General features: G+C 70.6%; 190 protein-coding genes, 4 tRNA genes and 1 pseudogene (1 of these 195 running past the window's edge). 55 read left to right on the forward strand and 140 right to left on the reverse strand.

Annotated features, from left to right (window positions below):
- From QP090_RS28810 to dhaK, 5 genes are all read right to left on the reverse strand, one after another.
- Positions 1-1,066, reverse strand: the 5' portion of a protein-coding gene (locus QP090_RS28810; protein WP_285942601.1) for an outer membrane protein assembly factor BamB family protein. It extends 632 nt beyond the left edge of the window; 1,066 of the gene's 1,698 nt are visible here — the first part of the coding sequence; its start codon is at positions 1,064-1,066; its stop codon lies off the left edge, out of view.
- Between the two features lie 66 nt (positions 1,067-1,132).
- Positions 1,133-3,394 (reverse strand): DNA helicase PcrA, encoded by a 2,262-nt coding sequence (pcrA, locus tag QP090_RS28815; protein ID WP_285942602.1) that lies wholly within the window; start codon positions 3,392-3,394, stop codon positions 1,133-1,135.
- Between the two features lie 69 nt (positions 3,395-3,463).
- Positions 3,464-3,853, reverse strand: a complete 390-nt coding sequence (gene dhaM / locus QP090_RS28820; RefSeq protein ID WP_285942603.1) for a dihydroxyacetone kinase phosphoryl donor subunit DhaM — start codon at positions 3,851-3,853, stop codon at positions 3,464-3,466.
- A 2-nt stretch (positions 3,854-3,855) separates the two neighbouring features.
- Positions 3,856-4,494, reverse strand: coding sequence for a dihydroxyacetone kinase subunit DhaL (dhaL, locus tag QP090_RS28825; RefSeq protein WP_285942604.1), 639 nt, complete (start codon positions 4,492-4,494; stop codon positions 3,856-3,858).
- Positions 4,491-5,486, reverse strand: a complete 996-nt coding sequence (dhaK, locus tag QP090_RS28830; protein WP_285942605.1) for a dihydroxyacetone kinase subunit DhaK — start codon at positions 5,484-5,486, stop codon at positions 4,491-4,493. Before dhaK ends, dhaL begins: the two co-directional genes overlap by 4 nt.
- A 150-nt stretch (positions 5,487-5,636) precedes the next feature.
- Between dhaK and QP090_RS28835 the strand changes: the two genes are divergently transcribed.
- From QP090_RS28835 to QP090_RS28845, 3 genes are all read left to right on the forward strand, one after another.
- Entirely contained in the window at positions 5,637-6,320 is a 684-nt protein-coding gene (locus QP090_RS28835; protein ID WP_285942825.1) for a PIG-L deacetylase family protein, read from the forward strand.
- Between the two features lie 68 nt (positions 6,321-6,388).
- Positions 6,389-7,336 (forward strand): nucleoside hydrolase, encoded by a 948-nt coding sequence (locus tag QP090_RS28840; protein ID WP_349666515.1) that lies wholly within the window; start codon positions 6,389-6,391, stop codon positions 7,334-7,336.
- 16 nt (positions 7,337-7,352) lie between these two features.
- A complete protein-coding gene (locus tag QP090_RS28845; protein WP_285942606.1) occupies positions 7,353-7,811 on the forward strand; it encodes an SRPBCC family protein in 459 nt (152 codons plus the stop codon).
- A 37-nt stretch (positions 7,812-7,848) separates the two neighbouring features.
- On the opposite strand, the gene QP090_RS28850 is transcribed toward QP090_RS28845, so the two are convergent.
- The 3 genes from QP090_RS28850 to QP090_RS28860 all read right to left on the reverse strand — a co-directional run bounded on the left by QP090_RS28850 (position 7,849) and on the right by QP090_RS28860 (position 10,310).
- A complete protein-coding gene (locus tag QP090_RS28850) occupies positions 7,849-8,373 on the reverse strand; it encodes an AAA family ATPase (protein WP_285942607.1) in 525 nt (174 codons plus the stop codon).
- A gap of 72 nt (positions 8,374-8,445) precedes the next feature.
- Entirely contained in the window at positions 8,446-9,075 is a 630-nt protein-coding gene (locus tag QP090_RS28855; RefSeq protein WP_285942827.1) for a LuxR C-terminal-related transcriptional regulator, read from the reverse strand.
- Between the two features lie 8 nt (positions 9,076-9,083).
- Positions 9,084-10,310 carry an ATP-binding protein gene (locus tag QP090_RS28860; protein WP_285942608.1) on the reverse strand — a complete coding sequence of 409 codons (1,227 nt, stop codon included), beginning with the start codon at positions 10,308-10,310 and terminating at the stop codon, positions 9,084-9,086.
- A 141-nt stretch (positions 10,311-10,451) separates the two neighbouring features.
- Between QP090_RS28860 and QP090_RS28865 the strand changes: the two genes are divergently transcribed.
- The 4 genes from QP090_RS28865 (at position 10,452) to QP090_RS28875 (ending at position 13,691) form a co-directional block, all read left to right on the forward strand.
- The gene (locus tag QP090_RS28865) at positions 10,452-11,768 is read left to right on the forward strand and encodes a PspC domain-containing protein (protein ID WP_285942609.1); all 1,317 of its coding nucleotides are present in this window, start codon (positions 10,452-10,454) and stop codon (positions 11,766-11,768) included.
- On the forward strand, positions 11,761-12,003 hold the full coding sequence (locus QP090_RS28870) for a hypothetical protein (RefSeq protein ID WP_285942610.1): 243 nt from the start codon (positions 11,761-11,763) through the stop codon (positions 12,001-12,003). The genes QP090_RS28865 and QP090_RS28870 overlap by 8 nt, the downstream gene beginning before the upstream one ends.
- A 24-nt stretch (positions 12,004-12,027) precedes the next feature.
- Positions 12,028-12,153, forward strand: a complete 126-nt coding sequence (locus QP090_RS37760) for a putative leader peptide (RefSeq protein WP_432763085.1) — start codon at positions 12,028-12,030, stop codon at positions 12,151-12,153.
- Between the two features lie 212 nt (positions 12,154-12,365).
- Entirely contained in the window at positions 12,366-13,691 is a 1,326-nt protein-coding gene (locus tag QP090_RS28875) for a dicarboxylate/amino acid:cation symporter (protein ID WP_285942611.1), read from the forward strand.
- A gap of 130 nt (positions 13,692-13,821) precedes the next feature.
- Here the strand turns inward: QP090_RS28875 and QP090_RS28880 are convergent, their stop codons facing one another.
- A complete protein-coding gene (locus QP090_RS28880) occupies positions 13,822-14,274 on the reverse strand; it encodes a cupin domain-containing protein (RefSeq protein ID WP_285942612.1) in 453 nt (150 codons plus the stop codon).
- A 330-nt stretch (positions 14,275-14,604) separates the two neighbouring features.
- Here QP090_RS28880 and QP090_RS28885 point away from each other — a divergent pair, with 330 nt between their 5' ends.
- The 8 genes from QP090_RS28885 to QP090_RS28920 all read left to right on the forward strand — a co-directional run bounded on the left by QP090_RS28885 (position 14,605) and on the right by QP090_RS28920 (position 22,906).
- Complete coding sequence (locus QP090_RS28885) at positions 14,605-16,155, forward strand: alkaline phosphatase D family protein (protein ID WP_285942613.1); 1,551 nt, start codon at positions 14,605-14,607, stop codon at positions 16,153-16,155.
- Positions 16,156-16,238: 83 nt separating this feature from the next.
- Entirely contained in the window at positions 16,239-16,787 is a 549-nt protein-coding gene (locus QP090_RS28890) for a P-loop NTPase family protein (protein WP_285942614.1), read from the forward strand.
- Positions 16,788-17,078: 291 nt separating this feature from the next.
- Positions 17,079-17,234: a hypothetical protein gene (locus tag QP090_RS28895; protein ID WP_285942615.1), complete on the forward strand. Its 156-nt coding sequence runs from the start codon at positions 17,079-17,081 to the stop codon at positions 17,232-17,234.
- Position 17,235: 1 nt separating this feature from the next.
- Positions 17,236-17,946, forward strand: coding sequence for a CHAP domain-containing protein (locus tag QP090_RS28900; RefSeq protein WP_285942616.1), 711 nt, complete (start codon positions 17,236-17,238; stop codon positions 17,944-17,946).
- 165 nt (positions 17,947-18,111) lie between these two features.
- A complete protein-coding gene (locus tag QP090_RS28905) occupies positions 18,112-18,639 on the forward strand; it encodes a (2Fe-2S)-binding protein (RefSeq protein WP_285942617.1) in 528 nt (175 codons plus the stop codon).
- Positions 18,636-21,032 carry a xanthine dehydrogenase family protein molybdopterin-binding subunit gene (locus QP090_RS28910; RefSeq protein ID WP_285942618.1) on the forward strand — a complete coding sequence of 799 codons (2,397 nt, stop codon included), beginning with the start codon at positions 18,636-18,638 and terminating at the stop codon, positions 21,030-21,032. The genes QP090_RS28905 and QP090_RS28910 overlap by 4 nt, the downstream gene beginning before the upstream one ends.
- Positions 21,029-21,886: an FAD binding domain-containing protein gene (locus tag QP090_RS28915; RefSeq protein WP_285942619.1), complete on the forward strand. Its 858-nt coding sequence runs from the start codon at positions 21,029-21,031 to the stop codon at positions 21,884-21,886. Before QP090_RS28910 ends, QP090_RS28915 begins: the two co-directional genes overlap by 4 nt.
- Positions 21,887-22,024: 138 nt before the next feature.
- Positions 22,025-22,906: an SRPBCC family protein gene (locus QP090_RS28920; RefSeq protein ID WP_285942620.1), complete on the forward strand. Its 882-nt coding sequence runs from the start codon at positions 22,025-22,027 to the stop codon at positions 22,904-22,906.
- Positions 22,907-22,914: 8 nt separating this feature from the next.
- Here QP090_RS28920 and QP090_RS28925 read toward each other — a convergent pair whose 3' ends face one another.
- Positions 22,915-24,330: a hypothetical protein gene (locus QP090_RS28925; protein WP_285942621.1), complete on the reverse strand. Its 1,416-nt coding sequence runs from the start codon at positions 24,328-24,330 to the stop codon at positions 22,915-22,917.
- A 292-nt stretch (positions 24,331-24,622) separates the two neighbouring features.
- Between QP090_RS28925 and QP090_RS28930 the strand changes: the two genes are divergently transcribed.
- Positions 24,623-25,321 (forward strand): class I SAM-dependent methyltransferase, encoded by a 699-nt coding sequence (locus QP090_RS28930; protein WP_285942622.1) that lies wholly within the window; start codon positions 24,623-24,625, stop codon positions 25,319-25,321.
- A gap of 11 nt (positions 25,322-25,332) precedes the next feature.
- Here QP090_RS28930 and QP090_RS28935 read toward each other — a convergent pair whose 3' ends face one another.
- Positions 25,333-26,259: a hydrogen peroxide-inducible genes activator gene (locus QP090_RS28935; RefSeq protein ID WP_285942623.1), complete on the reverse strand. Its 927-nt coding sequence runs from the start codon at positions 26,257-26,259 to the stop codon at positions 25,333-25,335.
- Between the two features lie 420 nt (positions 26,260-26,679).
- On the opposite strand from QP090_RS28935, the gene QP090_RS28940 reads away from it, so the two are divergent.
- Positions 26,680-27,234, forward strand: a complete 555-nt coding sequence (locus QP090_RS28940) for a peroxiredoxin (RefSeq protein ID WP_285942624.1) — start codon at positions 26,680-26,682, stop codon at positions 27,232-27,234.
- A gap of 72 nt (positions 27,235-27,306) precedes the next feature.
- Positions 27,307-27,849, forward strand: coding sequence for an alkylhydroperoxidase, AhpD family (gene ahpD, locus QP090_RS28945; protein ID WP_285942625.1), 543 nt, complete (start codon positions 27,307-27,309; stop codon positions 27,847-27,849).
- Between the two features lie 56 nt (positions 27,850-27,905).
- Here ahpD and guaA read toward each other — a convergent pair whose 3' ends face one another.
- Both guaA and QP090_RS28955 read right to left on the reverse strand, forming a co-directional pair.
- Positions 27,906-29,480, reverse strand: a complete 1,575-nt coding sequence (guaA, locus tag QP090_RS28950; RefSeq protein WP_443029569.1) for a glutamine-hydrolyzing GMP synthase — start codon at positions 29,478-29,480, stop codon at positions 27,906-27,908.
- A gap of 115 nt (positions 29,481-29,595) precedes the next feature.
- Positions 29,596-30,132 carry a DUF4240 domain-containing protein gene (locus QP090_RS28955; RefSeq protein ID WP_285942627.1) on the reverse strand — a complete coding sequence of 179 codons (537 nt, stop codon included), beginning with the start codon at positions 30,130-30,132 and terminating at the stop codon, positions 29,596-29,598.
- Between the two features lie 199 nt (positions 30,133-30,331).
- Between QP090_RS28955 and QP090_RS28960 the strand changes: the two genes are divergently transcribed.
- Positions 30,332-31,369, forward strand: a complete 1,038-nt coding sequence (locus QP090_RS28960; RefSeq protein ID WP_285942628.1) for a zinc metalloprotease — start codon at positions 30,332-30,334, stop codon at positions 31,367-31,369.
- 39 nt (positions 31,370-31,408) lie between these two features.
- Here the strand turns inward: QP090_RS28960 and QP090_RS28965 are convergent, their stop codons facing one another.
- Positions 31,409-33,211, reverse strand: a complete 1,803-nt coding sequence (locus QP090_RS28965) for an FAD-dependent oxidoreductase (RefSeq protein ID WP_285942629.1) — start codon at positions 33,209-33,211, stop codon at positions 31,409-31,411.
- Complete coding sequence (locus QP090_RS28970) at positions 33,208-34,788, reverse strand: succinic semialdehyde dehydrogenase (RefSeq protein WP_285942630.1); 1,581 nt, start codon at positions 34,786-34,788, stop codon at positions 33,208-33,210. The genes QP090_RS28965 and QP090_RS28970 overlap by 4 nt, the downstream gene beginning before the upstream one ends.
- Before the next feature lie 281 nt (positions 34,789-35,069).
- On the opposite strand from QP090_RS28970, the gene QP090_RS28975 reads away from it, so the two are divergent.
- Positions 35,070-35,771 carry a TetR/AcrR family transcriptional regulator gene (locus QP090_RS28975; RefSeq protein ID WP_285942631.1) on the forward strand — a complete coding sequence of 234 codons (702 nt, stop codon included), beginning with the start codon at positions 35,070-35,072 and terminating at the stop codon, positions 35,769-35,771.
- A gap of 77 nt (positions 35,772-35,848) precedes the next feature.
- Here the strand turns inward: QP090_RS28975 and QP090_RS28980 are convergent, their stop codons facing one another.
- The 4 genes from QP090_RS28980 to guaB all read right to left on the reverse strand — a co-directional run bounded on the left by QP090_RS28980 (position 35,849) and on the right by guaB (position 42,141).
- Positions 35,849-37,312, reverse strand: a complete 1,464-nt coding sequence (locus QP090_RS28980; RefSeq protein WP_285942632.1) for a phospholipase D-like domain-containing protein — start codon at positions 37,310-37,312, stop codon at positions 35,849-35,851.
- A gap of 197 nt (positions 37,313-37,509) precedes the next feature.
- Complete coding sequence (locus QP090_RS28985; RefSeq protein WP_285942633.1) at positions 37,510-39,249, reverse strand: glycerol-3-phosphate dehydrogenase/oxidase; 1,740 nt, start codon at positions 39,247-39,249, stop codon at positions 37,510-37,512.
- A gap of 145 nt (positions 39,250-39,394) precedes the next feature.
- Positions 39,395-40,504, reverse strand: a complete 1,110-nt coding sequence (locus QP090_RS28990) for a GuaB3 family IMP dehydrogenase-related protein (RefSeq protein WP_285942828.1) — start codon at positions 40,502-40,504, stop codon at positions 39,395-39,397.
- Positions 40,505-40,644: 140 nt separating this feature from the next.
- Complete coding sequence (gene guaB, locus QP090_RS28995) at positions 40,645-42,141, reverse strand: IMP dehydrogenase (protein WP_285942634.1); 1,497 nt, start codon at positions 42,139-42,141, stop codon at positions 40,645-40,647.
- 198 nt (positions 42,142-42,339) lie between these two features.
- On the opposite strand from guaB, the gene QP090_RS29000 reads away from it, so the two are divergent.
- The gene (locus tag QP090_RS29000) at positions 42,340-42,729 is read left to right on the forward strand and encodes a DUF5319 domain-containing protein (RefSeq protein WP_285942635.1); all 390 of its coding nucleotides are present in this window, start codon (positions 42,340-42,342) and stop codon (positions 42,727-42,729) included.
- Between the two features lie 27 nt (positions 42,730-42,756).
- Here the strand turns inward: QP090_RS29000 and QP090_RS29005 are convergent, their stop codons facing one another.
- The 4 genes from QP090_RS29005 to groES all read right to left on the reverse strand — a co-directional run bounded on the left by QP090_RS29005 (position 42,757) and on the right by groES (position 46,665).
- Complete coding sequence (locus tag QP090_RS29005; RefSeq protein ID WP_285942636.1) at positions 42,757-43,587, reverse strand: hypothetical protein; 831 nt, start codon at positions 43,585-43,587, stop codon at positions 42,757-42,759.
- Positions 43,588-43,676: 89 nt separating this feature from the next.
- The gene (locus tag QP090_RS29010) at positions 43,677-44,264 is read right to left on the reverse strand and encodes a sigma-70 family RNA polymerase sigma factor (protein ID WP_285942829.1); all 588 of its coding nucleotides are present in this window, start codon (positions 44,262-44,264) and stop codon (positions 43,677-43,679) included.
- A gap of 388 nt (positions 44,265-44,652) precedes the next feature.
- Entirely contained in the window at positions 44,653-46,275 is a 1,623-nt protein-coding gene (gene groL / locus QP090_RS29015) for a chaperonin GroEL (protein ID WP_285942637.1), read from the reverse strand.
- An 81-nt stretch (positions 46,276-46,356) separates the two neighbouring features.
- On the reverse strand, positions 46,357-46,665 hold the full coding sequence (groES, locus tag QP090_RS29020; RefSeq protein WP_131883960.1) for a co-chaperone GroES: 309 nt from the start codon (positions 46,663-46,665) through the stop codon (positions 46,357-46,359).
- Positions 46,666-46,954: 289 nt separating this feature from the next.
- Between groES and QP090_RS29025 the strand changes: the two genes are divergently transcribed.
- The 3 genes from QP090_RS29025 to QP090_RS29035 all read left to right on the forward strand — a co-directional run bounded on the left by QP090_RS29025 (position 46,955) and on the right by QP090_RS29035 (position 51,688).
- Complete coding sequence (locus QP090_RS29025) at positions 46,955-48,214, forward strand: class I SAM-dependent methyltransferase (RefSeq protein ID WP_285942638.1); 1,260 nt, start codon at positions 46,955-46,957, stop codon at positions 48,212-48,214.
- A gap of 709 nt (positions 48,215-48,923) precedes the next feature.
- Complete coding sequence (locus tag QP090_RS29030) at positions 48,924-50,498, forward strand: apolipoprotein A-IV repeat region-like domain-containing protein (RefSeq protein WP_432763089.1); 1,575 nt, start codon at positions 48,924-48,926, stop codon at positions 50,496-50,498.
- Between the two features lie 209 nt (positions 50,499-50,707).
- Positions 50,708-51,688 carry a phosphotransferase family protein gene (locus QP090_RS29035; protein WP_432763086.1) on the forward strand — a complete coding sequence of 327 codons (981 nt, stop codon included), beginning with the start codon at positions 50,708-50,710 and terminating at the stop codon, positions 51,686-51,688.
- A gap of 18 nt (positions 51,689-51,706) precedes the next feature.
- On the opposite strand, the gene tsaD is transcribed toward QP090_RS29035, so the two are convergent.
- The 8 genes from tsaD to QP090_RS29075 all read right to left on the reverse strand — a co-directional run bounded on the left by tsaD (position 51,707) and on the right by QP090_RS29075 (position 59,522).
- Positions 51,707-52,744 carry a tRNA (adenosine(37)-N6)-threonylcarbamoyltransferase complex transferase subunit TsaD gene (gene tsaD, locus QP090_RS29040; protein ID WP_285942641.1) on the reverse strand — a complete coding sequence of 346 codons (1,038 nt, stop codon included), beginning with the start codon at positions 52,742-52,744 and terminating at the stop codon, positions 51,707-51,709.
- Positions 52,741-53,301: a ribosomal protein S18-alanine N-acetyltransferase gene (rimI, locus tag QP090_RS29045; RefSeq protein WP_285942642.1), complete on the reverse strand. Its 561-nt coding sequence runs from the start codon at positions 53,299-53,301 to the stop codon at positions 52,741-52,743. Before rimI ends, tsaD begins: the two co-directional genes overlap by 4 nt.
- Positions 53,298-54,089, reverse strand: a complete 792-nt coding sequence (tsaB, locus tag QP090_RS29050) for a tRNA (adenosine(37)-N6)-threonylcarbamoyltransferase complex dimerization subunit type 1 TsaB (protein ID WP_285942643.1) — start codon at positions 54,087-54,089, stop codon at positions 53,298-53,300. The genes rimI and tsaB overlap by 4 nt, the downstream gene beginning before the upstream one ends.
- Positions 54,090-54,153: 64 nt before the next feature.
- Positions 54,154-54,840, reverse strand: coding sequence for a hypothetical protein (locus QP090_RS29055; protein ID WP_285942644.1), 687 nt, complete (start codon positions 54,838-54,840; stop codon positions 54,154-54,156).
- A 268-nt stretch (positions 54,841-55,108) separates the two neighbouring features.
- The gene (tsaE, locus tag QP090_RS29060; protein WP_285942645.1) at positions 55,109-55,594 is read right to left on the reverse strand and encodes a tRNA (adenosine(37)-N6)-threonylcarbamoyltransferase complex ATPase subunit type 1 TsaE; all 486 of its coding nucleotides are present in this window, start codon (positions 55,592-55,594) and stop codon (positions 55,109-55,111) included.
- On the reverse strand, positions 55,591-56,682 hold the full coding sequence (locus QP090_RS29065; protein ID WP_285942646.1) for an alpha/beta fold hydrolase: 1,092 nt from the start codon (positions 56,680-56,682) through the stop codon (positions 55,591-55,593). Before QP090_RS29065 ends, tsaE begins: the two co-directional genes overlap by 4 nt.
- Positions 56,675-57,820: an alanine racemase gene (gene alr, locus QP090_RS29070; protein ID WP_285942647.1), complete on the reverse strand. Its 1,146-nt coding sequence runs from the start codon at positions 57,818-57,820 to the stop codon at positions 56,675-56,677. Before alr ends, QP090_RS29065 begins: the two co-directional genes overlap by 8 nt.
- Positions 57,821-57,983: 163 nt before the next feature.
- Positions 57,984-59,522, reverse strand: coding sequence for an NAD(P)H-hydrate dehydratase (locus tag QP090_RS29075; RefSeq protein ID WP_285942648.1), 1,539 nt, complete (start codon positions 59,520-59,522; stop codon positions 57,984-57,986).
- A gap of 285 nt (positions 59,523-59,807) precedes the next feature.
- Here QP090_RS29075 and QP090_RS29080 point away from each other — a divergent pair, with 285 nt between their 5' ends.
- The 3 genes from QP090_RS29080 to QP090_RS29090 all read left to right on the forward strand — a co-directional run bounded on the left by QP090_RS29080 (position 59,808) and on the right by QP090_RS29090 (position 61,525).
- Positions 59,808-60,668: a helix-turn-helix domain-containing protein gene (locus tag QP090_RS29080; RefSeq protein ID WP_285942649.1), complete on the forward strand. Its 861-nt coding sequence runs from the start codon at positions 59,808-59,810 to the stop codon at positions 60,666-60,668.
- Between the two features lie 45 nt (positions 60,669-60,713).
- Positions 60,714-60,935, forward strand: coding sequence for a DUF397 domain-containing protein (locus QP090_RS29085; protein ID WP_285942650.1), 222 nt, complete (start codon positions 60,714-60,716; stop codon positions 60,933-60,935).
- Between the two features lie 371 nt (positions 60,936-61,306).
- Positions 61,307-61,525, forward strand: a complete 219-nt coding sequence (locus QP090_RS29090) for a DUF397 domain-containing protein (protein WP_285942651.1) — start codon at positions 61,307-61,309, stop codon at positions 61,523-61,525.
- A 107-nt stretch (positions 61,526-61,632) separates the two neighbouring features.
- Here the strand turns inward: QP090_RS29090 and glmS are convergent, their stop codons facing one another.
- The gene (glmS, locus tag QP090_RS29095; protein WP_285942652.1) at positions 61,633-63,477 is read right to left on the reverse strand and encodes a glutamine--fructose-6-phosphate transaminase (isomerizing); all 1,845 of its coding nucleotides are present in this window, start codon (positions 63,475-63,477) and stop codon (positions 61,633-61,635) included.
- A gap of 143 nt (positions 63,478-63,620) precedes the next feature.
- Between glmS and coaA the strand changes: the two genes are divergently transcribed.
- From coaA to QP090_RS29115, 4 genes are all read left to right on the forward strand, one after another.
- Entirely contained in the window at positions 63,621-64,562 is a 942-nt protein-coding gene (coaA, locus tag QP090_RS29100) for a type I pantothenate kinase (protein ID WP_285942653.1), read from the forward strand.
- A gap of 84 nt (positions 64,563-64,646) precedes the next feature.
- Positions 64,647-66,887, forward strand: coding sequence for a DUF4132 domain-containing protein (locus tag QP090_RS29105; protein ID WP_285942654.1), 2,241 nt, complete (start codon positions 64,647-64,649; stop codon positions 66,885-66,887).
- Positions 66,888-66,893: 6 nt separating this feature from the next.
- The gene (locus QP090_RS29110; protein WP_285942655.1) at positions 66,894-69,107 is read left to right on the forward strand and encodes a DUF4132 domain-containing protein; all 2,214 of its coding nucleotides are present in this window, start codon (positions 66,894-66,896) and stop codon (positions 69,105-69,107) included.
- Between the two features lie 6 nt (positions 69,108-69,113).
- Positions 69,114-71,336 carry a DUF4132 domain-containing protein gene (locus QP090_RS29115; RefSeq protein WP_285942656.1) on the forward strand — a complete coding sequence of 741 codons (2,223 nt, stop codon included), beginning with the start codon at positions 69,114-69,116 and terminating at the stop codon, positions 71,334-71,336.
- Here QP090_RS29115 and QP090_RS29120 read toward each other — a convergent pair.
- A complete protein-coding gene (locus QP090_RS29120) occupies positions 71,228-71,758 on the reverse strand; it encodes an ATP-binding protein (RefSeq protein ID WP_285942657.1) in 531 nt (176 codons plus the stop codon). The two genes, QP090_RS29115 and QP090_RS29120, sit on opposite strands and share 109 nt — an antisense overlap.
- A 109-nt stretch (positions 71,759-71,867) precedes the next feature.
- Here QP090_RS29120 and QP090_RS29125 point away from each other — a divergent pair, with 109 nt between their 5' ends.
- Both QP090_RS29125 and QP090_RS29130 read left to right on the forward strand, forming a co-directional pair.
- Positions 71,868-72,710 (forward strand): helix-turn-helix domain-containing protein, encoded by an 843-nt coding sequence (locus QP090_RS29125; RefSeq protein WP_285942658.1) that lies wholly within the window; start codon positions 71,868-71,870, stop codon positions 72,708-72,710.
- 24 nt (positions 72,711-72,734) lie between these two features.
- On the forward strand, positions 72,735-72,926 hold the full coding sequence (locus QP090_RS29130) for a DUF397 domain-containing protein (protein WP_285942659.1): 192 nt from the start codon (positions 72,735-72,737) through the stop codon (positions 72,924-72,926).
- A gap of 24 nt (positions 72,927-72,950) precedes the next feature.
- On the opposite strand, the gene QP090_RS29135 is transcribed toward QP090_RS29130, so the two are convergent.
- Together QP090_RS29135 and QP090_RS29140 are read right to left on the reverse strand one after the other, a co-directional pair.
- Complete coding sequence (locus tag QP090_RS29135) at positions 72,951-73,991, reverse strand: TY-Chap domain-containing protein (RefSeq protein WP_285942660.1); 1,041 nt, start codon at positions 73,989-73,991, stop codon at positions 72,951-72,953.
- Between the two features lie 57 nt (positions 73,992-74,048).
- The gene (locus tag QP090_RS29140) at positions 74,049-74,513 is read right to left on the reverse strand and encodes a MarR family winged helix-turn-helix transcriptional regulator (RefSeq protein WP_285942661.1); all 465 of its coding nucleotides are present in this window, start codon (positions 74,511-74,513) and stop codon (positions 74,049-74,051) included.
- A 129-nt stretch (positions 74,514-74,642) separates the two neighbouring features.
- Between QP090_RS29140 and QP090_RS29145 the strand changes: the two genes are divergently transcribed.
- The gene (locus QP090_RS29145; RefSeq protein ID WP_285942662.1) at positions 74,643-75,143 is read left to right on the forward strand and encodes a hypothetical protein; all 501 of its coding nucleotides are present in this window, start codon (positions 74,643-74,645) and stop codon (positions 75,141-75,143) included.
- 37 nt (positions 75,144-75,180) lie between these two features.
- Here the strand turns inward: QP090_RS29145 and QP090_RS29150 are convergent, their stop codons facing one another.
- The 4 genes from QP090_RS29150 to QP090_RS29165 form a co-directional block, all read right to left on the reverse strand.
- Positions 75,181-75,381, reverse strand: coding sequence for a hypothetical protein (locus QP090_RS29150; protein ID WP_285942663.1), 201 nt, complete (start codon positions 75,379-75,381; stop codon positions 75,181-75,183).
- Positions 75,382-75,983: 602 nt separating this feature from the next.
- The gene (locus QP090_RS29155; RefSeq protein WP_285942664.1) at positions 75,984-77,033 is read right to left on the reverse strand and encodes a PP2C family protein-serine/threonine phosphatase; all 1,050 of its coding nucleotides are present in this window, start codon (positions 77,031-77,033) and stop codon (positions 75,984-75,986) included.
- A gap of 224 nt (positions 77,034-77,257) precedes the next feature.
- Complete coding sequence (locus tag QP090_RS29160; protein WP_285942665.1) at positions 77,258-77,575, reverse strand: hypothetical protein; 318 nt, start codon at positions 77,573-77,575, stop codon at positions 77,258-77,260.
- Between the two features lie 365 nt (positions 77,576-77,940).
- Entirely contained in the window at positions 77,941-78,666 is a 726-nt protein-coding gene (locus tag QP090_RS29165) for a DUF4328 domain-containing protein (RefSeq protein WP_285942666.1), read from the reverse strand.
- Positions 78,667-78,853: 187 nt separating this feature from the next.
- Here QP090_RS29165 and QP090_RS29170 point away from each other — a divergent pair, with 187 nt between their 5' ends.
- Positions 78,854-78,976: a hypothetical protein gene (locus tag QP090_RS29170; RefSeq protein ID WP_285942667.1), complete on the forward strand. Its 123-nt coding sequence runs from the start codon at positions 78,854-78,856 to the stop codon at positions 78,974-78,976.
- Between the two features lie 315 nt (positions 78,977-79,291).
- Here QP090_RS29170 and QP090_RS29175 read toward each other — a convergent pair whose 3' ends face one another.
- From QP090_RS29175 to QP090_RS29195, 5 genes are all read right to left on the reverse strand, one after another.
- Positions 79,292-80,008: an ABC transporter permease gene (locus tag QP090_RS29175; RefSeq protein ID WP_285942668.1), complete on the reverse strand. Its 717-nt coding sequence runs from the start codon at positions 80,006-80,008 to the stop codon at positions 79,292-79,294.
- A gap of 7 nt (positions 80,009-80,015) precedes the next feature.
- A complete protein-coding gene (locus QP090_RS29180) occupies positions 80,016-80,927 on the reverse strand; it encodes an ABC transporter ATP-binding protein (protein ID WP_285942669.1) in 912 nt (303 codons plus the stop codon).
- 94 nt (positions 80,928-81,021) lie between these two features.
- On the reverse strand, positions 81,022-81,900 hold the full coding sequence (locus QP090_RS29185; protein WP_285942670.1) for an ABC transporter permease subunit: 879 nt from the start codon (positions 81,898-81,900) through the stop codon (positions 81,022-81,024).
- Positions 81,897-82,883, reverse strand: coding sequence for an ABC transporter ATP-binding protein (locus tag QP090_RS29190; protein WP_285942671.1), 987 nt, complete (start codon positions 82,881-82,883; stop codon positions 81,897-81,899). Before QP090_RS29190 ends, QP090_RS29185 begins: the two co-directional genes overlap by 4 nt.
- 41 nt (positions 82,884-82,924) lie before the next feature.
- Positions 82,925-83,869, reverse strand: coding sequence for a DUF389 domain-containing protein (locus QP090_RS29195; protein WP_285942672.1), 945 nt, complete (start codon positions 83,867-83,869; stop codon positions 82,925-82,927).
- A 122-nt stretch (positions 83,870-83,991) separates the two neighbouring features.
- On the opposite strand from QP090_RS29195, the gene QP090_RS29200 reads away from it, so the two are divergent.
- Together QP090_RS29200 and QP090_RS29205 are read left to right on the forward strand one after the other, a co-directional pair.
- Positions 83,992-84,687, forward strand: coding sequence for an HNH endonuclease family protein (locus QP090_RS29200; protein WP_285942673.1), 696 nt, complete (start codon positions 83,992-83,994; stop codon positions 84,685-84,687).
- A 27-nt stretch (positions 84,688-84,714) separates the two neighbouring features.
- Complete coding sequence (locus tag QP090_RS29205) at positions 84,715-85,053, forward strand: hypothetical protein (protein WP_285942674.1); 339 nt, start codon at positions 84,715-84,717, stop codon at positions 85,051-85,053.
- A 77-nt stretch (positions 85,054-85,130) separates the two neighbouring features.
- Here the strand turns inward: QP090_RS29205 and glmM are convergent, their stop codons facing one another.
- The 3 genes from glmM to rplM form a co-directional block, all read right to left on the reverse strand.
- A complete protein-coding gene (gene glmM / locus QP090_RS29210; protein ID WP_285942675.1) occupies positions 85,131-86,474 on the reverse strand; it encodes a phosphoglucosamine mutase in 1,344 nt (447 codons plus the stop codon).
- A 271-nt stretch (positions 86,475-86,745) separates the two neighbouring features.
- Positions 86,746-87,264, reverse strand: a complete 519-nt coding sequence (gene rpsI / locus QP090_RS29215; RefSeq protein ID WP_285942676.1) for a 30S ribosomal protein S9 — start codon at positions 87,262-87,264, stop codon at positions 86,746-86,748.
- Positions 87,265-87,387: 123 nt separating this feature from the next.
- Positions 87,388-87,840 carry a 50S ribosomal protein L13 gene (rplM, locus tag QP090_RS29220; RefSeq protein ID WP_285942677.1) on the reverse strand — a complete coding sequence of 151 codons (453 nt, stop codon included), beginning with the start codon at positions 87,838-87,840 and terminating at the stop codon, positions 87,388-87,390.
- A gap of 1,056 nt (positions 87,841-88,896) precedes the next feature.
- On the opposite strand from rplM, the gene QP090_RS29225 reads away from it, so the two are divergent.
- From QP090_RS29225 to QP090_RS29235, 3 genes are all read left to right on the forward strand, one after another.
- On the forward strand, positions 88,897-89,256 hold the full coding sequence (locus QP090_RS29225) for a CAP domain-containing protein (RefSeq protein WP_285942678.1): 360 nt from the start codon (positions 88,897-88,899) through the stop codon (positions 89,254-89,256).
- Between the two features lie 119 nt (positions 89,257-89,375).
- The gene (locus tag QP090_RS29230) at positions 89,376-90,764 is read left to right on the forward strand and encodes a hypothetical protein (RefSeq protein ID WP_285942679.1); all 1,389 of its coding nucleotides are present in this window, start codon (positions 89,376-89,378) and stop codon (positions 90,762-90,764) included.
- Positions 90,765-90,788: 24 nt separating this feature from the next.
- Positions 90,789-92,588 (forward strand): hypothetical protein, encoded by a 1,800-nt coding sequence (locus tag QP090_RS29235; RefSeq protein ID WP_285942680.1) that lies wholly within the window; start codon positions 90,789-90,791, stop codon positions 92,586-92,588.
- A gap of 102 nt (positions 92,589-92,690) precedes the next feature.
- On the opposite strand, the gene truA is transcribed toward QP090_RS29235, so the two are convergent.
- The 8 genes from truA to infA all read right to left on the reverse strand — a co-directional run bounded on the left by truA (position 92,691) and on the right by infA (position 97,903).
- A complete protein-coding gene (truA, locus tag QP090_RS29240; RefSeq protein WP_285942681.1) occupies positions 92,691-93,650 on the reverse strand; it encodes a tRNA pseudouridine(38-40) synthase TruA in 960 nt (319 codons plus the stop codon).
- A gap of 297 nt (positions 93,651-93,947) precedes the next feature.
- Entirely contained in the window at positions 93,948-94,460 is a 513-nt protein-coding gene (gene rplQ, locus QP090_RS29245; protein ID WP_285942682.1) for a 50S ribosomal protein L17, read from the reverse strand.
- 87 nt (positions 94,461-94,547) lie between these two features.
- The gene (locus QP090_RS29250) at positions 94,548-95,561 is read right to left on the reverse strand and encodes a DNA-directed RNA polymerase subunit alpha (RefSeq protein ID WP_285942683.1); all 1,014 of its coding nucleotides are present in this window, start codon (positions 95,559-95,561) and stop codon (positions 94,548-94,550) included.
- Positions 95,562-95,681: 120 nt separating this feature from the next.
- A complete protein-coding gene (gene rpsD, locus QP090_RS29255) occupies positions 95,682-96,308 on the reverse strand; it encodes a 30S ribosomal protein S4 (RefSeq protein ID WP_285942684.1) in 627 nt (208 codons plus the stop codon).
- Positions 96,309-96,399: 91 nt separating this feature from the next.
- Positions 96,400-96,801 (reverse strand): 30S ribosomal protein S11, encoded by a 402-nt coding sequence (gene rpsK / locus QP090_RS29260; protein ID WP_285942685.1) that lies wholly within the window; start codon positions 96,799-96,801, stop codon positions 96,400-96,402.
- A gap of 55 nt (positions 96,802-96,856) precedes the next feature.
- Positions 96,857-97,237, reverse strand: coding sequence for a 30S ribosomal protein S13 (rpsM, locus tag QP090_RS29265; protein ID WP_285942830.1), 381 nt, complete (start codon positions 97,235-97,237; stop codon positions 96,857-96,859).
- Between the two features lie 186 nt (positions 97,238-97,423).
- Positions 97,424-97,537: a 50S ribosomal protein L36 gene (gene rpmJ, locus QP090_RS29270; RefSeq protein WP_021596712.1), complete on the reverse strand. Its 114-nt coding sequence runs from the start codon at positions 97,535-97,537 to the stop codon at positions 97,424-97,426.
- A 144-nt stretch (positions 97,538-97,681) separates the two neighbouring features.
- The gene (gene infA / locus QP090_RS29275) at positions 97,682-97,903 is read right to left on the reverse strand and encodes a translation initiation factor IF-1 (protein ID WP_018657567.1); all 222 of its coding nucleotides are present in this window, start codon (positions 97,901-97,903) and stop codon (positions 97,682-97,684) included.
- A 260-nt stretch (positions 97,904-98,163) separates the two neighbouring features.
- Here infA and QP090_RS29280 point away from each other — a divergent pair, with 260 nt between their 5' ends.
- Positions 98,164-98,721, forward strand: coding sequence for a hypothetical protein (locus tag QP090_RS29280; protein ID WP_285942686.1), 558 nt, complete (start codon positions 98,164-98,166; stop codon positions 98,719-98,721).
- A 73-nt stretch (positions 98,722-98,794) separates the two neighbouring features.
- Here QP090_RS29280 and QP090_RS29285 read toward each other — a convergent pair whose 3' ends face one another.
- Together QP090_RS29285 and QP090_RS29290 are read right to left on the reverse strand one after the other, a co-directional pair.
- A complete protein-coding gene (locus QP090_RS29285; protein ID WP_285942687.1) occupies positions 98,795-99,439 on the reverse strand; it encodes a class F sortase in 645 nt (214 codons plus the stop codon).
- Between the two features lie 55 nt (positions 99,440-99,494).
- A complete protein-coding gene (locus QP090_RS29290) occupies positions 99,495-100,010 on the reverse strand; it encodes a hypothetical protein (RefSeq protein ID WP_285942688.1) in 516 nt (171 codons plus the stop codon).
- A gap of 188 nt (positions 100,011-100,198) precedes the next feature.
- Here QP090_RS29290 and QP090_RS29295 point away from each other — a divergent pair, with 188 nt between their 5' ends.
- Positions 100,199-101,014, forward strand: a complete 816-nt coding sequence (locus tag QP090_RS29295) for a phosphodiesterase (RefSeq protein WP_285942689.1) — start codon at positions 100,199-100,201, stop codon at positions 101,012-101,014.
- 15 nt (positions 101,015-101,029) lie between these two features.
- On the opposite strand, the gene QP090_RS29300 is transcribed toward QP090_RS29295, so the two are convergent.
- The 30 genes from QP090_RS29300 to QP090_RS29445 all read right to left on the reverse strand — a co-directional run bounded on the left by QP090_RS29300 (position 101,030) and on the right by QP090_RS29445 (position 120,072).
- A complete protein-coding gene (locus QP090_RS29300; protein WP_285942690.1) occupies positions 101,030-101,470 on the reverse strand; it encodes a DUF1707 SHOCT-like domain-containing protein in 441 nt (146 codons plus the stop codon).
- 20 nt (positions 101,471-101,490) lie between these two features.
- Positions 101,491-102,312 (reverse strand): type I methionyl aminopeptidase, encoded by an 822-nt coding sequence (map, locus tag QP090_RS29305; RefSeq protein ID WP_285942691.1) that lies wholly within the window; start codon positions 102,310-102,312, stop codon positions 101,491-101,493.
- Between the two features lie 125 nt (positions 102,313-102,437).
- A complete protein-coding gene (locus QP090_RS29310; protein WP_285942692.1) occupies positions 102,438-103,088 on the reverse strand; it encodes an adenylate kinase in 651 nt (216 codons plus the stop codon).
- The gene (gene secY, locus QP090_RS29315) at positions 103,088-104,383 is read right to left on the reverse strand and encodes a preprotein translocase subunit SecY (protein WP_285942693.1); all 1,296 of its coding nucleotides are present in this window, start codon (positions 104,381-104,383) and stop codon (positions 103,088-103,090) included. The genes QP090_RS29310 and secY overlap by 1 nt, the downstream gene beginning before the upstream one ends.
- A gap of 194 nt (positions 104,384-104,577) precedes the next feature.
- Positions 104,578-105,060 (reverse strand): 50S ribosomal protein L15, encoded by a 483-nt coding sequence (rplO, locus tag QP090_RS29320; protein WP_285942694.1) that lies wholly within the window; start codon positions 105,058-105,060, stop codon positions 104,578-104,580.
- 2 nt (positions 105,061-105,062) lie between these two features.
- The gene (rpmD, locus tag QP090_RS29325; RefSeq protein WP_285942695.1) at positions 105,063-105,245 is read right to left on the reverse strand and encodes a 50S ribosomal protein L30; all 183 of its coding nucleotides are present in this window, start codon (positions 105,243-105,245) and stop codon (positions 105,063-105,065) included.
- On the reverse strand, positions 105,242-105,865 hold the full coding sequence (rpsE, locus tag QP090_RS29330) for a 30S ribosomal protein S5 (RefSeq protein WP_285942831.1): 624 nt from the start codon (positions 105,863-105,865) through the stop codon (positions 105,242-105,244). Before rpsE ends, rpmD begins: the two co-directional genes overlap by 4 nt.
- 84 nt (positions 105,866-105,949) lie before the next feature.
- Positions 105,950-106,336, reverse strand: coding sequence for a 50S ribosomal protein L18 (gene rplR / locus QP090_RS29335; protein WP_285942696.1), 387 nt, complete (start codon positions 106,334-106,336; stop codon positions 105,950-105,952).
- 2 nt (positions 106,337-106,338) lie between these two features.
- Positions 106,339-106,875: a 50S ribosomal protein L6 gene (gene rplF / locus QP090_RS29340; protein ID WP_285942697.1), complete on the reverse strand. Its 537-nt coding sequence runs from the start codon at positions 106,873-106,875 to the stop codon at positions 106,339-106,341.
- 16 nt (positions 106,876-106,891) lie between these two features.
- Positions 106,892-107,290 carry a 30S ribosomal protein S8 gene (rpsH, locus tag QP090_RS29345; RefSeq protein WP_285942698.1) on the reverse strand — a complete coding sequence of 133 codons (399 nt, stop codon included), beginning with the start codon at positions 107,288-107,290 and terminating at the stop codon, positions 106,892-106,894.
- Positions 107,291-107,411: 121 nt separating this feature from the next.
- Positions 107,412-107,597 carry a type Z 30S ribosomal protein S14 gene (locus QP090_RS29350; protein ID WP_285942699.1) on the reverse strand — a complete coding sequence of 62 codons (186 nt, stop codon included), beginning with the start codon at positions 107,595-107,597 and terminating at the stop codon, positions 107,412-107,414.
- A 52-nt stretch (positions 107,598-107,649) separates the two neighbouring features.
- A complete protein-coding gene (gene rplE, locus QP090_RS29355; protein ID WP_285942700.1) occupies positions 107,650-108,231 on the reverse strand; it encodes a 50S ribosomal protein L5 in 582 nt (193 codons plus the stop codon).
- Positions 108,232-108,236: 5 nt separating this feature from the next.
- Positions 108,237-108,545, reverse strand: a complete 309-nt coding sequence (gene rplX, locus QP090_RS29360) for a 50S ribosomal protein L24 (RefSeq protein ID WP_285942701.1) — start codon at positions 108,543-108,545, stop codon at positions 108,237-108,239.
- Entirely contained in the window at positions 108,545-108,913 is a 369-nt protein-coding gene (gene rplN, locus QP090_RS29365; protein ID WP_021596728.1) for a 50S ribosomal protein L14, read from the reverse strand. The genes rplX and rplN overlap by 1 nt, the downstream gene beginning before the upstream one ends.
- 65 nt (positions 108,914-108,978) lie before the next feature.
- On the reverse strand, positions 108,979-109,251 hold the full coding sequence (gene rpsQ / locus QP090_RS29370) for a 30S ribosomal protein S17 (RefSeq protein ID WP_285942702.1): 273 nt from the start codon (positions 109,249-109,251) through the stop codon (positions 108,979-108,981).
- Positions 109,244-109,504 (reverse strand): 50S ribosomal protein L29, encoded by a 261-nt coding sequence (gene rpmC, locus QP090_RS29375; RefSeq protein WP_285942703.1) that lies wholly within the window; start codon positions 109,502-109,504, stop codon positions 109,244-109,246. Before rpmC ends, rpsQ begins: the two co-directional genes overlap by 8 nt.
- Positions 109,504-109,923, reverse strand: a complete 420-nt coding sequence (rplP, locus tag QP090_RS29380) for a 50S ribosomal protein L16 (RefSeq protein ID WP_285942704.1) — start codon at positions 109,921-109,923, stop codon at positions 109,504-109,506. The genes rpmC and rplP overlap by 1 nt, the downstream gene beginning before the upstream one ends.
- A gap of 7 nt (positions 109,924-109,930) precedes the next feature.
- On the reverse strand, positions 109,931-110,818 hold the full coding sequence (gene rpsC / locus QP090_RS29385; protein ID WP_285942705.1) for a 30S ribosomal protein S3: 888 nt from the start codon (positions 110,816-110,818) through the stop codon (positions 109,931-109,933).
- Entirely contained in the window at positions 110,818-111,195 is a 378-nt protein-coding gene (gene rplV / locus QP090_RS29390; protein ID WP_285942706.1) for a 50S ribosomal protein L22, read from the reverse strand. The genes rpsC and rplV overlap by 1 nt, the downstream gene beginning before the upstream one ends.
- Before the next feature lie 34 nt (positions 111,196-111,229).
- The gene (rpsS, locus tag QP090_RS29395; RefSeq protein ID WP_285942707.1) at positions 111,230-111,511 is read right to left on the reverse strand and encodes a 30S ribosomal protein S19; all 282 of its coding nucleotides are present in this window, start codon (positions 111,509-111,511) and stop codon (positions 111,230-111,232) included.
- 12 nt (positions 111,512-111,523) lie between these two features.
- Positions 111,524-112,357: a 50S ribosomal protein L2 gene (gene rplB / locus QP090_RS29400; protein WP_285942708.1), complete on the reverse strand. Its 834-nt coding sequence runs from the start codon at positions 112,355-112,357 to the stop codon at positions 111,524-111,526.
- 39 nt (positions 112,358-112,396) lie between these two features.
- Entirely contained in the window at positions 112,397-112,696 is a 300-nt protein-coding gene (gene rplW, locus QP090_RS29405) for a 50S ribosomal protein L23 (RefSeq protein WP_285942709.1), read from the reverse strand.
- Positions 112,697-112,707: 11 nt separating this feature from the next.
- Positions 112,708-113,310 (reverse strand): 50S ribosomal protein L4, encoded by a 603-nt coding sequence (gene rplD, locus QP090_RS29410; RefSeq protein WP_285942710.1) that lies wholly within the window; start codon positions 113,308-113,310, stop codon positions 112,708-112,710.
- Positions 113,307-113,957, reverse strand: a complete 651-nt coding sequence (rplC, locus tag QP090_RS29415; protein ID WP_285942711.1) for a 50S ribosomal protein L3 — start codon at positions 113,955-113,957, stop codon at positions 113,307-113,309. Before rplC ends, rplD begins: the two co-directional genes overlap by 4 nt.
- Positions 113,958-113,970: 13 nt before the next feature.
- On the reverse strand, positions 113,971-114,279 hold the full coding sequence (gene rpsJ, locus QP090_RS29420; RefSeq protein ID WP_018657599.1) for a 30S ribosomal protein S10: 309 nt from the start codon (positions 114,277-114,279) through the stop codon (positions 113,971-113,973).
- 95 nt (positions 114,280-114,374) lie between these two features.
- The gene (gene tuf / locus QP090_RS29425) at positions 114,375-115,568 is read right to left on the reverse strand and encodes an elongation factor Tu (protein ID WP_285942712.1); all 1,194 of its coding nucleotides are present in this window, start codon (positions 115,566-115,568) and stop codon (positions 114,375-114,377) included.
- A gap of 84 nt (positions 115,569-115,652) precedes the next feature.
- Complete coding sequence (fusA, locus tag QP090_RS29430) at positions 115,653-117,764, reverse strand: elongation factor G (protein ID WP_285942713.1); 2,112 nt, start codon at positions 117,762-117,764, stop codon at positions 115,653-115,655.
- Positions 117,765-117,807: 43 nt separating this feature from the next.
- Positions 117,808-118,278: a 30S ribosomal protein S7 gene (gene rpsG, locus QP090_RS29435; RefSeq protein ID WP_285942714.1), complete on the reverse strand. Its 471-nt coding sequence runs from the start codon at positions 118,276-118,278 to the stop codon at positions 117,808-117,810.
- Positions 118,278-118,652, reverse strand: a complete 375-nt coding sequence (rpsL, locus tag QP090_RS29440; protein ID WP_285942715.1) for a 30S ribosomal protein S12 — start codon at positions 118,650-118,652, stop codon at positions 118,278-118,280. Before rpsL ends, rpsG begins: the two co-directional genes overlap by 1 nt.
- Positions 118,653-119,139: 487 nt before the next feature.
- A complete protein-coding gene (locus tag QP090_RS29445) occupies positions 119,140-120,072 on the reverse strand; it encodes a hypothetical protein (RefSeq protein ID WP_285942716.1) in 933 nt (310 codons plus the stop codon).
- Positions 120,073-120,114: 42 nt separating this feature from the next.
- Here QP090_RS29445 and QP090_RS29450 point away from each other — a divergent pair, with 42 nt between their 5' ends.
- Positions 120,115-120,609 carry a hypothetical protein gene (locus tag QP090_RS29450; protein WP_285942717.1) on the forward strand — a complete coding sequence of 165 codons (495 nt, stop codon included), beginning with the start codon at positions 120,115-120,117 and terminating at the stop codon, positions 120,607-120,609.
- Positions 120,610-121,082: 473 nt separating this feature from the next.
- Here QP090_RS29450 and QP090_RS29455 read toward each other — a convergent pair whose 3' ends face one another.
- The 23 genes from QP090_RS29455 to QP090_RS29565 form a co-directional block, all read right to left on the reverse strand.
- Positions 121,083-124,961 carry a DNA-directed RNA polymerase subunit beta' gene (locus QP090_RS29455; protein WP_285942718.1) on the reverse strand — a complete coding sequence of 1,293 codons (3,879 nt, stop codon included), beginning with the start codon at positions 124,959-124,961 and terminating at the stop codon, positions 121,083-121,085.
- 20 nt (positions 124,962-124,981) lie between these two features.
- On the reverse strand, positions 124,982-128,449 hold the full coding sequence (gene rpoB / locus QP090_RS29460; RefSeq protein WP_285942719.1) for a DNA-directed RNA polymerase subunit beta: 3,468 nt from the start codon (positions 128,447-128,449) through the stop codon (positions 124,982-124,984).
- Between the two features lie 393 nt (positions 128,450-128,842).
- A complete protein-coding gene (locus QP090_RS29465; protein WP_285942720.1) occupies positions 128,843-130,033 on the reverse strand; it encodes an Rv1363c family protein in 1,191 nt (396 codons plus the stop codon).
- Positions 130,030-130,557, reverse strand: coding sequence for an Rv1363c family protein (locus QP090_RS29470; RefSeq protein WP_285942721.1), 528 nt, complete (start codon positions 130,555-130,557; stop codon positions 130,030-130,032). The genes QP090_RS29465 and QP090_RS29470 overlap by 4 nt, the downstream gene beginning before the upstream one ends.
- 78 nt (positions 130,558-130,635) lie before the next feature.
- Positions 130,636-132,108: an MCE family protein gene (locus tag QP090_RS29475; RefSeq protein WP_285942722.1), complete on the reverse strand. Its 1,473-nt coding sequence runs from the start codon at positions 132,106-132,108 to the stop codon at positions 130,636-130,638.
- Entirely contained in the window at positions 132,105-133,448 is a 1,344-nt protein-coding gene (locus tag QP090_RS29480; protein ID WP_285942723.1) for an MCE family protein, read from the reverse strand. The genes QP090_RS29475 and QP090_RS29480 overlap by 4 nt, the downstream gene beginning before the upstream one ends.
- A complete protein-coding gene (locus QP090_RS29485; RefSeq protein WP_285942724.1) occupies positions 133,445-134,716 on the reverse strand; it encodes an MCE family protein in 1,272 nt (423 codons plus the stop codon). The genes QP090_RS29480 and QP090_RS29485 overlap by 4 nt, the downstream gene beginning before the upstream one ends.
- A 21-nt stretch (positions 134,717-134,737) precedes the next feature.
- Positions 134,738-135,832, reverse strand: coding sequence for an MCE family protein (locus QP090_RS29490; RefSeq protein WP_285942725.1), 1,095 nt, complete (start codon positions 135,830-135,832; stop codon positions 134,738-134,740).
- Positions 135,833-136,864: an MCE family protein gene (locus QP090_RS29495; RefSeq protein WP_285942726.1), complete on the reverse strand. Its 1,032-nt coding sequence runs from the start codon at positions 136,862-136,864 to the stop codon at positions 135,833-135,835. It lies immediately after the preceding gene.
- A complete protein-coding gene (locus QP090_RS29500) occupies positions 136,861-138,213 on the reverse strand; it encodes an MCE family protein (protein WP_285942727.1) in 1,353 nt (450 codons plus the stop codon). Before QP090_RS29500 ends, QP090_RS29495 begins: the two co-directional genes overlap by 4 nt.
- Before the next feature lie 7 nt (positions 138,214-138,220).
- Positions 138,221-139,099 carry an MlaE family ABC transporter permease gene (locus QP090_RS29505; protein WP_285942728.1) on the reverse strand — a complete coding sequence of 293 codons (879 nt, stop codon included), beginning with the start codon at positions 139,097-139,099 and terminating at the stop codon, positions 138,221-138,223.
- A complete protein-coding gene (locus QP090_RS29510) occupies positions 139,099-139,950 on the reverse strand; it encodes an MlaE family ABC transporter permease (protein ID WP_285942729.1) in 852 nt (283 codons plus the stop codon). The genes QP090_RS29505 and QP090_RS29510 overlap by 1 nt, the downstream gene beginning before the upstream one ends.
- Positions 139,950-141,011: an ABC transporter ATP-binding protein gene (locus QP090_RS29515; protein ID WP_285942730.1), complete on the reverse strand. Its 1,062-nt coding sequence runs from the start codon at positions 141,009-141,011 to the stop codon at positions 139,950-139,952. Before QP090_RS29515 ends, QP090_RS29510 begins: the two co-directional genes overlap by 1 nt.
- Positions 141,012-141,531: 520 nt before the next feature.
- On the reverse strand, positions 141,532-141,918 hold the full coding sequence (gene rplL / locus QP090_RS29520) for a 50S ribosomal protein L7/L12 (RefSeq protein WP_285942731.1): 387 nt from the start codon (positions 141,916-141,918) through the stop codon (positions 141,532-141,534).
- A 112-nt stretch (positions 141,919-142,030) separates the two neighbouring features.
- Positions 142,031-142,630, reverse strand: a complete 600-nt coding sequence (gene rplJ, locus QP090_RS29525) for a 50S ribosomal protein L10 (RefSeq protein ID WP_285942732.1) — start codon at positions 142,628-142,630, stop codon at positions 142,031-142,033.
- 310 nt (positions 142,631-142,940) lie between these two features.
- Positions 142,941-143,837 (reverse strand): SCO4651 family lipoprotein, encoded by an 897-nt coding sequence (locus tag QP090_RS29530; RefSeq protein WP_285942733.1) that lies wholly within the window; start codon positions 143,835-143,837, stop codon positions 142,941-142,943.
- Positions 143,838-143,977: 140 nt separating this feature from the next.
- Positions 143,978-144,832, reverse strand: a complete 855-nt coding sequence (locus QP090_RS29535; protein ID WP_285942734.1) for an SCO4651 family lipoprotein — start codon at positions 144,830-144,832, stop codon at positions 143,978-143,980.
- A 206-nt stretch (positions 144,833-145,038) separates the two neighbouring features.
- Complete coding sequence (locus QP090_RS29540; RefSeq protein WP_285942735.1) at positions 145,039-145,953, reverse strand: hypothetical protein; 915 nt, start codon at positions 145,951-145,953, stop codon at positions 145,039-145,041.
- A gap of 178 nt (positions 145,954-146,131) precedes the next feature.
- Positions 146,132-146,848: a 50S ribosomal protein L1 gene (gene rplA, locus QP090_RS29545; protein WP_285942736.1), complete on the reverse strand. Its 717-nt coding sequence runs from the start codon at positions 146,846-146,848 to the stop codon at positions 146,132-146,134.
- 60 nt (positions 146,849-146,908) lie between these two features.
- Complete coding sequence (gene rplK, locus QP090_RS29550) at positions 146,909-147,340, reverse strand: 50S ribosomal protein L11 (protein WP_285942737.1); 432 nt, start codon at positions 147,338-147,340, stop codon at positions 146,909-146,911.
- 208 nt (positions 147,341-147,548) lie between these two features.
- On the reverse strand, positions 147,549-148,472 hold the full coding sequence (gene nusG / locus QP090_RS29555; protein WP_285942738.1) for a transcription termination/antitermination protein NusG: 924 nt from the start codon (positions 148,470-148,472) through the stop codon (positions 147,549-147,551).
- Between the two features lie 84 nt (positions 148,473-148,556).
- The gene (gene secE / locus QP090_RS29560; RefSeq protein ID WP_285942739.1) at positions 148,557-148,805 is read right to left on the reverse strand and encodes a preprotein translocase subunit SecE; all 249 of its coding nucleotides are present in this window, start codon (positions 148,803-148,805) and stop codon (positions 148,557-148,559) included.
- Positions 148,806-148,935: 130 nt separating this feature from the next.
- A tRNA-Trp gene (locus QP090_RS29565) sits at positions 148,936-149,009 on the reverse strand.
- A gap of 296 nt (positions 149,010-149,305) precedes the next feature.
- Between QP090_RS29565 and QP090_RS29570 the strand changes: the two genes are divergently transcribed.
- Positions 149,306-150,517, forward strand: coding sequence for a pyridoxal phosphate-dependent aminotransferase (locus QP090_RS29570; RefSeq protein ID WP_285942740.1), 1,212 nt, complete (start codon positions 149,306-149,308; stop codon positions 150,515-150,517).
- A gap of 124 nt (positions 150,518-150,641) precedes the next feature.
- Here QP090_RS29570 and QP090_RS29575 read toward each other — a convergent pair whose 3' ends face one another.
- The 3 genes from QP090_RS29575 to QP090_RS29585 form a co-directional block, all read right to left on the reverse strand.
- Entirely contained in the window at positions 150,642-151,421 is a 780-nt protein-coding gene (locus QP090_RS29575) for a hypothetical protein (RefSeq protein WP_285942741.1), read from the reverse strand.
- 2 nt (positions 151,422-151,423) lie between these two features.
- Positions 151,424-151,933: a SigE family RNA polymerase sigma factor gene (locus tag QP090_RS29580; protein ID WP_285942742.1), complete on the reverse strand. Its 510-nt coding sequence runs from the start codon at positions 151,931-151,933 to the stop codon at positions 151,424-151,426.
- A gap of 85 nt (positions 151,934-152,018) precedes the next feature.
- Positions 152,019-153,056: a collagen-like domain-containing protein gene (locus QP090_RS29585; RefSeq protein ID WP_285942743.1), complete on the reverse strand. Its 1,038-nt coding sequence runs from the start codon at positions 153,054-153,056 to the stop codon at positions 152,019-152,021.
- A gap of 250 nt (positions 153,057-153,306) precedes the next feature.
- On the opposite strand from QP090_RS29585, the gene QP090_RS29590 reads away from it, so the two are divergent.
- Positions 153,307-154,335 carry an adenosine deaminase gene (locus QP090_RS29590; RefSeq protein ID WP_285942744.1) on the forward strand — a complete coding sequence of 343 codons (1,029 nt, stop codon included), beginning with the start codon at positions 153,307-153,309 and terminating at the stop codon, positions 154,333-154,335.
- Between the two features lie 108 nt (positions 154,336-154,443).
- Here QP090_RS29590 and QP090_RS29595 read toward each other — a convergent pair whose 3' ends face one another.
- The 8 genes from QP090_RS29595 to QP090_RS29630 all read right to left on the reverse strand — a co-directional run bounded on the left by QP090_RS29595 (position 154,444) and on the right by QP090_RS29630 (position 159,880).
- Complete coding sequence (locus QP090_RS29595) at positions 154,444-155,943, reverse strand: DHA2 family efflux MFS transporter permease subunit (protein ID WP_285942745.1); 1,500 nt, start codon at positions 155,941-155,943, stop codon at positions 154,444-154,446.
- Positions 155,944-155,998: 55 nt separating this feature from the next.
- Complete coding sequence (locus tag QP090_RS29600; protein ID WP_285942746.1) at positions 155,999-156,595, reverse strand: TetR/AcrR family transcriptional regulator; 597 nt, start codon at positions 156,593-156,595, stop codon at positions 155,999-156,001.
- A gap of 66 nt (positions 156,596-156,661) precedes the next feature.
- Positions 156,662-157,744: a UDP-N-acetylmuramate dehydrogenase gene (locus QP090_RS29605; protein ID WP_285942747.1), complete on the reverse strand. Its 1,083-nt coding sequence runs from the start codon at positions 157,742-157,744 to the stop codon at positions 156,662-156,664.
- 173 nt (positions 157,745-157,917) lie between these two features.
- Positions 157,918-158,343, reverse strand: coding sequence for a MaoC family dehydratase (locus QP090_RS29610; RefSeq protein ID WP_285942748.1), 426 nt, complete (start codon positions 158,341-158,343; stop codon positions 157,918-157,920).
- A complete protein-coding gene (locus QP090_RS29615) occupies positions 158,343-158,780 on the reverse strand; it encodes a MaoC family dehydratase N-terminal domain-containing protein (RefSeq protein ID WP_285942749.1) in 438 nt (145 codons plus the stop codon). The genes QP090_RS29610 and QP090_RS29615 overlap by 1 nt, the downstream gene beginning before the upstream one ends.
- Before the next feature lie 295 nt (positions 158,781-159,075).
- Positions 159,076-159,240, reverse strand: a complete 165-nt coding sequence (gene rpmG / locus QP090_RS29620) for a 50S ribosomal protein L33 (protein WP_067812252.1) — start codon at positions 159,238-159,240, stop codon at positions 159,076-159,078.
- A 118-nt stretch (positions 159,241-159,358) separates the two neighbouring features.
- Positions 159,359-159,432, reverse strand: a tRNA-Met gene (locus QP090_RS29625).
- Positions 159,433-159,807: 375 nt separating this feature from the next.
- A tRNA-Thr gene (locus QP090_RS29630) sits at positions 159,808-159,880 on the reverse strand.
- Between the two features lie 187 nt (positions 159,881-160,067).
- Here QP090_RS29630 and QP090_RS29635 point away from each other — a divergent pair.
- Complete coding sequence (locus tag QP090_RS29635; protein ID WP_285942751.1) at positions 160,068-161,099, forward strand: hypothetical protein; 1,032 nt, start codon at positions 160,068-160,070, stop codon at positions 161,097-161,099.
- Positions 161,100-161,153: 54 nt separating this feature from the next.
- On the opposite strand, the gene QP090_RS29640 is transcribed toward QP090_RS29635, so the two are convergent.
- Both QP090_RS29640 and QP090_RS29645 read right to left on the reverse strand, forming a co-directional pair.
- The gene (locus tag QP090_RS29640) at positions 161,154-161,876 is read right to left on the reverse strand and encodes a protein phosphatase 2C domain-containing protein (protein ID WP_285942752.1); all 723 of its coding nucleotides are present in this window, start codon (positions 161,874-161,876) and stop codon (positions 161,154-161,156) included.
- Between the two features lie 124 nt (positions 161,877-162,000).
- The gene (locus QP090_RS29645; RefSeq protein ID WP_285942753.1) at positions 162,001-162,420 is read right to left on the reverse strand and encodes a protein-tyrosine phosphatase family protein; all 420 of its coding nucleotides are present in this window, start codon (positions 162,418-162,420) and stop codon (positions 162,001-162,003) included.
- A gap of 320 nt (positions 162,421-162,740) precedes the next feature.
- Between QP090_RS29645 and QP090_RS29650 the strand changes: the two genes are divergently transcribed.
- Positions 162,741-163,514: a class I SAM-dependent methyltransferase gene (locus QP090_RS29650; RefSeq protein WP_285942754.1), complete on the forward strand. Its 774-nt coding sequence runs from the start codon at positions 162,741-162,743 to the stop codon at positions 163,512-163,514.
- Positions 163,515-163,666: 152 nt separating this feature from the next.
- Here the strand turns inward: QP090_RS29650 and QP090_RS29655 are convergent, their stop codons facing one another.
- Entirely contained in the window at positions 163,667-166,030 is a 2,364-nt protein-coding gene (locus tag QP090_RS29655; RefSeq protein WP_285942755.1) for a cellulase family glycosylhydrolase, read from the reverse strand.
- A 161-nt stretch (positions 166,031-166,191) separates the two neighbouring features.
- On the opposite strand from QP090_RS29655, the gene QP090_RS29660 reads away from it, so the two are divergent.
- Positions 166,192-166,734 (forward strand): GNAT family N-acetyltransferase, encoded by a 543-nt coding sequence (locus QP090_RS29660; protein ID WP_285942756.1) that lies wholly within the window; start codon positions 166,192-166,194, stop codon positions 166,732-166,734.
- A gap of 245 nt (positions 166,735-166,979) precedes the next feature.
- On the opposite strand, the gene QP090_RS29665 is transcribed toward QP090_RS29660, so the two are convergent.
- Positions 166,980-167,513 carry a P-loop nucleotide/nucleoside kinase family protein gene (locus QP090_RS29665; protein ID WP_285942757.1) on the reverse strand — a complete coding sequence of 178 codons (534 nt, stop codon included), beginning with the start codon at positions 167,511-167,513 and terminating at the stop codon, positions 166,980-166,982.
- Between the two features lie 264 nt (positions 167,514-167,777).
- On the opposite strand from QP090_RS29665, the gene QP090_RS29670 reads away from it, so the two are divergent.
- Complete coding sequence (locus QP090_RS29670) at positions 167,778-168,272, forward strand: hypothetical protein (RefSeq protein WP_285942758.1); 495 nt, start codon at positions 167,778-167,780, stop codon at positions 168,270-168,272.
- 378 nt (positions 168,273-168,650) lie between these two features.
- Here the strand turns inward: QP090_RS29670 and QP090_RS29675 are convergent, their stop codons facing one another.
- Positions 168,651-169,100, reverse strand: a complete 450-nt coding sequence (locus QP090_RS29675) for a DUF4240 domain-containing protein (protein ID WP_285942760.1) — start codon at positions 169,098-169,100, stop codon at positions 168,651-168,653.
- 336 nt (positions 169,101-169,436) lie between these two features.
- Here QP090_RS29675 and QP090_RS29680 point away from each other — a divergent pair.
- From QP090_RS29680 to QP090_RS29690, 3 genes and pseudogenes are all read left to right on the forward strand, one after another.
- Positions 169,437-169,887, forward strand: a pseudogene (locus QP090_RS29680) (transposase family protein); the annotation flags it as partial.
- Between the two features lie 445 nt (positions 169,888-170,332).
- A complete protein-coding gene (locus QP090_RS29685) occupies positions 170,333-170,776 on the forward strand; it encodes a hypothetical protein (RefSeq protein ID WP_285942761.1) in 444 nt (147 codons plus the stop codon).
- A 1,043-nt stretch (positions 170,777-171,819) separates the two neighbouring features.
- Entirely contained in the window at positions 171,820-174,066 is a 2,247-nt protein-coding gene (locus QP090_RS29690; protein WP_285942762.1) for a tetratricopeptide repeat protein, read from the forward strand.
- 992 nt (positions 174,067-175,058) lie between these two features.
- On the opposite strand, the gene QP090_RS29695 is transcribed toward QP090_RS29690, so the two are convergent.
- The 9 genes from QP090_RS29695 to QP090_RS29730 form a co-directional block, all read right to left on the reverse strand.
- Positions 175,059-176,216, reverse strand: coding sequence for a tyrosine-type recombinase/integrase (locus QP090_RS29695; protein ID WP_285942763.1), 1,158 nt, complete (start codon positions 176,214-176,216; stop codon positions 175,059-175,061).
- Positions 176,216-176,425 carry an excisionase family DNA-binding protein gene (locus QP090_RS29700; protein ID WP_285942764.1) on the reverse strand — a complete coding sequence of 70 codons (210 nt, stop codon included), beginning with the start codon at positions 176,423-176,425 and terminating at the stop codon, positions 176,216-176,218. The genes QP090_RS29695 and QP090_RS29700 overlap by 1 nt, the downstream gene beginning before the upstream one ends.
- Positions 176,426-176,474: 49 nt before the next feature.
- Positions 176,475-177,818: a replication initiator gene (locus QP090_RS37570; RefSeq protein WP_349666516.1), complete on the reverse strand. Its 1,344-nt coding sequence runs from the start codon at positions 177,816-177,818 to the stop codon at positions 176,475-176,477.
- Positions 177,819-177,958: 140 nt separating this feature from the next.
- Positions 177,959-178,114 (reverse strand): hypothetical protein, encoded by a 156-nt coding sequence (locus QP090_RS29705; RefSeq protein WP_285942765.1) that lies wholly within the window; start codon positions 178,112-178,114, stop codon positions 177,959-177,961.
- Between the two features lie 17 nt (positions 178,115-178,131).
- On the reverse strand, positions 178,132-178,602 hold the full coding sequence (locus QP090_RS29710) for a hypothetical protein (protein ID WP_285942766.1): 471 nt from the start codon (positions 178,600-178,602) through the stop codon (positions 178,132-178,134).
- A gap of 16 nt (positions 178,603-178,618) precedes the next feature.
- Entirely contained in the window at positions 178,619-179,458 is an 840-nt protein-coding gene (locus tag QP090_RS29715) for a DUF2637 domain-containing protein (RefSeq protein ID WP_285942767.1), read from the reverse strand.
- Positions 179,458-179,727 (reverse strand): hypothetical protein, encoded by a 270-nt coding sequence (locus QP090_RS29720; RefSeq protein WP_285942768.1) that lies wholly within the window; start codon positions 179,725-179,727, stop codon positions 179,458-179,460. Before QP090_RS29720 ends, QP090_RS29715 begins: the two co-directional genes overlap by 1 nt.
- A gap of 112 nt (positions 179,728-179,839) precedes the next feature.
- Positions 179,840-181,192 carry an FtsK/SpoIIIE domain-containing protein gene (locus tag QP090_RS29725; protein ID WP_285942769.1) on the reverse strand — a complete coding sequence of 451 codons (1,353 nt, stop codon included), beginning with the start codon at positions 181,190-181,192 and terminating at the stop codon, positions 179,840-179,842.
- Positions 181,193-181,203: 11 nt separating this feature from the next.
- Positions 181,204-181,542, reverse strand: coding sequence for an SCO3933 family regulatory protein (locus QP090_RS29730; protein ID WP_285942770.1), 339 nt, complete (start codon positions 181,540-181,542; stop codon positions 181,204-181,206).
- Between the two features lie 127 nt (positions 181,543-181,669).
- On the opposite strand from QP090_RS29730, the gene QP090_RS29735 reads away from it, so the two are divergent.
- Positions 181,670-182,065: a GntR family transcriptional regulator gene (locus tag QP090_RS29735; protein WP_285942771.1), complete on the forward strand. Its 396-nt coding sequence runs from the start codon at positions 181,670-181,672 to the stop codon at positions 182,063-182,065.
- A 365-nt stretch (positions 182,066-182,430) separates the two neighbouring features.
- Here QP090_RS29735 and QP090_RS29740 read toward each other — a convergent pair whose 3' ends face one another.
- Entirely contained in the window at positions 182,431-182,814 is a 384-nt protein-coding gene (locus QP090_RS29740) for a hypothetical protein (protein WP_285942772.1), read from the reverse strand.
- Between the two features lie 138 nt (positions 182,815-182,952).
- Complete coding sequence (locus QP090_RS29745; RefSeq protein ID WP_285942773.1) at positions 182,953-183,177, reverse strand: hypothetical protein; 225 nt, start codon at positions 183,175-183,177, stop codon at positions 182,953-182,955.
- A gap of 117 nt (positions 183,178-183,294) precedes the next feature.
- On the opposite strand from QP090_RS29745, the gene QP090_RS29750 reads away from it, so the two are divergent.
- Together QP090_RS29750 and QP090_RS29755 are read left to right on the forward strand one after the other, a co-directional pair.
- Positions 183,295-184,074 (forward strand): aminotransferase class IV family protein, encoded by a 780-nt coding sequence (locus QP090_RS29750; protein ID WP_285942774.1) that lies wholly within the window; start codon positions 183,295-183,297, stop codon positions 184,072-184,074.
- Positions 184,075-184,101: 27 nt separating this feature from the next.
- Entirely contained in the window at positions 184,102-185,088 is a 987-nt protein-coding gene (locus QP090_RS29755; RefSeq protein WP_285942775.1) for an SUMF1/EgtB/PvdO family nonheme iron enzyme, read from the forward strand.
- A gap of 331 nt (positions 185,089-185,419) precedes the next feature.
- On the opposite strand, the gene QP090_RS29760 is transcribed toward QP090_RS29755, so the two are convergent.
- From QP090_RS29760 to QP090_RS29770, 3 genes are all read right to left on the reverse strand, one after another.
- Complete coding sequence (locus QP090_RS29760) at positions 185,420-185,803, reverse strand: hypothetical protein (protein ID WP_285942776.1); 384 nt, start codon at positions 185,801-185,803, stop codon at positions 185,420-185,422.
- Between the two features lie 179 nt (positions 185,804-185,982).
- Positions 185,983-186,107 (reverse strand) — tRNA-OTHER (locus QP090_RS29765).
- Positions 186,108-186,500: 393 nt separating this feature from the next.
- The coding region (locus QP090_RS29770) for a HEAT repeat domain-containing protein (RefSeq protein ID WP_285942777.1) at positions 186,501-187,053 on the reverse strand (553 nt) is incomplete at its 5' end.

Raw genomic sequence — 187,053 nt, forward strand, 5'->3', positions numbered from 1 at the left:
CCTGGGCGGTCCTGGGGACGATGACGGACAACCCGGTCGCCGGTATCGCGTAGCCGGAGGCCAGCCGGGCGTCCGACTGGTAGACCCGGTCTCCCGCAACGGTGAGCCGGCCGGTGGCATGGTGCCGCACCTCCCGGACGACCTTGCCGGTGCGGAGGTCGATGAACGCGAGGGACTCCCCGCCGGTGAGGGGGACGACCGCCCGCCGGCCCACCACGGCGAGCTCGCACTCCCAGCAGGTCCGCTTCGGGCTCATCCCGAGGATCTCGCGGCCGCCGGGGCCGAGAAGCGTGAAACGGCCCCTGGACTCCCCCTCGGGGATCAGGGTGATCCCTTCCTGCACCCACACGTCCTCGGCGGGCGTCCTCCTCTGCCAGCGCACGTCCCCGGTACGCGGGTCCAGCGCGACGAACCTGCGCTTCGGCGTGCCGCACTCCTCCTTGACCAGGAAGAGGCTGCCGTCGGTCGGCACTGGTTCCGCCTTGCACCCGGTCCCGGTCATGGCCCTCTCCGGCTCGACCTTGGTGGACCAGCGCCTCCGCCCGGTCTTCGCGTCGACCGCCTCGAACACGGTGCCGGCGTCGGCCCCCCAGGTCAGCACGGTGGTCCCCGACTTCGAACCGACCAGCGTCCGCGCTCCGAGTCCGGACGGGGTCGTCCTCCAGAGCTGCTTCCCGGTGACCGCGTCCAGCCCCACGATCCGTTCGGTGGTCTGGACGACGACCGCGTCCGGCGTCGTGGTGAGGCCGACGAGCCGGGCCTCCAGCTCCCGGTAGTGCCAGCGCGGCCGGCCCGTGCGGGCGTCGAGGACCTCCACGCCCCTCCTCGTCCAGGCGAGGACCTGCCCCGCGACGTGCGCGAAGGCCACCTCGTCCTTCCGCGTCGCGGAGAACTCCCGCTGCCAGGCGGGGCGCAGCCGCCCGGGGGCGGGCCCGGTCTCGGACGTCTCCTCGGGTTCGGTTCTGCTCGTCACGTGGTCGACCGGCGGATCCAGCATCGGGTCGACGGGTTCGCAGCCCATGGTGAGGACGGCCAGCGCGACGAGCGCGGCCAGGAAAGGGCGCACGGGGCCTCCAGGGACGATGCCCTTAGGACTCCCGCGCCGCCCCCGCGGTTCGAGCGGGGACGGCCGTCAGAGCTTCTCGACCGGGGCGTACCGGAGCACCAGGCGCTTGACCCCGTACTCGCCGCCGAAGTCGACGCTGGCGGCGGCCTTGTCGCCGTCGCCGTCGACGGACACCACGGTGCCCAGGCCGAACGAGTCGTGGGTGACCTTGTCGCCCGGCGACAGGGCCGGGACGGCCCGGTTGCCCGGCGAGCGGACCCCGGGGCGGGCCGCCACCGAGGCGATCGCCGGGGACGACCTGCCGGACGCCTCGCGCTCCCACGCCATCAGCCCGGTCGGGACCTCGCCGAGAAAGCGGGACGGCGGGTTGACCTGCGGGGCGCCCCACGAGCTGCGCATCGTGGCGCGGCTCAGGTACAGCCGCTGCCGGGCCCGGGTGATGCCGACGTAGGCGAGCCGGCGCTCCTCTTCGAGCTCCTTGGGGTTGCTCATGGCGCGCAGGTGCGGGAACACCCCGTCCTCCATGCCGGTGAGGAACACCACCGGGAACTCCAGGCCCTTGGCGGTGTGCAGGGTCATCAGCGTCACCACGCCCTGCTCGGTCTCCTCGGGCTGCTCGCCGGGCGGCACCGGGTTGCCCTTGGCGCCGCCCGGGATCGAGTCGGCGTCGGCGACCAGGGCCACCTGCTCCAGGAAGTCGGTGAGCCGGCCGGCGGCGTCCTCGCCGTCGAGGCGCTCCTCGAACTCGCGGGCGACGGCCTCCATCTCCTGGAGGTTCTCGACGCGGGTCTCGTCCTGCGGGTCCTTGGACGCCTGGAGCTCGGCCAGGTAGCCGCTCTTCGTGAGGATCCGGTCGACCAGCTCGGCCGGGGTCGCGGACTCGACGGCGGCGCGCAGCTCGTCGAGCAGGGCGACGAACTCGCGGACCGCATTGCTGGACCGGGTCGCCATGCCCGGCACGTCCTCGGGACGGCGCAGCGCCTGCCAGAACGAGATGCGCTCGCGGGAGGCGTACGCCTCGACGCACGCCTCGGCTCGGTCGCCGATGCCGCGCTTGGGCACGTTGAGGACGCGGCGCAGCGAGACGGTGTCCTCGGGGTTGGCCAGCACCCGCAGGTAGGCCAGCAGGTCGCGGATCTCCTTGCGCTCGTAGAAGCGGACGCCGCCGACGACCTTGTAGGGCAGGCCGACGCGGATGAACACCTCTTCGAACACCCGGGACTGCGCGTTGGTCCGGTAGAAGATCGCGACGTCGCCGGGCCGGGCGTCGCCGGCGTCGGTGAGCTTGTCGACCTCGTGCGCGACGAACGCGGCCTCGTCGTGCTCGTTGTCGGCCACATAGCCGGTGATCTTGTGGCCCTCGCCCTGGTCGGACCAGAGCCGCTTAGGCTTGCGGTCGGCGTTGCGCTCGATGACCGCGTTGGCCGCCGACAGGATCGTCTGGGTGGAGCGGTAGTTCTGCTCCAGCATGATCGTGGTGGCGTCCGGGTAGTCGCGCTCGAACTCCATGATGTTGCGGATCGTCGCGCCCCGGAACGCGTAGATCGACTGGTCGGCGTCGCCCACCACGCACAGCTCGGCCGCCCCCACCCCCTCGACCGGCGCGGTCAGCTCCCGGACCAGCTCGTACTGCGCGTGGTTGGTGTCCTGGTACTCGTCGACCAGGACGTGCCGGAACCGGCGCCGGTAGTGCTCGGCGGCCTCGGGGAACACTTGGAGCAGGTTGACCGTCATCATGATCAGGTCGTCGAAGTCCATCGCGCCGGCCTGCTGGAGCCGCGCCTGGTACATCTCGTACGCCTCGGCGAGCGTCTGCTCCATGTGGGTGGCGGCGCGGGCCTTGTAGGTCTCGTAGTCGATCAGCTCGTTCTTGAGGTTACTGATCTGCGCGGAGAACGACTTGGGCGGGTAGCGCTTGGGGTCGAGGTCGAGCTCGCGGCAGACCAGCGCCATCAGCCGCCGCGCGTCGGCCTGGTCGTAGATCGAGAAGCTCGTCGGGAAGCCCAGCCGCTTGGCCTCGCGGCGCAGGATCCGCACGCAGGCCGAGTGGAAGGTCATCACCCACATCGCGCGCGAGCGCGGGCCGACGAGCGCGTCCACCCGCTCCTTCATCTCGGCCGCGGCCTTGTTGGTGAAGGTGATCGCCAGGATCTGGCCCGGATGCGCGTCGCGCTCGCCGAGCAGGTGGGCGATCCGGTGGGTGAGCACGCGGGTCTTCCCCGAGCCGGCACCGGCGACGATCAGCAGGGGGCCGCCCGAGTGCACGACGGCGGCGCGCTGCTGCGGGTTGAGGCCATCGAGCAAGGGGTGAGCTTCGGTCTTCGACATCACGTGCGAGTCTACGGCCAGGCGCCGACGCATTGTCTCGGCTCCCGCACCCTCGCGGTGGTCGCCCGGTCAGGTCTTGCGGTGGTCGCGAGCGCTCTCGGCGGCGGCCAGCACCCCCTCCAGTCCGGCCCCGGCGGCGGCCATCGAGGCGGCGGCGATCGCGCCCTCCACCAGCGGCGCGTCGGCCAGCACCAGGCCGCCCGGCACGTCCGCGGCGTCCTCCAGGGCCAGCTTCGCGGTGAGGACCGAGCTGCCGAGATCGGCGAGCAGCACCACCCCGTCGCCGTCCCCGGCCGCCTCGATGGCCCGTCCGACCAGCTCGGGGCTGGTGCCGAGGCCGCCGTCCGGGTCGCCCCCGGCGGGCTCCACGACCGCCTTGCCGACGCCCATCGCGCGGGCCACCTCGGCGGTTCCCTCCGCCAGCGCGCGGCTGTGCGAGACCAGCACGATTCCGACCATCGTCAGTCCCTCTCCGTCAAGGTGTCGGCCAGGGCGCGCAGGATGAGCGCGGTGGACGCGGCACCGGGGTCCATGTGCCCGATGCTGCGTTCGCCCAGATAGCTTGCCCGGCCCTTCCGCGCCTGCATCGGGACGGTCGCGTCGGCGCCCTGGGCCGCGCCGTCCGCGGCGGCGCGCGCGCAGCCGGCAAGGCCCGTACCGGCGGCGAGGGCCGCGTCGTAGGAGGCGACGGCCGGGATGAGCGCGTCCACCATGGTCTTGTCGCCCCCGGCGGCCTGGCCGAGCTCGCGCACACCGTCCAGGGCCGCGCGCAGGCCCGCGCCGAGCGCGGCGGCGTCGATCGGGTCGGCGTCGCCGAACGCCTTGCCCGCGCGGCGGAGCGCCGTCCCGTACAGGGGGCCCGAGGCGCCGCCGGTCTTGGACACGACCGCCCGCCCCGCGGCGGTCAGCACCTTGCCGGGCGGGGCGCCGTCGGGCAGGGCCGCGACGGCGGCGGCGAGGCCGCGGTCCAGGTTGAGGCCGTGGTCGCCGTCGCCGATCGCCGCGTCCAGGCTGGTCAGGCGGCCGGCGTCCGCGGCGGCCCGCTCGGCGGCGAGCCGGATCCAGGCGGCCAGGTCCGCGCCGTCCGCCGTGCCGGTCATCGGCCCCACCGCAGCGCCGGGGTCTGGACGGGCGCGTCCCACAGGCGGGTCAGCTCGGGGGTGAGCCGGCACACCGAGATCATGCAGCCGGCCATCTCCAGGCTGGTCACGTAGCCGCCGACCAGCGGCCGGACGACCCTCGCGCCGTGCCCGGCGAGCCACTCGGCCGCCGCCGCGTACGCCACGTACTGCTCCACCAGCGGGGTGCCGCCCATCCCGTTGACCAGCACCAGCAGCTCGGCCCCGGCCAGCGGCATGTCGGCGTCGATCGCGCTGAGCGAGGCGTCGACGATCTCCCTGGCGGTGCCCGCCTTCACCCGCTCGCGCCCCGGCTCGCCGTGGATGCCGACGCCGAGTTCCATCTCGCCCTCGGCCAGCTCGAAGGTGGGGCGCCCGGCCGCCGGGACCGTGCACGGCGCCAGCGCCACGCCGAACGAGCGGCTGCGCTCGTCGACCTCGCGGGCGACCGCGGCGACCTCGGCCAGCGCGGCGCCCTCCTCGGCCAGCGCCCCGGCGATCTTCTCCACGAACAGCGTCGCGCCGGTGCCGCGGCGGCCCGCGGTGAACGTGCTGTCCTCCACCGCGACGTCGTCGTCCACCAGGACCGAGACGACCTCGATGTCCTCGTCCTCGGCCAGCTCGGCGGCCATCCGGAAGTTGAGCACGTCGCCGGTGTAGTTCTTGACGACGTGCAGCACCCCGGCGCCGCCGTGCGCCGCCGCGGTGGCCGCGATGATCTGGTCGGGGACCGGCGAGGTGAACACCTCGCCCGCGCAGGCGGCGTCGAGCATCCCGTACCCGACGAAGCCGGCGTGCAGCGGTTCGTGGCCCGAGCCGCCGCCCGACACCAGGCCGACCTTGCCGGCGTGCGGGGCGTCCGACCGCACGACCGTCCCGGCGGCGGGGTCGACCCGCAGCGACGGATGCGCGGCGGCCAGCCCGCGCAGCGCGTCGGTGACGACGTCCGCTGGATCGTTGATGAGTTTGCGCATGCCTCTGCTCTACCCCACCGGGGCCGCCGATCCCAGCCCCCGGGCGCGATCGCCGCCAAGATCGTCCGGACGCCGGGAGCGGGCCGTCATAAGGTGGAAACCGTGACCAATGTTCTGGACGACACAGACGTGCAGCGGATCCTGGCCGTGATGGCGCACCCCGACGACGTCGACTTCGGCGCGGCCGGAACGGTCGCCGGCTGGACCGACCTGGGTATCGAGGTGACCTACCTGATGGTCACCGACGGCGACGCGGGCGGTTTCGACGACGCCGTCACCCGCACCGAGATGGCCGCGCTGCGCCGCGACGAGCAGCGCGCCGCGGCCAAGTGCGTGGGCGTCTCGGACGTCCGCTTCCTCGGCTACCCGGACGGGCGGCTCGAAGCCACTCTCGACCTGCGCCGCGACATCGCCCGGGTGATCCGGCAGGTGCGCCCCGACCGGGTGCTGATGCCGAGCCCCGAACGCGACTACCGGCGGATCTACCCCAGCCACCCCGACCACCGGGCGGCCGGGTCGGCGGCGCTCGACGCCGTCTACCCCGACGCCCGCAACCCCTACGCGTTCCCCGAGCTGCTGGCCGACGAGGGGCTGGCCGCCTGGACCGTCCGGGAGGTGTGGATCACCGGCGGCCCGGCCGCCGACCACCGCGTCGACATCACCGACCGGTTCGACCGCAAGGTGAACGCGCTGCGCGCGCACGCCAGCCAGACCGGCCACATGGGCGACGGGCTGCCCGAGATGCTGCGCACCTGGCTGTCGGCCAACGCCGCCGCGGCCGGCCTCCCGGCGGGCCGGCTGGCCGAGGCGTTCCAGATCGTCGACACCGCCTGACCCGCGCCCCCTTCGCACCGCCCGCCGCTCCCGCTTCCCCGCCACCGTCCCACCCTGGTGAGGTCCCGTTGCGCAAGATCCTTTTCGACTGCGATACCGGCATCGACGACGCGGTGACCCTGCTCTACCTGGCCTCGCTCGTCCGGGCCGGGGAGGCCGAGCTGGTCGGGGTCGGCACGGTGCACGGCAACGTCGACTCGCGCACCGGCGCCCTCAACACGCTGCGGGTGCTGGAGCTGGCCGGGATCGAGGCGGGCGTGCCGGTCGCGATCGGCGCCGGGCGGCCGATCGCGCAGGACGTCCACTACGCGGTGGAGTGGCACGGCGGCGACGGCCTGGGCGACACGCGCCTGCCCGAACCGCAGGGACGGCCCGTCGCCGAGCCGGCCCCCGCGCAGATCGTCCGGCTGGCGCGCGCCGCACCCGGCGAACTGACCCTGCTGGCGACCGGGCCGCTGACCAACCTGGCCGCCGCGCTGCTGCTCGACGCCGAGCTGCCCGCGCTGATCCGCGAGGTGGTGGTGATGGGCGGTGCGTTCGACCATCCCGGCAACATCACCACGCACGCCGAGGCCAACGTCTGGCACGACCCCGAGGCCGCCGACCTGGTGTTCTCGGCCGGCTGGCCGGTCGTGCTGGTACCGCTCGACGCCACCCACCCGACCGCCGTCCACGATGACTGGCTGCGGCGGGTGGCGGCGCACGACTCGGCCGCCGCCCGGTTCGCCACCCGCGTCCTCGACTACTACGCCGACGCCTACACCCCGACCCTCAAGCGGCGCGGCGCCGTCATCCACGACGCGCTCGCCGCGATGCTCGCGGTCGACCCGGGCCTCGGCGAGTACGCCGAACGCGCCGTCCGGGTGGAGCTGCGGGGCGAGCTGACCCGCGGCACCACCGTGTGGGACGCCCGCTCGGTGCCCGCCGAGGACTCCCGGCGGCCGGTCCGGATCGCGGTCGGGAGCGACGTCGCGGCCTTCCAGGACCGGCTGCTGTCGGCCATCCTGTCCCTCTGACGCCCCCGGAGCCCCCATGCCGTACGAGATCGAAGCGACCGCCACGTCCGGCGCCGACGCCGAGGCGGTCTTCAAGCATCTGTGCGTGGCCGAGGCGTGGGGGCGGTGGGGGGCCTTCCCGACCCGGCCGCGCCGGGAGCGGCCCGGCTACGAGGTCCCGAACGGCGTCGGCGCGATCCGGCGCATCCCGCCGGCGCGCGAGCAGGTCGTGGTGTTCGACCCGCCGCGGCACTACGCCTACGTCGCGGTCGCCGGGGTGCCGCTGCGCGGCTACCGGGCCGACGTGACGCTGGAGCCGGCCGGTACGGGCACGCTCATCCGCTGGCAGGGCACGTTCGAGGCGAAGATCCCGGGCAGCGGCCCGCTCCTCAGGGCCGCGCTGCAACAGATGCTGCGATCGTTCGCCCGCCGGGTGGCGCGGCATTCGGAGCGCTGCGAGCCGGGCTGCCCGGCGCGCCTCCCCGCCGATCTGTGAACGGCCGGCCCGTCCCGCCGGTCCGTCCCGCCGCCCGTCAGTCCAGCGGGACGGCGCGCGCGAGGATCGCGTCGACCGTCTCCTCGGGAGTCTGGCCAGACGAGTCGAGCCAGAGCCCGATCCGGGGGGTGGTGGCGCGCAGCGCATGGTCGAGGTCCGCGACGGTGAACGCGCCGTAGGCGCGTTTGTCCCGCCCGGCCTCCCTGCCCGCCACCGTCTCCGGACGGGGCGCCAGCACCACGACGTAGAGCGGGCGGGTGCGCACCTGCTCGACCGTCCAGGGCAGCATCTCCCCCAGCACGACGTCCTGGAGGACGGCGGTGAACCCGGCCTCGGCGTACGCGTCGGCGGTGGCCGCGGCCAGGCGGTGGCGCAGCCGGAGCTGCTCCAGCGCCTCGGGCGACGGGTCCGGGCCCATCTCGGCGCGGCCTCCCACCACGAACCGGCGGAACGCGTCGCCGCGCACGTGCGCCGATCTCGGCAGCCGCTCGGCCAGCGCCTGCGCGACGGTGGACTTGCCCGCCGCCTGCACGCCGGTGATCAGGTAGACCGGGGTAACCATCCGGCCATGATCGCAGCCTCCCGGGGAGGTGGACGACGGCACGCCGAGGCCGCGGCCCGTCCGGACGCGCCGTCAGACCAGGCGGCGGGCGGCGGCCCAGCGGGACAGCTCGTGGCGGTTGGAGAGCTGGAGCTTGCGCAGCACGCTCGACACGTGCGTCTCGACCGTCTTGACCGAGATGAACAGCTCCTTGGCGATCTCCTTGTAGGCGTAGCCGCGGGCGATCAGCCGCAGCACGTCGCGCTCGCGCTGGGTGATCTGGTCGAGCTCGGGGTCGGCGGCGGGCGCGTCGGCGGCGGCGAACGCGTCCAGCACGAAGCCCGCCAGGCGCGGCGAGAAGACCGCGTCGCCGTCGGCGACCCGGGCGATCGCGTCGGTCAGCTCGGGGCCGGAGATGGTCTTGGTGACGTAGCCGCGCGCACCGCCGCGGACCACCCCGATGACGTCCTCGGCGGCGTCCGACACCGACAGCGCCAGGAACCGGGACGGGACGGTGCCGGTCAGCCGGCGCAGCACCTCGATGCCCCCGCCGCCGGGCAGGTGCACGTCCAGCAGCACCACGTCGGGCAGCGTCGCCTTGATCACCGCGATCGCCTCGTCGACGTCGCCGGCCTCGCCGACGATCTCCACGTTCAGCCCCAGCTCGGCCTTGACCCCGGTGCGGAACATCTGGTGGTCGTCGACCAGGACGACCCGCTTCATCGGCTCGCTCACGACTTGCTGATCTCCAGACGCACCTCGGTGCCCTCGCCCGGTCCGGTACGGACGCTCGCCTTGCCTCCGTTGCGCTCCATACGTCCGATGATGGACCCCCGGACCCCCATCCTGTCCGCCGGGACCCGGTCGAGGTCGAATCCCTTCCCCCGGTCGCGGACGAAGATGGCGATCTCGTCGCCCGACACCTCGGCGTAGACCGAGACCGACGGCGCCTCGGCGTACTTGGCGGCGTTGACCATCGCCTCCCGGGCGGCCTGGAGCGCGGCGCCGAGCCGGTCGTCCAGCGCGGTGTCGCCCACGCAGACCACCTCGATCGGCACCCCGTGGTCGTCCTCCACCTCCCCGGCGATCGCCTTGATCGCCGGCGCGAAGGTCTGGTCCGGGTCGGCGCGCGGCTGGTAGAGCCAGGTGCGCAGGGTCCGCTCCTGGGAGCGGGCGAGCCGCTGCACCTCGCGGGGGTCGCCGGCGTTGCGCTGGATGAGGGTCAGCGTGTGCAGCACCGAGTCGTGGATGTGCGCGGCCAGCTCGGCGCGCTCCTGCGAGCGGATCCGCTCGTGCCGCTCGGTGTCGAGGTCCTGCCAGAGCCGCACCACCCACGGGGTGGCGATCACCGCGACGCCGGTGAGGATGATCAGGGTCGCGATCACGACGGACCGGGCCTGCCCGACGTCCACGTTCTGCACCACGAACCCGCCGATGCCGCCGATCACCAGCAGCAGGCCGAGCAGGCTGCGCAGCCACATCTGCCGGAGCGGCAGCATCCAGCGCTGCCGCTGGTCGCGGTCGGCCTGCTGCCAGAGGATCGCGGCGCCGATGCCGCACACGACGAACGGCCACAGCGCGAACTGCGCGACCCTGTTCCCGGCGGGCAGCGAGACCAGCCCGCAGGTCACCGCCGTGTACGCCAGGAGCTGCCCCCAGTCGCGGCCCCTGCGGCGGCCGGCCGCCACGGCCGTGCCCGTGCCCGTGTCCGTGCCGGTGACCGCCGGGACGTCCTGGCGGGGCACCAGCACCCACAGCGCCGCGTACACGACGAAGCCGAGCCCGCTCGCCGCCGTCAGCAGCACGAACGCGGCCCGGACGACCAGCACCTGGACACCGAGGTTGGCGGCCATGCCGCGGCACACTCCGGCCACCAGCCGCCCGTCCGCGACGCGTTGCAGCCGCGCGGCGGGCGGCGCCTGCCCGTTCACCATCGCCGTGTCCAAGGTCCCTCGCATTCCCCCACGTCACCGATCGTCACACGTGAGGGGCCCGGGCGCATCAGGGCGGTACCCCGATCCCGGCGCCCGCCCGCCTCAGGGTCGGCTCAGGGGAGTCCCGGATGGCGGGGACCCGCGCGACCGGCCACGATGGTGGCCATGACCGAGGAGCAGGGCGCGACCGCCGCGACGGCGCCGCCGGGGGACGACTACCGGCGGCTCGCCCGCGACCCCGAACGCCGGGTGCTGGCCGGGGTGTGCACCGGATTCGGCCGGTTCACCGGGATCGACCCGGTGGTGTTCCGGGTGGGGTTCGCGATCCTCGTCCTCGCGCACGGGCAGGGCGTCCTGCTGTACCTCGCGGCGGCGCTGCTCATGCCGGGCCGGCCGGGCGAGGCCGCGTTCGCGGAGCGGCTGCTGAAGCGCTGGTTCGACGCGTCCGCGGTGCTGTCGATCATGGCGGCGCTGGTGTGCCTGGGCGTCGCCGGGAGCCTGTTCGGCGGGCTCTCCACCGACGCGATCGCGGTGATGACGGTGTTCGGGCTGATGCTGGTGGTCGCGCACGCCCGCGGCGTGGACCTGGTCGGCGCGGTCCGCTCGATGCCCGAGCGGCTGCACGGCCATCCGCCCGCGCCCACCTCCCTGGAAGACGACCGCGCGTTCGCGGGCACCGGGGTGCGCCTGGAGAAGAACGCCCCGTCCGGAGCAAGGGGCGGGCTGCCCGAAGGCATGATCGACCTCGCCGACCTCGGCTCCCGCTCCTCCCCTGCGCCCGGGGGGACGGGCGACGCGTCCGCGCCGGGCAGGTGGCCCGTCCCGCCGATGTCCGCACCACCCGCGCACGGCCGCGGCAGGACGCCGCGCGCCAAGTCGCCGCTGACGTCGGTGACGGTGCTCGCGGCGATCGTGGCGGGGGCCGCGATGCTGCCGGTCGCGCACGGCCGGCCGGTCCTGGACGCGGTGCTGGTCGTCGGGGCACCGGCGCTCGCGGTCGGCGGCCTCGGCCTGCTGCTCGGCGGCTGGTTCCGGGTCCGCGGGCTGGCCACCGTGACGACCCTGCTCACCCTCACCCTCCTGACGACCGCGGCGGCGACGGCGGTCCCTCGCGATCTGGGGTATGGCGACATGGACTGGCGACCGACCGATGCCGACCGCACCTACCAGGAGTACAAGCACGGGATCGGCTCGGTCTGGCTCGACCTCACCGCGCTGCCCGTGCCCCGGGGCAAGCGGGTCACCATCAACGCCAAACTAATCGCGGGCAGCATGGTGGTGTCGCTGCCGGCGACGGCCCGGGTGACGCTGGACGCGCAGACCGGCCTCGGCGACCTGTCGGTGGGGCCGCGCACCATCAGCGGCCCCAACGCCAGATCGACGAACGTGCTGGAACCCGAGGGCGGGACCGTCTCGAACCCTCCTGAGATCGTGCTGCGCATCCGGGCGCGGCTCGGGGATGTGCGGGTGACCCGTGACTGAGCGACCAGGCCACGACCGGGAGGACGGCGCCCCGTCCGGACGGCGCTTCGACCCGGGCGGCCCGATCGCCGGGCTGTTCTTCCTCGCCGTGGCGGGCGTCCTCCTGGCGAGCGGCCTGTCCGGCGAGCTCGTCGTCGGGCTCCGGGTGCTGGTGCCCGCGGTGCTGATCGGGCTCGGCCTGGTGGGCATCGTGCGGATCCTCACCCGCGCCGCGCGCCGCGACCCCCGGCAGTGATTGTGACCTAAGTCACATCCCCCGATGGGAACACGCATTCCGGACATCAGGTTGACTACCTCCGTGAGGTTCTCCGAGAAGAGCGTTCTGCTCGTGGCCCGGCTGCACATCGACCTGTGCCGCCTCGCCAGCGTCACCTGTCGCGCCTGACCAGTCCCCCCGCCTTCTTCTCCCACTCCCCTCCCTCCGCAGCCCGCCCCGGATCCGCGCACGCCCCGGCGCCCTCGCACCGAAACGCTCGCGCCAAGGCACCCGCCCGTCCACGGTCCCGCGTGCCCGCCCCGCGGCACGCCCGGACCGCGCGCCGAGTGCCCGTGCGCCCGGACCCGGCAGGCTGCCGTGATCCTCCTGGAGAACGCTCCGTGAACCTGCGCGTCTGGAAATGGCAGTTCTGGCAGCAGATCGTGCTGTCCCTCGTGCTCGGCGTGGCCGCCGGCGCACTGATCAACAACCTCGGCGACGGCGAGAAGATCGCCGGGAACTGGCTCGACCCGTTCGGCGACGTCTACATCAGCCTGCTGAAGGTCGTGGTCGTCCCGCTGGTGTTCGCCGCGATCGTGGTGAGCGTCGGGCGGCTCCGCAACGTCGGCAGCGTCGCCCGGCTGACCGGCAAGACCCTCGGCTGGTTCGTGGCCACCTCGGCGATCGCCACCGCGATCGGGCTGGCCGTCGGGCTGATCGTCAAGCCCGGCGAGGGCCTCGGCAAGCTCGCCAGCGAGTCCGCCGAGACCGAGCCGGTGACCTGGACCCAGGTGCTGCACAACCTGTTCCCGTCCAACATCGTCAAGGCGATGGCGGACGGCAACGTGCTCGGCGTCGTCACCTTCGCGGTGCTGTTCGGCGCGGCGCTGGTCGCGATCGGCGAGCGCGGCGAGCGGCTGACCGGCCTGATCGACGACCTCTACCTGGTCATGCAGAAGGCCGTGTGGTGGGTGGTGCGGCTCACCCCGATCGGCTCGTTCTTCCTGATCGGCTCGGTGGTGGCCACCTACGGCCCGAGCTCGCTGTCGCCGCTGGCCAAGTTCACCGGCGCGATCTACCTGGCCGTCGCGGTGATGCTGCTGATCGGCTACCCGGTGCTGCTGCGCGTGTTCGGCCGGGTCTCCCCGCTGAAGTTCTTCCGCAACTCCTGGCCGGCGATCCAGTTCGGCTTCGTCTCCTCGTCCTCCCTGGCCACCCTGCCGATCGCGCAGCGGGTGCAGATCGAGCGCAACGGCGTCCAGCCCGAGTACGCCAGCTTCGCCCAGCCGCTCGGCGCCACGATCAAGTTCGACGGCTGCGGCGCGATCTACCCGGCGGTCGCCGCGATCTTCGTCGCGCAGTACACCGGGATCAGCCTCGGCCTGGCCGACTACGCGCTGATCGCGCTGGCCGCGGTGATCGGCCAGCTCGGCACCGGCGGCACCCCCGGCCCGGCCCTGGTCGCGCTGACCCTGACCCTGACCACCGTGGGTCTGCCGCTCCAGGCGGTCGGCTACCTGATCGCGATCGACAAGGTCATCGACATGGCCCGCACCGCGCTGAACGTGGCCGGTCAGCTCACCGTCCCGGTGCTGGTCGCCCGGTCCGAGGGGCTGCTCGACGAGGACATCTTCACCAGCACGCCCGTCGAGCTCACCTCCGCGGAGGCCGATGAGTCGCGCGAGACCTCCCGGACCCGGCAGCCCGCCGAGCCCGCGACCGCCTGACCCGACGGCCGCACGGCCCGCGAACGCCCGGCCCGACGGCCGGCGGAGGCACCCCCGCTCCCGAGCGGGGGTGCCTCCGCGGTTCACGGCATCGCCGTGAGCACGGCGGCGCACGCCGGCCTGATCTCCACTATGCGGTGTCGTCCGACGGCCCGGCGTGCAGGGTGATCGCGTACGAGGGGCCCGGGTTGGTGAGCTCGTGGGTGTGGCCGCCGCCGTGCACCCGGACCCGGTTGGCGCGCAGGGCCCGTCCGGCGACGCCGTCGGAGGCGAGGGTGACCTCGGCCAGCTCGCCGACGATCACCGCGCTGACCACGGCGCCCGCGTGGCCGTGCAGGCCGGTGCGGTGGCCGGGCGGCCAGACGGTGAGCCAGAGCCCGGTCCCGTCGGCCCCGCCGAGCGGGACGCGGACCGGTGCGGCGGCGTCGAACGTCACCCGGTGCCACCAGTCGCCCGGACGGGCGGCCAGCGCGTGCACGCGGGCGGCGAGCTGCCCCACGGTCGGCGGACGCCGCCGCAGCACGCGTCCGTGCGGGTCGTCCTGCCCGCGCATCGTGAGGTCGGGAACCATGTCGAGGTTCACAGGCTGATCCTTCGTGACCGGCACCGTCGGCGCCGAGGAGAGCTGGGAGGGGCCGGGGAGCGGTCACCCGGGCGGGGAATGCGGTCAGCTACGACAACACGAAGGACACAGCGCGCAGGCCACGCGGCGAAGGGCCACAAGGCTTTCGATGCAGAGGCGCGCTGGCATGCCCCCTAGCAGACACTCAACTACGGAGAGTTGTCAAGTCGGGGCGGCGGAGGGCGACCGCGAGTGTTCACGCCCCGGCCACCCCGGATCCCGGCCGTGTCCGCCGCGCCGCGAGAGCCTGCCCCAGGATCACGCTTGAGTCTTGAGTGAACGGAGTCGGCCATGGTGCTGGATAGACGGACCCTTCTGCGCAGTGGCGCCATAGCGGGCGGCGGTGCCGCGCTCGGCCTGCTCGGCGGCGGCACCGCGTCCGCCGCGCCCGGTCTCGTCCGCAGGGGCCGGCCGCGCCTCACCCACGGTGTGCAGAGCGGTGAGGTGACCGGCCGCGAGGCGGTCGTGTGGGCGCGCTCCGACCGTCCCGCACGGATGCTCGTCGAGGTGAGCCGCCGTCCCGACTTCAGGAACGTCCGGAGTGTGCGCGGCCCCGTGCTCACGCCCGAGACCGACCTGACCGGCAAGGCGTTCCTGCACGGCCTCCCCACCGGCGAGGACCTGCACTACCGCGTCCGCCTCGCCGACCTCGACCGGCACTCCCTCCTCTCCGAACCGGTCACCGGCAGGCTCCGCACCGCGCCCGGCGCCAAGCGGGACGTCTCGTTCGTGTGGTCCGGCGACCTCGCCGGCCAGGGCTGGGGCATCGACCCGGCCCTCGGCGGATACCGGATCTTCAACGCGATGGGCGCGGTCGACCCGGACTTCTTCCTGTGCAGCGGCGACCTGGTCTACTCCGACGGCCCGCTCGCCGAATCGGTGAAGCTCCCCGACGGCCGCACCTGGCGCAACGTCCTCACCGCCGAGAAGGCGAAGGTCGCGCAGACGCTCGCCGACTACCGGGGCCAGTTCCGGTACAACCTCCTGGACGCCAATCTCAAGGCGTTCAACGCCCGCGTCCCGATGCTCTATCAGTGGGACGACCACGAGGTCCTCAACAACTGGTACCCCGGCGAGATCCTCGACCTCCCCGAGTACACCGAGAAGCGCGTGGACGTCCTGGCAGCCCGCGCCCGCCGCGCGATGCTGGAGTACACCCCCACCGCGATCCGTCCCGCCAGGAACGGCCGCCTCTACCGCAAGGTGTCCTACGGCCCGCTGCTGGACGTCTTCATGCTCGACATGCGCACCTACAAGGACGCGAACGGACCGGACGACTCCCCCACCCAGCGCGACGGCCTGCTCGGCGCCGAGCAGGCGTCCTGGCTCAAGCGCGAACTGAGCCGCTCCAAGGCCACCTGGAAGGTCATCGCCGCCGACCTCCCGATCGGCCTGGTCGTCCCCGACGGCACCGCCCAGGAGGCCGCCGCGCAGGGCGACGGCAAGGCCCCGCTCGGCCGCGAGCGCGAGATCGCCGACCTCCTCTCGTACGCCAAGCGCCACCGCGTCCGGAACATGGTGTGGCTGACCGCCGACGTCCACTACACCGCCGCGCACTACTACGACCCGTCCAAGGCGGCGTTCAAAAACTTCGACCCCTTCTGGGAATTCGTATCGGGTCCCCTGAACGCCGGCGCCTTCGGTCCCAACGCCCTCGACGCCACCTTCGGTCCCCAGCTCAAGTTCCAGCAGGCGCCCCCGCACGCCAACACCTCACCGGCCGAGGGCTTCCAGTTCTTCGGCCAGGTGGAGATCGACGCCCACAGCAAGACCCTCACCGTCCACCTCCGCGACATCGACGGCGCCGTGCTCCACTCCACGGCCCTCACCCCCGCCCGCTGACCCCGCGGACGGCCCGCCCCGGAACGCCCCGTTCACGGACGGGCCGCTCCGGGCCGGGTCACGACGGGTCATAAGGTGCGGGCATGCGTCCTGGCGATCCGGCCCCCCGCGCCCTCCTGATCACCGGCACCGTCGGAGCGGGCAAGACCTCGGTGGCCGAGGCCGTGGGCGGGCTGCTCGGCGACGCCGAGGTCCCCAGCGCCGTCATCGACCTGGACTGGCTGGCGAAGAGCCGGCCCGCGCCGCCGGGCGACCGGTTCAACTTCGCCCTGCTGCTGCGGAACCTGCGCAGTGTCGCGGGCAACTACCTGGACGCCGGCGCGACGCGGCTGATCCTCGCGGGAGTGGTCGAGTCCGGGGACGAGCGCGAGCGCTGCGGTGCGGCGGTCGGGGCGCCGCTGTCGGTGTGCCGGCTCCAGGTCGGGCTGCCGGAGGTCCGGCGGCGCCTCGTCCGGCGTCACGAGGACGAGCCCGCAGAGCTGCGCTGGCACCTGGACAGGTCGGGCGAGCTGGACCGCGTCCTGGTCGAGGCCGGGATCGCCGACTTCACGGTCGAGGCCGGCGGCCGTCCCATCGCCGAGGTCGCCGCGGCGGTGATCGAGGCGGCGGGCCTCCTGCCTGCTGGTCGCTGACCGCACACCCCGCCCGCGCTCAGGGTGAGACGTACTGGCCGGTGTAGGGGCCGGACGGAGCGATGGTCGACAATTGCCATGCATCCGACAAATGTGGGCAATTTACTGCATTCACCTGGCCAGGAAGTCACCCATTCCCCTATCCGAAAGGACACAACGGGGCCCGTCACCCAAAACTGACATGCCTCAGATGTGATTCGGCCGGAAATCCGGAAAGACAAGCGGCAGAGTCGTAATCTCGCTGACGTGCCCGCGCCGCGGGCGCGGAAGGCGACCGCCCCTGGAGGAGCAGTGACCCCCGCCGACATCGAAGAACTGATGAACATGCCCCTGGTCGACGCCAACTCCGACGTCCACCGGGCCACCGAGTCCGATGAGGAACAGATCCTGAACGAGCTGTACGGGCCCGCCGACCCCGACGGGATCTACCGCGGAGAGGGGGCCTGAGATGGGCTCCGCCGCGGGAATGATCGCCCGGGCCCGCAAGTCGCTGGGACTGTCGGGCCGGCCGAACGTCATCACCAGGGAGTACGCCTCCCGGCACGGGGACGAGTTCCTCAAGGCCAACTGGTGCGACATGGCCATCACGTACTGGGCCCGGCACAGCGACAACGCCGCCGCGGCGCTGCCGGGCGGCGACCGCGCCTACACGGTGTGGCACGCGCAGGACTTCCAGAAGATCGACCGCTGGTACACCGGGACGACCAAGAACGTCAACGCCGCCAAGCCCGGCGACATCGTCTTCTTCGACTGGGGCGAGACCAACAAGGTCGGCGCGATCGACCACGTCGGCGTCATCGAGAAGGTGCTCGGCGGCGGGCGGGTGCAGACCATCGAGGCCAACACCTCGAACGCCTGCAAGCGGCGCGTCCGCGCGTCGGCCGTGATCGCCGGTTTCGGCAGGCCCGCCTACGGCGGGAGCGACTGGATGGAGGCCATGATGAAGAAGCTGCCCGAACTCGCCAAGGGCGCCACGGGGGAACACGTGGAGAGCATGCAGGGACTCCTGATCGCCCGCAGCCACTCCGAGGTGACCGTCAGCGGGACCTTCGACGACGTCACCCTGAAGGCGGTCAAGGCCGTGCAGAAATGGGGCGGCGTCAAGGACGACGGCGTCGTCGGGCCGCAGACGTGGCCCGTCCTCCTCCGAGTGAACTAATACAAATAGGCCACGCCGGGGGCTAGTACCCCATTCACCCGCATCATACGTTCATGAGGTCGCCTTCCCCGGAGGTGCGCCCCGATGACGTGGCCAGACCAACGTGCCCCTCCCCAGGGACGTCTCCCCGTCCAGCCCACTTCGAGACGCCCCTGGGAGAAACGCATGCCACCCATCCGGGTCGAGATCGACGGAACGGCGTACGAGGACGACGTCGAACCCCGTCTCCTGCTCGTCCACTACCTTCGCGACCGGCTGGGGAAGGTCGGCACGCCGATCGGCTGCGACACCAGCAACTGCGGGGCGTGCACCGTCCTGCTCGACGGGTTGAGCGCCAAGAGCTGCGCCGTCCTCGCCGTCCAGGCCGACGGCCGGGACGTCACCACCATCGAGGGCCTCGGGGTCCCCGGCACCGGCCGCGAGCACCCGATGCAGCGGGCCTTCCACGAGGAGCACGCGCTCCAGTGCGGCTACTGCACGCCCGGCATGATCATGGCCGCGATCGACCTGCTCCGCGAGAACGCCGACCCGTCCGCCGACGAGATCCGCCAGGGGCTCGAGGGCAACCTGTGCCGGTGCACCGGCTACCAGAACATCGTCCGCGCGGTGCGGCGCGCGTCCGCCGACATGAGGCAGGGCGCCGCGCAAGCGCAGGACGCCGTGCAGGGGCGGGAGCGGGGAGCGGCGTCGTGAGCGCGCCCGCCACCGAGGGGCCCGCGCCGGAGATCGGCTCGCCGCGCCGGCGTTCCGAGGACGCCCGCCTGGTCACCGGACGCACCCGGTGGACCGACAACCTCCAGCCCGCCGGGACGCTGCACGTGGCGTACCTGCGCAGCCCGTACGCGCACGCGGCGATCGCGCGGGTCGACGCCGGGCGGGCGCGCGACCGGCCCGGCGTGGTCGCGGTGTTCACCGGCGCCGACCTGGCCGCCGAGCAGGGCGGGCTGCCCTGCGCGTGGCCGGTCACCGAGGACATGAAGCACCCCGACCATCCGCCGATGGCGGTCACCGAGGTCCGGTACGTGGGCGAGCCGGTCGCCTGCGTGGTCGCCCGCGACCGGTACGCGGCGGTGGACGCGCTGGAGGACGTCGACGTCGACTACACGGCGCTGCCCGCGGTGGTCGACATGGAGGAGGCACTGGCCGAGGGCGCCGACCTCGTGCACGCCGGCCTGGGGACGAACAGGTCGTACACGTGGGTGTACAAGAACGGCGACCTGGACGCGGCGATCCGGGACGCGCCGGTCGTCCTCGAACGCCGCTACGTCCAGCAGCGGCTGATCCCGACCGCGATGGAGCCGCGCGCGGTGCTGTGCGTGCCCGAGGGCGACGATTTCACCCTGTACTCGGCCACGCAGATCCCGCACATCCTGCGGCTGATGCTCGCCACCGTCACCGAGATCCCCGAGCACCGCATCCGGGTGGTCGCGCCCGACGTGGGCGGCGGGTTCGGCTCCAAGCTCCAGGTGTACGGGGAGGAGGTGCTCGCGCTGCTGCTCGCGCGGCGGCTCGGCCACCCGGTCAAGTGGACCGAGTCGCGCAGCGAGGGCAACATGACCGTCCACCACGGGCGCGACCAGATCCAGCGGCTCACCCTCGGCGCCGATCGGGACGGCCGGATCCGCGGGCTGAAGGTGGACCTGCTCGCCGACATGGGCGCGTACCTGATGCTGGTCACCCCGGGCGTCCCGCTGCTCGGCGCGTTCATGTTCAACGGCATCTACAAGATGGACGCCTACTCGTTCACCTGCTCGGGGGTGTTCACCACCAAGACCCCGACCGACGCCTACCGCGGCGCGGGCCGCCCGGAGGCGACGTTCGGCATCGAGCGGCTGATGGACGAACTGGCCGCCGAGCTGGGCCTGGACCCGATCGAGGTGCGGCGGCGCAACTGGATCACACGGGACGAGTTCCCCTACGAGACCGTCTCCGGCCTCACCTACGACTCGGGCGACTACGAGGCCGCCACCGACAAGGCGCTGGAGCTGTTCGGGTACGACGCGCTGCGCGCCGAGCAGGCCGAGCGGCGCGGGCGCCGGGACCCGGTGCAGCTCGGCCTCGGCGTGTCGACGTTCACGGAGATGTGCGGGCTGGCGCCGTCGCGGGTGCTCGGCTCGCTGGCGTACGGCGCGGGCGGCTGGGAGTACGCGTCGGTGCGGATGCTGCCGTCCGGCAAGGTCGAGGTGGTCACGGGCGCGTCGGCGCACGGGCAGGGCCACGAGACGGCGTGGGCGCAGATCGCCGCCGACCGGCTCGGGGTGCCGTTCGACGACGTCAAGGTGCTGCACGGTGACACCGCCGTGGCGCACAAGGGCATGGACACTTATGGTTCGCGGTCGCTGGCCGTGGGCGGGATGGCGCTCTACTCCGCCTGCGACAAGGTCGTCGACAAGGCCCGGACCATCGCCGCGCACCTGCTGGAGGCCGCCGAGCAGGACCTGGAGTTCGCGGGCGGCCGGTTCAGCGTCCGCGGCGTCCGGGACGAGGGCACCACCATCCAGGAGGTCGCGCAGGCCACCTTCACCGCGCACGACCTGCCCGACGGCATCGAGCCCACGCTCGACTCCGACGCCACGTTCGACCCCGACAACTTTTCCTTCCCGCACGGCACCCACCTGTGCGCCGCCGAGGTGGACACCGAGACCGGGATGGTGCGGCTGCGCTCCTACGTCGCGGTGGACGACGTCGGCAAGGTGGTCAACCCGATGATCGTCGAGGGGCAGGTGCACGGCGGGCTCGCGCAGGGCATCGCGCAGGCCCTCTACGAGGAGGCGGTGTACGACGCCGAGGGCAACCTGACCACGACCACGATGGCCGACTACCTGGTGCCGTCGGCGGCCGACCTGCCCGAGTTCACCACCGACCGCACCGAGACCCCGGCGACGTCCAACGCGCTCGGCGTGAAGGGCGTCGGCGAGGCGGGCACGATCGCGTCCACCCCGGCGGTGGTCAACGCGATCGTGGACGCGCTGCGCCCGTTCGGCGTCAAGGACGTGCCGATGCCGTGCACGCCCGAGCGGGTGTGGCGCGCGGTGCGCGACGGCACCGGACCGGACGGTCCCGGCTCCACCGGAGGTGCGCGATGATCCCCGCGAAGTTCGAGTACGTGCGCGCCGCCTCGGCCGGCGAGGCCGTGTCGGCGCTGGCGCAGGCGGGCGAGGACGCCAAGATCCTGGCCGGCGGGCAGAGCCTGATGCCGCTGCTCCGGCTGCGGCTGGCCTACCCGGACGCGCTGATCGACGTCGGCCGGATCGAGGCGCTGCGCGAGATCCGCGACGAGGGCGGCGCGCTGCTGATCGGCGCGATGGCCACCCACCACCAGGTGGTCCGCGACCCGCTGGTCCGCGCGCACGCGCCGCTGATCGCGGCGGCGACGGCGACCGTGGCCGACCCGGCGATCCGGCACCGCGGCACGTTCGGCGGCGCGCTCGCGCACGCCGATCCGGCCGGTGACCTGCCCGCCGTGGCACTGGCGCTGGACGCGGTGCTCCTCGCCCGCTCCCCCCGGGGCGAGCGGGAGATCCCGGCGGCGGACTTCTTCGTCGACTGGATGACCTCGGCGCTGGACCCGGACGAGCTGCTGACCGGCGTGCGCGTCCCCAAGCTCGGGCCCGGCTGGGGCGTGCACTACGAGAAGTTCCACCGGACGGCGCAGGCGTGGGCGATCGTCGGCGTCGCCTGCGCGGTGCGGCGGGAGCGCGGCGCCGTCGAGGACGCCCGGGTGGCCCTCACCAACATGGGCCCGGTCCCGGTGCGGGCCACCGCGGTCGAACGGTTCATCGAGGGCCGGACGGTCTCCTCCAGCTCGCTGCGCGCCGCCGGGGAGCGGGCCGCCGAGGGCACCTCGCCGCCCACCGACCTGCACGGTTCGGCGGAGTACCGGGCGCATCTGGCCACCGTTCTCACCGCCCGCGCGCTGACCGCCGCCGCCGCGGTCTGACCGGTCCGCGCCCCCGCCGCCGGGTCCGCCCGCCCCGGGTCCCGCCGCGGGGGCGTCCGGCGGGGCCGTCTGGCGGTGGGGCGGGTGACCGCCGTAAGGTCGCGTGAGCAAGCCCCCCGGATGAGAAGGACCACGAACATGGAGCTCGACCACGAATTCACCGTCCCCGTGCCGGTGGATCAGGCCTGGTCGGTGCTGCTCGACGTGGAGCGGGTCGCGCTCTGCATGCCCGGTGCGACGCTCGACTCGGTCGACGGCGAGGAGTACACGGGCCGGCTGAAGATCAAGGTCGGCGCGATGACCATCACCTACCGCGGGACCGCGCGCGTCGTCGCGGCCGACGAGCCGTCCCGCACGGTCACCCTCGAGGCCGCGGCCAAGGAGGCGCGCGGCACCGGCACGGCCTCGGCGACCGTCCAGGCCCGGCTGCATGACGAGGGCGGGAGCACGCGCGTCACCGTGCACACCAAGCTGAACGTGACGGGCCGCCCGGCGCAGTTCGGCCGCAACATCCTCTCCGAGGTCGGCGGCAAGCTGATCACGCGCTTCGCCAAGGCCCTCGCCGCGGAGCTGGAGACCCCCGCGGGGCCTCCTGTGGAACCTCCCGCAGAGCCCGCCGCGAAGCCCGCCACTCAGCCCGCCGCCACGGAACCGGCGAAGGCCGTCGAGGCCGTTGAGCCGACCGCACCCACTCCGCCCGCGCCTCCCGCCCCGCCCGCCCCGCCCGCCTCGCCGGCGGCCCCGGCCGCACCAGCCGCACCGAATTCTCCGGTGGCGCCCGCGCGGCCTATCCCGTCCATCCCGCAGCAGCGCACCGCAAGCGCGGCGGAGTCGACGTCCGAGCCGCTGCCGCGACCGCAGGCCCAAGCGCCCCGCGCGGGCGGCGCCGATGACCCGATCGACCTGCTCGAGGTCGCCGGTCCGTCGGTCGCCAAGCGGGCCGTGCCGGCGATCGGCGCGGTGGTCGTGTTCCTGCTGGCCGTCCGCTTCCTGATCCGGCGCCGCCGCGACCGGGGCTGAGGAAACGCTCAGCCCGTCCTGGCCGAGGTCCGGGGCGCCGTCCGGCGGGTCCGCTTTCCGGCCCGGCCGGCGGGCCGGCGCCCCCGGACGAACGCCAGCAGGGCGGCGAGCGCCCCCAGCGGGAACGCGGGCACGACGTAGCGGTAGTCGAAGTCCGCCGTCGCGGCGGGCACGACCAGTAGCGCCAGCGACGTCAGCCAGGGCAGCAGCGCCTGCCGCCAGGTTCCGCGGACGAACAGCATCCCGCTGGCGCCCGCCAGCAGGAGCAGCCCGAGGATCGAGCCCGGCAGACGCATACGATGTTGGTAGCCGCGCATCCAACCCGCCATGGGCTCCACCACCGGCTGCGGTCCGGTGAACCCCGAGTACGCGCGCGCCACCTTCTTCTGCCGGTCGGCGAGCGGCTTCGCCCGGCTCGGGAACTCGTACTTCCGGAATGTCCACGGCGACGGGTACACGGTGCGTTCCCAGGTGAACGCGCGAGCGGTGTCACGCAGGACGATCCACGCGTAGTCCGCGGGCTGGGCGCGGATCGCGGCGTAGGCGAACTCCCCCGCGAGCTCGTTACCGCCCGACTTCCCTCCGGGCATGCTCGCGAACGGCGACCGGTCCGTCCACAGGGACGCGTACGCGGGGGAGATGCCCACCGGAGGCGTGTGCGGGCACATCCTCACCAGGGCGGGACGGGGCTTGATGATGCGGCAATCGGCGAACCCTACGGCCCGCCCGTACAGGAACACGTTCCCGGCGGTGGTCATCGCGTACTGCCGGTGCGCGGCATGGAACCAGCTCATGTACAGCCCGACCGGCAGCAGGCAGGCGGCCGTGAGCGCCACTGCGGGGACGAGCGCCGCACGGCGACCGCGCAGGACGAGCCAGCCGAGCACCAGCGCCAGCAGAGGCAGTCCCACTGTGCGGGTCACCGCGGCCATGCCGAGCAGCAGGCCCGCGCATACGGCCGTCCACCCCGTCACGTCAGGCCGCCACAGCAGGACGGCCACTAGCGACACCACCAGGAAGGTGAACAGCGTGTCCGACAACAGCAGGTGTTCCAGCTCGATCTGGTAGGCGTCGAAGAGCACCGGGACGGCCACGGCGGTACCGAGGACGCCCGGAAGCCACTCCGGACGCGGCCACGCGGCCCGCACATGCCGCCGTGCCAGCGCGTACAGCACCACACCGGTCGCCAGGCCGAGGAGGTGCTGCACCGTGACGACCGCGACGAGGCCGTGCAGCGGCCGGAGCAGCCACAGCAGCAGCGAATAGCCACTGGGACGCGTCCTGGACGGCTCCAGGTTGATCGCGCTGCGCAGGTACCCGACCGAGTCCCCGAACCACAGCGCGGACGGATATCCCAGCACGGCGACGAGGCGCAGCAGCACGGCCGCAGCGAGCGCGCCGGCCAGCACGGCGTGCGCGCGCACGAGACGGACGATAGCCCCCACTGTGACCCCCCGATCACGGCCGCGGACCCGCTCCCCGGTGCGATCCGCGCCGCGTCCTCGGGACGGTTCCGTGCCGTCCACCAGCCCATCAGCGCGCCGGTGGCGTTGTCCAGCATGCGCCGATCCCCGCCGTGGCGCCGCGAGTGCCCAGGTGGCGGCCGGTGCGTCCGGACCCGCGGGCGACGATCACATGGCCAAGAACAGGTCAACGATGCACGGCGCGCGGCGCTGACGCTGGCGGTGGACGCCCCCGATCACGTCGGCTGGTGCCGTGGACGCCATCGAGATCCCGCGGGACGCCCAGGCCGAGGACGCCGACTGGTGGTGCCGCGACCGCCGCGCCGTCATCGCCCGCGAGGTGCGCCGGACCGGGCCGCCCGGCCGGGCCGTCGCGATCGGCGCGGCCACCGCCGGCGACCCCCGCGTCCTGGCCGCGCACGGCTGGGAGACCGTCACGGTGGAGGGCTCGCCCGCCTCCGCCCGGCTGGCCCGCGGGCACGGCCTGGACGTCTACGAGGGCGACGTCTGCTACCTGCCGCTGCCGTCCGCCCACTTCGGGTTCGCCACGGCGCTGAACGCCCTGGAGCGCGCCGATGACGACCGCGCCGCCGCCGCCGAGATCGCGCGGGTGCTCAGCCCCGGCGGGACCGCGCTGATCACCGTCCCCAGCGACATGGCCCTGTGGTCGGCGCACGACGTGTCGCTCGGGCGGGTGCGCCGCTACGGCCGGTCGGCGCTGGCCGAGGTCGTCGAAGCCGCCGGCCTGCTGGTCGATCGCATCTGGAGCCGCAACGTCCTGCTCCGCCCCCTGGTCCGGTGGCGGCGGCACCGCCACGCCGGCTACGGCCTGGACCGCCCCTGCACGGCCGTCAACGCGGGCCTGCGCGCCCTGGCGGCCGTCGAGCGCCACCTACCCGTCAAGGCGCTCCCCGGCGTCACCCTGTTCGTCCGCGCCCACCGCCCCGTCTGAAAGGCGCCGCCCTAAGCCGTCACGTCCACGGACGGGCGAACCCCCGGCGCGGCGTCCACAAGGGCCGCGCTGATACTGGCCGCCAGCGCCGCGAACTCCTCCGCACGCGGCGACGTCGACCGATGCCCCAGACCGATCCGGCGGAACGGGGCCGGCGAGGCGAACCGGTGCAGCCTCAGGTTCGGCGCCCGCCGAGTCTCCACGGGAAGGGCCGTCTCTGGGACGAGCGTCACGCCAAGCCCGCCGGAGACAAGTTGGACAAGAGTCGCCAGGCTGGTCGCGTACGTCGCCGCCGCCGCTCGCGCGCCGACCTCCCGGCAGACGTCCAGCGCCTGGTCGCGCAGGCAGTGCCCCTCGTTAAGGAGGATCACGTCGAGTTCGTTGAGCGCCTCGCGCGCGAGCACGGCGTCCGGCCCGCCGAGGTCGTAGGACTCGGGTGCGACCAGGACGAAGTCCTCGTCGTACAACGGGAGCTCGGTCACCCCCGTCACCGGGGCCGGCAGGGCGAGCAGCACCACATCGAGACGTCCGGCGAGCAGCTCCGAGACGATGTGCTCGGTCTGCTCCTCGTGCACCGACAGCTCCAGATCGGGGAACTCCCGGGCCAGCCTCGGCAGCACGGCCGGCAGCAGGTACGGCGCCACGGTCGGGATCACCCCGACCCGCAGCGGCCCGACCAGCGGCCCCCGGACCGCGCGCACCTCGTCCACCAGCCGGTCCAGCTCGGCCAGCACGACCTCGGCCCGCCGCGCCACCCGCTCCCCCAGCGGGGTGAGCAGCACCCGGCGCGTGGTCCGCTCGACCAGCCGCGTGTCGAGCGCCTCCTCCAGCGCGGCCACGGCCCCCGACAGAGCGGGCTGGCTCATCCGCAGCGCCGCCGCGGCGTCCCGGAAGTGCAGATGCTCGGCGAGCGCCTGGAACGCCCGCAACTGAGCCACCGTCGGCCTACTGATAGCCGCCCCCTATCGCCAGAGCAAAGATAGATAACCCCTCCGACGATACCCGTCCCCCGTGATGCACGAACATCCCCGCGACAGAGGGCGTCTGTGGCCTCTGGTAGGTTACAGACCGTTTCGTCCTACACTCCGTGCTCACGGAGAGGCTCACACAGCGGCGGACGGCTGTGACCTTGGCCATCTCAGAGACGAAACCATCCCCCTTGAAGTGCTCTGACCAGGGGCTTTGCCGACTGATAGGGGTGTCCTATCAAGTTCATGTGTCGGATTGATTTCTCTTCTCAATCGCGATGATGCACGCTGAGTGACATCGGCGGCCGGATGGCATCGCCCCGGCGGCCTTCGCTCAGCACAGCCGATCCCTTCACGGACCGGCCTTCCCGTAGACCAAAAGGAGCATGCGTGCTTACTGTCGGTGACCAGTTCCCCGAGTACGAGCTGACCGCCTGCGTCTCGCTGGACGCGGACGGCGCCTTCGAGACGATCAACCACAAGTCCTACGAGGGCAAGTGGCGCGTGGTCTTCTTCTGGCCCAAGGACTTCACCTTCGTCTGTCCGACCGAGATCGCCGAGTTCGGCCGGCTGAACGAGGACTTCGCCGACCGCGACGCCCAGGTGCTCGGCGCGTCGGTCGACAACGAGTTCGTGCACTTCGCGTGGCGCAAGGACCACCCCGACCTGCGCGAGCTTCCGTTCCCGATGCTGTCGGACCTCAACCGCGAGCTCACCTCGGCGCTCGGCATCCTCACCGAGGACGGCGTGGCCCAGCGCGCGACGTTCATCGTCGACCCGAACAACGAGATCCAGTTCTCCATGGTGACCGCGGGCTCGGTCGGCCGGAACGTCAAGGAGGTCCTGCGGGTCCTCGACGCGCTCCAGAGCGACGAGCTCTGCCCCTGCAACTGGAGCAAGGGCGAGGACACCCTCGACGCCTCCAAGCTGATGGCCGGGGCCTGATCCCCCGAACCCACGACGGCCGGCCGCGGCAGCTCGCCGCGGCCGGCCGTCCGCACGAGAGGACGCATGATCATGAGCGTTGACACCCTGAAGGACGCACTCCCCGGCTACGCCAAGGACACCAAGCTCAACCTGGGCTCGGTGACCTCCACCTCGCAGCTGACCGACCAGCAGCTCTGGGGGACGGTGCTGTCCTGCGCCCTGGCCACCGGCAGCGCCACGGTCATCCGGGAGCTGGCCGAGGAGGCCGGCGACAACCTGTCGGCCGAGGCGTTCGAGGCGGCCAAGGCCGCCGCGTCCATCATGGCGATGAACAACGTCTACTACCGGGCCACCCACCTCATCGGGGACGAGACCTACAGCACCCTGCCCGCCAAGCTGCGGATGTCGATCATCGGCAAGCCGGGCGTGGAGAAGGTCGACTTCGAGCTGTGGTGCCTGGCGGTCTCCGCCGTCAACGGCTGCGGCCGGTGCCTGGAGTCGCACGAGAAGGTCGTCCGCGACGCCGGGCTGTCGCGCGAGCTCGTCCAGGAGGCGATCCGCGTGGCCGCGGTCGTGAACGCGACCGCGGCGACCCTGGAGGCCGAGGCCGCCCTGGCCCCCGCCACCGTCTGACCCCGCGCATGGGAAAGGCCCGGACGTAGTCGTCCGGGCCTTTCCGCGTCAGGCGGCTACTCCCACTCGATCGTGCCGGGCGGCTTGCTGGTGATGTCGACGGTGACGCGGTTGATCTCCCGGACCTCGTTGGTGATCCGGGTGGAGATCCGCTGAAGCAGCTCGTACGGCAGCCGCGCCCAGTCGGCGGTCATCGCGTCCTCGCTGGTCACCGGGCGCAGCACCACCGGGTGGCCGTAGGTGCGGCCGTCTCCCTGGACCCCGACCGAGCGGACGTCGGCCAGCAGCACCACCGGGAACTGCCAGACGTCGCGGTCGAGCCCGGCGCGGGTCAGCTCCTCGCGCGCGATGGCGTCGGCCTCGCGCAGGATCGCCAGCCGCTCGCGATCGACCGCGCCGATGATCCGGATGCCGAGCCCCGGCCCGGGGAACGGCTGCCGCCAGACCAGCTCGGCGGGCAGCCCGAGCTGCTCGCCGAGCGCCCGCACCTCGTCCTTGAACAGCGCGCGCAGCGGCTCGACCAGCAGGAACTGGAGGTCGTCGGGGAGCCCGCCGACGTTGTGGTGCGACTTGATGTTGGCCGCGCCGGTGCCGCCGCCGGACTCGACCACGTCCGGGTACAGGGTGCCCTGGACCAGGTACTCGACCGGCTCGGCACCCTCCTCGCCGACGATGCCGCGCGCCGCGTCCTCGAAGACCCGGATGAACTCGCGGCCGATGATCTTGCGCTTCTCCTCCGGGTCGGTCACTCCGGCCAGCGCCGCGAGGAACCGGTCGGCGGCGTCGACCACGTGCAGCTTGACCCCGGTCGCGGCGACGAAGTCCTTCTCGACCTGCTCGGGCTCGCCCTTGCGCAGCAGCCCGTGGTCGACGAACACGCAGGTGAGCTGGTCGCCGATCGCGCGCTGGACGAGCGCGGCGGCCACCGCCGAGTCGACCCCGCCCGACAGCGCGCAGATCGCGCGGCTGCCGCCGACCCGCTCGCGGACGGCCTCGATCGACTCCTCGGCGATGTTGACCATCGTCCAGCTCGGCCGGCAGCCCGCGCCCTCGTACAGGAACCGGCGCAGCATCTCCATGCCGTGCTCGGTGTGCAGCACCTCGGGATGGAACTGCACGCCGTAGAAGCCGCGCTCGCGGTCCTCCATGCCGGCCACCGGCGTGACGTCGGTGCGCGCGGTGACGGTGAAGCCGTCGGGGGCGCCGCTGACGTAGTCGCGGTGCGACATCCACACCGCCTGCTCGCCCGGCAGCCCGGCCAGGAGCAGCCCGGGGTCGGCGACGCTGATCGCGGCGCCGCCGTACTCGGCGATGTCGGAGTTCTCGACGGTGCCGCCGAGGGCCTGCGCCATCACCTGATGGCCGTAGCAGATCCCGAGGGTGGGCACCCCGAGGTCGAAGAGCCCGTCGGGCGCGACCGGCGCGCCCGGCGCGTACACCGAGGCCGGTCCGCCGGACAGGATGATCGCCTTCGGCCGCTTGGCGAGCATCTCGGCGGCCGGCATGGTGGACGGCACGATCTCGCTGAACACATGGCACTCGCGGACCCGCCGCGCGATCAGCTGCGCGTACTGCGCGCCGAAGTCGACGACGAGAACGGTGTCAAAGGACTGGTCTAGGGCCACCAACAATGCCTTTCGCAGGGCAGGACGGGACTCGGCGGAAGGTTTTCAGTCTACGGGCCCTCTGCCTGCGCCTATGCCGCCCCGCCCCCGCCACCGGTGCGGAGCGCCGTCCGCGCCCGGGTCAGGCGGGGGCGAGCCAGCCCGCCGGATTCGAGAACGACTCGCGCGAGAGGCCGGACCCGGTGTCCGGGAAGTCACCGAAACGCCTGCGGTGCAGGTGGGCGAAGAAGTAGCACATCCCCTCGCAGTCGGCGTCCAGCACCGCCGTCCGCGGGTCGCGGACCACCGCCGCGTAGAAGTCGCGGCCCAGCGCGACGATGAAGCCGCGCGCGTAGAGGAACCCGTCGTCGGAGCCGTCGGTCACGGCGTGGACGTCCTCCCGGTCGATGTCGTGGAGCTTGCGCTCGACAACCCGGTCGAAGGCGGTCAGTTCCTCCGCCGAGAGCCCCCGGCTGTTGGCGGTGAGGTTGTCCAGGAATCCGTCCAGCGCGCCGTCGACCACGGCGAACGGCGGCTTGCCGTCGAAGTCCTCGCCGGGTGCGGGCGTCCTGGTCGCGAGCGCACTGCGCGCCCGGTCGACCTCCGCTCCCAGCGGCGCCCAGGCCGCCTCCAGGAAGTCCCAGAAACGCGCCTCGTCCACCATGTGCTGATCTTCCATGTCCGCCCCACTGCCCTCACGGCTCCGCGACCTGCGCCGGCCATCATGCAACCAGCCCGCACCGACATTCGCTCAGCGGCCCGGCCCGGTTTGGGGCGGGGACGTTCGCGGAAGAGTTCCACTCTGATATCACTTGGTCACCGTCCGTGTTCAGAGGTATCTCCCCTCACTCTGTCCCCAGCGCCCGCCGAGGAGTGCCGTGAAGCTGATCGCCGCAGCCACCCTGATCGCCGCCTTCGTGCCCGCGGTCCCGACCCATCCGGACCTGCGCCCGGGCGATCCGGGCACGGGCGATCCGGGCACGGGCGCGGGACGGTCCGCCGGCGGCGCCCACGCGGCCCCGCCGGCCGGGGCGCCCTGCCTGCCCGGACACGGTCCCGGGCGGGGTTCCGGGGCCGCCGCCGAGGCCCGCATCCGGCCGGGCGCGCACGGCGTGCACGAACCCAACGAACTGACCTCGGCCGAGGTCGCCGCGGTCGAACGCGACATGGCCCGGCTGCTGCACAGGCCCGGCCCGGGGCGGCCCGGAACCGGCGACCGCTCGTCCGGCCCCGGAACCGCGCGCCGCCACGCGCCCGCCACGGTGCCGGTCTACTTCCACGTCCTGCACGACGGCGCGAAGGGCGACGTCGACAAGGCCACCATCGACCGCCAGATCTCGGTGCTGAACAGCACCTACGGCGGCTCCGGCAGCGGCGCGGAGACCGGATTCTCCTTCACCCTGCGCGAGGTGGACCGCACCAGCAACGCCGCCTGGTACTCCGACCCGCAGCGGTACGAGACGGCCTTCAAGCCGAAGCTGCGCAAGGGCGACGCGACCACGCTGAACCTCTACAGCGCCGACCTGGGCAAGGACCTGCTCGGCTGGTCGACGTTCCCGTGGAAGTACCGGTCCCAGCCGAAGCTGGACGGGGTCATCGTGCACGAGGGCAGCCTGCCCGGCGGGTCGGCCGAGCACTTCAACCTGGGCTACAGCGGGACGCACGAGGTCGGCCACTGGCTCGGGCTCTACCACACGTTCCAGGACGGCTGTAGCGCGCAGGGCGACCGCGTCGCCGACACCCCGCCCGAACGGGATCCCACCAGCGGGTGCCCAGAGGGCAAGGACACCTGCACCGGCGGGGGCACCGATCCGATCCACAACTACATGGACTACGGCTGGGACAGCTGCATGACCGAATTCACCGCCGGCCAGGCCACCCGTATGAACGAGGCGTGGACCGCCTACCGCACCTGACGGCGAACGGACCGGAGGTCAGGTGGCGCGCGCCGGCGGTCAGGTGACGCGGACGATCGGGAGGCGCAGCGCCGCCGGGGCGCCGGCCGGGACGACCGGGTCGTTCGGCGAGACCGCGGCCAGCCGCCGGTACGGCTCGCCGAGCGCCGGACGGGGGTCGTCCTCGCCCTTGTTCGGCCACAGCGACATCGCCCGCTCGGCCTGCGCGGTGATGGTGAGCGAGGGGTTGACGCCCAGGTTGGCCGAGATCGCCGAGCCGTCCACGATGTGCAGCCCGGCGTGCCCGTAGACCCGGTGGTACGGGTCGATGACGCCGCTGCCGGCCGAGTCGCCGATCACGCAGCCGCCGAGGAAGTGCGCGGTCATCGGGATGTCGAACAGGTCGCCCCACGAGCCGCCGGGCATCCCGCCGGTCTCCTCGGCGAGCAACCTGGTCGCCTCGTGGCCCGCGGGGATCCAGGTCGGGTTGGGCTCACCGTGGCCCTGCTCGGCGCGCACGTCCCAGCCGAACGGCCCCTTCTCCGGCCGCAGCGTGATGGAGTTGTCCCGGTTCTGCATGACCAGCGCGATGACGGTGCGCTGCGACCAGGTCCGCACGTCGAGGAGCTGGAGCAGGTCGCGCGGGTGCCGCGCCACCTGCCCGGCGAACTTCGCCCAGCGCGGACGGTGCCGCTCCCCCGGCCGGTCCCCGTCGACCAGCAGCGTCTGCAACCCGGCCATGAGGTTGGAGCCGCGGCCGTAGCGGACCGGCTCGATGTGGGTGTCGGGGGTCGGGTGGAAGGACGAGGTGATCGCCACGCCCTCGGAGTAGTCGGGCCCGGGCCTCCCGTTGCGCCGCCCGGCGCCGAGGATTGCCTCGGAGTTGGTCCGGGTCAGCGCGCCGAGCCGGGCCGACAGCCCGGGCAGCCGGCCGGTCGAGCGCAGCTTGTGCAGCAGCTTCTGGGTGCCGTAGGTCCCGGCGGCGAAGACCACCTGCCCGGCGGTCAGCCGGGCGCGGTCGCGGCCGAACGACCCCGTCCGCACGATCTCGACCTCGTACCCGCCGCCGTCCAGCGGAGTGACCTGGGTGACCCGGCTGAGCGGCATCACCCGGGCGCCGGCCCGCTCGGCGAGGTAGAGGTAGTTCTCGGTGAGCATGTTCTTGGCGCCGTGCCGGCAGCCGACCATGCACTCGCCGCACTCCAGGCAGCCGCGCCGCCTCGGCCCGGCGCCGCCGAAGTACGGGTCGGCGGTCTCGATCCCGGGCCCGGCGCCGAAGTGCACGCCGACCGGGGTCCTGACGAAGGTGCCGCCCTTGCCCATCCGGTCGGCGACCTTCCTGAGCGCCTTGTCGGCCTCGGTCGTGGTCGGGTTCGGCACGACGCCGAGCATCCGCCGGGCCAGGTCGTAGTGCGGTGCCAGCTCGTCCCGCCAGTCGGTGATGTGCGCCCACTGCCGGTCCTGGAAGAACGGCTCAGGCGGCACGTACAGCGTGTTGGCGTAGTTGAGCGAGCCGCCGCCGACCCCGGCGCCGGCCAGCACCATCACCCGGCTGGACCTGGCGCCGCGGATCAGGTGGACGCGCTGCATGCCGGTGAGGCCGAGCGCGGGTGCCCACAGGTAGCGGGAGATCCGCCAGTTGGTCTTCGGCAGCTCCGGGTAGCGGGCGCCGGGCGCCGCGCCGGGGGCGGTGTCGAAGCGGCGGCCCGCCTCGATCACCCCGACCCGGTAGCCCTTCTCGGTCAGCCGCAGCGCCGAGACGCTGCCGCCGAACCCGGACCCGACGACCAGGACGTCGTAGTCGAAGGCCCCGGCCGCGCGCCCGCCGGCCGCGCGTCCCGTGGCCGCTCGCCCCGCGGTCACTTGATCCGCAGTCTCTTCATGACCTTGATGCCGCCGGACATCAGCTCGGCGAACCGCTCGTAGCCGAGCGAACCGGGCGGCTCCAGGTCGATGACGTGCTGGCTGGCGACCGTCTGCGGTTCGGTGAACTTCAGCAGCCCCTCGGCGCCGTGCCGGCGGCCCATGCCCGACTGCTTCATCCCGCCCATCGGCGCGTCGTAGGAGGCGAACGCGGCGCCGTACCCGTCGTTGATGTTGACGGTGCCGGCCTGGAGCCGGGCGGCGACGCGGCGTCCGCGCTCGGCGCTCCTGGTCCACACCGAGGCGTTCAGGCCGTACTCGGTGTCGTTGGCGCGGCTGATCGCCTCCTCCTCGCCGGCGACCTTGTAGATCGCCACGACCGGCCCGAACGTCTCGTTCGCGCACAGGTCCATCTCGCCGTTGACGCCGGTGAGGATGGTCGGCTCGTAGAACAGCGGGCCGATGTCGGGACGGGCCTTGCCCCCGGCCAGCACCGTCGCGCCCGCCCGCACCGCCTGGTCGACCTGCCGGGTGACCACGTCGAGCTGCCGGGCGAAGGTCAGCGAGCCCATCTCGGTGTCGAAGCCGAGGCCGGTGCCGAGCCTGAGCGCCTTGGTCACCTCGGCGAAGCGCGGCACGAACGCGTCGTAGACGTCCTGGTGGACGTACATCCGCTCGATCGAGATGCAGAGCTGCCCGGCGTTGGTGAAGCAGGCGCGGACGGCGCCGCGGACGGCGCGCTCGACGTCGGCGTCGTCCAGGACGATCATCGGGTTCTTGCCGCCGAGCTCCATCGAGTAGCCCACCAGCCGGGGGGCGACCTTCGCCGCGATCGCCCTGCCGCCGCGGGTGGAGCCGGTGAACGACACGTAGTCGGCGTTCTCGATCAGCGGATCGCCGATCTCGGCGGGCTCGCCCACCACGATCTGCCACAGGTCGCGCGGCAGCCCGAGCGAGATCAGCAGGTCCCGCACCCACAGGCTGGACAGGCAGGTCTGGGTGTCCGGCTTCTGGACCACCGCGTTGCCCGCCATCAGCGCCGGCGCGATGTCGCTGGCGCCGAGCGCGAACGGGTAGTTCCAGGGGGCGATCAGGCCGACCACGCCCTTGGGGTGGTGCAGCTCGCGCACTCGGGTGAGGCCCGGCATCATGCCCTGGCGGCGGGTCGGCCTGAGCAGCCTCCCGGCGCGCCGCGCGTAGTAGAGCGAGCACAGCGCCACGTCGAGGAACTCCTCCATCGCGTGGCGGCGGGCCTTCCCGGTCTCCAGCTGGATGATGTCGAGGATCTCGTCCCGGCGCGCCACCAGGGCGTCGGAGAGCCGCAGGAACGGCTTGACCCGCTCGGAGACCGGCAGCCGCGCCCAGGCGCGCTGCGCCGCGCGGGCACTCTCGTACGCCTTCAGCACGTCGTCGGCGGTGGAGAGCGGGACGACGGCGAGGGGCTCGCCGGTGAAGGGGGTGGAGATGGTCGCGGTCTCGGCGCCGCCCGAGACCACCTGCGCGACCAGCCGCTCGGTCAGGGCCCGGGGGAGCTCGTGCGCTGCGATGCCTTTGGCAGGAACCGTCGGGGATGCCATGAATGCAGACTATGACCCCCCGGCCACTCCTGGCTACCCGCAAGTAACGACGCACTTCAGGTGATATGTCGCACCTCTTCCGCGCCTGTCCCGGATGCCGGTCCGGCGCCCGTGCATCGGACCGTTCCAGCCCCGGAGAGTTGCACAACTCGGGGATTGACCATGCACTCCCGGTGTATTCCGGATACAGGAGGACGAAGGCGCGCAACCGCCGGCCCCCGGGATACCGCTGCCGCGCCCCGGGAGCCGGCGGCGGCGCGCCCCGCGAGGAGGGAACCCACATGACCCACGCCCACGAAGGCCACGGGCCCGAGGGGACCGGCGGCAGCACCGACGGCGCCGAGGCCGACGACACCGGAGCGGCCGGGGACACCGGAGCGGCCGGGGACGGGACGCCCGGGAAGCGGCGGCGCGAGCGCCGGGAGCAGACGCGCGCCGCCCTGCTCGCCGCCGCGCAGCGGGTCTGGGCCGAACGCGGCATCCACGGCGCCTCGCTCGACGACATCGCCGCCGCGGCCGGGCTGACCAAGGGCGCGGTCTACTCCAACTTCACCGGCAAGACCGACCTGCTGCTCGCGCTGATGGAGGAGTACACCCGCGCCCAGATCAGCACCGAGGTCTGCGAGGAGATCCAGTCCGGCGGTCCCCAGGAGGAGTGGTTCGACCGGGCCGGCGGCGCGTCCACGCGGCGCGGCTCCGGAGAGAACGCGCGGCTGCTGGCGTTACTGCTGATGGAGTTCTGGCTGTACGGGATGCGCGACCGGTCGGCGGGCTGGCGCATCGCCGACTGGTACGCCGAACGCCGCGCCTACGTGGCGCGCGACCTGCACGAGGTGGACGGCATCACGCCGTCCGACCGGGCGACCCTGGCGATGGCGCTCGACACCGGGCTCGCCCTCCAGCACCTGCTCGACCCCGAACGGGTGCCCGCCGAGCTGTACTCCACGGGCATCCGCCTGGTCCTGGGCCGCTCGGTCCCCTGAACCGCCGCCCGCTCGCTGCGTCCCCCGCCTCGCCAGGTGCCGGGCCGCGCCCTTCCCGTCCCGGCAGGCCGGCCCTCTCACCCGTCGGTGGACGGCGGCCCGGCGGCCGGAGGGGCTCCCGCGCCGTCGTCCGCCGGGAGCTGGAGCTCGGGGGCTCCGGCACCCGCCGCGCCGCTCTCGGGGTTCCCGGCGCCGGGGCCGTCCGAGGGCGGCGTGCCCTCGTCCTCGGGGTCGGTCGCGTTGTCCGGGACGGTCTTGGTCGGGCTCCACGGGGCGATCATCAGCCGGCCCTTGGCGGCGCCGAACACCCGGGCGAAGTTGCGCGCGTAGGCGTCGTGCACCGAGCCCTGCTCCAGGGTGACGATCGCCTCGTCGTTGTGCCGCAGCGCGTCGGTGGTGTAGCTGTGGCTGCCGGTGATCACCAGCTTCCGGTCGCGCCCCTGGTACCGGCCGTCGATCAGCAGGTACTTGGAATGCGCCCGCTGCGACTGCTGGGCGGTGAACACGTGCACGTCCGGCCCGCCGTGCGGTCCCGACCTGGACAGCACCTTGGCGGTCGAGTCGCCCAGGGTGCCGCTGACGATCTTCACATCGCACCCGGCGTCGTCCAGGCCCGCGAGCCGCGTCGAGACGCCCGTGCGGGTGAACATGCCGCTGGACAGCCGGATGCTGGTGCCACCGGCGCAGCTCACCTTGTCCAGCGCGTCCGCGATCGGGTCGCCCTTCGCCTTGGGGAAGTAGCTCGCCGCCCTGGCCCCGGACCGGTAGGTCCGGTAGTAGTTCCCGTTCGCCCGCCGCTTCTGGAGGTCGTAGAAGTACGTGCGGTAGGCCTTGTACAGCTTGGCGTCGGCGAGCGTGTACGCGTCGTTGTACTGGTTGTACATACCGCCGGTCGCGTTGCCCGAGGTCTGCACGACCACGTTGCGCGAGTCGTAGGTCCGGGAGAAGGCGTAGAACTTGTTGTGGTTCTTGCTCCACTCGCCCTTCGCCTTGGGCGCGATGCAGCCGCGGCCCTTGGGGCAGACCAGGATCCATGAGGACCGGCGGGGGTTGGCGCCGAGGTGCCGCCGCAGGTAGTCGTAGACGCCCTTGCGTCGGCCGAGCGAGTCGCTGTCGACGATGACGCGGACCTTGACCTTGCGCTTCTGCGCCCGCACCAGCTCCTTGGCCATGCCCTCGGTCTGCAACCGGAACAGCGAGACGTCGATCTCCGAGCCCTTGGGCGAATGCCTGATCAGCTTCTTGATGTAGAGGTCGACGGCGCCCTGCTGCTTGAGGTTCCCGGTCGGCAGGTTGAACCTCGGCCCCTGCGTCACGTAGTAGCGCTTGGCCTTCGCGGCCTTTCGCTTCGTCGCCTTCGACTTCAAGGGCTTCGGCTTCAGCGGGGTGGACCGTCCCTGCGGCGCGGCGGCGGGCGCGTTCACCAGGGCGGCTCGCGTCCCGGCACCGGTCCCGGACGCGGCGGACGCGGTCGTGGCGTCGACCGCCACCAGCGCCGTCACGATGATGAGCCCTCCGGACGCGATCGCGAATCGTCGCACCGCCGCCTCCATCCGGCCGACCACCTTGATCAGCTCAAAATAGGGAGATTATCACTTCCTTAGCATTAGCGACATATGCACCATTAGGCATTCGATTCCCCATTGCCCAGGGACCACCAGAACAACCACGCCCCGCCACCGGAATCCGGTGACGGGGCGTCCGAGGGCCTGGGCGCCGGAGGGCGACGGCCGGGGCGTCAGGGGGTGGCGGTCGGGACGATGTCGGGCGCGCCCCGCCGGAGCGCGTCGGCCTCCTGGTCGTCGTCCTGGGTCTGCGAGGCCCGCTCGGCCTCGATCCGCTTCCGGTAGTACTCGATCTCCCGGTCGCGCTGCTTCTTGGACCAGCCGAGCACCGGGGCCAGCAGGTCGGCGGCCTCCTGCGCGACGCCGACGCCGCGGTCCCAGGTTTCGATCGAGATCCGGGTGCGGCGGGCCAGCACGTCGTTGAGGTGCCGGCCGCCCTCGTGCGTGGCCGCGTAGACGATCTCGGCGCGCAGGTAGTCCTCCGCGCCGGCCAGGGGCTTGCCGAGGTCGGGACGGTCGGCGATCAGCCCCAGCAGATCGTCCACCAGGGTCCCGTACCGGTTCAGCAGGTGCTCGATCCGCGCCACGTGCAGCCCGGACCGGGCCGCCAGCCGGTGCCGCGCGTTCCACATCGCCTGGAAGCCCTCGCCGCCGACCAGCGCGAGCCCGGCGGTGCAGGACTCGGCGACCTTGCCGTCGAGGCCGTGCGCGACCGCGTCGATGGCGTCCTTGGCCATCACCCGGTAGGTGGTGTACTTGCCGCCCGCCACCAGCACCAGGCCGGGCACCGGATGCGCCACCACGTGCTCGCGCGACAGCTTGGAGGTCTCCTCGGTCTCGCCGGTCAGCAGCGGCCGGAGCCCCGCGTACACGCCCTCGACGTCGTCGTGGGTGAGCGGGGTGTTCAGCACCGCGTTCACGTGCTCCAGCACGTAGTCGATGTCGGCGCGGGACGCCGCCGGGTGCGCCTTGTCGAGGTCCCAGGCGGTGTCGGTGGTGCCGATGATCCAGTGCCGGCCCCACGGGATGACGAACAGCACCGACTTCTCGGTGCGCAGCAGGATCCCGGTCGCCGAGTGGATCCGGTCCTTGGGCACCACCAGGTGGATGCCCTTGGACGCCTTGACATGGATCTGCCCGCGTCCCCCGACCAGTTCCTGGATGTCGTCGGTCCACACCCCGGTCGCGTTGACCACCTGCTTGGCGCGCACCTCGGCGACGGTGCCGCCCTCAAGATCGCGGACGCGCAGGCCGGTGACCCGCTCGCCCTCCCGGAGGAACCCCACGCACTGCGTGCGGGAGGCGATCTGAGCCCCGTACTCCGCCGCCGTGCGCATCGCCGTCATCACGAACCGGGCATCGTCGACCTGCGCGTCCCACAACTGGATCGCCCCGGTGAACGCGTCCTTCTTCAGCGACGGGGCCAGCCGCAGCGCACCGCGCCGGCTCAGGTGCCGGTGGTGCGGGACGCCGCGCGTGCTGCCCATCTGGAACGCCAGCGCGTCGTACAGCGCGACCCCGGCGCCGAGATAGGCGCGCTCCCAGACATGGTGCGTGGTCGGCATCAGGAAGGGCACCGGCCGCACCAGGTGCGGCGCGATCCGCTGGAGCAGCAGCCCCCGCTCGGTCAGCGCCTCCCGGACCAGGTCGAAGTTGTACTGCTCCAGGTAGCGCAGCCCGCCGTGGACCAGCTTGGACGACCGGGACGAGGTGCCCGACGCGAAGTCGCGCGCCTCCACCACCGCCACCGAGAGGCCGCGGGTGGCCGCGTCGAGCGCGGCCCCCGCACCGACGATCCCGGCGCCGACCACCACCACGTCGAACTCCTCGCGCGCCATCCGATCCAGCGCGGTGGCCCGTTCGGCGGGTCCCAGCCGGGAGCTTCCCAGCCCGGTCACCGGTGATCCCGTCATCGCGATTCCCCCCTGTGCGGTTGGGTGTTCGGGTCCTACTTACCCAACAGTAGGGAACGCTCCACCCCAAACCCGGCGATTCCCGTCGGCCGCGCAGCGCCCGTGCCCAGTACCCGTGCTCAGTACCCGTGCGCGGTGCCCGGCCTCAGTGCCCGTGCGGGGCCACCACGACCTGCACCCGCTGGAACTCCTTGAGCTCGGTGTACCCGGAGGTCGCCATCGCCCGGCTGAGCGCCCCGATCAGGTTCATCGACCCGTCGGCCACGTTCGAGGGGCCGAACAGGATCTGCTCCATCGAGCCGATCGTGCCGAGGTCGAGCCGGGTGCCGCGCGGGACGTCGCCGTGGTGCGCCTCGCTGCCCCAGTGGTAGCCGCGGCCCGGCGCCTCGCTGGACCGGGCGAACGGCGAGCCGATCATGACCGCGTCCGAGCCGCAGGCGAACGCCTTGGCGATGTCGCCGCTGTTGACCATGCCGCCGTCGGCGATCACGTGCACGTACCGGCCGCCGGACTCGTCCATGTAGTCGCGGCGGGCGGCGGCCACGTCGGCGACCGCGGTCGCCATCGGCACCGCCACACCGAGCACGGTGCGGGTGGTGTGCCCCGACCCGCCGCCGAACCCGACCAGCACCCCGGCCGCGCCCGTGCGCATCAGGTGCAGCGCCGCGGTGTAGGTCGAGCAGCCGCCGACGATCACCGGCACGTCGAGGTCGTAGATGAACTGCTTGAGGTTGAGCGGCTCGGCGCGGCCCGAGACGTGCTCGGCCGACACGGTGGTGCCGCGGATCACGAACAGGTCCACGCCCGCGTCGATGACTGCCTTGTGGAACTGCGCGGTGCGCTGCGGCGACAGCCGGGCCGCCACGGTCACGCCGGCCTCCCGGATCTCCTGGATCCGGCGGCCGATCAGCTCCTCCTTGATCGGCTCGGTGTAGATCTCCTGGAGCCGGTTGGTGGCGCGCGCGTCGTCGAGCGAGGCGATCTCGGCCAGCAGCGGCTCGGGGTCCTCGTACCGGGTCCACAGCCCTTCGAGGTCGAGCACCGCCAGCCCGCCGAGCCGTCCGACCGCGATCGCGGTCGCCGGGCTGACCACGCTGTCCATCGGCGCGACGACCAGCGGCATGTCGAACCGGTAGGCGTCGATCTGCCACGCGACGCTGACCTCCTCGGGGTCCCGGGTGCGCCGCGACGGCACGATGCCGATGTCGTCGAAGGCGTACGCCCGCCGGCCGCTCTTGCCCCGGCCGATCTCCACCTCAGCAGCCACTGCCACGTCCTCTCAACATCCCGCCGGGCAGGGGAAACCCGTTCCCCTGCCGCAAATGGGAGAAAAATACCGCTGTCGTCGGTTGTTCCCGTGATCAACCGGGTGATGCCCGGATGACCACGGGGAGACTAGCGGCCCTGGTAGTTGGGGGCCTCAACGGTCATCTGGATGTCGTGCGGGTGGCTCTCCCGCAGACCCGCCGCGCTGATCCGCATGAGCTGCCCGCGCTCCTGGAGCTCGGGGACGGTGCGCGCCCCCGCGTACCACATCGACTGGTGCAGCCCGCCGATGAGCTGGTGCGCGACGCCCGCCACCGGGCCCCGGTAGGGCACCTGGCCCTCCACGCCCTCGGGGATCAGCTTCTCCTCGCTGCTCACGTCGGCCTGCGCGTAGCGGTCCTTGGAGAAGGAGGTGCCGCGCTCGCGGTTGCGCATCGCCCCGAGCGAGCCCATGCCGCGGTACGACTTGTACTGCTTGCCGTGCACGAAGATCAGCTCGCCGGGCGACTCCTCCACCCCGGCCAGCAGGCTGCCGAGCATCACCGTGCTGGCGCCGGCCACCAGGGCCTTGGCGATGTCGCCGGAGTACTGGAGCCCGCCGTCGCCGATCACCGGCACGCCGGCCTCGGCCGCGGCCCGGGACGCCTCGTGGATCGCGGTGATCTGCGGCACCCCGACCCCGGCCACCACCCGGGTGGTGCAGATCGACCCGGGCCCGACGCCGACCTTGACGCCGTCGGCCCCGGCCTCGACCAGCACCTTGGCCCCGGCGTAGGTGGCCACGTTGCCGCCGACCACCTGGGCGCCGGAGTTGGCCTTGATCGCCGCGATGGTGTCGGCGACGCCCTTGGAGTGGCCGTGCGCGACGTCCACGATGATCACGTCGGTGCCGGCCTCGACCAGCGCCCGCGCGCGGGCCAGCGCGTCCTCCCCCACGCCGACCGCGGCGGCGACCAGCAGCCGGCCGTCGGCGTCCTTGGTCGAGTCGGGGTACTGCTCGCTCTTGGTGAAGTCCTTGACGGTGATCAGCCCGCGCAGCCGGCCCTCGCCGTCGACCAGCGGCAGCTTCTCGACCTTGTGCCCGGCCAGTAGCTGGAACGCCTCGTCGCGGGACACCTGCACCGGCGCGGTGATCAGCGGCATCGGCGTCATCACCTCGCGCACCGGGCGGGACGGCTCGGTCTCGAACCGCATGTCGCGGTTGGTGACGATGCCGACCAGCACGCCGCGGACGTCGGTGACCGGCACCCCGGAGATCCGGTAGCGGGCGCACAGCTCCTCGACGTCGGCCAGGGTCGCGTCGGGCAGGCAGGTCACCGGATTGGTGATCATCCCGGCCTCGGACCGCTTGACCCGGTCGGCCTGCCCCGCCTGCTCCTCGATCGACATGTTGCGGTGCAGCACCCCGATGCCGCCCTGCCGCGCCATCGCGACCGCGGTGCGGGCCTCGGTCACGGTGTCCATCGCCGCCGACACCAGCGGGATGCGCAGCGAGATATCGCGGGTCAGCCGGGTGGTCGTGTCGGCCTCGCCGGGCTGGAGGTCGGAGTAGCCCGGCATCAGCAGCACGTCGTCGAAGGTCAGCCCTTGCGGAAGGAATTTCTCGGGCTCGGCTGCGGGGTTCATGCGTACCTTCCCGTTGGGGTGAGGGCGTCCGGCCAGGTCACGGCGGCCTGTTTCCATGGTAGAGCGTCGTTGCCGGGCGGACGGCCGGTTCCGCCGCGCCGAAACGTGGCCTCCCTTACAGCCACGCTGGGTGATTGTTCACGCACGCAGGAGAGCGGGGGGTGCACCTGGTGGTGTCCGGCGCAGTAGCGTGGGGGGGTGCACGACGATGCCCCGCTCGACCCGTTCGCCGGCGACCCGGAGGACCCGGCGTCCTCGCTGGGCGACCCAGGCGATGACACCGCCCCGCTGAGCGTCGCCGAGCGCGAGGACGTGCTGGCCGACCTCGCCGATCTCGAGGTCTTCCGGGCCCTGCTGGAGCCGCTCGGCGTCCGGGGCCTGACCGTCGACTGCGGCGACTGCGGCAAACTCCACTACATCGACTGGGAGCTGCTGCACGGCAACCTGCGGCACCTGCTCGACCAGGGCCTGCCGCGGGTGCACGAGCCCGCGCTGTCCCCCGACCCGGTCGACTACGTGAGCTGGGAATACGCGCGGGGCTACGTCGACGGCGTGATCGACAGCGAAGAGGGCCGCGAACCCGAGTGACTCCGGCGCCCGCCGCTTCCGGCCGGCTCAGGGGTGGCGGTACTTGCCCGGACGGTTCTGCGCCCGCTTGCGGAGCTCCTCCAGGCGGCGGCGCACATCGTCATCGCCGGGACCCGCCGACTTCGGCGACACGCCGTGCCGCGACTGCCCGCCCGGAACACGGGGCCGCGACTCCGGCGGCAGCCGCCGCTCCAGCCGCCGCTTCAGCCGCTCGATCTCCTCGTGGCCGGGACGCGTCCCCGGCTCCTTGGCCGGCTCGGCGCGGCGCCGCACCGGCGTGGACGGGCCGGCCGGTCCGGACGGGGCCGACTGGGCCGACGGCGCCGACGACTGCTCGGGCAGCCGCTCGCGGACCGCCGCGGCGGTGGCCTCGCCCTCGGGCGCGGTCTTCTGCGCCTTGCCCGCCCCCGCCGCGCTCGGCGGGGACGCGGACCCGTGGATCAGCCCGCCGCCCGCCGCCGCGACGCCGGTACTGGCCAGCACGGCGCCGACCACCCCGAGCGCCACGATCGTCCGGGGCCCGCGCCGCCGCGACCCCGATCCGGGGCCGGGGCCGGGGCCGGGGCTGAGGGTGCCGGGCAGGGCGTCCCCGGACGGATCGGCGGCGCGCTCGGAAGCCTGCTCGTCGACATCGGCGACCAGGGCCCGCAGCAGGCGGACCGCCGGATCGGCCTCCTCGCCCTCTTGGGACGCGGCCTCGGCATCACCGGCCTTGAGTCGGCCGATCTCGGAAACACCGGAAACGCCCGAGGCGCCTGGGGGCACGGCCCCGGGTTCAGGGACGGTGCTGGAGCGGCTCGCAGAGCCGGCATCGCGCCGTCCCGCCAGCGCCTCGATGATCGCGTCGGTGCGGCGCACCGCACCGAGGTCCGGTGGGCTCGCCGGCGCACGGGCAGCGCCGGAGTGCGAAGGCCGATCCGGATCCGGGGCGCCGCGGCTCCGCTCCGTCAAGCGATCGACTCCTCTCGGGCCATCGTCCGGAGCCGGGCCAGCGCCCGATGCTGCGCGACCCGTACCGCCCCCGCGGACATGCCCAGTACATTACCGGTCTCCTCCGCCGACAGACCCGCCACCACTCGCAGCAGCACCAGCTCGCGCTGGTGATCGGGCAGGCGCGTCAGCAGGTCGCGGGCGCGCTGCGCCTCGATGTAGCGCACCACCGTCTCCTCGGGGCCGGGCCGGTCGTCCGGGCCGTCCGGGAGGTCCTCGGTGGGCACCGCCGCCCGCACCGCGGAGCGCAGCGCGTCGGCGATCTTGTGAGCGGCGATACCGAAGACGAAGGACGCGAAGGGGCGCCCCATGTCGCGGTAGCGGGGCAGCGCCGACAGCACGGCGATGCACACCTCCTGCGCCACGTCGTCGGCGATGTGGTACTGGCCCGAGATCCGGCCGAGCCGGGCCCGGCAGTACCGGACGACCATCGGGCGGACCTCGCCGATGAGCTCCTCGATCGCACCGGGGTCGCCCTGCACCGCCAGCGTGGTCAGGTCCTTGAGGTCGCTTTCGTCGGCTGTCGCCGTGCGCAGCACCCGCACCCCTCGGCCGGTGTCGAGAGGTGATGGAGGGGCGGGCCCCCCCGAGGGTTCGGTTGCGCGCGCGGTCATGGTCCCGGCGTAGCATCCCTCGGTCACGTAGAGCATGATGCCCAGCGGTGTGGTGCCTGTCTCCACTGTCCACGACAACGGAATGGTCACAGTGCAGGAACAGGCCACCAGAAACTACACGACGCGGTCAATTGGCTGCGCACGGTGCCGGAATTATCGCGCCAGACCCCGCAGAGACCTCAAAGCACTACAGACAGCTCGATCACCGACAGTCGCGACAAATGAGAAGGGCCCCCGCCCGGGAAGGGCGGGGGCCTTCGTCACGATCCCCCGGGGAGGCGAGCCGCGCGCCCCCGGACGACCGGTCGTGTGCCGATCGTCAGTGACCGTGGCCGTGGCCGTGGCCGCCGGCGGCGGGCTCGTCCGACTCCTCGGGCTTCTCCACCACGAGCGCCTCGGTGGTGAGCAGCATGCCCGCGATGGAGGCGGCGTTGGTGACCGCCGAGCGGGTGACCTTCACCGGGTCGATGACGCCCTGGGCGATCAGGTCGCCGTACTCGCCGGTGGCGGCGTTGTAGCCGTGCCCGGTGGCCAGCTCGGCCACCTTGGAGACGACGACGTAGCCCTCCTGGCCGGCGTTCTCGGAGATCCAGCGCAGCGGCTCGACCAGCGCGCGGCGGACCGCCTCGGCACCGGTGGCCTCGTCGCCGGACAGGCCGAGGGCGGCGAAGCCCTCGTGGCCGACGTGCACCAGGGCGGCGCCGCCGCCGGCGACGATGCCCTCCTCGATGGCCGCGCGGGTCGCCGAGATGGCGTCCTCGAGGCGGTGCTTCTTCTCCTTGAGCTCCACCTCGGTGGCGGCGCCGACGCGCAGCACGCACACGCCGCCGGCCAGCTTGGCCAGGCGCTCCTGGAGCTTCTCGCGGTCCCAGTCGGAGTCGCTGTTCTCGATCTCCACCTTGATCTGGTTGACCCGGGCGGTGATCTCGTCGCGCGCGCCCTCACCGTCGACGACCGTGGTGGCGTCCTTGGTGACGGTGATGCGGCGGGCCTTGCCGAGGTCCTCCAGGCCGATGCCGTCGAGCTTGAGGCCGATGGCCTCGCTGACGACCTGGCCGCCGGTCAGGGTGGCCATGTCGCCCAGCATCGCCTTGCGGCGGTCGCCGAAGCCGGGGGCCTTGACCGCGACCGACAGGAAGGTGCCGCGGATCTTGTTGGCGACCAGCAGCGCCAGGGCCTCGCCCTCGACGTCCTCGGCCACCACCAGCAGCGGCTTCTTGGTCTGCGCGACCTTCTCGGCCAGCGGCAGGAACTCCTGCACGTTGGAGATCTTGCCTTCCACGATCAGCACGTAGGCGTCCTCCAGGACGGCCTCCATGCGCTCGGGGTCGGTGACCATGTGCGGCGACAGGTAGCCCTTGTCGAACTGGAGGCCCTCGGTGAACTCCAGCTCCAGGCCCATGGTGTGGGCCTCTTCGACGGTGATGACACCGTCCTTGCCGACCTTCTCGAAGGCCTCGGCGATCAGCTCGCCGATCTTCGAGTCCTGGGCGGAGATGGTCGCGACGTGCGCGATCTCGCCCTTCTCCTCGACCTCGCGGGCCGACTTCAGGAGCTGGTCGGACACGTACTGCGCGGCGGTGTCGATACCGCGCTTGAGGCCCAGCGGCGAGGCACCGGCGGCCACGTTGCGGATGCCCTCGCGGACGAGGGCCTGCGCCAGCACGGTCGCGGTGGTGGTGCCGTCGCCGGCGATGTCGTTGGTCTTGGTCGCCACTTCCTTGGCGAGCTGGGCCCCGAGGTTCTCGTAGGGGTCCTCCAGCTCCACCTCGCGGGCGATGGTGACGCCGTCGTTGGTGATCGTCGGCGCGCCGAACTTCTTGTCGATGACGACGTTGCGGCCGCGCGGGCCGATCGTCACCTTGACGGCGTCAGCGAGAGCGTTGACGCCGCGCTCAAGAGCCCGGCGAGCGTCCTCGTCGAATTCCAGGATCTTCGCCATGAGAGTCTCCTTTGTCACGCGATCCGCCCCGGCCGTCCCCGTTAGAGGGCCGGACCGGGGCGGTGCATCACGTCTCGGTGATTACTTCTCGATGACCGCGAGCACGTCGCGGGCCGAGAGCACGAGGTACTCCTCGTTGTTGTACTTGACCTCGGTGCCGCCGTACTTGCTGTAGAGCACGACCTCGCCGACCTTCACGTCGACGGGGACGCGGTCGCCCTTGTCGTCGACGCGGCCCGGTCCGACGGCCAGGACGGTCCCCTCCTGGGGCTTCTCCTTGGCGGTGTCGGGAATCACCAGGCCCGACGCGGTGGTGGTCTCGGCCTCAAGCGGCTGGACGACGATGCGGTCCTCGAGCGGCTTGAGAACAACCTTGGTGGCGGTCGTCACGATCTGACCTCCCCTTCGATTGGTCCTCGGCCGGCCATGCGAGCCGGCCAGCACATGTGACAGAGAGAGGCGACCCTGACCGGCCTGCCGTCGCGGGTGTCAGACCGACCTTGTCGCTTTGGTTGGCACTCTCACACTGAGAGTGCCAATCCGGAGACTATGCCGTGCCCGGTGACCCGTCAACACGGACACGGCCGTACGGCGGGCACATCGCGGAGCACCGTCCGATATCGGGCTGAATGCCCCCTGTGGGGGACCGGTCGCAGGTCCGGCCGCTAACGTCCAGCCTATGGACATCGAGGCGTTCCTTGGCCTGCTCTCACCCGAGGGCCAGGCCGTCCTGGCCGAGGCGGGCGGCGCGGACACCGGCGAGGACGCCCTCCTGACCACCGCGTCCAAGCTGCGCGAACGCCACCCCGCCGAACTGGTGAACGCGGCGCTCACCCAGGTGCGCCTGCGCGAACGCGCGCGCGCCAAATTCGGGCCGGACGCCGCCCGCATGTACTTCACCCCGGCCGGGCTCGAACAGTCCACCCGCGCGAACGTCGCCGCCCACCGGGCCCGCCGGTTCCCCGCCGGCGCGTCCGGGGTGCTGGAACTCGGCTGCGGCATCGGCGCCGATCTGATCGCGCGGACGCGCGCGGGCGTGCGGAGCGACGCCGTCGATCTCGACCCGCTGACCGCCGAGGTCGCGCGCGCGAACGTGGACGCCCTCGGCCTGGACCGCGCCCTGGTGACGGTTCGGGTGAACGACGCCACCGAGGAGGACCCGTCCGGCTACGCGGCGCTGTTCGCCGACCCGGGGCGCCGGACGGCCCGCGGCCGTGTCTTCGATCCCCGCTCGTACCAGCCGCCGCTCGACACCGTCCTAGACCTCGCCGGGCGCGTCCCGGCCGCGTGCGTGAAAGTGGCGCCCGGCATCCCGCACGAGGCGGTCCCGGACGGCGCCGAAGCCGAGTGGGTCTCGGTGGGCGGGGACGTCAAGGAGTGCGCCCTCTGGCTCGGCGGCATGGCGGGCGGCGTGCGCCGGCGCGCCACCCTGCTGCCCGCGGACGCCGCCACGGACGCCACCACGGGCTCCCCCACGGCATGGACGCTGACCCCCGTCCCGGGGCTGGACGCTCCGGAGGTGCGCGCGTGGGGCCGCTACCTGTACGAGCCGGACGGCGCGGTGATCCGGGCCGGCCTGGTCGCCGAGGTCGCCGAGCTGGTCGGCGGCGGGCTGGCCGATCCGCACATCGCCTACGTCACATCCGACACCCTGCTGCCCACCCCGTTCGCCTCCGCGTACGAGATCGACGCCGTGCTGCCGTTCTCGCTGAAGCGGCTGCGGGCCGAGCTGCGCCGCCGCGAGGTCGGGGTGCTCACCGTCAAGAAGCGCGGCTCGGCGGTGGACGTCGACCGCCTGCGCCGCGACCTCGGCTTCGGGCGCGGCGCCAAGCGGCCCGGACGGAGCGGGCGCGGGGGGCACGGCGACGCGGAGCTGACGCTGGTGCTCACCCGGGTGGGGGACGACCCGGTGGCACTGCTGACCCGCCCGGCGCGCTGAACGGCCGTTAATCGGTCCAAAGATCTCCGCCGGACGCGAGAACGCCAAGCGGGCACGGGCGACGCACCACGCCAGAGCAAATCCTCCGCACTTTCCGGCATGGCCTTCACTAAGGATCGCGGCCGGGCGGCAAGCGCGTTAAACGGGACGCGGGACGGCCCATCAGGGGCGGCGGGCCGAAGAATGACCAAGGCAGGTTCAGGAGATCGGCCCAGCGGTGTCCCGCGACGCCCCCAGAGCGTCCGAAATGCCATGCCGGAATGGCCGCCGCGGGCGCCGTCCCGGAGTCGTCCGGATCCGGGCCGGGCGGGACGGCGGGCGCCCATCCCGGGCCGTTCGGCGGGCACCAACGGGCGATGTCGGGCGACATGCAGGGATTTACCCGACCCACCTCCGGCCCAGCGGAAACGCCGTTCGAGGCACGTCCACACCGGGCGCCACCACCACCTTCACCACGACCGCCCGCAAAAGCCAGGAAATCACCTGACGCCGCGAGAACTCCCGCGTTCCCGTCCACCCGGATAAGCGCCGCATTCCGCCGGACCTGCATGGATTCTCACCCCGACTTCGGGCAGGCCCGAACGCACTACAGTGAGCCCTTCACGATTCAATGCCGCGCGCAATTTCATCGCGTCGGCACACGAAGGAGCATCGGGTGGAAACGAATCACAACTTCCTGCAGACGGGGGGTCAACCGGTCTCGGACCGGATGCGGGAGTTGCTCGCCCGTGCGGCGCAGGACCACGTCTATGAACAGCGCTCACAGGGCCAGGTCCTGGATGAGATACGGCAGCGGCTGGAGGGCATGGAGTGGCTGCTGCGGGAGGTCCGCGAGCGCGAGCTCAACGGCCTGACCGGGCAGCTCGACAACGTCCGCGGGCAGGTCGACGACCTGTCCAGCAAGCCCCCGGAATGGGCCGAAGGGCTGGCCGAGCACATCGAGGCGGTCGGCGAGCGGGTCAAGCCCGTCGCCGAACTGCCCGCGCTGTGGGCCGATGTCGGCGTCGTCGCCGAGAACGTCGACGAGGGCCTGGTCCGCATCCAGGCCGTCATCGAGTCCGCGCAGCACATCACCGACGTCACCCAGCAGGCGTCGCTGCGCATGGAGGACATGGCCAAGCGGCTGGACAAGCTCCAGGGCAGCATGGAGGCCGCCTCCGTCCGCTTCAACCGGCTCGACAAGTCCCTCGCCGAGCTGGGCCACCGGTCGGAGAAGCTCGAACACTCGATCAACGGCGTCACCACCCGGGTCGATCAGTCGCTCGGCGAGATGGCCGAGCGGGTGGAGCAGGGGCTGGAGGCGGTCAACGGCCGGGTCGAGGGCGTCGGCGGACGGCTGGACGGGCTCGACGGCCGGCTCTCCGGGCTGTCCGGCAAGCTGGAGGGCCTGGACGGCCGGGTCGAGGGCGTCGACGACCGGCTCGACGGGCTCGGCGAGCGGATCGACCGGCTGCCCGGCCTGCTCGACATCGGCGAGCTGCACCGCAAGGTGGACGAGCTCGCGCAGCGTCCGCCGATCGACCACTCCGACCGCTTCGACGCGCTGGAGAAGCACCTCGCGGACGCGTTCGAGCCGCTGATCGACGAGCTGCGCGCCAGGCCGGACCGGGACGAGGTCAAGGCCACCATGTCGCAGATCGCCAAGACGGCCTACAGCGACGTGGCCAAGCGCATGGACGAGTTCTCCCGCCGGTTCGAGGACGTGCACGAGGACGTCCGCAAGCGGATCGAGGGGATCCACGAGGAGGTCACCAAGAAGGTCGACGTCGCCCTGGAGGAGTTCACCGCGCAGGTCGACCTGGTCTCCCGGCGCGTCGAGTCGGTCCACACCGACGTGGCCAAGCAGGTGGAGTCGGTGCACACCGAGGTGTCGCGCCAGGTCACAGGGGTCCACGACGATGTGGGCAAGCGCATCGACGGGATCCACGACGATGTGACCAAGCAGGTCGGCAGCATCCAGGAGAACGTCGCCAAGCAGGTCGGCGGCATCCAGGAGGACGTCGCCAGGCAGGTGGGCGGGGTGCAGGAGGAGTTCGCCAAGCGGGTGGACGGCGTGCACGACGAGGTCAGCCGGCGGGCCGAGGCCATGCAGGCCGAGGTCGGCAAGCACTTCTCCGGCGTCCAGGACGAGGTCGGCCGGAAGGTCGACAGCGTGCACAGCGACGTCACCAAGCAGGTGACCGCGGTGCACGAGGACGTCCTCAAGCGGCTGTCGACCCTGGAGGAGACCATGCTCGCCCTCGCCGAGGCGCTGCTGCGTCCGCGCCGTGACGGGAAGGACTGAGGGGTAGGGTGGGGCGCTTCTCCGCACGTGGCGGGGAGCGTCCCGCCCGGCTGCCCGGACGCCCCCGCACCCGCCGGGGCTCTGCGGCGGTATGTCCGCCAATCCGCCGGGACACCCGAAGCCGCTTGATCAAGACACGTCGATGACGTGCATTTTGTTACGTTCCGTCTTCGCAAAATCACTCCCAATACCCTTCGGAATCCGTTTTCATGGATCTCGTGACCCACACTCCGGCACCTTGCCTCCCGACCGGCATCCCGCCCAGTCGCGCCACGCTGCGCTGGGTCGAGGAATGTCTCGGCCGGGGCGCCGAGGTCCGGATGGTCCGCCCGCTGGCGGGCGGTTCCGCGCACGCCAACCACGCGCTGCTGGTGGAGAGCCGCTCCGGCAGCGCGCACCGGCTCGTGCTGCGCCGCTGGACCCCGCGCGGCCTCGGGCCGGGCGGCGACGACCTCGGCGCGCCGCGCCGGTCGTACGGCGACACCGAGTTCTCCCCCGAACGCGAGATCGCCGCGCTGGCACTGCTGGCCGGCTGCGAGATCCCCACCCCGTCGCTCGTCGCCGCCGACCCGGCCGGCGCCTACTGCGACGTGCCCGCGCTGCTCATCACCCGGCTGGTCGGCCACCCGCCGCGGCCGGCCCCCGACGACCTGTCCGAGTACCTCATCCAGTGCGCCGCCGCGCTGCTGGCGGTGCACGCGCTGAACGGGGCGTCCACGATGCCCCCCTACGTCCCCTACAACCGGCTCGACGTGCGGGTCCCGCCCCGGCACGCGCTCCGTCCCGAACTGTGGGAACGCGCCTTCCAGGTCGCCGGCGGGTCCGCGCCCGAGGCGCCCGCGCGGTTCATCCACCGCGACTACCACCCCGACAACACCCTGTGGTCGTACGGCAGGCTGACCGGGGTGGTCGACTGGTCCGACGCCTCGTCCGGCCCGATCGCGGTCGACATCGCGCACATGCGCCGCGGCCTGGCCCTGCGGTACGGGCCGGGCGTCGCCGACCGGTTCCTGGCCGCGTTCGACCAGGTGTCGGGCGGCTACCGGCACGACCCGTACTGGGACGTCCGCTGCCTGCTCGACCTGCTGCCCGAGACCGACGGCCGGGTCATCGACGAGGCCCAGGTGCCGCTCTTCGAGGACTACCTCGCGGCGCTGCTCGCCGAGCTCGGCGCCCCCGCCGCGGGCTGACCCGCCCGCCCGGCCCGCCTACAGCCTGATCGACTCGACCGGGAGGCTGGAATCGGCCGGGAGGTCCAGCTCGGACGGGGCCAGCCCCGAGGCGACCAGCTCGGATCCGAGGGCGGCCACCATCGCGCCGTTGTCGGTGCACAGCTTGGGGCGCGGCACCCGCAGCCGGACCCCGGCCGCCTCGCACCGCTCCCGGGCCAGCGCGCGCAGCCGCGAGTTGGCCGCCACCCCGCCGCCGATCAGCAGGTGGTCGACGCCGTTGTCGCGGCAGACCTTGAGCGCCTTGGCGGTCAGCACGTCCACCACGGCCTCCTGGAACGAGGCGGCCACGTCGGCGACCGGCACCGGCTCGCCGTTGCGCTCCCGGGCCTCCACCCAGCGGGCCACCGCGGTCTTCAGGCCGGAGAACGAGAAGTCGTAGGTGCCGTCGTTGTGCTTGCCGCGCGGGAACGCGATCGCGGCCGGGTCGCCCGCGAGCGCCTCCCGGTCGATCACCGGGCCGCCCGGGAAGCCGAGGTCCAGCACCCGCGCGACCTTGTCGAACGCCTCGCCCGCCGCGTCGTCCACGGTCGCGCCGAGCGCCCGGACGTCGGTGGCCACGTCGGGCACCAGGAGCAGGGACGAGTGCCCGCCCGACACCAGCATCGCCACGCACGGCTTGGGCAGCGGGCCGTGTTCGAGCTGGTCGACGCAGACGTGCGCGGCCAGGTGGTTGACCCCGTACAGCGGCTTGCCGAGCGACAGCGCGTACGCCTTGGCCGCGGCGACCCCGACCATCAGCGCGCCGGGCAGCCCGGGACCGGCCGTCACCGCGAACGCGTCGATGTCGGCGAAGCCCACCCCGGCCTCGGCCAGGGCCCGCTCGACGGTCGGGGTCATCGCCTCCAGGTGCGCCCGCGAGGCCACCTCGGGCACCACGCCGCCGAACCGGGCATGCTGCTCCACACTGGAGGCGATCGAGTCGGCCAGCAGCGTGTGCCCGCGCACCACGCCGACGCCGGTCTCGTCGCACGAGGTCTCGATCCCCAGCACGAGCGGCTCGGAGTCGCGGATCACTGTTCCTCCCGGGTGAAGCCCATGGCCGCGCGGCGCCGGAGCGTCAGGCACATCACGATCGCGTCGACGCCGGACGGCTGGTAGTAGCGCTTGCGGAGGCCGACCCGCTCGAACCCGAACCGCTCGTACATCAGGCGGGCGCCGTCGTTGTCGGCACGGACCTCCAGGAACACCGCCTCGGTGCCGCGGCGGGTCGCCTCGCCCAGCAGCTCGGTGAGCAGCGCGGCGCCGATGCCCGCGCCGCGCCGGTCGGCGCGCACCCCGATGGTCTGCACGTCGGCCTGCCCGCCGGCGGCGGAGAGGCCCGCGTACCCGATGATCTCACCGGACGCCGCGGTCGCGGCGGACGCCCCGGCCTCGCCGGGAGGGGCGGCGGGGAGTTCCTCGGCCACGACGTAGTGCCGGGTGCGCGGCTGGTCGGCCAGCTCGCCGCGGAGCATCTCCTCCGTCCAGGCGTCCTCGGGGAACATCACCCGCTCCAGCCGGAGCACGGCGGGCAGGTCGGCGGCCGTCATCGTCCGCAGCCGCACCGCGCCCGTATCGTCGGCCCCGGTCATCGCGGGCTCACCTTCTTGCGCGGACCGGGCTCCTTGGCGTCGGGTCTGCGCAGGTAGAGCGGCTCGGGCGGGAGCAGATCGGGGCCCGGCTCACCGGACAGCCGCGCGACCACCAACTCGGCCAGGGCGCTCCCCGTTGGACGGACCGGAGCGAAGCGAGGACCGCCCGACGGGGCGACGGGGGTCTGGGGGTCGCCCCCCAGATGAGAACCGGCCGGACGGACCGGAGCGAAGCGAGGACCGCCCGACGGACCGCCCGGCGGATCGTCCGGGGTGCCGAGGACGTCGGGGTAGAGGGCCGCGCCTTCGCCGATCACCGGGAGGCCGGGCGGCAGGCCGGCGCGGACGTCGGCGGGCGGGCCGACGGCCGGGCCGGTGGCGGGCTCGCGGGCCGAGGCGTACCGGGCCCAGTAGACCTCCTTGCGGCGGGCGTCGATCGCGACCGCGAACGGCTCGTCGCGGCCGGACGCCCAGGCGATCGCGTCGAGCGTGCACACGCCGTGCACAGGGACGCCCAGCGCGTCGCCCATCGCCCGCGCGGTGACCAGGCCGACCCGCAGCCCGGTGTAGGGGCCGGGGCCCACCCCGACGGCGATCGCGCTCAGGTCGCCGGGTGCGGCGCCCGCCTCGGCGAGGACGGCGGCGACGGACGGGACGAGCAGCTCAGTGTGCGCGCGCCGGTCGACCGCCTCAGTCGCGGCGCGGCGGCGGGCGCCCTCACCGGGAGTCCACTCGTACAGCGCCACGGTGACCGCGGCGGTCGCGGTGTCGAAAGCCAAGACCAGCACGAATTGAAAGCGTAGTACAGGCCGGGCGTGCTCCCACCTGTCCCGGTGGCCCCCGGCGTGCGGGTCAGCCCTTCTCCAGGGCCCCGGCCACGTCGCGGACGGCCTCGACCGCCCCGTCCATCGCGTCGGACGCGCCGAGCGGGGAGCTGCCGTTGGACCCGGCGTAGTGGACGGTCACCAGTACGTTGACGACGCGGGCGTTCGCGACGGCCTCGCCCGCGCCCTGCCCCTTGTCGACGCTGTAGACGACGTAGCCCTCGTCACCGAGGTCGGTGAGCCGGGTCTTGTCGGTCAGCTCCTGCCCGGCGAGCAGCGCCTTCCCGGACTCGTCGGCCTTGCGCTCGGCCTCGAACGAGCGGCGCGCGGCGTCGGTCGGGCTCTGCTCGGGCGTGCCCTCGATGGCGCGGAGCTCGACGTTGAGCTGCCGCTTCCGGTCGCCGGTGTAGGCGCCCCACACGCACTGGCTCTGCCGGTCGTTGCCCTGGTAGTTGTCGCCCTGGTTGCGGTCGGCGCCGGGGGCCAGCTCGCCGGCGACCTTGTCGGCCACCTCGCAGGCGTCCGGCACCAGCGAGCGCTCGGACGACATGGGCGAGCTCTCCGCGGCGCCGCCCATGATCTGCCCGGAGCCGCGCTCGCCGCTCGCGCCCACGCCGCTCAGGATCGCGAACGCGGCCAGCGCGCAGGCCCCGGCCCCGGCCGCCACGCCGCCGAGGATGATCGCCCAGCGGCGGCCCGTCCTGCGCTCGCGCACGACGCGGTGACTGCCGCTGGCCGTCCGGTATCCGCCGGTCGTGGTGGAGGAGGCGCGGTGACCGTCGCCTGCCGCGTCCTGGCCGCCGCGCGAACTGCGGTGGCTGTCAGTGCGGCGATTTCCGCTGCGATGGCTACCACTCACCGGATCCCACTCCTGCTTGAGGAAATCTAATATGTCGCGAAGGTGAGGTTCGTTCGGGCAAAGAGTACGACATGTTGCCGTAATGTGGTCCAATCGGGCCGGGAGAAATCCGCGGTCTTCCCGATCAGTGGAGCTCTCGCGCCAGGCCGGCCCAGCGCTCGCCCACTCCGGTGATCTTTACCGCGCGCTCCTCGGTGCTCTCGTCGCCGCGCGAAATGATCATTTCCAACCGGGCGTCGGCCAGCCCCTCGGCCAGCCCCTCTCCCCATTCCACGACCGTTACCGACGCGTCCGCGGAAGCGTCCAGATCAAGATCGTCGAGTTCGGCGAATCCGCCCAGCCGATAGGCGTCCACGTGCACCAAAGGGGGCCCGCCGCACAGCGAGGGATGGACCCGCGCGATGACGAAGGTCGGCGAGGTGATCGGCCCGCGCACCTTCAGCCCCTCGCCGATGCCCTGGGTGAGGGTGGTCTTGCCGGCGCCGAGATCGCCGGTGAGCACCAGCAGGTCGCCCGGCCGGAGCAGGCCGGCCAGGCGGACGCCGAGATCGCGCATATCGGCGGCGTCCGGCACGGTGCGGGTGACGGTGACGGTGCCCGGTTCGCTCACGCCGTACGCTCCTCCAGCTCGGGACGGACTCGGTCGATCAGCCGCCGCACGCCGCCGGTGACCACCCCCGGATACTCCAGCGGCAGCACGTGCCCGGCCTCGGCGACCTCGACCAGCTCGGCGTCCGGCAGCTCCGCGGCGATGCGGCGGCCGTGCGCGGCGGGGGTCAGCCGGTCGGCGCCGCCGGCCAGCACCAGCACCGGCACCCGGCCGAGGGACTCCAGCGCGCCCAGCTTGTCGTGGCCGAGCAGCGTCGGGTAGAACTCCGCGATCACATCGATCGGGGTGGCCCTGATCATCTGCTCCAGGAAGTCGACCACGGTGGGGCTGACGTACTTGTCGGCGAAGGCCATCTTCCTGGTGACGATGAACGCCAGGTCGGCGCCGAGCCCACGGGCCCGGTCGACCAGGTCGGCGCGGCGGCCGAGGCCGCGCAGCGTGCCGGACGCCAGCGGCCGGACGAGCTTGGCCAGCGCCATCGGCAGGCCCAGCGTCATCTCCCCCAGGTCGCCGCAGGAGCTGTTGACCAGCGCCGCCGCCCGCACCTGCGCGCCGAACAGCTCGGGGTGCCGGTCGGCCAGCGCCAGCACCGACATGCCGCCCATGGAATGGCCGACGAGCACCACCGGGTCGTCCGGGCGGGTCGTGGCGCGCAGCACCGCGTACAGGTCCTCGCCGGTCTGGTCGATGGTGGCGTGCTCGGGCTCGCCGCGCCCGGACCTGCCGTGGCTGCGCTGGTCCCAGAACACCATCCGCAGCCGGTCGCCGGCGGCGCCGCGTCCTTGCAGGTCGCGGCGCTGGTAGTGCCAGGAGTCCTGGTTGAGGCAGTAGCCGTGGGAGAAGACCACCGTCAGCGCCGCGTCGTCCGGGCCGTCCACCTCGACGTGCAGGGGCAGGCCGTCGCTCGCGAGCACGGTGCTCTCCCGCCCGCGCAGCGCCCCGAACGGCTCGTCGGCGTCGGGGTCGGGCCGCAGCCGGACCCGGCCCACCGCCAGCCGGCGCAGCCCGACGGCCGCGCCCACCCCCGCCGCGCCGACACCCGCGACGGCGCCGGCGATGCCCATCCTGCGCTTGTTCCTGCTATCCATCCGCGTCCCCCACAGCGCCCTCTCCCGGGTACGCGCGCGGCACCCGGGAACCGATCCGGGTGACGATCTCATACGAGATCGTGCCCAGCGCCTCCGCCCACTCCTGCGCGGTCGGCTCGCCCCGGTCCCCCGGCCCGAACAGGATGATCTCGTCGCCGGCGGACAGCTCGTCGTCGCCGATGTCGATCACGAACTGGTCCATGCAGACGCGTCCGGCGATCCGCCGCCGGCGGCCCGCCGCGAGCACTTCCAGCAGGTTGGAGCCGTGCCGGGGGATCCCGTCGCCGTATCCGGCGGGGACCAGCGCCAGCGTCGTCTCCCGTTCGGTGCGGTAGGTGTGCCCGTACGAGACGCCGCTGCCCGCCGGAACCCGCTTGACCAGCGCCGCGTCGCAGACGAGCGTCATCGCCGGCCGCAGCCCGAACGTGCCCGCCTGCGGGATCGGCGTCAGGCCGTACGTGGCGATGCCCGGCCTGACCAGGTCGAACCGGGCGTCCGGCAGCGTCAGCGCGGCGGCGGAGTTGGCCAGGTGCCGGACCTCGGGCCGCACCCCCGCCTTCTCGGCGTACTCGATCATCTCGGTGAACAGGCCGAGCTGGAGCGCGATGGACGGGTGGCCGGGCTCGTCCGCGCAGGCGAAGTGGGACATCAGCCCCACCACCCGCAGGTGCCCCGCCGCCTCGGCCTCCAGCGCCGCCTCGACCAGCTCGGGCCAGCCGTCCGGCCCTGCGCCGCCCCGGCTCATCCCGGTGTCGGCCTTGAGGTGCACGCGGGCCGGGCGGCCCGCCCGGACGGCCGCGCGGGCGATCTCCTCGACCAGCCAGACCGCGCCCGCCACGAGATCGACGTCGGCGGCGACGGCCCGCTCGTACGGCTCGCCCGGCACGCCCAGGCAGATCAGGATCGGGACGCCGGTGACGCCCGCGGCGCGCAGCCGCAGCGCCTCGTCGGTCTTGGCGACGCCCAGCCAGGTGGCGCCGCCGGCCAGCGCGGCGCGGGACGCCTCGACCAGCCCGTGGCCGTACGCCTCGGCCTTCACCATGGCCATGACCTCGGCGCCCCCCGCGCTCGCGCGCAGCAGGGCGACGTTGTGGCTGATCGCGTCGGGATCGACGCGTGCCTGTGCTGGAACCCTCATGGTCACCCAGTGTGCCGTCCCGGCGGCGGTGTTCGGGGCATCCGGCCCCTGCTCACGACCACCTTCACCCCTTTTGGACGCCTTCGTCGGATACCCGGTTCAGGACACGGCCGCGACGCCGGGACGCCGCCCAGGCCGCCGGACGGGCCGCCGGACGGCCGCCTCACAGCGTGCGGAACGCCTCCGGGAGTGCGGTGACGACGTCGGACGCGCCGATCGGCGACTCGCCGCGGTCCTGGCCGCTCTCCTGCCCGTCCCCCCACCCGGACGCGGGTCCGGCGGAGGCGGGACGGCCCGCCGCGGCGAGCCGGGCGGCCAGGCCGTGCAGGTAGGCGCCCGCCGCGGCGGCGTCGATGGCGGCCATCCCGCCGGCCAGCAGCGCCCCGATCAGCCCGGACAGTACGTCGCCGGTGCCCGCCGTGGCCAGCCGCGGCGTGCCGGTCGGGTTGACCCGGACGGGCCGGTCCTCCTCGGCGATCAGCGTCGTCGACCCCTTGAGCAGGACGGTCGCGGGCAGCTCGGCCGCGGCCCGGCGGACGTGCTCCAGCCGGCGCGCCTCGATCTCGTCCCGTCCGGCGCCGGTGAGCCGGGCCAGCTCGCCCGCGTGCGGGGTCAGGACGGTCGGCGCCGTGCGGGGCAGCAGATCGCGGCGGCGGGCCAGCACCGTCAGCCCGTCGGCGTCGACCAGCACCGGCACGTCGGTGCCGAGGGCCGCCTCCAGCAGCCGCTCGGCCGCGTCCCCGGTGCCGAGGCCGGGGCCGACCACCCACGCCTGCACCCGTCCGATCCCGTCCAGCGGCGCGGGCGCGTCCGGGTCGAGCACGGTCGTGACCACCTCGGGCCACCGCTGCCGCACCAGCTCGACGGGATGCGGGACGGACGCGAACCGCACCATCCCCGCGCCGCCGCGCACCGCCCCGCCCACGCTCAGCACGGCCGCGCCGGTGAAGGCGTCGCCGCCCGCCAGGACGCCCACCACCCCGCGCCGGTACTTGTCGGACTCGGGGCCGGCCTCGGGCGGCAGGACGTCGGCCGGGCGCGCCGCGACCACGTCGGGATCGGGCAGATCGGCGCCGAGCCCGATGTCGACCAGCTCGACGACGCCGCAGCGCGCCGCACCGGGGTCGACCAGCAGGCCGGGCTTGTAGGTGCCGAAGGTGACCGTCACGTCGGCCCGCACCGCCGCACCGTCGACCCGGCCGGACCCCGCGTCCACCCCGCTCGGCACGTCGCAGGCCACCACGAGCCCGGGGGCCTCGGCGGCGAGCCCGGCCAGCGTGGCGTGCGGCTCGCGCAGGCCGCCGGTGCCGCCGATCCCGGTCAGCCCGTCGATGATCAGATCGGCCGCGGCGATCGCGTCGGCCGCGCCCGCGGGCACCGCCGCCGCCGGGCCCACCAGCAGCCGCCCGCCCTCCGCGCGCAGGGCGGCCAGCCCGTCCCGGTGGATCTTCGAGCCCGCCTGGACGGCCGACACCCGCGCGCCCCGGCCGGCCAGCCTGGCCCCCGCGTACAGCGCGTCGCCGCCGTTGTCGCCGCCGCCGACCAGCAGCACGATCCGCGAGCCGTACACCGAGGGGAGCAGCCGCGCGCAGATCGAGGCGAGCCCCGCGGCGGCCCGCTGCATGAGCGCGCCGTCCGGCAGCCTCGCCATCAGGGCCCGCTCGGCCGCCCGTACCTTGCCGACCTCGTGCGCGTACCTCATCCGCAGCTCCCTGAGCGCCGTCCGCGTCCCGGGCCCCGGATCCGGCCCCCGGCTCCGCCCCCGATCACCCCACCAGGGTGTCACGGCGGCCCGGCCCGGCCCGGACCCCGGCCCCGTTTCCGCGGGGATATGCGCAGGTTGCCGAGTAAGTTTCATCGTGATGTACAGACTTACCGGCACTCCGTAGAATCATCGATACCGGGTCCGCATGTCCCTCCGCGCGGCCGGCCCCCGGTACGGCAGACTGCGCACAGAGCACTCCGCTGGACTGGAGAGGCCGCAGCTATGAGCGCATCCCGAGGTCCCTCAGTCCGCCAGCGCCGCCTGGCCGCCGAACTCCGGAGGTTGCGCGAACAGAAGGGATTCACCGGAGACGACGTCGCCGAACGGCTGACCTGGTCGACTGCCAAGGTCAGCCGGATCGAGAACGCGCGCACCAGCGCCAAGATCAACGACGTCGACCGTCTCCTCGACCTGTACGACATAGAACCGGGCCGCCGCGACGACCTCATCACCCTGGCACACGATGCCGCGAAGAAGGGCTGGTGGGAGGACTACCGCGACCTGCCCGGCCCCTATGCCGACTTCATCGCCCTCGAAGCCGAGGCGACGGCGACCAGGGAATGGGGCAGCATCGTCTTCCCCGGCCTCCTCCAGACCGAGGACTACGCCCGGAACGTGATCGGCGGGTGGAGCGAGCTGGCCACGCTTCCGCCGCAGGAATTGGAACGCAGGCTTCAGGTGCGGCTGCGCCGCCAGGAACTGCTGTACCAGGCCCAGCCGCTGGAGTTCTCGGCGATTATCGATGAGGCCGTCCTGAATCGTCAGGTGGGCGACCCCAAGGTCATGCGCGAGCAGCTTGAGCACCTTTGTCGCCTGACCGAACTGCCCAATGTCTCAGTGCAGATACTCCCCTTGCGAAGCACACACTCGGTGCTGGCTGAATCGTTTATCCTGTTGGAGTTCTCGCAGGTACACGACATCACCTTTCCTGATATCGTGCATACCGAGAGTCTAACGATCAGTCACTTTGTGGATGAGGGTGTCACCTTCATGTACCGCCTCGCCTATACGACTCTCGCCGGCCAGGCGCTGACACCTGCTGAATCCAGGCGGCGAATCCTGGCGGCGAGGGATTATCGCTAGGCGAATGCGCCGCGGAGTGACACGTATTCATGTGAAAGGCATCGAGTGTCCTCTATTGTCACTTCTGTCCCGACCTGGCGGCGAAGCGCCTACTGCGGGGCCAGCAACACCTGCGTCGAGGTGGCCACACTGGCCGTGGCGGAGCCTTCCATCGGGGCACGTGACGCCAAGCACGGCACCCAGAGCCCGGTCCTGACGTTCTCGCGGACCGAATGGCGTTCCTTCGTGGAACGGACCAAGAAGGGCGTTTACGACCTGGAGGTATGAAGCAGGCGGCACACCATGCCGCACTCCGGCGCCATTGGAGCCCGCTGAGCGGAGCCCGGCGCACGAGCCGAGTCACGACCCGCGACACCTGTCGAGACTCGGCTCGCTGCTTTTCCCGGCTCCGCCCCGAAACCCTCCGCCAATCATGAGAATTTCACGATCTCTGAGAATTGCAGAAGATCTCTCCGGCGGCACGGGGAATCACCGTCCTCGGTGAGGCGCACCGACCGTTCTCCACTCACCTCTCGCCGGAGACCTCCCCTATACCCAGAACCCCGTAGACCGCAGCAATTCCGCCGATCCTTGTTACCGTGTGCGGAGAACCGAGCCCGTGTCCCCCACTCGAACGCACCTTCAAGCCGGGAGCCGGAATGGATTTCCACACCACACCCCCCACTCCATGGAGGACGAGCCGCCGGTGCGGCGCCAGCCAGGCGTGCGTCGAGGTCGCACGGCGCGGCGGCCGGTCCGTGGCCGTCCGGGACGGCGGCGGTCAGCCCGGCGACGAGGCCGAGACCCTCACCTTCAGCGTCCGCGAGTGGCGGCGCTTCAGCGAGCGCGCCAAGGACGGCGGCTTCGACCTGGCCTGACCGTGCCGGTCCCCTGAGCGGCTCCGTCCACCTGGGGACCGTCCCGGGGAAGGCGAACGCCCCCAGGAGGCCAGCGGCCTCCTGGGGGCGTGACGGGCGTTCCGGCGCTACTCGACCGTGACGGACTTGGCCAGGTTGCGCGGCTGGTCGACGTCGTGGCCCTTGGCGGTGGCCAGCTCGCAGGCGAACACCTGGAGCGGCACCGTGGTCACCAGCGGCTGGAGCAGCGTCGGCACCGCGGGCACGCTGATCAGCGTGTCGGCGTACGGCTCGACCGAGGTGTCGCCCTCCTCGGCGATCACGATGGTGCGGGCGCCGCGGGCGCGGATCTCCTGGATGTTGGAGACGATCTTGTCGTGCAGCACGTCGCGGACCCGCGGCGGCACCACCACCACGACCGGCAGCCCGTCCTCGATCAGCGCGATCGGCCCGTGCTTGAGCTCGCCGGCGGCGAAGCCCTCGGCGTGCATGTAGGCCAGCTCCTTGAGCTTCAGCGCGCCCTCCAGGGCCACCGGGAAGCCGACGTGCCGGCCGAGGAACAGCACGCAGTGCTCGCCGGCGAGCGACCGGGCCAGCTCGCGGACCGGCTCCATGGTCTCCAGGACCTTCTCCACCTTCTCCGGCATCTGCGCGAGGAGCTGCACCATGGCGAAGACCTCGTCGCCCCACTTGGTGCCCCGCACCTGCGCCAGGTAGAGGGCGATCAGGTAGACCGCGACGAGCTGGGTGAGGAACGCCTTGGTGGAGGCGACCGCGATCTCGGGCCCGGCGTGGGTGTAGAGCACGCCGTCGCACTCGCGCGGCAGCGTGGACCCGTTGACGTTGCAGATGCCGAGCAGCTTGGCGTGCTGCTCGCGGGCGTGCCGCAGCGCCATCAGCGCGTCCATCGTCTCGCCGGACTGGGAGATCACGATGACCAGGGTGCTGCGGCTCAGGATCGGGTCGCGATAGCGGAACTCGCTGGCCAGCTCGACCTCGCAGGGCAGCCCGGCCCAGTGCTCGATCGCGTACTTGGCGATCAGCCCGGCGTGGAAGGACGTCCCGCAGGCGACGATGATGATCTTGTCGACCTCGCGCAGCTCCTGGTCGGAGATGCGCATCTCGTCCAGGGTGAGCCGGCCGTCGGCGCCGATCCGGCCGAGCAGCGTGTCGGCGACCGCGCGCGGCTGCTCGGCGATCTCCTTGAGCATGAAGTAGTCGTAGCCGCCCTTCTCGGCGGCCGACACGTCCCAGTCGACGTGGTACTCCTTCACCTCGGCGGGTAGCCCGTCGAAGCCCGTGACGGTCACCCCGTCGGCGCGCAGCTCGACGATCTGGTCCTGGCCCAGCTCGATCGCGTCGCGGGTGTGCGCGATGAACGCGGCCACGTCGCTGGCCAGGAAGTTCTCGCCGTCGCCGACGCCGACCACCAGCGGCGAGTTGCGGCGCGCGCCGACCACCAGGCCGGGGTCGCCGGTGTGCACCGCGACCAGGGTGAAGGCGCCCTCCAGCCGGCCGCAGACCCGGCGCGTCGCCTCGGCGAGGTCGCCGGCCGTCTTCAGCTCGTCCTCGATCAGGTGCGCGACGGCCTCGGTGTCGGTGTCGGAGCGCAGCGTGTGGCCGCCCTCCTCCAGCTCGGCGCGCAGCGTGGCGAAGTTCTCGATGATGCCGTTGTGGATCACCGCGACGGTCCCGCCGCAGTCGGTGTGCGGGTGCGCGTTGCGGTCGTTCGGCGGCCCGTGCGTCGCCCACCGGGTGTGCCCGATGCCGAGCGTCCCGGCCGGCGGCGGCGACTCCGTCAGCGCCTTGCGCAAGTTGATCAGCTTGCCGGCGCGCTTGGCCGTGGCCAGCCGCCCGTCCGACAGCAGCGCCACCCCGGCCGAGTCGTAGCCGCGGTACTCCAGCCGCGCCAGGCCCTCGACCACGACGTCCAGCGCCGGCTTCGCGCCTACGTACCCCACGATTCCGCACATGGCGGCAAGCCTATTCGGAAGAGCGCCTGCTCCGTGCGAGCGCCCCCGTGGCCCCGGCGGCCGAGGCCACGGGAGGGTGGCTATAGCGTGGACGCCCGGTCAAGGACCCCGGTCCACCTCAGACAGGTGGCTACTGTTCAGCCATGACGAGCGGATGGGACAGCGTGCCGAGCCCTTATGTGGAACTCTCCCGCGACGCCTGGCGGGCGCTGCGCGAGAACACCCCGCTGCCCCTGACCCCGGAGGAGCTCGACGAGCTGCGCGGCCTGCGCGACCCGATCGACATCACCGAGGTCGAGGAGGTCTACCTCCCGCTGTCACGGCTGCTGAACCTGTTCTTCATGGCCGACGGGGGCCTGCGCGACACCGTCAGCGGGTTCCTCGGCGAGCCGGTGCAGCCCACCCCGTTCATCATCGGCGTGGCGGGCAGCGTGGCGGTCGGCAAGTCGACCACCGCGCGGCTGCTGCGCACGCTGCTGGCCCGCTGGCCCGAGCACCCGAGCGTGGAGCTGGTCACCACCGACAGCTTCCTGCACCCGAACGCGGTGCTGACCGATCGCGGGATCATGGACCGGAAGGGCTTCCCCGAGTCCTACGACCGGCGCGCGCTGGTCCGGTTCGTGTCGGAGATCAAGGCGGGCGCGGCCGGGCACTCGATCCCGGTCTACTCGCATCTGGAGTACGACATCGTGCCGGGCGCGGCGCAGACCGTCCGGCGCCCCGACATCCTGATCGTCGAGGGCCTGAACGTGCTCCAGGCGCCGCCCGCCGGACAGCTCGGGGTGGCCGACTTCTTCGACTTCTCGATCTACGTGGACGCGCGGGTCGAGGACATCCGGCAGTGGTACGTCGACCGGCTGCTCGCGCTGCGCCGCACCGCATTCACCGACCCCCGCTCCTACTTCCACAAGTACGCGCACGAGCTCGACGAGGACGAGACGGCCGCGTTCGCCCAGCGGGTGTGGCGCGACGTCAACGAGATCAACCTGGTCTCCAACATCCTACCGACGCGCGCCCGCGCCACGCTGGTGCTGCACAAGGGCCGCGACCACGGCGTCCAGCGGGTCCGGCTGCGCCGCATCTGACTGGAACGCCGGTCCGGGACGGGTATCCGCCGATCTTTAATGATCTTCGGCGGGTTGTCGGGGGGCTCCTCTACGGTCTCCGACATGGACACACCCGGTGCGAGCCCCGTGACGGTCAAGGACGCCCCTCTCGACGCGTTGCCGCAGGTCCTGGTCGACCCGCCCTGGGAGCAGGCGGCACGGCTGCCCAGCCCCGCGAAGCCGAAGGAGCCCGAGCCGGTCCTCGTCCCCGGCCTGGAGCCCCCGGCCGGGCTGACCATCGCCTGGAAGCCGGGCGAACGCGAGGAATGGGCGGCGATCACGTCCTACGGCCACTTCGACGGCGACTGGGCCACGATCATCGAGGAGTACCGGGAGCCCGGCGCGGGCTACCCGCCGACCAAGGCCGGCCTGCTGGTGCAGGGCCCCGAGGAGCTGGTCCGCCCGCTGGTGGCCGCCTGGCGGCCCGAATACACCAGCAGCTACTTCTGGCACTCGCTCAGGCCGATCGTGGCCCGGTTCGAGCTGGAGGCGCACGCCCCGCTGATCCACTGCGTCGACCTCGACCCCGCCGGCTGCATCAAGGCGCTCCTGCCGTTCCTGGACGCCGAGGTGGCGGTCCGGATGGCCGACTGGCACTTCCGGCTCAAGTCGACTCACGAGATCGCCCTCACCTGGTTGGAGCGGCACGGCCTGGCGGCGGTCCCGTTCCTGGTGCCGGACGCCCTGGGCAAGCGCCGTCCGGCCCGCAGGAAGGCCCTGGCCGCGCTGTGGGTCGTGGCCGGCCGCCACGGCCGTGACGCGGTCGCCGACGCCGCCCGTGTCCACGGCGACGAGGCCGCGGAGGCGGTGGCCGAGGCCCTGCGCCGCGAGCGGCCGGTCCTGGACGTGGCGAAGAAGCCGGCCGAGGGCCCGCCGAAGGCCCCGAAGGTCCCCTGGGCCGACCGTGCCCGGCTGCCCCGGCTGGTGCTGCGCGACGGCGGACGGGTGGTGCCGGTCAAGCAGGCCCGGAACGTCGTCTCGTTCATGGCGCTCTCCGGGACCGACCCGCATGAGGCACTGGAGGAGGTCCGCAAGCTCTGCACGCCGGCCTCGCTCGCCGCGTTCTCCCGGGGCGTCTTCGAGGCGTGGCGGCGGGCGGGCCAGCCGTCCCGCTTCGGCTGGGTGCTGACCCAGCTCGCCTGGTTCGGCGACGACGAGACCGTGCGGCTGCTCACCCCGATCATCCGCGCCTGGCCGGGAGAGGCCCGGCACGCCAAGGCCGAGCAGGGCCTGGACGTGCTCGCCGCGATCGGCACCGACGTGGCGCTGATCCACCTCAACGGGATCGCACGCAAGGTGCGGTACACCGGGCTCAGGTTCTACGCGCGGTCGATGATCCGCGAGGCGGCCGAGGCCCGCGGGCTCACTCCCGAGCAGCTCGCCGACCGGCTCGTCCCCGATTTCGAGCTGGACGCCGAGGGTGGGATGACCCTCGACTTCGGGCCTCGTTCGTTCCGCGTCGGGTTCGACGAGCAGCTCAAGCCCTACGTCGTCGACGACACCGGCAAACTCCGCAAGGCCCTCCCCAAACCCGGCGTCAAAGACGACCCCGAGCTCGCCCCCGCCGCCTACCAGCGGTTCAGCACCTTGAAGAAGGACGTCCGGGCGAACGCCGCCGACCAGATCGCCCGCCTCGAAGCCGCCATGGTCACCGGACGCCGCTGGACCCCCGACGACTTCCGCGCCTTCTTCCTCGACCACCCGCTCATGTGGCACATCGCCCGCCGCCTGATCTGGACCGCCGACGACCAACCCTTCCGCATCGCCGAAGACCGCACCTTCGCGGGCGTCGACGACGACGCCTTCACCTTGCCCGACACCGCCGAGATCGGCATCGCCCACCCCCTGCACCTGGGCGGCGCGGTCAAGGCGTGGTCGGACGTCCTCGCCGACTACGAGATCCTCCAGCCCTTCCTCCAGCTCGGGCGCCAGATCCACACCCTCACCGAGGGCGAACGCGCCGGGGACCGACTCGGACGGTTCGAAGGCGTCACCGTCCCCACCGGCAGAGTCCTCGGGCTCACCCGGCACGGCTGGGAGCGGGGCACGCCGCAGGACGGCGGGGTGGAGGGCTGGATCTCCGTGCCCGCCGGCGGCGAGCGGTGGGTGGTGATCGACCTCGATCCGGGCATCGCGGTGGGCGCCGTCGAGGTCTTCCCCGAGCAGACACTCCGGAGTGTCCTGATCAGCCCCAACGCGACCTCCTACCGATCGCCCCGCGAGGGCACCCCGACCTTCGGGGAGCTCGAACCGGTGGCCGCCTCCGAGCTCATCGCCCAGCTCACCGACCTCACCAGGAACTAGGAAAAAATGCCAGACACCCCCGCCGCGCACCTCGTCCCGGACGCTCCCGCGAGCGCCCTGCCCCCGCTGCTGGTCGAGCCGCCCTGGGTGCGGCGTCCCCCGCGCGACGAGCCGCTGACCATCAAGGGCCTCAAGGCGCCGCAGGAGCCGACCGTGGTGGTCTGGGCCCCAGGCGAGCGCGAGGAATGGCTGGACGAGCCGTACCAGAGCCTGGACCGCCTCCCGGACGACACCGCCTGGTCGGACCTCGCCGCGTCCTTCGCCCCGGTGTCCGGGTCCGACTTCGAGAACGACCCCCGGCTCCAGGCCGAGCACCTCGGCCTCCTGATGCAGGCCCCCGAGGAGTACGGCCAGGCCATCCTGGCCCGGTTCGACTTCCACTACCACAGCGGCTCCAAGGCGTGGCTCCACCCGCTGGTGGCACGGCACGAGCTGGCCGCGCTGGCGCTGGCCAAGTCCCTCGCCGAACGCGACGGCGCGGCGGCGGGCGGGCTCGTCCCGTTCCGCGACGCGGCCGTGATCCAGATCATGGTCGGGATCGGCGCCGACGGGTCCCACCTCCCGATGCTGCGCGCGTGGCTCGACCGGCACGGTCTGGCCGCCGTCCCGGCGCTGGTGCCCATCGCGTTCGGCCGGAGCGCCCCCAAGCGGAAGGGCGCCGAGGTCGCGCTCCGCCACCTCGTCGAGCGGCACGGGCACGCCGCCGTGACCGAGGCCGCGCGGTGCCATGGCGACGAGGCGGCCGACGCGGTCGCCGAGCTGCGGATCGATCCGCTCGACGTGTACCCGTGGCCGCCGTCGTGGTCCGAGGCCGCGCTCGACCCGGCGGAGCTGCCGCAGATCCTGCTGCGCGGACGGGACCGCGCGCTGCCCGCGTCCGCGACCCGGCACTTCATCACGATGCTCACCTTCACCCGCGGCGGCGCCTTCTACCCCGGGGTCGCGACGGTCACCGAGCTGTGCGACCCCGATTCCCTGACCGAGTTCGTCTGGGCGCTGTTCAAGGCGCACCGGGGCTACCCCTTGTGGGCCGCCGACTGGATGGCGCACGCCCTGAAGCACCTGGGCGACGAGCAGACCGTCCGCCGCCTCACCTCGGTGATCAACCGCTGGTCGAAGGCGGACGTGTGGAGGAACAAGGGCTGGAACGCGCTGGAGGTGCACACGTCCGTCGGGACGGACGTCGCCCTGCGCTTCCTGCACCAGATCTCGCAGAAGGCGGCCGACCGGAAGCGGATCCGGCCGCAGGCGGAGGCGCTGCTCAACAAGATCGCGAAGGAGCGCGGGCTGACGTCCGAGCAGCTCGCCGACCGGCTCGTCCCCGATTTCGGGCTGGACGCCGAGGGCGGAATGACCCTCGACTACGGGCCTCGGTCCTTCCGCGTCGGGTTCGACGAACAGCTCAAGCCCTACGTCATCGACGACACCGGCAAACTCCGCAAGTCACTGCCCAAGCCAGGCGCCAAAGACGACCCCGAGCTGGCACCGGCCGCCTACCAGCGGTTCACCACCCTGAAAAAGGACGTCCGGACGATCGCCGCCGACCAGATCGCCCGCCTCGAAGCCGCCATGGTCACCGGCCGCCGCTGGACCCCCGGCGACTTCCGCGCCTTCCTGGTCGATCATCCGCTGATGTGGCACATCGCCCGCCGCCTCGTCTGGACCGCCGACGACCGCCCCTTCCGCATCGCCGAGGACCGCACCTTCGCGGGCGTCGACGACCAGGGGTTCGACCCGTCCCCCACGGCCCGGATCGGCCTCCCGCACCCGTATCACCTGGGCGATACGGTCAAGGCATGGTCGGATGTCCTCGCCGACTACGAGATCCTCCAGCCCTTCCCCCAGCTCGGACGCGAGGTCCACCCCCTCACCGAGGAGGAGCGCGGCGGACACCGGCTCGGACGGTTCGAGGGCGTCACCGTGCCCATCGGCCGGGTCCTCAAGCTGACCCGGCTCGGCTGGGAACGGGGCGCCCCCGAGGACAACGGCGTCGCGACGCTGATCTCGCGGCCCGTCGGCACCTGCTGGGCCGTGGTCCAGCTCGACCCGGGCATCCCGGTGGGTGCCGTCGACGCCTTCCCCGAGCAGAGGATCAAGGACGTCGGCGTCTACGCCGCCCCGTACTGGCGCCGGTCCAAGAACTCGCCGGTGCTCGGCACGCTGGATCCGGTGACCGCCTCCGAGCTCATCGCCGAACTGACCGAACTCACCAGGGACTAGCAGCACATGCCAGAAACCACCGCCCTCATCGAGGAAGCCCCCGAAAGCGCCCTCCCCCCGCTGCTGGTCGAGCCGCCGTGGACCCGGCGGCCGACGGGCCAGGAGCCGGTCGTCCTCAAGGGCCTGAAGCCACCCAAGGAACCGACCGTTCTGGCCTGGGCGCCGGGCGAGCAGGCGGAATGGCTGGAGATGCCCTACCAGCATCACCATTTCGAACGCCTCCCCGACGGCACCGACTGGGCGGCGGCGGCCGAGACCTTCGCGAGCGGTGAGGCGCTGTCCGACCTCGACGACCAAGACCGCCGCAATCTGTACATCGGCCTGCTGATGCAGGGCCCGGACGAGCTCGGCCGCCGGCTGCTGGCCGATGAGCGCTACTCCGACGTCCTTCTCGACGAGTGGAAGGGGATCAGCGCCGTCCACGGCATCGTGGCCCGGCACGGCCTGGCGGCCTATCCGCTCGCGATGCTCGAGTCCAAGAGCCGGCGCGGCTACGTGAAGCAGCTCGCCCCGTTCGTGGACGCGGACGTGGCACAGGCGATGATCAAGGGGCTGTACAACGGCTGGTACAACAAGACCGATGCCGCGGCCTGGTTCGAGCGGCACGGCCCGGCCGCCGCCCCGCTGGTCGTGCCGGACGTCCTCCGCAAGCCCGGCCCGAAGCGAAAGGCCGCCGAGCGGGCCCTCCTCTCGATCGCCCGGAAATACGGCCGCGAGACCATCGTCGAAGCCGCGCGGTACCACGGCGACGAGGCGACCAAGGCGATCGAGGCGTTCCGCACCGACCCGCTCGACCTCTACCCCGACCCACTGCCGGAGCTCGCCGCGAAGGCCGTCCCCGAACGGCTCCCGCAGGTCCTCCTGCGCGGACGGGAGCGGGCCCTGCCCGCGTCCGCGACCCGCAACCTGATCACGATGCTGTCCATCTCCGTGACCGTGCCGTACCCGGGTCTCGTCTCGGCCATCGAGCCGTGCGACCCGCGCTCGCTCGCCGAGTTCGCATGGGCGCTGTACGAAGCCGACGACGAGCCCAAGATGTGGGCCTCCCCCTGGGTCCAGCACGCGCTGGCGTACCTGGGCGACGACGAGACGGCCGCCCGCCTCGCCGCGCAGGTCGTCCGCTGGTCGAAGGCGACGGTCTGGCACAGCGGAGGGGCGAACACCATGTACGTGTTCGCCTCGATCGGAACGGATACCACGCTGCGCCACCTGCACACGCTCGCGCGGAAGGCAGCCGACAAGGACCGGATCCGGCCGTATGCGCAGGCGGCCCTCGACCAGGCCGCGCGCAAGCGCGGGCTGACGTCCGAGCAGCTCGCCGACCGGCTCGTCCCCGATTTCGGGCTGGACGCCGAAGGCGGAATGACCCTCGACTACGGCCGCCGCACCTTCCGCGTCGGGTTCGACGAGCAGCTCAAGCCCTACATCATCGACGACACCGGCAAACTTCGCAAGGCACTCCCCAAGCCGGGCGCCAAGGACGACCCCGAGCTCGCCCCGGCCGCCTACCAGCGCTTCACCGTCCTCAAGAAGGAGGTGCGCGCCATCGCCTCCGACCAGACCAAACGCCTGGAGAGGGCGATGGTCACCGGACGCCGCTGGACGCCGCAGGAGTTCCAGGACCTCCTCGTCGGCCACCCCCTCCTGTGGCACATCGTCCGGCGCCTCGTCTGGACGGCGGACGACCAGGGCGAGACCACCACGTTCCGGGTGGCCGAGGACCGTACCTTCGCCGACCTGGACGACCAGCGGTTCACCCCGTCCCCCACGGCCCGAATCGGCCTCCCGCACCCGCTGCACCTGGGCGAGACGGTCAAGGCGTGGTCGGACGTGCTCGCCGACTACGAGATCCTCCAGCCCTTCCCCCAGCTCGGACGCGGTGTCCACGTCCTCACCGACGACGAGCGCACCGGCTCGCGCCTGAGCCGCTTCGAGGGCTCCACCGTGCCGAACGGGCCCATCTACGGCCTGGAGCGCCAGGGCTGGGAGTTCGGCGCGAAGGAGAACCGCGGCTACCGCCGGACGATCTCGCTGACGCTCACCGGGAAGCAGCACCTGGTGATCGGCATGGAGCCCGGCATCGGCATCTTCGCCGAGGAGGATCCCGAGCAGAAGCTCGACTACGTCGGTCTCGACGGCCCCGAGAAGGGCACCTTCGGCAACCTCGACCCCGTGGCCGCCTCCGAGGCCCTCGCCACCCTGATCAGGCTCACCGGCTCAGAGTCCTGAACCCCCGCCGCGCCGTGCACCCACGCACGGCGCGGCGGCTCCCCCAGGACGAACCACACTTCCGTCCCGCGGACGGACCGGCGCATGAACCCCCACCGCACGGCGAGTTCGTCCAGCAGGGCGATCCCGCGTCCGGACGCCTCCCCGAGCCCGGCGCGGCGGAGGCAGGGCGCCTCCGCCGCGCCCTGGTCGGCGACGGCCACCCGCGCCCAGCCCTCCGTCCACCGGACGGTCAGCAGGAACGACCCGCCCGCCTCGCCGCTGAGCGAATGGTTGATCGCGTTGGTGCCGACCTCCGACGCCAGCAGCATCGCGTCCGCGCGGCAGGGGTGACCGTCTCCCAGCGCATCGGCGACGAATCGCCGCGCCACCGGTATCTGAACGGGCAGGCCCGCGAGCCTGACCTCCAAGGAAAGCCACATCCTGTTCACCCGAATCCCCTCCGTCACCGCAGCCGTAGTCGTACGGTGACACTGTGCTCAACTAAGCACTCTGATCACAAGTGGTTCGAGAACAATTTGTGGAGGTGGCATGCCCTACACGCCGACCGTGCGCGGCCGACGCGTCGCCCGCGAGCTGAAGCGGCTCCGCCTGAAGGCCGGCCTGACCGGTGAGCAGGCCATCGCCGAGATCGGCTGGGACACCGCCAAGCTCAGCCGGATGGAGAACGCGAAGATGCGCATCACCTCCGGCGAGGTGATGGAACTGCTGGAGGTGTACGGCATCACCGGCGAGCAGCGGACCGAACTGGTGCGGCTCGCCCGCGAAGCCCGCCAGAAGGGCTGGTGGCACTCCTACGACGTCCTCAAGTCCGGCTTCAACGACTACCTCGCCTTCGAAGCCGAGGCCCTCACCTATCGCACCTACCAGACCACGCTGATTCCAGGAATCCTCCAGACCCCGGACTACGCACGGGCGGTACTGAGCGGCTCACAACCGAGAACTCCGGAGGAGATAGAGCGCGGCGTGGAAGTCCGTCAGGCGCGGCAGAAGCGGATCACGGCGTCCGACCAGCCGTTGCACGTATGGGCGATCATCGACGAGGCCGCGCTCCATCGGCTGGTGGACTGCCCCACGGTGCTGAAATCACAGCTCGAAGGGCTCCTTGACCTGGGCGGGCTGGCCAATGTGTCCATCCAGGTCCTGCCCTATCGCGCCGGGATCCACGCGGCGATCGACGGTCCGTTCATCCTGCTGACCTTTGACGGGTACCCCGAAGTCCTCTACATGGAGCACCTCATGGGCTGCATGTACATGGAGAAACCGACTGAGACACGGCGGGGTAACCTGATCCTCGACCATCTGCTTGCTTCCGCACTGAACACCGGTGACTCGGCACGACTGATCCACCACGTAGCCGGGGCCTTGTCTTGACCACAAGAAAGGATGTGTCAGGGAATGACCACCCCCCTTTCCCTCCCCAGGTGGCGCAAGAGCAGCCACAGCGGCAACGGCGGCGAGTGCGTCGAGACCGCCGTCCTTGACGGCACCGTCGGCGTCCGCGACTCCAAGAACCCCGCGGGTCCCGTCCTCACGCTCACCGGCAACGACTGGACGACTCTGCTCGCCACGCTGAAGTCCGTCGGCTAGAGCTGGACGCCCCTGCACTGACGGTCAGATGCCGAGTTCGGGCAGGCGGACGCCCAGGTTGTCGCCGTTCCTGCCGACCCAGTAGCCCAGTGCCGGCAGCGTCGCCTCAACGGCGCGCAGCGCTCCGACCACGAGCCGCGCGGCGTCGCCGGCGGCCACCTCGGAGGTCAGCGGCCAGTCGCGGGAGAAATTCGGGCTCCCTTCCGGTTCGGTGCTCCAATCGCCGGTGGTCAGGACGGTGATCCACGCCTCGCTCGGCGCCGTCCAGCCCAGCTCGGTCAACGTCAGGACCATGTCCGGCACCGGGTCGGCCGGGCATTCGACTCTCAGCACGCCGTCAGCCAGTTTGACGAAGCAGGTGGGGATCTCCGACGGCATCCGCGACCCGTCGTCGCGCTCCTCGATCACCAGGGTCAGCGGGTCTTCGCCGAGCACCGGTACGTCCCGCACGAGGGCGCGAAGGGTGCGGGCCAGACGGTCTTCGACGTCCCGCCAGTCTTCGGCGACGGCGTCCCCCGGGACGAGCATTCCGTCGGTCTCGTCCGTGTGGACGGTCCGGCACCAGGAGTAGGGGTGTTCGCCCTGGTGCCGGGCCGTCCGCACCTCGTGGTGCTCGTACCGATCGGTCGCCAGGAGTTCGAGATGGACACTGGCCGTCGCCTCGTCCGAGCACGCGCGCGCGAGCCGCAGACGGGGCGTCGCACCGGGTCGGCGCCATCGCAGCCATGGTCCGGGCCCGCCCCGCAACGGCGGTGGGCCGAGCACGTCCTCAGCCTGCCGCCTGGCGGTGTCGAACACCTCTACCGCCTCGGCGTGGTCCAGACCGGACGCGAGCGTGACCGCGAGTGCGGGCGAGTGGTCCAGATCCGTGGAGGCGTACCCGTGGCCCGTCGGCAGCCCTGTGGAGAAGCCCAGGGATACGCCGCGGTCCTCGACGAGGGACCAGCCGCGCTCGGCGAGAACGCGCTCGATATCGGGACGCTGCCAGCCTCCCAGGTCGAGCGTCGAGAACGAACGGATCAGATCGTCCATCTGATCATCGAGCAGGCGAGCGGAAACGATCATGCGGTCATCCTGGCAAAGCCGGGCCATGCCCGTCCCCCGAAGGGAAGATCACCGCGGTCATCGCCCTTTCTGTGGCGTGTCCGGGGCCAGGGACAGCGTGGCCTCGCGCATCACGGCCACGGTTCCGGTGAGCCAGCGCCCCACCGTCTCCAGCTCGGCCGCGTCGAAGCCCTGGAGAAGGTGTTCCATGCCGATCAGCATCGGGGCCATGGCCTCGGCCGTGACCTGCCGGTGCACGGCGGTCACGGTCAGCGTGAAGCGTCGGCCGTCGGACGGGTCGCGCGCGCGGTCGACATAGCCGAGGCTCACCAGCCGGTCGACGATCTTCGTGATGGCGGCGTCGCTCAGGCCCGTCTCGGCCACCAGCTGGGCGGGGTGGACCCCGCGGGCGCGCCCGATGATGCCCAGCACCTTGTGCTCGGTCGCGTTGACGTGCAGCCGCGAGGCCAGCGCCTCGTGATAGAGCACGACCCACAGGCTCAGCTGGTGCCCCAGGAGGGCTCCGTCCGGCTCGGAATTCATGCTCGCGAGCCTACAAGTCTTTCACTTCGGTGAAGAAAACTATTTCACCAAAGTGAAAGACCATGCTTGGATGAGCCCATGACAACCGTGCAGCCGCAACACCGCTCCGGTCCTGTCCCCCTGCGCGTGTTGAGCCGCGTGTACGCGGCGGTCCTGGTCACCCATCTGCCCATCCTGGCCGCCCTGCTGCTCCCTCAGGGACGCAGCCGCGTCAGTTCGGAACCGGTGGCAGGGCTCGTGGCCCTCCTGCTGATCTCTCTCGTCGTCGCGGCCACGGTGCTCTGCCCCGTCGCCTGCGCCCGCGTCGCCCCAGACGGCGACCGCTGGCACCAGGGAAACGCGCTCTCCCAGGTCAGGGCGTATAGACGGACCGACCGTCGCGGCTACCTGTGGCGCCTGGCAGAGCTCGTGATCCTCTACACCCTCGCCCAGTGCCTGGGCGGGCTGGTGGCCTGGATGCTGCCCTACATCTGGGACAACCCGTCGTACGGCACCGACCCCGCCGCGGACCGGTGGGTCTTCCACTACGGCCGCTTCGCCGTCCAGGCGGTGACCCTCTACGTCTCCGTCTGCGTCGCGTTCACCTGGTTCGCCTGCCGGCTACGCCAGGTCGCGCCACCCGCGCACTAGGCGATAAACCTCAAGCCCGGCCCAGCATCCTCGCGACTCAGGGGGCTTCCGGACTCCAGGCCGCGACCAGGTCCAGGAGACCGGGGAAGCGGGCGTTGAGGTCGGCGAGCCGGACGTGGCTGCGACGCTCCAGGCCGTACTGGCGCTGCCTGATGACCCCGGCTTCGCGGCCACCCTTGTAGCAGCGCCGGTCCAGCTGGAAGGACCTACGCTGCCTCGGAGGAACGACACCGTTCAATCCGGGGAAGGTAGGCACGACACGCCACCGATACCGGGGAGCCAAGATCCCAACTCCCTGGCCAGTCACGGGACAGAATCGGCCGGGGCCCGGTTCCCCGTACTGGCGGCGGCCGCCTACGCCGAACTGGCAGATCACTACACGAACTTCGGCGAACCCGAGGAGGAGGCCGTGGCCTGGGCGCTCGCAGCCTATTGGACGGCCTTCGACGACTTCGGAGGGGCCGAACCGGCCGCGCGGGCGCTCGTCACCTTGGCCCGCATCCTGGACGAGACCGGCGACGCCGAGGTGGCCGAGGCGGCTCGGGATGTAGCGACTGAGAAGGGCGGCCCCGAGATCGCCGCAGGCGACTCCTACGCGGCCTTCGTCTACACGGCGCCTGCGGTACCGGACAGAACGCGACCATCGGGCCCGGCGCCTGCTCCTCACGATCGCCGAAGAGGGCGACCGGGGCGCGACCGAGGCGATGGCGCTTCTCTGGCGGTCGCGCGAACAGCGCCGATGATAAGGAAGTGGCCCGCGAAATCGAAGCCGAGCTCGCCAAGCTCATCGAGGGTGGCGGCCCCTGCGCCCGCTTGTCTCGTTGGGGCTGGTCGGGGCTCCTACGTTCCACGCTCGTCCGTCGCACGGACGACGACGGCCGCGATGTCGTCGTCGAGTCGGCCGTGGCTGTAGTGGACTAGGTCCCTGTGCAGCTGCTCGAGCAGCTGGGAAGGGGAGTCCGTGTCCCACTGGCCCGCGCGCTGCGTCAGCGGGAAGAACGCGCCAGTGTGGTCGCGGGTCTCGGTAACGCCGTCGGTGTACAGCAGCAGTTGGTCGCCGACGGCGAAAGGGAGGAGGTCGATGCGATACTCCCCGCCGAGCAGGGCACCCATGTTGATGGGCGGCGAGGGAGCCGTGGGATCGACCTCGCGGACCGCTCCCGCGCGGAGCAGCAGTGGCGAGGGGTGGCCGCAGTTGACGATTTCGGCCGCCGATCCGTCGTCGGGGAACTCGGCGAGCAGGGCCGTGGCGAAGTACTCCAGGTCGTCGCCGGGAAACAGTGTGGTGTAGCGGTTCATGCTCACGTCCAGTCGGCGTGCCAGCCGCGCCAGGTCCGGCTCGTCGTACGCGGCCTCCCGGAAGCATCCGACGATCGCCGATGCCACGCCGACCGCGGGGAGTCCTTTGCCGCGAACGTCCCCGATGATCAGGCGGATGCCGTGGGGTGTCTCCAGCGCTTCGTAGAAGTCACCGCCGACACGGGCCTGGGCCGCGGCAGCGAGGTAGAGCGTGTCGATGTCCAACCGGCCGAGGCGGTGGGGAATAGGGCGCAGCAGGACCTTCTGGGTCGTCTCGGAAACGGAGCGGACCTGGGCGAGGGTCTCCTCCCGCTGCTGGCGCACATGGCTGGCGTAGGCGGACGCGGCGGTCACACCCACGATCACCACGTTGGTGAACAGGTAGGTGTGAGAGGCCTCGCTCAGCTGGCCGACGGTTACGGCGATCAGGACGTTGATGGCCACAGCCAGCAGGCCGATGGCCACCGTTTCGGCCACCGGCCACATCGAGGCGGCCAAAATGGGGGCGACCACGAGAAAGCGGCTGAAGTAGAGGTGGCTCGGAGTCAGAAAGGCCACCACCGTGACGGCGGCGGTCAGCGCCAGGGGCACCAGGAGCACCTGATCCTCCCAGAGACTGTCCGCGCGACGCCACAATCGACTGGAATGGTTCACCCAAGCAGCATGGAACGGGGTCCTGGGCCCCGACCACCCTGACACCCCGACAACTCGCCGGTGCCTACGAGACGGCGGGGGATCTGAGCCGAGCCATCCCGCTTTACGAACAGACCCTGGCCGCATGCGAGCGGATCCCGGCCAGGCCCCGACGACCCCGTTCACCAGGGCGGTGCGCGGCAGCCGGGAGGCGGTCCGGCAGTAGGCCGTCCGGAACGTCTACGAGCCTCACAGCTCAGTTCGGGCTCACCCTCCACCAAGGCCGTCAGCATGATGCGCTGACGACGGCCGATCAGCGCCGGACCGACCGGCAACGCCGCCCCCTCGGCACGCACCGGTGGCGCCGGCGTCGCCGAAGCCGAACCGGTGCGTGTGACCTGCAAAAACTCCACAATGGACGTCCCCAGATCCAGCCGGATCGGAGCACCGTTGTCGAAAGCGGCCCGGGGGATGTCGCGACGCCCCTCGCCGGCAAGCACCACCTCGACCGTATAGGGGCGCTCCAGCCTGACCCGCGATGCCGCAGTTCCAGCTCATCGCGCACGCCATCGGGTGCGGTGAGCAGCGGCGCCACGGTACGCAGCCCGTATTCCAGCCGCTGCCGAGCGAACCGGGTCAAGTAGGTGACCGCCACCGTGACGATCCCGACCAGCAAGGCCACCACCACGCCCGCCGGAAAGGGCGAGCGAGAGCGGTACCCCTGCGAGGCCAGGGCAGAATGCCCTGCCCGCCGGTGTCCTGTCCGTCTCCGCCGCGTACCTCAGCGACGCCGTCGGCCTCACCGCCGGCGCCACGGCCTTCGGCGCCGCGCTGATGGGCCTGGCGATCACGGGCGGCGCCGTGGTCACCGCCATCCGGGGCCGGAGGGCGGGACCGGCGTAGCCGCGGGCTGGGCGATGGCCTGGGCCAAGCGGCGGGCGTGGGCCTCCTGGAAGCCGGTGATCCGCCAGACGAACACGATGGCGAGCGCCGCCGCGGCGACTCCGATCAGGGCGAGCGCGGTCAGGGACACGCAATGGTCGTACAGCTCCTGAAGGCTCATATCGTCATCGTCGGAGAGCACCCGGCCACCGACGACGTAGATCAGCCACAGCGGCCACCACAGGTTGACCGGCCAGGCCCGCCGGCCCGCGGGGGCGCTGGCCCTCCAGACGTCCGCGACGATCATCCGGGGCACCCAGAAGTTCAGGATCGGCACCATCCAGCCGATGATCATCCAGGGCCGGCCCCACTGCTGCGGGGTCCCGCCGATGCCCACGGCGTTCGCCCGCGCCCGCCACAGCCAGACGATCAGCGCGACGGCGGTCGCCACCGTCGCCGCGGCCTCGGCCAGCCCGAGGACGTCCAGCAGGTAGAACAGGCTCTCCACGCGCTCGTGGACGAGCGGGTCGGCCGGATCGACGAGGTGGGTCCCCCAGGCCGCCAGCCCGGCGTGGACGATCAGGAGCAGCACGCAGGCGCCCAGCGTGATGGTGGCGGCCAGGGCGCGTCCGACTCCCCGCTTGACCGCGAGCTCCTGGACGTACGGCGCGGGGGGATAGGGCGCGGGCGGATAGGGGTGCTCGGTCATCTGTGCTCCTGCGCGGGTCGGTCACGGCATGGCGGGCATGCGCCTTCACGCGGGGAGCTGACGGCGGTACGAGGATTGTGGTGGAGATCCCGCCCGCCCGGAAGATGATCAACGGTCACGATTATCGTGACCGTCCGGCCGGGGCCACCGTGACAACCGACCGCCTGACCTGCGCGTCCACCGTCCTTTGACTTCACTCCGCGCCGTCACCCGGGAGTCGGCGCAGCAGCAGAGAGAGGTGACGGCCAGGCTCGGCGAGCTGTCCGAGCGGGTCGCGGCCGTCGAGCACATCCTGTGCAGCGTCGGATGACCGGCACGACCCCGTAGACCGAGAATCCGGGGGGCGAGCGGCAACTCGCCCCCCGGAACGAAAACAACACAACCACACCTGACGGCGTGTCTCACGCGTACATGTCTCCGCAGGAAAGGAGAGCAGCCAGCGGGACGCGCCGAGGTCATCGCGGCGGACGGCGGGCTCGAACGGCCGCCCCTGGAATACGTCCTGATCGACTCCCGGGGCGCCCCGCTGGACGCGCCGAAGGCCCGTGCCGCCGCCGGAACGTCACCCGCCGGATGCGGGCCCTGCCCGAGGTGCGGCGCGCCCGCGCCCCGCTAGCGGACGGCGCTACTCGGCGCTCGCCACCGCCAGCGAACGCAGCCGCACCACTGCCAGCAGCGTGCCCACGGCGGTGACCGCGACGAGCAACGGGACCGCGACGGCCAGGTCCACCGTGGACTTGACCGTCGTGGCCCCGGTCAGCACGTCGGTCACCGACAGGGCCCACTGCTGGATCGAGGCCGACTTCGCGCCGGGCGCGAAATTGCCGAGCAGCGTCTCCCACACCAGCGCGTACAGCAGCCCGATCGTCACGGCGTTGCGGCTGACCACGGCCAGCGCGACGAACACCGCGCTGTAGGCGATGCCCCCGACCAGGACCCCCACGGTGAACGCCGGCGCCACCTGCTCGGTCATCCCGGACATCAGCAGCCCGGCCAGCAGCGTCGGGACGGCCGCGAACGCCGTCACCAGCACGATCGCCACCGCCAGCTTGGTCAGCACGATCACCTGCCGCGGGATCGGCTTGGTCAGCACGTACATGATCTGGCCGTCGTCGATCTCCGGGCCGATCACCCCGGTGCCTGCGATCAGCGCCAGCAGCGGCAGCAGCGTGGCGAGCCCGAACCGCTGGAGCACCCCGGTGGAGACCTCCAGATCGGCGAGCCCGGTGACCTTCAGCCCCACCGCCAGCAGGATCAGCACCAGCGGCAGCGCGAACAGCAGCAGCGCACGGCGCCGACCGAGCATCGCACGGAACGTGATCATCGCGATCGTGGCGTTCATCTGGCCCTCACTTCCCCACCAGGTAGGAGAAGACGCTTTCCAGCGACTCGTCGGACGGCGAGACCTCCCACAGCCGGACCCCGGAGTCCCGGGCGACCTGCGGGAGCAGCCAGGTGAACCGCTGGAAGTCGACCGCCTCGACCTGCAACCCCTTGTCGGTGAGCTGGACGCTGCGCGCCGACCCGTCCGCGATGATCGCCGCGGCCAGCCGCCGGTCGTCGCCCGACCGGACCAGGAACAGGTGCGGCCGGTCGGTCATCAGCCGCCGGATCCGGCGGAAGTCGCCGGACGCCGCGTGCCGGCCCGCCACGATCACCTCGATGTGGCTGGCCAGGCGCTCCACCTCCTCCAGGATGTGCGAGCTGAACAGGATCGTGCGGCCCTCGTCGGCCATCCGCCGGATCAGGTCCATGAGCTGGAGCCGCTGCCGCGGGTCCATCCCGTTGAACGGCTCGTCCAGCAGCAGCACCGGCGGATCGTGCACCAGCGCCGACGCCATCTTGATCCGCTGCTTCATGCCCTTGGAGTAGTTGCCGATGATCCGGTCCGCGGCGTAGTCCATCTCCACCAGCGCGATCGCCCGCGCCGCCGCCGTCCCCGGATCCTTCAGCTTGTGCAGCTTGGCCATCGCCAGGATGAACTGCCGCCCGGTCAGGAAGTCGTAGGCGCTCTCCCGCTCCGGCACCAGCCCGAGGCTCCGGTAGATGTTCGGGTTCTGCCAGATCGCCGCCCCGTCCAGCGAGACCGACCCCGACGACGGCGCCAGGAACCCGCCCATCATGTGGATGAGCGTCGACTTCCCCGCCCCGTTCGGCCCCAGCAGCCCGGTCACGCCCGGCCCGATCGTCATCGACACGCCATTGACCGCGACCACGTTCCCGTACCACCGGGAAACGTTCTCCAGTTTCAACTCGCTCACTGTGCCCCCCGCTCACCTACGGGGCGCCCAATGGCGCCGCCTTCCCTCGTCGCAAGCTCCTCAGTCCAGACGACACCGCGCCCCTCCAGTTCACTCATGAGAGGCCCGCCTTACGGAACCGGCGGTACAGGACCGCGATCGAGCCGGCGACCAGCAGCGCGCACACCGCGAGCGCCACCACGCCGCCCTGGAGGCCGGGCGCGATGCTGACCGAGGTCGACTTCGCGCCGAGCAGCCGCACCTGCACGATGTCGACCAGGTTGAACGGCGCGAACAGCCCGGCCCAGCCGGCGAGGGCGAAGTTGGTCTGGGACTCGGCCAGCCCCTGGATGATCCCGACGAACGTGCTGCTCAGCATGTACACCGCGATGACCGCGGCCACGCCGAAGCCGCGCCGCGGCGTGAACGCCGCCACCACCAGCCCGATCGCCGCCAGCACCAGGGCGAACAGCACGCAGCCCACCAGCGCGCCGAGGAACCGGAGTAGCTGGTCGGCCGGGTCCGGCGCCTTGGAGACGAGGCCGCCCACGTACAGCAGCGTGATCGGCGTCGCCATCAGGGCCAGCAGCGCGACCGCCATCGCCGCGAACTTGGCCAGGACGAAGTCCAGATGCCCGACTGGCCGCGAGAAGTACAGCGGGACGACGTGGAAGCGCAGCTCGCGCGAGGCCAGCACGGGCGCCTGCGTGGCCACGAAGATCGCGATGACGACCTGGAGGATCGAGGTGTAGGAGGAGTAGCGGATCAGCGCGCTCTCCTCCTTGGAGAACGCGAAGATCGCCACCGAGCCCGCGGCGGGCAGCAGCATGAGCGCGCCCAGCAGGAACGGCATCACCTTCGCGCGGGCCGGACGGCCGATGCCGTACGCGGCGCGCAGGTTGTGCACGAACAGCGACCGCACCGTGTACGCGCGGCCCAGCCGCTTGCCGTCGTAGTGCCGGTAGCCGATGTCGTGGATCGTGCTCATGCTCATCGGCCCGTTCCCCTCTCAACGGACGGCCCCGCCTGCCCCGGGGGCGCGGGCGGACCCGGCGGGACGGACGGCGGCGGGTCGGCGGCCGGGTCGACCGCGAAGACCTCTTCGATGTGGTGGCGGCGCTGCTCCATCCGGATCAGCCGCAGCCCCAGCTCGGCGACCCCGTCGCGGACGCGGTCGTAGGTGTCCTCACCGGCGATGTCGATGATCAGGAACCGGCCCTCGGGCCGGACCACGACGCCCTCGTCGTACAGGCGCCGCCCGAGCTCGTCGCGGCCCTCGTCGACCTCCACCGTGAGCGACCCGCTCACCTCGGTGTAGGCCGCGACCGCCTGCGAGCGCAGCAGCCGCCCGGCGTCGACGATCACGACGTGGTCGCAGACCCGCTCCAGCTCGCCGAGCAGGTGCGAGCTGACCAGCACGCTGATGCCGAACTCGGTGCCGATCCGGCGGATGAGATCGAGCATCTCGTCGCGTCCGGCCGGGTCGAGACCGTTGGTCGGCTCGTCCAGGAACACCAGCTTCGGGTCGTGCACCAGCGCCTGCGCCAGCTTGACCCGCTGCCGCATGCCCGTCGAGTAGCCCCCGATCGGCCGGTACCGCTCCTCGTACAGGCCCACGTGCCGCAGCGTGTCGGCGGCGCGTTCGCGGGCCGCGGTCGGCGGCAGTCCGCACATCCGGGCCATGTGCACGACGAACTCGGTCGCCGAGACGTCGGGCGGCAGGCACTCGTACTCGGGCATGAACCCGACCTGCTCGCGGATCCGCAGCCCGTCGCGGGCGATGTCCAGCCCGAGCACGCTGGCGGTGCCCGCGCTCGGCGGCAGCAGCCCGAGAAGTATCTTGATGAGCGTCGACTTGCCGGCGCCGTTGGCGCCGACCAGGCCCACGACCCCGTGCTCCACGGAGACGGTGAGGTCGTCCAGGGCGGTCACCCGGGGAAACCTCATCGTCAGCCCCTGGGTGGCGATGATCGGCATGTCCTCGAACCTAGCGCCTCGCCGCCGGGACCACGTCCGCCTTATGGCTGATGCCCGTCCCTCCCGCGGAGTACCGCCGACCACACCGCGCGTTGCACGAGGAGGGTCACCGTCCCGGCGATCAGCATCCCCCCGAAGTTGGCGCCGAGCTGGAGCAGCGAGCCGTCGATCTCGCTGCCGTGCTGGAGCGCGAGCGCCACCGCCAGGTTCCCGGCCGCCGGGACGGTGGTGACCGAGATGAACACCCCGACCAGCGCCGACGACTTGCCCGCCGTGAGCGACAGCACCCCGGCGGCGCCGGCCAGCAGCGCGACGATGAACGACCAGCGGTCCGGGCTGTAGATGAAGGCGGTCATCGGCCGCGAGGCCGGCAGCCGGGCGATCTCGATCACCCCGATCCACCGGCTCGCCAGCGCGCACACGTAGGTGACCACGATCGCGGCGGCGAACCCGATCAGCAGGGTGCGCAGCGCGGCGCCGATCCGCCGCGGGTCGAGCCGGACGAGGCCGTAGCAGATCGCCGCGACCGCGCCGAACTCCGGCCCCAGCACCATCGCGCCGACCACCAGGACGGGCGAGTCGATCAGCGCCGCGATGCCGGCGAGCTGGGTGGCCAGGACGAGGAAGGCGATGAACGACCAGGTCAGCGTGGCGCCCTCCGCGGTCTGCTGGTCGAGCTCCTCCCACACCACGGCGTCGTCGCCGTACCCAGGCGAGCGCGCCTCGGCCCGCTCGGCGACGTCCGACAGCGACAGGTCGATCTTCTCCATCGCGATCGAGCCGTCCCGCTCGATGCCGAGGTCCTGGAGCCGCTCGATGACCTCGTTGACGGCCTCCCTGGCGATGTCGGCGGTCACCAGGTCGCCCCGGGGCGCCCTGGCCGCGCCCTCGACGACGACCACGTTCGTCGCGCCGGGGCACTCCGCCAGGACGGCGCAGGCCGCGTCCGTACGGTCTCCCGGGACGATCGCTCTCAGATGCAGCACACCCCTCATGCTGCCGCATGACCCCCCGTACGCGGAGGTGTCCCGGGCCCCCTAGCCTGTGATCGTTTATTTGCCGCTAATCGGGCATATGGCAGCGAAGAACTCCGGGTGGTGGTGAGGGCATGACGCGACGACGCCCGTTCGGATCGCGGCGCGTGGCCATGGGGGCGACGGCCGCCGCCGTCCTCTCCGTGACCCTGGCGGGCGCGGGTTGTGACGCCGAGGTGGACCCCTCCGGCGCGTCCCCCGGACCGGGCGGCTCCCGGCCCGCCGGACGGGACGCCGAACGGGCCCGCGGCGACCTCTCCGGGCTGAGGGTCGCGGCCGAGTCGCCCGGCGCCGGCTACTCCCGCAAGAAGTTCGGCGTGCGCTGGAAGGACACCGACCACAACGGCTGCGACCAGCGCAACGACGTCCTCGCCCGCGATCTGCGGCAGGTGCGCAGGCAGGGCGACTGCGTCGTGCTCGGCGGACGCCTGAAGGACCCCTACAGCGGCAAGGACATCACCTTCGCCAAGTCCGACGCCGCCGAGGTGCAGATCGACCACGTCTACCCGCTGGCGCTGGCCTGGCGGATGGGCGCCTCCCGCTGGAAGGCCGGGCGGCGTGAGCAGTTCGCCAACGACCACGCCAACCTGCTCGCCGTGTGGGGCAAGCCGAACCGGCAGAAGAGCGACTCCGGGCCCGGCGAGTGGAAGCCGCAGCAGGGCTTCCAGTGCGCGTACGCGATCAAGTACGTGGCGGTCGCGACCGAGTACGGGCTGCCGGTGACCCGGGACGACCAGGGCGCCCTGAAGGGCTTCCTCGCCCGCTGCTGACCCCCGCCCGCGTCATAGGGTGAGGCCATGAGCCACAGCGAGCCGAACAGCCAGGACGCCCCGGACGGCGCGTCCGCGACCGACGACGAGAAGCCGGAGCTCCCAAGGGTCCGCACCGAACGCGCCATGGGGGCGCGGGCCACCGGCGCGGACGTGACCGGGGCCTCGGCCACCGGCCTGACCCTCCGCGGCGGCAACGCCTTCGGCTCCCTGGCCATCGGCGCGATGTCCCTCGGCGCCCTCGCCATCGGCGCGGTCGCGATCGGCCGGCTGGTCGTCAAGAAGGCCGTGGTCGGGCACCTCGAGGCCGGCACCGTGGAGATCAAGCACCTCAAGGTCGGCCGCCTCGACATCACCGACGCCTGACCCCCGCGCCGCGGGTGCGCACGCCGCCTGGCGCGGCGTGCGTCCCGCGGCGCGGACGTGCCCCGGCCGCCGGCGTGTCAGCCGAGGGTGGTGCGGACCACCTCGGCCAGCTGTTCGGCGACGGTGCGGGCCTGGTCCTGCGAGGCCGCCTCGACCATCACCCGGACCATCGGCTCGGTGCCGCTCGGGCGGATCAGCACCCGGCCGGTGTCGCCCAGCCCGGCCTCCGCTGCCGCCACGGCCGCGGCGAGCTCCGGCGAGGTCTCGGCGCGGGCCTTGTCGACGCCCCTGACGTTGATCAGCATCTGCGGCAGCCGGGTCATGACCTTGGCCAGCTCGTCCAGCGAGCTCCGCTGCCGGGCCATCGCGGCCAGCAGGTGCAGGCCGGTCAGCACCCCGTCGCCGGTGGTGGCGTGGTCCAGCATGATCACGTGGCCGGACTGCTCGCCGCCGAAGCCGAAGCCGCCCGCCTTCATCGCCTCCAGCACGTACCGGTCGCCGACCGCGGTCTCCACCACCGTCAGCCCGGCCTCGCGCATCGCGATCTTGAAGCCGAGGTTGGACATCACCGTGGCCACCACGGTGTCGGCGGCCAGCCGGCCCGACTCGCGCAGTTCGAGCGCGAGCACGGCCATGATCTGGTCGCCGTCCACCACCTCGCCGGACGCGGTGACGGCCAGGCAGCGGTCAGCGTCCCCGTCGTTGGCGATGCCGGCGTCGGCGCCGTGCTCCCGGACCGCCTCCCGCAGCGCGTCCAGGTGGGTCGAGCCGCAGCCCGCGTTGATGTTCAGCCCGTCCGGCGCGGCGCCGATCGTGATCACCTCGGCGCCGGCCCGGCGCAGCGCCTCGGGGGCGACGTCGGAGGACGCGCCGTTCGCGCAGTCCACCACCACGCGCAGCCCGTCCAGCGACACCGGCAGCGTCGACAGCAGGTGCGCCACGTACTGCTCCACGGCGCCGTGCGCCTCGCGCACCCGGCCGACCCCGGCGCCGGTGGGCGGCTCCCACTCCTGGCCGAGGCTGGCCTCGATCCGGTCCTCGATCCCGTCCGCGAGCTTGTAGCCGCTGCGGTCGAAGAACTTGATCCCGTTGTCGGGCGCAGGGTTGTGCGAGGCCGACAGCATCACGCCGAGATCGGCGTCCAGCGTGTGGGTGAGGTAGGCCACCGCGGGCGTCGGCAGCACCCCGAGGCGCAGCACGTCCACGCCGGCGCTGGCCAGCCCCGCCACCACCGCGGCCTCCAGGAACTCGCCGGAGGCCCGCGGGTCGCGGCCCACCACCGCCAGCGGCCGGTGGCCCCGGAAGGCCCCCTCCTCGGCCAGCACCCGCGCCGCCGCGACCGAAAGGTCCATGGCGAGCGGAGCGGTGAGATCACGGTTGGCGAGCCCGCGAACGCCATCGGTCCCGAACAGACGACCCACAGTTCAACTCCCAGAAAGACAGAAGACCGCGCGGGCGGGACGGGGGCCGCACCCCCGTCCGCTCCGCGCGGTCAAATCTAGTGCGCACACGCGCCCGGTCCCCGAACGCGGGCATCCTCGCGCGCCCCGACGCCCCCCGCCCGCCCGCGCCGCCGTCATGCGCGGCGCGAACGGCCCCCTGGAAACGCGGACGAGCCGCCGCCCCCGCTGCGCCGGCCCGGTGCGGGTCGGACGCGATGAAGCTGCGGGGAGCGACGGCTCGTACCGTGGATCAGCGCTTGCTGTACTGCGGCGCCTTACGGGCCTTCTTGAGACCGGCCTTCTTGCGCTCCGGCACCCGGGCGTCGCGGGTGAGGAAGCCGGCCTTCTTCAGCGCCGGGCGGTGCTCGATGTTGGCGAACTGGAGCGCGCGGGAGATGCCCAGGCGCAGCGCTCCGGCCTGGCCGGTGGTGCCGCCGCCGTTGACCCGCGCCAGCACGTCGAACTGACCCTCGAGGCTCAGCAGCACGAACGGCTCGTTCACGATCTGCTGGTGCACCTTGTTGGGGAAGTACTGGTCGAGCGTGCGGCCGTTGACGGTCCACTGGCCGGTGCCCGGGACGATCCGCACCCGCGCGATGGCCTGCTTGCGGCGGCCGGTGCCGGCGGAGGGGCCGGTCGCGATCGGCTGGCCGAGCAGGCCCGCCTCGGCGGCCTCGGGGCTCTCGGTGGAGTACTCGGACGGCGCGTCCTCGTACGAGTCGAACTCGACGCCCTCGGCGGGCGTCTCGGTGCCGGTGGACTCGTCCACGGTTCTCCTTGGTCTTCTGGCCAGGGCGGCTGGCCCGGTGGTGCCCGGGTGCCCCGGCGGCCTCTGCCGCGGCCGTGCGGGTTCGCGCGGCCGTCGCCCATCGCGCCCGAGGGCGCGGACGGGTTACTTCTTGATCTGGCTGATCTGGGTGATCTCGAACGGCACCGGCTGCTGGGACTGGTGCGGGTGCTCGGGACCGGCGTAGACCTTCACCTTGCCGAACATCTTCCGGCCGAGGGAGGTCTTGGGCAGCATGCCCTTGATCGCCTTCTCGACGGCGCGCTCGGGGTTCTTGGCCAGCAGGTCGCCGTAGGCCACCGAACGGAGTCCGCCCGGGTAGCCCGAGTGCCGGTAGGCCCGCTTCTGCTCCAGCTTCTGCCCGGTCAGCGCCACCTTGTCGGCGTTCACGATGACGACGAAGTCACCGGTGTCCAGGTGCGGGGCGTAGATCGGCTTGTGCTTACCCCGCAGCAGCTGAGCGACCTGACTGGCGAGCCGACCAAGCACGACATCGGTCGCGTCGATGACATGCCACTGACGCTGTACGTCAGCGGGCTTAGGGGTGTACGTGCGCACGGGCGTTGGCCTTCGTTTCTTGTCGACTTCTCGGTGGGCATCCTGTTCGCGCCGATCAGAGACTGGATCCGACCTGACGCTCCGGGAGGCCGGGGCCCCGAACGTGATCACACATCGCGTGAAGATCGAGGGCACACCGACACGTGGTCGCAGCCTCCGCCGGCCCTTTCGGGCAGGGGTCACCGCATACAACAAACCCGTAGGATACCCAGCCGCGCAGGCACGGGTCAAAACGGATCGTCGTGACAGTCTCCCAGCCACTCTCCAGTATGCCCCATGCGGCCGGCCGCCGGGACCGCGAACCCGCCGTCCCCCCTCCGCACCGCCCCGGCCTCCAGATTGGATCACCTGACCGCGGGATGGGACTTGGGTGCGCCTATGGGGATATGGTGCGGCCGACCGGTCCCCGCCGGCGTAGCGCCGGCCCCCACCCGGGAGCCCCCACTGACTACTCCCCGCAGACCCGGCCCCCCGGCCGACCGTCTCGTCCACGGCACCGCCCCCCGCCAGTCCCACGCTTCTAGCGACGATCGCGCCTCCACCTCCGCCCCCGCCGCTACGCCCGGCCGACGGGGCACGTCCGCCGGCCGTCGCGGACGGCGCGGGGCTCCCCCGCAGCGGCGGACGGGCCCACGCTCGGCGACCGTCGTGGCGGTCGCCATCGCCGGTTCCGCGCTGGCCTTGAGCACCGGCGTCGTGCTCGACCGGCTCGTCCTGCCCGATTCGCACTCGGGGTCGACCGCCGCGTCGGACTCTGCGGCCCACCCCGCCACGGCGACAACGTCCGGCGTGGGCGGCACGGGCAGCGGCGGAAACGGCGGCGCTACAGGAGCGGGCACTGGCACCGGCACGGGCTCTGGAGCGGGAAACGGTGCGCAGCGCGGCCCTTCCAGTAGCCCGTCGCCCTCAACTCCCGAGACCACCCCGCCTCTCAAGACGGTTCACGCCCCAGGCGGCGACGCCTCCGAGAAGCCCTCTCCCTCTCCGACTCCCTCCAAGAGCACCCCGCCGGCCGCTGGACTTCCGGTTCCCGGGTCGGCGGCGCCCGAGACGGCTGTGGCGCTGCTCACCAACAAGGAACGCGCCAAGGCCGGATGCAGCCCGCTGCGCATCGACCAGCGCCTGGTGACCGCCGCGCGGCGGCACTCGGCCGACATGGCGGCGAAGGACTACTTCGACCACACCTCCCGCAACGGCGACAGCCCGTGGAAGCGGATGGGGGACGCCGGCTACTCCAGCCCCGGCGCGGAGAACATCGCCAAGGGCTACGGGACGGCCGCCGCCGTCGTCGAGGGCTGGATGAAGAGCCCCGGGCACCGCGCGAACATCCTCAACTGCAAGCTGCGCGCCATCGGCGTCGGCATGGCCAAGGGGTCCGGCGGCCCTTGGTGGACGCAGGACTTCGGCTGGAAATAGGCCCTGCTCCCACGGTGCGGACGACCTTCGACAAACGCCCGGCGCCCGGTTCGCCCCCATGTCATGGTTGGTGTTCCGAAGGTCCAGAGCCCTGAACCAGGAACGGTAAGGTCCAAGCCATGGGTTATCCGGGCGATCAAGGCAAACCCGACGGCTGGCCTCCCGAGCAGCCGTCGCAAGCGCCGTACGGCCCCGGAGCGGAAAGGCCCGAAGCGGCACCGTACGGCAGTGACAATGACGAGACGGCCTTCGCCCCGCGCGGACAGGCCCCAGGTACGGCAGGACGGCCCGGCGCACACCGTCCGGGCTCGCAGGGGCCGGGCGGCGACGCCTTCGGGTCCGGCGACGCCTTCGGCTCAGACGCCCTCGGCGGAGAGGTCTTCGGCGGCGCCGGTTCCGGCGCGAGCGGCGTGCCCCCGTCCTGGAACGACGACCCCGCGGGCGCGACCCTGCAAGCGCCGGGCGGGTTCCCCCCGACCCCGTTCTCGAGCCCCGCGGGCCCTCCGGGTCCGCCCGGCGGGTCCGGTTCGTCCGGTGGCGCCGAGCCGGGCCGGGACGACGGCCTCTTCGGCGCGCCGTCAGGCGGCCACTTCGGCCCCCCGAACGACTTCGGCCCCCCGAACGACTTCGACCACCCGAACGGGCCGGCCGGCGGCCCCGGCGACCCCGGCGGCTACTTCCCGCAGGGCGGCTTCGGCGGCCCGGACGGCCCCGACGGGTTCGACGGGCCGGGCACGCCGCCCCTGCCGTCCGGCGGGCCGACGCCCCCGGAGCGGCGCCGCAACCTTCCCCTGATCATCGGCGGTGCCGTCGTGGCCGGGCTGGTGCTCATCGGCGGCGGCATCGGCCTGTCCTCCATGCTGAAGGACGACTCCAAGCCGAAGGCGTCGCCCTCCCCGGCCGCGGCCAAGCCGTCCCCCACGGCCCCGCCGAGCCCCACCGTCCCCCCGCTGGAGCCGGTGAAGCTCAAGAGCCGCACCACCGACCCCAAGCCGCTGACGCTCCGCGAGGTCTTCGGCAAGACCTCGTTCAAGTCCGGCGGGCAGAAGTACGTACGGACCGCGTGGAACGCCAAGCGCGGCTGCACGGGCACGGTCGGCGGCGTCAGGCTGACCAGCACCCTGAAGAAGGCCGGCTGCACGCAGACGCTCCGCGCCACCTACGCGCGCAGCGACGGCGCGCTCATCGGCACGGTCGGGGTGTTCAACCTCAAGACCGAGAACGCCGCCAAGGTGGCGGTGAAATCGGCCGGTGACCAGGACGCCTTCCTCCAGGCGCTGCCCGGCGTGGGCAGCACCAAGAAGATCGGCAAGGGCGAGGCCCTCGGCACCGCCGAGGCGCGCGGCCACTACCTGGTGATGACCTGGGTGCAGCGCCCGGACGGCAAGAAGATCCCCACCAGCTACCACAAGAACGTGTCCGCCTTCGGCGCGCAGGTCGTCAAGAACAGCAACCTCAGCTTCGCGCTGGCGTTCAGGGAAACCGAAGGCAAACCCTTCCGAAATTGAACTGTGTGAATACTCTGTCTGCTTATGTCTGGACCTAGAGAGACCCGGGAGTCCGCCGAGGAGGCGGGGACGGCATCCGTCCCCGCCCCCGCGGCGCCGCCCAGTTTCGGCAGCGCGGGTCCCCCGGCCGGCGAGACCGGCACCCCCGCCCCGGCCGATGCGGCCTCCATCGATACAGCTCCCGCCGCGACCGGCACCGCCGAAGAGGCGCAGCCCACGGTCTCCGGCGCCCTCCGGCTCCCGCCGTTCGGCCTTCAGACCCCCTGGTGGGCGGCGGACTCCGGGACCGACACGGCTCCCCCCACCGATCTCCCTCCGCCACCACCCGCCGACCCTGAACCGGAGGTTCGGCCGGAACCGGCGCTCGAACTGCCCCCCGACCCCCACCCCGACCTCGGCCCTGAGCCCGGGTCCGGGCCGGTGCAGCCGCACGTCCAGCCGCCCGGCACGCTCGTGGCGGGCCTCGGGGCCCCCAACGTCGACAGCCGCGGGGCCGTCCCGGCCAAGCCGATCGTTCACCGTCCCGGCCCGAAGATCGCCGACACCGACCCGGACGGCATCCCGGTCACCGTCGCTCCCGTCCCGCAGCAGCGGCCTCCGGCGGCGCCGAAGCCGGAGACGGCGGCCAAGCCCGTCCTGGCGAAGCCCGCCCCCGCAGACCCCGCCCCGGCGAAGGCCGTCCCCGCGCAGGTCACCCCGGTGCAGGTCACTCCGGTGCAGGTCACTCCGGCGCAGGTCAACCCAGCGCAGGTCACCCCGGTGCAGACCGCGCAGACGGCCCCCGCGAAGGCGGCTTCCACGGGACGGGCCAAGTCCAGCACCGCGTCGGGGCCCGTCCTCATCCCGGATGCGATCCTCCCGCCGGGCGTCTCCCCGCCCGCCGACGGCAGCGCGCCCATCGCGACGGAGGCGACCGCGCCGCCGCAGACGGGCCAGGCCGGAGACGCGGGCGAAGCGACGGTCGTCACCCCGACCTACCACTCCGAAGGCGGGATCCCGCTCGACGACTCCTCACCCGCCTCCACCACCGCGGGCCAAGGCGTCTTCACCGGGACCGGGACCGGGACCGGTACGCCGGCAGGCCCGGCCAAGGGCGGATCGAAGTCCGGTGGCGACGGCTGGCGCAAGCCCGGAGTGATCGGCGGCGGCGCGGTCGCGATCGTCGCGGCGGCCGTGGCGGTCTTCCTGATCGCCGGCTCCGGCTCCGGAGACCCGGCGCCGTCCAAGGACGCCGCGGGCTCGGCGCCCGCCCAGTCGTCCGCGCCGGCGCCCGCTCCCACGCTGCCGCCCCCGCCCGCCAAGCCCGTCGACATCGGCAACGAGCAGACCGACACCAAGCCGCTCGCGCTCGCCGAGGCCTACCCCACCGGCACCATCGACCTGGGCGGACGGACCTACGTCCGCGACCGCTCCTCGGTCAACCACCGCTGCTCGCTCGCCGCGCGCGGCGAGATGGCGCAGGCGCTCATCAGGGAGGGGTGTCGCAGCGTCGTGCGGGTCACCTTCCTCGGCAAGAAGAAGGCGCTGGCGGTCACGTCCGGCATCGTGTCCATGCCCGACCGCGCCGCCGCGCTCAAGGTGAACCGGGCCGGAGACCCCGGCAAGTACGAGTGGTTCCGCGGCATGGCCGGCCAGAACTCCCAGAAGATCGACCAGGCGGGCGGCTACGCGTCCAGCACCGTCCGCGGCCGGTACATCGCCTACGCGTACGCGACGTACGCCGACGGCAAGCGTCCCGCTCCGGGCGACACCCTGCTCAAGGACATCGCGCAGCAGTTCCTGGACTACAGCCTCCGGCCGATCGAGGCCCGCGCCCGAGGCTGACCCATCGCCCCGCGCGCCCGTGGCGTGTCCCCGGCCATCCGGCGGACACGCCACGCGCCACGGGCGCCCGTTCCACGCCCGTGCCGCGCCCGCCGCCGACGCTCAGGCGGAAGGGCCGCCCAGCGGTTCGGTGCCAGGCCCGAGGCCGACGCCGAAGCCGTGGCCGAGGCCATGACCGGACGAGGCGGTCCCCGGCGTGGCGGTGACCGCACCCGGACCGCCCGGCGCCGCCGTCGCGGTGGCGTTGAGCGTGCGGACCCTGCGGGTCTGCTGGGCGCGCTGCGCCAGGTCCTCGTCGTCCGGGTAGCGGATCTCCTCCAGCGACAGCCCGTGCGCGGGCGCCACGTTCACGCCCGAGTCGCGGACGCGGGCCGCCAGCACCTCGGACGGCCACTCGATCGCGCGGCGCCCGTCCCCGACCATCAGCAGCGCGCCGACCAGCGCCCGCACCATCGAGTGGCAGAACGCGTCGGCCTCGACCGTCGCGACGGCGATGTGCGGGGCCTCGCGGGTCCACTCGTACCGCTGGAGCTCGCGGATCGTGGTCGCGCCCTCCCGCTTGCGGCAGAACGCGGCGAAGTCGTGCTCGCCCACCAGCAGCGCGGTGGCCTCGTTCATCCGCTCCAGGTTGATCGGACGGGGATGGACGAGCACGTCGTGCCGGCGCAGCGGCTCCACCCCGACCGGGTTGTCGCACACCCGGTAGACGTACCGGCGGCACAGCGCCGAGAAACGCGCGTCGAACCCCTCGGGCGCCACCGACACCCGCCACACCCGCACGTCCGGGGGCAGCATGCCCGCCAGCCGGCGCGGCATGGTGCCGTTGACCGTGGAGTACGCGGCGACCGGCAGCACCACGTGCGCGACCTGGCCGCGGGCGTGCACCCCGGCGTCGGTCCGTCCCGCGACGGTGAGCACGGGCCCCGGGTCGAGCCGCAGCAGCCGGGCGAGGGCGTCCTCGATCACGCCCTGCACGGTCCGCTGGCCCGGCTGCCGGGCCCAGCCCGCGAAGTCGGACCCGTCGTAGCCGATGTCGAGCCGGAGCCGCACCAGCGCGGTCATGTCCGCACCCTCTCCGGCGCGTCCCCCAGCGGAACGCCCCGTTCGGGCACGCCCCTCCGCGTCACGCCCGCCGGTTCCCCGAAGGGAGGTGTCCTCGTCCAAAACCGCTGCCTGTCCATCCTGCCCGACGCGCGTTCTCCATCATCGGGCACAGTCTCGACACGCTCCCCTGTGAATCGTCGCCCCCCTGACCTGACCATGAGATCAAGTCTGGCAAAGATCAGGCCCGCCGTCCCGTAGCGGAACGGCGGGCCCTCACGAAAATCGAGCGGAACGCTCTCAGAAGAGGCGTGACCCCTACTTGTCGTCGTCCGCGCCCTTGGCCTCGGTGGCCTCGGCGGCGTCGCCGGTGACGGCGGCGGCCTCGTCGGTCGCCGGAACCTCGGTCTCGGCCGTGGTCGCCGCGGTGGCGGTGTCCTCGGCCGCCGGGGCGGTTCCGGTGGCGGCGGCCATCTGCTCCTGGACCAGCTCGATCACGGCCATCGGGGCGTTGTCGCCCTTGCGCGGCCCGATCTTGGTGATCCGGGTGTAGCCGCCGGGACGGGTCTCGAAGCGCGGCGCGATCTCGGTGAAGAGCCCGTGCACGACGCCCTTGTCCCGGATCACCTTGGCCACCTGGCGACGGTTGTGCAGGTCGCCCTTCTTGGCCTTGGTGATCAGCTTCTCCGCCAGCGGACGCACCCGCCGGGCCTTGGCCTCGGTGGTGGTGATCTTGCCGTGCTCGAACAGCGCCGTGGCCAGGTTGGCCAGGATCAGGCGCTGGTGCGCGGCGCTGCCGCCGAGGCGGGCACCCTTGGTGGGCTGAGGCATGGTGCTTCCTTCCTGCGCCGGCCGTGTCAGGTACCGGCGTCAGCCGAATCCCCGTGACCGGACGGCCCGGTCACGGGGAGAGATGATCTAGTACTGCTCGGTCTCGGCGTAGCTCTGGTCGTCGTCGCCGTAGTTGTCGGCCGCCGCGCTCGGGTCGAACCCGGGCGGGGAGTCCTTCAGCGAGAGGCCCATGTCGTTGAGCTTCTGCTTGACCTCTTCGATCGACTTGGCGCCGAAATTCCTTATATCCAGAAGGTCCTGCTCGCTGCGGGCGACCAGCTCGCCCACAGAGTGGATGCCCTCGCGCTTGAGGCAGTTGTAGGACCGCACCGTGAGGTTGAGCTCCTCGATCGGCAGGGCCAGGTCCGCGGCGAGCGCGGCGTCGGTGGGCGAGGGGCCCATGTCGATGCCCTCGGCCTCGACGTTGAGCTCCCGGGCCAGCCCGAACAGCTCGACCAGGGTCTTGCCGGCGGACGCGACCGCGTCGCGCGGCAGCATCGCCTGCTTGGTCTCCACGTCGACGATCAGCCGGTCGAAGTCGGTGCGCTGCTCGACTCGGGTGGCCTCGACCTTGTAGGTGACCTTGAGCACGGGCGAGTAGATGGAGTCGATCGGGATCCGGCCGATCTCCTGGCCCGGCTGCTTGTTCTGCGCGGCCGAGACGTAGCCGCGACCGCGCTCGACGGTCAGCTCCATCTCCAGCTTGGCCTTGTTGTTCAGCGTGGCGATGTGCAGGTCGGGGTTGTGCACCTCGACCCCGGCCGGCGGCGCGATGTCGGCCGCGGTCACCTCGCCGGGCCCCTGCTTGCGCAGGTACATCACCACGGGCTCGTCGTGCTCGGACGAGACGACGAGCTCCTTGAGGTTCAGGATGATGTCGGTGACATCCTCCTTGACCCCCGGGACCGTGGAGAACTCGTGGAGGACGCCCTCGATCCGGATGCTGGTGACGGCGGCGCCGGGAATCGAGGAGAGCAGCGTGCGACGCAGCGAGTTGCCGATCGTGTAGCCGAAGCCCGGCTCCAGCGGCTCGATGGTGAACCGCGACCGGTACTCGTCGACCTGCTCTTCGGTGAGAGTGGGACGCTGTGCGATGAGCATGGTGATGCCTTCTTTCCGCGGTGCCCGCTATTTGACGACCGCGTTCTCTATTCTGCCCGAACTCGCCGGGATCCCACATACCCCCCGGAGGAGGCGGCGGGATCCCGGCGAGGGCGAGGACTACTTGGAGTAGTACTCGACGATGAGCTGCTCCTGGATCGGAGCGTCGATCTGCTGCCGGACGGGCAGCGAGTGCACGAGGATGCGCATCTTGTCAGCGTCGACCCCGAGCCAGGCCGGGACCTGGCGCTCGCCGGACTCGGCCTTGGCGACCGCGAACGGCGTCAGCTCGAGGGACTTGCCCTTGACGTCGACGATGTCGGCCTCGCCCACCAGGGCGGACGGGATGTCGACCTTGCGGCCGTTCACCCGGATGTGGCCGTGGCGGATGAGCTGGCGGGCCATGTCGCGGGACTTGGCGAAGCCGCCGCGGTAGACCACGTTGTCGAGACGGCGCTCGAGCAGCACGAGCATGTTCTCGCCCGTCTTGCCGCCCTGGCGGTTGGCCTCGGCGTAGTAGTTGCTGAACTGCCGCTCCAGCACGCCGTAGATGCGGCGGGCCTTCTGCTTCTCGCGAAGCTGGAGCAGGTACTCGGTCTCCTTGGGACGACCGCGACCGTGCTCACCCGGCGGGTAGGGACGGATCTCGATCGGGCACTTGGGGCCCTCGCACTTGCTGCCCTTGAGGAACAGCTTCATCTTCTCGCGGCGGCAAAGCTTGCAGTCCGCGCCGGTGTAACGTGCCATTTTCCTGTTCTCCCCCTGCCTCAGACGCGCCGGTTGTTGGACGCGACCGGGCGCTGGTCGCCCTGGGCAAATTCCACATTGCTCATGACGGTCAGACCCGCCGGCGCTTGGGCGGGCGGCAGCCGTTGTGCGGAACGGGCGTGACGTCCTGGATGGAGCCCACCTCGAGGCCGGTCGCCTGAAGCGACCGGATGGCGGTCTCGCGACCCGAACCCGGGCCCTTGACGAAGACGTCGACCTTGCGCATGCCGTGCTCCATCGCGCGCCGGGCGGCGGCCTCGGCGGCCTGCTGCGCGGCGAACGGGGTCGACTTGCGCGAGCCCTTGAAGCCCACGTGGCCGGAGGAGGCCCAGGCGATCACGTTGCCGTTGGGGTCGGTGATCGAAACGATCGTGTTGTTGAACGTGCTCTTGATGTGGGCGTGCCCATGAGCGACGTTCTTCTTTTCCTTGCGGCGCACCTTCTTGGCGCCGACACGGCTCTTGGGAGGCATCTGCTCTCTCTACTCCTGAGGTCGTCGATCCGGACGGACCGATGGTCCGGGCGGACTACTTCTTGCCGGCCTTCTTCTTGCCGGCCACGGTCTTCTTCTTGCCCTTGCGGGTACGCGCGTTGGTCTGGGTGCGCTGACCGTGCACGGGCAGCCCGCGACGGTGCCGGACGCCCTGGTAGCAACCAATTTCGATCTTGCGGCGGATGTCCGCCTGGACCTCGCGGCGAAGGTCACCCTCGACCTTGTAGTTCGCGTCGATCCAGTCGCGCAGCCGCACCAGTTCGTCGTCACCCAGCTGGTGCACCCGCAGGTCACCGCTGATGCCGGTGCCCTCCAGGGTCTCCAGCGCGCGGGTCCGGCCGATGCCGAAGACGTAGGTGAGAGCGACCTCGAGGCGCTTTTCGCGCGGGAGGTCGACGCCGAGCAGGCGTGCCATCTCGGGCAGTTCCCTTCGTTTCACGGAGGTATGGACGCATCGCCTCCGCACACACCCTGCCCGGGTGGCGGCCCCGGCCTCCGTCGTCCGAGGGTCCCTTCACACGCCGGTGCCGCACGACCGATCAAGGTCGTGCGGCCACCGGGGGGTGAAGGCTTGCGATGCGCTTGCGGTAATGGCGGGCGGTCAGCCCTGGCGCTGCTTGTGGCGCGGGTCGGAGCAGATGACCATGACCCGGCCGTGCCGGCGGATGACGCGGCACTTGTTGCAGATCTTCTTGACGCTCGGCTTGACCTTCACTGGGTCTCCTAAAGGATCAGGGTCACCCCCGTGCCGCCACGCACGGGGAAGGCAACCCCAGTGGATGTGAAGCGGTCTCCTCCCCAACCGGAGGGGAGACCGTCTCCCGTCACCTCGGCGGGCGGCCGGGGCGCGGGATCGTTTTCACTTGTAGCGGTAGACGATCCGACCGCGCGTGAGGTCGTAGGGGCTCAACTCCACAACGACGCGGTCGTCCGGCAGAATTCGGATGTAGTGCATCCGCATCTTGCCGCTGATGTGGGCGAGCACCTTGTGCCCGTTGTCCAGTTCCACCCTGAACATGGCGTTCGGGAGGGACTCGATGACGGTGCCCTCGATCTCGATGGCCCCTTCTTTCTTGGGCATGTCCTCCGCGCTTCGCTGATCGGCTCATTGGACGCGGCCCGGAGCCCCCAAGGGGATTCGGCCGCACCCAGGCGAAGGCGTCGGAGACGCACAAGCAGGGGTTGAGGCGGCCTACAACGGACCGACATAGGAGTCTACGTCACCGGGCCGCCGAATGCGAAATTATCGCACGATCCGGCTCCGGAGACTGCTCCCGATACAAGCATACCTCGCTCCCGCGTTGTACCTTTCGAGGAGAGAAACGTCCAGGGAGGATCGGCATGCCGAGCTATGACTTCGCGCTGCTCCTCAGCCGTCCCCTCTACGAGGAGGAGCTCGACCCGCTGTTCGACCGCACCCACGGCGCGGTGACGGTGTCGATCATCAGTGAGCCCCAGCACGCCGATCGCCCCGGCAACGCCTCCTGCTCATGGCAGGGCGCGACCCTCGCCGCGGCGATCATGGATGTGGTGGAGCACGTCGAGGCGAGCGCCCCCGGCCTGCACGTCCTCCAGGTCGAGGCCGACCCGCTGCTGACCATCCGCGACATCGCCGAGCGGGTCGGCCGCTCGGTCGACTCGGTCCGGCTGGCGATCACCGGGGCGCGCGGCCCCGGCGGCTTTCCCGCGTCCGAGATCTCGTCCGCGGGGCACCGGCTGTGGCGCTGGTCCAAAGTGGCCGCGTGGTACGGCCTCGACGACCCGCAGCTCATCGAGGCCAAGCCCACCGCGCAGGCCATCAACGGCTGGCTCGCGCTGCGCGACGTGGTACCCGATGTGGCCCCGGCACCGGAGGACGTCACCTCCGCGCTGTCGGCCGTCATCCCCCGCGTCGCCTGAGGACAGGCCGCATGAGAGACGCCGCCTGAACAGACGAGGACCGAAACCCGGGTCGCGACGCGGTCGGGCGCGCTCACGTACGGACCAGGTCGGTGAGGCGGTAGGCCGCCGCGAAGGTCGCGTACACGATCAGGTTGTCGTCGTAGGCGCGACGCGCGCGGTCGTACCGTCCGGCGCAGGTGATCAGGCGCAGCTCGGGCCGTCCGCCCGAGGCGTGCACCCGCGCCGCCGGGAAGCTGCCCTTGGGCGCCTGCTCGGCGGAGACCATCCGGAACACCGCGACCGTGTCGTCGGCCCGGACGACACCGATCAGGTCGCCCGGCCTCAGCTCCCTCAGCCGCGCGAACACGGCCGGTCCCGACGAGGTGGCCAGGTGGCCGACGAGCACCGCCGCGCCCGGCTCGCCGGGGCTCGGGCCCCGCTCATACCAGCCCGCCCGGTCGCGATCGCGCCCGGGCGGCGGCACGATCGCACCGTCCCGGCCACGCCCGACACGCGCGAGCGTCGCGTGCACCCCGATCTTCGGGATCGCCACCGAGACCGGCAGCGCCCGGCCGAGCATGCCGCGCAGCGGGATCGGCGCGGCCCGCCCGTCCGGCCCGGCGGCCCGCTCGCCCGGCGGCGCGATCAGCCCCGGAAGCGCCATCACCTCGCGTGCGGCCCCCGGACGGCCCTGCCGGGCGTACGCGCAGCATCCGACGGCCTGGGGGTGCCCCATGGCCGCGTCCAGCGCACAGCGGCTCCTGGCGCCTCCGCGGCGCCCCCCGCACCGGTCAGCCATCGGAGCCCGACCGGCGCTTCCGGCCGACCAGCAGGCCCAGCCCGGCGGCCAGCGACAGCACCACCCCGGCCCCCACCGTGACCAGCACCCCCCAGTCGCGCCCGGACCGCGCCGCCGCGAGGCCGGACGCGAGCCCGCCGCCCCCGGCGTCGGAGCCCTGGACGAGCTCGGTGACCGTGATCCGTCCGGCCAGGATCCCGCCGCCGGCGCACGCCACCTCCACCGGGTACACGCCGGGCTCGGCGCCGGGATCGATCGGCGCCGCCCCGAACGGACGCGGCGTCGTCGCGTCCAGCGCGTACCGGAGATCGACCCGCGAGCCGATGGGGAACGCCTTGGACCGCGCCGTCGGATCCGTGCAGGTGTCGGGCACCGAGAGCTGGACCGACTCCCCGGGCTGCACCGTCCCCGGCTCCACCCGCACGCTCCCGTCCGCACGCGCGCCGGGCGCGGCCAGCAGCGCGGCACAGGCCACCGCCGCCAAGGCCGCCTTCGTCTTGCGGGCCATCGTCTCCCCCGGTCGGCCCCGGTGTCGGACGGGCCCGTGACCTTCTTCTCCCCGGGTCGAGTCGACAGCCCGGTCAACCGGGCGCAAAGATCATCCCAGCACTCGGCCCGGTGCCCAGCACCGCGCCCGGACCTTCGGATGTGACCGAACCGCGAGACCGTGATGTGCTTACCGGAGGGGGAGGATCGATGGCGATCATTGCTCAGCTGAGCGACATCCACCTGGCCGTCGGCCGCGACGGCGAGGTGGACGACGGTTCGGGCCCCGTCAGGGCGCTGCGGGCCGCGGTGTCGAGCCTGCTCTCGCTGCCCGCGCGCCCCGACGCCGTCGTGCTCACCGGCGATCTGGCCGACGGCGGACTGCCCGCCGAGTACGCCCGGCTGCACGCGCTGCTCTCCCCGCTGCCCATGGCGGTGCACCCGATGCCCGGCACCCACGACGACCGCGACGCGCTGCGCGCGGCGTTCCGCGACCACACCGCCGTGGCCGGCTCCGGAACCGCCCCACAGGCCCCCGTGCAGTACGCGGCGGCCGTGGGCGGCGCCAGGCTGGTCTGCTGCGACACCACCGGCGACGGCGCCCTGCGCGGGCAGATGGACTCCGCCAGGCTCGACTGGCTCGACCGGACGCTCGCCGCCGAGCCGGCCACGCCGACCGTGGTGGCCACCCACCACCCGCCCTACCCGGTCGGGATCCGCTTCATCGACGACATGCGCTTCGCCGACCCGTCCGGGCTCGCCGCCGTCATCGCCCGGCACCCGCAGGTGGTTCGGATCATCAGCGGGCACGTGCACCGGGGCTCGGTGGGGTCGCTGGCCGGAACGGTCAGCACCACCTGCCCGAGCACCTACCGGCAGCTCTTCCTCGATCTCACCCGCCCGGGACGCGCCGCGGTGACCGGTGAGCCCGCCGGGTTCGCCGTCCACCTGATCGGCACCGACGGGACGGCGACCACGCACTTCGTCCCGACCGGCAACTACCGTCCGCTCATGGACGTCGAATAGCCCGCGGGGGCGGGGTCAGCCGCGCCTCGCGCGGATGGTGTTGACCAGCAGCACGACGCCCCACGGCCCGGCGATCCACAGCCACCACGGGAAGACCAGCGTGCCGGTCAACGCCATGATCAGCCAGATCGTCAGGTTGATCCCGCTCACCGCGGCCCACGCCGACCACATCGCCGCGGACCCCCGCAGCTCGATCCCCCCGCCGGACGGGCGCCGCGCGGGCACACTCGCGGTGCCCTTCTGCGCGACCGGGAACGGGTGGTCGTACAGGTCCTCCTCGGGCAGGTCGGCGGTGACCTGGTCGAGCTCGCCGAGCGTCCTGGCCTCGAAGACCGCCTCGATCCGCTCCTGGAGCTCCTCGGTGGTGATGCGGCCCTGGGCGCAGTGCTCACGCAGGCTGGCCGCGACCCGGTCACGGTCGGCGTCCGAGGCCCGCATCTCTGGGTTCGGCGCCATCTCGGTCGTCCCTTCGGTGCTCAACGGGAGGGTTCGCTACCCAGTCTGCCGAACCATTCCCGACCCTCGTCGAGGGCGGTCAGGACGCGGGGACCATCCTCGGTGACCGCGAACGTGTGCTCGAAGTGGGCCGAGGAGCGCCCGTCAGTGGTGACGACCGTCCAGCCGTCCTCCAACTCCAGCGTATCTTTGGTGCCGAGATTCACCATGGGCTCGACGGCGAAGCACATCCCGGGCTCCAGCACCGGCCCGTGGCCGGGCGGGCCGTGGTTGGGGATCAGCGGGTCCATGTGCATCTCGGTGCCGATCCCGTGCCCGCCGTAGCCCTCGACGATGCCGTACGGGCCCTGAGCGCGAATGTAGGACTCGATCGCGTGGGACATGTCGGTGAGGTGGGCCCCGGCGACGCCGGCCCGCAGGCCGTGCCACAGGGACTCCTCGGTCACCTCGATCAGCCTGGCCAGCTCGGCGTCGATCTCGCCGACCGGCACCGTGATCGCCGAGTCGCCGTGCCAGCCCTGCACGATGGCGCCGCAGTCGATGGAGATCACATCGCCGTCCCGCAGCACCTTGCCGGCGTTCGGGATGCCGTGCACGATCTCCTCGTTGACCGAGGCGCAGATCGTGCCGGTGAAGCCGTGGTAGCCCTTGAACGAGGGGACGCCGCCGTGGTCGCGGATGTTCGCCTCGGCGATCACGTCCAGGTCCATGGTGCTGATCCCGGGCTTCACCGCCTCGCGGAGCAGCTTCAGCGTCTCGCCGACCAGGACCCCGGCCGCGCGCATCAACTCGATCTGCTCCGCGGTCTTCATCTGGACCTCGGGCCTACGCCGTTTGAACATCTCTCCCCCAGAATCGGCGCCGGGGCGCCGCCAGGGGGGTCACCCCGCCGCGGCGCGTCCCGGCCGTGAACTCGACCGGCCGGTGCGCGGGCCCGCGGCGGGCGCGGCACCGGCCTCCTCCGCCGTCACTTCTCCAGCGGGCGGAGTGCGGCGAGCGCGCGCTTGGTGACCTCTTCGACCGGACCGGTCGCGTCGATACCGACCAGAATGTTCTCATCAGCATAGAACTGCACCAGGGGCGAGGTGTCGTCCCGGTACACCTCCAGCCGGTGCATGACGACCTGCTCTTTGTCGTCGTCGCGCTGGAACAGCCGGCCGCCGCAGTCGTCGCAGACGTCGTCCTGCTTGTCGTCGAAGTCGACGTGCCAGATCCGGCCGCACTTGTCGCAGGTGCGCCGGCCCGACAGCCGCCGGACGACCTCGTCCTCGTCGACGACCAGTTCGAGCACGATGTCGAGGCGGGTGTCCCACTCGGCCAGGATCTTCTTGAGCGTCTCGGCCTGCGGCACGTTGCGCGGGAACCCGTCGAGCAGGAACCCGTCCTGCGCGTCGTCCTCGGCGAGCCGGTCGCGCACCATCGCGATCGTGACCTCGTCGGGAACCAGGTCGCCGCGGTCCATGTAGCTCTTGGCCTGCCGGCCGAGCTCGGTACCGCCGCTCACGTTGGCTCGGAAGATGTCACCTGTCGAGATCTTCGGGATGGACAGATGCGATGCGATGAACTGGGCCTGCGTCCCCTTGCCCGCACCCGGGGGGCCCACCAGCACGATACGCACTACCGGAGGAAGCCCTCGTAGTTGCGCTGCTGTAGCTGACTCTCGATCTGCTTCACGGTATCCAGTCCGACGCCGACAACGATGAGGATGCTCGTCCCGCCGAACGGAAAGTCCTGGCTCGCGTTCAGGAGTGCGAACGCGACCATGGGGATCAGGGCGACGAGCCCCAGGTACAGGGCACCGGGTGTGGTGATCCGGGTCAGCACGTAGTCGAGGTACTCGGCGGTCGGCCGGCCCGGACGAATACCTGGGATGAACCCACCATACTTCTTCATGTTGTCGGCTACTTCAGCGGGGTTGAAGGTGATCGCCACGTAGAAGTAGGTGAAGAAGATGATGAAGACGAAGAAGATCCCCATGTGCCAGGGGTTGCTCTGCTGGAGGTAGGGCTGGACCTTCTGGAGCCACTTGGTGTTGGGCCACAGCTGGGTCGCGAGCACCGGCAGGTAGAGCAGCGAGGACGCGAAGATCACCGGGATGATGCCGGCCTGGTTGACCTTGAGCGGGATGTAGGTGGAGGTGCCGCCGTACATCCGGCGTCCGACCATCCGCTTGGCGTACTGCACCGGGATCCGGCGCTGCGCCTGCTCGACGAAGACGACGCCCGCCATGATCGCCAAGCCCACGATCAGCACCAGGGCGAAGACGAAGCCGCCCTTGGACTTGTAGATGCTCCAGAACTGGCCGGGGAAGACCGCGACCACCTGGGTGAAGATCATGATGGACATGCCGTTGCCGACGCCGCGGTCGGTGATCAGCTCGCCCAGCCACATGATCACCGCGGTGCCGGCCACCATGCAGATCACCATGGTGACGATCGGGAAGATGCCCTTGTCGTGCAGCACGTCGCCGCCGCCGGACACCCCCTGGAACAGCTGCCCGCTGCTGGCCATCGCCACGATGCCGGTGCCCTGGAGGATGGCCAGCCCGACGGTCAGATAACGCGTGTACTGCGTGATCTTCGTGGTGCCGGCCTGCCCCTCCTTCTTCAGGGCTTCCAGCCGCGGGATCACCACGGTCAGCAGCTGAAGGATGATGCTCGCGGTGATATAGGGCATGATGCCCAGCGCGAACACCGACAGCTTGAGCAGCGCACCACCGCTGAACAGGTCCACCAGCCCGTAGAGCTGATTGCTCTTCTTGGCCGCGTCGGCGGTCTCACGCAGCACTTCCACGTTCACGTTGGGGGTCGGCAGGTTCTGCCCGATCCGGAACACCACGATGATGAACAACGTGAACAACAGCTTTTTACGCAGGTCAGGCGTACGGAAAGCCCGAGCGAACGCGGTCAGCACCATTCCTCCTGCGCGACTGGCGAATCCTTGACAGCCGAGGGGCCGGGTCCATGATCAGCGGGGCGGCCACGCTGGGCCACCGCCGCCCGTGAGACTCTAACAGCAGATGAGACCGGGGCCGCCTCACCGAGCGCATGGCCCTTCCGGCCTCCAGCGCAAGGCGAGTGCGGCCCCGGCATCAAATGTGTCCCTCTTTACAATTCGTCGGCGGTCCCGCCGGCGGCGGCGATCTTCTCCTTGGCGGAGCCGGAGAAGGCGTGCACCTTCACCTGGACCGCCACCGAGATCTCGCCGGTGCCGAGGACCTTGACCGGACGGCCGGAACGAACCGCGCCCCTGGCGGCCAGGTCCGCGGCCGTCACCTCGCCGCCCTCGGGGTAGAGGGCCGCGAGCTTGTCCAGGTTGACGACCTGGAACTCGACCCGGTTCGGGTTCTTGAAGCCCTTGAGCTTCGGAACCCGGCGGATCAGCGGCATCTGGCCGCCCTCGAAGCCGACCGGGACGGTACCGCGGGCCTTGGTGCCCTTGGTGCCGCGACCCGCGGTCTTGCCCTTGGACGCCTCGCCACGGCCCTTGCGGACCTTGGCCCGGTTGGAGCCGGGGGCCGGACGCAGGTCGTGCACCTTGAGCGGCGTGCCCTCGGTGTCGGTGGCGTCCTTGTTCAGATCAGTCGCCATGATCAGTCGACCTCCTCGACGGAGACCAGGTGGTTCACCGTCCGGATCATGCCGCGCACCTCGGGCCGGTCGTCCCGGACGGTGCTCTGCCCGATCTTCTTCAGGCCGAGGGTGCGCAGCGTGTCACGCTGGTTCTGCTTCTCGCTGATCACGGACTTGGTCTGCGTGATCTTCAGTCGGCTCATGACGAGACCTCCTGGCGGGGCTCGTTGCCCGCGGCACGCGCCCGCAGCATCGCGGCCGGCGCGACGTCCTCGATCGGTAGGCCGCGCTTGGCCGCGATCTCCTCGGGACGCTTGAGGTCCTTCAGACCGGCAACGGTCGCGTGCACGATGTTGATCGCGTTGTCGGTGCCGAGCGACTTGCTCAGCACGTCGTGGATCCCGGCGCACTCCAGCACCGCGCGCACCGGGCCACCCGCGATCACACCGGTACCCGGGCTGGCCGGACGCAGCAGGACGACACCTGCGGCGGCCTCACCCTGCACGGTGTGCGGGATGGTGCCCTGGATGCGGGGCACCTTGAAGAAGTGCTTCTTGGCCTCTTCGACGCCCTTGGCGATCGCCGCGGGCACCTCCTTGGCCTTGCCGTAGCCGACGCCGACGGTGCCGTTGCCGTCACCGACGATCACCAGGGCGGTGAAGCTGAAGCGCCGACCACCCTTGACGACCTTGGCGACGCGGTTGATCGCCACGACCTTCTCGATGTACGACTGGCCCTTGTCGGCGCCACCACGACGGTCGTCGCGGCGGCCGTCGCGACGGTCGCCACCCTGACCGCCGCCGCGCCTCTGCGCTGCCATCAGTGGTTCCTCTTCTCGTTGCTCGACGGGGCGGCCATCAGTTCCGATTCCCGGGCCGTCATCAGTTTCGATCCTCGGGCCATGTGATCAGAACTCCAGCCCGCCCTCGCGCGCACCGTCCGCCAGGGCGGCGATGCGGCCGTGGTACTTGTTGCCACCACGGTCGAAGACCACGGCGGTGACGCCGGCCTGCTTGGCCCGCTCGGCGACGAGCTCGCCGACCTTGCGGGACTTGGCCGACTTGTCGCCGGAGTCGGCCCGAAGGTCCGCCTCCATGGTGGACGCGTAGGCCAGCGTGTGACCCTTGCTGTCGTCGATGACCTGGACGAACATGTGCCGGGTGGAACGGGTCACGACCAGGCGCGGACGCACGGCGCTGCCGACGACCTTCTTGCGGACCCGCAGGTGCCGGCGCTTGCGGGACTTGGCCCGCGCCGACGTGGCCTTGCCGGCCAGGGTCTTGGTGCCTGCCATGACTACTTACCAGCCTTTCCGACCTTGCGGCGGATCTGCTCGCCCTCGTACCGCACACCCTTGCCCTTGTACGGGTCGGGCTTGCGCAGCTTACGAATGTTGGCGGCGATCTCGCCGACCTTCTGCTTGTCGATGCCCTCGACGATCAGCTGGGTCGGCCGCTCCACCGTGAAGGAGATGCCCTCCGGCGGCTCGATCGTGATCGGGTGGCTGTAGCCCAGCGAGAACTCCAGGTTCTTGCCCTTGGCCACCACTCGGTAACCGACGCCCTGGATGACCAGGGTCTTCTTGTAGCCGTCGGTGACGCCGACCACCATGTTGTTGATCAGTGATCGGGTCAGCCCGTGCAGCGCGCGCACGGTGTTGACGTCGTTCGGCCGGGTCACCGTGACCTGGCCGTCTTCCAGCGTGACCCCGATGGGCTCCGCCACCGTGTGCGACAGCTCGCCCTTCGGCCCCTTGACGGTGACCTCCTGGCCGTCGATCTGAATGTCGACGCCGCCGGGCACGGCGATGGGGAGACGTCCAATACGAGACATATCTAGTACCCCCCCTTCACCAGACGTAGGCGAGGACTTCCCCGCCCACGCCACGCTTGCCCGCCTGCCGGTCCGTCATCAGGCCGGAGGACGTCGAGATGATCGCGACACCCAGCCCGCCCAAGACCCGCGGCAGATTGTCCTTCTTGGCGTACACCCGCAGACCCGGCTTCGATACGCGCTTGATGCCGGCGATCGAACGCTCACGGGTCGGACCGAACTTGAGCTCGATCACGAGCTTCTTTCCGACCTCGGCGTCCTCCACGCTCCAGCCCGAGATGTACCCCTCCTGCTGGAGGATCTCGGAGATGTGCGCCTTGATCTTCGAGTACGGCATGCCCACCGAGTCGTGGTATGCCGAATTCGCGTTTCGCAGACGCGTCAGCATGTCTGCGATCGGGTCGGTCATCGTCATGGCCTACAGGCCCTCCCTCGCCACGGTTTCCGTACGGACCTTTGGCGCGGTCGTGGGCACCTTCGAGAGGTGCCCGGTGGTCATTACTGGCCGGGGGACCCGCCCCCGAAGGGGCGGGGTCCTACCAGCTGGACTTGGTGATGCCGGGCAGCTCGCCCCGGTGCGCCATCTCACGGAAGCACACACGGCACAGGCCGAACTTCCGGTAGACGGAGCGCGGACGCCCGCAGCGCGAGCAGCGAGTGTAGCTCCGCACCCCGAACTTGGGCTTCCGGGCCGCCTTGGCGATCAGCGACTTCTTCGCCATGCTCAGTTCTCCTAGTTGCGATCCTCAGCCGAAGCTCGGCTGCGGCGGAAGCTCAGGCTTCCTTGAAGGGGAAGCCCAGGAGCTTCAGGAGCGCCCGGCCCTCGTCATCGGTCTTCGCGGTCGTGACGACCGTGATGTCCATGCCCCGCGAGCGGTCGATCTTGTCCGGGTCGACCTCGTGGAACATGACCTGCTCGGTCAGCCCGAAGGTGTAGTTCCCGTTGCCGTCGAACTGCTTGGGCGACAGGCCGCGGAAGTCACGGATCCGGGGCAGCGCGGTGGACAGCAGCCGGTCGAGGAACTCCCACATCCGGTCGCCGCGCAGCGTGGCGTGCGCCCCGATCGGCATGCCCTCGCGCAGCTTGAACTGCGCGATGGACTTGCGCGCCCGGTTCACCGCCGGCTTCTGGCCGGTGATCGCCGACAGGTCGCGGATCGCGCCCTCGATCAGCTTGGAGTCCTTGGCCGCGTCACCGACGCCCATGTTGACCACGATCTTGGTCAGCCCGGGAATCTGCATGACGTTGGGGTACCCGAACTGCTCCTGCATCTGCTTCGCGATCTCGGCGCGGTAGCGGAGCTTGAGCCTCGGCGCGGGCACCGGGCGCTCGGTCTCGGTAACGGTCTCGGTCATCGAAATCAGATCTCCTTACCGCTACGGCGCGAGATCCGGACCTTCGAGCCGTCTTCGTTGATGCGGTAACCGACCCGGACCGGCTTGCCGTCCTCGGCGATCGCGACGTTGCTGATGTGCAGCGGAGCCTCGACCGTCACCCGGCCGCTCTCCTTGCCCGCGCGCTGCTGATCGGCCTTGATGTTCTTGGTGATCAGGTTGACGCCTTCGACGACGACGCGCTCGGCCCGCGGGTCGACGCGCAGCACCTTGCCCGTCGCGCCCTTGTCCTTGCCGGCGATGACGACGATCTCGTCGCCCTTCTTGATCTTCATCACAGCACCTCCGGCGCGAGCGAGATGATGCGCATGAACTTCTTCTCGCGTAGTTCGCGGCCCACGGGGCCGAAGATTCGGGTGCCGCGGGGGTCGCCGCCGTCCTTGATCAGGACGGCCGCGTTCTCGTCGAAGCGGATGTAGGAGCCGTCCGGGCGCCGGCGCTCCTTGCGGGTGCGCACGACGACCGCCTTGACGACGTCACCCTTCTTCACGCCCGCGCCGGGAAGGGCGTCCTTCACCGTCGCGACGATGATGTCGCCGACTCCCGCGTAGCGCCGACCCGAGCCGCCGAGAACCCGGATGCAAAGGATCTCCTTCGCACCCGTGTTGTCGGCGACTTTGAGTCGCGACTCCTGCTGGATCACGTCAACTCCTGTTCGTCACACCGGTTCTCAGCCATCATGTCGGCCGAGCCTGGTGGAACCAGTGATTACTTGGCCTTCTCGAGGATCTCGACCACGCGCCAGCGCTTGCTGGACGACAGCGGCCGGGTCTCCATGAGACGGACGCGGTCGCCGACGCCACACTCGTTGGCCTCGTCGTGCGCCTTGTACTTGGTCGTGCGGCGGATCACCTTGTGGTAGCGCGGGTGGGTCACCCGGTCCTCGACGGACACGACCACGGTCTTGTCCATCTTGTCGCTGACCACCAGACCCTCAAGGATCTTGCGGCTGCTCCGCTGTTCGGTCTGCTGCTCAGTCATCGTTGGTGCCCTCCACGGACGCGGCCACACTGTCGTCGGCGACCGTGACGATGCCGAGCTCGCGCTCGTGAATCACGGTGTAGATGCGAGCGATCTCGCGCTTCACCGTGCGCAGCCGCCCATGGCTCTCAAGCTGGCCGGTCGCGGCCTGGAAGCGGAGGTTGAACAGCTCCTCCTTCGCCTCCTTGAGCTTGGTGACCAAGACGTCCTCGGGCTCGGTCCGCAGGTCGTCGGCGGTAAGACCCTTGGCCATCAGGACTCACCCACCTCTCGCTTAACGATCTTGCACTTCATCGGGAGTTTGTGGATCGCGCGGGTGAGCGCCTCCCGAGCGGTCTGCTCGTTCGGGTAGGAGAGCTCGAACATCACGCGGCCCGGCTTCACGTTGGCCACCCACCACTCGACCGAGCCCTTGCCCGAACCCATCCGGGTCTCGGCGGGCTTCTTGGTCAGCGGACGGTCCGGGAAGATGTTGATCCACACCTTGCCGCCACGCTTGATGTGGCGGGTCATGGCGATACGCGCGGCCTCGATCTGCCGGTTGGTCACGTACGCGCCCTCGACCGCCTGGATGCCGTACTCGCCGAACGTCACCTTGGTGCCGCCCTTGGCCATGCCCCGGCGCTTCGGGTGGTGCTGCTTACGGTGCTTGACCTTGCGAGGGATCAGCATGGGTTACTCAGCTCCCCTCACCACTCGCAGCGGGGGTACCGGCCTCGGCCGAGGCGGGAGCCTGCTGCTCTGAACTCTGCTGCTGCTTGGGCGCGGCACCGCGCTCGCCGCCGGCGCCACCGGCACCGCCGCGACCGCCACGGCCACCACGGCCGCCACCACCGCGACGCTCGCCGCCGCCACCGCCGCCGCGGCCACCGCCGCCGCCGCGACGCTCGCCGCCACCGGCGGCGCGCTGCTGCGCGGCCTTGGCCTCACGCTCGGCGCGCGTCGCCGCGGCCTCGCCCTTGTAGATCCACACCTTCACGCCGATGCGACCGAACGTCGTACGGGCCTCGTAGAAGCCGTAGTCGATGTCGGCGCGCAGCGTGTGCAGCGGGACCTGGCCCTCGCGGTAGAACTCCGAGCGCGACATCTCCGCGCCGCCGAGACGGCCGGAGCACTGCACCTTGATGCCCTTGGCGCCCGACTTCATGCCGGACTGGATCGCCTTGCGCATCGCACGGCGGAACGCCACCCGGCTGGACAGCTGCTCGGCCACGCCCTGCGCGACGAGCTGGGCGTCGATCTCGGGGTTCTTGACCTCGAGGATGTTCAGCCGCACCTGCTTGCCGGTGAGCTTCTCCAGGTCGCCCCGCAGACGCTCGGCCTCCGCGCCGCGACGGCCGATGACGATGCCCGGCCGGGCGGTGTGAATGTTGACCTCGACCCGGTCACGGGTGCGCTCGATCTCCACCTTGGAGATGCCCGCCCGGTCCATGCCCTTCTGCAGCATGCGCCGGATCTGGACGTCTTCCTTGACGTAGTCCTTGTACAGCTTGTCCGCGAACCACACGCTCTTGTGGTCGGTCGTGATTCCGAGTCGGAACCCGTGCGGGTTGATCTTCTGACCCACTACCGGGCCCTCCTAGTCTTCCGACCGCCGGCCGCCGAAGCCTTGTCCCGCGACTCCACGACCACGGTGATGTGGCTCGTGCGCTTGTTGATGCGGTACGCCCGGCCCTGGGCGCGAGGCCGGAAACGCTTGAGCGTCGGCCCCTCGTCCACCCACGCGCGGCTCACGACGAGCGTGTCGGTGTCGAGCTTGAAGTTGTGCTCGGCGTTGGCGATGGCACTCGCCAGCACCTTGCCCACCGGCTCACTGGCGGCCTGGGGGGCGAACCGCAGCGCCGCCTGAGCCTCCGCGGCAGGCAGGCCGCGGATGAGGTCCACCACGCGGCGGGCCTTCCTGGGCGTGACGCGGATGAACCGCGCCTGGGCCCTGGCTTCCATCGCTGTCCCTCTCTCCTACGTTCTGTCTGCCTGCTCAGCCGCGACGGCTGCGGCGGTCTTCCTTGACGTGGCTGCGGAACGTGCGCGTCGGCGAGAACTCGCCGAGCTTGTGCCCCACCATGGCGTCGGTGATGAACACCGGCACGTGCTTGCGGCCGTCGTGCACGGCGATCGTGTGACCGATCATGTCCGGCACGATCATGGAGCGCCGCGACCACGTCTTGATGACGTTCTTGGTGCCCTTCTCGTTCTGGACGTCCACCTTCTTCATCAGGTGGTCGTCCACGAAGGGGCCCTTCTTAAGGCTACGTGGCATAACGGACGACTCCTACCGCTTCTTCTTGCTGCGACGACGGACGATCAGCCGGTCGCTCGACTTGTTCGCCTGGCGAGTGCGGCCTTCCTTCTTACCGTTCGGGTTCACCGGGTGCCGGCCACCGGAGGTCTTGCCCTCACCACCACCGTGCGGGTGGTCGATCGGGTTCATGGCCACACCGCGGACGGTCGGGCGCTTGCCCTTCCACCGCATCCGGCCGGCCTTGCCCCAGTTGATGTTGGACTGCTCGGCGTTGCCGACCGCGCCGACCGTGGCGCGGCAGCGGAGGTCCACCATGCGCATCTCGCCCGAAGGCATGCGCAGGGTGGCGTACTTGCCCTCCTTGGCCAGCAGCTGGACGCCGGCACCCGCACTGCGGGCCAGCTTGGCGCCGCCGGCGGGCCGCAGCTCGATGGCGTGGACGACCGTACCCGTCGGGATGTAGCGCAGCGGCAGGCAGTTGCCCGGCTTGATGTCCGAGCCCTGCCCGTTCTCCACCCGGTCGCCCTGCTTCAGGCCGGTCGGCGCGAGGATGTAGCGCTTCTCGCCGTCGGCGTAGTGCAGCAGCGCGATCCGCGCGGTGCGGTTGGGGTCGTACTCGATGTGCGCGACCTTGGCGGGAACCCCGTCCTTGTCGTGCCGGCGGAAGTCGATCACGCGGTAAGCGCGCTTGTGACCCCCGCCCTGGTGCCGGGTGGTGATGCGGCCGTGGTTGTTACGGCCGCCCTTCTTGGGGAGCGGACGCAGCAGCGACTTCTCCGGCTCACGGCGGGTGACCTCGACGAAGTCGGCCACGCTGGAGCCGCGACGACCTGGTGTCGTCGGCTTGTACTTACGGATGCCCATCTTATTCGTTCATCCCTTGTCTGCCTCGGGGTCCCGGCTCTAGGCCGGGCCGCCGAAGATGTCGATCCGCTCGCCCTCGGCCAGGCTCACGATGGCGCGCTTGGTGTCCTTGCGCTTGCCGTAGCCGAACCGGGTGCGCTTGCGCTTGCCCTGGCGGTTGAGCGTGTTCACGTTCGTCACCTTGACGTTGAACACCGCCTCGACCGCCTGCTTGATCTGGGACTTGTTGGCGTCCGGGCGGACGACGAAGGTGTACTTGTTCTCGTCGAGCAGCCCGTAGCTCTTCTCCGAGACGACCGGCGCGATGATGACGTCGCGGGGGTCAGCGATCTTCTGCATCTGTCCTCCCCCTACTTCTTCGTCACGCGCGAGATGAACTCGTCGTACGCCTTCTGCGTGAAGACGACTTCATCGTTCACCAGCACGTCATAGGTGTTGAGCTGGTCCGAGACGAGAACGTGCACGGCCGGCTCGTTGCGCAGGCTCTTCCAGGTCACGTCGTCCTCCCGGTCCAGGACCAGGAGCACGCGGGTGGCCTCGGTGACGCCGCGCAGCGCCGCCAGCGCCGTCTTCGTCTTCGGAGTGTCGCCCTCGATCAGCCCGTCGACCACGTGCACCCGGCCGAACCGGGCGCGGTCGGACAGGGCACCGCGCAGCGCGGCGGCCTTCATCTTCTTGGGCGTCTTCTGCGAGTAGTCCCGCTGCTGCGGACCGTGCACGACGCCGCCGCCGGCGAACTGCGGGGCACGGGTCGAGCCCTGACGGGCGCGGCCGGTGCCCTTCTGCCGGTACGGCTTCTTGCCACCGCCGGAGACTTCGCCCCGGGTCTTGGTCGAGTGCGTGCCCTGCCGCGCGGCGGCCAGCTGGGCCACCACGACCTGGTGGATCAGCGGCACGCTGGTCTTCGCGTCGAAGACCTCGGCGGGCAGGTCGATGTCGAGCTTGGAGGTCACTTGCCCGTCCCCTTCACTGCGTCGCGGACCAGGACCACGCCGCCGTTGGGACCGGGAACCGCGCCCTTGATGAGGAGCAGGTTCTTCTCCGGGTCGATGGCATGGATGGTCAGGTTCTGCACGGTGGTGCGGGCGTTTCCGTGCCGCCCCGCCATGCGGAGGCCCTTGAAGACGCGACCGGGGGTCGCGCAGCCGCCGATCGAGCCCGGCGAGCGGTGCTTGCGCTGGGTGCCGTGCGAAGCGCTCAGGCCCTTGAACCCGTGGCGCTTCATCACCCCCGCGGTGCCCTTGCCCTTGCTGGTGCCGGTGACGTCGATCTTCTGGCCGGCCTCGAAGACCTGAACGGTGATCTCCTGGCCGAGTTCGAACTCGGTGGTGTCGTCAGCCCGCAGTTCGACGAGGTAGCGGCGCGGCGTGACGCCGGCCTTCTCGAAGTGACCCGTGCGCGGCTTGTTCACCTTGCGCGGATCGATCTGACCGAACCCGAGCTGGACGGCGGTGTAGCCGTCGGTCTGCTGGGAGCGGAGCTGGGTGACGACACACGGCCCGGCCTGGACGACGGTCACCGGAACGATCCGGCCCTCATCGTCGAAGACCTGGGTCATGCCGAGCTTCTCGCCCAGGACGCCCTTCCTCTGCGTACTCATCTCGGTGCGTCCCTTAGAGCTTGATCTCGATGTCAACGCCGGCCGGAAGGTCGAGTCGCATCAGCGAGTCGACCGTCTTGGGCGTCGGGTCGATGATGTCGATCAACCGCTTGTGCGTGCGCATCTCAAAGTGCTCGCGCGAGTCCTTGTACTTGTGCGGCGAGCGGATGACGCAGTACACGTTCTTCTCGGTCGGCAGCGGCACCGGGCCCGCGACCTTGGCGCCCGTCCGCGTCACCGTCTCAACGATCTTCTTCGCGGAGGTGTCGATGACCTCGTGGTCGTAGGCCTTGAGCCGGATGCGGATCTTCTGTCCCGCCATGGTGGCCTCGGTGTCCTTTGCTGGTAGTGCCGCTGTTACTCGGTGTCCGTCGGCGCGGCGGCCCCGCTGGGCGGGGCCGCCGCGGCGACGAGGTGCTACTTGTTGATCTTGATCACTCGACCGGCGCCGACCGTCCGGCCACCCTCACGGATGGCGAACTTCAGCCCCTCCTCCATCGCGATGGGCTGGATGAGCTCGACGTTCATCTCGGTGTTGTCGCCCGGCATGACCATCTCGGTGCCGTCGGGCAGGTTCACCACGCCGGTCACGTCCGTGGTCCGGAAGTAGAACTGCGGCCGGTAGTTGTTGAAGAACGGCGTGTGCCGTCCGCCCTCGTCCTTGGACAGGATGTAGACCTGCGCCTCGAACGCGGTGTGCGGGGTGTTGGTGCCCGGCTTGATGATGCACTGGCCGCGCTCGACGTCCTCGCGCTTGATGCCGCGCAGCAGCAGGCCCACGTTGTCGCCGGCCTGGCCCTGGTCGAGCAGCTTGCGGAACATCTCGACACCGGTGACCGTGGTGGAGGTCGAGGTGTCCTTGATGCCGATGATGTCGACGGTCTCGTTGACGTTGACCACGCCGCGCTCGATCCGGCCGGTCACCACGGTGCCGCGGCCGGTGATCGAGAAGACGTCCTCGATCGGCATCAGGAAGGGCTTGTCGGTGTCACGCACCGGCTCGGGCACGTTCTCGTCGACGGCGTTCATCAGCTCGACGATCGAGTCGGCCCACTTCGCGTCGCCCTGGAGCGCCTGGAAGGCCGAGACGCGCACGACCGGAAGGTCGTCGCCCGGGAACTCGTACTCCGACAGCAGCTCGCGGACCTCGAGCTCGACGAGCTCCAGGATCTCCTCGTCATCGACCATGTCGCACTTGTTCAGCGCGACGACGATGTAGGGGACGCCGACCTGGCGGGCCAGGAGCACGTGCTCCTTGGTCTGCGGCATCGGGCCGTCGGTCGCGGCGACCACCAGGATGGCGCCGTCCATCTGCGCGGCACCGGTGATCATGTTCTTGATGTAGTCCGCGTGACCCGGGCAGTCGACGTGCGCGTAGTGCCGCGCCTCGGTCTGGTACTCGACGTGCGAGATCGAGATGGTGATACCGCGCTCGCGCTCTTCCGGCGCCTTGTCGATGTCCTCGAACGGCGTGAACGGGTTGAGGTCCGGGAACTTGTCGTGGAGCACCTTGGTAATCGCCGCGGTAAGCGTGGTCTTACCGTGGTCGATGTGACCAATGGTGCCGATGTTCACGTGCGGCTTCGTCCGCTCGAACTTGGCCTTCGCCACTGGGTTGCTCCTTGTTACGATCCTCGGCCGTCTGCACGACCGCTTCGATGTACGTCTTGGTGATCTGAGGCAGGCCGGGTACTACTACTCGCCCCGTGCCTTGGCGATGATCTCCTGCGCGACGTTCCCTGGAACCTCGGCGTAGGAGTCGAACTGCATGGTGAAGACAGCCCGGCCCTGGGTCTTGCTGCGCAGATCACCCACGTAGCCGAACATCTCGGAGAGCGGAACGAGTGCCTTGATGACCCGCAGGCCCGAACGCTCGTCCATGGACTGGACCTGACCGCGGCGGCTGTTGAGGTCGCCGATCACATCGCCCATGTTGTCCTCGGGCGTGCTGACCTCGACCGCCATCATCGGCTCCAGCAGCGTGGGGGTCGCCCGGCGGGCGGCCTCCTTGAACGCCATGGAGCCGGCGACCTTGAACGCCATTTCCGAGGAGTCCACCTCATGGTAGGCGCCGTCACGCAGGGTGACCTTGACGCCCACCATCGGGTAACCGGCGAGGACGCCGAACTCGGCGGCCTCCTGGCAGCCCGCGTCGACCGACGGGATGTACTCCCGCGGGATGCGGCCACCGGTGACCTTGTTCTCGAACTCGTAGCCGTCGCTGCCGCCGCCCAGCGGCTCCAGGTCGATGATCACGCGGCCGAACTGGCCCGAGCCACCCGTCTGCTTCTTGTGGGTGTACTCGACCTTCTCGACCTTCTTGGCGATCGTCTCGCGGTAGGCCACCTGCGGGCGGCCGACGTTGGCGTCGACCTTGAACTCGCGCTTCATCCGGTCGACGAGGATCTCCAGGTGGAGCTCGCCCATGCCGGAGATGACGGTCTGCCCGGTCTCCTCGTCGGAGCGGACGGTGAACGACGGGTCCTCTTCGGCCAGCCGCTGGATCGCGGTGCCCAGCTTCTGCTGGTCGGCCTTGGTCTTCGGCTCGATCGCGACGTGGATCACCGGCGCCGGGAAGTTCATCGACTCCAGGACGATCGGGTTCTTCTCGTCGCACAGCGTCTCACCGGTGGTGGTCTGCTTGAGACCCATCACCGCGACGATGTCGCCGGCGCCCGCGCGCTCGATCTCGGTGCGCTTGTTGGCGTGCATCCGGTAGATCTTGCCGATCCGCTCCTTGCGCTCCTTGACCGAGTTCAGCACGGTCATTCCGGAGGTCAGGACGCCCGAGTAGATCCGCACGAAGGTCAGCTTGCCCAGGTGCGGGTCGCTCGCGATCTTGAACGCCAGCGCCGACAGCGGCTCGTCCTCGCTGGGCTTGCGCTCCAGCGTCTTGTCCTCGTCGCGCACGGCGTGGCCCTCGATGGCATCCACGTCGAGCGGCGAGGGCAGGTAGCGGACGATCGCGTCCAGCAGCGGCTGCACGCCCTTGTTCTTGAAGGCCGTGCCGCACGTCACCGGGGTGAGCTTCGCCGCGATGGTCGCGCGGCGGATGCCGGCGTAGAGCTGCTCCACGGTGGGCTCGGTGCCCTCCAGGTACAGCTCCATGATCTCGTCGTCGGCCTCGGCCAGCGTCTCGACCAGCTTGTCGTGCCACTCGCGGGCGACCTCGGTGTGCGTGTCGGGGATGTCGACGGTGTCGTACATCTCGCCGAGCTTGGCCTCCTCGTTCCAGAGGAGCGCCTGCATCGTCACCAGGTCGATGACGCCCTTGAAGTCGGCCTCGGCGCCGATCGGCAGCTGCAGCGCCAGCGGGACCGCGTTGAGCCGGTTCTCGATCATGTCGACGCAGCGGTGGAACTCCGCGCCGACGCGGTCGAGCTTGTTGACGAAGCACATGCGAGGAACGCCGTACCGGTCGGCCTGACGCCAAACGGTCTCGGACTGGGGCTCCACACCGGCCACACCGTCGAACACGGCGACAGCGCCGTCGAGCACCCGCAGGTTGCGTTCCACTTCGACGGTGAAGTCGACGTGGCCCGGGGTGTCGATGATGTTGATCGTGTGCTTGACCTCGTCGACGGGCCATTCGCAGGTGGTGGCCGCGGAGGTGATGGTGATTCCCCGCTCCTGCTCCTGCTCCATCCAGTCCATGGTGGCAGCGCCGTCATGGACCTCGCCGATCTTGTAGCTCATCCCCGTGTAGTAGAGGATGCGCTCGGTCGTCGTGGTCTTGCCCGCGTCGATATGGGCCATGATCCCGATGTTGCGGACCTTGGCCAGGTCTACACCGGTTTTGGTAGCCACTGTGCCCTCGCGTCGTCTCGTCGTCAGTCGTTGTTCCGCCGGATTACCAGCGGTAGTGCGCGAAGGCCTTGTTGGACTCCGCCATCTTGTGGGTGTCCTCGCGCTTCTTCACAGAAGCACCGAGGCCGTTGCTCGCGTCGAGCAGCTCGTTCATCAGCCGCTCGGTCATGGTCTTCTCGCGACGCTGCCGGGCGTACACCACCAGCCAGCGCAGGGCCAGGGTGGTGCTGCGCGCCGGCCGCACCTCCACCGGGACCTGGTAGGTCGCGCCACCGACACGGCGGCTGCGGACCTCCAGGGTCGGCTTCACGTTGTCGAGCGCGCGCTTGAGCGTGACGACCGGGTCGTTGCCGGTCTTCTCGCGGGCGCCTTCGAGGGCCTCGTAAACGATGCCCTGCGCGATGGAACGCTTGCCGTCCAGGAGAATCTTGTTGATGAGCGCGGTGACCAGCGGCGAGTTGTACACCGGGTCAGCGATCAGCTGGCGCTTGCCAGCAGGGCCCTTGCGCGGCATCAGCTCTTCTCCTTCTTCGCGCCGTACTTGCTACGCGCCTGCTTGCGGTTACGCACACCCTGGGTGTCGAGCGACCCCCGGATGATCTTGTACCGAACACCCGGCAGGTCCTTCACCCGGCCGCCGCGCACGAGCACGATCGAGTGCTCCTGAAGGTTGTGCCCGACGCCGGGGATGTAGGCCGTGACCTCAATCCCGCTGGTCAGCCGGACACGGGCGACCTTACGAAGCGCCGAGTTCGGCTTCTTGGGCGTCGTCGTGTAGACGCGCATGCAGACCCCCCTGCGCTGGGGGCTCTCCTTCAGCGCGGGCGTCTTGTTCTTGGTCACCTTGTCCTGGCGGCCCTTTCGGACCAGCTGCTGGATCGTGGGCACCGCGTCTCCGTCTTCCTCGTACCAAGCCGGTAAGTCTTGTTCTGCCAGAGTTCTGCTTGCGCGGAACCCGTCATCACTACCTCACGGGAGGCTGTGACCTGCCGGTTTCCCGACCTCTCCGACCCCCGCGGTCGGGCGTGTCGCCGCCCCACGGAGTTCAAGCCGCGTGAAACCGACACAGACCGCCCGGCCCGCAAAGAGGGCCGAATCAAGCCGGGGAGTTGGTTGCGGCGCTGGGCCTGGCACCTGCCTCACCACGCGCACGCAGAGTGGACCCGCATAGTACGGGCACAGGGAGAGAGGTTACCGACCCCCGGGCGAAAGTGCAAAGCGAGCAGCGCACTATCGTGCGCACACCCTCCGGCGCAAGACCCCGGAGCACTCCGGGATGACCTTCCCGTAATCCCCAACGTTCGAATGCCGGCGGGTGTTCCGTCCCTCCAAGGGACCGGAACACCCGCCGGCATTCGGTGCGGCACGGCCCCGCTTACAACATGAACGCCACGACGGCGACCACGATCACCACGATCGCGACGGCGCCGGCGATGATGAACAGGTTCTTGTTGCCGCCCTTGCTCTCGGACGCTCCCGCATAGCCGGGGTACCCGCCCTCACCGGCCGGCTGGCCGTACTGCTGCTGGCCGTACTGCTGCTGCTGGCCGGGCTGCTGACCGTAGGCGGCCTGCCCGTACTGCTGCTGGTCGCCCTGCTGGCCGTACGGTGCCTGCTGCTCGGGCTGGCCGTACTGCTGCTGCTGACCGTACTGCTGCTGGCCGCCGTACCCCTGCTGCTGCTCGGGCTGACCGAACTGCTGTGCGCCGTACTGCTGCTGACCGTAGCCCTGTTCGGCCTGCTGCTGGCCGGCCGGCAGCCACTGCTGCTGACCGAGGTCCATGCGGGTGTGCTCGGGCATCCCGGCCGGCTCGGCAGGCGGCTGGCCGGTGCCCGGGTCGAACGCCTGCGTCGGTACGCCGTCGTCGATCCGGCCCTGCTCGCCCGTGCCGGACGGCTGGGGGACGCCGAACGCCGGAGACTCCTCCATCGGCGCGGCGTGCGAGCCCGCCCCGAAGCCGGAGTCGGGCGGCGGAACCATCATCGTGCGCTCGTGGTCGCCCTGGCCCTGCTGCGGTTCCTGGCCCCACGGCTCGGGCGCGGGCGCCTGTGCGGGGGCCTGCCAGGGCGGGCCGGCCGGTGCCTGCTGCGGGGGTGCGTACTGAGGGGGCGCCTGCTGCGGGGGTGCCTGCTGCGGGGGTGCCTGCTGAACGGGAGGCTCGGACCTGCGCTCGGGGCCCGTCGCGACCGGGATGTCGGTGCCCGGCGACCAGTGCAGCGTGGCGGCATCGTCGATCTGGGGCCGGGGCTTCTCGGGCTCGCTCCCGGGACCCGGGACGATCAGGGTGCGGTCGGTGGCGGACTCCACTGGGGGCTGGCCGTACTGCTGCTGCGGCTCCTGGGGCGACCCGTGCTGCGGCTGCTGCGGGTAGCCGGGCTGCTGCGGCGCCTGCTGCGGCGGCTGACCGTACGACGGCTGCGGCGGCTGGCCGTACAACGGCTGGCCGGGCTGAGTCTGCTGGGGCTGCTGGGGCTGCTGGCCGTACTGCTGCTGCTCCCCCTGCTGCTGGCCCTGGCCCTGCGCGGGTGGCTGGCCGTACTGCTGCTGTGGCTCCTGCGGGGCCGGGTAGCCACCAGAGCCGGGAGAAGCACCGTAAGGCGGCTGACCCGCGGGCGGCTGCCCGTACTGGGGCTGGTCCTGTGCGGGCGCGTACGGCTGCTGGGGCGGCGCCTGCGGGGTTTGCGGGGGCTGCTGCACCTGCATCGGCTCGACCATGGTGGGCGGTGGTGGCGCGGGTGCCCGCCGCTCCCCCTGCTGGGGCTGCGGCGGTGCCTGCTGCGGCGGCGGTGGTGCGGGCTGGCCACCCAGTTGGGGTGCGCCGAAGACCACCGTTCGGTCACCTAGCGGCCTCGCGGGCGGCTCGTTCTGCTGCTCGCCCTGGGCTCCGCCCCTGCCCTGCTCCTCGTCCTCCGGCAACGGCCACTGGGGTCCCTGCGTGCCGTCATTCTCGGTCATCGTCGGGCTCCTTCAGCGCCGTCGTCCCGGGGCCCTTCGGCACCCGGGCCGATTGGAGACGCGCGCCGCATGACGCGGCCTCCGAATCCTGTCACCGATGTCCCCCACGTGGCGGCCGCTGCCACCGAGCGGGGTCTCTCGCCCCCAGCCTGCCTCGACCGCCGGTCCTATCGCAAATCACCGGCCGTGACGCCCCCTGGACAGCCGCGCGGTTCCGTCCTCCCTCGTCAGGAGTGTCCGAGCACCGGGTGCGGACGGTAGGGGGCCTCCAGCCGCGCGAGCGCGATCCGCGCGGACGCCGAGAGGCCCCTCCCGACGGATCGGGAGGGGCCTCTCGGTTCGCTTGCCGCGCCGTTCAGGCGTCAGCGGTTGTACTGACCGAAGTCGTACTCCTCCAGCGGGACGGCCTCGCCGGAGCCCTGGCCGAAGGCGTACTCGGCTCCGTCGTCGTACGAGCCGACGGAGTAGACGGCGGCCTTGGCCTCCTCGGTGGGCTCGACCCGGACGTTGCGGTACTGCGGCATGCCGGTACCGGCCGGGATGAGCTTGCCGATGATGACGTTCTCCTTGAGGCCCAGCAGCGGGTCGCTCTTGGCGTGCATCGCGGCCTCGGTGAGCACCCGGGTGGTCTCCTGGAAGGACGCCGCCGACAGCCACGACTCGGTCGCGAGCGAGGCCTTGGTGATGCCCATCAGGACCGGACGGCCGGCGGCGGGGACCCCGCCCTCGGCCACGACGTTCCGGTTGCGCCCCTCGAAGAGGGGACGCTCCACCAGGTCGCCCGGCAGCAGGTCGGTGTCACCCGACTCCAGGATGTTCACCCGCTTGAGCATCTGCCGGACGATGATCTCGATGTGCTTGTCGTGGATCGACACGCCCTGGGACCGGTAGACCTCCTGGACCTCGTGGACCAGGTGCAGCTGCACGGCGCGGGGGCCGAGGATGCGCAGCACCTCGTGCGGGTTCTGCGCGCCCTTGATGAGCTGCTGGCCGACGTCGACGTGGGCGCCCTCGCGGACCCCCTCCTCGAACCGGGACCGCATCGGGACCGGGTAGGCGATCTCGTCGGAGCCGTCGTCGGGGACGATGACGACCTTCCGCGTCTTCTCGGTCTCGTCGATCTTGACCCGGCCGGCCACCTCGCTGATCGGGGCCACGCCCTTGGGGACGCGGGCCTCGAACAGCTCCTGGACACGCGGCAGACCGTGCGTGATGTCACCGCCGGCGACACCGCCGGTGTGGAAGGTGCGCATGGTCAGCTGGGTGCCGGGCTCGCCGATGGACTGCGCGGCGATGATGCCGACGGCCTCACCGACGTCCACCCGCTTGCCGGTGGCCAGCGAGCGGCCGTAGCAGGCGGCGCAGACGCCGATCTTGGCCTCGCAGACCAGGGCGCTGCGGGTGCGGACCCGCTCGACGCCCGCCTCGACCAGGCGCGACACCACGGCGTCGGACAGGTCGGTGTCGGCCGGGAAGATGACCGTCCCGTCGACCACGACCTCCTCGGCGATGGTCCGCCCGATCAGGCTGGTCTCGGACGTGGCCGGCTTGACCAGCGTGCCGTCGGGCAGCTTGTCGGCGACCTCGAAGGGGATCGTGCGGTCGGTGCCGCAGTCCTCCTCGCGGACGATCACGTCCTGCGCGACGTCCACCAGGCGCCGGGTCAGGTAACCCGAGTCGGCGGTGCGCAGCGCGGTGTCGGCCAGGCCCTTGCGGGCGCCGTGCGTCGAGATGAAGTACTCGACGACCGACAGTCCCTCGCGGAAGGACGACTTGATCGGACGCGGGATGGTCTCGCCCTTGGGGTTGGAGACCAGGCCGCGCATACCGGCGATCTGCCGGAGCTGGAGCGGGTTGCCGCGGGCCCCGGACTGGATCATCATCCAGATGGGGTTGGCCTTCGGGAAGGCCGCCTCCATGTCCTTGGCCACATCCGCGGTCGCGTGGTTCCAGATCTCGATGAGCTCCTGCTTGCGCTCGTCATCGGTGATCAGACCGCGGTTGAACTCCCGCTGCACCTTGTCGGCGCGCGCCTCGTAGGAGCTGAGGATGTCGGCCTTGTTGGGCGGGGTCACCACGTCGTCGATGGCGATGGTGACGCCCGACCGGGTGGCCCAGTGGAACCCGGTGCTCTTCAGCGCGTCCAGCGCGTTGGCCACCGCGACCTTGGGGTAGGTCTCGGCCAGCTCGTTGACGATCGCCGAGAGCTGCTTCTTGCTGATCTCCGCGTTCACGAACGGGAAGTCGTCGGGCAGCGTCTCGTTGAACAGCGCGCGGCCGAGCGTGGTCTCCAGCCGGTACGGGCGGCCCGCGTCGTAGCCCTCGGGCGCCTGCCAGCCGCGCGGCGGCGGGACGTCCTTGAGCCGGATCTGGATCTTGGCCTGCAAGTCCAGCTCGTTGCGGTCGTAGGCCATGATGCCCTCGGCGATGGACCCGAACGAGCGGCCCTCGCCTGCGGACCCGTCCTTCTGCGTCGTCAACCAGTAGAGGCCGATCACCATGTCCTGGGTGGGCATGGTGACGGGCTTGCCGTCGGACGGCTTGAGGATGTTGTTGGTCGACAGCATCAGGATCCGCGCCTCGGCCTGGGCCTCGGCCGACAGCGGCAGGTGCACCGCCATCTGGTCGCCGTCGAAGTCGGCGTTGAAGGCGGTGCAGACCAGCGGGTGGATCTGGATCGCCTTGCCCTCGACCAGCTGCGGCTCGAACGCCTGGATGCCCAGGCGGTGCAGGGTCGGCGCGCGGTTGAGCAGCACCGGGTGCTCGGTGATGACCTCTTCGAGCACGTCCCACACGACCGGGCGGGCCCGCTCGACCATCCGCTTGGCGCTCTTGATGTTCTGCGCGTGGTTGAGGTCGACCAGCCGCTTCATCACGAACGGCTTGAAGAGCTCCAGCGCCATCTGCTTGGGCAGGCCGCACTGGTGCAGCTTCAGCTGCGGGCCGACGACGATGACCGAACGGCCGGAGTAGTCGACGCGCTTGCCGAGCAGGTTCTGGCGGAACCGGCCCTGCTTGCCCTTGAGCATGTCCGACAGCGACTTGAGCGGACGGTTGCCCGGCCCGGTGACGGGCCGGCCGCGGCGGCCGTTGTCGAACAGCGCGTCGACGGCCTCCTGGAGCATCCGCTTCTCGTTGTTGACGATGATCTCGGGCGCACCGAGGTCGAGCAGCCGCTTGAGCCGGTTGTTCCGGTTGATCACACGGCGGTACAGGTCGTTCAGGTCGGAGGTCGCGAAGCGGCCACCGTCGAGCTGCACCATCGGCCGCAGGTCCGGCGGGATCACCGGGATGCAGTCCAGCACCATGCCGAGCGGGCTGTTGCGGGTGTTGAGGAACGCCGAGACGACCTTGAGCCGCTTGAGGGCGCGGGCCTTCTTCTGGCCCTTGCCGGTGCGGATGATGTCGCGGAGCTTCTCGGCCTCGGCGTCGAGGTCGAAGTTCTGGAGCCGGGCCTGGATGGCCGCGGCGCCCATGCCGCCCTCGAAGTACTTGCCGAAGCGGTCGCGCATCTCGCGGTAGAGCAGCTCGTCGCCCTCGAGGTCCTGGACCTTGAGGTTCTTGAACCGGCTCCACACCTCGTCGAGGCGGTCGATCTCGCGCTGCGCGCGGTCGCGCAGCTGCTTCATCTCCCGCTCGGCGCCGTCGCGCACCTTGCGCTTCTGGTCGGCCTTGGCCCCGGCCTCCTCGAGCTCGCCGAGGTCGCCCTCCAGCTTCTGCTGGCGGGCCTCGACCTGGGCGTCGCGAGCCTGCTCGATCTGCTGGCGCTCCACCGAGATGTGCGCCTCCAGCGTGGGCAGGTCGCGGTCGCGCCGCTCGATGTCCACGTTGGTGATCATGTAGGCCGCGAAGTAGATGATCTTCTCGAGATCCTTCGGGGCCAGGTCGAGCAGGTAGCCGAGCCGGCTGGGCACGCCCTTGAAGTACCAGATGTGCGTGACCGGCGCGGCCAGCTCGATGTGGCCCATCCGCTCACGGCGCACCTTGGCGCGGGTCACCTCGACGCCGCAGCGCTCGCAGATGATGCCCTTGAACCGGACGCGCTTGTACTTGCCGCAGTAGCACTCCCAGTCGCGGGTCGGACCGAAGATCTTCTCGCAGAAGAGCCCGTCCTTCTCCGGCTTGAGGGTGCGGTAGTTGATCGTCTCCGGCTTCTTGACCTCGCCGTGCGACCACTGGCGGATGTCGTCAGCGGTCGCCAGGCCGATGCGTAGCTCGTCGAAGAAGTTGACGTCAAGCAACTGAATTCCCCTTGAGTTGATCAGACCTCTTCGACACTGCTCGGCTCACGCCGGGACAGGTCGATGCCGAGCTCCTCCGCAGCGCGGAAGACGTCCTCATCGGTGTCTCGCATCTCGATGGACATGCCGTCGCTGGAGAGGACCTCGACGTTGAGGCACAGCGACTGCATCTCCTTGATGAGCACCTTGAAGGACTCGGGAATGCCGGGCTCGGGGATGTTCTCGCCCTTGACGATGGCCTCGTAGACCTTGACCCGGCCGAGGACGTCGTCGGACTTGATGGTCAGCAGCTCCTGGAGGGCGTAGGCGGCGCCGTACGCCTCCAGAGCCCAGACCTCCATCTCACCGAAGCGCTGGCCACCGAACTGGGCCTTACCGCCGAGCGGCTGCTGAGTGATCATGGAGTACGGGCCGGTCGAGCGCGCGTGGATCTTGTCGTCGACCAGGTGGAGCAGCTTGAGGATGTAGATGTAGCCGACCGAGACCGGCTCGCTGTAGGGCTCGCCGGTACGGCCGTCGAACAGCCGCGCCTTCCCGCCCGGGCTCACCATGCGGTTGCCGTCGCGGTTGGGCAGGGTGCTCTCGAGCAGGCCGGTGACGTCGTCCTCGCGGGCACCGTCGAACACCGGAGTGGCGGTCTTGGTCCACGCGGGGGCCTCGTCGGCACCGATGTCGGTGAGCGCGCTCTTCCACTCGGCGTCGACGCCCTCGACCTTCCAGCCGCGGCTGGCGACCCAGCCGAGGTGGGTCTCCAGGACCTGCCCCACGTTCATCCGGCCCGGCACGCCGAGCGGGTTGAGCACGATGTCGACCGCGGTGCCGTCCTCCATGAACGGCATGTCCTCGACCGGCAGGATCTTGGAGATGACGCCCTTGTTGCCGTGCCGTCCGGCCAGCTTGTCGCCGTCGGTGATCTTGCGCTTCTGCGCGACGTAGACCCGGACCAGCTCGTTCACGCCGGGCGGGAGCTCGTCGCCCTCGTCACGGCTGAACACGCGGACGCCGATGACCTTGCCCTCTTCGCCGTGCGGCACCTTCAGCGAGGTGTCGCGCACCTCGCGCGCCTTCTCGCCGAAGATCGCGCGCAGCAGCCGCTCCTCCGGGGTCAGCTCGGTCTCGCCCTTGGGCGTGACCTTGCCGACCAGGATGTCGCCGGGGACGACGTCGGCGCCGATCCGGATGATGCCGCGCTCGTCCAGGTCGGCCAGGACCTCTTCGGAGACGTTCGGGATGTCCCGGGTGATCTCCTCGGGGCCCAGCTTGGTGTCGCGGGCGTCGACCTCGTGCTCCTCGATGTGGATCGAGGACAGGACGTCGTCCTGCACCAGGCGCTGGCTGAGGATGATGGCGTCCTCGTAGTTGTGCCCCTCCCAGGGCATGAACGCCACGAGGAGGTTCTTGCCGAGCGCCATCTCGCCGTCGTCGGTGCACGGGCCGTCCGCGACGACCTGGCCGACCTCGACCCGCTGCCCCTCGACCACGATGGGCTTCTGGTTGTAGCAGGTGCCCTGGTTGGACCGCTTGAACTTGGTGACCCGGTACGTGGTCCGGGTGGCATCGTCGTTCATCACGGTCACGTAGTCGGCGGAGACCTCCTCGACCACGCCGGCCTTCTCCGCGGTGATCACGTCACCGGCGTCGACCGCGGCACGGTACTCCATACCGGTGCCCACCAGCGGCGCCTCGCTGCGCAGCAGCGGAACGGACTGGCGCTGCATGTTGGAGCCCATCAGCGCCCGGTTGGCGTCGTCGTGCTCCAGGAACGGGATCATCGCGGTGGCGACCGAGGTCATCTGCCGCGCCGAGACGTCCATGTACTGGACGTCGTTCGGCGGGATCAGCTCGACCTCGCCGCCCTTCTTGCGGATGAGGACCTTGTCGTCGACGAAGGTGCCGTCGTCATTGAGCGCCGAGTTGGCCTGCGCGATGACGAAGCGGTCCTCCTCGTCGGCGGTGAGGTAGTCGATCTGCTCGGTGACCACACCGTCGGTGACCTTGCGGTACGGCGTCTCGACGAAGCCGAACGGGTTGACCCGGCCGAACGCGGCGAGCGAGCCGATCAGGCCGATGTTCGGGCCTTCCGGCGTCTCGATCGGGCACATGCGGCCGTAGTGCGACGGGTGGACGTCGCGGACCTCCATGCCGGCCCGCTCACGCGACAGGCCACCGGGGCCGAGCGCCGACAGCCGCCGCTTGTGCGTCAGGCCGTCGAGCGGGTTGCTCTGCTGCATGAACTGCGAGAGCTGGCTGGTGCCGAAGAACTCCTTGATGGAGGCGACGACCGGCCGGATGTTGATCAGGGTCTGCGGCGTGATCGCCTCGACGTCCTGGGTGGTCATCCGCTCGCGGACGACGCGCTCCATCCGGGCCAGGCCCAGCCGGACCTGGTTCTGGATCAGCTCGCCCACCGTGCGCAGCCGCCGGTTGCCGAAGTGGTCGATGTCGTCGACCTCGATCGGCACCGGGACCGCCCCGAGGGTGGCCTCCTCCTCGCCGGCGTGCAGCCGGACGAGGTACTCGATGGTGGCGACGACGTCGTCCTCGGTCATCGTGCCCTGGTTCATGTCCAGGTCGAGCCCGAGCTTCTTGTTGACCTTGTAGCGGCCGACCTTGGCGAGGTCGTAGCGCTTGGGGTTGAAGTACAGGTTCTCCAGCAGGGTCTGCGCCGACTCCTTGGTCGGCGGCTCACCCGGCCGCAGCTTGCGGTAGATGTCGAGCAGGGCGTCGTCCTGGCCGGAGGTGTGGTCCTTCTCCAGGGTGACGTTGATCGACTCGTAGGAGCCGAAGCGCTCGCGGATGCGGGCCTCGTCCCAGCCGAGCGCCTTGAGCAGCACGGTGACCGGCTGCTTGCGCTTGCGGTCGATGCGCACGCCGACGTTGTCGCGCTTGTCGATCTCGAACTCGAGCCAGGCGCCGCGGCTGGGGATGACCTTGCAGCCGTAGATGTCCTTGTCGGATGCCTTGTCGAGCGCGCGGTCGAAGTAGACGCCGGGCGAACGGACCAGCTGCGAGACGACGACTCGCTCGGTCCCGTTGACGATGAAGGTGCCCTTGGGCGTCATGAGCGGGAAATCGCCCATGAACACCGTCTGGCTCTTGATCTCACCGGTGGTGTTGTTGATGAACTCCGCCGTGACGAACATGGGGGCGGAGTAGGTCATGTCCTTGTCCTTGCACTCCTCGACGGAGTACTTGGGCGGCTCGAACCGGTGATCGCGGAACGAGAGCGACATGGTCCCGGAGAAGTCCTCGATGGGACTGATCTCCTCGAAGATCTCCTCCAGACCCGACTGGGTCGGGACGCTCTTACTTCCGGCCTTCTGGGCCGCCTCGACCCGGGCCTTCCACCTCTCGTTGCCGAGCAGCCAGTCAAAAGAGTCGGTCTGCAGAGCAAGGAGGTCCGGGACTTCGAGCGGCTCCTTGATGCGCGCGAAGGAGACGCGGTTCGGACCGGTTGCGGTATTCGAGGCGTTGCGCGAGGCTGCCAAGAGTGGTCCTTCCGAGGGCTCGCGGCGTAACTGACGACACGCACGCCAGACGATCCACGTCCGAGACCTGCACGATGAGGCCCAAAAGGGACCAAGGCAGGAGTGCTCTCACACGTGGATGTCAGAGGGCAGCGCAAAGGGGCAGTGTAGCCGACCGCCACACCGCTCGCAACTCTACCGCCGCAGTATGCCTCACAGTTGCCTTGGAGCATCGCCTCTCAGGGCCTTGTAGTCAAGAGCGGACTTGGACTTTTCGGGCTCTGACCTGCAGTGAGGAAGACCATAGTTTAGGATCCGTCCGACTACCCGGCGGTAGGGCCTGGACAACGGTCGGGCGACCACCCCGGAGGGGTGATCGCCCGACGTCGGAGCCCTGTCCGGACGGCCCCGTCCTCACATCATCTGGAGCTCCGCGACCAGCCATCGGCCGCCGACCTTCTTCATCACCAGGCGCACCGTGTACTGGTTCGGGGTGCGCTCGCCGCTGGCGCCCTTGGCGGTCTGCTGGTCGAGGTAGACCAGCGCGATCGCCTTGCCGTCGCCGATGCTCTCGACCGCGGTCTTCACCGCCGTCCCCTCCACCACGATCTTCCCCTGGAGCGCCGACGGCTTCACCGTGGTGGTCATCTTGGCGAACTCGGCGTGGAACGCGCCGGTGGTGTGGTCGGTGGCCCGCTTGAGGTCGTCGTCGATCGTCCGGTAGTCGTACGACGACAGGTCCTCGGCGGCCTGCCCGGCGGCGAACGAGACCTTGCCGACCGCCTTGGTGTCGCCCTGCTCCTGGTTCACCCCGGAGAGGGCCACGCACAGCCACGCCAGCAGGGCCGCCAGCACCACGTTGACGGCGAGGAGCACCCACACCGCGGGACGCACCCCGCCGACCGCCGACTTCGGTGACCTGGAGCGGGACCGGGACCTCGCCTCGGCCGGGACGACGGTGGTCTCGAGCTCGCCCTCGCCCTCGTCCTCGTCCTCGTCGCTGTCCTCGTCCTCGTCGGTTCCGGCCTTGGAGGGCTCGGCCTCGGACGCCGCGGCCGTCTCGTCGGGCTCGTCGGCGTCCTCCTCGTCGGCGTCGGCGTCGGGTTCGGGCATTTTCCGGACGGGCTTCTTCTTCGTCGGGACGGACTTGGCCTCGACCGCGTCCGCGTCCGCGTCCGCCTCCGCGTCGTCGGCCGCGGCCTCGGGCTCGTCGTCGGGCTGGGGTTCGACTTTGGAGGGCTTGGCCTTGGCCGTGGTCTTGGTCGCGGTCTTGGCCTTCGGAGCGGGCTTAGAGACGGTCTCCGGCTCGGCTTCGACATCGTCCACCGGCTCGGAATCGGCCTCTGGGGCGCTCTTCTTCCGCGTGGCGGCCTTGGATGTCTTGGTTGACTTCCCGGCACCCTTGGTCGTCGCCGCCACCTCAGCGTCGCTCTCAGCGTCCGCACTGGCGGCACCCTCGGCCTCGTCGGCCTCCAGGGCGGCCCGTTCGGCCTCGGCGGCAGCCTCCGCGGCCTTGCGGGCGGCCTCGTCGGCCTTCTGCCGGGCCTTCTCCGCCTTGCGCGCCTTGTCGGCGGCGTCGCGCTTCCCGCGCCCGAGCATCGTCATGGGACAATTCCCATCTTCGAGACGAGCCAACGTCCGTCGACCCGGGTGAGGCCCATCGCGAACCGCCAGTTGCGCGGGGTTCCCTGCGGGACCTGGGGGCTGGTGGTCGTCGCGCTGATCGCCACGATCACCTCGGCCGAGTCCTCGTCCAGGGAGACCACCCCGGCCCGGACCTGCTGCACCTGCGAGGTGGCCTTGGTCTTGGTCGCGGTGTCCGCGATGATCTTGGCCTGGGTGGACCACTGGTTCTTGATGTCGCCGGTCATCCCGCCGACCACCCGGTCGATGCCCTGCTGCACACTGCGGTAGTCGATGCTGGCCAGGTTGACGCCGGTCTGCCGGGCCGCCTGGGTGGCCGCCGCCCGCCGCTCGTTCTCGTCGTGGGCCGGCCGGTAGCGCAGGCCGACCACCCCGACCGCCGCGGCCAGGACCACGGCGAGCACGCCCAGGACGATCACGGTGACACCGCCACCGCGGCCCCGCGACGCCGCGGCGTCGACCGCGTCGGTCGCGCCGTACTTCATCGCGTCGCCTCCTTCATCGGGTTCTGGCCGTACGTCCGCCATCACGTCCGCGTTCGGTCGTCACAGCGCCGGCCGTGATCACTGTGAGAGCGGGCCGAGCAGCAGCATCTTCCAGGAGGACTCCCCCAGGATGCGCTGCTGGCCGCCGTTCGCGCCCATGCCGTAGCGCTTGCCGTCGGGCCCGTAGACCGTACCGGTCGAAGGGTCGTATCCGGCGATCTCCACCGATTCTGATGAGAACGGGACGTAAAGGGAGTTGTTCGCCGCGAGCGCGGCGTCCCCGCTCCCGGAGCCCTCGCCGGCGCCCTTCGCCGCGGGCTTGCCGCCCTTCCCGGACTCGGCCTTCGGGGCCCCGGCCGCGTTGCCGGAGGCACCGCCCGCCGGGAAGCCCGCGCCGTCCGTCGCGCCCGCGGGCACCTTCGGGACGGGCGACAGGTCCTGCTTGGGGAAGTTGCGCGCGCCGCGGACCGCGCTCGGGGAGCCGGGGCTGTCGGTGCAGCCCACGTCCAGCCGCGGGGCCTTGCGGCCGGTGTCCTGCGGCCAGCGGTGCTTGACCTTCTCGTAGCCCTTGGTGCACGGGGGCGGGGAGTCGAAGTTGAGCGCCAGGCCGAGGTGCTGGGTGCCGTCGCCGGGGGTCACGGTGAACGCGCCGGCCACCGTCATCGGGTACATGATCAGCAGCGAGCGCAGCCCGGCCTTGTGCGAGGCGATGATCTGGCCCGTGGTGGTCATGTTGGCCAGCAGCACCGGCAGCGTGGGCGCCAGGTCCTCGATGGTCTTGTCGGCCTGCACCACCGCGCCGGGGGTGGCCTCGATGGTCCGGCGCAGCGCCGGGTCGTCCTTGCGGAGCTGGGTGGTGAGCTCGTTCAGGTTCCGCGAGAAGCCGAGGATGTTGGCGCCCTGGGCCCGCTGGGTGTCGAGCACGGTGACGCTGTTGTCGAGCAGCTTCTTGGTGTCGGGGTAGGCCTGGTCGGCGGTCTTGAGCAGCCGGTCGGTGTCGTCCAGGATCGACTGGAGGTCGGCGGCCGAGCCGGAGAACGCCTTGTCGAGCTCGTCCACGATCGTGCCGAGGTTCTTGGGGTCGACCGACGAGACCAGCCGGTCGACGTTGCGCAGCAGCTCGGCGGTCGACACCGGGAGCGTGGTCAGCTCGCGCGGGATCGTGTAGGCGGCGCCCTGGTCCAGGTAGGGTCCGGTCCTGCGGGCGGGCTGGAGGTCGATGTACTGCTCGCCGACCGCCGACCGGTTCGCCACCACGGCCTTGGTGCCCGCGCGCGGGATCCGCTGCCCGCGGTCGAGGGTCAGCTCGACCTTGATGCCGCTCTCGGTGAGCCTGATCGGCCCGACCCGTCCGACCGGGACGCCCCGGTAGGTCACCTCGGCGTTAGTGAACACGCCGCCGGAGTCGGTGAGGTCGACGAAGGCGGTGTACTGGCGGCCGAACGTCTTGCGGCCGAAGCCGATGTAGTTCACCGACACGACCGTCACGCCGATGACGGTGATGAGGGCGAAGGCGATCAACTGGATCTTGACGCCGCGCTTGAGGATCACGAGAGGCCCCCCGTCATCAGGGTCTGGAGATCGCGCTGCCCGGCGCCCGGGCCGAGCGCGCCCGGCCGGTTCCGGGACGCGCCGCCCTTGTTCCCGGGCGTGGCCTTCGGAGTGGCGCCGGGAACGCCGGGGGTGCCGCCGGCCCCGCCACCGCCCGGAAGGCCCGGGATGCCGCCCTGCCCGCCCGCACCGCCGCCCCGGCCGCCCGGCGTCTGCGGCAGCACGCCCAGCGGCGACTGCGGGAGCTGCACGTTCGGGACGGTGAGCATGCTGCGCATCTGCTGCCCGTTGCCGAGCATCCCCTCCAGGTCGGTGCCGCCCAGCAGGTTGTGCGCGATGGACTCCATGTCGAGGTCGACCGTGAGGTTGATGTTGCCGTAGTCGCCCTCGATCACGTTGCCGAAGGTCGCCGGGAACGGGAAGGTGATCAGCGATTCCAGCGACTTGGGCAGGTCGGAGCCGGCCTTGTTGAGGTTGCGCAGGATGGTGTCCAGATCCTTGAGGTTGGCCACCAGGTCGGCCTGCGACTGTTCGATCACGCCGGTCGTGGTGCGGCTCAGCTTGTCGAGCGCGACCAGCATCTTGGTCAGATCGGCGCGGTTGCGGTTCAGGACGCCGATGGCCGGGCCGGTCTTGTCGATGGTGTCGGCGATGGTCGCCCGCTCGCTGGACAGCTTGCCGGTCAGCCGGTCGATGCTGTCGATCGCCCGGGTGATGGAGCCGCGGTTGCGGTCCAGCGTGCCGACGAAGGTGTTCACCTGGCCCAGCACCGACTTGATCGTCGCCTCCCGCCCGCCCATCGCGGCCTGGAGCTCGTGGCTGATCGTGGAGACCTGCTCGATGCCGCCGCCGTTCAGCAGCAGCGACATCGCCGACAGCACCTCCTCGACCTCGGTGCTGCGCGTGGTGCGGGCCAGCGGGATGAGGTCGCCGGAGCCGAGCCGCCCGGCGGCGGCCTGGCCCGGCGGCGCGGAGAGCGCGACGAACTTCTCGCCCAGCAGGCTGGTCTGGCCGATCGTGGCGACCGCGTTGTCGGGCAGCTTGACGTCCTTGCGCACCTTGACGGTGACCAGGGCGTGCCAGCCGCCCGTCCCGCCGGCCAGGTCGATCTTGTCGACCTTGCCGACCGAGACGTCGTTGACCTTGACCACCGACTGCGGCACCAGGTCGAGCACGTTCGCGAACTCGATCCTGACGGTCGTGGGCCCGCTGCCGAGGTCCGGGCCGCCGGGCAGCGGGATCGAGTCGACCCCGCGGAACGAGCAGCCCGACAGGGCCGCCGCGCCCGCGAGCGCCGCGACCCCGGCGAGCCGCGCCCGCCGCCACTGCTTCCTGCTCATCGGCCACCTCCGGGCAGCAGTCCCCTGACGTCCTTCGGCCTCTGCGCACCGGCCGGGCCGCCCTTGGCCGTCCCGGCGGCCTTCCCGCCCTTCGCGGCGGTGGCGCCGCTGCCCCGGCCGTTCGGCCCGTAGGCGTCCGGCGGGATCGGCTCCGGGTCGTAGTGGGTGGTCAGCGCGGTGATCCAGGACAGGTCCAGGCTGATCCCGGCCAGCGCCTTGCCGATGCCGTTGTAGGGCTTGACGAAGTCCAGGCACTGCTTGGCGGGCGTGCCGACCGAGTAGGCCAGCGAGCAGACCCAGTCGGCCAGGTCGTGGAACTGGCGCAGGTCGGCCCGGTTGTGGATGGTGCCGCTGATCGGGTCGTAGGCGCGGGCCAGGTTGTTGACCGCCATCGGGCCGGACTCCAGCAGCTCGGCGACCGCGTCCTTCTCCTTGACCAGCACGCCGGTGATCTGCGCGAGCTGCCGGACGTTGTCGGACAACTGGCCCCGGTTGTCCTTGATGAACCGCTGCACGTTGCGCAGCGTCGGGGCGAGGGTGTTGAGGGCCGCGCTGAGCTCCTCTTTCTCCCCCGCGAGCTGCCCGGAGACCCCGTTGAGGTGCCCGGTGAACTGCTGGATCTGCTGGTCGTTGGCCTTCATCGCGTCGGTGATCACGCGCAGGTTCTTGATCGTGGTGGCGAGGTCACCGCGGTCGGCGCTGAAGGTGCTCAGCATCTTGGACGTGTCGTGGATCGTCTGCCGGATGTCGCCGCCCTGCCCTTGCAGGGTGTCGGCGCCGACCTGGAGGAGCTGCGAGAGCGAGCCGTCCTTGTTGGCGCCGTCCGGGCCGAGCGCCTTGGTGAGGTCGCTCAGGCTGCCGCCGATCTCGTCGACCTCCACCGGGACCGCGGTGCGGCTGGTGGTCAGCGTCGCCTTGTCCTGGAGCAGCGCGCCGCCCTTGTAGGCGGGGGTGAGCTGGATGTAGCGGTCGGCGACCAGGGTCTGGTTGACGATGACGGCCTGCGCGCCGGCGGGGACCTTGCGCCGGGCCTCGTACTCCAACTCGACCTTGACCGCGTCGCCGACCGGGGTCACCTTGGTGACCTTGCCGACCTTGATGCCGAGGATGCGCACGTCGGCACCCGCGTAGAGGCCCACGGTCTTGGTGAAGTACGCCGTCACGTGGCGCTGCTCGGACCCCTGGAGCAGCAGCACGAGCGAGGCCGCCAGCACCGCGACGGCGAGGATCGCGCCGCCGAGGCGAAGGATGGTTGCTGAGTTTCGCACTGATGACCTGCCTGCTCGCGCTTACGGGAGGAACGGCAACGGGTTGTTCTGGCCGGCGCCCTGCTGGCCGGTGCCCTGCTGGCCGGTTCCGGGCCTGCCCGCGCCCTGCTGCTGGGCGGTGCCGCCGTTCGCGCCTCCGTTGCTCTTGGGCGCGTCCTTGATCGACGCGGGGATGGGGAGGAGGTTCTGGATGTAGGAGTCGAACCAGCGCCCGGTGCCGGTGACGTCGGCGAACTGGCGGGCGAACGGCGCGTACAGCTTGATGATGTTGTCCAGGTTGTCCTGGTTCTTCAGCAGAATCCCGCTGACCTTCTCCAGGTTGTCCAGCATCGGGCGGAGCCGGCTCTCGTTCTCCCGGATCAGCGCGTTCACCTGCTGGGAGAGCGCGACGGTGTTGATCAGGAGCTGGTGGATGACCGCGCGCCGCGACTGGACGGCCTGGAGCACCTTGTCGCCGTCCTGGACCAGCTTGGTGAAGTCCTGGTTGCGGTCGGCGAGGAGCTGGGACACGTTCTTGGCCTTGCCGGTCAGCTCGTGCAGCTGCTCGTCGCGCGAGGCGACGGTGTCCGACAGCCGGCGCAGCCCCTTGAGCGAGGCCCTGATCTCCTCCGGCGAGTTGCGGAAGGTGTCCGACAGCACGTCGAACGACTTCGCCATCTGCCTGTAGTCGATCTTGCTGACCCGCTGGCTCAGCTCGCTGATCGCCGGGACGACCTCGAACGGGGTGCTGGTCCGGTCGATCGGGATCCGCTTGCCGAGCCTGCCGCCGCCGCGCGGCACCAGCGCCAGGTAGTGCGCGCCGAGCATCGTCTTGATCTTGATCTCGGCGCGGGTCAGGTCGCCGAGCCTGACCCCGTCGTCCACCCGGAAGGTGACGGTGACGTGGTCGCCGTCCAGGTCCAGCGCGGTGACCTGGCCGACCTTCACGCCGGCGACGCGGACCTCCTCGTCCGACTTGAGCCCGGCCGCCTCCTTGAACGCGGCCTTGTGCTCGGTGCCGCCCGCGACGAACGGGATGCTCTGGAGGTTCATCGCCACCGCCAGCACGACGACGATGGCGGCGAACGCGGCGATGCCGATGGGGACCGGGTTGCGCTCCCGGAACGGGATCCTCATCTACTTGCACCTCGCGTTCTCGTTCACGATCGCGGGCGTCTGGTAGACCGGGCCGCCCGGCAGCCGCACCCGCGCGTCGAGGCCGCAGATGTACATGTTGAACCAGGAGCCGTAGGAGGAGATGTTGACCAGCTTCTCCAGCCGCTCCGGGGTCCGCTGCAAGCCCTTGTCGAGGGTGTCGCCGTTCTTGTTCAGCGTCCCGCTGAGCTGCTGGAGCCCGGCGATGTCGTTCTTGAGCCCGGGACGGGCCTCGCGCAGCAGCCCGGCGGTGGTGCCGGTCAGCTGGTTGATCGCCGACACCGAGTCGAAGATCGCCTGCCGGTCGTCGGCGACCCCGCCGACGAACCCGCGCAGGTCGGTGATCAGGCGGTTGACCTGGGTGTGCCGCTGGTCGATGGTGCCCAGCACGTTGTTCAGGTTGTCAATCACCTGGCCGATGACCTTGTCGCGGTCGGCCAGCGTGTTGGTCAGCGACGCCACGTGCGCGAGCAGGCTGTTGATCGTGCCGCCCTCGCCCTGGAGCGTCTGCACGATCTGGAAGGCCAGCTTGTTGACGTCGTCGGGCTCCAGCGCGCGGAACAGCGGCCGGAATCCGTTGAACAGCACGGTCAGGTCGAGCGCCGGCTGGGTCTGCGTCTCCGGGATCGTCGCGCCGCGCCGCAGGTGCTCGTTGGCGTTGCCCGGCCCCTCGTTCAGCGCCAGGTAGCGCTGCCCCATCAGGTTGCGGTACCGCACCTGCACCTGAGTGGACGTGGGGAGGCCGCCCTCGAACACCCCGCCCTTGCCGAGGCTGAACGTCACCTTGGCCCGGTCGCCCCGGTACAGCTCGATCTTCTCGACCTGGCCGACCCGGACCCCGGCGACGCGCACGTCGTCGTTGTCGAGCAGCCCGGCCACGTCGGTGAAGATCGCGCTGTAGCTGTCGGTGCTCTGGAAGCGCGCGTTGGAGATGGTCATCGCCAGCACGCCGGTGGTCAGCGAGGTGAGTACCACGAAGATCAGGAGCTTGACGGCGGCGCTGGTGGTCTTCACTTGACCGTCACCACCGATCCCTGCATGACCGGCCCGAACAGCAGTTGCGCCACGTCCGACACCTCGCCCGCGGGGGTGCGGGTCATCGGCCCGACGACATTCTTGATCTTGTCCTTCTCGGTCATCGCGGTGCCCGGGTCGACGAACACCTTCGACATCGCCCGGCCCCGGCCCTGCCCGCCGCCGTTGCCGCCGGCGTTCGGGTCACCGGGGTTCTTCCACCACAGGTCGTCCTGGGTGCCGTCCAACGCCATCCAGTCGGGGAAGGGGACCTTCGGATCGGGCAGGTTGTAGCAGCGCGGGCCGCGCTGGTCCTTCATCTCGGGCAGGTCCAGCGGGTTCTTGTACGCCGGACGGGGCTTGACGATCTCGATGGTCAGGTTGAAGGTCTTGGAGCCGCCCGCCCCCGCCACCCGCTCGGCCTCCGGCTTCAGCTTCATCATCCCCGCGAGCACGCACGGCAGCGTGGACGAGTAGCGGGCCAGCACCTCTAGCCCGTCCCGGTTGGCCACGTTGAAGCCAATGATCTTCGGGCCGTTCACCTTCATGAACCGGTCGGTGTCCTTGGAGAAGCCGGTGACCATCGGGATGATGTCCTCGATCGTGCCCTGCTCGTCGGTGATCGTCTTGCTGGTCACGTTGAGGTTGCGCAGGGTGTCGAGCAGGTCCGGTGCCGCGGCGCGGTAGATGTCGGAGACGTCCGAGAGCCCGTTGAGGTCGTGGACCAGCGTGCCGAGCTGCGGGTTGATCTTCTTCAGCAGCGCGTCGGCCTGCTCCAGGTCGCCGCCGAGCTGCTCGCCGCGGCCCTGCAACGCCGTCGCGATCGCGTTGAGCGTGCTGTTCAGCTTCTCCGGCTTGACCGCCTGGAGCAGCGGCAGCAGGTTGCCGAGCACCTTGTCGATCTCGACCGCGGTCTGCGACCGGTCCTGCTGGATGACCTGCCCCTTGCGCAGGCCCGGCCGGCCCGCCTGCGCCGGGATCTCCAGGTCGACGTACTTCTCGCCGAACAGCGTCTTCGGCAGCAGCCGCGCCTGCACGTTGGACGGGACCAGCTTGGCCTTGTCGGGATCGAGCGCCAGGTCCAGCACCGCGCCGTGCTCGGTGGCGTGCGAACCGCGGACCTCGCCCACGATCAGCCCGCGCACCTTGACGTCGGAGCGGGGCAGCAGCTGGAGCCCGGCCCGCTCGGCGTCCACCGTCACCTTGACGACGGGGGTCAGCGCCTTGTTGAACAGCGCGACCGTCAGTGCCAGCAGCAGCACGATCACCACGACCATCGACAGGCCGAGCAGCCGGTGGCGCATCCGCTGCGACAGCCTGCCGGACCCCGGGTTCGCCGAATGCGTCATCGCGCCGTCACCCCGCAATCCGTACGGAGACGGTCGCGCCCCAGATCGCCATGCCGAGCAGCAGGTCGACCACGTTGATCACCACGATGCTGGTCCGCACCGCGCGGCCCACCGCGACGCCGACGCCGGCCGGGCCGCCGCTGGCGTGGTAGCCGTAGTAGCAGTGGATCAGCATCACCAGCACGGAGAAGACGATCACCTTGCCGAACGACCAGAGGATGTCGTACGGCGGCAGGAAGAGTTTGAAGTAGTGGTCGTAGGTGCCGGTCGACTGCTCGTAGAACAGCGTGACGATCAGACGGGTCGCGCCGTAGGAGGCCAGCAGGCCGACGATGTACAGCGGGATCACCGCGATCATCCCGGCCAGCATCCGCGTCGTCACCAGGAACGGCATCGACGGGACCGCCATGACCTCCAGCGCGTCGATCTCGTCGGAGATCCGCATCGCGCCGAGCTGCGCGGTGAACCCGCAGCCGACCGTGGCCGACAGCGCCAGCGCCGACACCAGCGGCGCGATCTCGCGGGTGTTGAAGTAGGACGCGACGAACCCGGTGAACGCGGCGGTGCCGATCTGGTTCAGCGAGTTGTAGCCCTGGAGGCCGACCTGGCTGCCGGTGAAGAACGTCATGAACCCGACGATCACCACCGACCCGCCGATCACCGCCAGCCCGCCGGTGCCGAGGCTGACCTCGGCCAGCAGCCGCAGCACCTCGGTGCGGTAGCGGCGCAGCACCCGGAACACCCACGCGAACGCCCGCGCGTAGAACGAGAGCTGGTGCCCGAAGTCGTCGAGCCGTTCCAGCGGGGCGTTGACGACCCGCGTGACGGCCTTGCCCGCCCTGCCCGGGGCGGTGGCGCTCACGCCCTCGCCCCGCCTGCCCGCCATCACATCCCCTTCTGCGGGACGAACTGGAAGTACAGGGCGGAGATCACGAAGTTCTCCAGGAAGAGCAGCATGAACGTGATGACGACGGTCTGGTTGACCGCGTCGCCGACGCCCTTGGGACCGCCCTTGGCGTTCAGGCCCTTGTACGCGGCGACCAGGCCGGCGGTGATGCCGAACATGAACGCCTTGAACTCGGCCTGCATCAGGTCGGGGAGCTGCGCGATGGCGTTGAAGGAGGCCAGGTAGGCGCCCGGCGTGCCGTCCTGGAGCATCACGTTGAAGACGTAGCCGCCGATCAGGCCGACCACCGACACCAGGCCGTTCAGGAACACCGCGACGAAGGCGCAGGCGAGCATCCGCGGCACCACCAGGCGGTGCAGCGGGTTGATCCCGAGCACCTCCATCGCGTCGATCTCCTCGCGGATCTTGCGGGAGCCGATGTCGGCGCACATCGCCGAGCCGGCGGCGCCCGCGACCAGCAGCGAGGTGACCAGCGGGCTGGCCTCGCGGACGATCGCGACCACCGCGGTGGCACCGGTGTAGGACTCGGCGCCGAGCTGCCGGATGAGCCCGCCGACCTGCAACGACAGGATGCCGCCGAAGGGGATGGCGACCAGCATCGTCGGCACCACGGTCACGCTGACGATGAACCATGCCTGCTGGATGAACTCGCGCCACTGGAAGGGCCACTGGAACATCGCCCGGCCGGTGTCCAGGCACAGGGCGAAGAACCGTCCCGGCTCCCTGATGGCGACGTTGGCGGCGCCATCGGAGATCTTGCGGAACGCGGCCGAGGAGCCGCCGTCCTTCTTGCCCCCTCCCTGGTTCGCGCCGATACCAGGAACGGACATCAGTACGTGCCTCCAGGGGGCCGTCCACCCGGAACCTGCCCGCCCTGCCCGCCGGGGGCGGGGGCCCCGACCGGAGCCATGGACGCGACGTAGCGCGGCCACTCCTCGACCCAGTTGCGGCCGAGGTCGTCGATGAACGAGCCGGGCGGCGGGACGACGCCGTGCGCGGCGCACCAGCCGCCGGGGGCCTGCTGGGTCGGCCGGACGCGGCCGTCGCTCGGCATGAGCTGCGGCGGGATCGGCGGCAGCTTGCCCGCCTCCAGCCCCATCCGGGCCTCGGCCTCCAGCTCGGAGACGTCCTTCTCCTCCGACATCGCGATCGGGCCGATCTTGCTGGCGTTGAGGAACTGCCGGACGACCGGCTCCTCGCTGGACAGCAGCATCTCGCGCGGCCCGAACATGGCCAGCTCGCGGCGGAACAGCAGGCCGATGTTGTCGGGCACGGTCCGGGCGGTGTTGATGTCGTGCGTGACGATCAGGAACGTCGCGTTGATCTGCGCGTTCAGGTCGACGAAGAGCTGGTTCAGGTAGGCGGTGCGGACCGGGTCCAGACCCGAGTCGGGCTCGTCCACCAGCAGGATCTCGGGGTCGAGCACGAGTGCGCGGGCCAGCCCGGCGCGCTTCTTCATGCCGCCGGAGATCTCACCGGGAAGCTTGCTCTCGGCCCCGAGCAGGCCGACCAGGTCGAGCTTCTCCATCACGATCCGCTTGACCTCGGACTCGGACTTCTTCGTGTGCTCGCGCAGGGGGAACGCGACGTTGTCGAAGATGTTCATCGAGCCGAAGAGCGCGCCGTCCTGGAACAGCACGCCGAAGAGCTTGCGGGTGTCGTAGAGCTGCGACTCGGGCAGGTACGGCAGGTCCCGGTCGCCGATCCAGATGTGGCCGCGGTTGGGCTTGAGCAGCCCGACCAGTGTCTTGAGGAAGACCGACTTGCCCGTGCCGGACGGTCCGAGGAGAACGGAGATCTCTCCCGAGGGCAGCGTTAGCGATACGTCCTGCCAGATCGTCTGGCTGCCGAAGGACTTGGTCAGGCCCTCGACTCTGATCTCGACGCCCACTCGTCACCTTTCGTCCAGGCCGGGGGGAATCCGGAACCCATGAGCGAGTAGTACTCAGGCTGTTGCGGTTGTCGTCACACCGCGTGGCGGGCCCGTTGCTACCGATCGGTAGCCGTGACGGGTGCCACTACCGTAGCGGCCCTACGCACAAATGGAAGGGGTTCGGGACCGCAACAGCAGTGAAACGCGACGTCGTAAGACAACCGTTACTTACGACGCCTATGAGACTAGTGGTCCAAGAGCGCGGCCCCGGGCCGGGGGTCGGGAGGTGCGGCCGGGGACCGGGCGGCCCCAGAGACCTCGGGGGCCGAAATGGACGCTACGCCGCCTTCCGGACCCCGCACAACCGACTCCGGGAAGCGCTTCGGGCCACTGATTTATCACCCGGGCACAGTTTTCCCGCACCTTCCGGCCTGCGACATCGGCTCCGGCCACATCCCGCGACGGTCCGCCGGAACGCACGAAGGCGGCCATCCCACCGTGGTGGGATGGCCGCCTTCGGGAAGAGCGGTGGAGCGCCTTACTTGACGGTGACCGTCGCGCCGGCCTTCTCCAGGGCCTCCTTGGCCTTGTCGGCCTGCTCCTTGTTGACCTTCTCGAGGAGGGCCTTGGGGGCGCCGTCGACCAGGTCCTTGGCCTCCTTCAGGCCGAGGCTGGTCAGCGTGCGCACCTCCTTGATGACCTGGATCTTCTTGTCGCCGGCACCCTCGAGGATGACGTCGAACTCGTCCTGGACCGCGGCCTCCTCGGCGGCGCCGCCGCCACCGGCCGGGGCGGCGACGGCGACGGCCGGAGCCGCGGCCTTGACGTCGAAGACCTCTTCGAATTCCTTCAGGAACTCGGACAGCTCGAGGAGGGTCATCTCCTTGAAGGTGTCCAGGAGCTCTGCGGTGCTGAGCTTCGCCATGATGTGTTCCTCCGCTGTGACTTCAAAATCCGGGGTGTTACGGGGACCGCGGGTCTCGGTCCGTCTCGGTCCGTCCGGGCCGGCGCGCGCCGGCCTGGTGAACGGGCGTCGACTACTCGGCGGGTGCCTCGTCCGCGTCGGCGGCGGCGGCCTCGGCCGGAGCCGCGTCCGCCGGGGCCTCGGCCGTCTCGCCGGCCGCCTCGCGCTTGACGCGCAGCGCCTCGACGAGCTGGGCCGCCTGCGTCGGCAGGGCGTTGAAGAGCATGGCCGCGTTCGCCATGGAGCCCTTCATCGCGCCGGCCAGCTTCGCGAGGAGGACCTCGCGAGACTCGAGATCGGCGAGCTTGGTGATGTCGGCGGGCACCATCGACTTGCCGTCGATGAAGCCACCCTTGATCACCAGGTCCGGGTTGGCCTTGGCGAAGTCACGCAGGCCCTTGGCGGCCTCGACCACGTCGCCGTGGACGAACGCGATGGCCGAGGGGCCTTCGAGCAGCTCGCGGAACTGCTCGTCGACACCGGCCTCGTCCGCCGCGCGCTTGGTCAGCGTGTTCTTCACCACGGCGAACCTGGCGTTGTCGCCGAGGTTGGTGCGCAGCTCCTTGAGCTGGGCCACCGTGAGCCCGCGGTACTCGGTCAGCACGGCACCGCTGGAACTCGCGAACTCGTTCTTGAGCTCGGCGATCGCCGCGGCCTTTTCGGCCTTAGCCATGGGGCCTCCTTCCGATTACCTGGGTGATTGCGATCATCGCCCGCCGGTGAGGACGGACGTCAATCAACCAAAAAACGCCCCGGCGCAGGCGCACGGGGCGTTGGCATAACACGGAAGTCATGCGAAAGCTCTCGTCTCACCTACGCGGGTCGCCCGAACGAGTCGGGTCCTTCGGTCACCTTCTTACGGGTGACGACCGGCGGTCTTCGGCAGTGGACAGAGTACGTGACGCCTCACCGGTTAGACAAATCCGCGGGGCCCGGACGGAATCCGTCCCGGCCCCGCGGCATCGCCTCCGAAGAGGGCGCGGTCAGCTCCGGGCGGGCGGGACGGCCGGGAGGCCCGCGCCGCCGGCGCCGCCGAGGCCCTTCATCATGGCCGCGAAGTCGGTGACCTGGTCGGCGGGCGGGGCGGTGATCTGCACCGGCTTCCCGTAGTCGCGGTACTTCATGGTCATCGACATCGGGTTCTGGCCCTGCGACTTCATCGCCATCTTGCGCGGCAGCTGCTCGCCGTCCACCCACAGGTCGAACGCCATGGAGCCCATGCCCATGGAGGTGAGCGCCTTGCGGGAGACCTCCTGCTGATCGGCCGGGAGCTTGGCGATGGCGTCGGTCATCTGGTAGGTGCCGGTGTAGTGGGTGGTCTTCACCCCGTCGACGGTCTCCTCGCCGACCTTGCGCACGTCCTTGGACGCGGTGAGCAGCTTGGTGCTCTGCACCGGGTCCATCTGGCGCGACTGCTGGAGGAGCTGGTCGAGGTTCATGCCGGACTTCTCGCCGGCCTGGTCGAGCGAGATCTTCAGCCACGGCTTGCCCGGCGTGCCGCCGGCCTGGCCCAGCGCGGGCGACTTCATGTACATCGTCCGGCCGATGAAGACCTGGCGCATCCCGCTCATGGACTTGCCGCCCATGGACATCCGGTCGAAGTTCATGCTGTAGGCGAGCTCGGGCTTGGTGCGGTACTGCATCGAGCCGTTCATCTCGATGCTGCCCATGCCCCCGGCGGACGCCTTCATCGACATGTCGGCCTGGAAGGTGTCGGTCTGCCCCGTCTTCTCGGCGGTCTTGCCGAGCACTTGAGCGGCGCTGAGCCTGATGTTCTCCCCGGCGTCGCCCACCTTGTCCCCGGCCTCGCCCAGGCAGCCGGTGAGCGAGAGGGCGAGACCGGTGGCCACCGTGGTCCCCACCACGAAGCGACGGATCATCTGGATCTCCTTAGGTGCGTCTCCATGCCCGAACGCTCCCGCCGGACTCTGATCAGACGCGGAGGAGACTGCTGCGGTTCAGCCGGACCGATGGGACGATAGTCACCTTATGGGACCAGGTGGCAGTTGTGGGGCGCGGGCTAGTTGCCGAGGAGTCCGCTCATGGACAGCTCCCCCACCTGGTCGGACGGCGGCGGGTTGACGCCGAACGACTTGCCGTAGTCGCTGTAGACCACCTGCACCGAGCCGGCCTTGGCGGCCTCGCCGACGCCCTTGGACACCAGCTTGCGCGGAAGCTGGTCGGGGCCGTTCCACAGGTCGAAGCTGATCTTCTCGTTGGCGGCGTTCTGCGGGAACCGGGCGCGGACCTTCTCGCGCGCCTGCGGGTCGAGCCGGTTGAGCGCGTCCTGCACGGTGACCGTGCCGGTGTAGTGGATGGTCCTCACCCCGTCGACGGTCTCCTCGCCGACCTTGCGCGCGTCCTTGGAGGCGGTGAACATCTTGGTCTGCTCCGCCGGGTTGATCTTCTGCACCTGGTCGACCAGGCCCTTGACGTCGAACCCGGTGCGCTGCCCCATCTGCGCCACGTCGATCTTCACCCAGGGCTTGCCGCCGCTGACGAACTGGGCGAGCTGCGGCACCTTGGCGTACAGCACGTCGTTCTTGAAGATCGCCTGCCCCTGGGCCCCCGGCACCGCCTGGCCGCCGCGGCTGAACTCGTCGAGCTTGGCGCTGAAGGACAGCTGCGGGCTGAGCCGGAACTGGCCCGTCGCGTGGATCCGCCCCGCCTGGTCGCCGGCGTCGGTCACGGTCAGGTCGGCCTTGAAGGTGTCGGCCTGCCCGGTCTTCTCGGAGGTCTTCAGCAGGGCCTCGCCGGCGCTCAGCTTCATGTTCTTGGTCGTGGTGGCGCCGGATCCGTCCGCGCCGCATCCGGACAGGAGAAGAACGGCGCCCACCGCGGTACCGCCGGCCGCCACCGCGAATCGTCGGTTCATCGGAACTGTGCCTCCTTGATCGCCCTACTGGATGGCTCCAGTCTCGCCGGGCGGCGTTCGGGCCACATCCCCCGATGGTACGAACGGGACACCCGCCAGTACGACCTGCGGCGTACCCCCGGAAAGCCACCCTTAACGGCGGAGACCCGAAGCCGCAGGTCCGCCCGCCGGGCGCCCCGTCGTCCCGGCGCCCCGTCCTCCCGCGGCTACCGGTACGACTTGAACGTCATCGACCCGTTGAAGTTCGCTCCGGGCGCCGCGGCGTTCAGCCCGATCCAGGTCGGACGCTCGTTGCCGTCCGACCACAGGTCGAGCCCGACCGCCGTGCCGTCGGGCATCACCTTGCGCGTCTCGGCGGCCACGTCCTTCGGCAGCCGCCCGTACAGGTCGCCCATCAGCGCCTTGGCCACGAAGTGGGTCGAGCCGAACTTGTCGGGCCCGGTCTTGGCCATGCCGGGCACGCTCCGCACCAGCCAGGTGAGCTGCCTCGGGTCGGAGCCCTCGCGCAGATTCTGCAACTGGGCCGAGGAGAGCTTGGACGACTCCCAGGACTTGCCGTCGAACGCCTTGAGGGTGCCGCCACTGATGATCACCTTCTGGGTGAGCGTGGTCAGCTTCCCGTCCTTCATCGTCCGCCGCTGCCCGACCGCGTTCATCGAGAACGACGGCGAGAGCGTGAACGTGGTCGTCTCGGTGGCGTGCTCGTAGTCGCCGTTGGCCGCGCCCGACAGCTTCACGTCGGTCAGCCGGGTGAACGAGCGCAGCGCGGGGGGCTTCGCGCTGGGGCTCCCGGGGCTCGCCGAGCCGCCGCCATGGCCGGACGGCGTACTGGGCGCGGCGCCAGAACCGGCCCCGGTCCCAGAACCGGCCCCGGTCCCGGACCCCGACCCGGGGGTTCCGGTGCCCGGAAGCGGCGACGCGGCCCCGGCCGGAGCACCCGGTACGGGCGACTCGCTCACCTGGGCCGGGTCATGCTGGGCCGCCGCTGCCGCGGGCGGCATCTCACCGGCGTCCTTGGGCGAGGCGCCGTTCGTCTGCACCACGACCATGACCACGGTGGGGACGACGACCACGGCGGCGATGGCGGAGATGGCGATGGCCCGATCCGTTCGACGGTTCACGGTGCTGATTCAACACCAGAATCCCCATCGGTAACAAAGCGATCAGACTACTGAAATGTCCGAATCTGGACTGTGTTCCCGGTATCCAAGTCCGGTGCCGCGGGAACGACGACAGGGCGCCCCCGAACGGGAACGCCCTGTCGATGCCCCACCTCCGCGCGCGGCGGCGGGACGGTGCTCAGTTGTCCTCGAACTCCGCGGTGAGGTTGCGGACCGCGTTCGGGTCGACGGGGATGCTCGGCCCCATCGACGTCGTCAGCACGGCCTTCTTCACGTAACGGCCCTTGGCCGCGGACGGCTTGAGCCGCTGCACCTCTTCGATCGCCGCGGCGTAGTTCTCCACGAGCTGCTTCTCGTCGAAGGAGGCCTTGCCGATGACGAAGTGCAGGTTCGCGTGCCGGTCCACGCGGAACTCGATCTTGCCGCCCTTGATGTCGGACACGGCCTTGGCCACGTCCATGGTGACCGTGCCGGTCTTCGGGTTGGGCATCAGGCCGCGCGGGCCGAGCACCCGGCCCAGCCGGCCGACCTTGCCCATCTGGTCCGGCGTCGCCACGACCGCGTCGAAGTCCAGGAAGCCGCCCTGGATCTTCTCGATCATGTCGTCGGAGCCGACGATGTCGGCACCGGCCGCGAGGGCCTCCTCGGCCTTGGCCCCGCCGGCGAAGACCAGCACGCGGGCGGTCTTGCCGGTGCCGTGCGGCAGGATGACCGTGCCGCGCACCATCTGGTCGGCCTTGCGGGGGTCGACGCCGAGCCGCAGGGCGACCTCGACGGTCGCGTCGAACTTGGCGGCCGCGGTCTCCTTGGCCAGCTTCACGGCCTCGGTCGGGCTGTACAGCGCCTCACGGTCGATCTTCTCGGCCGCGGCGCGGTAGCTCTTGCTGCGCTTCATCGACTGCTCCATTCACGGAGTTCGTGGTACGGGCCGCGCAGGCCCTCCCACCGGGTGGGACTACTTGACCTCGATGCCCATCGAGCGGGCGGTGCCGGCAATGATCTTGTCGGCGGCGTCCAGGTCGGTGGCGTTCAGGTCGGGCATCTTGGTCGTGGCGATCTCGCGGATCTGGTCGCGGGTCACCGAGCCGACCTTGGTCTTGTGCGGCTCGCCGCTGCCCTTCTCGACACCGGCGGCCTTCAGGATGAGCTGCGCGGCCGGCGGGGTCTTGGTGACGAAGGTGAACGACCGGTCCTCGTAGATGGTGATCTCTACGGGGATGACGTTGCCGCGCTGGGCCTCGGTAGCAGCGTTGTACTGCTTGCAGAAGTCCATGATGTTGACGCCGTGCGGACCGAGCGCGGTACCGACCGGCGGCGCCGGGGTCGCCTGTCCGGCGTTGAGCTGGACCTTGACGATCGCCGAGATCTTCTTCTTCTTCGGAGGCATGTCTACCCCTATGTCCCGTTTGCTTTCGGTTCCGACTCCCACGGTTCATGGGCAGCGTCGCGGCCGGGACTCCATCGCGACGTAGGAACCGCTCGCTCCCGTACATCCCCGCGGACGGGGCGGCGCCGGGGCCTTCCGGCCCGCGCGCGACCGCACGGGAGCATCCCCGCGTACGCGGGGCAGTTTCAAGGATATGCGCCGACCGGCGTCAGATCTTCGAGACCTGGTTGAACGAGAGCTCGACCGGGGTCTCCCGGCCGAAGATCGACACCAGCACCTTGAGCTTCTGCTGCTCGGCGTTGATCTCGTTGACCGTGGCGGGCAGGGTGGCGAACGGGCCGTCCATGACGGTGACCGACTCGCCGACCTCGAAGTCGACGGTGGCGGCGACCTTGGCGTGCTCCTTGGCCTTGGACACGCCCTCTTCGGGCTCGGGCGCCAGCAGGTTGGCGACCTCGTCCAGGCTGAGCGGGGACGGCTTGTTCAACAGCCCCACGAACCCGGTCACGCCCGGCGTGTTGCGGACCGCGGCCCACGACTGGTCGGTGAGCTCCATCCGGACCAGAATGTAGCCCGGCAGGACCTTCTCGTTGACCTTCTGCCGCTTGCCGCCCTTGATCTCGGTCACCTCGTGCTGAGGGACCTCGATCTGGAAGATGAAATCTTCCATGTTGAGGGTCTGGGTGCGGGTCTCGATGTTGGTCTTGACCCGGTTCTCGTACCCCGCGTAGGAGTGCACGACGTACCAGTCGCCCGGCTCCAGGCGGAGCTGCATCTTGAACTCGGCGTAGGGGTCGACCGGCGGACCGGCGTCGACCTCCTCGGCCTCGTCGTCAGCCTCGCCCTCGCCCTCGGCACCGGCCTCGGCGTCCGCGGACTCGCCCTCGGCGGTCTCCGCGTCGTCGGCCTCGGCCTCGGGGGCCGCCGCGCCGGACTCGGCCTCGGCGGTCTCGGCGGCGGGAGTGTCGCCCTCGGTCTCCGTGCCCACCGGCTCGGCCCCGGCCTCGGCGGCGGTGCCGGCGACGGCCTCGTCCGTCTTCCCAGCGGGCGTTCCCGCCGGGTCGGCCGGAGCAGCCGCAGCGGACTGGGCCTCTTGTACGGCCTCGTCGTAGGGCTGTGAGGACTCGGACACGGTGACTCTTTCTCTCGATCGGTCTGCGTGATGGACTTGCGGGCGCCGGGGCACCGGCGGACGGCCTGCGATACCGGGGACGGCTCAGCCGAAGATGGCGTAGATGCCCTTCTGGAGTCCCCAGTCGACGCCGGACACGATCGCGACCATGATCAGTACGAAGACCAAGGACACCGTCGTGTAGGTGATCAGCTCTCGGCGCGTGGGCCAGATGACCTTGCGCAGCTCGGCGACGATCTGGCGCACGAACTTAGCGGGCGAGGTCCGCCTGGACCTGGTCTCACCCTTGCCTTCGTCCTTCGCCGCGGCGTCGCCGCGCGTGTCAGTCGCCATTGTGCCGCCGTTCACCTCATAGGTCGTGACCAACCACCGTCATGTGGTTGTTGCGCGGGCCCGCGCCGCCGTATGCCATGACTCGGCGCGCCGTGACGTGAATCGGCACGGGTGCGCGCACCGCACCTCGCAGGGCAGGAGGGACTCGAACCCCCAACCGCCGGTTTTGGAGACCGGAGCTCTAACCAATTGAGCCACTGCCCTACACCCCCCCGAAGGGGGAAATACAGCCACCCCCCGAAGGGGGGAAATACAGCCGCCCCCCTGAGGGGACGGTCGTGCGCCGACCGATGCGATCGGGTCGTGCCGGTCATAGCTTACGGCCTCGCGCGTGCATGCCGTAAACCGATGACGCGCCACTAGATCGATGAGTCTACGTGCCGACGGGCTCCTCGTCGAACCGGAACGCGGCACGATCGTCCGGCAGCGCGTCCGCAGGCCGTCCGACCGGCGCGTATATATCGCGCAAGTCATCGCGCGGCGTCTGTAACGATAGGGACATGAGCATCGACCGTCCTCGCATCTCCAAGCGCATCGCCGCGATCTCCGAATCCGCCACGCTGGCCGTCGACGCCAAGGCCAAGGCGCTGAAGGCGGCGGGCCGCCCGGTCATCGGGTTCGGCGCGGGCGAGCCCGACTTCCCCACGCCCGGCTACATCGTCGAGGCGGCGGTGACCGCGTGCCGGGTGCCGCGCTTCCACAAGTACACGCCGGCCGGGGGGCTGCCGGAACTGCGCACCGCCATCGCAGAGAAGACCGTCCGCGACTCCGGTTTCCGGGTCGACGCGGCGCAGGTCCTGGTCACCAACGGCGGGAAGCAGGCGGTGTACCAGGCGTTCGCGGCGCTGCTCGACCCGGGCGACGAGGTGATCGTGCCGACGCCGTACTGGACCACCTACCCCGAGTCGATCAAGCTGGCCGGCGGGGTTCCGGTCGACGTGGTCGCCGACGAGACCACCGGCTACCGGGTCAGCGTGGAGCAGCTCGAAGCGGCCCGCACCGACCGCACCAAGGTGCTGCTGTTCGTGTCGCCGTCCAACCCGACCGGCGCGGTCTACAGCCGCGACCAGATCGAGGCGATCGGCCGCTGGGCCGACGAGCACGGGCTGTGGGTGATCACTGACGAGATCTACGAGCACCTGGTCTACGGCGACGCCGAGTTCCACTCGATGCCGGCCGTGGTGCCCGAGCTGGCCGACCGCACGATCGTGGTCAACGGCGTCGCCAAGACGTACGCGATGACCGGCTGGCGGGTGGGCTGGATGATCGGCCCGAAGGACGTGATCAAGGCTGCGGCCAACATGCAGTCGCACGCCACGTCCAACGTGGCCAACGTCTCGCAGGCCGCGGCGCTGGCGGCGGTGACCGGCGACCTGGCGGCGGTGGCCGAGATGCGCACCGCGTTCGACCGGCGCCGGCAGACGATGGTCCGGATGCTGAACGAGATCCCGGGCGTCCTGTGCCCCGAGCCCGAGGGCGCGTTCTACGCCTACCCGTCGGTCAAGGGGCTGCTGGGCAAGGAGATCCGGGGCAAGCGCCCGCAGACCTCGGTCGAGCTGGCCTCGCTGATCCTGGAGGAGGCCGAGGTCGCGCTGGTCCCGGGTGAGGCTTTCGGCACGCCGGGCTACTTCCGCCTGTCCTACGCGCTGGGTGACGAGGACCTGACCGAGGGCGTCTCCCGCGTCGCCAAGCTGCTGAACGAGGCGGGCTGACGACCGCCGAGAGGCAGAGCGGGACGCCCCGACGGTCCGGACGAGACCGTCGGGGCGTCCCTTTTTCCTTCCCCTTGGCCGCCCTCCCTGGCCGCGGGGAAAGTACGCCCCCTCTGCGGGATGGTCAGGGGCGTACGCCTTCTGCGACCGTCAGGAGCTCGTCGCGGAGCGCCGGGCCGACCAGCACCAGGATCCCGACGCCGGGCCGTTCCACCCACGCGATCTGGCGTCCCCGGTCGGGACGGTCGGTGGTGACGGCGGGGTGGCCGTGCACCCGGTCCTTGCCGGCCACCGGTGTCCCGCCGGCCGTCGGGGCGCCGTCGATGACGTCACCGGGTCCGGCCAGCCCGGATCCGCGGGTGATGTGCACTTCGACCCAGCCGTTCGTCCCGGACCAGCGGCAGTTCGTCGTGCGCCGCCCGCCCTTCTCCAGCTCGGCGCACGGGCGGAGGGCGCGCAGGCCCGAGGGCAGGTACGTCATCCAGCCCGGAGCCGGGCCGCCGTCGCCGGACGGGCCGTCCGGGCCGCCCTGCCCCGGCGGGTGCGAGAGGAGGGGGCGCGGCGACTCGGTGCCGCCGATGTCCCGGGACGGCACCGGGGCGGGCGCGCCCGAGGTGCGGGACGGCACCGGCTGCGGCATCGCCCGGCCCGGCTCGTCCGGGCCGCCGCGTCCCGCGGGGCCGTCCGAGGCGGCGGGTGTGCTCACCTGCCCGGCGCGGAAGCTCTGGTAGCCCGGGATGATCGCCACCGCGACGACGGCCGCCGCGCCGACCCCGAGCGCCACGCGGATCCGCGCGACGCGGCGGCGGTACCGTCCGCGCACGTCCCCGGCGAGCGTCGCCGGGGCCGACGCGTCCGCCACATGCTCGACCATGGCGGCCCGCAGTTCGTCTTCCAGGTCCATCGTCAGCCCCCCATGAGCGTCAGGCTGCCGCCGAGGCGCTGGCGGAGCCGGGCCAGTCCTCGGGACGCCTGGCTCTTCACCGTGCCGACCGAGCAGCCGAGCATCTCCGCGGTCTCCATTTCCGACAGGTCCTCCCAGTAGCGCAGTACGAGCACGGCCCGCTGCCGCGGCCCCAGCCTGCGCAGCTCGTCCATCAGCGCCCCGCGCAGTTCGAGGGCGTGGTTCTCCGGGTCCGCCGGGACCTCCGGCGGCCTGGCCATGTGGATCTCCCGCAGCACCTTCCAGCGCCGCGCCCGGCTGATCATCAGGTTGACCAGGATCCGGCGGACGTACGGTTCGGGGTCGGACTCGGGGTCGAGCCGCCCCCAGTGCCGGTAGGCCTTCTCCAGCGCGGTCTGGAGAACGTCCTCGGCGTCCTGTCTGGACCCGCACATGAGAACGGCGGTCCGCATCAGCGCGGTTCCGCGTTCCGCCACGAACTCCACGAACGATTGGTCATCTCGACGCCCCACGGTGCTCCGTCCGGCTCGGCACTCATGCAGTTGTCACCGGGGCGGACGGCCCCTCGCGCCTGAGGGCCGTCCGTCCCCGGGAGCATCAGGCGGGCAGCCTCAGCTTGGACGTGACGTCCTGGAGGTGGCCGGCGAGGGCCGGGCTGCCGTTGACGTAGACGGCACTGCCGTCGGAGCCGAGCATCAGGACGCCGTCGCCCTTGGGGGTCTGCCAGGCGACCGCTCCGCCCACCGTGGTCCTGCGGGCGCCGGAGGCGAGTCGCACGGCCTGCCGGAGCTGGGCCGGGGTCGCCTTCGGGGTGGCCTTCAGCCGCTCGACGGTCAGCCACTGGCCGTTGCCCGCGGTCCACTTCTGGGTGGTGACGCAGATCTGCCGGGGGCCGACCGTCCTGGCCGCGGTGCCCGCGGCGCTGAAGCGCAGGCCGCGGGGCAGGGTGAAGGCCTTCTCGGCCGCGCTGCCGATCACGACCGCGGGCGGCAGCTTGTCGCAGGACGCCGTCGGCTTCGCCGGAACGGACGGGACCGACGGGACGCGCGAGGCGGGCAGGTTCGACGGAGCCGGCGAGGGCTTGCCCGCCGGCGCGACGCCGGTGGTCTTGGCGCAGGGAGGCGTCCCGGGCTCGGCGCGCGTGCCGGCCTTGCCCGGCGCGGCGGGCGCGACGTTGGTGGGGACCTTCGCACCGTCGGGCAGCTTGGCTCCGTCGGGCAGCTTGGCGCCCTCGCGAAGCTTCGCACCGTCCGGCAGCTTCGCACCGTCCGGCAGCTTCGCACCGTCGGGGACCTTGACGCCGCTCGGGAGCTTGACGCCCTCGCGGAGCTTGGCGCCATCGGGCAGCGTGCGGCCGTCCGGGAGCTTGGCACCGTTCCGCAGCGCGGTGCCGTCGGGGAGCTTGGCGCCCTTGGGCAGGTCGCCGGCCTTCGGCAGCGTGGACGGGCTCGGCAGGCAGGACGGGCGCGTCGCCGCGGCGGCGGCCGGCTTCCCCGCCCCCGGCGCGTCGGGCAGCTGGGAGGCGTCCGAACGGAGGCCGGCCTCGGGCTGGGCGACCGAGGCGTAGGTGGCACCGCCGACACCGACCGTGCCCACGGCCGACGCGACGATCAGGGCGGCCTTTAGCGAAATCATCCTGTATCCCTTCATGCCCCTGTATTTCTCTTGCGCCCCTCACATACGCGCGACCCCCTCGGGGGGTTGCATGGGTTCCAGAAAAATTTTCCGGGCGGGTGCCCGCACGTCCCCGCGGCGGGGCGACGGCGGCGGCGACCAGTGCCGACATGGTCGATACGTGCCATGAGTGATGACTCATGCGGATGATCTGGGACTCCCACGGGACCTTCCGCGCGACACGGGGGGCCGGATCGGGCAGCATTACGTCATGGAGGCCCGTACCGTTGGTGACCGCCCGATTTCCGAACTCCCCAAGGCCCACCTGCACCTGCACTTCACCGGCTCGATGCGGCACACCACTCTGGTGGAGCTGGCGGCCGAGCACGGCGTGCACCTGCCGGACGCGCTGGTGGAGGACTGGCCGCCCCGGTTGCGGGCGACCGACGAGCGCGGCTGGTTCCGGTTCCAGCGGCTGTACGACATCGCCCGGTCGGTGCTCCAGACGCCGGACGACCTGCGCAGGCTGCTGCGCGAGACCGCCGAGGACGAGGCGGCCGAGGGGTCGGGCTGGCTGGAGATCCAGGTGGATCCGAGCGGGTACGCGGCGCGCTTCGGCGGGCTGACGCCGACCGTGGAGCTGGTCCTGGACGCGGCCCGCGAGGCCGGCGCGGCGGCCGGGGTGGGGATCGGGGTGGTGATCGCGGCCAACCGGATCAGGCATCCCCTCGACGCCAAGACGCTGGCCCGGCTGGCGGTGCGGTACGCCGGGCGGGGCGTGGTCGGGTTCGGGCTGTCCAACGACGAGCGCCGGGGACGGGCCTACGACTTCGAGGGGGCGTTCCGGATCGCCCGGCACGGCGGCCTGCTGTCGGATCCGCACGGTGGCGAGCTGCTCGGTCCGGCGAGCGTCCGGGAGTGCCTGGAGACGCTGAAGGCCGACCGGATCGGGCACGGCGTGCGGGCGGTGGAGGACCCCCGGCTGCTGGAGAGCATCGTCGAGCGGGGCGTGACGCTGGAGGTGTGCCCGGCGTCCAACGTGAGCCTCGGGGTGGCGGCGACGGCGGCGGACGTCCCCGTCCGGACGCTCTACGAGGCGGGGGCCTCCATCGCGCTCGGCGCCGACGACCCGCTGCTGTTCGGTTCGCGGCTGGCCCGCCAGTACGAGCTGGTCCGCGCCGAACACGGGTTCGCCGACGCCGAGCTGGCCGAGCTGGCCCGGCAGTCGATCAACGGTTCGGCCGCCCCGGACGACGTCCGCAAACGCCTGCTGACCGGCGTCGACACCTGGTTGGACTGACCGGCCGGCCGTCCGGACGGGCGGGCGGCCCGGCCGGACGGTGGTCGACCGGCCGGGCTCCCGGCGGGGGCGGGCGACCGGCCCGGCGGCGCCCGCCCGGCCGGCGGTTCAGCTCGCGGACGTCCGCGCGGCCTCGGCGGGACGGGGGCCGGCCTCGGCCGCACCGCCGCCCTCGGCCGCACCGTCCGCCTTGGCCGCACCGTCCGCCTTGGCCGCACCGTCCGACTTGGCCGCCCCGGCCTGCTCGGACGGGAGGCCCTTGGGGATGAACGCCGCCGCCACGACTCCGGCGGCGAGGACCGCCACGCCGAGCCCCATCGCCGGGCGCAGGCCGTCGACGAACGCGCCGGGGTCGCCGAGGTCGCCGTTGCCGGCGAAGACCGCGCCGAGCACCGCGACCCCGAGGACCGTGCCGAGCTGGCGCAGCATGTTGCCCACCCCGGACGCGACCCCGGTCAGCTCCGGCGGGGCGAAGCCGAGCGTCATCCGGGCGACCGGCGCGAAGAACAGGCCCATCCCGATCCCGGCGAGCACGAACCCGGGGACGAACGCGGCGTAGGTGGTGGCCGGGGCCAGGACCACGAGCATCCAGCCGAGCCCCACCGTCTGCAACAGCAGCGCGGCGGCCAGGACCGCGCGCCCGCCGAACCGGGTGATCAGCGGCGCGGTGAGCGGGCCGACCAGGATCGGCATCCCGGTCCAGGGCAGCGTGCGGATCCCGGCCTCCAGCGGCGTCATCTGCTGGCTGCCCTGGAGGAACTGGATCAGCAGGAAGGTGGAGCCGAACATGGCGAACGTCATCAGCAGCGAGATCACGTTGACGAGGCTGAAGCCGCGGCTGCGGAACAGCCGCATCGGCAGCATCGGCCGGGTGGTGCGCAGCTCGTGCGCGACGAAGGCCACCAGCAGGACGGCGCCGCCGGCGAGCGAGCCGAGGACCTGACCGCTGGTCCAGCCGTGCTCGTTCCCGCGCACCAGGCCGAGCACGATGCCGAGCAGCCCACCGGTCACCAGCAGGGTTCCGAGGATGTCGAGGCGCTTGGCGGTGCCCCGGCTCTCGGTCAGGAAGCGGGGGGCCAGGGCGACCAGCACCACGCCGATCGGCACGTTCAGCCAGAAGATCCACTGCCAGCTCGTGTACTGGGTGACCGCGCCGCCGACCACCGGGCCGAGGGCGACGCCGAGCCCGCTCATGACGCTCCAGGCCGCGATGGCCACGCCGCGCTTGGCGGGCGGCACGGCGCCGGCGAGGAGTGTCAGGGTGAGCGGGGTGACCACCGCGCCGCCCACGCCCTGGACGGCGCGGGCCGCGATCAGGACGCCGATGCCGGGGGCGAGCGCGGCGGCGGCGGAGGCGAGCGTGAAGAGCGCGAGCCCGGCGGTGAACAGCCGGCGCCGCCCGTACCGCTCGGCGACCGCCGACGCGGGGAGCAGCAGGACGGCGAACGTGAGGGTGTAGGCGTTGACCGTCCACCCCAGCCCTTCCAGGCCGGTGCCGAGGTCGGTGCGGATGGACGGCAGCGCGTTGGTGACGATCAGGTTGTCCAGGGCCACCATGAACAGGGCCACCCCGGTGACGATGAACGTCCGGAGTGCTGGGTGCCGCATACTCTTCTCCAAAATTAGTTATCAGTCACTAACTTGAGTGGGCAAAAAAATAGGATCAGCCGGTACTCCCCTCAAGGCCCTCCCCGCCATCACCCTCTGCGGTGCCGGCGCCCTCGGCCCACCTGCCGAGCGACTCGGGAAGGTCGTCCCCCCATGCGTGGGGCACGTCGAACGCGGTGAGCACGTTCAGCAGCATGCCGACCGAGGCGAACCGCATGACCTCCTGCCGGCCCTCGCCCGACAGCTCCCCCACCGTCCGCAACAGCCGCGCCCACCGGTCATGGCCAACCCGCCGGACGTCGCCGTCGCTCAGCGCCGCCGCGTAGATCTGGAGCTGGAACTGGAGGAGGGTGGTGTCGCCGTGCAGGAGCTTGCGGTAGCGGGCCCCCATCGCGGTCATCGCCTCGCCCCCGTACAGCCCGCCGGCCGCGTCGCGCATCTCGCCCTCGATGTCGTCGAAGCAGCGCTCGGCGGCGGCGAGGAACAGGGCCCGCTTGGACGGGAACAGGCGGAACAGGTACGGCTGCGACACCCCCACCCGCTCGGCGATGGCGCTGGTCGAGGTGCCCTCGTAGCCGCCGCGCGCGAACTCGGCGATGGCGGCGCGGATCGTCAGCTCGCGACGATCGGCGGCGCTCATCCTGGGGCTCATGGCAGCCAAGTTAGTGCTCAATCACTAACCAGGTCAACCCGTCCGGGACGGACGCACCGGAGAAGGTCAGAGGTGCACGCCGACCAGGACTGGCTCGTTCACCATCTCCACGCCGAACGCCTCGCGGACGCCCTCGCGGACCTCACGGGCCAGCGCGAGCAGGTCGGCGGTGCGTCCGCCGCCGGGGTTGGTGAGCGCCAGGGTGTGCTTGGTGGAGATCCGCGCCGGCCCCGTCCCGTGCCCCTTGGCGAACCCGGCGCGGTCGATCAGCCAGGCGGCGGAGGTCTTGGTGCGCGGCGTCCCGTCCGGAGCGGGGCTCTCGGCGTACCGCGGGAACGCGGCGTCCGGCCCGAACCGTCCGGCGACGCGGCGCTCCAGGTCGGCGAGCTGCGCGGGATCCAGGATCGGGTTGGTGAAGAACGATCCGGCGCTGCGGGTGTCGGGGTCGGCCGGGTCGAGCACCATCCCCTTGCCGCGGCGCAGCTCCAGCACCGCGTCCCGGACCTCCTTGAGCGGCGCCCGCGCGCCGGGCTCCACACCCAGCTTGCGCGCCAGCTCGGCATAGGCGACCGGCTGCGACTCGTCGGACTCGCGGAGCGCGTACGTCACGTCCAGCACGACGTACCGGTCGGAGCCCTTGAAGGCGCTGTGCCGGTAGGTGAACCGGCAGGCGGCGTGATCGAGCGTGACGACCTTGCGGGTCTCACGGTCGTAGCCGCGCACCTGGACGATCGTCTCGCTGACGTCCTGCCCGTACGCGCCGACGTTCTGGATGGGCGTGGCGCCCACGCGGCCGGGGATGCCCGACAGGCACTCGATCCCGGCGAGCCCGTCCGCCACGCAGCGGGCGACGAACGGCTCCCACTCCTCACCGGCCTGGGCCCGGACGAGCAGCCGCCCGTTCTCGCCGGGCACGCTCTCGGTGCCGCGCGTGCCGACGTGCACGACCGTGCCGGGGAAACCGTCGTCCGACACCACCAGATTGCTGCCGCCGCCGAGCACCAGCGTCCGCTCGCCGGCGTCGTCGGCGGCGCGCACCGCGGCGACCAGCTCCGCCTCGGTGGTCGCCTCGACGAAGCGGCGGGCGGGACCGCCCAGCCGCAACGTGGTGTATCCGGACAGCTTCACCTCTTCAGCGAACACCGCCACGTCGTCTTTCCCTCCCGTACGTCCGCGTCCGCGTGGGCCGGGCGAGAAACACCCCGGCCCACGCGGACGGAAACAGAACGTGCGTCCAACCCAACCGGACGGCCGGCCCGCGGTGCGGACGACCCGCCGGAACGCCCCGGGCCGGGACCCGGGCCCGGCTCCGAGCCGGTGGGTCAGGCGAGCTGGACCACGGCCTTGGCGCGGGTGAGGACCTTCTGGTCGCTGGACCGGGCGGTGAGCGCCACGACGACCTTGCCGCCGTCGAGCTTCTCCTCCACCTTGCCGCTGATCTCCAGCGTCGCGCCGCCCTCGTCGGGCACCACGACCGGCGAGGAGAACCGTACCCCGTAGTCGACCACGGCGCCCGGGTCGCCGACCCAGTCGGTGACGAACCGGCCGCCCTGCGCCATGGTGAACATGCCGTGCGCGATCACGTCCGGCAGCCCCACCGACCTGGCGACCCGCTCGCGCCAGTGGATCGGGTTGAAGTCGCCGGACGCGCCGGCGTACTTGACCAGGTCGGCCCGGTCGACCGGGTAGCTGCGCGCGGCGATCTCGGTGCCGACCTCGACGTCGGTGTACTGCACCTTGGCGGTCATCAGGCCCCCCGCTCGACGATGGTGTTGTGGCTCTTGCAGATCGGCTCGCCCTCGACCGTCGCGACCTCGGTGACGATGACCAGCTTCTCGTTCTTGCCGATCGACTTGATGTCGGTGATCGTCGAGGTGCAGACCACCACGTCGCCGGCGCGCAGCGGGCGGGTGTACTCGAAGCGCTGCTCGCCGTGCACCACCATCGCGTAGTTCAGCCCGAGCTCGGGGTCGGCGAGGCCGGCGCCGCCGAGCGAGACCACGATGGGGAAGGTCGGCGGGGCGATCACGTCGGGGTGGCCGGCGGCCTTGGCCGCCTCCTGGTCCCGGTAGATCGGGTTCTGGTCGCCGATCGCGTCCGCGAATTCCCGGATCTTCACCCGGCTGACCTCGTACGGATCGCTCGGCGGAAAGCTCCGCCCGATGAAATCACGGTTGAGTGCCATGCAGTCCGTCCCTCCACGTCGAACAGGGGCTTCCGAGAGCCCGCCTGCCCGTGTGCCCGCGCCCAAGCACGTCTTTCTCGGTCTGGACGGACGGTAACAGAACGACGTTCAGCCCGCCCTCGCGGGTCGGTGCGAGGACGGGCTGCGGAAACGTCGGGCCGGCGGGCCGGGATCCGGCCACCGGGACCGCGGCGGGCGGCGAGCCTCCTGCCCGGCGCCGGGGCGCTGCGGGCGGCGCGTCGCCGCCGGTGCCGAGCGGCCGGTCTCCCGGCCGCCGGTGCCGCGGATCAGCAGGTCAGCGGGTCTCCCGGTGCGCGCGGTGCGTCCGGCAGTTGGGGCAGTACTTCTTGATCTCCAGGCGGTCCGGGTCGTTGCGCCGGTTCTTCCGCGTGATGTAGTTGCGGTGCTTGCACTCCTGGCAGGCCAGCGTGATCTTCGGCCGTACGTCGGTGGCAGCCACGATGGAGTGCCTTTCTGAGCTGGGGATATGGACTTACGTACCTCGGCCGCCCCGAAGAGCGGCCGGCGATTCGACCCGACGCTCCCGGCCTCCGGGTGGAGGCGGGAGGTCTGGGTAGTAGCGAGGGCCGGACTTGAACCGGCGACACAGCGATTATGAGCCGCTTGCTCTGCCTGACTGAGCTACCCCGCCGTGATGGTCGGTGTGGACCGGATTGCAAGGATACCGGAAGTCCACCGATCCCTGGGAACACGAGAACCCGGGCTTTGAGGCAGGGCCTCGGTTCCGGATGGTCTGACGCGGACCGGTCATCAGGTTACCGCCTGTGCCGATGACCTGCGAATCGTCCCGCTGGAACCGGAGGGACGCTATCACAGCGTGCGGTAAGGAACGAAATCAGGACAGCGGCTCGAGACCCCCGTGCCCACCGGGCCCACTGTGACGGCCGGGCCGAGCCGCGCTGAGCAGCCGATCCGGCGGCCGGGCCGCCGACCGGGGCCGGGTCGGTGCCCGGACATGACAGAGGCCGTCTCCCGATCAATTCGGGTGACGGCCTCTGTTCTGCTGAGCCCCTTTACGGAATCGAACCGTAGACCTTCTCCTTACCATGGAGACGCTCTGCCGACTGAGCTAAAGGGGCTTGCTCCGCTCGTGCAGTGAAACCATACACGGCTCCGACAGCACATGCGAAATCGTTTCGCCGCCGTCGCCGCCCGTCCCCGTCCCGCCCCCTGACCTCCCGCGCACGAGGCACCGCGCGGGGCGGCGGAGCCCCTCGGATCTGCGTCGGTTCTCCCGATCCGCCCCCCTATGCCAGGGTGATCGTCATGAGTGCGGCATTCCAGCGGGCCTGCGACGAGCTCGTCCAAGCGGCGATGGTCGAGGACCAGGCTTTCAGCGACCTCCTGCCCCAACTCATGCAGGCGTCCGAGACCGCCTCCCCCGCCGAGAAGACCGCGGCGATGCCGCGGTTGGCCGAGGGCCTCGCCGAAGCGCCGCCCAACCTCGGCGGCTGGCTCGCGGTGATCGGCGGCTCCTGGATCGAGCACGGCGCCGAGATCGGCCCGTTCGGCGACGCCCTCGTCGAGCGGCTCATCATGGTCACCGCGGCGGCGCTGGCGTTCGGGAACGCCTGGCAGGAGGCCACCGGCGGCAAGCCACCGGACATGGAGGACGACCGGCCGTCCCGGCAGGCCGTCGACACCGTCGGCCCCAAGCTCCAGGACGGCGCCGTCAGCGCGATGATGTCGTGGTTCACGCTGCCGCAGTTCGCGATGTCGGCCTGCACCGTTCTGTCCAGGTCGCCGCGGGTGCGCAGCGCGCTCACCGACCGCGACTTCCACGTCTTCGCCGCCGGGCAGGCCGCCGAGCACCTCCCCCAGATGGGGTTCGTCCGCGACCTGCTGCGCGTCCTGGACGGCGAGCGCCTCCTGGTCCTCGACCGGCGGACCCGGCAGGGCTGGACGGTCACCATCGGCGGCATCGGCGACAACTTCCAGTTGCACACCCTCCTCGCCGGCGCCCTCGTCGGACGCCCCGGCGGCCTGCCCGGCAAGCCCCCGGCGCCGGAGATCATCTCCTGCTTCCTGGACGCCGAGACGCCGCCCGACAGGCCGATCGTCAGCAGCCCGTGGAACCTGGTCGACGCCAACGGCGAATGGATCTACAACGAGGGCGTGCCGGCCGACATCCCCGCCGTCAACGGCACCCGCGTCGTCGTCCTCGACCCGCCGTCCTACGAGCGGACGTTCCCGGCGGGGCGGCGGTTCCCGATGATGCCCGCGACGCTCACCGTCGACGGCATGCACCTCGCCAAGGACCTCGACGGCTGGTGGTCGCACATCACCGACCCGAAGTGATCGGCTCCGACCCGCACGGCAGGGCCGCGGAACGGGGTCGGCGCACCCCCGCACTCAGAACCTGACCATCACCGCGGTGGCGTCGTCGTACCGTTTGCCCCGCTCCCCCGCCTGCTCCTCAGCCGCCTCGGCCTCCCGCGTCCGCCGGATGACCTCGGCGGGACCGTCCCGGTCGAGCAGATCCAGCAGATCCGGCCACCCCAGTACGGCGAAGCGCTCGACCAACCGTGACGCGCCGTCGCTCAGTACGGCCGCCCGCCGTACCTCCTTCAGCGGCAGCGCCCCGCCCAGAGCCTCGTACGCCGCCTCCGGCCGCGTGCTCGCCACCCAGAAACCGCCCGGACTGTTCCGCGCGGCCCGGACGGCCTCCACCGTGTAGGACGGCAGGCGATCCACCCGTCCGTCCCGCAGGACGAGCACCTCACCCGTGTCCACCAGCACCGGCGAATCCGCGAGGACCAGCCAGTCGAGCGCGTCGCCACGCCGTCTCAGCATCGCCACTGTGGCGGAGGGGCTGTCGGGGTTGTCCAGGTCGCACGTCCCCGCATGCGCCGCGCAGACCATCTCGATCGCCCCGGCGAGCAGCTCGGACAACGGCTCCCCGCCCTCGCCCGCCCCCGCAGCCCCTGCGGCCAGCCGTCCCGCCAGCGCCCCGCCCAGCCTGCGGACGAGCCAGGCCGGATCGTGGCGGCATCCGGAGTCCACCCCCGGACGCGCCGTCGCCCCGTCCAGCACGACCACCCAGTCCGGGCCCGCCACGACGAAGTCCTCGTTCACGCGTCCGGGAGTCGCCTCACTCGCATAGTCCACACGCACGTTGCAGGCCTACCCGTCCAGAAGAGCCGTCCCGACTACAGAACCACGCCGCACCCCAGGCACGACAACAGAACGACCTCGAACCTCAAGAAGCCCGTCCGCTTTGGAATCGGGAGACATATCGCCGCTGCCAGCGCGTCTCCACGGCGCGCGACTCGTAATTCGCCCGGACATAGGCGACCGCTTCACGATCGGCCACCCCGTCCAGCACGGCGATGCACGCCAGCGCCGTACCGGTTCGCCCACGCCCGCCGCCGCAGGCGACCTCGACCCGTTCGGTCTCGGCCCGCGTCCAAGCCTCGCGCAGCGCCTCCTGGGCGTCTTCACGATCGGACGGCAGCCGGAAGTCGGGCCAGCGAAGCCAGCGGGACTTCCAGTCAACGGAAGGCGGCTCATGCCCCAGCAAATACAGCCCGAATGTGGGCACCGGCCCTTCCGGAAGGGGGTGCCTTAGTCCCCTACCGCGAATGAGCCGGCCTGAGGGCAGTCGCAGTACCCCCGTCATCGCAGGCTCCCAAGCAGTGTTCACGGAGTGAACATAGCGACGCCCCCTCAGCGGCGACAGCCCGTATTCACGTCCTCTTCACCTGACCTGGGAGATCAGCCATTTTGCCTTGAGCGAACACTCCCCTCATGCCCCAGCCCTCCAGCCCCAGATCGGCGAAGCAGTGCGCGCACGAGTGGAATCGGGCGACTATCGCAATGAGAGAGCCGGGCTGCCCGGCGTCGACCCGTGGCTGGGCTGAGGGCTGCCTTCCGCTGATAGGCAGCTAGTCAGGGAAGGTTGCCAGCGGCCGGCAAAAGCTGTTGATGGATCGGAATCTGGTGGGCACGCTGAAGAACATGGATGCAGCTGACTTCTATACCGGCATCGTCGCGGAGTGCTACGCCCCATTGAGGTCCTTCGCCCCCACCCCCGACCCATATGAGGCCTTCGTACGCGAGGTGGGCGCGCCGGCCCTGGAACTGGGCTGCGGAGACGGCGACCCGCTCCTGGCTCTGCGCCGGCGCGGTCTGGACGTCGAGGGCGTCGACTCCTCCGCGGACATGCTGGAGCGCTGCCGCCGTCGTGCGGCCCAGGAAGGTATCGCCGTCACAGTCCACCGGCAGCGGATGGAGACGCTCAGCCTGCCCCGCCGGTTCCGAGCAGTCTTTCTGGCAGGACCGACTTTCAACCTGCTACCGGACGACGACACGGCCCAGGCCGCCCTCCGTCGTATCCGCAGCCACCTGGTCGACGGCGGTGCCGCGTTGATCCCGCTCCACGTCCCGGCACCGACCCCAGCCGGCCGGATCGGCCAAGTCCGCACCGTCACCGCCGCTGATGGTGCCGAGTTGCGGTTCTCCGTGGTGTCGGAGAACCGCGACGAAACCGCGCGGACACAGACCTCCATGCTGCGCTACGAACGTCTCCATGACGGTGAATGCAGCGTCGTTGAGCGTCCCTGGCTACTGCACTGGTTTTCCCGCTCTGGATTCGAGAGGCTCGCTGCGGAAGCTGGACTTATCACGGTGTCGGTGTCCGATGCAGACGGCAACATCGTCGACGACGACGCCTCCTTCTCAGTATTTCGACTTCACGCTGCCCCCGCTGGCTGAAGCTGTCACGCCGGCCAGCCCGACAGGGGGACTGGAGTTTGCACGGTGACGTAGTGGAGCCGTCCAATGGGGGCGTGCACCCCCCTCCGCGGCTTGCGAGTCGCGGCGCTGTACGCGGTGGGCCTGCCGCGGCCCCGGCCGGCTCGTGGGGACTAGCCGACGGTCAGGCGGTACCGGCCGGTCGCGCAGCCGGTCAGCCGCCAGCCGCCCGGGACCTGGCGGACGGTCAGGCCGGAGACGTTCTCCCCGTCCGGCATCGGACGGGCGTCGCCGGGCACCCAGACATCCAGGTCGCAGCCTCCTCGGGCCGCTTCACCGGTGAGGCGGAGCGTGCGGGCGGTAGGGGTGGAAAGCGAGCGCAGGCGTCCGGGCACGGCTCGCGGGTAGGCGCGGGAGAGTTCCTCGACGGCCACGGGATCGCGCGGAAGGTCCTTGCCGGTGGCGCAGTCCACCTTGTTGAAGCCGTTCCCGATCGGGCCGATCCCGTTCTGCGGGTCGCCGCAGGCCTGCTTCCACACCCAGAACGCGCCGCCGATGCGGTGGGCGTCCTCCTGCTCGGAGTAGCGGCGCACCTTGGCCCGCACGGTCGCGGCGTCGCCCCAGAAGCCCCATTCGCCGCTCCACACCGGAATGTCCTTCGCCGTCCGGGCCGCCAGCGTGAAGCCGTGCTCGATCGTGGTGACGGGCGGCAAGCCGAGCGAGGCGTCCATGGTGATCGACTCGCCGTAGAGGTGCGGGGCGAACACCAGGTTCGGGTCGTTCCGGAACGAGCCGCGCGGCAGCGCGTCGAAGCCGGTCCCCGACCAGAAGATGCTCGGTTCGAAGAAGAACAGGTGCGGACGGGATTCGCGGGCGCGGATCTCCCTGAGCACGCGGTCATAGAAGCGGCCGAGCAGGAGCGTCGAGGTGATGGGGGCCTGTTCGCCGAAACCCGGCTCGTTGAGCGGGTCGTACCCGGCGATGGACGGGTCGCCCCCGTAGCGGGCGGCGAGCATGCCCCAGGTCTTCACCAGGCGGGCCTGGACGCCGTCGCGGTCGTAGTAGAAGTTCGTGAACGCCCGGTCGCCCGCCGGGGAGATGTCGCGGCCGGTGAACTGGCAGCGCGGCGCGCCGTCGGCGCGGGTGGCCCACGCGGGCGCGCCGTCGTAGCCGTCCATCGGCGAGGTCCCTGGCGGGCAGGACGCGCCGGGCGGGGTCGGCTGGTTGTTCCAGCCGTCCTGGTGCAGGTCGAGCACGGTGTAGAGGCCGTGCTCGCGGGCCCAGCCGATGGCCTGATCGGCGCGGGCCAGGTAGCCCTGGTCATACCGGCCGGGCGACGGCTCGATCTTCGACCAGGACAGCGCGAGGCGGACGACGTTGAAGCCGAGCCCGGCCATCTGCCGGTAGTCGTCCTCGGTGAGGGGGCGCGTCGCCGGGACGCCGGGGCGCGGCGCGTGGAAGTCGACGAGTTGGTTGACGTTGACTCCGCGCAGCAGCACCTGCCGTCCCGCCGCGTCGACGATCCGTGGCCGGTCGCCGCGCACGGCACTGAGCGGCAGTACGTCGCCGGTGGTTCGCCCCGCGGGTGCGGTCGTCGCGGCGGACGACCCGGTCGCCGCGACGACCGCACCAACCGCGAGCACCGTCCATGCCGTTGCCGCCGCGAGCAGCCGTGGCGGCGGGACCGCGCCCATGGCGTGCTCGCGGCGGGACAGGGCGAGCGCTGCGAGTCCGGCGGCCCAGCCGAAAGCCGCGCCGAGCGAGACGCCTTCGGAGATGCGGAGGTAGAGGGCTGCGGGCGTCTGGAGTACGCTGCCGAACCCGTCCGCCAGGACGATCGCGGCCGTCTGGACGAGTCCGAGCGCCGCGCCCGCCCACAGGGTGGCGAGCCATCCGCCGAGGAACAGTCCCGTGCGGTTGCGGGCACGCCGCGCGAAGGTCGTCTGGGCACGCGTCAGCGCGACGAACAGCACGGCCAGTCCGGCGGCCAGGGCGAGCGGCCCGGCCTCCGGGGAAAGCGACGGCGCTCCGTCCGGCAGGTCGGCGGACCAGCGCGCGGCCACCCACGGGCCGGTGGCGGCCACCAGGGCCGTGACGCTCGCGGCCACCGGCCAGGCCGTCCCGGTCTCGACGGTCGCGTCGGACTCGACGGGCCGCCCCACCAGCGACGCGGCGGCCGGGAGCAGTGCCCAGAGCGCCGCCTTGGGCACGGTGAACGAGGTCGCCCAGAGCAGGTCGGCGGGATCGAGGTGCGGAGCCGTCGCCACCAGGCTCATGGCGAACTTCGCGACGAGCGCCGACAGCACGATCCCGGCCCACACGACGGCGAAGCGATCGCGCCGTCCCAGCCGACCGAACGAGCGCGCCGTCCAGGCCGTCCCGGCGAGCAGCAGCGGGACATACACCAGCAGCGGCGCGGCCTGCCACCGGGTGACGGGCAGGAAGTCCCCCGGGTCGCCGTAGAGCGCGAAGAACCCGACGGGATCGGCGACCGCCCCTATCACGATCAGAAGCGCGAGAACTCCGGTGACGTACACGCGTCGAAATTACATGAATATGCTTCACGTTAGCTAGATGTGCACCCAGGGAGATCAGCCGGTCGTTGACGGGAGCGACTCCGTCCGGGCAGGGATCCCGCGTCCACGCAGGTAGGCGCGGAGGGTGGGCGTCGTCGGGCCGAACCGGTCGGGTCACACCCATGGCCGGGGAGACCGGTTGCGGCCCCCACCTGGTCGGCCCCATGCTGGCGGCCATGCTGATCAGAGAGGCGACGCCGCACGATTGGCCCGGGATGTGGGCGTTCATGGAGGGCATCGTGCGGGCCGGTGAGACGTTCTCATGGAATCGGGACACCACCGATTCCCAGGCCAGGCAGATGTGGTTCCCAGAGCCGCCAGGCCGCACCTTCGTCGCCGTGGACGAGGACGGAACCGTCCTGGGCACGGCGAACAGCGTCCGCAATCACAGTGGCGGCGCCGCACACATCTCCAGCGCGAGCTTCATGGTCGATCCGGCCCACTCCGGCCGCGGCGTCGGCCGGGCGCTCGGCGAGCATGTCCTGGGGCAGGCACGCAAGGACGGCTTCCACGCGATGCAGTTCAACGCCGTCGTGGAGTCCAACACCCGGGCGGTGGCGCTATGGAGGTCACTCGGATTCGAAGTGATGACCACCCTCCCGGCAGGCTTCCACCACCCGGTTCACGGCTACGTCGGGCTGCACATCATGTACCGGCGGCTTTGAGTCACCGGCACATGGAGCAGGTCCCGCCTTCTGGTCTCGGCGATCCAGACACGGGCGCCGCTGGGCGGCAGTCGCAGATCACGTGGCGGATCGCGCAGCGCGAGAAGTGGACGTGCCCGAAGCACCGGGCGTCCCCCATGGGGCGGTAACTCGCAGAAGATCGCGGGGATTCCCGCACGACGCCGAGGGCGGCGAGCGTATCGAGGTCGTTGCGGTGGAACGGGCGGGGGCGATCTGCGGGTCTGTCACAGGCTCGTCCGGGAGGTCGGCCACCTGTCTGCCATCCACTCCCCCCAGTCGGCGAACCCCTGCGGTGGGGTCGGGTTGTAGCGTCCCGCGAGTTCCGCGTCGTCCGGCTCCTGGAACATTCCATCCCACTCGTCGAGGTCTGCTTGGCTGATCGGCCACGTCTGCTCGGGCGTGTCACGCCAGCGTCCCGTGACGCGCTCGACCTGGGTTGCACGATCGATGGGGAGGTAGACCGTGTGAACGTCCGCGCCGAGCGACGCGGCGAGCCAGCAGAGGCCGGCCCGCTCATCGCGTCCCCAGAAGCCGAAGTCGAGGATCACCGACCCGCCCGCGCGCAACACCTCCGTCGCGGTCCACACCAGGCGTCCCTCTACAACGTCTCGCTTCCCGTCGGCCTCGGCGTCACCGAACAGCGGCCCCATCCACTCGTCCGGGCTGAACCGCACCGCACCGTGCACCTCCGCCAACTCCCGCGCGAGGGTCGTCTTCCCCGCTCCCGGGAGCCCCACAATAAGAAACAGATCGGCCACGCCCGCAGTGTATTAGCCCATTCAGGGCCCCCGTCGGGGCCGGTGCTGCCAGCCGGTGCCGTCGGAATAGCCCAGTACGTGTGGCCCATTCGAAGATGTTGCGCGGGCGTGGCCCGATGGGGCTGGCGATGGACCGGAGTTCTGGAACCATGGGACGGTCAATTTACAGGTCGTGTGAACATCTCGCGGAGGACTGGCGTCCAAGTCGAAACGCCTCCCGCCTCTTCTGGAGTTCACATGCCACCCAACCGTCCCGGACAGCTCATGGCGGCGACCGTCCTCCTGGGCGCAACCTGGTCGATCATGGCCTTCCTGCTCGCCTGGGTGACCTCGAACGCCTACGAGGTGGCCGGACTCGCTGACGAGATGTGGGCGGCGCATCCGGAGCTGGAGCGCCCCGGCGAGCCCGGAATCGGCAAACAGTACGGCGTCTATTGGGGCCTGCTCCTGCTCACGCTCTGCGTGTTGTTCTGGGCAATTCCGCGCGCGCTCGGCGGGCACCGGCCGGGACGCGTCGGACTATGGGTGATGGCCGCCGTCCTAGCGCTCGAACCTCTCCGGATCTGCGTCGTGGCCATCGTGAACGACGCCGCCGACGCAACGATGGTGTTCCTCGCCCTCATCGGTATCGGCGCCTCGAGTGTGGCGGCCATCCTGATGATGCTCCCTCCCGTGAACGCCTACCTCCGCGGCAACCATCAGCCGAACCCGCACAGTCAGGACAGCATCAGCTTGGATTACCATTTGGGAAATGACTGATCGTCTATGCAGACCGCGCATGCCCGTCTGCTCATTCGAAGGAGAGAAATGACCGCGATGTCAACGGACGGACATACGGACTGATCCGACCGCATCGGTGACCGTTCGGGAATCTACGGATCAGAAGGTTGGGGCTGAAATCCCTCCGGCTGCACCAGCTCTCAGGCCCCTCGCGATCGCCGCAAGGGGCCTTCTTGTTTCACCGCACCCTTCAGAGCCCTGTCGAACCTGCCGGTCGCCCCCGAGAAGACCCGGAGGCCCTGTTCGCCTGCGGCAGCCTCAGGCTCTTCACCTTGATCGACCGCGTTCCCGATCACGAGCAGGCAGCGCGAGGTGATCGCTGTGCCCGCCGGCTCCGACCTTCCGATGAGCGACTGATCATGTTTGCGATGCTTCGCTGCCGGTGCCGTCACTGCCTTCGAGGGGTGGAGGGTCGTCAGGGAACCGGACGGGGGCGCGGTAGCGGCTTCGGTAGACACGGGCGACAGTGCCGGTCCAAGGGGAGAGCCTTGCACCAGGGGGCAGGTCAGGGGGCATTGCTGACGGATTCGTCATGATGCTCTCGTAGTAGGCGAGGCCCTTCGCGACGATCCATAGGGCGACATCGTCGACGAAGTCCTCAGTGCGAGGAGGGATCAGGTACTTGGTGAACTCTTCAGTCTTCAAATCCGCGGCCGCCTCCTCGTACGTCCAGTAAAAATCGACCAGGGCAGACTCGGACATTTCAGCGATGAGGCGGTCTAGCTCATCGGGATCGCGGATTCCCAGCTCGATCAGACGCCAGAATCCCAGCCACTGCGATCCGCCTTCCTCCTGTTGGTGTTCCACGTTTCATCCTCCGGTTGATATGTGCACAACCCGTGGTCGCGCGGGGTGCGTGCTCCCTGGTGGACTCAGGCGTGCGGCGTAGCCGCTGTTCTTTCCCCACCTTCCTCCCCCCGGCCCGACGAGTCCTGTACCTATCGGCGGACGGGTTCTGTCAAGGATGGTGAAGCCATCACGTGGTGACGCCGTAGGGCGCCCTTGGCGGGTTCCGGCCGCCGCCATCCTCAACACGTCGAGTCGGGAGGAGCCCTGCGCCCTTCCACCCCAGCCGGCTACAACCCCCTGCATTGTTAATCAGCGTTGCCAAGGATGCTGCGGGCTTGCACACGGAAGTCTTTCACCGCCTGGCGCTACGTCGACGAGACGGTGACGCTGCTGTCGATCCGGTCTCCCGAACTCAGCCGGGCGCTGGTGAAGGCCAGAGGGACGGGCTGCTCTACCTGGTCCTGGACGGCACGCTGATCCCGATCGACCGGGTGAGGGCCGACGGGCCCTTCTACTCCGGCAAGCACAGGAAACACGGCATGAACCCGCAGGTCATCGCCTCTCCGGATGGGACGCTCGTGTGGATGTCGGGGCCACTGCCCGGCTCCGTCCACGACCTCAAGGCCGCCCGCATCTGGAGCTTGGTCCGCGAACCGGCCGCCTCCGGGATCCTGGTGCTGGCCGACAAGGGCTACATCGGCGCCGGCCCGCACGTCCAGACGCCCTACGGTGCTGCCCGCACCGGGCCGGTCACCTGGCCAAAGCCATCCACGTCCTCCAGAACCGCGAGCTCAACACATGTTGAAAAAGGGTCATTGGAACTTGTGGCCGATCAGTATCGTCGGCGTCCTTCTCTCTGTTGTCCTGCTGGTGTTCGCGTTGTACTGCCTCCTGATGACAGGCATCGGAGTCGAAGACGGTGGCTGGGCTTAGAGCCGTTCCCAGGGCCGTTCTTAGGGCCGCGCCGACCTCCGGCGGTTGCTCACCATTCGCGCAGGTCAGCTCGCGGGAAAACGGCTGTCGGGGCGCGTCGACATGTTTCCCCGCCCCCACATCGGGGACGGGGAACTGGTTGTTCGCCCCGTATGCCTGGCTGACCTTCTCTTGCCTCGCGGTGCGGGCCGAGGCGGCCTCAGACGAGGGATATCGCAGCGATAACGAATGGATATGAGCGGTCACTAGCGTCCCGATCATCGAGCGACAGAACGGGAGTCCAGATGAGAAAGTCCGGTATCGCCGCCCTTCGCGGCATGAGCTTCAAGACCAAGTCTGCTGCGGTGATGGGCATCGTAGCGGCGGGCGTCACGGTACTACCGGCGACCGCATTCGCAACCACGACAGCGCAGCCCGTAGAGGTAAAGGCGTCATGCCGCGGTGGGGCAGAAGCTAATTGGCTGATCCCCGACGGTGAGGGCTCGTGGGCCGGCAAGGTCCAGTGGCACGACACCAACAATGACACCGGGGACGACCAAGACGACTTCCTCATCACCGACCGGGACTTGGATGGACAGTCCTCCTCCCTCTGGGTGAAGAACAACTACACCGGGAAGACCTACTACAAGCACGTCTATAGCGGTGAGGGCTATTGCATGGGCATAGGAAGCCTTCCCAACGGCAAGACGGCCAGCTGGAAAGCCTGCGGCTGGGACGACGGCAAGGCCCTCGAGTGCAAAACGGGCAAGGTCACCGAATAGAGGCCAGTCGCCGCACGGTCCCCGGCCGTGGTGGCGGTTGGAAACCCGACGGTCGCCTGCGCATCTGCGCTGACCCGTCGGCCTTCGACACCGACCTCCACGACTGCGCCGCGGTCCTCATCGACTGAACCGGCGATCGCGCGGGCCCAGCCTCCGGGCTGGATCCGCGCGATCTCGGCTGCCCTCTGGCCATCCCGGCCACCAGGACCGTCTTCGCGCAGCCGGAAACCCCCGCGCCACATCCCTACCTCGGGGCGTGGCACAACGCACGCGCCGCCGCATTCACTCCCGCGGAGGCCGCGTCGCCGCTCGCTGAGACGCCCTACGCCTTCCGGCATGCCGCCGTCTCCACCTGGCTCAGCGCGGAAATTCCACCCGCACAAGTGGCCGAGTGGGCCGGCCGCAGCGTGGCCGTACTCCTACGCGTCTACGCCAAGTGCATTGTTGGGCAGGCAGAGGAGGCCGAGCGCCGAATCTCCCAAGCAATCCAGGTCCACCAGACGCCGGAGGATCCTCCGCGGAGCACGGTCGACGAGGTCTAACGGGGCGCCAGACTTCAACCCGTATTCCACCCAGCCACCCAGTGCGCCCGCGGACGGCGAGAGGGTGTGACAGACCGTTCCGCGCGAGCGTGCCCCCCGGCCCAGCGGGTGGCTGGGGCACGAGACCCCCGCTTCACGGTCGCGCAACCGACGTGGTCGGGTACTCGGTACCTCTTCGTCCCGAACTATTCGGCGGGCTCTAGGCCGGCCCCTTTCCGCACTGGTCGGGACGTATGTTGGTTGGCGGTGTTCGGCAGTGTTGCTGTACTTCCGTTCTGTACAGCAGTCAGCCTTACCTACGGCGACGCCCATGCCGGAGGACGAGCTATCCCGCAGCCGCATCGGCCGCGGTCCGCACCGTCGTGGAGCGGGCGACCTGTTCCGGATTTTGGTCTATGACCCGGTGTCGGGCGTCTTGGACGTGTGGCCGCATCCTTGTTAGTTCGCTCCTGGCCTGTTCGTTGGCGGTATGTTCCGATCGTGGGTTGGGATAGTGAGGGTGTGCTGGCGGGCCGGTACCGGCGACTGGGGCAGATCGGGCAGGGTGGGATGGGCGCGGTGTGGCGCGCTCATGACGCCGACCTGGAACGCGAGGTGGCCATCAAGGAACTGCGGGTGCCCGAGCAGGTCACCGAGCAGGAACGGCGCGTATGGTACGCGCGGATGGGGCGGGAGGCCCGAGCCGCCGCCCGGCTGAGGCACCCGGGGATCGTCACCGTTTACGACCGGGTGACGGGCGAGGACGGCCGTCCGTGGATCGTGATGGAGCTGATCCACGGGCAGTCCCTGGAGCACTTGCTGACCGAGCAGGAAGCCCTACCTGAGCCGCAGGTCGCCGCAATCGGGTTGGCGATGTTGGAGGCGCTGTCGACCGCACATGCGCACCGGATCGTGCACCGCGATGTCAAACCGGCCAACGTGCTGCTGGAGGGCGATCGGATCGTCCTCACCGACTTCGGTATCGCCGCGGTGGAGGGCGATGCCACCCTCACCCGCCCGGGCGCGGTGCTGGGCACGCCCGCCTACATGTCCCCCGAACAGGTATCCGGCCGGGCCGTCAGTCCCGCCTCGGACCTGTGGTCACTCGCCGCGACCTTGTACGCGGCGGTGGAAGGCCGCCCGCCGTTCACCGCCCCCACACATGGGGCACTGTTCATCGCCATCGCCACCCAAGACCCCGCACCACCCGAATGCGGCGGGCCGCTCGCGCAGGTCCTGAACGGCCTGCTGCGCAAAGACCCCGCCGACCGGCTATCCGTCGGGCAGATCCGCGACCTGCTCACCGCCGTGACCGGCCCCGGCAGCAAGTCCGGCGCCCAGGCCCGGCGCGCTGACCAGCAACCCGCGCCACTCACCGACACCCTCAGCTACACCGACGGCCTGCCCCTCGTACGCGGCCCCGTACCCTTCCCAGATGACAAGGGGCTGTCCCAGCCAGCCCGTGCTGCCAAGGATTTGCCCGAGCAGGAGGCGGTCGCGATCCGCCGGGAGTTGGCCGAGGCCGACCCCGACCGCTACCGCCCCGACCTCGCCCAATCACTGCACAACCTCGGCAACACGCTGTGGAAGCTGAACCGTTTCGCCGAAGAACTGCCCGTGGAGCAGGAGGCAGTCGTCATCCGCCGGTGGTTGGCCGAGGCCGACCCCGGCCGCTACCGCCCCGACCTCGCCCTATCGCTGAGCAACCTCGGCTTCACGCTGGGGAAGTTGGACCGCCATGCCGAGGCGGCACCCGTGAGGCAGGAAGCGGTCGCCATCCGCCGGCGGTTGGCCGAGGCCGACCCCGACCGCTACCGCCCCAACCTCGCCCAATCACTGCACAACCTCGGCAACACGCTGTGGAAGCTGAACCGTTTCGCCGAAGAACTGCCCGTGGAGCAGGAGGCAGTCGTCATCCGCCGGGAGCTGGCCGAGGCCGACCCCGACCGCTACCGCCCCAACCTCGCCCAATCACTGAGCAACCTTGGCAGCACGCTGAAGAAGTTGGACCGCCATGCCGAGGCGGCACCCGTGAGACAGGAAGCGGTCGCTGAATACCGGGAGCTGGCCGAGGCCGACCCCGACCGCTACCGCCCCAACCTCGCCCTATCGCTGCACAACCTCGGCGACACGCTGTGGAAGCTGAACCGATTTACCGAAGAACTGCCCGTGGAGCAGGAGGCGGTCGTCATCCGCCGGCGATTGGCCGAGGCCGACCCCAACCGCTACCGCCCCGACCTCGCCCAATCACTGAGCAACCTTGGCAGCACGCTGGGGAGGCTGGACCGCCATGCCGAAGCGGCACCCGTGAGACAGGAAGCGGTCGCCATCCGCCGGCGATTGGCCGAGGCCGACCCCAACCGCTACCGCCCCGACCTCGCCCTATCGCTACACAACCTCGGCAGCACGCTGGGGAAGCTGGACCGCCATGCCGAAGCGGCACCCGTGGAGCAGGAGGCAGTCTCCATATACCGGCGGTTGGCCGAGGCCGACCCCAACCGCTACCGCCCCGACCTCGCCCTATCGCTACACAACCTCGGCTTCACGCTGGGGAAGCTGGACCGCCATGCCGAGGCGGCACCCGTGAAACAGGAAGCGGTCTCCATATACCGGCGGTTGGCCGAGGCCGACCCCAACCGCTACCGCCCCGACCTCGCCCAATCACTGCACAACCTCGGCTTCACGCTGGGGAAGCTGGACCGCCACGCCGAGGCGGCACCCGTGAAACAGGAAGCGGTCACGATCCGCCGGGAGCTGGGCCGAAGTTGACCCCGACCGCTACCGCCCGGTGCAGGCCGACCCGGACCGTAGGCCGGCTACGGCCGAGGCCGGAAGCGGCGCGGCAGCGATCGCCCCAGCCTTCGACTGCACCCCACCACCCACTGCGATCGTCACGGCCTCGACTCTCTCCAACGCTCTCCCACTTCTCCCCTGTCCTTGACGCACCAGCACGGCCGGGAAACTGCCGCAGCGTAGAGGCGGCCATTCCCGATGATGACTGCTCCCACCACTCAACGGTCGTCTGCACGATTGGACGGCCGAACGGTTCGCGACGGGTCGGCCCGGAGAGGCCGTATGCCCGGCCCGAACCGGTCGGCCGCGGCGACCCGCGCAGCGGGGCGCCCTTGAAGACGTAGAGAAACTCCTCATCCCATCTCCAGGACTAGACACTCCCGGGACTGAACAACTGGGTTCAGGCGGGCTGCTCGGGCGGTACCTGGGCAGGGCGTCGGGCTGTGCTCAGGCGCTCGTGGAATTACTCGGCAAGAGGCTCGATCAGGTAACGCTCGTCGAGGACTCCGGCGAGATCTTGCCCTCGCATCCCCGGGTCGTCGTTCTGCCGGTCGAAACTCGAAGGCGGCCATGCCCTCCTGAACGGCGGCATCGTGTTCTCCCTCGACGGGCATGGGCGAGCTTCTGGCGTAGGTCGCCAAGTGGGCAGGGCCCAGCGTGGCCGTCCCGCTGCAGGTCTATGCCACGTGTGTGGCGAGGCAGGGCGAGGAGGCCAAGCGACGGATCAACAAGGCAACCGGGCCGACGGGCCTCTAGAACTTCAGCCCGTATTCGGCCCGGATGCCCGTACAGAGCCGCAAACGATCACCGACAGCCGGACATGACGAGAACAGCCCCTGACCGGGTTTCGCCTGGTCAGGGGCTGTTTCTGCTGGTGTGGCGGGTCCAGGATTCGAACCTGGGAAGGCTAAGCCGACGGATTTACAGATCTTCGGCCGTTCTGGGGTGGCCGACTGTTCCGCCGCAGGTCAGGCGGGAACTGGAGCATCCGGAGGGTTCTCGTCTTCCGGGCCGTGCCCCGAATGTGCCCCGGGCGTGTCGCCTGTCGCTCTGGCCCCCTGGTTGAGCCCGCGCGCGACCTCCCCGTCCTTCCCCTCCAGCCTACGTGCGTAGTGCCGGGTCGTGATCGTCGTGTTGGAGTGCCCGAGGCGACGACCAGCCGCAAGGACGCCGAACTCATCAGCCACCCATGACGCATGAGAAGCCCGCAGATCATGAGGCGTGATGTCCAGACCCGCCTCCTTAACGGCCGGGTCGAACCTCCATGTCCGCCATGCATTGTAATGCAGCGGATTACCTTTTCGATTCACAAATAGAAGAGTCTCGCCATTACTGTCGATTCCCTCCATGTGCACCCGAATTTTCCGGGTCAGAAATTCCGGAATCTGAATATCGCGGACTTGATGATTCTTGGGTGTTCCGAAAGAAATTCGCCCCTCGATTTCAATCAGGTTTTCCGAGACCCGAAGAGAGTCGCTATCGAGATCGATGCTCTTTCGACGTAGGGCGAATACCTCGCCCACACGGAGGCCCGCATACAGCATGATTTCGATAAGCAAGTCATGCGGCGCGACCGCCGACGCGACGAGCTTACTACCCTGCTCTTTAGTGATAATGGTCGGTTCATGCACCACCAGACGAGGAAGCTTAGTGCCGATACAGGGAGAAATGCGAATGAGTTCATTTACTGTCGCCGTCTGCATAATCTGAGATAGGACGACATGAGCCTGCCTGATGCGGGACGCACTAAGACCGCGCGCGTTCATATCAGCGACCCATTCACTTACCGTGATTGGCCGAATGGACGCCAAGGTCATACGGCCAAAATGCGGCTCTACCTGTGTGCGGAAGAGCGAGAGGTAGGACGCATAGGTCTTTGGCTTGACGGTAGGCCGTATCGAGTCGAGCCAGCGCCGGCCCCAGGCACCGAAAAGCACGTTTCCGGCATCGGGATTGACCCATTCACCTCTAGCGACTTCCGCCTCTTTGAGCGTGAGCCAACGGCTAGCCTCTCGCTTGGTCTTGAACGTCATCGGCGCGGGTCGCCGCTTGCCATCAGGGCCACGGTATCGGGCCTGCCAGCGACCAGAAGGGAGATTTCGAACACTTCCAAAATCGCGATCCATCAGGCCGCATTCCTTCCCAGACCATAATTCAGGGTGATCGGCTCGACTCGCGATGCTTCGATGTACTCAGCAAGCACCGTCGAAGAAATACGTACATGCCTACCGAAGTGGTGAAACTCGATCCTTCTTTCATCAATAAGTCTGCGCACAAAACGTTCCGGGGTGTTCAGGACGTCGGCAGCTTCGGCGCACGTCAGATACTTGGACAAGAGAGCCTCCCAATGCGAGCCGGTTCGACACTCGATATCAAGCCAGGCATTAGGGAATTCCCCGTATGGCGGGAAGCGGCTTTCCAGTGAGCGCCGCAGTTAGCAGCATCTCACCGGGGGTCAAACCTTGGCCGACATACCGCCAATGTGCGATTACGAGGATTTCGTCATCCTCGAAGGGGAGACGTCCCGTGGTGGCCGGGTGTTCTCGTTCGTTGTGCATCATTCGCGCTTCACGGAGGGCGCCGAGGGTGGTCGAGTAGCGCCGGGATTTAGTTGAGAAATGACCCCGAAACCCGAGCATGTGCGCCCACTCAGCTAGTCTCAGCGTGGCGAACTCCGATATTCCACTTAGACGAATGCACTCAGCGATCAGACGCCGAGCGTGAGCGCTAACGGGAAGTTCGGCCACGTCGTCAGTTGGCCGAACGCGACGATCCAGGGTCCCAACACACTCAGCGGCTTTGGTAGCGTATTTGGCGATGTAGCCAGCCACCGCATTATCAGTGAGTTCACCTGAGCTTGAAATCGCGCGTACATCGATCTGAGAGCCCCACGCGTGGGTCTTAGCCGGAACGCCACTCGCCGCCACAGTTCGAACCTTGACCGCACCCGCCGCGTGATCAACCGCAGCCGCGAGCAGTTCATGAGTCGCCCAGGCAGGCGGGGATGCGTCCGGGCCGCCAGCTCCATCTAGCCGGATTACAGCGTGGAAGTGCACCAAGCCCCGCCGCTGATATTCGGCGACTTTAGCGAAGGAGACCGTAAGAACCTCCCGCAAGTCTCCAACCCGAAGCCCCGCAGCCTTAGCCGCGTAACGCCGAAACGCCAGAGCGAAACGTCGCCACAGTTCCGGAGCGTGTGCGTTCCACAGCACGGCCCCGGCGTAGTCGAAGCATTCCGGGCAGATGGGTTGCCCAAGCCGGTGATCATCGACCGCATGGCGCGCGGTACACGAGACCCGCCGCCCGTGCGGACACGGAGCGGAATTACGTCGAGGGCGGCACGGAGCGATCTCCCCTCCCGCCATTTCCCGCCGTGAGTGCACGGGGCCGAAGGACGGCGCCGTAAGCGTGACGAACGCGGCCGGGTGCTCAGCCACCGTCTTAGCCACTCCCTTCCCACCCACCAGGCCCGCTCTGACGAGCTGGTAAGTGTCTGCGCGGTAGATCTCAGCGCAGGCCGGGCAGCGTGAGGCCCGACGGGTCTTGCACGCCACCCGAAGGTTTCCGTTCGGTTCACGCGAGGTCGAGTATCGGTGCAGCAATGCGCCGGTCATCGGGTCGCGGTATTCGACCGTGCCCCGAAGGTGGATCGGTTGGGCACATCCACCAGTCGCACGCGCACGGGCAGCCCACCGGGAGAAGTCCGACCGGTTGAACTTGGCCGCCATGTCCCGCGCGGCTACCGCAGTGACGTAAGACGCAGCATCAGGCAAGATTGGCGTGTCTCCTATCCGGTTCGAGGGTGGAGAGACGGCCCCCGGCGTGGCGCTCTTGCTTGGCGGCTTGTGGAGCCACGCCGGGGGCGTCGTCAGAAGGCCGAGACGAACCGTGAGAGGCCGTCGGCGAGGAGTGCGAGGAATCCGGCGATGGCGCGGACGGTCATGGCGGCGGTTTCGGGTTGGCGGAGGACGAAGAGGGCCAGGACGATCCAGAAGGCGATGAAGGCGCAGCGGCGCAGGAACATGGAGTGTGTCTCCGTTCTCAGTGACCGAAGCCTTCGCAGTCTGGGCAGGTGGAGCCGTCGGAGGCGACGCCGCCGCCCCCGCAGGTGACACAGGTCCAGAACCGGGCGACCGGGGGCAGCGGGTCACACTCGCCCTCAGACACGGGCGCAGGGCCGTCGGGTTTCTGCGCGGGGACGTAGACGCCCTCGTAGCTGATCGGCCCGAAGGTCCGCGTGACGATCACGTGGCCGCCGTTGGCCGTCTCGTCGACGGGGGTCTCACCGAGCAGCGCGCCCAGGTGGGCGATGGCGGCGCGGCTGGTCGCGTCGTCGGCGCGCCGGGTGGAGAAGACCCTGTATTCCCAGTCGAAGTCACGGACCGGGATGGTGGGGCGCGCTTCCAGCAGATCGGCCAGGGCGCGCAGCCCGGCAATCGCGTCCAGGCGGTTCCACAGGTCCCGGGGGTCGATCGGGCGCCGCTTGGGGCACCGAGGGGAGTAGCCGGTCATGGTGTGTTCCTTCCGGTCAGGCGGATACGTGTTCGGGTGCGGGTGCGGGATCGGTTGTCCGGACCTGGTGAAGCAGGTCCGACGCGAGCTGGTTGGACACGCCCAGCCGGGACCGCAACGCGTCCCGGGTGATCGGGCGCCCGTACTTGGTGTGGTGGTCATCGGCCACCCGCCGGGCGAACGCCACCAGCGGCGACGCCGGCCCCGGCATGTCTCCCGCAGATTCCTCGACCAGCGGAACGGCGATCTCGATCTGCTCGTTCGCTCGCTCGTCCTGCCGCTCGTCCGGCTGCTCGTCCGGGACGGGCAGGACGGGCACCGTCACCTCAGGACGGTCCTGTTCCCAGACCACCCACGGCGAGGACGAGGACGGCGACGAGGACGAGGACTGGGATGGGGACTGGGACGAAGACGGCTGTCCCGAATCAGGTGCCGAGGCCGGGGCCGGGGCAGCCGGGTCCGAGACGGCCGATCGAGGTCCGGCGGTCCTGCGTTCGAGCATGGAGACCGCGACCAGGAACGCTCCGGCAGGAGTGCCCGCCGTGATCCAGCCCCAGATACTCGCGTCGGCCTGTGCCAGGTTCGCCGCGAGCGAGAGCAGGATCCCGCCGACCAGGACGAGCGTGGGCCAGGTCAACCGGCCCGTGTCGCGGCAGGTGCGCTTGTCACGCTGACGCTCCCCCGCCGCCATCACACACGTGAGATCGATGCACACCGCGATGGCCCAGGCCATCCACCCGCGTTGACCGTGCTCGGTAGCGGTGTCGCGGATGTGGGTGAACGACCCCGCAGCGGCGATGAGGGCCAGGACCACGACCGGCGCCGAGTCCCCGACCACCCCCAGGAGCCGCCGCATCACGCCGCCCGCCCGGAGGCGACCAGGTCCAGCAGCGCGGCCAGCTCCACGTCACACCGGTGCGTGTCCGCCCACTCGTCGATCTCCGCCGGACGGGACGAGGTGAACGAGTCCGTGCAGCGCCCGCACTGGGCGACGTGCAGGCCCCGGGGACCGTCCCACTCGACCCGAACCGGCGGGACGAACGGCGGGACGACCGAGGACGGGACGGGACGACCGCCAGGACGACCGGACGGAACAGAACGGGGACGGGGACGAAGGGCGATCACGCGGACCACGGGAGAACCTCCACCAGGACGAGTTCAGGCATGGGACGGGTAGGGACGTGGCGTGATCAGGGCTCACACCGAGCCGCAAGAGAAGAGGGAGAGGCCGGGTCGGCTAAGCCGCGTCAGGCATCGGGTCATCGGCCGCAACCGGGACCCAGCCGAGCAGGGCCGACCAATCCGGCGCGAGGTGTGCATGGTCGAGGGCGGCCTGTTCGGCGGTCTCTTCGGAGACGTAGACCGAACGGGCACGGTGCCAGGAGCCGTCTTGCCCGGTGATCACGCACACCCCAGGGGTCTCGGCCGCGATGCCCTGGGCCGCGCTCAGCGCCGCCGGATCCATGTCGCCCAGCGTCATGTTCGCCGTTCCCGGATCGTTCACCCGGTGGCAGACCCGCCCCGACAGTTGCGCCCGCAGCGCGGATACCCCAGGCCCAAGGTCCGCGCCGATGCGCTGACCACACACCATCAGGTGAACCCCGAACGCCCGCCCAAGCTGAGCCACCCGCAGCAACGACACCGCCGTCTTCGACACCTCGTCCTTCTCGCGCTTGTCCGCCATGAGGAACAGTTCGGCGACCTCGTCGACCAGGGTGACGATGGGGATCGGCCGGACCGATTCGGGAAGCTTCCAGATGTTGCGCGCGCCGTGTTCGCGGCACACCGCCATCCGGTGTTCGATCTCCCCCACCAGGTCATCCAGCAGGTCCACGGACTCTTTGCGGTTGGTGGCCAAGGCCGACAGCCGAGGGGTGTAAGGCGTGAACTCCACGCCGCCCTTCAAGTCGAAGCCCACCAGGGCGACCCGTTGCGACGCGAGCCCCGTAATGACCGCGTTCGCCAAGTTGGACTTGCCCGACTGCGTCGCCCCGGCGTTCAGCCAGTGCGGAACCGTCCGGAAGTCGATCACCCAGTCCGAACCGTTCTCCAACTTCCCCGGCCGGACCTTGAGGAGTTCACCGGTCTCCGTGGACACGTCGATCTCAGTCAGCGGGTCCCGCATAGTGGCCCACAGCGTGAGCCTGCCCGGCTTGACCTCCACCACCCGCACCGAGTGCACCCGCCAGGCGTGCGCGATCCCCTCAGCAGCCTTCGCGAAATCCTCCGGAACCTGCCCGTCCTGAAGACGGAGCCGCACCCGCCAGCCCAGCCGGGTCGGACGCAGCAGCCCCAGACGAGGCGTGTGCTCGACATCGACCCGCCGCACCCGCCGCTTCTGCTCAACCATTGCCGCGTCCCGGGCAGCAGCCCCGACCACCGGCACGGCATCCAACGTCAGACGCCAATGCCGACGGCTACGCGTCAGCTTGCAACCCGAAGCCACGTTCTTCCACGTCAGATACACCAGCACCGCACGAGACGGGAACCCGAACCCGTACCAGAACGACACCGGATGCCACCGACGCCAGGCCCAGAGCCCGGCCGCCACAGCGGCCAGGACCCCGAGCACCACCAGCGCGTCAGTCATGACCGACGCCCTCAGGCCGCAGCAGCGGACGGCGCGACGAGGGTCACGGCTTTTGCGCGGTAGGCGATCCCCCACCGCTTCTCACCGTTGCGCGTCTGCTCCCACGGGAAGGCCACCAGGCCGACCGGCCTCACGATCTGGCCGATGGTCACCGACTGGTCACCCGGGAGCGACACGTTCAGCAACTCCACGCGCCCCATCTCGTCAGCGGCCGACAGGCCCACCGTGAACACGGTGTTGCCGTCCCGGTCGACCTTCACCTCCCCCGTCTCCTGACTCACCAGCTTCGGACGCGGCGCCGACACGCACACGAACGTCAGGTTCGAGGTGTCTACCGGGATGCTTCGCACGAGGTACCTCCAGGCTGTTCGATGCTTCCTACTTTCATAGGTTACCTAGGAAAGTAGGAAAGTCAAGCGGATGGCCGGAAGTTTCCTAGGAACGCACGAACCTACGTCGGCCGGTTATCCTGCTGACATGGGAAAACAGGGCTCACCAGACCGCCGCAAGGTATACGTGCGCATCGCCGACGAGTTGCGCAGAGACATCGCCGCAGGGCGGTATGAGGTGGGGGAGGCGCTACCGTCCATCGCCAAGTTGCGGGAGCGGTTCGGCGCAGCAGGGGCAACGGTCGAACGTGGGCTAGCCGTCCTGCGGGAGGAGAGCCTCATCATGAGCAGGCAGGGAAGCCCCAGCATCGTGACGAGGAAGCCGGAGCAGGGAGAAGGCACCGAAGGCGAGCAAGGCGAGGGGGCCCGCGAGCCGAGCGAGGAGTTCGAGTTCTTGTGGTCTCAACTACAAGAGATCAAGATTCATCTTCAGCGGCAGAACGCGCGACTGGACGAGATGGACGAACGGACACGTGGCCTGTGAATCGTCGCGATGCCAGTCGACCGTTCATGCCCTGATGTTCCCACCGTGCGGCCGGGCAGCGGCTTCTAGGTGGGATGACGCTTTGAGTGGAAGGTGCCCACGGTGGCCGGCTGACTCCCTGCGGTCGCCCCTAAGGGGTGCCTTCGGCATCAGCAGGCCCCCACCCTGTCACCGGAGAAGGGGAAGCCGCGGCCCTTTCTCCCACGGCTTCCCCATCCCCCTCCACACCCCCCGTACAGCCGGACGGCCCCTCGTCTGGAGTCACACCACCAGACAGGAGACGGCCGCACGGTGCCTCAGGTGGGCGCGCATCAGACCAAGCGGCAGGGGACCGCCCGGCACGGGGGAAGATGCGCGCCCACGACTCACCCCCGACCCAGAATCCGCACCAGCACCCCCGGAACGTCCGCAACCTCATCTACCCGCGCGACACCCTCACCGGTGTCAGCCAGCACGAACCACCACACGCCGCTGACCCGCGCGCACGTCACTTCGACCGAACGTTCCGGATCACCCACGACAATCACGTTCAGCACCGGCGGCCCGTCGCCCCGACTCACCACCCCACACGCCAACTCCCCCACGCCAGAACCCGACACGATCTGAGCATCCAACGCCGCAAGATGCAGCCGACACGGGCCCATGGCCGCGTTGAACCGCTGATCACCGACTCGCGCGTCACCAGGGTGCACCGCCGAACCCGCCGCACCCTCCCACCCCGCACCGTCCCCAAAGGACTCAGCGTCCATCGCGTTCCTCATCACCACACCTCCAGTGTTGGAAGCGGGACCGGTGACGGGCTTCCATGGCCGCCCCCCCCAGCGGCGCCAGCAGACCCACCAGCCGCTCAGCGGCCACCCTCACCACATCACCGGTCCCGCAGCTTGTTACGCCGGACGGTCATGCCTGACCGCTGGCTCGATCACGCGGGCGGCGATCTCCATCGTTCGCGCCTGAATCTCGTTGAGTGCCGCCGTAACTTCGGCAAGCTCGCTCAAGAGGATCTGCCGCTCTTCCTCGGTCAGCCGGATCGGCCTCTTTGCGGCACCGCTACGCCCACGCGGCATGTGAAGCTGCACGACCTTGTGATCCGAACGCCCACGACTGCTCATACCAACCAAGGGTGCTGGCTGATCACGGCCGATACCATGTCCTGCCACTGCCTCAGCACTGAACTTCCACTGCACTCCGGCCTGTGATCAGCACACCCCTGCTGCAACACTGAGTCCATGGCGGAACTCAACGGCGCACCAGCAAGCCCCGACGACCTCAAGGCCCTGGCTCTGGTCAACTACGGACACTTCACGTCCATGCGCATGGAGGACCAGCGCATTCGCGGCCTTTCTCACCACCTAGAGCGCCTGGTACAGGACTGCCGAACCCTCTTTAGCGCGACCCTCGACCGCCAACAGGTCCGCGAGTACATCCGGCAGGCGACAGCAGATCAGCCGGGCGCATTCGTCGTCAGGGTGACCGTGTTCGATCCGGAGCTGGAACTAGGCCACCCCAGCTCCGCCGCTGAACCGGGAGTTCTCGTTACCACGCGGCCAGCCGGTGCGTGGCCCTTGTCCCCGCTGCATGTCCAGACAGCGGCCTACACGCGCGATCTACCCAGAACCAAGCACGTCGGTCTGTTCGGTGCCCTCTGGCACAGGCGGAACGCCCAACTCGACGGATTCGACGATTGCGTCTTCACCGATCCCGACGCGTTCGTCTCCGAAGGCGCCACCTGGAACATCGGGTTCTTTGACGGCGAACAAGTCGTCTGGCCGAACGCCGAGGTTCTCCCAGGCGTAACGATGCGCCTCCTCCAGCAGGTACACGAAAAGACCTCCCTTGCTCCTGTGAACGTCTCTGACCTCCCACGCATGGAGGTAGCGTTTGCAACGAACACCGCGATTGGCGTGCGCGCTATCACCGCCATCAACGACATTGAGTACCCGAGGGAACATCCTGTCTTTGAGACGCTCCGCAAGGAGTACGAAGAAATCCCCGCTGAGTCGCTCTGACCGCCCGCCTGCCACGGAGAACAAGAAATGTCCCCGACTGTTCAACGCTGGTCCGGTTTGGAAGCCCGAGCACTTCGCGAGGCCAAGCGAGTTAGCCAGGTCGATTTCGCGGCAGAAGTCGGCGTCAGTGAACGACTGATTGCAAAGTGGGAGAAGGGCAAGGAAAATATGATTCCGCGCCCAGTCAATCAGCAGGCCCTAGACACCGTCCTCGCCGCATCGCCAGTCGAGGTTCAAACCCGCTTCGCCGAGATGGTCGGCTTGACGGCACCGGCCACCGCCACGCAAGATCCGGCCGTGTCCAACGAGCAGCCAGCAGACCCCGAGGCCAAGCCGTCCATCCCCGTGGGCGACGAGGACCAGGTCCGGCACCCCATTGACGGCAAGCTGATGACCCTGGTTCCCGCCGGGGTCTACTTTGCAGGTCAGCAGAACGAACCGGTCTACCTACCGGCGTTCTACATCGACGTCTTCCCGACCACGAACGCGGACTACGCCCGCTTCGTCAAGGCCACCGACCACAAGCCGCCTCAGCACTGGGAGAACGGCGAGCTTCCCCAAGCCACCACCGACCACCCCGTGGTATTCGTCACATGGCACGACGCAAGCGCCTACGCGCAATGGTCCGCCAAAGGCTTGCCGACCAATCAGCAATGGGAGAAGGCAGCCCGAGGGACGCGAGGCGACATCTACCCGTGGGGAAGCCAGCGCACCCCCGCCAAGTGCAACTCCCGGGAAGGGGGGAAACGTAGCACCACCCCGGTTGATTGCTACGCAAGCGGTGTGAGCCCGTACGGCGTATACGACATGTGCGGCAACACCTGGGATTGGTGCGCTACCGAGTCCGAGCCCGGCCGTTACGAGCTGAAGGGAAGCGCGTTCACCAGCCCCTTCCTGCGCTGCACGCCGTCAACGTTCAACGACGCAGCCGCCGGCATGCTTGACGACGACACGGGCTTTCGCTGCGTAACCCCCGCTGAGACCATGCGCGCTCTGCTCAACATGAAGGGCTGACAACCAGGCAAGAGCGGACCGGATGAGAACTTTCTCTACGTCTTCAAGGGCGCCCGCTTCGCGGTCGCCGACGGCCGCCCGCCCCGGCGCGCCGGGCGTGCGGCCTGTTCCGTCCGGTCCCGCCGCGCCGTGTCGCCCGGCCGCCTCCACGAGCAGGAGCCCAAAGCTCCTAGAAGTGCCTCCTAGCCAGACGCGGGCCAACCACAACGGCTGATCGAGCCTGAACCCGGGGGCTACGCCGCCCCCGGGACCCCCGCGACCCGAAGCACTCATTTGCGCGAAACGGTCTGTCACACCTTCTCGCCGTTCGCGCAAATGAGCACTTCGGCCCTCACTCAGGGCGTCCGAGATATTGCGGACCAGGCGCCGCTTGCTCCTTTACAGGAACCGGCGCGGTCACTGGATACAACGCAGGCGCCGGGAGAGAGCGATACCGCACCATCACTCTCTCGCATGCGACGCGGGCCGTTAGAAGAGCTATCAGGCCCAGGCCCAGCACGATCGGAGCGGCAAGCCACATCGCCCACCCGATCCACACCGCCAGGGACCACACCCAAAGCAGGCCGAACAGCACGCCGAAGCCGACCACGGCCAGGACTCCCGCATAGATCCACTTCACGAGGATCGGTGTCACATGCTGTTCAAACCGCAGATCGAGCAGAGCGGCGGGCAACGACGAGCGGCGAGGCGGCCGGGACTGGTCTTGGAACGTCACAAGGCAAGGTCACCCCATGATCCAGACCGGAGTCAACCCTCCCCCATCGCGTGCCCCAGGCGTGCCCCGAGCGTGCCCGGAAGGGGGGTAAACCACGGGGAGTCACGGGGAACCAAGGTCAAAGAACGAGAACAGCCCCTGACCGGGTTCTGCCTGGTCAGGGGCTGTTTCTGCTGGTGTGGCGGGTCCAGGATTCGAACCTGGGAAGGCTAAGCCGACGGATTTACAGTCCCACCGCCGAACTCTCCTGACCTGCAAGTTCATCGCGAACCGTTCGCACTTCAACCCGTATTCAACCCACGCCCCTGGCAGGGCTTAGGGCATCCACTGGCCCACGCCCCTGCTGACCAGCGCCGGCCCCTCCCGAACGTCCACACCCATCCAAGGTCATCCGACCCCGCTGTTAGCACCTACACCCATCCCGCAGGGTACGGCCGCGCGAACAGCGAGACGCTGTGGCAGACAGCTTCGCGCGGGAGTTCCCTCTTCCCCGCGGGAGGCTGGGAGCCGCGAGGTCCCCGCTTCAGGCTCGCTATACCCTCTAAGTCGACCACCCGCATCTCTATGTCCTGAACTGTCACCGCTCCCGGTCCTTTTGCCGCCTGACCCATGTCGCAACGTGTGTTGTTGGAAGATCGCATAGGCGTCTGTAAAGGGTGTTGCTGTACTTACTGTTGTACACATCTCTTGGTCGCGTTTACGTTAGGCCGTGGTCGTTGGGCCAACCCTGGGCAACGGCCTGCACCGCTGCCCGCCGAACGTCCTCGTTCTCGTCGTTGGCGACACGGTCGCGGAGGAGGGACAGGGTGTCGGAGTCCTCGGGCCAACCCTGGGCAACGGCCTGCACCGCTGCCCGCCGAACGGGCCCGTCCTCGTCGTTGACGGCACGGTCGCGGAGGAGGGACAGGGTGTCGGAGTCCTCGGGCCAACCCTGGGCAACGGCCTGCACCGCTGCCCGCCGAACTGCCCAGTTCTCGTCGTTGGCGACACGGTCGCGGAGGAGGGACAGGGTGTCGGAGTCCTCGGGCCAACCCTGGGCAACGGCCTGCACCGCTGCCTGCCGGACGGGCCCGTCCTCGTCGTTGGCGACACGGTCGCGGAGGAGGGACAGGGTGTCGGAGTCCTCAGGCCAACCCCGGGCAACGGCCTCCACCGCTGCCTGCCGGACGGGCCCGTCCTCGTCGTTGGCGACACGGTCGCGGAGGAGGGACAGGGTGTCGGAGTCCTCGGGCCAACCCTGGGCAACGGCC

The organism is Actinomadura xylanilytica, assembly GCF_030283145.1.
Lineage (GTDB): Bacteria > Actinomycetota > Actinomycetes > Streptosporangiales > Streptosporangiaceae > Spirillospora > Spirillospora xylanilytica.

What these genes read in the sequence shown, in the direction of transcription:
- pcrA (WP_285942602.1), bottom strand. Translation starts at nt 3,394, where the DNA reads ATGTCGAAGACCGAAGCTCACCCCTTGCTCGATGGCCTCAACCCGCAG.
- dhaM (WP_285942603.1), bottom strand. Translation starts at nt 3,853, where the DNA reads ATGGTCGGAATCGTGCTGGTCTCGCACAGCCGCGCGCTGGCGGAGGGA.
- dhaL (WP_285942604.1), bottom strand. Translation starts at nt 4,494, where the DNA reads ATGACCGGCACGGCGGACGGCGCGGACCTGGCCGCCTGGATCCGGCTC.
- dhaK (WP_285942605.1), bottom strand. Translation starts at nt 5,486, where the DNA reads ATGCGCAAACTCATCAACGATCCAGCGGACGTCGTCACCGACGCGCTG.
- QP090_RS28835 (WP_285942825.1), top strand. Translation starts at nt 5,637, where the DNA reads ATGGCGCACCCCGACGACGTCGACTTCGGCGCGGCCGGAACGGTCGCC.
- QP090_RS28845 (WP_285942606.1), top strand. Translation starts at nt 7,353, where the DNA reads ATGCCGTACGAGATCGAAGCGACCGCCACGTCCGGCGCCGACGCCGAG.
- QP090_RS28850 (WP_285942607.1), bottom strand. Translation starts at nt 8,373, where the DNA reads ATGGTTACCCCGGTCTACCTGATCACCGGCGTGCAGGCGGCGGGCAAG.
- QP090_RS28855 (WP_285942827.1), bottom strand. Translation starts at nt 9,075, where the DNA reads ATGAAGCGGGTCGTCCTGGTCGACGACCACCAGATGTTCCGCACCGGG.
- QP090_RS28860 (WP_285942608.1), bottom strand. Translation starts at nt 10,310, where the DNA reads ATGCGAGGGACCTTGGACACGGCGATGGTGAACGGGCAGGCGCCGCCC.
- QP090_RS28865 (WP_285942609.1), top strand. Translation starts at nt 10,452, where the DNA reads ATGACCGAGGAGCAGGGCGCGACCGCCGCGACGGCGCCGCCGGGGGAC.
- QP090_RS37760 (WP_432763085.1), top strand. Translation starts at nt 12,028, where the DNA reads ATGGGAACACGCATTCCGGACATCAGGTTGACTACCTCCGTGAGGTTC.
- QP090_RS28885 (WP_285942613.1), top strand. Translation starts at nt 14,605, where the DNA reads ATGGTGCTGGATAGACGGACCCTTCTGCGCAGTGGCGCCATAGCGGGC.
- QP090_RS28890 (WP_285942614.1), top strand. Translation starts at nt 16,239, where the DNA reads ATGCGTCCTGGCGATCCGGCCCCCCGCGCCCTCCTGATCACCGGCACC.
- QP090_RS28900 (WP_285942616.1), top strand. Translation starts at nt 17,236, where the DNA reads ATGGGCTCCGCCGCGGGAATGATCGCCCGGGCCCGCAAGTCGCTGGGA.
- QP090_RS28905 (WP_285942617.1), top strand. Translation starts at nt 18,112, where the DNA reads ATGCCACCCATCCGGGTCGAGATCGACGGAACGGCGTACGAGGACGAC.
- QP090_RS28915 (WP_285942619.1), top strand. Translation starts at nt 21,029, where the DNA reads ATGATCCCCGCGAAGTTCGAGTACGTGCGCGCCGCCTCGGCCGGCGAG.
- QP090_RS28920 (WP_285942620.1), top strand. Translation starts at nt 22,025, where the DNA reads ATGGAGCTCGACCACGAATTCACCGTCCCCGTGCCGGTGGATCAGGCC.
- ahpD (WP_285942625.1), top strand. Translation starts at nt 27,307, where the DNA reads ATGAGCGTTGACACCCTGAAGGACGCACTCCCCGGCTACGCCAAGGAC.
- QP090_RS28955 (WP_285942627.1), bottom strand. Translation starts at nt 30,132, where the DNA reads ATGGAAGATCAGCACATGGTGGACGAGGCGCGTTTCTGGGACTTCCTG.
- QP090_RS28970 (WP_285942630.1), bottom strand. Translation starts at nt 34,788, where the DNA reads ATGGCATCCCCGACGGTTCCTGCCAAAGGCATCGCAGCGCACGAGCTC.
- QP090_RS28975 (WP_285942631.1), top strand. Translation starts at nt 35,070, where the DNA reads ATGACCCACGCCCACGAAGGCCACGGGCCCGAGGGGACCGGCGGCAGC.
- QP090_RS28985 (WP_285942633.1), bottom strand. Translation starts at nt 39,249, where the DNA reads ATGACGGGATCACCGGTGACCGGGCTGGGAAGCTCCCGGCTGGGACCC.
- guaB (WP_285942634.1), bottom strand. Translation starts at nt 42,141, where the DNA reads ATGAACCCCGCAGCCGAGCCCGAGAAATTCCTTCCGCAAGGGCTGACC.
- groL (WP_285942637.1), bottom strand. Translation starts at nt 46,275, where the DNA reads ATGGCGAAGATCCTGGAATTCGACGAGGACGCTCGCCGGGCTCTTGAG.
- QP090_RS29025 (WP_285942638.1), top strand. Translation starts at nt 46,955, where the DNA reads ATGGACATCGAGGCGTTCCTTGGCCTGCTCTCACCCGAGGGCCAGGCC.
- QP090_RS29030 (WP_432763089.1), top strand. Translation starts at nt 48,924, where the DNA reads ATGCGGGAGTTGCTCGCCCGTGCGGCGCAGGACCACGTCTATGAACAG.
- QP090_RS29035 (WP_432763086.1), top strand. Translation starts at nt 50,708, where the DNA reads ATGGATCTCGTGACCCACACTCCGGCACCTTGCCTCCCGACCGGCATC.
- rimI (WP_285942642.1), bottom strand. Translation starts at nt 53,301, where the DNA reads ATGACCGGGGCCGACGATACGGGCGCGGTGCGGCTGCGGACGATGACG.
- QP090_RS29065 (WP_285942646.1), bottom strand. Translation starts at nt 56,682, where the DNA reads ATGGATAGCAGGAACAAGCGCAGGATGGGCATCGCCGGCGCCGTCGCG.
- alr (WP_285942647.1), bottom strand. Translation starts at nt 57,820, where the DNA reads ATGAGGGTTCCAGCACAGGCACGCGTCGATCCCGACGCGATCAGCCAC.
- QP090_RS29075 (WP_285942648.1), bottom strand. Translation starts at nt 59,522, where the DNA reads ATGAGGTACGCGCACGAGGTCGGCAAGGTACGGGCGGCCGAGCGGGCC.
- QP090_RS29080 (WP_285942649.1), top strand. Translation starts at nt 59,808, where the DNA reads ATGAGCGCATCCCGAGGTCCCTCAGTCCGCCAGCGCCGCCTGGCCGCC.
- QP090_RS29090 (WP_285942651.1), top strand. Translation starts at nt 61,307, where the DNA reads ATGGATTTCCACACCACACCCCCCACTCCATGGAGGACGAGCCGCCGG.
- glmS (WP_285942652.1), bottom strand. Translation starts at nt 63,477, where the DNA reads ATGTGCGGAATCGTGGGGTACGTAGGCGCGAAGCCGGCGCTGGACGTC.
- coaA (WP_285942653.1), top strand. Translation starts at nt 63,621, where the DNA reads ATGACGAGCGGATGGGACAGCGTGCCGAGCCCTTATGTGGAACTCTCC.
- QP090_RS29105 (WP_285942654.1), top strand. Translation starts at nt 64,647, where the DNA reads ATGGACACACCCGGTGCGAGCCCCGTGACGGTCAAGGACGCCCCTCTC.
- QP090_RS29110 (WP_285942655.1), top strand. Translation starts at nt 66,894, where the DNA reads ATGCCAGACACCCCCGCCGCGCACCTCGTCCCGGACGCTCCCGCGAGC.
- QP090_RS29115 (WP_285942656.1), top strand. Translation starts at nt 69,114, where the DNA reads ATGCCAGAAACCACCGCCCTCATCGAGGAAGCCCCCGAAAGCGCCCTC.
- QP090_RS29120 (WP_285942657.1), bottom strand. Translation starts at nt 71,758, where the DNA reads ATGTGGCTTTCCTTGGAGGTCAGGCTCGCGGGCCTGCCCGTTCAGATA.
- QP090_RS29125 (WP_285942658.1), top strand. Translation starts at nt 71,868, where the DNA reads ATGCCCTACACGCCGACCGTGCGCGGCCGACGCGTCGCCCGCGAGCTG.
- QP090_RS29130 (WP_285942659.1), top strand. Translation starts at nt 72,735, where the DNA reads ATGACCACCCCCCTTTCCCTCCCCAGGTGGCGCAAGAGCAGCCACAGC.
- QP090_RS29135 (WP_285942660.1), bottom strand. Translation starts at nt 73,991, where the DNA reads ATGATCGTTTCCGCTCGCCTGCTCGATGATCAGATGGACGATCTGATC.
- QP090_RS29140 (WP_285942661.1), bottom strand. Translation starts at nt 74,513, where the DNA reads ATGAATTCCGAGCCGGACGGAGCCCTCCTGGGGCACCAGCTGAGCCTG.
- QP090_RS29165 (WP_285942666.1), bottom strand. Translation starts at nt 78,666, where the DNA reads ATGACCGAGCACCCCTATCCGCCCGCGCCCTATCCCCCCGCGCCGTAC.
- QP090_RS29175 (WP_285942668.1), bottom strand. Translation starts at nt 80,008, where the DNA reads ATGAACGCCACGATCGCGATGATCACGTTCCGTGCGATGCTCGGTCGG.
- QP090_RS29185 (WP_285942670.1), bottom strand. Translation starts at nt 81,900, where the DNA reads ATGAGCATGAGCACGATCCACGACATCGGCTACCGGCACTACGACGGC.
- QP090_RS29190 (WP_285942671.1), bottom strand. Translation starts at nt 82,883, where the DNA reads ATGCCGATCATCGCCACCCAGGGGCTGACGATGAGGTTTCCCCGGGTG.
- QP090_RS29200 (WP_285942673.1), top strand. Translation starts at nt 83,992, where the DNA reads ATGACGCGACGACGCCCGTTCGGATCGCGGCGCGTGGCCATGGGGGCG.
- QP090_RS29205 (WP_285942674.1), top strand. Translation starts at nt 84,715, where the DNA reads ATGAGCCACAGCGAGCCGAACAGCCAGGACGCCCCGGACGGCGCGTCC.
- QP090_RS29230 (WP_285942679.1), top strand. Translation starts at nt 89,376, where the DNA reads ATGGGTTATCCGGGCGATCAAGGCAAACCCGACGGCTGGCCTCCCGAG.
- QP090_RS29235 (WP_285942680.1), top strand. Translation starts at nt 90,789, where the DNA reads ATGTCTGGACCTAGAGAGACCCGGGAGTCCGCCGAGGAGGCGGGGACG.
- truA (WP_285942681.1), bottom strand. Translation starts at nt 93,650, where the DNA reads ATGACCGCGCTGGTGCGGCTCCGGCTCGACATCGGCTACGACGGGTCC.
- rplQ (WP_285942682.1), bottom strand. Translation starts at nt 94,460, where the DNA reads ATGCCTCAGCCCACCAAGGGTGCCCGCCTCGGCGGCAGCGCCGCGCAC.
- QP090_RS29250 (WP_285942683.1), bottom strand. Translation starts at nt 95,561, where the DNA reads ATGCTCATCGCACAGCGTCCCACTCTCACCGAAGAGCAGGTCGACGAG.
- rpsD (WP_285942684.1), bottom strand. Translation starts at nt 96,308, where the DNA reads ATGGCACGTTACACCGGCGCGGACTGCAAGCTTTGCCGCCGCGAGAAG.
- rpsK (WP_285942685.1), bottom strand. Translation starts at nt 96,801, where the DNA reads ATGCCTCCCAAGAGCCGTGTCGGCGCCAAGAAGGTGCGCCGCAAGGAA.
- rpsM (WP_285942830.1), bottom strand. Translation starts at nt 97,237, where the DNA reads ATGGCACGCCTGCTCGGCGTCGACCTCCCGCGCGAAAAGCGCCTCGAG.
- infA (WP_018657567.1), bottom strand. Translation starts at nt 97,903, where the DNA reads ATGCCCAAGAAAGAAGGGGCCATCGAGATCGAGGGCACCGTCATCGAG.
- QP090_RS29280 (WP_285942686.1), top strand. Translation starts at nt 98,164, where the DNA reads ATGCCGAGCTATGACTTCGCGCTGCTCCTCAGCCGTCCCCTCTACGAG.
- QP090_RS29285 (WP_285942687.1), bottom strand. Translation starts at nt 99,439, where the DNA reads ATGGGGCACCCCCAGGCCGTCGGATGCTGCGCGTACGCCCGGCAGGGC.
- QP090_RS29290 (WP_285942688.1), bottom strand. Translation starts at nt 100,010, where the DNA reads ATGGCCCGCAAGACGAAGGCGGCCTTGGCGGCGGTGGCCTGTGCCGCG.
- QP090_RS29295 (WP_285942689.1), top strand. Translation starts at nt 100,199, where the DNA reads ATGGCGATCATTGCTCAGCTGAGCGACATCCACCTGGCCGTCGGCCGC.
- QP090_RS29300 (WP_285942690.1), bottom strand. Translation starts at nt 101,470, where the DNA reads ATGGCGCCGAACCCAGAGATGCGGGCCTCGGACGCCGACCGTGACCGG.
- map (WP_285942691.1), bottom strand. Translation starts at nt 102,312, where the DNA reads ATGTTCAAACGGCGTAGGCCCGAGGTCCAGATGAAGACCGCGGAGCAG.
- rplO (WP_285942694.1), bottom strand. Translation starts at nt 105,060, where the DNA reads ATGGCGACTGATCTGAACAAGGACGCCACCGACACCGAGGGCACGCCG.
- rpmD (WP_285942695.1), bottom strand. Translation starts at nt 105,245, where the DNA reads ATGAGCCGACTGAAGATCACGCAGACCAAGTCCGTGATCAGCGAGAAG.
- rplR (WP_285942696.1), bottom strand. Translation starts at nt 106,336, where the DNA reads ATGGCAGGCACCAAGACCCTGGCCGGCAAGGCCACGTCGGCGCGGGCC.
- rplF (WP_285942697.1), bottom strand. Translation starts at nt 106,875, where the DNA reads ATGTCTCGTATTGGACGTCTCCCCATCGCCGTGCCCGGCGGCGTCGAC.
- rpsH (WP_285942698.1), bottom strand. Translation starts at nt 107,290, where the DNA reads ATGACGATGACCGACCCGATCGCAGACATGCTGACGCGTCTGCGAAAC.
- QP090_RS29350 (WP_285942699.1), bottom strand. Translation starts at nt 107,597, where the DNA reads ATGGCGAAGAAGTCGCTGATCGCCAAGGCGGCCCGGAAGCCCAAGTTC.
- rplE (WP_285942700.1), bottom strand. Translation starts at nt 108,231, where the DNA reads ATGACCGAGACCGTTACCGAGACCGAGCGCCCGGTGCCCGCGCCGAGG.
- rplX (WP_285942701.1), bottom strand. Translation starts at nt 108,545, where the DNA reads ATGAAGATCAAGAAGGGCGACGAGATCGTCGTCATCGCCGGCAAGGAC.
- rpsQ (WP_285942702.1), bottom strand. Translation starts at nt 109,251, where the DNA reads ATGACTGAGCAGCAGACCGAACAGCGGAGCAGCCGCAAGATCCTTGAG.
- rpmC (WP_285942703.1), bottom strand. Translation starts at nt 109,504, where the DNA reads ATGGCCAAGGGTCTTACCGCCGACGACCTGCGGACCGAGCCCGAGGAC.
- rplP (WP_285942704.1), bottom strand. Translation starts at nt 109,923, where the DNA reads ATGCTGATCCCTCGCAAGGTCAAGCACCGTAAGCAGCACCACCCGAAG.
- rplV (WP_285942706.1), bottom strand. Translation starts at nt 111,195, where the DNA reads ATGGAAGCCAGGGCCCAGGCGCGGTTCATCCGCGTCACGCCCAGGAAG.
- rpsS (WP_285942707.1), bottom strand. Translation starts at nt 111,511, where the DNA reads ATGCCACGTAGCCTTAAGAAGGGCCCCTTCGTGGACGACCACCTGATG.
- rplB (WP_285942708.1), bottom strand. Translation starts at nt 112,357, where the DNA reads ATGGGCATCCGTAAGTACAAGCCGACGACACCAGGTCGTCGCGGCTCC.
- rplW (WP_285942709.1), bottom strand. Translation starts at nt 112,696, where the DNA reads ATGCAGAAGATCGCTGACCCCCGCGACGTCATCATCGCGCCGGTCGTC.
- rplC (WP_285942711.1), bottom strand. Translation starts at nt 113,957, where the DNA reads ATGAGTACGCAGAGGAAGGGCGTCCTGGGCGAGAAGCTCGGCATGACC.
- rpsJ (WP_018657599.1), bottom strand. Translation starts at nt 114,279, where the DNA reads ATGGCGGGACAGAAGATCCGCATCCGGCTCAAGGCCTACGACCACGAG.
- rpsG (WP_285942714.1), bottom strand. Translation starts at nt 118,278, where the DNA reads ATGCCGCGCAAGGGCCCTGCTGGCAAGCGCCAGCTGATCGCTGACCCG.
- QP090_RS29465 (WP_285942720.1), bottom strand. Translation starts at nt 130,033, where the DNA reads ATGACGATGCTCGGGCGCGGGAAGCGCGACGCCGCCGACAAGGCGCGC.
- QP090_RS29470 (WP_285942721.1), bottom strand. Translation starts at nt 130,557, where the DNA reads ATGAAGTACGGCGCGACCGACGCGGTCGACGCCGCGGCGTCGCGGGGC.
- QP090_RS29480 (WP_285942723.1), bottom strand. Translation starts at nt 133,448, where the DNA reads ATGAGCAGGAAGCAGTGGCGGCGGGCGCGGCTCGCCGGGGTCGCGGCG.
- QP090_RS29490 (WP_285942725.1), bottom strand. Translation starts at nt 135,832, where the DNA reads ATGAGGATCCCGTTCCGGGAGCGCAACCCGGTCCCCATCGGCATCGCC.
- QP090_RS29500 (WP_285942727.1), bottom strand. Translation starts at nt 138,213, where the DNA reads ATGACGCATTCGGCGAACCCGGGGTCCGGCAGGCTGTCGCAGCGGATG.
- QP090_RS29505 (WP_285942728.1), bottom strand. Translation starts at nt 139,099, where the DNA reads ATGGCGGGCAGGCGGGGCGAGGGCGTGAGCGCCACCGCCCCGGGCAGG.
- QP090_RS29510 (WP_285942729.1), bottom strand. Translation starts at nt 139,950, where the DNA reads ATGTCCGTTCCTGGTATCGGCGCGAACCAGGGAGGGGGCAAGAAGGAC.
- rplL (WP_285942731.1), bottom strand. Translation starts at nt 141,918, where the DNA reads ATGGCGAAGCTCAGCACCGCAGAGCTCCTGGACACCTTCAAGGAGATG.
- rplJ (WP_285942732.1), bottom strand. Translation starts at nt 142,630, where the DNA reads ATGGCTAAGGCCGAAAAGGCCGCGGCGATCGCCGAGCTCAAGAACGAG.
- QP090_RS29530 (WP_285942733.1), bottom strand. Translation starts at nt 143,837, where the DNA reads ATGATCCGTCGCTTCGTGGTGGGGACCACGGTGGCCACCGGTCTCGCC.
- QP090_RS29535 (WP_285942734.1), bottom strand. Translation starts at nt 144,832, where the DNA reads ATGAACCGACGATTCGCGGTGGCGGCCGGCGGTACCGCGGTGGGCGCC.
- rplA (WP_285942736.1), bottom strand. Translation starts at nt 146,848, where the DNA reads ATGAAGCGCAGCAAGAGCTACCGCGCCGCGGCCGAGAAGATCGACCGT.
- rplK (WP_285942737.1), bottom strand. Translation starts at nt 147,340, where the DNA reads ATGCCTCCGAAGAAGAAGAAGATCTCGGCGATCGTCAAGGTCCAGCTC.
- secE (WP_285942739.1), bottom strand. Translation starts at nt 148,805, where the DNA reads ATGGCGACTGACACGCGCGGCGACGCCGCGGCGAAGGACGAAGGCAAG.
- QP090_RS29570 (WP_285942740.1), top strand. Translation starts at nt 149,306, where the DNA reads ATGAGCATCGACCGTCCTCGCATCTCCAAGCGCATCGCCGCGATCTCC.
- QP090_RS29575 (WP_285942741.1), bottom strand. Translation starts at nt 151,421, where the DNA reads ATGGACCTGGAAGACGAACTGCGGGCCGCCATGGTCGAGCATGTGGCG.
- QP090_RS29585 (WP_285942743.1), bottom strand. Translation starts at nt 153,056, where the DNA reads ATGATTTCGCTAAAGGCCGCCCTGATCGTCGCGTCGGCCGTGGGCACG.
- QP090_RS29590 (WP_285942744.1), top strand. Translation starts at nt 153,307, where the DNA reads ATGGAGGCCCGTACCGTTGGTGACCGCCCGATTTCCGAACTCCCCAAG.
- QP090_RS29595 (WP_285942745.1), bottom strand. Translation starts at nt 155,943, where the DNA reads ATGCGGCACCCAGCACTCCGGACGTTCATCGTCACCGGGGTGGCCCTG.
- QP090_RS29600 (WP_285942746.1), bottom strand. Translation starts at nt 156,595, where the DNA reads ATGAGCCCCAGGATGAGCGCCGCCGATCGTCGCGAGCTGACGATCCGC.
- QP090_RS29610 (WP_285942748.1), bottom strand. Translation starts at nt 158,343, where the DNA reads ATGACCGCCAAGGTGCAGTACACCGACGTCGAGGTCGGCACCGAGATC.
- QP090_RS29615 (WP_285942749.1), bottom strand. Translation starts at nt 158,780, where the DNA reads ATGGCACTCAACCGTGATTTCATCGGGCGGAGCTTTCCGCCGAGCGAT.
- QP090_RS29635 (WP_285942751.1), top strand. Translation starts at nt 160,068, where the DNA reads ATGAGTGCGGCATTCCAGCGGGCCTGCGACGAGCTCGTCCAAGCGGCG.
- QP090_RS29645 (WP_285942753.1), bottom strand. Translation starts at nt 162,420, where the DNA reads ATGACGGGGGTACTGCGACTGCCCTCAGGCCGGCTCATTCGCGGTAGG.
- QP090_RS29660 (WP_285942756.1), top strand. Translation starts at nt 166,192, where the DNA reads ATGGCCGGGGAGACCGGTTGCGGCCCCCACCTGGTCGGCCCCATGCTG.
- QP090_RS29670 (WP_285942758.1), top strand. Translation starts at nt 167,778, where the DNA reads ATGGCGGCGACCGTCCTCCTGGGCGCAACCTGGTCGATCATGGCCTTC.
- QP090_RS29685 (WP_285942761.1), top strand. Translation starts at nt 170,333, where the DNA reads ATGAGCTTCAAGACCAAGTCTGCTGCGGTGATGGGCATCGTAGCGGCG.
- QP090_RS29695 (WP_285942763.1), bottom strand. Translation starts at nt 176,216, where the DNA reads ATGGATCGCGATTTTGGAAGTGTTCGAAATCTCCCTTCTGGTCGCTGG.
- QP090_RS37570 (WP_349666516.1), bottom strand. Translation starts at nt 177,818, where the DNA reads ATGGCGGCCAAGTTCAACCGGTCGGACTTCTCCCGGTGGGCTGCCCGT.
- QP090_RS29705 (WP_285942765.1), bottom strand. Translation starts at nt 178,114, where the DNA reads ATGTTCCTGCGCCGCTGCGCCTTCATCGCCTTCTGGATCGTCCTGGCC.
- QP090_RS29710 (WP_285942766.1), bottom strand. Translation starts at nt 178,602, where the DNA reads ATGACCGGCTACTCCCCTCGGTGCCCCAAGCGGCGCCCGATCGACCCC.
- QP090_RS29715 (WP_285942767.1), bottom strand. Translation starts at nt 179,458, where the DNA reads ATGCGGCGGCTCCTGGGGGTGGTCGGGGACTCGGCGCCGGTCGTGGTC.
- QP090_RS29725 (WP_285942769.1), bottom strand. Translation starts at nt 181,192, where the DNA reads ATGACTGACGCGCTGGTGGTGCTCGGGGTCCTGGCCGCTGTGGCGGCC.
- QP090_RS29735 (WP_285942771.1), top strand. Translation starts at nt 181,670, where the DNA reads ATGGGAAAACAGGGCTCACCAGACCGCCGCAAGGTATACGTGCGCATC.
- QP090_RS29740 (WP_285942772.1), bottom strand. Translation starts at nt 182,814, where the DNA reads ATGGACGCTGAGTCCTTTGGGGACGGTGCGGGGTGGGAGGGTGCGGCG.
- QP090_RS29745 (WP_285942773.1), bottom strand. Translation starts at nt 183,177, where the DNA reads ATGAGCAGTCGTGGGCGTTCGGATCACAAGGTCGTGCAGCTTCACATG.
- QP090_RS29750 (WP_285942774.1), top strand. Translation starts at nt 183,295, where the DNA reads ATGGCGGAACTCAACGGCGCACCAGCAAGCCCCGACGACCTCAAGGCC.
- QP090_RS29755 (WP_285942775.1), top strand. Translation starts at nt 184,102, where the DNA reads ATGTCCCCGACTGTTCAACGCTGGTCCGGTTTGGAAGCCCGAGCACTT.